At 71.7% G+C, this 230686-nt stretch carries 176 protein-coding genes, 6 pseudogenes and 1 riboswitch (2 of these 183 only partly in view); of the genes and pseudogenes, 57 read left to right on the top strand and 125 right to left on the bottom strand.

The window, feature by feature from the left end; translation table 11 throughout:
* Positions 1–871, top strand: the 3' end of a protein-coding gene (locus ACGFT1_RS06345; RefSeq protein ID WP_373907876.1) for a 3-hydroxyacyl-CoA dehydrogenase NAD-binding domain-containing protein. 1259 nt of this gene lie to the left of the window's left edge; 871 of the gene's 2130 nt are visible here — the last part of the coding sequence; the start codon falls outside the window, past its left edge; the stop codon is at positions 869–871.
* A gap of 91 nt (positions 872–962) precedes the next feature.
* Here ACGFT1_RS06345 and ACGFT1_RS06340 read toward each other — a convergent pair whose 3' ends face one another.
* Positions 963–1979, bottom strand: coding sequence for a hypothetical protein (locus ACGFT1_RS06340; protein ID WP_373907875.1), 1017 nt, complete (start codon positions 1977–1979; stop codon positions 963–965).
* Between the two features lie 72 nt (positions 1980–2051).
* On the opposite strand from ACGFT1_RS06340, the gene ACGFT1_RS06335 reads away from it, so the two are divergent.
* Positions 2052–2444 (top strand): NTP pyrophosphohydrolase, encoded by a 393-nt coding sequence (locus tag ACGFT1_RS06335; RefSeq protein WP_373907874.1) that lies wholly within the window; start codon positions 2052–2054, stop codon positions 2442–2444.
* Here the strand turns inward: ACGFT1_RS06335 and ACGFT1_RS06330 are convergent.
* The 10 genes from ACGFT1_RS06330 to ngcE all read right to left on the bottom strand — a co-directional run bounded on the left by ACGFT1_RS06330 (position 2365) and on the right by ngcE (position 16040).
* Complete coding sequence (locus ACGFT1_RS06330; protein ID WP_373907873.1) at positions 2365–3903, bottom strand: ArnT family glycosyltransferase; 1539 nt, start codon at positions 3901–3903, stop codon at positions 2365–2367. The genes ACGFT1_RS06335 and ACGFT1_RS06330 overlap by 80 nt on opposite strands.
* A gap of 72 nt (positions 3904–3975) precedes the next feature.
* A complete protein-coding gene (locus tag ACGFT1_RS06325) occupies positions 3976–5502 on the bottom strand; it encodes an amino acid permease (RefSeq protein ID WP_373907872.1) in 1527 nt (508 codons plus the stop codon).
* Between the two features lie 142 nt (positions 5503–5644).
* Positions 5645–7573 (bottom strand): 1-deoxy-D-xylulose-5-phosphate synthase, encoded by a 1929-nt coding sequence (gene dxs, locus ACGFT1_RS06320; RefSeq protein ID WP_373907871.1) that lies wholly within the window; start codon positions 7571–7573, stop codon positions 5645–5647.
* Positions 7574–7714: 141 nt separating this feature from the next.
* Positions 7715–9007, bottom strand: coding sequence for a sugar ABC transporter permease (locus ACGFT1_RS06315; RefSeq protein WP_373907870.1), 1293 nt, complete (start codon positions 9005–9007; stop codon positions 7715–7717).
* The gene (locus tag ACGFT1_RS06310; protein WP_373907869.1) at positions 9004–9792 is read right to left on the bottom strand and encodes an ATP-binding cassette domain-containing protein; all 789 of its coding nucleotides are present in this window, start codon (positions 9790–9792) and stop codon (positions 9004–9006) included. Before ACGFT1_RS06310 ends, ACGFT1_RS06315 begins: the two co-directional genes overlap by 4 nt.
* Before the next feature lie 178 nt (positions 9793–9970).
* Entirely contained in the window at positions 9971–11074 is a 1104-nt protein-coding gene (locus ACGFT1_RS06305; RefSeq protein WP_373908227.1) for a substrate-binding domain-containing protein, read from the bottom strand.
* A gap of 133 nt (positions 11075–11207) precedes the next feature.
* Complete coding sequence (locus tag ACGFT1_RS06300; protein ID WP_373907868.1) at positions 11208–12407, bottom strand: ROK family transcriptional regulator; 1200 nt, start codon at positions 12405–12407, stop codon at positions 11208–11210.
* 186 nt (positions 12408–12593) lie between these two features.
* Complete coding sequence (locus ACGFT1_RS06295; RefSeq protein WP_373907867.1) at positions 12594–13517, bottom strand: carbohydrate ABC transporter permease; 924 nt, start codon at positions 13515–13517, stop codon at positions 12594–12596.
* Positions 13518–13532: 15 nt separating this feature from the next.
* Positions 13533–14468, bottom strand: coding sequence for a carbohydrate ABC transporter permease (locus tag ACGFT1_RS06290; RefSeq protein ID WP_373907866.1), 936 nt, complete (start codon positions 14466–14468; stop codon positions 13533–13535).
* 123 nt (positions 14469–14591) lie between these two features.
* The gene (gene ngcE, locus ACGFT1_RS06285; RefSeq protein ID WP_373907865.1) at positions 14592–16040 is read right to left on the bottom strand and encodes an N-acetylglucosamine/diacetylchitobiose ABC transporter substrate-binding protein; all 1449 of its coding nucleotides are present in this window, start codon (positions 16038–16040) and stop codon (positions 14592–14594) included.
* Between the two features lie 384 nt (positions 16041–16424).
* On the opposite strand from ngcE, the gene ACGFT1_RS06280 reads away from it, so the two are divergent.
* The gene (locus ACGFT1_RS06280; RefSeq protein ID WP_373907864.1) at positions 16425–20228 is read left to right on the top strand and encodes a GH92 family glycosyl hydrolase; all 3804 of its coding nucleotides are present in this window, start codon (positions 16425–16427) and stop codon (positions 20226–20228) included.
* A 112-nt stretch (positions 20229–20340) separates the two neighbouring features.
* Here ACGFT1_RS06280 and ACGFT1_RS06275 read toward each other — a convergent pair whose 3' ends face one another.
* Positions 20341–23655 (bottom strand): GH92 family glycosyl hydrolase, encoded by a 3315-nt coding sequence (locus ACGFT1_RS06275; RefSeq protein ID WP_373907863.1) that lies wholly within the window; start codon positions 23653–23655, stop codon positions 20341–20343.
* A 440-nt stretch (positions 23656–24095) separates the two neighbouring features.
* Between ACGFT1_RS06275 and ACGFT1_RS06270 the strand changes: the two genes are divergently transcribed.
* On the top strand, positions 24096–26807 hold the full coding sequence (locus ACGFT1_RS06270) for a SpoIIE family protein phosphatase (RefSeq protein WP_373907862.1): 2712 nt from the start codon (positions 24096–24098) through the stop codon (positions 26805–26807).
* A gap of 101 nt (positions 26808–26908) precedes the next feature.
* On the opposite strand, the gene ACGFT1_RS06265 is transcribed toward ACGFT1_RS06270, so the two are convergent.
* On the bottom strand, positions 26909–29704 hold the full coding sequence (locus ACGFT1_RS06265; RefSeq protein ID WP_373907861.1) for an aconitate hydratase: 2796 nt from the start codon (positions 29702–29704) through the stop codon (positions 26909–26911).
* 497 nt (positions 29705–30201) lie between these two features.
* Here ACGFT1_RS06265 and ACGFT1_RS06260 point away from each other — a divergent pair, with 497 nt between their 5' ends.
* Positions 30202–31731, top strand: coding sequence for a helix-turn-helix domain-containing protein (locus ACGFT1_RS06260; protein ID WP_373907860.1), 1530 nt, complete (start codon positions 30202–30204; stop codon positions 31729–31731).
* Between the two features lie 146 nt (positions 31732–31877).
* On the opposite strand, the pseudogene ACGFT1_RS06255 reads toward ACGFT1_RS06260, so the two are convergent.
* Together ACGFT1_RS06255 and ACGFT1_RS06250 are read right to left on the bottom strand one after the other, a co-directional pair.
* Positions 31878–32611, bottom strand: a pseudogene (locus tag ACGFT1_RS06255) (DUF5937 family protein); the annotation flags it as partial.
* A 115-nt stretch (positions 32612–32726) separates the two neighbouring features.
* A pseudogene (locus tag ACGFT1_RS06250) lies at positions 32727–32976 on the bottom strand (DUF5937 family protein); the annotation flags it as partial.
* A 4-nt stretch (positions 32977–32980) separates the two neighbouring features.
* On the opposite strand from ACGFT1_RS06250, the pseudogene ACGFT1_RS06245 reads away from it, so the two are divergent.
* Positions 32981–33157 (top strand): annotated as a pseudogene (locus ACGFT1_RS06245) (helix-turn-helix domain-containing protein); the annotation flags it as partial.
* Positions 33158–33173: 16 nt separating this feature from the next.
* Here the strand turns inward: ACGFT1_RS06245 and ACGFT1_RS06240 are convergent.
* The 10 genes from ACGFT1_RS06240 to ACGFT1_RS06195 form a co-directional block, all read right to left on the bottom strand.
* Positions 33174–35297, bottom strand: a complete 2124-nt coding sequence (locus ACGFT1_RS06240) for a SpoIIE family protein phosphatase (RefSeq protein ID WP_373907859.1) — start codon at positions 35295–35297, stop codon at positions 33174–33176.
* A gap of 550 nt (positions 35298–35847) precedes the next feature.
* Positions 35848–37086, bottom strand: a complete 1239-nt coding sequence (locus ACGFT1_RS06235) for an MFS transporter (protein WP_373907858.1) — start codon at positions 37084–37086, stop codon at positions 35848–35850.
* On the bottom strand, positions 37086–37607 hold the full coding sequence (locus ACGFT1_RS06230; protein WP_373907857.1) for a GNAT family N-acetyltransferase: 522 nt from the start codon (positions 37605–37607) through the stop codon (positions 37086–37088). The genes ACGFT1_RS06235 and ACGFT1_RS06230 overlap by 1 nt, the downstream gene beginning before the upstream one ends.
* Before the next feature lie 11 nt (positions 37608–37618).
* The gene (locus ACGFT1_RS06225) at positions 37619–38863 is read right to left on the bottom strand and encodes a type III PLP-dependent enzyme (RefSeq protein ID WP_373907856.1); all 1245 of its coding nucleotides are present in this window, start codon (positions 38861–38863) and stop codon (positions 37619–37621) included.
* The gene (locus tag ACGFT1_RS06220) at positions 38860–40149 is read right to left on the bottom strand and encodes a DUF6271 family protein (RefSeq protein WP_373907855.1); all 1290 of its coding nucleotides are present in this window, start codon (positions 40147–40149) and stop codon (positions 38860–38862) included. The genes ACGFT1_RS06225 and ACGFT1_RS06220 overlap by 4 nt, the downstream gene beginning before the upstream one ends.
* Positions 40146–41177 carry a phytanoyl-CoA dioxygenase family protein gene (locus tag ACGFT1_RS06215; RefSeq protein WP_373907854.1) on the bottom strand — a complete coding sequence of 344 codons (1032 nt, stop codon included), beginning with the start codon at positions 41175–41177 and terminating at the stop codon, positions 40146–40148. The genes ACGFT1_RS06220 and ACGFT1_RS06215 overlap by 4 nt, the downstream gene beginning before the upstream one ends.
* A 157-nt stretch (positions 41178–41334) precedes the next feature.
* On the bottom strand, positions 41335–42846 hold the full coding sequence (locus ACGFT1_RS06210; RefSeq protein ID WP_373907853.1) for a glycoside hydrolase family 3 protein: 1512 nt from the start codon (positions 42844–42846) through the stop codon (positions 41335–41337).
* Positions 42847–42854: 8 nt separating this feature from the next.
* Entirely contained in the window at positions 42855–43685 is an 831-nt protein-coding gene (locus ACGFT1_RS06205; RefSeq protein ID WP_361992347.1) for a carbohydrate ABC transporter permease, read from the bottom strand.
* The gene (locus tag ACGFT1_RS06200) at positions 43682–44683 is read right to left on the bottom strand and encodes a carbohydrate ABC transporter permease (protein WP_373907852.1); all 1002 of its coding nucleotides are present in this window, start codon (positions 44681–44683) and stop codon (positions 43682–43684) included. The genes ACGFT1_RS06205 and ACGFT1_RS06200 overlap by 4 nt, the downstream gene beginning before the upstream one ends.
* A gap of 100 nt (positions 44684–44783) precedes the next feature.
* On the bottom strand, positions 44784–46064 hold the full coding sequence (locus ACGFT1_RS06195; RefSeq protein WP_373907851.1) for an extracellular solute-binding protein: 1281 nt from the start codon (positions 46062–46064) through the stop codon (positions 44784–44786).
* Between the two features lie 303 nt (positions 46065–46367).
* Between ACGFT1_RS06195 and ACGFT1_RS06190 the strand changes: the two genes are divergently transcribed.
* Positions 46368–47183, top strand: coding sequence for a GntR family transcriptional regulator (locus ACGFT1_RS06190; RefSeq protein ID WP_373907850.1), 816 nt, complete (start codon positions 46368–46370; stop codon positions 47181–47183).
* A gap of 70 nt (positions 47184–47253) precedes the next feature.
* Here the strand turns inward: ACGFT1_RS06190 and ACGFT1_RS06185 are convergent, their stop codons facing one another.
* The 3 genes from ACGFT1_RS06185 to ACGFT1_RS06175 form a co-directional block, all read right to left on the bottom strand.
* A complete protein-coding gene (locus ACGFT1_RS06185) occupies positions 47254–47697 on the bottom strand; it encodes a DUF6299 family protein (protein WP_373907849.1) in 444 nt (147 codons plus the stop codon).
* Positions 47698–47844: 147 nt separating this feature from the next.
* On the bottom strand, positions 47845–48243 hold the full coding sequence (locus ACGFT1_RS06180) for a RidA family protein (protein WP_373907848.1): 399 nt from the start codon (positions 48241–48243) through the stop codon (positions 47845–47847).
* On the bottom strand, positions 48240–49370 hold the full coding sequence (locus tag ACGFT1_RS06175; RefSeq protein ID WP_373907847.1) for an acyl-CoA dehydrogenase family protein: 1131 nt from the start codon (positions 49368–49370) through the stop codon (positions 48240–48242). The genes ACGFT1_RS06180 and ACGFT1_RS06175 overlap by 4 nt, the downstream gene beginning before the upstream one ends.
* Before the next feature lie 247 nt (positions 49371–49617).
* Between ACGFT1_RS06175 and ACGFT1_RS06170 the strand changes: the two genes are divergently transcribed.
* Positions 49618–51228, top strand: coding sequence for an AMP-binding protein (locus ACGFT1_RS06170; RefSeq protein WP_373907846.1), 1611 nt, complete (start codon positions 49618–49620; stop codon positions 51226–51228).
* Positions 51225–52037 carry a PaaX family transcriptional regulator C-terminal domain-containing protein gene (locus tag ACGFT1_RS06165; RefSeq protein ID WP_373907845.1) on the top strand — a complete coding sequence of 271 codons (813 nt, stop codon included), beginning with the start codon at positions 51225–51227 and terminating at the stop codon, positions 52035–52037. Before ACGFT1_RS06170 ends, ACGFT1_RS06165 begins: the two co-directional genes overlap by 4 nt.
* Positions 52038–52071: 34 nt before the next feature.
* Here ACGFT1_RS06165 and ACGFT1_RS06160 read toward each other — a convergent pair whose 3' ends face one another.
* Both ACGFT1_RS06160 and ACGFT1_RS06155 read right to left on the bottom strand, forming a co-directional pair.
* On the bottom strand, positions 52072–54369 hold the full coding sequence (locus ACGFT1_RS06160; RefSeq protein ID WP_373908226.1) for a bifunctional salicylyl-CoA 5-hydroxylase/oxidoreductase: 2298 nt from the start codon (positions 54367–54369) through the stop codon (positions 52072–52074).
* Positions 54370–54427: 58 nt separating this feature from the next.
* Positions 54428–55255: an enoyl-CoA hydratase family protein gene (locus tag ACGFT1_RS06155; RefSeq protein WP_373907844.1), complete on the bottom strand. Its 828-nt coding sequence runs from the start codon at positions 55253–55255 to the stop codon at positions 54428–54430.
* 215 nt (positions 55256–55470) lie between these two features.
* Here ACGFT1_RS06155 and ACGFT1_RS06150 point away from each other — a divergent pair, with 215 nt between their 5' ends.
* Complete coding sequence (locus ACGFT1_RS06150) at positions 55471–55908, top strand: ATP-binding protein (RefSeq protein WP_373907843.1); 438 nt, start codon at positions 55471–55473, stop codon at positions 55906–55908.
* On the opposite strand, the gene ACGFT1_RS06145 is transcribed toward ACGFT1_RS06150, so the two are convergent.
* The 7 genes from ACGFT1_RS06145 to ACGFT1_RS06115 form a co-directional block, all read right to left on the bottom strand.
* Complete coding sequence (locus ACGFT1_RS06145) at positions 55868–57316, bottom strand: amino acid permease (RefSeq protein WP_373907842.1); 1449 nt, start codon at positions 57314–57316, stop codon at positions 55868–55870. The genes ACGFT1_RS06150 and ACGFT1_RS06145 overlap by 41 nt on opposite strands.
* 100 nt (positions 57317–57416) lie before the next feature.
* Positions 57417–58424 carry an ornithine carbamoyltransferase gene (gene argF / locus ACGFT1_RS06140; protein WP_373907841.1) on the bottom strand — a complete coding sequence of 336 codons (1008 nt, stop codon included), beginning with the start codon at positions 58422–58424 and terminating at the stop codon, positions 57417–57419.
* Positions 58425–58485: 61 nt separating this feature from the next.
* Entirely contained in the window at positions 58486–59709 is a 1224-nt protein-coding gene (locus ACGFT1_RS06135; protein ID WP_373907840.1) for an arginine deiminase, read from the bottom strand.
* A 101-nt stretch (positions 59710–59810) separates the two neighbouring features.
* The gene (locus ACGFT1_RS06130) at positions 59811–60350 is read right to left on the bottom strand and encodes a DUF5825 family protein (RefSeq protein ID WP_373907839.1); all 540 of its coding nucleotides are present in this window, start codon (positions 60348–60350) and stop codon (positions 59811–59813) included.
* Entirely contained in the window at positions 60347–62194 is a 1848-nt protein-coding gene (locus ACGFT1_RS06125) for a RiPP maturation radical SAM C-methyltransferase (RefSeq protein WP_373907838.1), read from the bottom strand. The genes ACGFT1_RS06130 and ACGFT1_RS06125 overlap by 4 nt, the downstream gene beginning before the upstream one ends.
* A 190-nt stretch (positions 62195–62384) precedes the next feature.
* The gene (locus tag ACGFT1_RS06120; protein ID WP_373907837.1) at positions 62385–64928 is read right to left on the bottom strand and encodes a polynucleotide kinase-phosphatase; all 2544 of its coding nucleotides are present in this window, start codon (positions 64926–64928) and stop codon (positions 62385–62387) included.
* Positions 64925–66418 (bottom strand): 3' terminal RNA ribose 2'-O-methyltransferase Hen1, encoded by a 1494-nt coding sequence (locus ACGFT1_RS06115; protein ID WP_373907836.1) that lies wholly within the window; start codon positions 66416–66418, stop codon positions 64925–64927. The genes ACGFT1_RS06120 and ACGFT1_RS06115 overlap by 4 nt, the downstream gene beginning before the upstream one ends.
* A gap of 186 nt (positions 66419–66604) precedes the next feature.
* Here ACGFT1_RS06115 and ACGFT1_RS06110 point away from each other — a divergent pair, with 186 nt between their 5' ends.
* Positions 66605–67561, top strand: a complete 957-nt coding sequence (locus ACGFT1_RS06110; RefSeq protein WP_373907835.1) for a D-alanyl-D-alanine carboxypeptidase family protein — start codon at positions 66605–66607, stop codon at positions 67559–67561.
* 87 nt (positions 67562–67648) lie between these two features.
* On the opposite strand, the gene ACGFT1_RS06105 is transcribed toward ACGFT1_RS06110, so the two are convergent.
* The 5 genes from ACGFT1_RS06105 to ACGFT1_RS06085 all read right to left on the bottom strand — a co-directional run bounded on the left by ACGFT1_RS06105 (position 67649) and on the right by ACGFT1_RS06085 (position 71614).
* Entirely contained in the window at positions 67649–68572 is a 924-nt protein-coding gene (locus tag ACGFT1_RS06105) for an LLM class F420-dependent oxidoreductase (RefSeq protein WP_373907834.1), read from the bottom strand.
* A 132-nt stretch (positions 68573–68704) separates the two neighbouring features.
* The gene (locus ACGFT1_RS06100; RefSeq protein ID WP_373907833.1) at positions 68705–69199 is read right to left on the bottom strand and encodes a DUF6099 family protein; all 495 of its coding nucleotides are present in this window, start codon (positions 69197–69199) and stop codon (positions 68705–68707) included.
* Between the two features lie 169 nt (positions 69200–69368).
* Complete coding sequence (locus ACGFT1_RS06095) at positions 69369–69722, bottom strand: nucleotide pyrophosphohydrolase (RefSeq protein ID WP_373907832.1); 354 nt, start codon at positions 69720–69722, stop codon at positions 69369–69371.
* Positions 69719–70915, bottom strand: coding sequence for an AAA family ATPase (locus ACGFT1_RS06090; protein WP_373907831.1), 1197 nt, complete (start codon positions 70913–70915; stop codon positions 69719–69721). Before ACGFT1_RS06090 ends, ACGFT1_RS06095 begins: the two co-directional genes overlap by 4 nt.
* A 321-nt stretch (positions 70916–71236) precedes the next feature.
* Entirely contained in the window at positions 71237–71614 is a 378-nt protein-coding gene (locus ACGFT1_RS06085) for a cell division protein SepF (RefSeq protein ID WP_121786420.1), read from the bottom strand.
* A 224-nt stretch (positions 71615–71838) separates the two neighbouring features.
* Here ACGFT1_RS06085 and ACGFT1_RS06080 point away from each other — a divergent pair, with 224 nt between their 5' ends.
* From ACGFT1_RS06080 to meaB, 4 genes are all read left to right on the top strand, one after another.
* Entirely contained in the window at positions 71839–73584 is a 1746-nt protein-coding gene (locus ACGFT1_RS06080; protein ID WP_373907830.1) for a hypothetical protein, read from the top strand.
* A 143-nt stretch (positions 73585–73727) separates the two neighbouring features.
* Positions 73728–75545, top strand: coding sequence for a methylmalonyl-CoA mutase family protein (locus ACGFT1_RS06075; protein ID WP_373907829.1), 1818 nt, complete (start codon positions 73728–73730; stop codon positions 75543–75545).
* Complete coding sequence (gene scpA / locus ACGFT1_RS06070; RefSeq protein WP_373907828.1) at positions 75545–77719, top strand: methylmalonyl-CoA mutase; 2175 nt, start codon at positions 75545–75547, stop codon at positions 77717–77719. Before ACGFT1_RS06075 ends, scpA begins: the two co-directional genes overlap by 1 nt.
* Before the next feature lie 5 nt (positions 77720–77724).
* Complete coding sequence (meaB, locus tag ACGFT1_RS06065) at positions 77725–78729, top strand: methylmalonyl Co-A mutase-associated GTPase MeaB (RefSeq protein ID WP_373907827.1); 1005 nt, start codon at positions 77725–77727, stop codon at positions 78727–78729.
* 191 nt (positions 78730–78920) lie between these two features.
* On the opposite strand, the gene ACGFT1_RS06060 is transcribed toward meaB, so the two are convergent.
* Positions 78921–80516 (bottom strand): hypothetical protein, encoded by a 1596-nt coding sequence (locus ACGFT1_RS06060; protein ID WP_373907826.1) that lies wholly within the window; start codon positions 80514–80516, stop codon positions 78921–78923.
* 342 nt (positions 80517–80858) lie between these two features.
* Between ACGFT1_RS06060 and ACGFT1_RS06055 the strand changes: the two genes are divergently transcribed.
* From ACGFT1_RS06055 to ACGFT1_RS06030, 6 genes and pseudogenes are all read left to right on the top strand, one after another.
* A complete protein-coding gene (locus tag ACGFT1_RS06055) occupies positions 80859–82334 on the top strand; it encodes an amidase (RefSeq protein ID WP_373907825.1) in 1476 nt (491 codons plus the stop codon).
* Positions 82335–82395: 61 nt separating this feature from the next.
* On the top strand, positions 82396–83064 hold the full coding sequence (locus ACGFT1_RS06050; RefSeq protein ID WP_373907824.1) for an HAD family hydrolase: 669 nt from the start codon (positions 82396–82398) through the stop codon (positions 83062–83064).
* Between the two features lie 23 nt (positions 83065–83087).
* Positions 83088–84578, top strand: a complete 1491-nt coding sequence (locus ACGFT1_RS06045; RefSeq protein ID WP_373907823.1) for an MFS transporter — start codon at positions 83088–83090, stop codon at positions 84576–84578.
* A 61-nt stretch (positions 84579–84639) separates the two neighbouring features.
* A pseudogene (locus ACGFT1_RS06040) lies at positions 84640–85481 on the top strand (helix-turn-helix domain-containing protein).
* A complete protein-coding gene (locus ACGFT1_RS06035) occupies positions 85463–85678 on the top strand; it encodes a DUF397 domain-containing protein (protein ID WP_373907822.1) in 216 nt (71 codons plus the stop codon). The pseudogene ACGFT1_RS06040 and the gene ACGFT1_RS06035 overlap by 19 nt, the downstream one beginning before the upstream one ends.
* Before the next feature lie 16 nt (positions 85679–85694).
* Positions 85695–85910 (top strand): DUF397 domain-containing protein, encoded by a 216-nt coding sequence (locus ACGFT1_RS06030; protein WP_373907821.1) that lies wholly within the window; start codon positions 85695–85697, stop codon positions 85908–85910.
* A gap of 12 nt (positions 85911–85922) precedes the next feature.
* Here the strand turns inward: ACGFT1_RS06030 and ACGFT1_RS06025 are convergent, their stop codons facing one another.
* The 5 genes from ACGFT1_RS06025 to ACGFT1_RS06005 form a co-directional block, all read right to left on the bottom strand.
* The gene (locus ACGFT1_RS06025) at positions 85923–87686 is read right to left on the bottom strand and encodes a thiamine pyrophosphate-dependent enzyme (RefSeq protein ID WP_373907820.1); all 1764 of its coding nucleotides are present in this window, start codon (positions 87684–87686) and stop codon (positions 85923–85925) included.
* A gap of 14 nt (positions 87687–87700) precedes the next feature.
* Positions 87701–89284, bottom strand: a complete 1584-nt coding sequence (locus tag ACGFT1_RS06020) for an FMN-binding glutamate synthase family protein (RefSeq protein WP_373907819.1) — start codon at positions 89282–89284, stop codon at positions 87701–87703.
* A 126-nt stretch (positions 89285–89410) separates the two neighbouring features.
* The gene (locus ACGFT1_RS06015) at positions 89411–89623 is read right to left on the bottom strand and encodes a hypothetical protein (protein WP_373907818.1); all 213 of its coding nucleotides are present in this window, start codon (positions 89621–89623) and stop codon (positions 89411–89413) included.
* Positions 89624–89878: 255 nt separating this feature from the next.
* Entirely contained in the window at positions 89879–90886 is a 1008-nt protein-coding gene (locus tag ACGFT1_RS06010) for a DUF2637 domain-containing protein (RefSeq protein ID WP_373907817.1), read from the bottom strand.
* Positions 90887–90913: 27 nt separating this feature from the next.
* Positions 90914–91102, bottom strand: coding sequence for a hypothetical protein (locus tag ACGFT1_RS06005; protein ID WP_373907816.1), 189 nt, complete (start codon positions 91100–91102; stop codon positions 90914–90916).
* A gap of 447 nt (positions 91103–91549) precedes the next feature.
* Here ACGFT1_RS06005 and ACGFT1_RS06000 point away from each other — a divergent pair, with 447 nt between their 5' ends.
* Positions 91550–92437 carry a YihY/virulence factor BrkB family protein gene (locus tag ACGFT1_RS06000; protein ID WP_373907815.1) on the top strand — a complete coding sequence of 296 codons (888 nt, stop codon included), beginning with the start codon at positions 91550–91552 and terminating at the stop codon, positions 92435–92437.
* A gap of 47 nt (positions 92438–92484) precedes the next feature.
* Here the strand turns inward: ACGFT1_RS06000 and ACGFT1_RS05995 are convergent.
* Positions 92485–92741, bottom strand: a pseudogene (locus tag ACGFT1_RS05995) (hypothetical protein); the annotation flags it as partial.
* Positions 92742–93377: 636 nt separating this feature from the next.
* Here ACGFT1_RS05995 and ACGFT1_RS05990 point away from each other — a divergent pair.
* Positions 93378–93737 carry a hypothetical protein gene (locus ACGFT1_RS05990; RefSeq protein WP_373907814.1) on the top strand — a complete coding sequence of 120 codons (360 nt, stop codon included), beginning with the start codon at positions 93378–93380 and terminating at the stop codon, positions 93735–93737.
* Between the two features lie 74 nt (positions 93738–93811).
* On the opposite strand, the pseudogene ACGFT1_RS05985 reads toward ACGFT1_RS05990, so the two are convergent.
* From ACGFT1_RS05985 to ACGFT1_RS05970, 4 genes and pseudogenes are all read right to left on the bottom strand, one after another.
* Positions 93812–94055 (bottom strand): annotated as a pseudogene (locus ACGFT1_RS05985) (toxin); the annotation flags it as partial.
* Positions 94056–94231: 176 nt separating this feature from the next.
* On the bottom strand, positions 94232–95347 hold the full coding sequence (locus tag ACGFT1_RS05980; protein ID WP_373907813.1) for an FAD-dependent oxidoreductase: 1116 nt from the start codon (positions 95345–95347) through the stop codon (positions 94232–94234).
* A gap of 368 nt (positions 95348–95715) precedes the next feature.
* Positions 95716–96144 (bottom strand): DUF1360 domain-containing protein, encoded by a 429-nt coding sequence (locus ACGFT1_RS05975; protein ID WP_373907812.1) that lies wholly within the window; start codon positions 96142–96144, stop codon positions 95716–95718.
* Between the two features lie 97 nt (positions 96145–96241).
* Entirely contained in the window at positions 96242–96472 is a 231-nt protein-coding gene (locus ACGFT1_RS05970) for a hypothetical protein (protein ID WP_373907811.1), read from the bottom strand.
* Between the two features lie 355 nt (positions 96473–96827).
* On the opposite strand from ACGFT1_RS05970, the gene ACGFT1_RS05965 reads away from it, so the two are divergent.
* Positions 96828–97592, top strand: a complete 765-nt coding sequence (locus ACGFT1_RS05965) for an SDR family oxidoreductase (protein WP_373907810.1) — start codon at positions 96828–96830, stop codon at positions 97590–97592.
* 76 nt (positions 97593–97668) lie between these two features.
* Here the strand turns inward: ACGFT1_RS05965 and ACGFT1_RS05960 are convergent, their stop codons facing one another.
* Together ACGFT1_RS05960 and ACGFT1_RS05955 are read right to left on the bottom strand one after the other, a co-directional pair.
* Positions 97669–98031, bottom strand: coding sequence for an STAS domain-containing protein (locus ACGFT1_RS05960; RefSeq protein WP_373907809.1), 363 nt, complete (start codon positions 98029–98031; stop codon positions 97669–97671).
* Positions 97991–99484, bottom strand: a complete 1494-nt coding sequence (locus tag ACGFT1_RS05955) for a PP2C family protein-serine/threonine phosphatase (RefSeq protein WP_373907808.1) — start codon at positions 99482–99484, stop codon at positions 97991–97993. The genes ACGFT1_RS05960 and ACGFT1_RS05955 overlap by 41 nt, the downstream gene beginning before the upstream one ends.
* Positions 99485–100324: 840 nt before the next feature.
* On the opposite strand from ACGFT1_RS05955, the gene ACGFT1_RS05950 reads away from it, so the two are divergent.
* From ACGFT1_RS05950 to tkt, 3 genes are all read left to right on the top strand, one after another.
* Entirely contained in the window at positions 100325–102697 is a 2373-nt protein-coding gene (locus ACGFT1_RS05950; RefSeq protein WP_373907807.1) for a SpoIIE family protein phosphatase, read from the top strand.
* Between the two features lie 82 nt (positions 102698–102779).
* Positions 102780–103202 (top strand): STAS domain-containing protein, encoded by a 423-nt coding sequence (locus ACGFT1_RS05945; RefSeq protein WP_373907806.1) that lies wholly within the window; start codon positions 102780–102782, stop codon positions 103200–103202.
* 495 nt (positions 103203–103697) lie between these two features.
* The gene (gene tkt / locus ACGFT1_RS05940) at positions 103698–105911 is read left to right on the top strand and encodes a transketolase (RefSeq protein WP_373907805.1); all 2214 of its coding nucleotides are present in this window, start codon (positions 103698–103700) and stop codon (positions 105909–105911) included.
* Positions 105912–106050: 139 nt separating this feature from the next.
* Here the strand turns inward: tkt and ACGFT1_RS05935 are convergent, their stop codons facing one another.
* From ACGFT1_RS05935 to ACGFT1_RS05925, 3 genes are all read right to left on the bottom strand, one after another.
* The gene (locus ACGFT1_RS05935; RefSeq protein ID WP_373907804.1) at positions 106051–107307 is read right to left on the bottom strand and encodes a cytochrome P450; all 1257 of its coding nucleotides are present in this window, start codon (positions 107305–107307) and stop codon (positions 106051–106053) included.
* Positions 107308–107369: 62 nt separating this feature from the next.
* The gene (locus tag ACGFT1_RS05930) at positions 107370–108773 is read right to left on the bottom strand and encodes an NAD(P)/FAD-dependent oxidoreductase (protein WP_373907803.1); all 1404 of its coding nucleotides are present in this window, start codon (positions 108771–108773) and stop codon (positions 107370–107372) included.
* A complete protein-coding gene (locus ACGFT1_RS05925) occupies positions 108770–108988 on the bottom strand; it encodes a ferredoxin (RefSeq protein ID WP_373907802.1) in 219 nt (72 codons plus the stop codon). Before ACGFT1_RS05925 ends, ACGFT1_RS05930 begins: the two co-directional genes overlap by 4 nt.
* Before the next feature lie 1103 nt (positions 108989–110091).
* Here ACGFT1_RS05925 and ACGFT1_RS05920 point away from each other — a divergent pair.
* The 3 genes from ACGFT1_RS05920 (at position 110092) to ACGFT1_RS05910 (ending at position 117062) form a co-directional block, all read left to right on the top strand.
* On the top strand, positions 110092–112398 hold the full coding sequence (locus ACGFT1_RS05920) for a beta-L-arabinofuranosidase domain-containing protein (RefSeq protein ID WP_373907801.1): 2307 nt from the start codon (positions 110092–110094) through the stop codon (positions 112396–112398).
* Positions 112399–112565: 167 nt separating this feature from the next.
* On the top strand, positions 112566–113975 hold the full coding sequence (locus ACGFT1_RS05915) for a non-reducing end alpha-L-arabinofuranosidase family hydrolase (protein ID WP_373907800.1): 1410 nt from the start codon (positions 112566–112568) through the stop codon (positions 113973–113975).
* A 435-nt stretch (positions 113976–114410) separates the two neighbouring features.
* Positions 114411–117062, top strand: a complete 2652-nt coding sequence (locus ACGFT1_RS05910; protein WP_373907799.1) for an RICIN domain-containing protein — start codon at positions 114411–114413, stop codon at positions 117060–117062.
* A 411-nt stretch (positions 117063–117473) separates the two neighbouring features.
* Here the strand turns inward: ACGFT1_RS05910 and ACGFT1_RS05905 are convergent, their stop codons facing one another.
* Positions 117474–117920, bottom strand: a complete 447-nt coding sequence (locus tag ACGFT1_RS05905) for an anthrone oxygenase family protein (RefSeq protein WP_373907798.1) — start codon at positions 117918–117920, stop codon at positions 117474–117476.
* A gap of 90 nt (positions 117921–118010) precedes the next feature.
* On the opposite strand from ACGFT1_RS05905, the gene ACGFT1_RS05900 reads away from it, so the two are divergent.
* Positions 118011–118589 (top strand): TetR/AcrR family transcriptional regulator, encoded by a 579-nt coding sequence (locus ACGFT1_RS05900; protein WP_373907797.1) that lies wholly within the window; start codon positions 118011–118013, stop codon positions 118587–118589.
* Positions 118590–118967: 378 nt separating this feature from the next.
* Here ACGFT1_RS05900 and ACGFT1_RS05895 read toward each other — a convergent pair whose 3' ends face one another.
* From ACGFT1_RS05895 to ACGFT1_RS05875, 5 genes are all read right to left on the bottom strand, one after another.
* On the bottom strand, positions 118968–120074 hold the full coding sequence (locus ACGFT1_RS05895; RefSeq protein WP_373907796.1) for a ricin-type beta-trefoil lectin domain protein: 1107 nt from the start codon (positions 120072–120074) through the stop codon (positions 118968–118970).
* 263 nt (positions 120075–120337) lie between these two features.
* Entirely contained in the window at positions 120338–122551 is a 2214-nt protein-coding gene (locus ACGFT1_RS05890) for a WD40/YVTN/BNR-like repeat-containing protein (protein WP_373907795.1), read from the bottom strand.
* A gap of 1144 nt (positions 122552–123695) precedes the next feature.
* Positions 123696–124565 (bottom strand): phosphatase PAP2 family protein, encoded by an 870-nt coding sequence (locus ACGFT1_RS05885; protein WP_373907794.1) that lies wholly within the window; start codon positions 124563–124565, stop codon positions 123696–123698.
* The gene (locus ACGFT1_RS05880) at positions 124562–125371 is read right to left on the bottom strand and encodes a polyphosphate polymerase domain-containing protein (protein WP_373907793.1); all 810 of its coding nucleotides are present in this window, start codon (positions 125369–125371) and stop codon (positions 124562–124564) included. The genes ACGFT1_RS05885 and ACGFT1_RS05880 overlap by 4 nt, the downstream gene beginning before the upstream one ends.
* Complete coding sequence (locus ACGFT1_RS05875; RefSeq protein ID WP_373907792.1) at positions 125368–126021, bottom strand: DUF4956 domain-containing protein; 654 nt, start codon at positions 126019–126021, stop codon at positions 125368–125370. Before ACGFT1_RS05875 ends, ACGFT1_RS05880 begins: the two co-directional genes overlap by 4 nt.
* A 152-nt stretch (positions 126022–126173) precedes the next feature.
* Here ACGFT1_RS05875 and ACGFT1_RS05870 point away from each other — a divergent pair, with 152 nt between their 5' ends.
* The gene (locus tag ACGFT1_RS05870) at positions 126174–126845 is read left to right on the top strand and encodes a response regulator transcription factor (RefSeq protein WP_373907791.1); all 672 of its coding nucleotides are present in this window, start codon (positions 126174–126176) and stop codon (positions 126843–126845) included.
* Positions 126842–128215 (top strand): ATP-binding protein, encoded by a 1374-nt coding sequence (locus ACGFT1_RS05865; RefSeq protein WP_373907790.1) that lies wholly within the window; start codon positions 126842–126844, stop codon positions 128213–128215. Before ACGFT1_RS05870 ends, ACGFT1_RS05865 begins: the two co-directional genes overlap by 4 nt.
* A 343-nt stretch (positions 128216–128558) precedes the next feature.
* Here the strand turns inward: ACGFT1_RS05865 and ACGFT1_RS05860 are convergent, their stop codons facing one another.
* The 3 genes from ACGFT1_RS05860 to ACGFT1_RS05850 form a co-directional block, all read right to left on the bottom strand.
* Positions 128559–129209, bottom strand: coding sequence for a TetR/AcrR family transcriptional regulator (locus ACGFT1_RS05860; protein ID WP_373907789.1), 651 nt, complete (start codon positions 129207–129209; stop codon positions 128559–128561).
* Positions 129210–129350: 141 nt separating this feature from the next.
* The gene (locus tag ACGFT1_RS05855) at positions 129351–130742 is read right to left on the bottom strand and encodes an amidase (RefSeq protein ID WP_373907788.1); all 1392 of its coding nucleotides are present in this window, start codon (positions 130740–130742) and stop codon (positions 129351–129353) included.
* Positions 130729–130935, bottom strand: a complete 207-nt coding sequence (locus ACGFT1_RS05850) for a hypothetical protein (protein ID WP_031089454.1) — start codon at positions 130933–130935, stop codon at positions 130729–130731. The genes ACGFT1_RS05855 and ACGFT1_RS05850 overlap by 14 nt, the downstream gene beginning before the upstream one ends.
* A gap of 149 nt (positions 130936–131084) precedes the next feature.
* Here ACGFT1_RS05850 and ACGFT1_RS05845 point away from each other — a divergent pair, with 149 nt between their 5' ends.
* Together ACGFT1_RS05845 and ACGFT1_RS05840 are read left to right on the top strand one after the other, a co-directional pair.
* Positions 131085–132419, top strand: a complete 1335-nt coding sequence (locus ACGFT1_RS05845; RefSeq protein ID WP_373907787.1) for an MFS transporter — start codon at positions 131085–131087, stop codon at positions 132417–132419.
* Positions 132420–132430: 11 nt separating this feature from the next.
* Complete coding sequence (locus ACGFT1_RS05840; protein ID WP_373907786.1) at positions 132431–133366, top strand: MBL fold metallo-hydrolase; 936 nt, start codon at positions 132431–132433, stop codon at positions 133364–133366.
* 480 nt (positions 133367–133846) lie between these two features.
* Here ACGFT1_RS05840 and ACGFT1_RS05835 read toward each other — a convergent pair whose 3' ends face one another.
* Both ACGFT1_RS05835 and ACGFT1_RS05830 read right to left on the bottom strand, forming a co-directional pair.
* On the bottom strand, positions 133847–135175 hold the full coding sequence (locus ACGFT1_RS05835) for a class I SAM-dependent RNA methyltransferase (RefSeq protein ID WP_373907785.1): 1329 nt from the start codon (positions 135173–135175) through the stop codon (positions 133847–133849).
* Positions 135176–135278: 103 nt separating this feature from the next.
* The gene (locus ACGFT1_RS05830; protein WP_373907784.1) at positions 135279–137327 is read right to left on the bottom strand and encodes an APC family permease; all 2049 of its coding nucleotides are present in this window, start codon (positions 137325–137327) and stop codon (positions 135279–135281) included.
* Between the two features lie 371 nt (positions 137328–137698).
* Between ACGFT1_RS05830 and ACGFT1_RS05825 the strand changes: the two genes are divergently transcribed.
* Both ACGFT1_RS05825 and ACGFT1_RS05820 read left to right on the top strand, forming a co-directional pair.
* Positions 137699–138370 (top strand): NAD-binding protein, encoded by a 672-nt coding sequence (locus tag ACGFT1_RS05825; RefSeq protein WP_373907783.1) that lies wholly within the window; start codon positions 137699–137701, stop codon positions 138368–138370.
* Positions 138370–139041 (top strand): TrkA family potassium uptake protein, encoded by a 672-nt coding sequence (locus tag ACGFT1_RS05820; RefSeq protein ID WP_373907782.1) that lies wholly within the window; start codon positions 138370–138372, stop codon positions 139039–139041. Before ACGFT1_RS05825 ends, ACGFT1_RS05820 begins: the two co-directional genes overlap by 1 nt.
* A 343-nt stretch (positions 139042–139384) precedes the next feature.
* Here ACGFT1_RS05820 and ACGFT1_RS05815 read toward each other — a convergent pair whose 3' ends face one another.
* From ACGFT1_RS05815 to ACGFT1_RS05785, 7 genes are all read right to left on the bottom strand, one after another.
* Positions 139385–140191: a DUF3159 domain-containing protein gene (locus ACGFT1_RS05815; RefSeq protein ID WP_373907781.1), complete on the bottom strand. Its 807-nt coding sequence runs from the start codon at positions 140189–140191 to the stop codon at positions 139385–139387.
* A 3-nt stretch (positions 140192–140194) separates the two neighbouring features.
* On the bottom strand, positions 140195–140593 hold the full coding sequence (locus tag ACGFT1_RS05810) for an OB-fold nucleic acid binding domain-containing protein (RefSeq protein WP_373907780.1): 399 nt from the start codon (positions 140591–140593) through the stop codon (positions 140195–140197).
* Between the two features lie 80 nt (positions 140594–140673).
* A complete protein-coding gene (locus ACGFT1_RS05805; protein ID WP_373907779.1) occupies positions 140674–141363 on the bottom strand; it encodes a response regulator in 690 nt (229 codons plus the stop codon).
* Positions 141360–143978, bottom strand: a complete 2619-nt coding sequence (locus ACGFT1_RS05800; RefSeq protein WP_373907778.1) for an ATP-binding protein — start codon at positions 143976–143978, stop codon at positions 141360–141362. Before ACGFT1_RS05800 ends, ACGFT1_RS05805 begins: the two co-directional genes overlap by 4 nt.
* A gap of 198 nt (positions 143979–144176) precedes the next feature.
* Positions 144177–144947: a DUF3710 domain-containing protein gene (locus ACGFT1_RS05795; RefSeq protein WP_373907777.1), complete on the bottom strand. Its 771-nt coding sequence runs from the start codon at positions 144945–144947 to the stop codon at positions 144177–144179.
* A 1-nt stretch (position 144948) separates the two neighbouring features.
* The gene (dut, locus tag ACGFT1_RS05790) at positions 144949–145518 is read right to left on the bottom strand and encodes a dUTP diphosphatase (RefSeq protein ID WP_373907776.1); all 570 of its coding nucleotides are present in this window, start codon (positions 145516–145518) and stop codon (positions 144949–144951) included.
* Positions 145515–146099, bottom strand: coding sequence for a PaaI family thioesterase (locus ACGFT1_RS05785; protein WP_373907775.1), 585 nt, complete (start codon positions 146097–146099; stop codon positions 145515–145517). Before ACGFT1_RS05785 ends, dut begins: the two co-directional genes overlap by 4 nt.
* A gap of 58 nt (positions 146100–146157) precedes the next feature.
* On the opposite strand from ACGFT1_RS05785, the gene ACGFT1_RS05780 reads away from it, so the two are divergent.
* Positions 146158–146622: a DUF3093 domain-containing protein gene (locus tag ACGFT1_RS05780; RefSeq protein ID WP_373907774.1), complete on the top strand. Its 465-nt coding sequence runs from the start codon at positions 146158–146160 to the stop codon at positions 146620–146622.
* A gap of 83 nt (positions 146623–146705) precedes the next feature.
* On the opposite strand, the gene ACGFT1_RS05775 is transcribed toward ACGFT1_RS05780, so the two are convergent.
* The 4 genes from ACGFT1_RS05775 to ACGFT1_RS05760 form a co-directional block, all read right to left on the bottom strand.
* A complete protein-coding gene (locus ACGFT1_RS05775) occupies positions 146706–147620 on the bottom strand; it encodes a hypothetical protein (protein WP_373907773.1) in 915 nt (304 codons plus the stop codon).
* Between the two features lie 13 nt (positions 147621–147633).
* Entirely contained in the window at positions 147634–147930 is a 297-nt protein-coding gene (locus tag ACGFT1_RS05770; protein ID WP_005481602.1) for a DUF4193 domain-containing protein, read from the bottom strand.
* 393 nt (positions 147931–148323) lie between these two features.
* Positions 148324–149571, bottom strand: coding sequence for a sensor histidine kinase (locus ACGFT1_RS05765; protein WP_373907772.1), 1248 nt, complete (start codon positions 149569–149571; stop codon positions 148324–148326).
* A 6-nt stretch (positions 149572–149577) separates the two neighbouring features.
* Positions 149578–150231: a response regulator transcription factor gene (locus ACGFT1_RS05760; RefSeq protein WP_373907771.1), complete on the bottom strand. Its 654-nt coding sequence runs from the start codon at positions 150229–150231 to the stop codon at positions 149578–149580.
* A gap of 413 nt (positions 150232–150644) precedes the next feature.
* Between ACGFT1_RS05760 and ACGFT1_RS05755 the strand changes: the two genes are divergently transcribed.
* Positions 150645–150818: a hypothetical protein gene (locus ACGFT1_RS05755; protein WP_373907770.1), complete on the top strand. Its 174-nt coding sequence runs from the start codon at positions 150645–150647 to the stop codon at positions 150816–150818.
* Positions 150819–150919: 101 nt separating this feature from the next.
* On the opposite strand, the gene ACGFT1_RS05750 is transcribed toward ACGFT1_RS05755, so the two are convergent.
* Entirely contained in the window at positions 150920–151735 is an 816-nt protein-coding gene (locus tag ACGFT1_RS05750; protein WP_373907769.1) for an inositol monophosphatase family protein, read from the bottom strand.
* A gap of 8 nt (positions 151736–151743) precedes the next feature.
* Positions 151744–152871, bottom strand: a complete 1128-nt coding sequence (locus tag ACGFT1_RS05745; RefSeq protein ID WP_373907768.1) for a ferrochelatase — start codon at positions 152869–152871, stop codon at positions 151744–151746.
* Positions 152872–153043: 172 nt separating this feature from the next.
* On the opposite strand from ACGFT1_RS05745, the gene ACGFT1_RS05740 reads away from it, so the two are divergent.
* The 3 genes from ACGFT1_RS05740 (at position 153044) to sepH (ending at position 157061) form a co-directional block, all read left to right on the top strand.
* Entirely contained in the window at positions 153044–154282 is a 1239-nt protein-coding gene (locus ACGFT1_RS05740) for an MFS transporter (protein ID WP_373907767.1), read from the top strand.
* Positions 154242–155561: a D-arabinono-1,4-lactone oxidase gene (locus ACGFT1_RS05735; RefSeq protein WP_373907766.1), complete on the top strand. Its 1320-nt coding sequence runs from the start codon at positions 154242–154244 to the stop codon at positions 155559–155561. Before ACGFT1_RS05740 ends, ACGFT1_RS05735 begins: the two co-directional genes overlap by 41 nt.
* Positions 155562–156020: 459 nt before the next feature.
* On the top strand, positions 156021–157061 hold the full coding sequence (sepH, locus tag ACGFT1_RS05730; protein WP_373907765.1) for a septation protein SepH: 1041 nt from the start codon (positions 156021–156023) through the stop codon (positions 157059–157061).
* A 52-nt stretch (positions 157062–157113) separates the two neighbouring features.
* On the opposite strand, the gene ACGFT1_RS05725 is transcribed toward sepH, so the two are convergent.
* A complete protein-coding gene (locus ACGFT1_RS05725; RefSeq protein ID WP_373907764.1) occupies positions 157114–157965 on the bottom strand; it encodes a sulfurtransferase in 852 nt (283 codons plus the stop codon).
* A 318-nt stretch (positions 157966–158283) separates the two neighbouring features.
* Between ACGFT1_RS05725 and ACGFT1_RS05720 the strand changes: the two genes are divergently transcribed.
* The gene (locus tag ACGFT1_RS05720) at positions 158284–159075 is read left to right on the top strand and encodes a VOC family protein (RefSeq protein WP_373907762.1); all 792 of its coding nucleotides are present in this window, start codon (positions 158284–158286) and stop codon (positions 159073–159075) included.
* A 4-nt stretch (positions 159076–159079) separates the two neighbouring features.
* Here ACGFT1_RS05720 and ACGFT1_RS05715 read toward each other — a convergent pair whose 3' ends face one another.
* The 4 genes from ACGFT1_RS05715 to ACGFT1_RS05700 form a co-directional block, all read right to left on the bottom strand.
* Positions 159080–159730, bottom strand: coding sequence for a thymidine kinase (locus ACGFT1_RS05715; RefSeq protein ID WP_361992743.1), 651 nt, complete (start codon positions 159728–159730; stop codon positions 159080–159082).
* Between the two features lie 42 nt (positions 159731–159772).
* Entirely contained in the window at positions 159773–160963 is a 1191-nt protein-coding gene (locus ACGFT1_RS05710; protein WP_373907761.1) for an alkaline phosphatase family protein, read from the bottom strand.
* Positions 160963–161559 carry a DUF5998 family protein gene (locus ACGFT1_RS05705; protein ID WP_373907760.1) on the bottom strand — a complete coding sequence of 199 codons (597 nt, stop codon included), beginning with the start codon at positions 161557–161559 and terminating at the stop codon, positions 160963–160965. Before ACGFT1_RS05705 ends, ACGFT1_RS05710 begins: the two co-directional genes overlap by 1 nt.
* A 321-nt stretch (positions 161560–161880) precedes the next feature.
* Positions 161881–164775 (bottom strand): GNAT family N-acetyltransferase, encoded by a 2895-nt coding sequence (locus ACGFT1_RS05700; RefSeq protein ID WP_373907759.1) that lies wholly within the window; start codon positions 164773–164775, stop codon positions 161881–161883.
* 177 nt (positions 164776–164952) lie between these two features.
* Here ACGFT1_RS05700 and ACGFT1_RS05695 point away from each other — a divergent pair, with 177 nt between their 5' ends.
* Complete coding sequence (locus ACGFT1_RS05695; protein ID WP_356336625.1) at positions 164953–165234, top strand: HPr family phosphocarrier protein; 282 nt, start codon at positions 164953–164955, stop codon at positions 165232–165234.
* A gap of 235 nt (positions 165235–165469) precedes the next feature.
* Here ACGFT1_RS05695 and ACGFT1_RS05690 read toward each other — a convergent pair whose 3' ends face one another.
* From ACGFT1_RS05690 to ACGFT1_RS05675, 4 genes are all read right to left on the bottom strand, one after another.
* Positions 165470–166156, bottom strand: coding sequence for a GntR family transcriptional regulator (locus ACGFT1_RS05690; protein WP_373907758.1), 687 nt, complete (start codon positions 166154–166156; stop codon positions 165470–165472).
* Between the two features lie 217 nt (positions 166157–166373).
* Positions 166374–167129, bottom strand: a complete 756-nt coding sequence (locus ACGFT1_RS05685) for a M23 family metallopeptidase (RefSeq protein ID WP_373907757.1) — start codon at positions 167127–167129, stop codon at positions 166374–166376.
* Positions 167130–167141: 12 nt separating this feature from the next.
* A riboswitch (cyclic di-AMP (ydaO/yuaA leader) is annotated at positions 167142–167302 on the bottom strand.
* 231 nt (positions 167303–167533) lie between these two features.
* Entirely contained in the window at positions 167534–168922 is a 1389-nt protein-coding gene (locus tag ACGFT1_RS05680) for a M16 family metallopeptidase (protein ID WP_373907756.1), read from the bottom strand.
* The gene (locus ACGFT1_RS05675) at positions 168919–170322 is read right to left on the bottom strand and encodes a M16 family metallopeptidase (RefSeq protein ID WP_373907755.1); all 1404 of its coding nucleotides are present in this window, start codon (positions 170320–170322) and stop codon (positions 168919–168921) included. Before ACGFT1_RS05675 ends, ACGFT1_RS05680 begins: the two co-directional genes overlap by 4 nt.
* Before the next feature lie 270 nt (positions 170323–170592).
* Between ACGFT1_RS05675 and ACGFT1_RS05670 the strand changes: the two genes are divergently transcribed.
* Positions 170593–173052, top strand: coding sequence for a DNA topoisomerase (ATP-hydrolyzing) subunit A (locus ACGFT1_RS05670; protein WP_373907754.1), 2460 nt, complete (start codon positions 170593–170595; stop codon positions 173050–173052).
* A 240-nt stretch (positions 173053–173292) separates the two neighbouring features.
* On the opposite strand, the gene ACGFT1_RS05665 is transcribed toward ACGFT1_RS05670, so the two are convergent.
* A complete protein-coding gene (locus tag ACGFT1_RS05665; protein ID WP_373907753.1) occupies positions 173293–174405 on the bottom strand; it encodes a GTP-binding protein in 1113 nt (370 codons plus the stop codon).
* 337 nt (positions 174406–174742) lie between these two features.
* Complete coding sequence (locus tag ACGFT1_RS05660; RefSeq protein ID WP_373907752.1) at positions 174743–175909, bottom strand: citrate synthase; 1167 nt, start codon at positions 175907–175909, stop codon at positions 174743–174745.
* Between the two features lie 150 nt (positions 175910–176059).
* Between ACGFT1_RS05660 and ACGFT1_RS05655 the strand changes: the two genes are divergently transcribed.
* The 4 genes from ACGFT1_RS05655 (at position 176060) to ACGFT1_RS05640 (ending at position 180813) form a co-directional block, all read left to right on the top strand.
* A complete protein-coding gene (locus tag ACGFT1_RS05655) occupies positions 176060–177319 on the top strand; it encodes a citrate synthase (protein ID WP_373907751.1) in 1260 nt (419 codons plus the stop codon).
* A gap of 53 nt (positions 177320–177372) precedes the next feature.
* Positions 177373–178314 carry a sucrase ferredoxin gene (locus ACGFT1_RS05650; RefSeq protein ID WP_373907750.1) on the top strand — a complete coding sequence of 314 codons (942 nt, stop codon included), beginning with the start codon at positions 177373–177375 and terminating at the stop codon, positions 178312–178314.
* Positions 178315–178444: 130 nt separating this feature from the next.
* Entirely contained in the window at positions 178445–180139 is a 1695-nt protein-coding gene (locus tag ACGFT1_RS05645; protein ID WP_373907749.1) for an ATP-binding protein, read from the top strand.
* The gene (locus ACGFT1_RS05640) at positions 180136–180813 is read left to right on the top strand and encodes a response regulator (RefSeq protein ID WP_373907748.1); all 678 of its coding nucleotides are present in this window, start codon (positions 180136–180138) and stop codon (positions 180811–180813) included. Before ACGFT1_RS05645 ends, ACGFT1_RS05640 begins: the two co-directional genes overlap by 4 nt.
* 17 nt (positions 180814–180830) lie before the next feature.
* On the opposite strand, the gene ACGFT1_RS05635 is transcribed toward ACGFT1_RS05640, so the two are convergent.
* From ACGFT1_RS05635 to ACGFT1_RS05610, 6 genes are all read right to left on the bottom strand, one after another.
* Positions 180831–182426 (bottom strand): cation acetate symporter, encoded by a 1596-nt coding sequence (locus ACGFT1_RS05635; protein ID WP_373907747.1) that lies wholly within the window; start codon positions 182424–182426, stop codon positions 180831–180833.
* Positions 182423–182878: a DUF485 domain-containing protein gene (locus ACGFT1_RS05630; RefSeq protein WP_373907746.1), complete on the bottom strand. Its 456-nt coding sequence runs from the start codon at positions 182876–182878 to the stop codon at positions 182423–182425. Before ACGFT1_RS05630 ends, ACGFT1_RS05635 begins: the two co-directional genes overlap by 4 nt.
* Before the next feature lie 162 nt (positions 182879–183040).
* Positions 183041–183730, bottom strand: a complete 690-nt coding sequence (locus ACGFT1_RS05625) for a response regulator (RefSeq protein WP_373907745.1) — start codon at positions 183728–183730, stop codon at positions 183041–183043.
* Positions 183727–184878: a sensor histidine kinase gene (locus ACGFT1_RS05620; protein ID WP_373907744.1), complete on the bottom strand. Its 1152-nt coding sequence runs from the start codon at positions 184876–184878 to the stop codon at positions 183727–183729. Before ACGFT1_RS05620 ends, ACGFT1_RS05625 begins: the two co-directional genes overlap by 4 nt.
* Positions 184875–185396 carry a DUF1453 domain-containing protein gene (locus ACGFT1_RS05615; RefSeq protein ID WP_373907743.1) on the bottom strand — a complete coding sequence of 174 codons (522 nt, stop codon included), beginning with the start codon at positions 185394–185396 and terminating at the stop codon, positions 184875–184877. Before ACGFT1_RS05615 ends, ACGFT1_RS05620 begins: the two co-directional genes overlap by 4 nt.
* Before the next feature lie 491 nt (positions 185397–185887).
* Positions 185888–188011, bottom strand: a complete 2124-nt coding sequence (locus tag ACGFT1_RS05610) for a type IIA DNA topoisomerase subunit B (RefSeq protein WP_373907742.1) — start codon at positions 188009–188011, stop codon at positions 185888–185890.
* A gap of 440 nt (positions 188012–188451) precedes the next feature.
* Between ACGFT1_RS05610 and ACGFT1_RS05605 the strand changes: the two genes are divergently transcribed.
* Positions 188452–188682 (top strand): hypothetical protein, encoded by a 231-nt coding sequence (locus ACGFT1_RS05605; RefSeq protein ID WP_373907741.1) that lies wholly within the window; start codon positions 188452–188454, stop codon positions 188680–188682.
* A 101-nt stretch (positions 188683–188783) separates the two neighbouring features.
* Here ACGFT1_RS05605 and ACGFT1_RS05600 read toward each other — a convergent pair whose 3' ends face one another.
* From ACGFT1_RS05600 to ACGFT1_RS05570, 7 genes are all read right to left on the bottom strand, one after another.
* On the bottom strand, positions 188784–189644 hold the full coding sequence (locus ACGFT1_RS05600; RefSeq protein WP_373907740.1) for a trypsin-like serine protease: 861 nt from the start codon (positions 189642–189644) through the stop codon (positions 188784–188786).
* 119 nt (positions 189645–189763) lie between these two features.
* Positions 189764–191308: an RNA polymerase sigma factor gene (locus ACGFT1_RS05595; protein ID WP_373907739.1), complete on the bottom strand. Its 1545-nt coding sequence runs from the start codon at positions 191306–191308 to the stop codon at positions 189764–189766.
* Between the two features lie 455 nt (positions 191309–191763).
* On the bottom strand, positions 191764–192651 hold the full coding sequence (locus ACGFT1_RS05590) for a FadR/GntR family transcriptional regulator (protein ID WP_373907738.1): 888 nt from the start codon (positions 192649–192651) through the stop codon (positions 191764–191766).
* Between the two features lie 162 nt (positions 192652–192813).
* Positions 192814–195486, bottom strand: a complete 2673-nt coding sequence (locus tag ACGFT1_RS05585; protein WP_373907737.1) for an ATP-binding cassette domain-containing protein — start codon at positions 195484–195486, stop codon at positions 192814–192816.
* 161 nt (positions 195487–195647) lie between these two features.
* On the bottom strand, positions 195648–196406 hold the full coding sequence (locus tag ACGFT1_RS05580) for an NUDIX domain-containing protein (RefSeq protein WP_373907736.1): 759 nt from the start codon (positions 196404–196406) through the stop codon (positions 195648–195650).
* Between the two features lie 101 nt (positions 196407–196507).
* On the bottom strand, positions 196508–196756 hold the full coding sequence (locus ACGFT1_RS05575; RefSeq protein ID WP_373908250.1) for a hypothetical protein: 249 nt from the start codon (positions 196754–196756) through the stop codon (positions 196508–196510).
* Positions 196757–197045: 289 nt separating this feature from the next.
* Positions 197046–198626: a DUF4192 family protein gene (locus ACGFT1_RS05570; protein ID WP_373907735.1), complete on the bottom strand. Its 1581-nt coding sequence runs from the start codon at positions 198624–198626 to the stop codon at positions 197046–197048.
* A 141-nt stretch (positions 198627–198767) separates the two neighbouring features.
* Between ACGFT1_RS05570 and ACGFT1_RS05565 the strand changes: the two genes are divergently transcribed.
* Both ACGFT1_RS05565 and ACGFT1_RS05560 read left to right on the top strand, forming a co-directional pair.
* The gene (locus ACGFT1_RS05565) at positions 198768–200933 is read left to right on the top strand and encodes a RecQ family ATP-dependent DNA helicase (RefSeq protein ID WP_373907734.1); all 2166 of its coding nucleotides are present in this window, start codon (positions 198768–198770) and stop codon (positions 200931–200933) included.
* Between the two features lie 267 nt (positions 200934–201200).
* On the top strand, positions 201201–201821 hold the full coding sequence (locus ACGFT1_RS05560) for a hypothetical protein (protein ID WP_373907733.1): 621 nt from the start codon (positions 201201–201203) through the stop codon (positions 201819–201821).
* A 413-nt stretch (positions 201822–202234) separates the two neighbouring features.
* Here ACGFT1_RS05560 and ACGFT1_RS05555 read toward each other — a convergent pair whose 3' ends face one another.
* The 3 genes from ACGFT1_RS05555 to ACGFT1_RS05545 all read right to left on the bottom strand — a co-directional run bounded on the left by ACGFT1_RS05555 (position 202235) and on the right by ACGFT1_RS05545 (position 204340).
* Positions 202235–202864: a hypothetical protein gene (locus tag ACGFT1_RS05555; RefSeq protein ID WP_373907732.1), complete on the bottom strand. Its 630-nt coding sequence runs from the start codon at positions 202862–202864 to the stop codon at positions 202235–202237.
* A gap of 68 nt (positions 202865–202932) precedes the next feature.
* The gene (locus ACGFT1_RS05550; protein WP_361998404.1) at positions 202933–203634 is read right to left on the bottom strand and encodes a ribonuclease HII; all 702 of its coding nucleotides are present in this window, start codon (positions 203632–203634) and stop codon (positions 202933–202935) included.
* Between the two features lie 82 nt (positions 203635–203716).
* Positions 203717–204340 (bottom strand): TetR/AcrR family transcriptional regulator, encoded by a 624-nt coding sequence (locus ACGFT1_RS05545; RefSeq protein ID WP_373907731.1) that lies wholly within the window; start codon positions 204338–204340, stop codon positions 203717–203719.
* A 185-nt stretch (positions 204341–204525) separates the two neighbouring features.
* On the opposite strand from ACGFT1_RS05545, the gene ACGFT1_RS05540 reads away from it, so the two are divergent.
* Positions 204526–206076, top strand: a complete 1551-nt coding sequence (locus tag ACGFT1_RS05540) for an MFS transporter (protein ID WP_373908225.1) — start codon at positions 204526–204528, stop codon at positions 206074–206076.
* Positions 206077–206430: 354 nt separating this feature from the next.
* On the opposite strand, the gene ACGFT1_RS05535 is transcribed toward ACGFT1_RS05540, so the two are convergent.
* The 3 genes from ACGFT1_RS05535 to ACGFT1_RS05525 form a co-directional block, all read right to left on the bottom strand.
* The gene (locus tag ACGFT1_RS05535; RefSeq protein WP_373907730.1) at positions 206431–207336 is read right to left on the bottom strand and encodes an ADP-ribosylglycohydrolase family protein; all 906 of its coding nucleotides are present in this window, start codon (positions 207334–207336) and stop codon (positions 206431–206433) included.
* Positions 207337–207348: 12 nt separating this feature from the next.
* Positions 207349–208008, bottom strand: a complete 660-nt coding sequence (locus tag ACGFT1_RS05530; protein WP_373907729.1) for a histidine phosphatase family protein — start codon at positions 208006–208008, stop codon at positions 207349–207351.
* Between the two features lie 152 nt (positions 208009–208160).
* The gene (locus ACGFT1_RS05525) at positions 208161–208766 is read right to left on the bottom strand and encodes a YdbC family protein (RefSeq protein WP_361998418.1); all 606 of its coding nucleotides are present in this window, start codon (positions 208764–208766) and stop codon (positions 208161–208163) included.
* Positions 208767–208918: 152 nt separating this feature from the next.
* Between ACGFT1_RS05525 and ACGFT1_RS05520 the strand changes: the two genes are divergently transcribed.
* Positions 208919–209452, top strand: a complete 534-nt coding sequence (locus ACGFT1_RS05520) for a TerD family protein (RefSeq protein WP_373907728.1) — start codon at positions 208919–208921, stop codon at positions 209450–209452.
* A gap of 86 nt (positions 209453–209538) precedes the next feature.
* Here ACGFT1_RS05520 and ACGFT1_RS05515 read toward each other — a convergent pair whose 3' ends face one another.
* On the bottom strand, positions 209539–212442 hold the full coding sequence (locus tag ACGFT1_RS05515; RefSeq protein WP_373907727.1) for a vitamin B12-dependent ribonucleotide reductase: 2904 nt from the start codon (positions 212440–212442) through the stop codon (positions 209539–209541).
* Between the two features lie 165 nt (positions 212443–212607).
* Positions 212608–213159, bottom strand: coding sequence for a transcriptional regulator NrdR (gene nrdR, locus ACGFT1_RS05510; RefSeq protein ID WP_373907726.1), 552 nt, complete (start codon positions 213157–213159; stop codon positions 212608–212610).
* A gap of 559 nt (positions 213160–213718) precedes the next feature.
* Between nrdR and lexA the strand changes: the two genes are divergently transcribed.
* A complete protein-coding gene (lexA, locus tag ACGFT1_RS05505) occupies positions 213719–214498 on the top strand; it encodes a transcriptional repressor LexA (protein WP_373907725.1) in 780 nt (259 codons plus the stop codon).
* Positions 214499–214647: 149 nt separating this feature from the next.
* On the opposite strand, the gene ACGFT1_RS05500 is transcribed toward lexA, so the two are convergent.
* From ACGFT1_RS05500 to ACGFT1_RS05465, 8 genes are all read right to left on the bottom strand, one after another.
* Entirely contained in the window at positions 214648–216651 is a 2004-nt protein-coding gene (locus tag ACGFT1_RS05500) for an ATP-dependent DNA helicase (RefSeq protein WP_373907724.1), read from the bottom strand.
* Between the two features lie 234 nt (positions 216652–216885).
* Complete coding sequence (locus ACGFT1_RS05495) at positions 216886–217656, bottom strand: GNAT family N-acetyltransferase (protein ID WP_373907723.1); 771 nt, start codon at positions 217654–217656, stop codon at positions 216886–216888.
* Between the two features lie 91 nt (positions 217657–217747).
* The gene (locus ACGFT1_RS05490; protein WP_373907721.1) at positions 217748–219700 is read right to left on the bottom strand and encodes an IucA/IucC family siderophore biosynthesis protein; all 1953 of its coding nucleotides are present in this window, start codon (positions 219698–219700) and stop codon (positions 217748–217750) included.
* Positions 219701–219941: 241 nt separating this feature from the next.
* Positions 219942–221510 carry a diaminobutyrate--2-oxoglutarate transaminase family protein gene (locus ACGFT1_RS05485; protein ID WP_373907720.1) on the bottom strand — a complete coding sequence of 523 codons (1569 nt, stop codon included), beginning with the start codon at positions 221508–221510 and terminating at the stop codon, positions 219942–219944.
* Between the two features lie 92 nt (positions 221511–221602).
* Positions 221603–222022 (bottom strand): hypothetical protein, encoded by a 420-nt coding sequence (locus tag ACGFT1_RS05480; protein WP_373907719.1) that lies wholly within the window; start codon positions 222020–222022, stop codon positions 221603–221605.
* A gap of 391 nt (positions 222023–222413) precedes the next feature.
* Positions 222414–223145 (bottom strand): SDR family NAD(P)-dependent oxidoreductase, encoded by a 732-nt coding sequence (locus tag ACGFT1_RS05475; protein WP_373908224.1) that lies wholly within the window; start codon positions 223143–223145, stop codon positions 222414–222416.
* A 22-nt stretch (positions 223146–223167) separates the two neighbouring features.
* Entirely contained in the window at positions 223168–223866 is a 699-nt protein-coding gene (locus ACGFT1_RS05470; RefSeq protein ID WP_373907718.1) for an HAD family hydrolase, read from the bottom strand.
* Positions 223867–224022: 156 nt separating this feature from the next.
* Complete coding sequence (locus tag ACGFT1_RS05465; RefSeq protein WP_373907717.1) at positions 224023–224691, bottom strand: ScbR family autoregulator-binding transcription factor; 669 nt, start codon at positions 224689–224691, stop codon at positions 224023–224025.
* Between the two features lie 204 nt (positions 224692–224895).
* Here ACGFT1_RS05465 and ACGFT1_RS05460 point away from each other — a divergent pair, with 204 nt between their 5' ends.
* Together ACGFT1_RS05460 and ACGFT1_RS05455 are read left to right on the top strand one after the other, a co-directional pair.
* Positions 224896–225837: a ScbA/BarX family gamma-butyrolactone biosynthesis protein gene (locus ACGFT1_RS05460; RefSeq protein WP_373907716.1), complete on the top strand. Its 942-nt coding sequence runs from the start codon at positions 224896–224898 to the stop codon at positions 225835–225837.
* Between the two features lie 190 nt (positions 225838–226027).
* Positions 226028–227245 (top strand): serine protease, encoded by a 1218-nt coding sequence (locus ACGFT1_RS05455; protein ID WP_373907715.1) that lies wholly within the window; start codon positions 226028–226030, stop codon positions 227243–227245.
* Positions 227246–227324: 79 nt separating this feature from the next.
* Here ACGFT1_RS05455 and hflX read toward each other — a convergent pair whose 3' ends face one another.
* From hflX to ACGFT1_RS05440, 3 genes are all read right to left on the bottom strand, one after another.
* Positions 227325–228815, bottom strand: a complete 1491-nt coding sequence (gene hflX / locus ACGFT1_RS05450; RefSeq protein WP_373907714.1) for a GTPase HflX — start codon at positions 228813–228815, stop codon at positions 227325–227327.
* Positions 228816–228975: 160 nt separating this feature from the next.
* The gene (locus ACGFT1_RS05445) at positions 228976–230472 is read right to left on the bottom strand and encodes a M1 family metallopeptidase (RefSeq protein ID WP_373907713.1); all 1497 of its coding nucleotides are present in this window, start codon (positions 230470–230472) and stop codon (positions 228976–228978) included.
* Between the two features lie 85 nt (positions 230473–230557).
* On the bottom strand, positions 230558–230686 hold the end of the coding sequence (locus tag ACGFT1_RS05440; protein WP_373907712.1) for a bifunctional (p)ppGpp synthetase/guanosine-3',5'-bis(diphosphate) 3'-pyrophosphohydrolase. Its footprint extends 2112 nt past the window's final position; the window shows 129 of its 2241 coding nt (coding positions 2113–2241); its start codon lies beyond the right edge, outside the window; the stop codon is at positions 230558–230560.

The following is a 230686-nucleotide window of genomic DNA, read 5'->3' as shown; positions in this document are numbered from 1 at the left end:
GGACTTCGTCATCGAGGCCGTGTTCGAGGAGATCGGGGTCAAGCAGCAGGTGTTCGCGGAGGTCGAGGCGGTCGCCCCGGCGCACGCGATCTTCGCCACCAACACCTCGTCCCTGTCGGTGACGGAGATGGCGTCGAAGCTCAAGAACCCCGAGCGGGTCGTGGGCTTCCACTTCTTCAACCCGGTCGCGGTCCTGCCGCTGCTGGAGATCGTCCGCGGCGAGCAGACGGACGACGCCTCGCTGGCGACCGCCTTCGCGGTGGCCAAGAAGCTGAAGAAGACCGCGGTACTGGTCAAGGACGCCCCGGCGTTCGTCGTGAACCGCATCCTGACCCGCTTCATGGGCGAGATCCAGAACGTCATCGACGAGGGCACCCCGGTCGAGGTCGCCGAGAAGGCCGTCGAGCCGCTCGGCCTGCCGATGTCCCCGCTGGTGCTGCTGGAGCTGGTCGGCCCCGCCATCGGCCTGCACGTCTCGGAGACCCTCAACCGGGCCTTCCCGGACCGCTTCACCGTCTCCCCGAACCTGAAGGCGGTCGTCGAGGCCGGCAAGCGCGGCTTCTACGTCTACGACAGCGGCAAGCCGGAGCTGGACCCCGAGGTCGCCGCGCTGCTGAAGCAGGGCGACACCGTCCTCACCGAGGAGCAGGTGCGGGCCCGGGTGCTGGACGCGGTGGCGCAGGAGATCGGGCTCATGCTCGACGAGGGCGTCGTCGCCGAGGCCCAGGACATCGACCTGTGCCTGATCACGGGCGCCGGCTGGCCCTTCCACCTGGGCGGCGTCACGCCGTACCTGGACCGTGAGGGTGTCTCGGAGCGCGTGAACGGCAAGAAGTTCCTGGCGCCGGGCGTGGCGAGCGTGCCCGCGTAACGCCTGTCCGGTCGGACGCCGGGTGCCCGCGCTCCTCCGGGAGTGCGGGCACCCGGCGTTTCTCCGGCCGTTGCCCGCGCGCCGGGCGGGATCACGCCTCCCGCCACGCCTCCAGCGCGAGCCCCGGCTCGTCCTTGCGCCGGGTCAGCAGGAGCCGCCCGGTCGACGGGGACCACGTCGCCGCCACCACCCGGTCCTCCTCGTCCGTCGCGAGGCACACCGGCGCGTCCAGGGGCAGTTGCGGGCCCGACTCGGTCCACCAGGCGCCCGCGGGCTCCACCTCGGTCGGGTAGGCGGCGAAGGCGACGCGTCCGCTCGCCGACCGCTGGGCCAGCAGGGTGCAGTCGTACCCGTCCAGCGCGCAGCGGACCGCCGCGACCGGTCCGGGGCCCGCCGCCGGCAGGAGGGTGGCCGGTTCGTCGCCGGGGCGCCACGCGCACAGGTCGCCGGAGGTGTCGGTGTAGAAGACGGTCGTCCGGTCGGGTGAGGTGGCGAGCGCGCGCAGGGTGCCCGGGCGGACCGGGGTCCTGAGGGTCTCCCGGAGCACGGGCTGGGCGCCCGGCTCCTCCTGGCGCCAGTGCAGCAGGCCCTGCGGCACCGCCGCGTACAGCTCGACCCTGCCGGACTCCCCCGTGACCGCGGCCAGTCCGTCGCTCACCTCGTCGCCCTTCAGGTCCCGCCAGGGGTCCCAGCCGCCCTTCTCCTTCTGTGCGAGCAGGCTCACCCCGCCGTCGCCGTCGGGCACGAAGAGATGGGCGCGGCCCTGGGCGTCGACGGCGACCGCGGGGGTGCCGGTCCGGCCGCCCTTCTTGTGCGGGTGGCCGACCGGGTTCCAGTCCAGGGCGGCCAGGTGCGGGCGGAAGTGCGTGGAGTGCACGAGCCCGGACTCGCCCTTGCCGGTGGGCCGCCAGGAGACCAGGTGGGCGTAGCCGTCGGGGCCCTGGCCGACCGCGAGGACGGGGTGCAGCCGCTGGTCGCCGCCCACCCGGCGCGGGGCGGACCAGGGGCCGCCGGGGCCGCGCTCCGCCCGGCACAGGACGGCGTCGCCCGACGTCTGGTAGACACTGAGCCGGCCGTCTCGGCCGCGGAGGAGCCAGTCGCCGTTCACCGGTTCACTTTAAGCCGCTCGGCAGCGGCCCCGGGGCCCGGGCCCCACCCGCCGCCGTGGCACCCTTGCCGCATGACCGAGCCCCTGGACGCCCCGCCTCCCCCGGCCCCGCTGCTCGTGATCGTGGACGGCGCGAACGTCGTCGGTTCGCGCCCCGACGGCTGGTGGCGCGACCGTGAGGGGGCGGCCGAGCGGCTGCGGGACCGGCTGGCGGACCAGGGCCTGCCCGGGCGCGGGGAACCGGTGGAGATCGTGCTCGTGGTCGAGGGCGCGGCCCGTGGGGTGACATCGGTGCCGGGCGTGCGGGTGGAGGCGGCACCGGACAGCGGCGACGACCGGATCGTGGAGCTGACCGCCGCGAGCGCCGGCCGGGCCCGCCTGGTGATCACCGCCGACCGTGAGCTGCGGCGCCGCGTGGCGGAGCTGGGCGCGCAGGTGGCCGGCCCCCGTACGGTCCTGGGCTGAGCCACGCCCGCCGTGCCCCCGGTACCGGGGCGTACAGTAGCGCGCCGTCCACCCGGCCCGCGAGCGTGTACCCCGCGGCCAGCAGCCGGCGCAGGGTGGGGACGCGGTCGGGGGCGTACGGCCCGCCCCGGGAGTCGTCCACGACCAGCGCCGGGGCGTGCGCGGCCAGCTCCCGGCGGAAGACCGGCCAGGTGCCGGCGACGGCGTACTCCTCGCCGACCCGGAAGCCGTCGCGGCCCCCGCTGTAGTTGGTGAGCAGACCCGCGGTGAGGTAGCGGGTGGCGGGGGTGCGCCCGGCCAGCCAGTACGTCTCCGGGTGTATGCCCCATACGAGGACCCGGTCGGCGGGCCGGGTGCGGTGGGCGAGGGCCGCCGCGAGCCGTTCGCTGTGCCGGAGTTCGGGTCGCGGGGCGAGCAGGCCCCAGGCCACGAAGAGGGCGCAGCAGCAGGCGGAGATCCGGACGGCGGCCCGGTGCCGGTCCCGGGGCGGGGTCTGGAGCGCGGCGGTCGCCAGGAGGGCCAGCGGCGGGGTGAGCTGGAGGTAGTAGTGGCCGAAGAAGTGGAGGCCGAGGGTGACGGCGGCGGCCGAGGAGGCCAGCCACAGCCACAGCTCGGGCGCCGGGCAGCGGGCGGCGCGCACGGCCCGTACGACGGGCGGAAGCAGGCCCGCCGACGCCCCGCCCAGCAGCGCGGTGTTGGCCGACGCACGGGCCAGGACGTGCAGTGCGGAGCCGGCGGGGGAGGCGTACGCGGCGGAACCGGTCACCGTCCAGAACAGGAAACCGGCCGGGCCGGTGAGCAGGGCCGCGGCGGCCACCGGCACCACGCAGCCGGCCGCGAGCCGTGCCACGTCCGCGCGCGGGGCGCCCCGGCTGTGCAGCAGCCAGGCCACCGGCAGCAGGACCGCGCCCCCGGTCTGCTTGGTCAGGAACGCGACGGCGACGGCGGTACCGGCCGCGCCCCAGCGCCCCCGGTCGGCGCACCACAGGGCCGCGGCGGTGGCGGGCAGCATGAACACCTCGAAGGTGGCGGCCTGCGCGTCCTCGGGGTTGAGGCCGACAGAGACCAGCAGGTACAGCACTCCGGCGGTGCGGCCCGCCCGGTCGCCCCAGCGGCGGCGGGCGAGGGAGGCCAGCGCCACGGCGGTGAGCAGCTGGGCGAGGACGGCGAGCACCCGCAGCGGGGTCAGCGAGCCGGATCCGCAGACCGCGAACGCGGCCTGGTACAGCCAGGGCAGCAGCGGTGGCTTGCGGTCCACCACCGTGTCGTACAGCCGGCCGCCCTGGAGCAGCAGCCCGGCCTGTACGGCGAGATAGCCCTCGTCGGGATTCCACAGCGGCCGGACGAAGGACGGGATCCGGGTGGCACAGGCCAGGGCCGCCAGGAGGGGCAGCAGCCGCGGCCAGTACGCCGTCCGGGTGACCGTGGTCCGTACGGGGGCGAGCGGGGCGGCGAGCATGGTCAGCACGCTATCCGGCCCCGCGGTCCGCGCCGTGGCGGACATACGGGGCCGGTGCCGGAACGCGTCCGGTTACGCGGTGTCCCCGCTCGGCGGCGGTGCGGCCTGCCCGGCCGCGGCGCTCTCCCGCCGGCCGAGGCGGCTGTGCGAGCGGCCGTAGAGGAAGTAGACGACGAAGCCGATGACCATCCAGATCGCGAAGCGCAGCCATGTCTCGGCGGGCAGGTTCAGCATCAGCCACAGCGAGGCGCACACCGACAGGATCGGGATGACCGGGACCCACGGGGTGCGGAACGCGCGGGGCAGGTCGGGGCGGCTCCGGCGGAGGATGACGACACTGATCGCGACGACGATGAACGCGAAGAGCGTGCCGATGTTCACCAGTTCGCCGAGGGTCGTCAGGCTCGTGAAGCCCGCGACGACCGCGATGATGACGCCGAGGAGGATCGTCGGCCGGTACGGGGTGCGGAAGCGGGGGTGGGTGCGCGAGAAGAACCGCGGCAGCAGCCCGTCGCGGCTCATCGCGAAGAACACCCGGGTCTGGCCGAGCAGCAGGATCATGCAGACGGTGATGAGTCCGATGGTGGCGCCGAAGCTGATCACGCCCGCGTACCAGGGGTGCCCCGTGGCTTTGAAGGCCTCCGCGAGCGGGGCCTCCACGGACAGCTTCGTGTACTTCTCCATGCCGGTGACGACGATCGACACCGCGACGTAGAGCAGTGTGCAGATGACGAGGGAGCCGATGATGCCGCGGGGCATGTCGCGCTGCGGGTTGCGGGTCTCCTCGGCGGCCGTGGCCACCACGTCGAAGCCGATGAAGGCGAAGAACACGATCGAGGCGCCGGTGAAGATGCCCATCACACCGAAGTTGGACGGTGCCCAGCCGAACATCAGCTGGATCAGCGGGGCCTTGAGGTTGCCGCCGGCCGCCGCGGGCTGCGCCGGGGGGATGTACGGGTTGTAGTGGGCCGTGTTGACGATGAACGCGCCCGCGATGATGACGACGAGCACGACGGTCACCTTGACCGCCACGACCACCTGGGTGACGCGCGCGGACAGCTTCATGCCGACGACGAGGATGGCCGTGAGCGCCAGCACCAGCAGGGCGGCGAAGATGTCGAACCCGAAGCCGTGGGCGTTGTCCCGTCCGCCGAGCGCGGCGGGGACGTGCCAGCCGATGTTGGTGTCGAGGAACGACCGGAAATAGCCCGACCAGCCGACGGCGACCACCGCCGTGCCCAGCGCGAACTCCAGGACCAGGTCCCAGCCGATGATCCAGGCGGGCAGCTCGCCGATCGAGGCGTACGAGAAGGTGTACGCGGACCCCGCCACCGGGACGCTGGAGGCGAACTCGGCGTAGCACAGGGCGGCGAGGGCGCAGGCGACGCCCGCGGCGACGAACGACAGGGAGATCGCGGGGCCCGCGGTCGTCTTGGCGACCGACCCGGTGTAGACGAAGATGCCGGTGCCGATGATCACACCGACGCCGAACACGGTCAGGTCCAGCGCGGACAGGGACTTCTTGAGCGCGTGCTCCGGCTCCTCGGTGTCGAGGATGGACTGCTCGACCTTCTTCGTGCGGAAGAGGGTACTGCTCACGGGCCTACCTCCCACGCGCTTGTCGTCCTCGACATGATTCGAGAGGGCTGGGGACGCGTATGCCCCGGCACAGGCAGGTTCACGCAAAAACGCCGGCTCCGCCACCTGGAGTGGCGGAGCCGGCGCCCGGGAGCGTGTGGTTCTAGTCGCGCGCGGGTTCCACGGAGTCCACCGCGTCGGCCGGGCGGTCGAACCGGCCGTCGAGCTTGGAGACCAGCCCGGTGACCTGGCGGGCGATGTCGGGCGCGGTCAGCCCGATCTCGGTGAGCACCTCGGCGCGGGAGGCGTGGTCGAGGAAGCGCGGCGGGATGCCGAAGTCGCGCAGCGGCACGTCCACGCCCGCGTCGCGCAGCGCCTGGGCGATCGTGGAGCCGACACCGCCGACGCGGCTGTTGTCCTCGACGGTGACGACGACCCGGTGCCGCTCGGCCAGCGGGGCCATGGCCTCGTCGACGGGCTTGACCCAGCGCGGGTCGACCACGGTGGTGGAGATCCCCTGCCGGTCCAGCAGGGCGGCGATCTCCAGGCACATCGGGGCGAGGGCGCCCACGGAGACCAGCAGCACGTCCGGGTCGTCGGTGCCGGGCTCGCGGAGCACGTCCATGCCGCCGACCCGGCCCACGGCCGGTACGGCGGGGCCGACGGCGCCCTTGGAGAAGCGCACCACGGTCGGCGCGTCCTCGACGGCGACGGCCTCGCGCAGCTGGGCGCGGACCTGGTCGGCGTCGCGCGGCGCGGCGAGCCGCAGCCCCGGCACGACCTGGAGGAGGGACATGTCCCACATGCCGTTGTGCGAGGCGCCGTCGGTGCCCGTGACACCGGCCCGGTCGAGCACGAAGGTCACCCCGCACCGGTGCAGGGCGACGTCCATGAGGACCTGGTCGAAGGCGCGGTTGAGGAAAGTGGCGTACACGGCGAAGACGGGGTGCAGCCCTCCGTGGGCGAGGCCGGCCGCGGACACGGCGCCGTGCTGCTCGGCGATCCCGACGTCGTACACCCGCTCGGGGAAGCGCTTGGCAAACTTGTCCAGGCCGACGGGCTGGAGCATGGCCGCGGTGATCGCGACGATGTCGTCGCGCTCCTCGCCGAGCCGCACCATCTCCTCGCCGAACACGGACGTCCAGTCGGCGCCCGAGGAGGCGATCGGCAGCCCGGTGTCGGGGTGGATCTTGCCGACGGCGTGGAAGCGGTCGGCCTCGTCCTGGAGGGCGGGCTGGTAGCCGCGGCCCTTCTCGGTCAGGCAGTGCACGATCACCGGGCCGCCGAACCGCTTGGCCCGGGCCAGCGCCGACTCCAGCGCCTCGATGTCGTGCCCGTCGATGGGGCCGACGTACTTCAGGCCCAGGTCCTCGAACATGCCCTGCGGGGCGATGAAGTCCTTCAGCCCCTTCTTGGCGCCGTGCAGCGTCTCGTACAGCGGCCGTCCGACGACCGGGGTGCGGTCGAGGATGTCCTTGGTGCGGGCCAGGAAGCGCTCGTAACCCTCGGTCGTGCGCAGCGTCGCCAGGTGGTTGGCGAGTCCGCCGATGGTCGGGGCGTAGGAGCGCTCGTTGTCGTTGACGACGATGACGAGCGGGCGGTCCTTGGCCTCGGCGATGTTGTTCAGCGCCTCCCAGGCCATGCCGCCGGTCAGCGCGCCGTCACCGATGACGGCGACGACCCGGCTGTCCCGCTCGCGCAGCTGGTTGGCCTTGGCGATGCCGTCGGCCCAGCCGAGGACCGTGGAGGCGTGGCTGTTCTCGATGACGTCGTGCTCGGACTCGGCCTGCGAGGGGTAGCCCGACAAGCCGCCCTTCATCTTCAGCCGGGAGAAGTCCTGCCGGCCGGTGAGCAGCTTGTGCACGTAGGACTGGTGGCCGGTGTCCCACAGCACCTTGTCCTTCGGCGAGTCGAAGACCCGGTGCAGGGCGATGGTCAGCTCCACCACACCGAGGTTCGGGCCGAGGTGGCCGCCGGTCTTGGAAACCGCGTCGACGAGGAAGGTCCGGATCTCCCCTGCCAGCTGGTCCAGCTCCTCCAGGCTGAGCCGGTCCAGATCGCGCGGTCCCGTGATACGGGTCAGCAGCGGCACCCGTGCCTCCTTGCAGTAGAGCTGATCGAGCGTTGCCGGGCTTGTCGAGTCTAATGTTCCGGCTTCGCGGGTGGTGCCCGGGTGCAAGACACGTAAGTGCCCGGCGCCGCGAGGGCGCCGGGCACGGGGACCGTCCGGGTGTTACGCCCGCCCGGCCGACTTCTGCGTCTTGCGGGTCACCGCGTCGATGACGACCGTGGCCAGCAGGACGCCGCCGGTGATCATGTACTGGACCGGGGAGGCGATGCCCTGGAGGGCGAGGCCGTACTGGATGGAGACGATCACCAGCACGCCGAGGAGCGCGTTCCAGGTCCGGCCCCGGCCGCCGAACAGGGACGTGCCGCCGATCACGGCCGCCGCGATCGCGTTCATCAGCAGGTCGCCGCCACCGGCGCCCTGGTTGGCCGAGGTGATCTTGGAGGCGATGAACAGACCGCCGATGGCCGCGAAGGTGCCGGAGATGGCGTAGACCGAGATCCGGACCGCCGCGACGTTGATGCCGGCCCGGCGGGACGCCTCGATGCTGCCGCCGAGGGCGAAGATCTTGCGGCCGTACGCCGTGCGGCGCAGCACGAAGTCGGTGATCACCAGGACCGCCAGGAACAGGACCACGGCCAGCGGCAGGCCCTTGTACTGGTTGAAGACGGCGGCGGCGGCGAAGGCCACGACGGCGAGGAGCACCGTGCGGACGATGATCTCGCTCAGCGGACGGGACGGCACACCCGCGGCCTCACGGCGGCGGTTGTCGAAGAACGCGGTGAGGAAGAACACCACGACGGCGACGACGGCGAGGCCGTAGGCGGCCGCCACGTCGCTGAAGTAGTAGCCGCTCAGCTTGGCGACCAGACCGCTGTCGTCCAGGTTGATCGTGCCGTTGCTGCCGAGGATCTGGAGCATGAAGCCGTTCCAGAACAGCAGGCCGGCCAGGGTGACGGCGAAGGCCGGGACACCGACCCGGGCGAAGAAGAAGCCGTGGATCGTGCCCGCGACCGCGCCGGTGAGGATGGCGAGGATCAGCGCCAGCCACTCGGCCATGCCGTGCGTGATGTTGAGGACGGCGAAGGCGGCGCCCGCGACACCGCTGACCGAACCGACCGACAGGTCGATCTCGCCGAGCAGCAGGACGAAGACGATGCCCACGGCGATCATGCCCGTGCCGACCATGGCCACGGAGATGTCGGACAGGTTGCCCGCGGTGAGGAAGTTCGAGTTCAGGCTGGCGAAGATCGCCCAGATGACGATCAGGCCGACGACGACCGGGATGGAGCCGAGGTCACCGGCGCGGATCTTGCGCTTGAACTCGCCGACGTAGCCGGCGAAGCCCTGCTCGCGCACGAGCAGCCGGGGGTCGACCGCCACGTCGGAGCCGGCGGCGGCCTCCGGGTTCTCCACGGTGTGGGGCCCGGCAGGGGCGGAGGTCTTGTCGATGCTCACTTCTGAGCCTCCCCGTTGCGCGCCGCACGGCGGGTCACGGCGTTGTCCGTGGCACCGGTGATGGCGGAGATGATCTCTTCCTGCGAGGTGGACTTGACCTCGAACACGCCGTTGTTGCGCCCCAGGCGCAGCACGGCGACCTTGTCCGCCACAGCCTTCACATCGGCCATGTTGTGGCTGATGAGGATCACGGCGTGGCCACGCTCGCGCAGCCGCTCCACCAGGTCGAGGACCTGCGCGGTCTGCTCGACACCGAGGGCCGCGGTGGGCTCGTCGAGGATGACCAGCTTGGGCTCGCCGAGCATGGAACGGGCGATGGCCACGGTCTGGCGCTGACCGCCGGAGAGCGAGGCGATCGGGATGCGCACGCTGGGGATGCGGATCGACAGCGTGGTGAGCAGCTCACGGGAGCGGCGCTCCATCTCCACCTCGTCCAGGACGCCGCGCTTGCGCAGCTCCCGGCCCAGGTAGAGGTTGCCGACGACGTCGATGTTGTCGCACAGCGCGAGGTCCTGGTAGACGGTCGCGATGCCCAGGTTCTGGGCGTCGTGCGGCTTGCTGATCGTGACGGCCTTGCCGTCCCACTCGATGACGCCCTCATCGATGGGATGCACGCCGGCGATCGTCTTGACCAGCGTGGACTTTCCGGCGCCGTTGTCGCCCACCAGGGCGACCACTTCACCGGCGTGGACCTCAAGCTCGACGTCGGTGAGCGCCTGGACGGCACCGAACCGCTTGGAGACCCCGCGCAACGCCAGCACGGGCGTAGCGGACACGTGAACCATCTCCTTCGCCGCCTGACCCGGCGGGAGGTTGTGCAGAAGTGTGGAAAGGGGGGTCCGTCCGGCGCCCCGCCCTAGCTTTGCGGGGCTGGTGGATGCGGGGCGCCGGAGGGGCTTGTCACCGCACGTGCCTGCCGGGGGGATCCTCGGGCAACGCGCGCGGTGCGAGTCGTGGGGCTGCTTACTTCAGACCGATCTTGTCGCAGGCCGACTTGTACTTGTCGGTGCAGATGTCGCTGATCGTGTAGAAGCCATCCTTGATGACGGTCTCCTTGATGTTGTCCTTGGTCAGCGAGATGACCGGGACGATGACCGAGGGGACCTGCTTCGTGGTCGGGCTGTCGACCTTGCTCGTGGCGATGGAGTCGAGCTTCTCGCCCTTGCCGAGCGCGACGGCCATCTTAGCGGCCACGGCGGCCTCCTGCGGGTAGGACTTGTACACGCTCATGTACTGGTCGCCCGTCACGATGCGCTGCACACCGGCGAGCTCGGCGTCCTGGCCGGTCACCGGGACGTTGATGCCCGCGGCCTTGAGCGCGGTGATGATACCGCCGGCCATGCCGTCGTTGGCCGAGTAGACGCCCACGATGTTCTTCTTGCCGAGGGCGGAGATGGCGCCCTCCATGTTGGCGTTGGCGTTCTCCGGCTTCCACTCCTTGGTGTCGTACGACTTGGCGATGTCGACCTTGCCCTTGAGCTCCGCCAGCGCGCCCTTCTTGAAGAAGGCGGCGTTCGGGTCGGTGATCGCGCCGTTCATCATCACGATCTTGGCGGAGGGCTTGGCCTTGTCGCCCAGCGCCTTCAGCAGGGCCTTGCCCTGAGTGTGGCCCACCGCTTCGTTGTCGAAGGAGGTGTAGGCGTCGATCGGGCCCTCGGCCAGGCGGTCGTAGGCGACGACCGGGATGCCTTCGTCCTTGGCCTTCTTGACCGAGCTGGCGATGGCCTTGGAGTCCACCGCGTCCACGATCAGCACGTCGACCTTGTTGGTCACCATCGTGTCGACCTGCTGGTTCTGCGTGGTGGCGTCCTGCTTGGCGTTCGCGTAGACGACCTTGCCCTTGCCGTTCGTCAGGTCGCTGACCTGCTTCTCGATGATGGGCTTGTCGAACTTCTCGTACCGCGCGGTCTGGTTCTCCGGAAGGAGCAGGCCCACCGTGATGGCGTCGCCCTTCTTCTTGCCGGAGCCGGCGTGGTCGCCGCCACCCTTGGACTCCTTGGCACTGCCACATGCGGCCAGCGAGACGGCCATGGCACCGGCGGCGACGGCAACGGCGACACGACGCATACGTGCGTTCACTTGAGAAACCTCCCTGACGAGGCCGCGTCGTTGCGGCCGAGGTGGCTGGAAGTCAACTCGGCCACACGTGCGACGTCAAGAAGTAAATCCTTAACGAGATGGCAACGGTGCCATCCGTTCTCTAAGTGAAGGCAGGGGTCGCCACCTGGAGCGCCCCCTCCAAAAGGGTCGAATCGCCCATCTCGCTGAGGGCCAGGGCGAGCGCCCCCAGCACCTCCGCACGACCGCCAAGTGCCCCGGGGCGCACGGACAGTTGGCGCGCCGCGCTGGGGATGGCGTAGCGGCCGACCGACTCCCTGATGGGCCCGAGGACCAGCTCACCGGCCTCGGCGAGATCACCGCCGAGGACCACCCGGCTCGGGTTCAGCAGGTTGCAGAGATTGGCCACTCCGCTGCCGATGTGGCGGCCCACGTCGGCGACCACCCGGCGGCAGCCCGGGTCACCGTCCCTGGCCAGCCGTACGACGCCCTCCATGGTCAGCTCGCTGCCGTGACTCGGCTGGAGCAGCGGGAGCACGTAGCGTGCCGCCGCGAAGGTCTCCAGGCAGCCGCGGTTGCCGCAGCGGCAGACCGGGCCGGACTCGTCCAGGGTGATGTGCCCGATCTCGCCGGCCGTGCCGCCGGGACCGCGGTAGATCTTCCCGTCGATCACCAGACCGGCGCCGACGCCGCTCGCGACCTTGATGTACGCCAGGTCGCGCACGCCCTTGCCGCTGCCCCAGACCAGCTCGCCGAGGGCACCGAGGTTGGCGTCGTTGTCCACGTGCACGGGCACGCCCAGCCGTTCGCGCAACTCCTCGGCGGGCTTGGTGCCGCCCCAGCCCGGCAGGATCGCGGTGGACCCCAGCGTGCCGGACTCCACGTCGATCGGACCCGGCACGCCGAGTCCCACGCCGGCCACCTTGGACCGGTCCACCCCGGTGGCCGCGACGAGCCGGCTGACCAGCTGTTCGGCCCGGTCGAAGCCCTGGTCGGCGGAGGCGTCGACGTCCAGCGGCTCGGCCTCCTCGGCCAGCACCTGGTGGGCGAGGTTCCCGATCGCGACGCGCAGATGGGTGTGCCCGAAGTCGACGCCGATCACGATGCCGGCGTCCCCGCTCAGGCTGACGCTGCGGGCCCGCCGCCCGCCCGCGGACGTCGGCGTGACCTCGACGGTCCCGCCGTCCTTCAGTTCCCGCACGATATTGGAGACGGTCGCGGCCGACAGACCGGTCGTCCGCGCGATCTCCGCCTGCGTGAGGGACCCGGCCAGGCGCACGGCCCGGACGACCCGCTCCAGGTTGGCCCGGTGCAGTGATGACTGCGACCCTGGAGTCTCCACGACGACCTCCTGAGCGCGGGGCCGCTTCGGCGAGGCCCCGTGTATGTCCAACTAGTGAACTCTAAGCTGAGCCGTTCGGGGTGACTCCCGTCAAGAGGTTGAACCGTTTCCGGGTATCCGGACATACGCGTGCGCGCCGTCCCCGGAGCCGGGAGCGGCGTGCGCGCGGACGGTCGCGACGTGCGGTTACTTAAGGGTCGCCGAGGTCAGCCCCGCCTGCACCTGGCGCTGGAAGGACAGGTACACCACCAGCATCGGGATCATGGCAATGGTCACACCCGCGAACAGGACCGGCAGGTCGGCGGCGTATCCCTGCTGCTGGTTCAGCTGGATCAGGCCCTGGGTGAGGACGTAGCGCTCGGGGTCGGAACCGCTCTGCGGCTGCATGAGGACCGTGGGCAGGATGAACTGGTTCCACTGCCCCAGCGTGTTGAAGATCCCTACGCTGATCAGCCCCGGCTTGGCCATGGGCAGCATCACCTGGAAGAACGTCCGGGTGTGCGAGGCGCCGTCCAGGACGGCCGCCTCGAAGACAGCGGTGGGCAGGGTCCGGAAGAAGGCGTGCATGAAGAACACCGTGAACGGCATCGAGTACGCGATGTAGACCAGCACCAGCCCCTGGTAGGTGTTCAGCATGTCCAGCCGTTTGACCATGAAGAACAGCGGGACCAGGGCCAGGAACACCGGGAACATCGCGCCGGCGACGAAGAAGTAGTACAGCAGCCGGTTGCCCGGGAACGGGTAGCGGGCCAGGACGTAGGCGGCCATCGACCCGAAGAGCATCGTCAGCGGCACGGAGAAGACCAGGACGATCAAGGTGTTCAGGAAGTAGTCGCCGATGCCCTTGTCCCAGGCGCGGGCGAAGACGTCCAGGGACCAGTGCCGGGGCCAGCCGAAGGCCGAGCCGCCGATCTGGGTGTCGGTCTTGAAGGAGCTGAGCACCAGCCACAGCAGCGGCAGCACGATCAGCAGGGCCCACAGGGCGAGGAAGCCGTGGGAGAAGGCGTTCAGGACCACACCCTCGCCGCGCCGGCCGCCGGCTCGCAGGGGGGTCCTGGCGACGGGCCGCCGGGCCGGCGCGGGGGCGGTTTCCTTGATGGGTGTGCTCATCGTCGTCTCTCCCGCTCAGAACTCGATGCGCTCGCGGCGGGTGGCGCGCAGCGTGACCACGGACAGGACCAGCGTGAGCAGCAGCATGACGACGCCCATGGCACAGGCGTAGCCGCTCTTGCCGTAGTAGAGGAAGTTGCGCATCATCACCGTCGACATCACGTCGCTGTGGTGGTCGGGGCCGCCGCCGTACGCGCCCATGTTCTGGGTCATGGCGGACACCAGGACGAACATGTCCATGGCGACGATGCCGAGGTAGACCCAGGCGGTCTGCACCGAGTCCCACAGCAGGGGCAGGGTGATGCGGAAGAAGGACTGGTCGCGGCTCGCCCCGTCGATCAGGGCGGCCTCGTAGATGTCCCGCGGGACGGACTGCATGGCGGCGGAGAACAACACCAGGTAGAAGCCGACGCCGTGCCAGACCACGACCAGCATCAGCGCCCAGAGGACCATGTTCGGCTCGTTGAGCCATTCGACGGGGTTGTCGGCGTCGACCAGCCCGGTCTTGATCAGCAGGCCGTTGAGCAGACCGCCGCCGTCGCTTCGGTACACGGCGTTGAAGAGCACCGCGAGGATCGCCAGGGACAGCACCTGCGGGAAGAAGTAGAGGATCTTGTAGAACGTCGCTCCGGTGACTCCTCGCACCCCGCCGGCCCGGCTGCGCCCGCCCGCGTTCAGCATGAAGGCGAAGAACAGGGCGAGCAGAATCGTGATCACCGGGATGAAGATCAGGAAGAGGATGTTGTGCCAGACGGCCTCCAGGAAGATGTCGTCCTGGAACAGCGCCCGGTAATTGTCCAGACCCACGAAGCGGAAGGTCTGCGACTCTCCCCTCCAGTCGGTCAGTGAATAACCGATCGTCTGGATGTACGGCCAGATCACGAAGATCAGATAAAGCGCCACGGGGACGAGGAGAAACCCCGTGACGAACCGGTACTGCCCTTTGCGCATACCTGCCCCTGACGTTCCGGTCCGCAGTGGCGCCCCTGAGGGAGCGCGGGGAACTGCGCGACACGCCGCGACGGGCCGCCATCCGCAGTCACACCCGCGTCCCCGGGGGGCCGCCCGGCGGGCCTAGTCCCGGTGGTTCTTCTTGGACGCGGGGTCCTTGGCCTGCTTGTCCACCGCTGCCTGACACCTCTTCAGCCACTCCTTGGGCTGGATGCGCCGGGCCATCAGCTCGTTGGACGCGGCCTCGATGGCGGTGCCCATCTCGCCGTACCACTCGGTGTACAGGTAGCGGAAGGTGTGGTCACCGGCCGCCTTGGACGCCTCGACCGTGGACTGGGTGCCCGGGCGCAGCCGCACATCCGGGTCGACGCCGTCCTTGAGGATGGTGAGCGAGTTGGCCTGCTTGGCGAAGAGCGTCGACCACTCCTTGGAGAGCATGCGCCGCATGAACTCCTTGGCGGCCGGCAGGTTCCCGGCCTTCGAGGGGATGACGAAGGGTTCGCCCGAGCCGGCCCGGATCGCCTCGAACGGCAGGGCGCTGCCGGGCAGCAGCGGCATGGGCAGGAACTTCATGTCGAAGTCCGTCGGCGTCTGCTTGAGCTGCTCGTTCTCCAGCCAGGAGCCGCAGGTGATGAACGCGGCCTTGTACTGGTTCCAGCGGGTCTGCGACTCGGTGTGGGTCAGGCCGTTCGTGCCGGGCATCAGATAGCCCTTCTCGACCACCTCGTAGACGGCCTCGACGGCGGCCTGCGCGGCCTCGGAGCCGACGAACGCCTTCGGATCCAGGTTGTCTATGGCCTTCATCGCGTCCAGACCGCCCTTCTTGGCGATCAGGTCCATCAGGGCGACGTTGATGTAGTACGGGTACTTGCCCTGGTGGGCGAGACCGCCGATGCCCTGCGACTTCGCGTCCTTGCAGATGGCGAGGAAGTCGTCCCAGGTCTTCGGCGCCTGCCAGCCCTTCTCCTTGAAGAGCTTGCCGGAGTACCACAGGCCCCAGACCGTGTAGATGTAGTTCAGCGCGACGATCTTGCCCTCCTGCATGCCCGGGTCGAGCGTGCCGGGGATCAGGGTGTCGCGGACCTTGCGGGCCGGGTCGTCGAGCGAGGGCGCGTCCAGGACCTCGGCGAGGTCGAGGAGCTGGCCGTTCTTGTACAGCACATCGATGTTGATCTTCTGGGCGCCCGAGTCGTCCACGATGTCCGGCGGGTTGCCCGCGTTGAAGCGCGGCTGGAGCTTGCCGGTGATCTCCTGGGTGCCTGTGTGGCTGGAAGTGACGCCGAGCTTGCCGGCGAAGTCGGCCTCCCACGCCTTGGCGTAGTCGTCGCCGTATCCGCCCTTGAAGACGACGACGTCGAGCTTGCTGCCCTTCTTGGCGCCGAAGGGGTTGTCCTTCGACGTCTTCCCCTTGGCCGTGTCCTCGCCGTCGCCTCCGCCACCGCCACCGCTGGCGCACGCGGACAGGAAGCTCATCGCCGGGACACCGACCAGGCCTAGCGCGGCGGACCGCTTGATCAGTGCGCGGCGGCCCACACCTGCGCGGCCGTGGTCCCCTTCGGAACTGGATCCCATGCTCAAGTCCTCGCCTTCTCCAGGACTCAGGCGGTGAACCGGATCCTGCCCGGCACCGCGGTCGGGTCAAGCTGGGTGGTGCAGGAAGTGCGGAGTACGTGTGGTGCCGGGAGTGCGATTCTGTACCGGGCGCCGACAGGTATAGTCCACTTCCGGCCGACGGAGCAAGATCGAACGCAAGGTTGGCCATGGGTCTTTTCCGAGTTGAGACCTCACGGAAATATCCGGAGCCAATGCGTGCCATGCCCGGAAAACCAGCGGCATAACGCCCTGAATGCCGCAGTCAACACCCTTGACATGCCCGGCCACTTGACCACCTACTGGTTTCTGCGCCCCGCAGCTGACAACGTTGTCCGAAGAGGGTGCAGGAGGGGAATTCCGTAGATGCAGCTCAGAACTCGGCACAGCTGGGGCCCGGCGGCCGTCCTCACGGCCGCCTTTGTCATGGCCGTCGGCGCGCAGGGCGCGGCGGTCGCCCTGCCGGCCAGGGCCGCGGCGGCCGGCCAGGAGTTCGCGTCCTCCTTCGAGGCGGGGGATCCGGCACCGGACTGGCTGAACACCGTCGACACCGGGCCGGACGGCGGCAAGCGCGCCTCGGGCGTCGACGGCGGGTACAGCACCGGCATCCCGGGCAATGTGACCGACCACGTCACCGAGGTCGGCGCGAGCGGCGAGAACCCGGGCGCGGGCGAGGTGAAGGAGAACCTCGTCGACGGCGAGCCCGGTACCAAGTGGCTGACCTTCGGCTCCACCGGCTGGGTGGAGTTCGACCTGGACAAGCCCATCCGGATAACGACGTACGCCCTCACCTCGGCCAACGACTACGCCGAACGGGACCCCGCGGACTGGACCCTGCGGGGCTCCACCGACGGCAAGGACTGGAAGACCGTCGACACCCGCTCGGGCGAGGCGTTCTCCGAACGGTTCCGGACCAAGTCCTACGACCTCGCAGAGCCGGCCGAGTTCCGGCACTTCCGGCTGGAGGTGACACGGAACAACGGTGCCCCTGACCTCCTCCAGCTCGCCGACGTGCAGTTCTCCACCGGCAGTGAGGGCGGACCGGTGCCGCAGGACATGCTGACCCTGACCGACCGGGGCCCGAGCGGCTCGCCGACCGCCAAGGCGCGGGCCGGTTTCACCGGGAAGCGGGCCCTGCGTTACGCCGGACGGCACACGGCGGCCGGCCGGGCGTACTCGTACAACAAGGTCTTCGACGTGAACGTGGAGGTCGGCCGCGACACCCGGCTGTCGTACCGCCTCTTCCCCTCGATGGCCGACGGCGACCGTGACTACGACGCCACCTTCGTCTCCCTCGACCTGGCCTTCACCGACGGCACCTATCTGAGCGATCTGAACGCACTGGACGAGCACGGCTTCCCGCTCTCACCGCGCGGACAGGGAGCGTCGAAGGCGTTGTACGTCAACCAGTGGAACAACGTGAGCGCCCGGATCGGCGCGGTGGCGGCGGGCCGGACGGTCGACCGGATCCTGGTGGCGTACGACTCCCCCGCCGGTCCGGCGAAGTTCCGCGGCTGGATCGACGACGTGTCCCTGGGACCCGTGGCGCCGGAGCGGCCGAAGGCGCACCTGTCGGACTACGCCCTGACCACCCGCGGCACCAACTCCAGCGGCAGCTTCTCGCGCGGCAACGACTTCCCGGCGACGGCCCTGCCGCACGGCTTCAACTTTTGGACGCCGGTCACCAACGCGTCCTCGCTGAGCTGGCTGTACGAGTACGCACGTGCGAACAACGCCGACAACCTGCCGACGATCCAGGCGTTCAGCGCCAGTCACGAGCCGAGCCCGTGGATGGGCGACCGGCAGACCTTCCAGCTGATGCCGTCGACCGCGTCCGGCACCCCGGACACCGGGCGCGAGGCGCGGGCACTGCCCTTCCGGCACGAGAACGAGACCGCGCGGCCCTACTACTACGGCGTCCGGTTCGACAACGGCCTCAAAGCCGAGATGACCCCGACCGACCACGCGGCCGTCCTCCGCTTCACCTACCCCGGTGACGACGCGAGCGTGCTGTTCGACAACGTCACCGAGCAGGCCGGTCTGACCCTCGACAAGGAGCACGGCACCCTCACCGGTTACTCGGACGTCAAGTCGGGGCTGTCCACGGGCGCTACCCGGCTGTTCGTGTACGGCGAGTTCGACAAGCCCGTGACGGCCGGCGGCACGAGCGGGGTGAAGGGCTTCCTGCGCTTCGACGCGGGCGCCGACCGCACCGTCACCCTGCGGATCGCCACCTCGCTCATCGGCGTCGACCAGGCGAAGGACAACCTGCGCCAGGAGGTCCCGGACGGCGCGTCCTTCGACACGGTCAGGGCCCACGCCCGGCGCGTCTGGGACAAGCTGCTGGGCAGGGTCGAGGTGGCGGGCGCGACCCCGGACCAGCTGACCACGCTGTACTCCGGGCTGTACCGGCTGTACCTCTACCCCAACTCCGGCTTCGAGAAGGCCGGCGGGAAGAACCGGTACGCCTCCCCCTTCTCCCCCATGCCGGGCCCGGACACCCCGACGCACACCGGCGCGAAGATCGTCGACGGCACGGTGTACGTCAACAACGGCTTCTGGGACACCTATCGCACCACCTGGCCCGCGTACGCGTTCCTGACGCCCGCCCAGGCGGGGCGCATGGTCGACGGGTTCGTGCAGCAGTACAAGGACGGCGGCTGGACCTCACGCTGGTCCTCCCCCGGCTACGCCGACCTCATGACCGGCACCTCCTCGGACGTGGCGTTCGCCGACGCCTACGTCAAGGGCGTGAAGTTCGACGCGCGGGCGGCCTACGACGCGGCCGTGAAGAACGCGACCGTCGTCCCGCCGATGCCGGGCGTGGGCCGCAAGGGCATGAGCACCTCGCCCTTCCTCGGCTACACCGGCACCGACACGCACGAGGGCCTGTCCTGGGCGATGGAGGGCTACGTCAACGACTACGGCATCGCGAAGATGGGCGAGGCGCTCTACCGCAAGACGGGTGAGAAACGCTACCGCGAGGAGTCGGAGTACTTCCTCGACCGGGCCCGGGACTACGTCAGGCTGTTCGACGCCAGGGCCGGCTTCTTCCAGGGCCGGGACGCCGGGGGCGAGTGGCGCGTGAAGTCCTCGGAGTACGACCCGCGCGTGTGGGGCTACGACTACACGGAGACCAACGGCTGGGGCTACGCCTTCTCCGCCCCGCAGGACAGCCGGGGCCTGGCCAACCTCTACGGCGGCCGGGACGGCCTCGCGGACAAGCTCGACACGTACTTCGCCACCCCCGAGACGGCCTCCCCGGACTACGTCGGCTCCTACGGCGGAGTCATCCACGAGATGACCGAGGCCCGGGACGTCCGCATGGGCATGTACGGCCACTCCAACCAGGTCGCGCACCACGTGCTCTACATGTACGACGCGGCCGGTCAGCCCTGGAAGACGCAGGCCCTCGTGCGCGAGGCGCTCTCCCGGCTCTACACCGGCAGCGAGATCGGGCAGGGCTACCACGGTGACGAGGACAACGGCGAGCAGTCGGCCTGGTACCTCTTCTCCGCGCTCGGCTTCTACCCGCTGGTCATGGGCAGTGGCGAGTACTCCATCGGCTCTCCGCTGTTCAAGCAGGTCACCGTGCACCTGGAGAACGGCCGGGACCTGGTGGTCCGGGCGCCGCGCAACAGCGCCAGGAACGTCTACGTCCAGGGCGTCACGTTCAACGGCCGCCCCTGGACGTCGACCTCGCTCCCCCACTCCCTGCTGTCCGAGGGCGGGGTGCTGGACTTCCTCATGGGCGCCGAACCGTCGACGTGGGGCACGGGGAAGGACGCGGCGCCGGTCTCCGTCACCCGGGACGACAAGGTCCCGGCACCCCGGTCGGACGTCCTGAAGGGCGAGGGGCCGCTCTTCGACGACACCTCGGCGACGAGCGCGACGCTCACCTCGGCGGACCTGCCGGTCCCGGGCGCCGTGAAGCCGGTGCAGTACACGCTGACCTCGTCGGCGGACCACACCAGGGCGCCGGCCGGCTGGACCCTCCAGGGCTCCGCCGACGGCACGGCCTGGCGGACCCTGGACCACCGCTCCGGTGAGACGTTCGCCTGGGACCGGCAGACCCGTGCCTTCACCATCGCCGCGCCCGGCACGTACACGAGGTACCGCTTGGTCCTGGACGGCGCGTCGGACCTGGCGGAGGTGGAACTGCTGGCCTGACCGTCCGGCGCGTACGGCGGCCGGCCGTTCGGCCGGACGGCGCGCGGCACGGCGGACAGAGGGAAGCGGCCCCCCCCCGGAACCGGGGGCGGGCCGCTTCGGTGCGCGGGGCTCAGCCCGTCGCGAGGGTGAACACGTGCAGGTCGCCGTCGCGCGGGAGCGTGACACTCCGGATCGCCCTGCCCGCCGGGGCCCGGAACGGCCTGGTGGCGAACACGTACGTCGCGACCGGGTCCTTGTCCGCGCCCTGGGCATTGCGGTACGCGGTCCTGGCGACGACCTCGTTGCCGTACTGCACGGCGCCGCCTCCGCCGCCCACCGTCCAGTCGGTGAAGGACAGCTCGACGGTGCCGGTGGTGCCGTCGGTGTACGTGACGGTGGCCTCGGAGCGCCGGTCGCCGTTGACGGCGCTGCCCACGAAGGCAAGCCGGTCCGCGGGGGCCGGCAGCCCGATGGTCTGCCCGGCCGCGGAGGCGTTGTCGGGGCGGCCGTCGGGTGAGGCGGGCCAGGTGAACACCAGCCCGCCGACGGTGCCCCGGGCGCCCCCGGTGAGCCCGGCGGCGGCGAGCGCCTGGCGTGAGTAGCTCCAGCCGCCGCCGTCGAAGTCCGCCTCGCCGTGGTCACCGGAGTCGTCGCAGACGCCCGTGTCGTCGTAGGCGGCGAGCAGCGTGCCCGCGGCGGCCACGGTGAGGGTCACGGGCTGCCGGTAGGAGGTGCCGCCCGAGGTCACCGTGACCTTCACGTCGGCGAAGCCCTGTTCGGCGTCCCGGGCCGCCGTGAGCGTGATCTCCCCGGCGCCGCCGGTGACCGTGCCCACGGCGGGCGTGGCCGTGATCCCGGCCGGGGTCTCCACCCGGAAACGCACCCGCGGGCCGGTGCCGCCGGTCAGGGACAGCGCGCGGACGCCGACCGTGGTGCTGTCGCCGGGTGCGAGGGTGGCGGCGGTGGGCCCGACACCGATCTGGTACGGCTGCTCGCCCTGACGGAAGGACGGCGGCGGGCTGTCCGCGCCCCAGGCGCGGTTCGCGGTGCGGCCCAGGGTGTAGTCGAGCCGGCCGCCGTCCCGGACGAAGGAGGCGGGCAGCCAGGGGCGGTCGACGGGGCGGCCGTCGACCCGCAGGGACTGGACGTAGGGTGCGTCGGCCGCCGCTCCCGTCGCGTGCACGGAGATGTCGTTGCCGTGCGGCCGGCCGATCTCGACGCGCTCGAACAGCGGGGAGGCGAGGACCAGCTCCGCCCGCGACGGCACATGCGGATACATGCCGAGGGCCGAGAAGACGTACCAGGCCGACATCGCGCCGAGGTCGTCGTTGCCCGGGATGCCGCCGGGCCGGTCGGACCACAGCCGCCGCATCGCCGCGCGGACGGTCTCCTGCGTCCTGTAGGGGGCGCCCGCGTAGTCGTACAGGTAGGGGACGTTGATCGACGGCTCGTTGTCCAGCTCCGCCTTGGTGCCGCCGCCACCGGTGAACGCCCAGCCGCCGTCGGCGTCGTGGAAGAAGTCGTCCAGCCGGGCCAGGGCCCGGTCCCGGCCGCCGAGCGCGGCGAAGAGGCCCGCCGGATCGTGCGGGACCATCCAGGTGTACTGGGCGGCCGTGCCCTCCACGAAGCCGTGTCCGGTGTCCGGGGCGAAGCCGGTCACCCAGCTGCCGTCGGCCCTGCGGTCGGCCGTGTAGGCGCCGGAGGGGGCGGCCGCGGCGTCGAGGTTGTTCTGCCACCACTGCGCGCGCCGGGCGAAGCGGGCCTGCGTGTCCTTGTCCCCCGCCGCCCGGGCGAGCTGGGAGATGGCGAAGTCCGCGGTGGACATCTCCAGGGTCTCGGCGGCGCCGCCCCAGGCGTTGGACACGCTGGGCATGTAGTGCAGCTTCAGGTACTTGTCGAGCGAGGGGCGCTGGCCTGCGGACAGCACGGGCTTGCCGGCCGCCGACAGGTCCTGCGGGGTGGGCACGGTCGCCGCCCTGACCAGCGAGCGCAGGGCGCCCTTCAGGTCGAAACCGGTTCCGCCGAAGGCGTGGATGCCGGCCAGCGCGGTCGGCGCGGGGTCGCCGTTCATGACGTGGGTGCCGCTCGCGCCGTGCAGCCAGCGGTCCCAGACGCCGTTGTTCTGGCGGGCCAGGGTGTAGAGCGACCGGGCGATGTCGGATCCGGTGTCCGGGTCGAGGAGGGTGAGGAGCTGGAGCTGGTCGCGGTAGACGTCCCAGCCGGAGAAGGTGCCGTACTGGGCGCGCGGGCGGTGCCCGGCCGGGCCCCGCCGGCCGTCCCCGCCGGGGGGCGCGCCGACGGCGGTGTGCACCCGTCCGTCGGCTCCCCGGTACCCGCCGTCGGCGTCGCTGATGACGTTCGGGTGCAGCAGCGCGTGGTACAGCGCGGTGTAGAAGGTGGTGCGCTCGGCCTCCGTGCCGCCGCCGACCCGGACCGCGCCCAGCCGCTCCCGCCAGGCGCGCCGGGCCGCGTCGCGGACGGTGTCGAAGGTGCGGTCCGGCGGGTTCTCGGCGGCGAGGTTGGCCTCGGCCGCCGCCCGGCTGACGTAGGAGATGCCGACCTCGGCGTTCACCGGTCCGTCGCCGGGCGCGAACTGCACGTATCCGCCGGCGCCCCTGCCCGCGACGGGCCGGCCGCCGTGGGAGAAGCCGCCGGTGCCGCCGGACGCCTTGCGGGATCCGGGCCGGAGCGTGTCGTCGTGCCAGGTGCCGGTGGCCTCGAAGGCGCGGTCGAAGCGGGCGGTGAAGTGCAGGGTGTAGTAGGCGCGCCGCCCTTCGGGGTCGAGGTGGCCGCAGAAGTTCCCGGAGGTGACCGAGCCGGAGACGGTGCGGGTGTCCGGGTCGATCGAGACGGTCGCGTCCTCGGAGCCCACCTCGGAGTCGGAGGTGCGCACGAGCAGGGAGGCGGGTGCCCCGGCGGGGAAGGTGAAGCGGGCGGAGCCGGTGCGGGCGGTGGCGGTGAGGTCGGCGGTGACGCCGGAGTCCAGGGCGACCTTGTAGTGGCCGGGTTCGGCGGTCTCGTCGGCGGGGGTGAAGCCCGACGCGTAGACGGTGTTCCCCGTGTCGCTCGCCGGGGAGGAGGTGACCTCGCCGGCGTACGGGAAGAACGGGATGTCACCGCTGCCGCCGGCGCAGCCGGTGCCGGACATGTGGGTGAGGCTGAAGCCCCGGATGCGGGTGGCGTCGTACCGGTAGCCGCCCGGTGCGGCCGTTCGCGTCGCGTCGCCGCGGGTGTTCTCCGGGCTCCAGGAGAGCATGCCGAACGGTACGACGGCGCCCGGGAAGACGTCGCCGCCGCCGCTGGTGCCGATCAGCGGATCGACGTACGGCGTGGGGTCCTGGACGAGGCGGGGTGGCGCGGCGGGCGCCGCGAGGGCGGGGGTTGCGGTGCCGGCGGTCGCCAGGAGCGCGGCCAGCAGCAGGGACGTGGGTGGTCGTAAACGCATGACGCGGCCCTTCCTCCTTACGGACGGGTCGCGCACCACGGGTCGCACAAGCCGCAGGGACAGTAGCGTGGGTCACCGGTACCACGGAAGACCGCCCGCGCCCGGGCAGGCGCGCCCCCGCCTCACCCGGCCGGACCGGTCAAAGTGGGTTGACATCGTTGTCGGTTGCGGCGGTAGAGTCAGGTACGAACCTTTTGACAACGATGTCGCGCACCGGTGCGGGCGCACGAGCCACCCGGTTCCCGCCCTCCCCGGGCAGGCCGCCGACCCGCCCCGCCCGCCCCGTCCCGCCGGTGGTCGTTTGAAGGCGGGGCGCGGCGGGTGGATGCTGGACAGCAGATGCCGGACACGGGTCACGGAGTCCCGGAGACGGCATACGGGCCGTCCATCTCGTGGACGGACCATAGCCAGCCCGAATTCACCAGTGCTACAAATACCGCATGTCGGACGCACCTGCCCGATTCAGGCGCCTCGCTTGGCGCACTGTGATCGGCAAAAGCCCCCGCAGCGTCGCCGGACAGGTCTTCCTGCTACAGGTCGCGCTGGTGGTGCTGCTCGTGCTCTGCGCCGTCCTCGCCCTCGTCCTGCAGTCGCGGCGGGACACCACCACGGAGGCGAGGCGCCGGTCCGTCGCCGTCGCCGAGACCTTCGCCCACGCTCCGGGCCTGCAACAGGCACTGGAACTCCCTGATCCCTCGCACGTCCTCCAGCCGCTCACCGAGGCGGCGCGCAAGTCCGCCGGTGTCGACTTCATCGTGGTCATGGACACGCACGGCATTCGGTACACCCATCCGATGCCCAGCCGGATCGGCAAGCGGTTCGTGGGCAACATCGCGCCCTCCCTGGCAGGGAACGTGTACACCGAGAGCGTCCACGGTCCGCTGGGCCACGAGGTGCAGGCCACCGTGCCCGTCGAGAACGCGCGCGGCAAGGTGATCGCGCTGGTCTCCGCCGGGCTGAAGGTCAGGAACGTCACCAGCGAGCTGGACCGGCAGCTGCCGATCATCCTGGGCGCCGGGGCCGGCGCGCTCGCGGTGTCGACCGGCGGCACGGCACTGGTGGGCCGCAGGCTGCGGCGCCAGACCCACAGCCTGGCTCCGGACGAGATGACCCGCATGTACGAGCACCACGACACGGTCCTGCACTCGGTGCGCGAGGGCGTGCTCATCGTGGGCCCCGACGGCCGCCTGCTGCTCGTCAACGACGAGGCCAGACGCCTGCTGGAGCTGCCCGCCGACAGCGAGGGACGCACCGTACGGGACCTGCCGGACCTCGAACCCGCGACGGTGGAGCTGCTCGCCTCCGGGCGCGAGGCCAGCGACGAGGTGCACTTCGCCAAGGGCCGTCTGCTCGCGGTCAACCAGCGGCCCACGGACCGGGCCGGAGGTCCCGGCGGGACCGTCGTGACGCTGCGGGACTCCACCGAGCTCCAGGCGGTGTCGGGCCGCGCGGAGGCCGCCAGGGAGCGCCTGGAGCTGCTGTACGACGCGGGGCTGTGCATCGGCAGCAGCCTGGACGTGGTCCGCACGGCCGACGAGCTGGCCCGGGTCGCCGTGCCCCGCTTCGCCGACTTCGTCACCGTCGACCTGGCCGACGCCGTACTGCACGGGGACGAACCCGTCCCGGCGCGGGACACCATGCCGGCGGCGACGGACATGCGGCGGGTCGCGGTGAGCGGCATCCGGGACGACCACCCGCTCTACGAGGAGGGCCGGCTGATCGACTTCCTGCCGTCCACCCCGCAGGCCCGCGGCTACGGCGCCGGACGCTCCGAGCTGGTGACGGACCTGTCGTCGGCCGACGGCTGGCGGGTGCAGGACCCGGAGCGGACCCGGCAGATCCTGGACTACGGCATCCACTCGCTGATCGCCGCCCCGATCCAGGCGCGCGGGGTCGTGCTGGGCATGGCCAACTTCTGGCGTGCCAAGCGGGAGGCCTTCGACGCGGAGGAGCTGTCCCTGGCGGACGAACTGGTGGCCCGGGCGGCGGTCAGCATCGACAACGCCCGCCGCTTCACCCGGGAGCACGCCCTCGCGGTCACGCTCCAGCGCAGTCTGCTGCCGCGGGCCCTGCCCGAGCAGAGCGCGCTGGACGTCGCCTACCGCTATCTGCCGGCGCAGTCCGGGGTGAGCGGTGACTGGTTCGACGTGATCCCGCTGCCGGGCGGCCGGGTCGCGCTGGCCGTCGGCGACGTGGTCGGGCACGGTCTGCACGCCGCCGCGACGATGGGCCGTCTGCGGACCGCGGTGCACAACTTCTCCACGCTCGATCTGCCGCCCGACGAGCTGCTTCATCACGTGGACGACCTGGTCGGCCGCATCGACCAGGACGAGGCCGACGCGAACCGGACCGGGGAGATCGTCGGCGCCACCTGTCTGTACGCGATCTACGATCCGGTGACGCGGCACTGTGTCATGGCCCGGGCCGGGCATCTGGCGCCCGCGCTGGTCCACCCCGACGGCAGCGTCGTCTTCCCCGATCTGCCGGGTGGGCCGCCGCTGGGCCTGGGCGGCATGCCGTTCCGGACGGCCGAGCTGGAGCTGGCCGAGGGCAGCCAGCTCGTCCTGTACACCGACGGCCTGGTCGAGGACCGCGCGCGCGACCTGGACGAGGGGCTGGAGATGCTGCGCCGGGCGCTGGCCGGCCATCCCGACCGGTCGCCGGAGGAGAGCTGCCGGGCGGTGCTGGAGGAGCTGCTGCCCGATCGCCCCAAGGACGACGTGGCCCTGTTGGTCGCCCGCACCCGGGCGCTGCCGCCCGGACAGGTCGCCGACTGGGACGTGCCGCGCGACCCGGCCGCCGTGTCGAGGATGCGCGGTGCCGTTTCCGCCCGGCTGGAGGAGTGGGGGCTGTCGGAGCTGGGCTTCGGGATGGAACTCGTACTGAGCGAGCTGATCACCAACGCCATCCGGTACGGCTCCGATCCCGTTCACGTGCGGCTGATCCGGGACCGCACGCTGATCTGCGAGGTGGCCGACGGCAGCAGCACCTCGCCGCATCTGCGGTACGCCGCGACGACCGACGAGGGAGGCCGGGGGCTGTTCCTGGTCTCCCAGCTGGCCGAGCGCTGGGGCACCCGCTACACCCCGCACGGCAAGGTGATCTGGGCCGAGCTGACACTGCCGGACCTCTCGGCGTTCCTCGCGGACTGAGGGGCTCGGGGCGGGCGGCGGGGGTGCCCGGGCTCCCGGGTACGGCGAGGGCCGCACCCCCGGGGTCGGGGATGCGGCCCTGGACCGCTCTGCCGTGCCGCCTACTTGCGGATCAGGCTGCGCAGCACGTACTGCATGATGCCGCCGTTGCGGTAGTAGTCGGCCTCACCGGGGGTGTCGATGCGGACGACAGCGTCGAACTCGACACCGGTGTCGGTGGTGACCTTGACCGTGCGCGGCGTGGTGCCGTCGTTCAGCTCGGTCACACCGGAGATGGAGAAGGACTCCTCGCCGGTCAGGCCGAGGGACTCGGCGTTGCGGCCCTCCGGGAACTGGAGCGGCAGGACGCCCATGCCGATGAGGTTCGAGCGGTGGATGCGCTCGTAGGACTCGGCGATGACGGCCTTCACACCGAGCAGCGCGGTGCCCTTGGCCGCCCAGTCGCGGGACGAGCCGGAGCCGTACTCCTTGCCCGCGAGGACGACCAGCGGGATGCCCTGCTCGATGTAGTTGCGCGAGGCGTCGTAGATGAACGACACCGGGGCGTCCGCCTGGGTGAAGTCGCGGGTGTAGCCGCCCTCGGTGCCCGGCGCGATCTGGTTGCGCAGGCGGATGTTGGCGAACGTACCGCGGATCATGACCTCGTGGTTGCCGCGGCGGGAGCCGTAGCTGTTGAAGTCGCGGCGCTCCACACCGTGCTCGGTGAGGTACTTGCCGGCCGGGGTGTCGGCCTTGATGGCACCGGCCGGGGAGATGTGGTCGGTGGTGACCGAGTCGCCCAGCTTGGCCAGGACGCGGGCGCCCGTGATGTCGGAGACCGGGGTGGTCTCCATGGTCATGCCCTCGAAGTACGGGGGCTTGCGCACGTACGTCGACTGCGGGTCCCACTCGAAGGTGTTGCCGGTCGGGATCGGCAGCGCCTGCCACTGGGCGTCGCCCGCGAAGACGTCCTGGTAGGACTTGTTGAACATGTCCTCGCCGATGGCGTTGGCGACGACGTCGTTGACCTCGGCCTCGGAGGGCCAGATGTCCTTCAGGAAGACCGGGTTGCCGTCCTGGTCGGTGCCCAGGGCGTCCTTGGTGATGTCCACCTTCATGGAGCCCGCGAGGGCGTACGCGACGACCAGCGGCGGGGACGCCAGGTAGTTCATCTTGACGTCGGGGTTGATGCGGCCCTCGAAGTTCCGGTTGCCGGAGAGGACCGAGGTGACCGCGAGGTCGTGCTCGTTGACGGCCTTGGAGACCTCCTCCGGCAGCGGGCCGGAGTTGCCGATGCAGGTGGTGCAGCCGTAGCCGACGAGGTTGAAGCCGACCTTGTCCAGGTACGGGGTCAGGCCCGCCTTGTCGAAGTAGTCGGTGACGACCTTGGAGCCCGGGGCGAGGGTGGTCTTGACCCACGGCTTGCGGGTCAGGCCCTTCTCGACCGCCTTCTTGGCCACCAGGGCGGCGGCGACCATGACGTACGGGTTGGAGGTGTTGGTGCAGGAGGTGATGGCCGCGACCGTCACCGCACCGTGGTCCAGCTCGTAGGTGGTGCCGTCGGGGGCGGTCACCTGGACCGGGTTGGACGGGACGGCACCGGTGCCCTCGCCGTGCCGCGGCGCGCCGGCGCCGTTCTCCTGGTGGCCGTAGGCCGGGGCGTCGGAGGCCGGGAAGGACTCGGCGCTGGCCTCGTCGACCGGGGAGTCGGACGCGGCCGGCGTCTGCCCGACGGGCGCCTCGACGTAGTTCAGGACGTCCTTGGCGAACTGCTGGGCGGCCTCGGCGAGGACGATGCGGTCCTGCGGGCGCTTCGGGCCGGCGATGGACGGCACGACCGTGGAGAGGTCCAGCTCGAGCTTCTCGGAGAAGTCCGGCTCGGCCTGCGGGTCCAGCCAGAGGCCCTGCTCCTTGGCGTAGGCCTCGACCAGGGCGACCTGCTGCGCGGAGCGGCCGGTCAGGCGCAGGTAGTTCAGGGTCTCGTCGTCGATCGGGAAGATCGCGGCGGTGGAGCCGAACTCCGGCGACATGTTGCCGATGGTGGCGCGGTTGGCCAGGGAGGTGGCGGCGACGCCCTCGCCGTAGAACTCGACGAACTTGCCGACCACACCGTGCTTGCGGAGCATCTCGGTGATGGTGAGCACGAGGTCGGTGGCGGTGGTGCCGGCGGGCAGCTCACCGGTCAGCTTGAAGCCGACGACGCGCGGGATCAGCATGGAGACCGGCTGGCCGAGCATCGCGGCCTCGGCCTCGATGCCGCCGACGCCCCAGCCGAGGACACCGAGACCGTTGACCATGGTGGTGTGCGAGTCGGTGCCGACGAGGGTGTCGGGGTACGCCTGGCCGCCCCGGACCATGACCGTGCGGGCCAGGTGCTCGATGTTCACCTGGTGGACGATGCCGGTGCCCGGCGGTACGACCTTGAACTCGTCGAACGCGGTCTGGCCCCAGCGCAGGAACTGGTAGCGCTCCTTGTTGCGGCCGTACTCCAGCTCGACGTTCTGCTTGAAGGCGTCGTTCGTGCCGAACTTGTCGGCGATGACGGAGTGGTCGATGACCAGCTCGGCCGGCGCCAGCGGGTTGATCTTGGCCGGGTCGCCGCCCAGCTCCTTGACGGCCTCACGCATCGTGGCGAGGTCCACCACGCAGGGAACGCCGGTGAAGTCCTGCATGATCACGCGGGCCGGCGTGAACTGGATCTCCTGGGAGGGCTGGGCCTGGGAGTCCCAGTTGGCGAGTGCGCGGATGTGGTCGGCGGTGATGTTCGCGCCGTCCTCCGTGCGGAGCAGGTTCTCCAGCAGGACCTTGAGGCTGTACGGCAGGCGGGCCGAGCCCTCCACCTTGTCCAGCCGGAAGATCTCGTACGACTCGTCGCCCACCGGCAGTGTGCTGCGGGCGTCGAAGCTGTTCGCCGACACGACAGTCTCCTTCATTGATGTGCGCGTACCACCGTCAATCCTGCCGCCACGCCGACCGGGCCGATTTGCTAAGGTCCACCTAAGTTAGGTGGCCCTTACTGGCGTGGCGACCGCGGTGCGCCTCGGCAGATATCTCGATGTCGAGATAACTCTAGTACATGGGCGTCGGATGGTCATGCCCAACCCGGCCCGGCGCGCATCCCGGGCCGGCGCGCGCGGCTGCCGCCGCCTCCGAACGGGGGGCACGCGGGGAGATCGGAGCGCGGGGGCTCCCTGCCGCCGTACGGACAGGGGTTCCGCGGGCGCCGAGCGAAGAGTCGTGGTCCAGCACCTTCTTCCAGCACATCATGTGATTTGTCCGTAAGTTCCGGATGTCACGTCGGGGCGCGAGGCTGAGCAGGGACGTTGAGGGGCCGTCACCACGGTCACCCGAAGGGGCGTCACCCGAACGGACCCCCCAACGAGCGCCATCTCATATCTGAGATAGCCTCAACTGCATGTCAGACGACTACCTCGTACGCATCGGCAAGCTCATCCGTGACGCCCGGCAGCACCGGGGCTGGACCCAGTCGCAGCTCGCGGAGGCTCTCGGCACCAGCCAGAGCGCGGTCAACCGCATCGAGCGCGGCAACCAGAACATCAGCCTTGAGATGATCGCCCGCATCGGCGAGGCCCTCGACAGCGAGATCGTGTCGCTCGGTTACGCGGGCCCGATGCATCTGCGCGTGGTCGGCGGCCGCCGGCTGTCCGGCGCCATCGACGTCAAGACCAGCAAGAACGCGTGCGTGGCCCTGCTGTGCGCCTCACTGCTGAACAAGGGGCGCACGGTGCTGCGCCGGGTCGCGCGGATCGAGGAGGTGTACCGCCTCCTGGAGGTCCTCAACTCCATCGGCGTGCGCACCCGCTGGATCAACGACGGCGTCGACCTGGAACTCGCCCCGCCCGCCGAGCTGGACATGGCGGCGATCGACGCGGAGGCCGCCGTCCGCACCCGCTCGATCATCATGTTCCTCGGCCCGCTGCTGCACCGCGTGGACCACTTCAAGCTGCCCTATGCCGGCGGCTGCGACCTGGGCACCCGCACCATCGAACCGCACATGATCGCGCTGCGCCGGTTCGGTCTGGACATCGCGGCCACCGAGGGCCAGTACCACGCGCAGGTGGACCGCACGGTCCGCCCCGACCGGCCGATCGTACTGACCGAGCGCGGCGACACCGTGACCGAGAACGCGCTGCTGGCCGCCGCCCGGCACGACGGCGTCACCGTCATCCGCAACGCGTCCTCCAACTACATGGTCCAGGACCTGTGTTTCTTCCTGGAGGCACTGGGCGTCAAGGTCGAGGGCATCGGCACCACCACGCTCACCGTGCACGGCGTGCCGAACATCGACACCGATGTCGACTACTCCCCCTCCGAGGACCCGGTCGAGGCGATGAGCCTGCTCGCCGCCGCCGTGGTGACCGAGTCGGAGCTGACGGTGCGCCGGGTGCCGATCGAGTTCCTGGAGATCGAGCTGGCGGTCCTGGAGGAGATGGGCCTGGACCACGACCGCAGCCCCGAGTACTTCGCGGACAACGGCCGCACCCGGCTGGTGGACCTCACGGTCCGCCCCTCCAAGCTCGAAGCCCCGATCGACAAGATCCACCCCATGCCGTTCCCGGGCCTGAACATCGACAACGTCCCGTTCTTCGCGGCCATCGCTGCGGTCGCGTCGGGCCAGACGCTCATCCACGACTGGGTCTACGACAACCGCGCCATCTACCTCACCGACCTCAACCGCCTGGGCGGCCGGCTCCAACTCCTGGACCCCCACCGGGTGCTGGTCGAGGGCCCGACCCGCTGGCGCGCCGCCGAGATGATGTGCCCGCCCGCACTGCGCCCCGCCGTGGTCGTCCTGCTGGCCATGATGGCGGCCGAGGGCACGTCGGTACTGCGCAATGTGTACGTCATCAACCGCGGTTACGAGGACCTCGCCGAACGCCTGAACTCGATCGGGGCGCAGATCGAGATCTTCCGGGACATCTGAGGGTTCCCGTGCCGGACCCGCCGCCCCGGTTCACGCGCCGGCGGGTCCGGCCGCATGCGCGTCAGGGCGCCCGGTGCGCGGGGTCCGGCCCGGTCCGGCCCCCCGCACGCCGGGCGCCGCCCGCGTTCCGGCATGCCGCAGCCGCCTCAGCGCAGGACAGCCGCCGGCAGGTCCGTGCCCGGCGTCGCCATCTCGGGAAGGTTGAGGGTGTGGTGGACGTAGCGCCCGTGCCGCCGGTTCGTGAGCAGGCCCGCGCGGCGCAGGACGGCGAGGTGGCGGGAGACCTCCGGGGGCGTGAGTTCCCAGGCGTGGGCCAGCTCGCCGGTGGTGTGCGGGCCGCGGGCCAGGGTGCGCAGCAGCCGCAGCCGTACCGGATGCGCGAGTGCCTCCAGCCGTCGGGAGACCGTTTCCAGCGACACCGGCTCTGCCGGACTCGGCTCGGCCACGGGGTACTGCACCACCGGCTGCCATCCGGGCGCGTGGATCACCACCAGGCGCGGGCGGCCGAAGACGGTGGGATGAAGGTGGCCCCGGTGCCGTGGGCGGCGGTCGCGTTGTCCTGCAGCTTGTCCACGACGATGCGGTCGCCGTCCGGTGCCAGGGTGACCGCGCCGGAGACCGACGCGAGTGCCGCTCCGATGCCCTGGCGCTTCAGCAGGTCGTTCTTCGGACGCAGGTCTGTGGCCAGTTGCACGGCGACGCCTGTCCAGGCGGCGTCGAAGAACGCCTCGGCGCACTGTTCGAGGGTGTGGCGCACCCGCGCCCGCACCGCGGCCGGGTCCGCGAGCAGCCGCTCCGCGAAGGCCTCTTGGAGTGCGCCGCGGGCCTGGGCCAGTTCCAGGGCCCGCTCGCGCGCGGTCGCGTCGGCGAGCGGCGACGGCGACCGCGGCCGGGTCCGCGAGCAGCCGCTCCGCGAAGGCCTCTTGGAGTGCGCCGCGGGCCTGGGCCAGTTCCAGGGCCCGCTCGCGCGCGGTCGCGTCGGCGAGCGGCGACGGCGCACCGAAGTGGACCCGGTTGCTGCCGCACGTGGTAGCGAGCGCGGCGGTCACATAGGTCTCGTCGTCGACCGGTCCACATCGTCCGACTCGTCGGCGAGGGTCGGCAGGGGCCGGGCGGGGACCAGGAAGTCGGCCGTGAGGAGCGCCGGAGGAACTCCGCCTCCCTGAGCCGCTCGGCCAGCTCCGGCGGCATCCGGGACCAGACGTCCCCGGCCCAGCCGGCCGGCAGCGGGTGACGCCCCGGTTCATCGGAGCTGGTCCGCGTCGAACGGGCCCGCAACCAGCTCGAGTCCACCGACGCCACCCTCGAACGCGTGGCGACCGCCTGTGTGTTCGGCACCGTCGACACTCTGGTCAGGGCCTTCCGCCGCAGACTCGGCACGACACCGACCGAGTACCGGCGCCGGTTCCGGACCAGCCCCGGGTGATCTCCCCGCGGGCACTTCACGGGTGCGGTGCCGTCTCGTGCAGGACGAGCAGGGCGATGTCGTCGGTGCGCTGCCAGCTGGTGCCCGCCTTGCCGACGAGGGTGTCGATGAGGGCCTCCAGGTCCTGGGTGCCCGCCTGGTCGAGGTGGTGTGCGAGGGCGGTGATGGAGTCCTCCAGGTCGGCTCCCGGCCGTTCGATGAGGCCGTCGGTGTAGAGGAGGAGCATGAGCCCGGGGGTGAGCGGGATCTCGGTGACGGGGAAGGCGGCGTCGGGGTCGATGCCCAGGAGCGGTCCGGGCGGCACGTCGAGGGGCCGGGTGCCACGGCCGGGCAGCCGTACGACCGGTGGTGGATGGCCGGCGCTGGCCAGGGTCACGCGGTGGCCGGCGAGGTCGAGGTGGGCGTAGAGGCAGCTGGTGAACAGGTCCGGGCCCAGGTCGATGACGAGCCGGTTGGTGCCGGCGAGGACCTGGTCCGCGGTGGTGCCGAGGGTGGCGTGGGCGTGGACTGCGGTACGGACCTGCCCCATGAGCGCGGCGGCCGCCGCGTCGTGGCCCTGGACGTCGCCGATGACGGCCGCGACGGCACGGTCGCCGATCGGGATGAGGTCGTAGAAGTCGCCGCCGATGTCCATGCCCCGGGTGGCGGGCAGATAGCGGGCGGCGACGCGCAGGCCGGTGACCGCGGGCAGGGTCCGCGGGAGCAGTGCCTGCTGGAGGCCGTGGGCGAGGTCGCGTTTGGTGTCGTAGAGCCGGGCGCGGTCCAGGGCGTGGGCGATGAGGCCGGCCAGTGAGGTCAGGACGGCGCGGTCCTCGGCCGGGAACGCGCGGGGTTCGTCGTAGGAGAGGATGCAGCAGCCGACGGGCCGGCCGGAGACGATGAGCGGCAGGAAGGCCCAGGCCTGCTTGCCGCTGATCCCGGAGGCCTCCGGGTAGCTGCGCCGCATGTCCTCCGGGTCGGCGAAGAAGGCGGGGATGCCGCTGCGCAGGACCCGTCCGGCCGGGGTGAACACGGTGTCGAGGGGCAGGCCGTCGAGACGCTCGATGGCTTCGGGGTCGTAGCCGCGGTAGCCGGTGATCCGCAGTCGCCCGGCGTCGGCGGCGGACAGGACCAGGGACTGGGCGCCGAAGGCGGGCATGATCTGGTCGCCGACGAGGTCGATGACGTCCTGGACGCCGACGACCTCGGTCAGCGCGGCGGCCAGGTGCATGAGCTGGTAGAGGCGGCCCGCGCGGGTCGCCGGGGCGGTGTGCGAGGACTGCGGGGACGCCGGGGACGGCGGCCCCTGATCGCCGCTGGGCACGATACGGACGCTGATGCCGCTGGCGTCCGGGTAGAGGTGGAAGTCCAGCCACTGGTCGGGCGGGCGGCACGCGGTGAAGACGACGGGCTCGCGGCTGATGACCGCGGCGCGGTAGCGGTCCTCGTAGAGGGGTTCGTCCAGCCAGCGCAGGGACTGCCAGGGCAGCGTGCCCAGCAGCTCACCGGCGTCGCGGCCCAGCAGTTCGCAGGCTCCCGCGCTCAGGTAGGTGAAGTTGCCCTCCAGGTCCAGGGAGCAGCTGCCGCCGGGCAGCCGCTCCACGAAGTCTGCGGCGGCCATCTCCGGGCCCGCGGACCGGCGCACCCGGTGGGGGGCCAGCACGCGCGGCCGGTCGCCGGGGACCGGGAACGCCCCGTGGTCGACGCCCTCCTCGATGAGCCGGGCCAGCCGTCCGCAGCTGGCCGTGATGTGCCCTCGTTCCCGCTGGGTCATGTAGGGCGGACGGGTGGCCGGCCACATCAGCAGGAGGGTCCCCCAGCGGCGGACGCCGGTGACCGGCGCGGCGGCCAGCGCGAGCGGGTACGGCAGTGCCATCGCGGTACGCGGGTAGCTGCGGGCCATTTCCTCCTGGCTGGCCACCCACACCACGCGGTCGCCGCGCAGCGCGTCGGCCACCGGCGCCGGTGCGCCGACCGGGATCCTGGTCCACGGGAGGGCGAAGTCGGCGGGTGCGCCGTAGAGCACGTCCAGGGAGAGCTGCTGCCCGTCGGGGGTGAGGAGGTAGAGGGCGCCGATGGACGCGCCCGCCCGGCGCACCGTCTCCGCGAACGCGGCATCCCGTGCCTCCGCGTCCGTGGCCCCACCACCCGCACTCGTCACGAGGCGCCTCCAGCCTGGCCGGCGACTCCGGGAAGTCACCACGCAGGGGCTCGGGCCGGGCCGCGCGGGACACCGCGCCGGTGATGTCAGCCCCTAGGGGGACGCTACCGCCCCTGACGGCGGTCGGCACGCCGTCCCGGAACCGCGGCCGATGGATCTCCTGCAGTGCCCGCTGCCCGGCGGTGGCCGGCCTGCTCCCGCGGCGGTGGCCGCAGGGCGGCGCCGCCGGCGCGCCAGCCGGCGGCCGATGCCCGTCACCGCGACGGCGCGGCGGGAGCGCCGACTCGCGGCTGCCGTCGCGCAGCACCGCCGCCGACATCCGCACCTCCTGGCGCTCCGGCCGCTGCGGTCGTCGCTCCCAGCCGTCCGGCCGCCGGGGTGTCCCCCCGGTACCCGGCATCCGTCACCCGGCCCGGCGGCCGGGCGGTGCCGGTGCGTCGCCGGTCGCCCGGCCAGCCGCACGCTCCCCGGAACCCGGCCGCCGCGGTCGCCCGCGGCATCCGGCCGCCCCCGGCCCTCACCCGGCCCGGCCCGTGACGCGGCGCGACCGTCACCCAGCCGGTGCCGGTGCCTCGCCCGGCAGGCGGTCGGAGTCCGGATCGGCGCCGGAGCCGGGATCGGCGCCGGAACCGGGGCCGGAGGTGTGGGTCCGCCACGGGATGCGGAAGGCGGTCAGGGTGACGATCAGCGCCGATACGGCGACGGTGGCCATGCCCGCCGTCAGGTTCGCCGCGCCGGCGACGAAGCCGATCAGGGCGGGGCCGCCCAGCAGACCCGTGGTGCCCATCGCGGCGACCAGCGCGAGAGCACCGGAACCGTGTCCGGCCGCCGCCACGTACACGCACGGGGTGATCGCGGCGGCGCCGAGGCCGACGCAGGCGAACCCGGCAAGCGTGGGGACCACTCCCCCGGTGAGCAGGGCGAGGGCCAGTCCGGCGGCGGCCACCGCGCTGCCGGCGCGGACCACGGGGCCGTCGCCCCAGCGGCTGCGCCAGCGGTCCGCGCGGAGGCGGGCGAGCAGCATCATCACGGAGACGACGGCGATGCCGAGCGGGGCGACGGTCGCGGACGCCTTGACGACGTCCTTCATGTAGAGCGTCGACCAGTCGTTCATGGCGCCCTCGGTGATCGTGCCGAACGCCATGGCGCAGCCCATGAGGAGGGTCGTGCCGGAGGGGAGGCGGCGGGCGTGCCGCTTCGGCCCGTCCTCGGTCGCGGGGGGCGCGTCCCGGTGTGTCAGCAGGCCCGGGCGGGCGGCGCCGAGCAGGATCAGCAGCAGGACCCCGCCCAGGGCGAAGTGGACGGTGACGGAGGTGGTCAGCGTGGTGACGCCGGAGGCGAGCAGGGCGGCGGCGAGCAGGCCGCCGCTGAAGGTGGCGTGCAGCTGGGACATGGCCGTACGCCCGTGGGCACGTTCCAGTGCGGCGCCCTGCGCGTTCATGGCGACGTTGAGGCAGCCGACCGCGACGCCGTCGGCGGCGACGGCGAGCAGCGCGAGCGGGTAGTCGGGTACGACGGACAGGGCGGCCAGTACGGCGACCAGGCAGGCGGCGGAGGCGAGGGACAGACGCCGGGAGCCGAGACGTCGCATGAGCACGGTGACCAGCGGGAAAGAGGCCGCCGCACCGGCCCCGCAGGCCATCAGCAGCAGGCCGACCTCGCCGGCGCCCAGGTCGAGGCGGGTCTTGAGCGCGGGCAGGCGGGCGACCCAGGTGCCGTACTGGAAGCCGAGGAAGCAGAACAGCGCCGCGATCGACCATTTGGCGCGCGTGAAGGAGGGTTCGGGCATCACACGGCCTCCCGGGCCTGGTGCGGGCGGGGTGCGGCGGCCAGCGCGGCCGACATGTAGACCGCGTCGCTGCCGTAGCCCGGCGGGACGGGTGCCGCGTGGTGGGGGTGGTAGCCGTTGGCCTGCCAGAACGCCTCCTTGCCGGCGACGGCGACCAGCGACATGGTCGTGAAGCCGCGGGTGCGGGCCGCGCCGGCCAGATGGCGTGCGAGCCGGGTGCCGAGTCCGTGGCGCCGCAGCGGGGCGCTGACGACGAGGTCGTGCAGGTGGAGGTTGGTGGTGTGGTGGACGGTCCGCTCGGGGCGGGCGGGGTCGGGGCAGCGGAACGGCGGGTAGGGAAGGGCGAGGACGTAGGCCTCGGGCCGGCCGTCGAGGTCGAGGACGAAACAGGTGCCGGCCGAGGCGCGGGCCCGTGAGCGCAGCAGTTCCTCGCCCTCGGCGAGGGAGAGGTCCGCGTACGCCTCGCTCTCCAGGGCGGCCAGCCGCGGCCAGTCGGCCTCGGTGATCCCCCGTATGCGCATGGGGTGTCCTTTCAGTGCCGTTCGTCGGGGGCGTCGGGGGCGGTGCCGGGTACGCAGACGCAGGGCAGCGGTCGGATGCCGTTGAACCCCCGGGTCGTGTAGCTGGTGGCGTAGGCGCCGGCGGAGAGGATCCAGACGGGGTCGCCGGAGGTGAGGGAGCAGGGGACGGACACGGGGTGCCGGCCGCCGCCGTAGGCGTCGTCGCTGTCGCAGGTGGGTCCGGCGACGACCGCCCGGACGTGGCCGTCGGTCCGGGCGTGGGCGGGGAAGACCAGCCGGTGCGTCACCTGGTCCATCTCGTACAGGCCGTTGAACTTGCCGCAGCTCAGGTAGAGCCAGTGCGTGTCCTCGCCGTCCGGCTGCCGGCGCCGGGTCAGCCGCACGACGTGGGCGCGGACGGCACCGTGGTCGGCGACGAGGTGGCGGCCCGGTTCCATGACGAGGGCCAGGGGCGTGGGGGTGAGGTCGCGCAGGCGGTCGATGCCTTCGCGGATGACGGTGAAGATCTTGTCCAGGGGCGGGTCGAGGGGGGCACCGTGGCGGTCCCGGTAGCCGAGCGCGGGCAGACCGCCGCCGAGGTTCACGTGGTCGGGTACGATCCCCCGCCGCGCCAGTGCCGTCAGGGTGTCGGCGAGCGTGTCGAACGCCTCCTGCCAGGCCTCGCCGGTCATCTGCTGGGAGCCGACGTGCACGGACAGGCCGGCCGGGACGAGGCCGGCCGCGCGGGCCGTCTCCAGGACGCGGACGGCGTCGCCGGGGGTGCAGCCGAACTTGCGGTTCAGGCCCCACAGGGCGCCGTGCCCGCTGGTGGCGAGGCGGCAGAACACGCGGGCGCCGGGGGCGTACCGGGCGACCGCGGTGACGTCCTCGGCGCTGTCGGTGGCGAAGGTGCGGATCCCCAGGCGGTGGGCCGCGGCGATGTCGTGGTCGGACTTGACGGTGTTGCCGTAGTGGATGCGGCCGGGTTCCGCGCCGGCGCGCAGCGCTTGTGCGATCTCGGCGGGGCTCGCCGCGTCGAACCCCGCTCCGCGGGCCGCCAGGCAGCTCAGGACGTCGTCCACGGGACATGCCTTGAGGGCGAAGCGGACGCGGGTTCCGGGCAACTCGGCCAGCAGCGCGTCGTACTGGCGCGCTATGCCGGTCAGGTCGTAGACGATGCGGTCGGTCCCGGCGGTGGCCAGCGCGGTGAGGAGAGGGTCGCCGGGACCGTCGGGAACGGGCGCCGGCCGCCCCCGGGCCGGTCGTGGGTCATTCATGGGCGGGCCGCCTCGATGAGTGCGGGCCAGGCCTCGGTCAGGTCGGCGAAGGCCTCGATGTCCGACTCGGCCGTGTCCAGTAACCGGTCGCGTTCCCCGGCGAGCCGGTCGGCGAAGGCCGCGTACCGTCCGCCGAGTTTGCGGTACGCCGTGTCGACGCGGTCGAGCCGCCAGACGTTCTCGGCTCGGTCGGCTCCGGTGCTGGCGCGCAGCAGGCCGGTGACGGCCTCGGGGCGGACGCGCAGGTCGGGGCCCAGGAGCCGGTCGCCCTCGGCGGCCATCCGGTCGTAGACGTGGTGGAAGTAGAGCATCGACAGAAGGAACTTGACGAACCGCCGCTGGTAGGCCGGGAAGCCGGTGTCGGTACGGCGCTCGGGGGTGTGGAAGTTCTCGATGTGCCGGTTGTGCAGGATGCCGGGCAGTCCGGCGTCGTGGACGAGGTGGAGGAGGAAGTAGTCGCTGCCGATGGTGTCGGTGGCGGGTGGGAGCGGCACCCGTTCGTAGACCGCCCGGTCGAAGGCGACGTTGCACATGTCGACGCGCATGGGGTCGACCAGGGTGAGGGTGGAGTGGTCCCCGGTGAAGGGTGCGGTGCCCGCACCGGTGAAGGACTCCTCGACCAGCGCGCGGGTGCGGTCCTCCGGCCAGTCGCCGGGCGCCCAGAGACCGACCACGTCGTGGTAGACGGTCTCGTCCAATCGCCGTATCTCCGCGATGTCCACGGAGAGTTCGCCGATGAAGGAGGCCCCGGCGAGCGAGACCGGGCGGTGCGCCAGGGCCGGGTCGAGGTCGGTGCGGGTGACGGCGGCCGAGGCGCACGCGGCGGGCCGGCCCAGCCAGGGCAGCTCGTGGTGGACGGGGAACACCGGTTCACCGGCGTGGAGCTGGTAGGTGCTGTCGGAGTCCCTGCGGTGCACCGAGTGGCACCCGAGGGAGGCGGCCAGCAGGAAGGCGCGGTTGGTGCAGGCGCCGTAGGAGACGGCGGACGGGAGCATCAGGCGCAGCAGGCGGTCCGGGCCGGGCAGGCCGGCGCGTGCGATCGTCCGGCGCAGCCGGTCGCGTTGCTGGTGTTCGTCGAGGTGGTGGACGCTCACACCCGGCTCCCGCGGCAGGGCGGCGACCGTGCGGGCGTGCCCGGCACGGGTGTGATCGTCGGCGGAGTCCAGGATCAGCAGCTGGACGTCGGCGCCGAAGTGGCGGGCGGCGTACGTCGCTTCGGCGTGCACGGTGGTGATGGTGGGCGAGCAGGCCCGGTTGGTGGGCAGGGTGAGGCAGACGCGGTTCACCGGACCCCTTCCGCGAAGGCCCAGGAGTCGAGACCGAGCAGTTTGCGCCCGAGGCCGTTCAGTTCGGCGGTGCCGTACCGGAGGGCTTCGGGGACGCGGGCGTCGCCGAGCAGGGTGGCGTTCCAGTCGGGGGTGGCGAGGGTGCGCCAGGACTCCACGCGGGAGTCGCGCAGGGCGGTGTGCTCCTCCAGCGCGGGCATCATCGACAGGTACTGGACGGCCCGGACAGCGTTGTCAGAGAGGTTGGGCGCGACGCCGTGGGCGAGCAGGCCGTTGAAGATCAGCAGGTCGCCGGCCTGGAGGTCGGGGCGGACGACCGGGAACTCGGCACGGTCGATCGCGGGCCGGACCGGGTCGCGGCCGGGGGGCTGGGCGACGCGCCACTCCTCGAAGCGGCGGAAGAGTTCGGGCGCGCACTGGAAACCGCCGAGTTCGGGCCGGGTGTCGGTGAGCGCGATGATGCCCTGGACCCGCTGCGGCAGCACGGCGAGGGTGGTGTCGACGTCCCAGTGCAGCTCGATGTCGAAGCCCTCGTCGGTGGGCTCGATCAGGGAGCGTGAACGGGTGTGCCGGTTCGGCGGGTTGAGGTTGAGCCGGTCCAGGGTGACCCACAGCTCCTCGCTGTCCCAGACGTCCGCGAAGGCGCCGTGGACGCGGGTGTTCTGGCGGCTGTTCCACAGGAGCTGGTGGTGGTACGCCTCGACGAAGCCGTAGATGTAGAGGTGCCGGTCCAGTTCGGAGCGGAACTCCGGTTCGGCGTACCAGGTGTCGGGGCGGTCCGGGTCGAGGCCCTGGAACTCCCAGGTGAAGTCGAGCAGTTCCTTGGCGTCGCCGGGGGTGATGGCCTCGCGGACGACGACGTAGCCGTACGTCTGCCAGAACGCGAGGTCCTCCTCGGACAGTACGCGCAGGGGCTGGGTCTTCTCCAGGTCGCGCAGGGGGGTCGGGGCGAGGTAGGTCTCGCCGTCGGCGCTGAAGTAGGGGCGGCCGGTCGCCGCTCGGTGCAGGTAGGGGGCGGGTGTCTGCATGCGATCACTCCGGGGTGGAACGGGAACACCTTCGGGTCGGGCGTGAGACATGTGCCGGTGGCGGGCGCCGGAGCGCGGGAGGGCCGCCGGGTTCCGCGGGGAGGGGGAAGGTGCGGGCCGCCCGCCGCGGGGACGGGCGACCCGGTACGGCCGTGGGTCAGCCGGCGACGACGGCCTCGGCCGCCGCCACGCCGCAGACGCGGGCGGCGCCGTAGGTGGCGATGTGCAGGGCGCCGCGGGGCGGGGCCTGCGGCAGGCCCATCTCGACCACGACGGTGTCGGGGCGGGCGGCGAGAAGGGTGTCGAGCGCGGAGCGCATCCAGTCGTGCCGGTGCGCGTCGCGGACGACCGCGACGATCCGGCGTCCGCCGGCCGCGGTGAGGACGGCCTCCCCGGCGCCGTCGCCGGTGAAGGAGCCGGCGGTGCTGCCGGGCAGCAGCCGCTGGAGCTCGGCGGCGGCACCCCAGGGGGTCTGGTCGCCGACGGCGATGTTCGGGGCGGGGTTGAACTGGGCCGCGAACACGGGTGCGGTGACGGGTGCGACGGCGCCCGCGCGGGTCACGGTCAGCGCGCGGCGGGCCGCGACCAGGCCGATCTCCGGGTCGGCCGGGGTTCTGTCCGCGTCACCGCGTGCCCCGGCGGTCCAGGCGGCCAGCGCCCGCACTCGGGTGGCCGCGTCGGCCAGCCGCTCCTCGGGCAGTTCACCGGAGCGTACGGCGGCCACGAGCGCGTCCCGGAGGTTCAGCACGGTGCCCTCGTCGCACAGTCCGCCACCCACGCAGATGGCGTCGGCGCCGGCCGCGATCGCGAGGACCACACCGTGCTCCAGTCCGTAGGTGCCGGAGATCGCGCGCATCTCCATGCCGTCGGTGACGATGAGGCCCTGGTAGCCGAGTTCGCCGCGCAGCAGCTCGGTGAGGATGCGCCGGGACAGGGTGCCGGGGCGGTCCGGATCGAGGGCCGGGACGAGGATGTGGGCGCTCATGACGGCCCGGGTGCCGGCGGCGATCGCGGCGCGGAAGGGCGGCAGTTCGCGTGCGTAGAGGGTGTCGGCGTCGACGTCGATGCGGGGTACGGCGTGGTGGGAGTCGACGTTGGTGTCGCCGTGGCCGGGGAAGTGTTTGGTGCAGGCGGCGACGCCGGTGGACTGGAGTCCCTCGACCCAGGCGGCGGTGTGCCGGGCCACCAGATCGGGGCTCGCGCCGAAGGAGCGGACGCCGATGACGGGGTTGTCCGGGTTGGCGTTGACGTCGGCGGAGGGCGCCCAGTCGAAGTTGACGCCGCAGGCGGCCAGGCGCCGGCCCAGTTCGCGGGAGACGGCCCGGGTGAGCCGGGGGTCGTCGACGGCGCCGAGGGCGTGGTTGCCGGGGAAGGACGAGCCGGTGCGTACGTCGAGGCGGGTGACGTCGCCGCTCTCCTCGTCGATGGCGACCAGCAGGTCGTCACGTTCGGCGCGCAACTGGGCGGTGAGGGCGGTGACCTGCGCCTCGCTGACGACGTTGCGGCCGAACAGGGCGACGGAGGCGAGGCCCTCGCCGAGGCGGCGGCGCACCCAGTCGGGCGCGGTGGTGCCGTCGAATCCCGGCTGGAGCACCGCGAGCGCGTCCCGGCCGAGGGTGTCGCCCGCGGTGGAGCCGCTGCCGGAGGCGGTGGTGGGGATGGTGGTCATCGGGGGCGTCATCCCTTCACGGCGCCGTCGGTGAGACCGCTGACTGCCTTGCGTTGCAGGAAGATGAAGAGGATCAGGATGGGCAGCGCGAACAGGGACGAGGCGGCCATCGTGGCCCCCCAGTCGTCGCCGAAGGCGGTCTGGAACTGGGACAGCCACAGCGGCAGGGTCTGCTTCTCGATGTCCTTGTTGAGGATCAGGACGAGCGGGAACTCGTTCCAGGCGGTGACGAAGCCGAACAGCGAGGTCGCCATCAGGCCGGGTGCGAGCAGCGGGAAGATCACCTTGACGAAGGCCTGGAAGCGGGTGCAGCCGTCGACCATCGCCGACTCCTCCAGCTCCTTGGGCACGGCGGCGACGTAGCCGCGGAGCGTCAGGATGGTCAGGGGCAGCACCATCATCGTGTAGAAGACGGTGAGCGGGACCAGGCTGTCGAGCATGTCGTTGTCGCGGACGAGCATGTAGATGGCGATGATCATGACCTCCCAGGGGGCCATCTGCGCCAGCATGAACGTCACGATGAGACCGCGCCGGCCACGGAACCGCATCCGGGTGAGGGCGAAGGCCGCGAACAGGGCGATGACGAGCGAGAAGACCACCGACAGGACCGTGACGGTGACGGAGTTGAGGACCAGGGTCCAGAAGTGGTCGGCGTCGACGGCCTTCTTGAAGTGGTCGAGCGTGGCGTGCGTCGGGAACCACACCGGGTCGTCGGCGATGATGTCGCCGGTCGGCTTGAAGGCCGTGGCGAACATCCAGTAGACGGGGAACACGAAGCCGGCGAAGAGGATGACGGCGGTCGCGTTGGGCCAGATGCGGCCGATGAGCGAGCGCTTCACAGCTCGTCCTCCTCTTGCTTGAGCACCATGCGCAGGTAGTACGAGGTGATGGCGAGCAGCACCACGATGGTCAGGAAGGAGATCGCCGCGCCGAGCCCGAAGTGCTGGTTGCCGACGCCCTGGACGTAGGCGTAGATCGGCAGGGTCTCGGTGAGGTGGTCGGGGCCGCCCTCGTTCATGGCGAAGATCTGCGCGAACGACTTGAAGACCCAGATGACTTCGAGGAACGTCGTGGCGTACAGGAACGGCCGCAGGAAGGGCAGGGTCACGGAGGTGAAGTTCTGCCAGGCGCCGGCGCCGTCCAGGGAGGCGGCCTCGTACAGTTCCTTGGGGATCGTGGTGGTGGCGGCGTAGAGGTTGATCGCCACGAAGGGGATCGACTGCCAGACGATGAGCAGGGTGACCACGGCGAAGGTGGAGAACTGCGTCTCCAGCCAGTTGTGGTCGGCCATGGAGTGCCAGCCGAGCTTGTCCAGCACCCAGTTGACGACGCCGAAGCGCTGGGCGAAGAGCCACTGGTAGACGGTGGTGGCCGCGATGATCGGCATGGCCCAGGCGAGGACGAGGCCCACCATGAGCAGCAGCCGCATCTTCTTGCCGAGCCGGGCGAGCAGCAGCCCGATCAGGGTGCCGATCACCATGATCAGGACGACGTTGACGGCGGTGAAGACGACGGAACGCTCGACGACGTGCCAGAACTCCCCGCCGGACAGCACCTCCCGGTAGTTGTCGACGCCGTTCCACTCGGTGAGGTGCTGGATGAGCTGCCGCGGGTTGAGGTTCTGGAACGACAGCATGCCGTTCTTGACCAGGGGCCAGCCGAGCAGCACCAGGGTGGCCAGCAGCGCGGGGAGCAGGAGCAGGTAGGGGGCGGCGGCGGCGCGCCGGGACGGGGTCCCGGCAAAGGCGCGGTCTCCACCTGGCGGCGGGGCCGGCATCCGAGCCTTGCGGACAGCGGGCTCCCCGGCCGTGTCCGTGCCTTCGGTCTGCACTGACATGAGTTGCCATCTCTTCCGTGGCCGTACGAACGACTTCCTCGGCCGTGCGCACGGCACAGGTGAGCCGGGGGCGCCCCCTCGTGGCGCCCCCGGCGCGGGTCTAGTTCTGCTGGGCCAGGCGCTTGTTGATCTCGCCCTCGACCTGCTTGGCGGCGTCCGCCGGGGACTTACCGTTGAGCACGGCGGTCATGTAGGACTTGATCGGGTTGGGGCTGTTCTCCACCGCGCCCCACTCGGGGATCAGCGGGGTGGTGCCACCCACGGCGGCGCCGGGAGCGGCGGCCTCGGCGACGACGTTGCCCTTGAGGTTGCTCTCCAGGGCCTGCTTGTTCGGGATGACGCCGTTGAGCTTGGCCAGCTCGCCCTCGTACCGGTCCGACAGGGCGATCTTGAGGAACTCCTTGGCCAGGGCCTGCTTCTTGCTGCCCTGCGCGACGGCGAGGTTGGAGCCGCCGAGGAAGACGCCCTCGGGCTTGTCCGCGCTCTCGCCGGGGATCGTGAAGTAGCCGAGGTCCTTCTCGATCGCCTTGTTGGCGGTGACGGCGGTGCCGGCCTCCCAGCCCATGCCGATGAAGGCGCCGGTCTTGCCCTTGGCGAAGACCTCGGCCTGCTGCGGGGTGGCCTCGTCCTTGTCCTTGGGGGCCTTGGAGTAGGAGGCGTACTTCTTGTAGATCTCCATGGCCTTGGTGACCTTCGGGTCACCGAGGTTGGAGACGTACTTGCCGCCGTCCTTCTTCACCAGGTCGGCGCCCTGGCCGATGGTCAGGCCGTCGAAGAAGTACCAGTTCTGGCCGGGCAGGTAGAGCGGCTCGGCGTCGGTCTTCTTGCCGATGGTCTCCAGGTCCCGGTAGAACTCGTCCCGGGTCTTCGGGGTGTTCTTGATGCCGGCCTTCGCCCAGATCCTCTTGTTGTAGATGACCACGCGGTTGGCGAAGTACCAGGGGGCGGCGTACTGCTTGCCCTCGTAGACCGAGGACTGGGAGACCGACGGCGTCCAGTCGGAGCCGATCTCCTGCTTGAGGTCGCTCAGGTCGGCGAGGCCGCCGGTGGCCGCGTAGGCCGGGGTCTGGGTGTTGCCGACCTCCAGCACGTCCGGCGGGGTGGACTCGGAGAGGGCGGTGGTGATCTTCTGCTGGATCCCGTCCCACTTCTGCGTCTCGAACTTCAGCTTGGCGCCGGTCTTCTTCTCGAAGGCGGCCGTGACGTCCTTGGACCACTGGTCCGGCGTGGAGCCGTCCATCGCCCAGACCGTCAGCGTCTGCCCCTTGAAGCTGTCCGGTCCGGCGTTCTTGCCGCTGTCGTCGCCGTCGTCTCCGCCGCACGCCGACACGGAGACCATCATGCCCGCGATCACGATCGCGGCCGCAAGCTTGCGCTTCACGCCACCCTCCTCAGGGATGCCACTTATCCCCCCACGCCCTCGGCGGTGACCTGCATACGACGCTGTTGCACGTAGGGCTCGGGACCTGGCCACTAATGGTGTAGACCAGTACGGTGGAGCTTGGCCTAGACCTTTTGGAGTGTCAAGGGTGGTTCGGGAAGCCGGTCCCGGCCGTTACGAGAAAGACACCGGAGCGCGTCCATCCGCATTCGGCCGCATTCGCCCGGACGGGCCAGTTGGACTAGACCATAAGGCAGTTGGTCGCTATAACGGGAGCCCATCGACACAGTCGGGAAGGCAGGCATGACCACCGACGTCAGCAGCGCCCAGCCGCACAGAGGAGTGCCCGGCCGCACCGCGCGCGTGCCGAAGTACTACCGGATCAAGCAGCAGCTCCTCGGCATGGCCGAGGAGCTCCAGCCCGGTTCGGCCATGCCCGCGGAACGGTTGCTCGCCGTCCGGTTCGACACCTCCCGGACCACCGTCCGCCAGGCGCTCCAGGAACTCGTGGGCGAGGGCCGGCTCGACCGGATCCAGGGCAAGGGCACCTTCGTCGCCCAGCCCAAGCTGTACCGCACGCTCCAGCTCACCTCGCACACCGAGGACATGCGGGCGCAGGGCCTCACGCCCGCCTCGCAGACGCTGGACGTCGCAGAGGTGCCCGCGGACGAGAAGCTCGCGGGCCTGCTCGGCATCGGGATCGGCGAACGGGTGCTGCGCATCGAGCGGTTGCGGCTGGCCAGCGGCGACCCGATGGCGATCGAGACGACCCACCTGTCCGTACGGCGCTTCCCCGGCCTGCGCCGTTCCCTGGCCGGCTGCCCGTCGCTGTACACGGCGCTCGCCGAGGTGTACGGCGTCCATCTCACCGAGGCCGACGAGACCATCGAGACCTCGCTGTCGACCCCGCGCGAGGCGCAGTTGCTCGGCACCGACGTGGGACTGCCCATGCTCCTGCTGTCCCGGCACTCACGGGACGCGGAGGGCTCCCCCGTGGAGTGGGTGCGCTCGGTGTACCGGGGCTCCCGCTACAAGTTCGTCGCCGCCCTGCGCCGGCCGGGCGCCCCGGTGGTCCGGCGCAGGACACCCGTGGACCGGGACGGACCCGGCCACGCCTGAAACCGGGTCGGGGACGGTTCAGGCGTAGCCGCCGGTCAGGGGACGGGGCGTCGGGCCGCGGCGCCCGGTGTCACTCCTGGACGAGCGTGATGTCCTGGTCGCTCACCGCGTGGAAGGCCGGCAGCAGCAGGAGGCCCGAAGGGCGCAGCTCCATGAGGGTGGCCTCGACGTGCGCCGCCCCGGCCCGCAGCGCCTCCGACGAGACCTGCCCGGAGTTCTCCCAGTGGTGTTCGGCACCGTCGCACCGGGCGACGTCGCCGCCGATGGGGTACTGGAGCAGGGAGTCGCCCTGGCTGACCGAGGTGCTGACGAAGACCGGGCCGGTGCCGCCGGCGCACCGGTAGGTCCCCGAGAGCGTGACCGAGCCGTCGGACGCGAGCCGGCCGACGGTGGCGACGGTGAGCGTCTCGGCGGGGCCGGCGGCGGCCCTGGAGGGGACGGCGCCGGCCGGGGCGGCGGCGCACAGCAGGGCGGCGGCGCCGAGGGCCGTGACGAGGGCGGGGCGCAGGGGCATGGGGTACCTCCCGTTTCGGGTGGATTCGAGGGGTACCACTGGTACCGGGCGGTCGGCCGGGCGGGCGTGACCGTCACCCCATCGGTGGCGCGTCATGGCACCGTCCGGGCCGGTCGGGCGGGCGTACGGCCGGTGCGGGCGGTCGCCCTACGGCAGTACGGCGAACCCGTCCAGCTCGACCAGCGCCCGCTCGTCCCACAGACGTACGACCTCCACGACGGCCATCGCGGGATAGTCGCGGCCCGCCAGCCGGTGCCAGATGCCACCCAGTTGCCGGGCGTGCGCGCGGTACGCGGCGACGTCCGTGGCGTAGACGGTGACGCGGGCCAGGTCGGCGGGCGTGCCGCCGGCCGCGCGCAGGGCGGTGAGGAGGTTGCCGAGCGCCGTCCCGAACTGCTCGGGCAGGGTGTCGCCGGTGATCCCGCCCTCGGCGTCGAGGGCGGTCTGGCCCGCGAGGAACACCACGCGGGAACCGGTCGCGACGACGGCGTGCGAGAACCCCGTGGGCGGGGACAGCTCGGGCGGGTTGACGCGCTCGGTCGTCACCGGGCCTCCTCGGGTGCCGTGGCGTACAGCTCCTTGGCGATGATGCCTCGCTGCACCTCGCTGGCGCCCTCGTAGATCCTGGGCGCGCGCACCTCGCGGTAGAGGTGTTCGAGGAGGTGGCCCCGGCGCAGGGCGCGCGCGCCGTGCAACTGGACGGCGGTGTCGACGACGTACTGGGCGGTCTCGGTGGCGAGCAGCTTGGCCATCGCGGCGCGCCGGGGTACGTCGGCGGCCCCCGCGTCGTACGCCGAGGCCGCCGCGTACACCATCAGCCGGGCCGCCTCCGTGCGCAGCGCCATCTCGGCGACCTGGTGGGACACGGCCTGGAGATCCCTCAGCCGGCCCCGGAACGCCTCGCGCCGGCTGGTGTGGTCGAGGGTGGCCTCCAGCGCGGCCTGGGCCATGCCGACCGCGAAGGCCCCGACGCTGGGGCGGAAGAGGTTGAGGGTGCCCATGGCGACGGCGAAGCCGCGGTCGGGCTCGCCCAGTACGTCATCGGCGGTGACGGGCACGGCGTCGAACGCGAGGGCGCCGACGGGGTGCGGAGAGATCATCTCCAGGGGGCTGCCGGTGAGTCCCGGCCGGCCGGCGGGAACCAGGAAGGCGGTGACGCCCCGGGCGCCCGCACCGGGGGTGGTGCGGGCGAAGACGGTGTAGAAATCGGCCTCGGGGGCGTTGGAGATCCAGCACTTGGCGCCGGTGAGCCGCCAGCCCCCGCCGTCGGGCTCGGCCGCGAGGGCCAGCGCCGCCGCGTCCGAACCGGCCCCGGGCTCGCTCAGCGCGAACGCGGCGACGGCGCTGCCGTCGGCGACCCGGGGCAGCCAGCGCCCGCGCTGGGCGGGGGTGCCGTGCGCGTGCACCGGGTGGGCGCCCAGGCCCTGGAGGGCGAGGGCGGTCTCGGCCTCGGTGCAGGCCTGGGCGAGGGACTCGCGCATCAGGCACAGGTCGAGCGCGCCGGAGTCGAACAGCCGGGCGAGCAGTCCGAGACGGCCCAGTTCGGCGAGGAGCGGCCGGTTGACGCGGCCGGGTTCGCCCCGGTCGGCGAGCGGGCGCAGCGGTCCGGCGGCCAGTGCGCGCAGCTCGGCGCACCAGGCGGCCTGTTCCGGCCCGAGCGAGAATGCGGACACTGCCGTTCCTCCGGACACTGCCGTTCCTCCCTCCGGGGAAGGACCACGGGCCCTCCCCGCGACGCCATGACGCTCGCCACCCGGGGGCGCGCCCCCACCGGCGTGCCGTCACCTCCGAGGCGGCTTCCCGTCTCCCCCATGACGTTATCGCGCACAGTTGACTGCCGTCACCAACACGATACGCTCCAGTTGCGAGCCCACCAGGAAGCCCGTCCGGACGTCTGTCACGGCAAGGGGGCGGACCGCCATGCATCGCTCGGCCCACGTCGACACGTTCACGCGCGACCACCTGCCACCGCCGCACGCCTGGCCCGAGCTGCGGTTCGACCTGCCGGAGCTGCGTTACCCCGGCCGGCTGAACTGTGCCGCGGAGCTGGTGGACCACGCCGACCCGGACCGCCCGGTGTTCCGCACCCCGGCAGGTGCCACCTGGACGTACGGCGAGCTGCGGGCGCGCGTCGACCGCATCGCGCACGTCCTCACCACCGGCCTGGGCGTCGTCCCGGGTAACCGGGTCCTGCTGCGCGGCCCCACCACCCCGTGGCTCGCCGCCTGCTGGCTCGCCGTGCTGAAGGCGGGCGCGGTCGCGGTCACCGTCCTGGCCCAGCAGCGCCCGCGCGAACTGGCGACCCTGTGCGGGATCGCCCGGGTGGGACACGCGCTGTGCGACATACGGGCCGTGGACGACCTGGCGCGGGCCCGGATACCCGGGCTGCGCATCACCACGTACGGCGGCGACACCCCCGACGACCTCCTGCGCCGCCCGGCGCCCGCCGCCCCCTACCCGGCGGTGGACACCGCTGCCGACGACGTCGCGCTGATCGCGTTCACCTCCGGCACGACGGGCCAGCCGAAGGGGTGCATGCATTTCCACCGGGATGTGCTGGCAACAGCCGACACCTTCTCGAAGCATGTGTTGCGCCCCCATGGGGACGACATCTTCGCAGGCAGCCCCCCGCTCGGATTCACGTTCGGCCTCGGCGGACTGGTGGTCTTCCCCCTGCGTGCCGGCGCCAGCGCGCTCCTGCTGGAGCAGGCGGGCCCCCGGCAGCTGCTCCCCGCGATCGCCGAGCACCGGGTCTCGGTCCTGTTCACCGCGCCGACCGCCTACCGCGCCATGCTGGACGACACCCACCGGTACGACCTGTCGTCGCTGCGGCGCTGTGTGTCGGCCGGCGAGAACCTGCCCGCGGCCACCTGGCGGGCCTGGCACGCCCGCACCGGGCTGCGCCTGATCAACGGCATCGGCGCCACCGAGCTGCTGCACATCTTCCTCTCCGCCGCGGACGAGCGGGCCAGGCCCGGCACCCTGGGCGTCCCGGTCCCGGGCTGGCAGGCGCGCGTCCAGGACGCCGGCGGCAGGCCCTTGCCCGACGGCGAGCCGGGTCTGCTCGCGGTACGCGGCCCGGTCGGCTGCCGCTATCTCGCCGACCCGCGGCAGCGGGAGTACGTCCGGGACGGCTGGAACGTCACCGGGGACACGTGTGTCCGCGAGGCCGACGGGTACTTCCGCCATATGGCCCGCGCCGACGACATGATCATCTCCGCCGGGTACAACATCGCGGGCCCGGAGGTGGAGGACGCGCTGCTGCGCCATCCGGACGTGGCCGAGACGGCGGTCGTGGGCCGCCCCGACGAGGCCCGCGGCCAGATCGCGGTGGCCTACACCGTGCTGCGCGCGGGAGCCCGGCGCGACCCGGAGGCGCTGCGTGCCTTCCTCCGCGGCGAACTGGCCCCCTACAAGTGCCCACGCGAGTTCGTCTTCCTCGACGCGCTGCCCCGCACGGCCACCGGAAAGGTGCAGCGGTTCCGGCTGCGCACCCACGTGACCAGCGGAGATACCGACGACCTAAAATGATCAACGTGTCCGAGCAACACGCCCCCCGGTCCCTCATCGTCACGCTCTACGGCGCGTACGGCCGCTTCGTGCCCGGCCCGGTGCCCGTCGCCGAGCTGATCCGGCTGCTGGCCGCGGTAGGGGTGGACGCGCCCTCCGTGCGCTCCTCGGTCTCCCGGCTCAAACGGCGCGGCCTGCTGCTGCCGGCCCGCACCGCTTCCGGCGCCGCCGGTTACGAACTCTCCACCGAGGCACGCCAGTTGCTGGACGACGGCGACCGGCGCATCTACGCCGCCGCGCCCTTCGGGGACGAGGGCTGGGTGCTCGCGGTGTTCTCGGTGCCCGAGTCCGAGCGGCAGAAGCGGCACGTGCTGCGCTCCCGCCTGGCCCGGCTGGGGTTCGGCACGGCGGCCCCGGGGGTGTGGATCGCCCCGGCCCGGCTGTACGAGGAGGCGGAGCACACCCTGCGCCGGCTGGGCCTGGATCCGTACGTGGACTTCTTCCGCGGCGAGCACCTGGGCTTCGCGCCGACGGGCGAGGCGGTGGCCCGCTGGTGGGACCTGGCCGCGATCGCCAAGGAGCACGAGCGCTTCCTGGACACGCACGCGCCGGTGCTGCACGCCTGGCAGCGGCGCACCGGCACCCCGCCCGAGGAGGCCTACCGGGACTACCTACTCGTCCTGGACTCCTGGCGTCACCTCCCCTACGCCGACCCGGGCCTGCCCGCCCGGCTGCTGCCCGCCGACTGGCCGGGCGTCCGTTCCGCGGAGGTGTTCCGGGGCCTGCACGAACGGCTGCGGGACGCGGGCGCGGAGTTCGCGGGACTGTGACCCCCGGCGCCCCCGGGAGCCGGGGCGGCGCTTCTCAGCGGCCGGGCGACAGGCGGGGCCCGGGCGCGTCGGTGCGGCCGGTGCGCGGGGGCCGGCTGCCCGCGCGGTAGGGCGCGGGCCAGCCGGCCCCCGGGCCCTCGTACCCCTGCTCGGCCGCCGCGTGCAGGGTCCAGTGCGGGTCGTACAGATGCGGGCGGGCCAGTGCGCACAGGTCGGCCCGCCCGGCCAGGATCAGGGAGTTCACGTCGTCCCACGAGGAGATCGCGCCGACCGCGATCACCGGGACGCGCGCCTCGTGCCGGATGCGGTCGGCGAACGGCGTCTGGTACGACCGCCCGAACTCCGGCCGCTCCTCGGCCACCACCTGCCCGGTGGAGACGTCGAGGGCGTCGGCGCCGTGCGCGGCGAACGCCCGGGCGATCTCGACGGCGTCCTCGGCTGTCGTCCCGCCCTCCGCCCAGTCGGTGGCGGAGATGCGGACGGTCATGGGCCGTTCCGCCGGCCACACCGCGCGTACGGCGTCGAAGACCTCCAGCGGGAACCGCAGCCGCCGCTCCAGCGAGCCGCCGTAGGCGTCGGTGCGCCGGTTGGTGAGCGGGGAGAGGAAGCCGGAGAGCAGATAGCCGTGGGCGCAGTGCAGTTCCAGCAGGTCGAAGCCGGCCCGGGCGGCCCGCCACGCGGCGGCGGCGAACTGCTCGCGTATGTCGGTCAGCTGGGCGCGCGAGAGCTGGCGCGGGACCTGGCCGTCCGGCCGGTAGGGCAGCGGCGAGGCGGCCACGAGGGGCCAGTTGCCGTCGGGCAGCGGCTCGTCCATGCCCTCCCACATCCGCTTCGTGGAACCCTTGCGGCCGGAGTGCCCCAGCTGCACTCCGATCGCGGTGCCCGGTGCCCGGGTGTGCACGAAGTCGGTGACGCGCCGCCAGGCCTCGGCCTGCCGCCCCGTGTAGAGGCCGGCGCAGCCGGGGGTGATGCGGCCCTCCTCGCTGACGCACGCCATCTCGGTCATCACCAGGCCGGCTCCGCCGAGGGCGCGGGCGCCCAGGTGGACGAGGTGGAAGTCGCCTGGAAGGCCGTCGGTGGCGCAGTACGTGTCCATCGGTGACACGACGACCCGGTTGCGCAGGGTCAGGCCGCGCAGCCGGAACGGTGTGAACATCGGGGGCGTGCCGGGCGGGCAGCCGAACTCGCGCTCGACGGCACCGGTGAAGTGGGCGTCGCGCAGGCGGAGGTTGTCGTGGGTGACGCGGCGGCTGCGGGTGAGGAGGTTGAAGGCGAACTGGCGGGGCGGCTGGCGCAGGTACAGCCGCAGGTTCTCGAACCACTCCAGGCTGGCCCGGGCGGCCCGCTGGGTGGAGGCGACGACCGGCTTGCGCTCCTCCTCGTAGGCCGCCAGCGCCCTGGGGACGTCCGGCTGTTCCTCCAGGCAGGCCACCAGGGCCACGGCGTCCTCCACGGCGAGTTTGGTGCCGGAGCCGATGGAGAAGTGGGCGGTGTGGGCGGCGTCGCCGAGGAGGACGACGTTGCCGTGCGACCAGTGCTCGTTGACCACCGTGCGGAAGGTGGTCCAGGCCGGCCGGTGGGAGCGCAGGGGCCGGCCGCCGAGCGCGTCGGCGAAGATCTTGGCGCAGCGTTCGACGGATTCCTGGGGGGTGATGTCGTCGAACCCCGCCGCCCGCCAGACCTCCTCGCGCATCTCGACGATGACGGTGGAGGCGTCCGCGGCGTACGGGTAGCCGTGCAGCTGCATCACGCCGTGCTCGGTCTCGGCGACCTCGAAACGGAAGGCGTCGAAGGCCAGGTCGGCGGCGAGCCACAGGTAGCGGCAGTGGTGTTCGGCCACATGGGGGCGGAACACATGCGCGTAGGCCGCGCGGACGGTGCTGTGGACACCGTCGGCGGCGATGACGAGGTCGTGCCCGGCGGCCAGGACGTCCGGGTGCGGGGCCTCGGTACGGAAGTTGATCCGCACGCCGAGACAGTGGCAGCGGGCGTGCAGGATCTCCAGGAGCCGGCGCCGTCCCAGGGCCGCGAATCCGTGTCCGCCCGAGCGGTGCCGTACGCCCCGGTGCACGACGTCGATGTCGTCCCAGCGGGTGAAGTCCCGGCGGAGGGCCTCGTGGACGGCGGGGTCCGCGTGTTCCATGCCGCCCAGGGTCTCGTCGGACAGGACGACACCGAAGCCGAAGGTGTCGTCCGGGGCGTTGCGTTCCCAGACGGTGACGTGCCGTGCGGGGTCGCGGCGCTTCAGCAGGGCGGCGGCGTAGAGGCCGCCGGGGCCGCCGCCGACGACCGCTATGCGCGCGGGCCGGCCGCCCGCGACCGGTGTCCGCAGATCGCCGGCGGTCCCTCGCGCCCCTCGCTCCGGTGCGTCCGGGGCCGGCGTCACGAGGTCACCTTCCCTGCCATTTCGGCGGGCGCTTCTCCGTGAACGCGGCGTGGAACTCGGCGTAGTCCGCGCCGTTCATGAGGAGGGCCTGGGTGGAGGCGTCCAGTTCCACCGACGCGGCCAGCGGCATGTCCAGCTCGGCCGTCAGGAGGGCCTTCGTCTGGGCGTGTGCCAGGGCCGGGCCGTCGGCCAGGCGGCGGGCGAGGGCCTGGGCGGCCTCGTCCGCGCGGCCCTCCTCCGTCAGTGCGCTGATCAGGCCGATGCGCTCGGCCTCGGGGGCCCGAACCGGGTCACCGAGCATGAGCAGGCGGGTGGCGTGGCCCAGGCCGACGACCCGGGGCAGCAGATAGGCCGCGCCCATGTCGCCGCCGGAGAGGCCGACCCGGGTGAAGAGGAAGGCGAAGCGGGCCGAGGGGTCCGCGATCCGGAAGTCGGCCGCGAGGGCGAGGACGGCGCCGGCGCCGGCGGCGACGCCGTGGACCGCCGCGACCACCGGGAACGGGCATTCGCGGATCGCCCGGACCACCTGGCCCGTCATCCGGTTGAAGTCGAGCAGCTGGGCCGTGTCCAGGGACAGCGTGGCGCCGATGATCTCGTCCACGTCGCCGCCGGAGCAGAAGCCGCGTCCCTCGCCGGCCAGGACGAGGGCGCGCACCGCGCGCTCCCGGGACAGCTCGGCGAGCAGGTCGCGCAGGTCGGCGTAGCCCCCGAAGGTGAGGGCGTTGAGCTTCTCGGGACGCGCGAGGGTGACGGTGGCGACCCCGTCGTCGAACCGGACGCGCAGGTGTTCCCAGTCGGCGGTGCTGGCGGCGGAGCCGGTGAAGGGACTCATGACGTGCGGCCTCCTAGGCGGGGCGGTGCCGTACGTTGCTCTCCCTGACGAAGTTATCACCTGTTTGTGACTGTCGTCACGGGTGCGCGACAAAGCGGGTCCGCCGCCCGGGCTCGGGAGCCCCGGACGACGCCCGGCGACGGCCCGCGGAGCCGGGCCCGTACCATTTCCCACAGCCGAAAGCAGGACAGCCTGCTCCACGAAACGGACTCACCTTGCCCGAACGCTCCGCCCGACCGGCCTCCTGGCGCATCGCGCTGCCGCACACCACGGCGGCGGTGCCGGTGGCCCGCGCCCTGGTGCGCACCGCGCTCACCGAGGTGGAGCACGTGACCGACTGCGACACGGCGGAGCTGCTCACGGCCGAGCTGGTGGCCAACGCGGTGGAGCACACCGCCGGGCGGGGCCCCATCGAGCTGGTGGTGGAGCTGGCGTCGACCGGCTGCCAGGTCGAGGTGCACGACCCGGACCCGGCGCCGCCCGGCCATCTGACCCGGCCGGTGATCGAGGAGCCCGACGTGTGGGACGAGGGCGGGCGCGGGCTGCTCCTGATCCGCGCCCTGAGTTCCTCGTGCGGGCACCGCCCCACCCCGTCGGGCAAGGCGGTGTGGTTCAGACTGCCTGTGGTTCCCGCTCAGCGGCGTCCGGCGTGACCGCGTCCGGCGCGGCGGTGGCCAGCGTGGAGTGCCGGCGGCCGTAGGCGCCGTAGACCACCAGGCCGGCCGCGAGGAACACGGCGAACTGGATCCAGGTCCGCCAGCCCGTCTCGTACATCAGGTACAGGCAGAAGCCGACGCCGAGCAGCGGTGCCACGGGGTAGAGCGGCACGCGGAAGCTGCGGGTGAGGCCCGGCTCGCGGCGGCGCAGGGCCATCACGGAGATGTTGACGACGGCCATGATGGCGAGCGTGCCGATGGTGCACAGGTTCATGACGGCGTCGAGGGAGGCGAAGGCCGCCGGGACCGCGAAGACGACGGCGACGATCAGCGTGCCGGCGACGGGCGTGGACGTCCTCGGGGACACCTTCTCGAAGACGGCCGGGACGAGTCCGTCCCGGGACATCGACATCAGGATGCGGGTCTGGCCGTACATCACGGCGAGGACGACGGAGGCGATGGCGACGACCGCGCCGAAGGCGATGACACCGCCGCCGACGGCGGAGCCGGTGACCTCGTTGACGACGTAGGAGAGGGCCGCGGGCCGGCCGGCGACCTGGTCGCCGCCGATGGCGCCGATCGCGGCGACCGCGACGGCGCAGTAGAGCAGGGTGACCAGGCCCATGCAGACGAGGATCGCGACGGGCACGTCCCGGCGCGGGTTCTTGGCCTCCTCGCCGGCGGTGGTGATCGCGTCGAAGCCGATGTAGGAGAAGAACGCGGCGGTGGTGCCCGCGCCGATGCCGCCGAGGCCGGCCGGGGAGAACGGGGTCAGGTTGCCGTCCTTGAAGGCGCTGTAGCCGATGGCGCAGAAGGCGAGCAGGATGGCCAGCTTGACGGCGGCCATGGCGGCGGTGGCCCGGGCGCTCTCGCGCACCCCGCGCACGAGCAGCACGGAGGCCATGGCGATGACGATCACCGCGGGGAGGTTCACCACCCCGCCGTCGCCCGGCCCCGCCGACAGGGCGGCCGGGAGCTGCCAGCCGGTGAGGCTGTGCAGCAGCTCGTTGACGTACTGGCTCCAGCCGACCGCGACGGCAGAGATGGAGATGCCGTACTCCAGCAGGAGGCACCAGCCGACCAGGAACGCGGTGGACTCGCCGAGGCCGGCGTAGGCGAAGGAGTACGAGGAGCCGGAGACCGGGATGGCGCCGCCCAGCTCCGCGAAGGAGAAAGCGGTGAAGACGCAGGTCAGCGCGGCGAGGATGAAGGAGACGACGACGGCCGGGCCGGCCTGGGCGACGGAGTCGGAGAGGCCGACGAAGATGCCGGTGCCGACAATGGCGCCGACGCCGAAGCAGATGAGCTGGAAGAGGCCCATGGTGCGCTTCAGGCCGTGCCCCTCGCGGTCGGCACCGGATTCGGCGACGAGGGCGTGCGGGGACTTGATGCGGGGAGCGGGCATGCGGGTGGTGCTCGTTTCTGGTGGTGCGGGCGCCCGTCGTACGGGCGCGGCGGTGGCCCCGGAAGGGGTGGCTCCGGGCCGCCGGTCAGGATAGGGCGGGTCAGGCGAGTGTCGCCACCAGCACCGCCTTGATCGTGTGCAGGCGGTTCTCGGCCTCGTCGAAGACGACCGAGTGCGTGGACTCGAACACCTCGTCGGTCACCTCCAGGGCGGTCAGGCCGTGGCGGTCGTGGATCTCCCGGCCGATCTCGGTGCCGAGGTCGTGGAAGGCCGGCAGGCAGTGCAGGAACCTGACGTCGGGGTTGCCGGTGGCGCGCAGGACGTCCATGGTGACGGCGTAGGGGGCGAGGGCGGTGATGCGCTCGCTCCACACGTTCTTGGGCTCGCCCATGGAGACCCAGACGTCGGTGGCGACGAAGTCGGCGCCCGCGACGCCCTCGGCGATCTCCTCGGTGAGGGTGATGCGGGCACCGCTGGACGCGGCCAGGTCATGGGCGCGGTCGATGATCTCCTGGGCGGGCCAGTAGGACTTCGGGGCGACTATCCGGACATCCATGCCGAGCAGGGCGCCGGTGACCAGGTAGGAGTTGCCCATGTTGAAGCGGGCGTCGCCGAGGTAGGCGAAGGCGATCTTCCGCAGCGGCTTGGCGCTGTGCTCGGTCATGGTGAGCACGTCGGCGAGCATCTGGGTGGGGTGCCAGTCGTCGGTGAGGCCGTTGTAGACGGGCACGCCGGCGTGCGCGGCGAGCTCCTCGACCTTGGCCTGGCTGTCGCCCCGGTACTCGATCCCGTCGTACATCCGGCCGAGGACCCGGGCGGTGTCCCGCACGGACTCCTTGTGCCCGATCTGCGAGCCGGAGGGTTCGAGGTAGGTGGTGTGGGCGCCCTGGTCGGCGGCGGCGACCTCGAACGCGCAGCGGGTGCGCGTCGAGGTCTTCTCGAAGATCAGCGCGATGTTCCTGCCCCGCAGGTACTGGGTCTCGGCCCCGGCCTTCTTGGCGGCCTTCAGCTCCGCGGCCAGCTCGACCAGGCCGCGGAACTCCTCCTCGGTGAAGTCCAGCTCCTTGAGGAAGTGGCGGCCGGCGAGGGCCGTCGGCACTGTCGCCATGGGGGCGCTCCAGACGTACGACTACGGATGACCCTGAAAGTCTATACGAGCTTCCACATTTCTATACGGCGTCTCGTTCCACGGGACAGCTCATGCACCGCGGGCCGCCCCGGCCCCGGCCCAGCTCACTGCCCGGGATCTCGATCACCTCGATGCCGCACTTGCGCAGGTGGGTGTTGGTGGTCACGTTCCGTTCGTAGGCGACGACGACACCGGGTTCCACGGCGAGGACGTTGCAGCCGTCGTCCCACTGCTCGCGTTCGGCGGCGTGCACGTCCTGGGTGGCGGTCAGCACCCGGATCTCGCCGAGGCCGAGGGCGGCGGCGATCGCGCGGTGCATGTGCTCCGGGGGATGGTCGGTGACCTTCAGCTCGCGCTCGCCGACGCCCGGTTCGATGGTGTACGAGCGGAGCATGCCGAGGCCCGCGTACTGGGTGAAGGTGTCCCCGTCGACCATGGTCATCACCGTGTCCAGGTGCATGAAGGCGCGCCGCTTGGGCATGTCCAGGGCCACGATCGTGCGCGCCGAGCCGGCCGCGAACAGCTTGTGCGCGAGCATCTCGACGGCCTGCGGGGTGGTGCGCTCGCTCATGCCGATCAGGACGACGCCGCCGCCCAGCACCAGGACGTCGCCGCCCTCGATGGTGGAGGGGTAGTCGGCCTGCCCCCGGGACCAGACGTGAAACGTTTCGTCACGGAACAGCGGGTGGTGCCGGTAGATCGCCTCGAAGTGCACGGTCTCGCGCTGCCGGGCGGGCCAGCGCATGGCGTTGATGGAGACGCCGTCGTAGATCCAGGCGGAGGTGTCGCGGGTGAACAGGTGGTTCGGCAGCGGGCGCAGCAGGAAGTCGTCCAGGTCCATGACGTGGAAGCGGACCGAGGCCGGTTCCGCGTGCGCGTCCAGGAACTCCCGCTTGGTCATGCCGCCGACCAGCGCCTCGGCCAGCTCGGGCGGGGCCATGCCGTCGAAGGCGGCGCGCAGGTGGTCGGTGGCGAGCGGGCCGTACTCCTTCTCGTCGAAGACGCGGTCCAGGACGAGCGAGCGGGCCCCGGGGAGCGCCAGGGTCTCGGCGAGCAGGTCCCCGAAGAGGTGGACCTCGACCCCGCGGTCGCGCAGGACGTCGGCGAAGCCGTCGTGCTCGGCGCGCGCCCGGCGCACCCAGAGCACGTCGTCGAAGAGCAGGGCGTCCTTGTTGCTGGGGGTGAGCCTTTTGAGCTCCAGATCCGGCCGGTGCAGGATGACGCGGCGCAGCCGCCCGGCCTCGGAGTCGACGTGGAATCCCATGCCTCCATCCTGACCACGGAGGGCGGGGTTCACCCCCTGCCCGGCCGGATCCGCGTCGGCGTTCTTCGTCACTCGGGCCCCGAGCGGTGCGCGGGGCGGGCTCAGATCGCGGTGCACGGGACCGGCCACCGCCGGATCCGCGGCGGCAGGCTCACCGCCCACCCGCCGGCGGCCAGGACCAGCCGTTCGGCGACGAGCAGGCCGAGCGGCTCGCGTCCGGCGGGATCCAGGGCGTCGAGGGGCGTCGGCTCCAGGAGGCGCAGGAACGTCGCGACGAGAGCGGGGTGGTCCAGGGTGAGCCGCACGGCCGTGCCCCGCTCCCGGCGGTCCAGGACGGTGACGAAGTCCGGGCCGCGCCGGTGGTAGAGGATGCCGTGGCCGTAGGCCGCCCCCCAGTCCGTCCGCCCGGAGGCCGGTGAGGGGTGCGCGGTGGGCGGTGGCAGGTGGTAGAGCAGGGCGGGGTCGTACGACGGGGTGCCCGCCGCCCGCCAGTCCACGTGCAGGCCGAGGCTCTGGCACTCGCGCAGGAACCGCACCGCCTCCGCGGTCCCGCGCCCGCTCCCGCTCAGGTCCAGGGGCCCGGCCGTCTCCACCCGGTGCCCGGTTCGCCGGTGGGGCACGGTGGCGGGCAGCCCGGTCATCCGGCCCCCTCGGGCAGCCGCGCCGGTTCGCCCCAGGTCGGCAGGGACACGTAGGTGGCGCCGTCCCGGAACAGCAGGCCGAGCCGCAGGGCCTCCTCGGCCCAGTCCGCCAGCGTGCCGGACGGCACCTCGTGGCCGTCGGCGGCCAGCAGCCGGTGCAGCGCGGGGACGGTCCGGCCGTCCTCCAGCCGGCGCAGGGCCGCGGCGCGCCAGCCGGTGAAGCGGTGGCCGGCGGGCGGCCGGCCGTGCCGTCGGTCGTGCACCAGCAGGTCCGCCCCGTCCTCCTCGAAGAGCAGCCGGGAGTGCGCGTGCCCGGCCCGCCAGGCGGCCACGGCCTCCCGCAGCCGCCGTTCGACCCGGCCGGTGATGCCCGCCTCCTCGGTGTCGAACAGGTAGACCAGCTCGGCGAGTTCCTCCTCGGGCAGGTCGTAGACGTGCTGGTACATCCCAGCCGGGCGGCGCTTGCCGAAGCCGAGCCGTGGATCGGTGAAGTGGGGGCTGAACCGCTCCAGCTGGATGCGGTGGGCGCCGCTGGGCGGCTGGAGGTGGACCAGGTTCGGGAGCTGGTCGATGACGTGCGTGTAGTCGTCGGCGCTCTCGCCGGGGAAGCCGTACAGCAGGTTCCAGGAACAGGTCAGCGCGTGGTTCTCGCACTCGCGCAGGGTGCGGACGTTACGGGCCCCGGTGACGCCCTTGTCCATGAGGTCCAGGACCCGGCTGTCCAGGCTCTCGATGCCGGGCTGGATGTGCACCGTGCCGGACGCCGCGAGGAGCCGGAGCTGGTCGGCCGTGAGGTTGGACTTGACCTCGTAGTGCAGCCGCAGGTCCCAGCCACTGCCGGCGACGCGGGGCAGGAAGTCGCGGAAGTAGGCCATGCCGATGATGTTGTCGACGGTGACCACGTCGAGGAGGCGGTGGCGGCGCACCAGCCGGTCGATCTCGGCCCACAGCCGCTCCCCCGGCTTGGCCCGGAACTCCATGGCGGTGCCGTTCAGGCCGCAGAAGGTGCAGTGGTGCTTCTCGCCCCACCAGCAGCCCCGGGCCCCCTCCACGACCAGCTTGGGGTGGATGTGCTCCCGGACCGGGGAGGCGTCCAGCGCGGCCTGCCACTGGTCGTAGTCCGGTGAGGGGATGTCGGCGGGGGCCACGGTGCGCCGGGTCTCGGCGTTGGCCCGCGCCGTCGTGCCGTCCCACCAGCACAGGCCGGGCACGTCCGCGGGGGCGGTGCCGCCGGCCAGGTGCCGTAACAGGGCCGGGAAGGCGTACTCGGCCTCGCCGCGGACCACGTGATCGACGAAGGGGTGGTTGCGGTGCAGGGCGTGGCCCATGGGTCCCTCGCAGTTGCCGCCACCGAAGACGACGATCAACTCCGGGCGTCTTCGCTTGAGTTCGCGGGCCAGCGCCAGGGAGGGCACATTCTGCATGAAGGTGCTGGTGAACCCGACCACGTCCGGCTCGGCCGCCAGCACCTCGGTGGCGCAGGCGTCGACGAAGGGCGCCGCGTAGGGACGCATCGCGACGGCCGTGTCGATGCGGACGTCCCGGCCGGCGGCGTAGTCCCGCAGCCGGGCCAGACCCCAGCCGGGGTCGTCCTGGAGGACTCCGGAGAAGACCCAGTCGCCCAGGCCGTGGAAGATCCCGTCGCTGCCGACCTCCACACAGTCGCCCGGCAGCAGCCGGCCGCCGGTCCGCTCCAGCAGGAACTCCGCCCAGCGCAGCGAGCCGTGGAACTCGGTCACCTCGTCGCCGGGACGCGCCTGCCGCACGATCCGGTGAAGCAGACCCAGTTGCAGCGAGGGCAGGTCGAGTGGATGCCACGGCATGGCGACGAGGTGGACGCGCATGGTCAGCGGGTCGGCCGCTTCTCCAGGATCGCCGGCCTGCGCGTGGTGCTCTTCCGGTCCTCGCGGACCACCACCTTCTTGATCTCCACGCCCGCCACTCCCCTCACGACGCGCCGACACCCCTGTGCCGCACGGCTGTCCACCATATGGACAGCATGTGTGCGGCACAAGGGCTTTCTGCGCCGTCCGCCTACAGGCGCGGGTCCACCGGCTCCGACTCCAGCGCCAGCACCCCGAACACCGCTTCGTGCACCCGCCACAGCGGCTCCCCGTCCGCGAGCCGGTCCAGGGCCTCCAGACCGAGCGCGTACTCGCGCAGGGCCAGGGACCGCTTGTGGTTCAGGAACCGCCCCCGCAGCCGGGCGAGGTTGTCCGGCCGGGTGTACTCGGGACCGTAGACGATCCGCAGGTACTCCCGGCCCCGGACCTTGACGCCGGGCTGCACCAGCCGTCCGTCCCCGCCCCGGACCAGCGCGCCGACCGGCTTGACGACCATGCCCTCGCCGCCCCGGCCGGTCATCTCCAGCCACCAGTCGACGCCCGCGCGGACCGACTCCGGGTCACCGGTTTCGACGTAGAGCCGCCGGGTGGTCCGCAGCAGTCCGCTGCCGTCGTGCTCCACCATCCGGTCGATCAGCGCCAGTTGCCCGTCGTGCGGCAGTGCGGCGAGGCTGCGGCCCTGGACGGCCAGGATCTGGAAGGGGGCCAGCAGGACGCCTTCCAGGCCCTCGGTGGTCCAGCAGTAGCGGCGGTATGCGGCGGTGAACGCGGCGGCGTCCGTCGCGCGTTCCCGCTGCCGGGCGAGCAGGCCGCCGACGTCGGCGCCGCGCCCGGCCGCCGCCTCCAGGGCGGCGAGCGCGTCCGGGAACACCGCGCCGGAGGCCGCGCCCACCGCCGCGTACTGGCTGCGCAGCAGTCCGGCGGCCTTGAGCGACCAGGGCATCAGCTCGGCGTCCACCAGCAGCCAGTCCGTGCCGAGTTCGTCCCACAGCCCGGCGTCCGTGACCGCCGTGCGCAGCCGGCCGAGGATGTCCTCGGTCATCGTCGCGTCGTCGAAGAACGGCCGCCCGGTACGGGTGTACAGCGAGCCCGTCGGCCCTGTCCCGGCGCCGAAGCGGGTGCGGGCGGCTTCCGCGTCCCGGCACACCAGGGCCACGGCCCGCGAGCCCATGTGCTTCTCCTGGCACACCACCCGCGCGACGCCGTCCCGCGCGTACTGCGCGAACGCCTCCCGGGGGTGCTCCAGGTAGCCGTCCACCGCCGAGGTGGCCGTCGGCGCCATCGTCGGCGGCAGGTAGGGCAGCAGGCGCGGGTCGACCGCGAAGCGGCTCATGACCTCCAGGGCCGCCGCCGCGTTCTCCTCGCGGACCGCCACCCTGCCGGCGTGCCGTGTCTCCACGGCCCGGCGGCCGTGCACGTCCGCCAGGTCCAGCGGCCGGCCGTCGTGCCCGCCGGGCGCCTCGGAGCGCAGCGGCCTCGCCGGCTCGTACCAGACCCGCTGCGCCGGTACGTCGACCAGCTCGCGCTCCGGCCAGCGCAGCGCGGTCAGCTTGCCGCCGAAGACGGCGCCGGTGTCCAGGCAGATGGTGTTGTTGAGCCAGGTCGCCTCCGGGACGGGGGTGTGCCCGTAGACCACGGCCGCCCGGCCCCGGTAGTCCTCCGCCCACGGATAGCGCACCGGCAGTCCGAACTCGTCGGTCTCCCCGGTGGTGTCGCCGTACAGGGCGTGCGAGCGGACCCGGCCCGAAGTGCGGCCGTGGTACTTCTCCGGCAGACCGGCGTGGCAGACCACGAGCCGGCCGCCGTCCAGGACGTAGTGGCTGACCAGCCCGTCGATGAATTCCCGGACCTCCGACCGGAACTCCTCGCTCTCGCCCCGCATCTGCTCGACGGTCTCGGCGAGTCCGTGCGTGTGCCGGACCGTGCGGCCCTTGAGATGACGGCCGTACTTGTTCTCGTGGTTGCCGGGGACGCACAGGGCGTTGCCCGATCTCACCATCGACATCACGCGGCGCAGCACGCCGGGACTGTCCGGGCCGCGGTCGACCAGGTCGCCGACGAACACCGCGGTACGGCCCCCGGGGTGCACGCCGTCGGCGTACCCCAGCTCGGCGAGCAGCGACTCCAGTTCGGCCGAGCAGCCGTGGACGTCGCCGATGATGTCGAAGGGGCCGGTGAGGTGGGTCAGGTCGTTGAAGCGCTTCTCGGTGACGACGGTCGCGTTCTCGGCCTCCTCCACGCCGCGCAGCACGTGCACCTTGCGGAAACCCTCGCGCTCCAGCCGGCGCAGGGAGCGGCGCAGTTCGCGGATGTGCCGCTGGATGACCCGGCGGGGCATGCCGGCGCGGTCCGTGCGGGCGGCGTTGCGCTCGGCGCACACCTCTTCCGGCACGTCCAGCACGATGGCGATGGGCAGCACGTCGTACTTCTTCGCCAGTTCGATCAGCTGCCGCCGGCTGTCCTGCTGCACGCTGGTGGCGTCCACGACGGTGCGGCGGCCGGCGGCCAGCCGCTTGCCGGCGATGTAGTGCAGGAGGTCGAAGGCGTCGCCGGAGGCGCTCTGGTCGTTCTCGTCGTCGCTGACCAGGCCGCGGCAGAAGTCGGAGGAGATCACCTCGGTCGGCTTGAAGTTCCGGCGGGCGAAGGTGGACTTGCCCGAGCCGGACGCGCCGACGAGGACGACCAGGGAGAGGTCGGTGACGGGCAGCACCCGTCCCGTACGGGTCTCGGTCATGCGCCCTTCGCCTCCTTCTTGGCGTCCTTCTTCTCGTCCGTGGCGGCCGTGAGGGTGAACACGGCCATCTGGGTGGGGGGCCCGACCTCGGGGTCGTCCGGTCCGACCGGGGTGAACGCGAGGTCGTAGCCGTGCCGTCCGGCCACGGCCGCCGCCCAGGCGCGGAACTCCTCACGGGTCCACTCGAAGCGGTGGTCACCGTGCCGGACGTGCCCGGCGGGCAGGCTCTCCCAGCGGACGTTGTACTCGACGTTCGGGGTGGTCACCACGACCGTGCCGGGGCGCGCGTGGCCGAACACGGCGTACTCCAGGGCGGGCAGCCGGGGCAGGTCGAGATGCTCGATCACCTCGCTGAGCACGGCGGCGTCGTAGCCCTTGAGCCGGTTGTCGGTGTAGGCCAGCGAACCCTGGACGAGCTTGACGCGGGACGCCTGCCGCTCCCCCATGCGGTCGAGCTTCAGCCTGCGGGAGGCGATGGCCAGGGCCCGCACGGACACGTCGACCCCGACCACCTCGGTGAACCGCAGGTCCTTCAGCAGCTCCTGCACCAGCTGGCCCTGTCCGCAGCCGAGGTCGAGCACCCGGGCGACACCGCGGTCGCGCAGGGCGGCGAGGATCGCCTCCCTGCGCCGGACGGCGAGCGGGGCCGGCTTCTCCTCGGCCTCCGCGCCGGTGTCCTGCGCGACCGCGTTGTCGATGTCCTCGACCGCGCTGTCGTCGGCCTCGGCCAGACGCACCAGCTCCAGCCGCTCCCGCGCCTGCCGGGTCAGCGACCAGCGGCGGGAGAGATAGCGGCTGGTGATCAGCTCCTGCTCCGGGTGCCCGGCCAGCCAGCCCTCGCCGGCCCGCAGCAGTTTGTCGACCTCGTCGGCGGAGACCCAGTAGTGCTTGGCGTCGTCGAGCACCGGCAGCAGGACGTACAGGTGGCGCAGCGCCTCGGCGAGGGTCAGTGTCCGCGCCTCCAGGACGAGCCGGACGTACCGCGAGTCGCCCCACGCGGGGAACTCGGTGTCCAGGGGCACCGGGTCGGCGGTCACGCTCCAGCCGAGGGGCTCGAAGAGGCGCCGTACGAGGGCGGCGCCGCCGCGGGCCGGCAGGGCCGGTATCCCGACGCGCAGGGGCAGCGGCGCGGCGGCCCGCTCCGGACGGGCCGCGCACACCCCCCGCAGGGCGCTGGAGAACACGTTGCTCAGCGCGACCGCCAGCAGTGAGGAGGCCGCGTAGGGGCGGTCGTTGACGTACTGCGCGAGGGCCGCGTCGGGTGCGCCGCCGCGGCCCTTGCCCTTCCCCCGCCTGACCAGCGCGACGGTATCGATCTCCAGCAGGAGCGCGGCCGTGCAGCGCTCGGCGTCCGCCTCGGGGTAGAACACGTGCGCCGTGCCGTACGAGGTGGAGAACGCCTGCGCCTTGCCGGGGTGCTTGTGCAGCAGGTACCCCAGGTCGGTGGCCGGGCTGCCGGGCGCACCGGTGGTGGAGATCGTCACGAACATGCTGCCGAGTCTCCCGGGCCCGGGCCCCTGTGACCAGAGGTTTTCCGCACTCCGGCGGCCGGCCGGGGCGCCCGGAGCCGCTCGGCCGGGCCCACACGTCTCCCGTGTGATCTCGGTTATGGCCCCTGCACCCCGGAGCTGGTGAACTGATGCCTTGTCAACTGACCAGTGACAGAAGGGGGAACCATGACCATCGGCCAGGGAGTCCGGGTGCGCGGGAGAGCCGTCGCCGTTGTGGCGGCCGGCACCGTCCTGGGTGCGGGGGTCCTCGCGACCGCTCCGGCCCGTGCGGCCACGCCGGCGTCCGCCGCGGGGGTGGTGCGCGCCGCCGCGGCGGCGCCGCAGGTGCAGGCCGAGGGCGCGTACGCGATGGACGCGGCCACCGGCAAGCAGCTCTTCGGCAAGGCGCCGGACGGGCAGCTGCGGACCGGCTCCACCACGAAGATCATGACGGCCCTCGTGGTGCTGTCCCAGCCGCACGTGGACCTCGACCGCAAGGTGGGGATCAGGAAGGAGTACACGGACTACGTCATCGACCCGGTGACCCACGCCCAGCGCTACTCCAGCGCGAACCTGATCCTCGGCGACTCGATGACGGTGCGCGACCTGCTGTACGGGCTGCTGCTCCCCTCGGGCTGCGACGCGGCGTACGCACTCGCCGACACCTACGGGACGGGCACCACGACGGCCCTGCGCACCAAGTCCTTCATCGCCAAGATGAACGCCAAGGCCCGTGAACTCGGCCTGACCAGCACCCACTTCGACGGCTTCGACGGGGTGTCCAACGGCAAGAACCACGCCTCGCCGCGTGATCTGGCCGAACTGGCCGGGACGGCGCTGAGGAACAGGACGTTCAAGGCGGTCGTCGGCAGGAAGGTCTACGCCGACATGAAGTCCTACCGGCCCGGCGGCGGGACGCACGCGATGAAAGCCTGGAAGAACACCAACACGCTGCTCGGCTCCTACCGGGGCGCGATCGGCGTGAAGACCGGCTCGGGGCCGGAGGCGAAGTTCTGCCTGGTGTTCGCCGCGACCCGCGGTTCCAAGACCGTGGTGGGCGCCGTGCTCGCCGACACCTCGGTGGACCAGCGGTTCAAGGACGCGACGAAGATTTTGGACTACGGCTTCGCCCGGCGCGGCTGACCAGAGCCGGGGGGATCGCCCGATCCCCCCGGCACCGGCCGGCCCCGGGGCCGGGCTGTCCCAGAACCGGGACGGGCCGCCGGGCCCCTACGACAGCTGCGACTGGACCTGGGAGGAGATCAGCTCCAAGTGGTCCAGGTCGTCGAGGTCCAGCACCTGGAGGTAGATCCGCCGCGACCCGATCGCCGCGTACCGGCCGATCTTGTCGACGACCTCGGCCGGGGAACCGGCCAGTCCGTTGGCCTTCAGCTCGTCCACCTCACGGCCGATGACGGCGGCCCGCCGGGCCACCTCGCGGTCGTCCCTGCCGACGCAGACCACGAGCGCGTTGGAGTACGTCAGGCCGTCCGCGTCGCGGCCGGCCTCCACCGCGGCGGCCCGCACCCGGCCGAACTGCCGCTCGCTGTCCTCGATCGAGGCGAACGGGATGTTGAACTCGTCGGCGTACCGGGCGGCGAGCCGGGGCGTACGGGTCGCGCCGTGACCGCCGATGAGCACCGGCACCTTCCGCTGGGCGGGCTTGGGCAGCGCGGGCGAGTCGGTGAGGTCGTAGTACGTGCCGTGGAAGTCGAAGGTCTTGCCGGCCTCGGTCGCCCACAGCCCGGTGACGATCGCCAGCTGCTCCTCCAGCCGGGCGAACTTCTCCTTCGGGAACGGGATGCCGTACGCCTTGTGCTCCTCCTCGAACCAGCCCGCTCCCAGGCCCAGTTCCACCCGGCCGCCGGACATCTGGTCGACCTGGGCGACCTGGATGGCGAGCACGCCGGGCAGCCGGAAGGTGCCGGCCGTCATCAGGGTGCCGAGGCGGATGCGCTTGGTCTCACGGGCCAGGCCGGCCAGCGTGATCCAGGCATCCGTGGGACCGGGCAGGCCGTGCACGCTGCCCATGCGGAGGTAGTGGTCGGAGCGGAAGAAGGCGTCGAAGCCGAGGTCCTCGGTGGCCTTGGCCACGGTGAGCAGGGTGTCGTAGGTGGCGCCCTGCTGGGGCTCGGTGAAGATTCGAAGGTCCATACACCTATCCTGCACGCCGCGGGGCGCGCCGGCCGCGCCGGTACCGCCCGGCAAGGCCGTCCCCGATCGGGTGAGCACCCGTCCGGACCCGCCGTCCGTTCGTCGCGCTCGTACCGCTCGTGCCGCTCGCCGTCACAGGGCGCCGGAGGGGCTGCTGCTCTCGTTGCCGCTCTCCCGCAGGACCTCCTCCCGGGCCGCCAGCTTGCGCAGCATCTCCCGGACGCGGTCGCGGGACTCGTCGGCCGCGTCGATGGCCTCCATGCACTGCCAGTACGTCGTCTCGTCGGCCGCGGCGCTGGCCATGCCGACCAGGGCTATGCCGACCTCGCCGAGCAGGCCGCCGAGGCAGAGCAGGGTCTCGCGGGGGTCGGCCAGCTCGGTGAGCTGGGCGGCGCGCAGGTCGCCGGGGTCGAGCTCGGGCGGGTCCAGGACGCCGCAGCCCCGGCCCGCCAGCTCCGTCAGCCCCAGCGCCTCGCCGCGCAGCTCCGGCGGGCCGGAGACCGCGAGGCGGCTGCCGATCGCCTGCGCCAGGGCCTGCGCCTGCCAGACCTCCGCCATCATCTCCGCCGCGTCGGCGCCGCCCGCCAGCGCACGCCTGCTCGTGAGGATGAGCCGTACCGCGTCCATCCGGTGCCCCCCGTCCGTCCTCCGTGCGCTGTCGCGCCTCTGCCGGGACTCTCTGTTATCCACTACCCAGCGTGAGGGGATCCGGATCGAAAAGCTAGAGGAAGACGGAAATTGTGGACAACAATTCGGATTCGGCGGGCCTTTTGACTTCGGAGAGTAATAGTGGAATTTAGGATTCCGGTTGTTGCTCCTCCGGCTCCGGGACCGGGAAGCGGTGTTCGTTCCGGTCGATCTTCGCGGCCAGGGCGGCCAGCGGGTCGATGCGCAGGACCTCGCACAGTTGCAGCAGGTAGGCCAGCACGTCGGCGACCTCGTCGGTGACCCGGTGCGCGGTGTCCGGGTCCGCCATCACCCCGGCGGACTCCTCCGGGGTCAGCCACTGGAAGATCTCCACCAGTTCGGAGGCCTCCACCGAGAGGGCGGCGACGAGGTTCTTCGGGGTGTGGAAAGGCTGCCAGTTGCGCACGGCGGCGAACTCGGCCAGCCTGCGCTGGAGTCCGGCGAGGTCAGGATGTTCTGTCACGGGTTCATGTGTACCACCGTGACGTCCGCGGTCCCCGTGGCCCACGAGGCGTCGCTCACCGCGGCCACGCAGCGGATGTGCCCGCGCCCGCCCATCCGCGCGGCCAGCCCCAGCAGTTCCCGGCGCTGCGCCGGATCCAGGCCGCGGTCGAAGCCGTCGGCCAGCACCGTGAGGGTGCGCAGGGCGTCGGGCACCTCGCCCGGGGCGTCCACCTCCAGGACGCCGGGTCCGGTCAGCAGCACCAGCGTCAGGGCGAGATAGCGCAGTTCACCGTCGCCGAGCCGGGCGAGTCCGGTGCGCAGGCCGTCGCCGCGGTCGAGCACCGCCCGGACCGTGCCGTCCGGCAGCGGCTCGGCGACCAGGTCGGCCACCGGTCCGGCGCAGCCCGCGTGCAGCGCCTCGACCAGCAGGGCGTGCCGGCGGCCGCACTCCGCGCGCGTACGCCACAGCACGTCGGCGAGGTTGTCGCAGCCGGGCAGCAGCCGGCCCGACCCCAGGGGGACGGGGGCGCGCATGGCGGCGGGGCGGGGGTCGCAGGCGAAGACGGAGCGCAGGGCGACGACCATCTGCTCGGCCGCGGCCAGCACATGGCGCTGCCCGTCCGTCTTGCCGGCCACGCGCAGCGGCAGCAGGGCGGTGCCGAGGCGGTCGTCGGGGAGCGGGGCGCGGGTCACGGGGGAGGCCCCCGCGGTGTGCCAGGCCGCCTGGACGGTACGGCGGCCCGGGTCGCGCAGGGCGGTCTCCAGCAGGACGACTCCGCGCGCGGTCAGCCGCTCCCCCACGATGCGCAGCTCGGGCTCGGCCTGTACGGCGATGTCCAGCCGGACCGGGCCCTGCGCGCCGTCGGCCGTACACCCGATCCTGAAGCCCCGCCGTCCCCCGGCGTCGGGGCGCGCGCGTTCCGGTACGCGGGCGGCGGGGTCCGGGAACGCCTCGGCGAGCGGGGCGCCGCCGCCGAGTCGTGCGAGGGCCTCGTAGGCGGCAAGCGCGCTCGTCTTGCCGGACCCGCTGGGCCCCGCGAACAGGGTGACCGGCCCCAGCGGATACCCGGCACCGCGGTGTCCGGCGAAGGCCGACAGCCGCAGCTCGGTGATCCGGGCACGGACGTCGAGGGGCGGGCGGGACGGCGCGGTGACGGTCCCGGCGGGCGCGGCGACCGCCGGGGGGTCGGCGGACACGGAAGGCACGGCCATATGCGGACCGTAAGACTCCGCCCGACCGGCGAACCGTTTCACCACCACCCGCTTCCCACGAACGAGCGACCGCCGGGCCCCGACGGCCACCAGGATGTGCCGGAACACCTGGGCGGGAGGCAGTGGCGGCCGGGCGGGGACGGCCTGCGCGCGCCGACGCCGCGACCGAACGACCGACTCCACCTCACGGCGGGCCGGGGCCACAGGCCGACCCAGGCCGCAGACCAGCCCCGGCCGTGGGCCGAACCAGGCCGCAGACCAGCCCGCAGACCAGCCCGGGCCGTGGGCCAACCCCGGCCGCAGACCAGCCCGGGCCGTGGGTCAGCCGGCGCCCTCCATCAGGCCGCTGACCTCCGTGCCGGGCGGGGTGAGCAGGAAGACGTTGCGGTCGACGCGGTGCATGCCGCTGCCCAGGCCGAAGACGACGCCCGTGCTGAAGTCGAGGACGCGCTTGGCGACGTCCCCCTCCGCTCCGGACAGGTCGAGCAGGACCGGCGATCCCGCCATCAGCGTCTCCGCGACCTCGCGGGCGTCCGCGAAGACGTTGACACGCAGGACCACGAACCGGCGCCGGGTCTCCGTCTCGGCGTCGGGCAGTGAGCGGTGGCTCACCGCGGAGGGCCAGGCGTCCCGGCCCCGCAGTGGCACGACCTGGGCGAGCCCCTCCCACTGTTCATCGGTGACGTCGTAACGGCTCACCGGCTCCCCCTGACCTGACTCGCTTGCGATCCGTGCACCAGGCAATTCTTACGCCAAGTCACCTGTTCGGCCCAACAGCGACACGGTCCGCGACCGGCCGGGCCCCCGATCCGGGACCCGTCTCGCGTCAGATGTGCGCATACGCCCGGTTCTTACCGGGCTCATACCCGACTCTTCACCGGCCTCCGTGCTCCGCTCACCGGTGACCGCTAGCGTGCGGTGCCGTGCACTTGGCAGAAAAACAACAGGTGGCACCCGCTCCGCGGGCCGTGCGCACGGAAGCCCCGGACGGTCCCGCGCAGTGGCATCGCGTGCTGACACTGCTCGCCGACGTGAGCCTGTTCATCGGCACGCGGTCGGTGTGGACCCAGGCGGCCACGCACCGGCTGGTCCTCGCGGGGGTCATCTCGGTCTGCTACGCCGCGATCCTGGTGACCGGAGTGCTCGCCCTGACGGTCCGCCGGACGCGCTCGCTGGCTCGCCTGGACCTGGTGGTGCTGGTGACCGCGGTGACCCTCGTGCTGTGCGCGTGGGCGCTGAACCACGCCGGCGGCGACGAGGCGGTCCTCACCACGCAGGCGGCGCGGGAACTGGTCGGCGGCCACCCCGTGTACGGGCAGCCCTGGCCCTGGCTGTTCCACGGCCCGGGCGTCGCGCTCACCCCGACGGCCGACGGCGGGTACGACTTCACGTACGGCTATCCCCCGCTGGCCCCGCTGCTCACCGTGCCGCTGCTGTGGCTGGGCCACGGCGGCGCCCCGGCGACGGCGGTGGCCACGGCGGCGCTGGTGGCGGGCGCGGTGACGCTGTGGCGGCTGCTGCCCGTGCCGTGGCGCTCGGCGGCGACGATGGCCTGCCTGGGGTTCGGTTTCCTGCCGTCGTACGCCCGTCAGGGCTATCCGGCGATCACCGGCATGGTCCTGCTGATCCCGGTGGTGGTGCGCTGGCCCCGGCTCGGCGCGCACGGCCGGCTGGGCGCGGGCGGGGTGGCGCGGGCCGTGTGTCTGGGCGCGGCGTGCGCGGCCCAGCAGCTGCCGTGGTTCGTCACGCCGTTCCTGCTGGCCGGGGTGTACGCCGTGCGCCGCGGCGAACTGGGCGGGCGGCAGGCGGCGCGGGTGGTACTGCGGATCGCCGGTACCGCGGTGCTCACCTGGCTGCTGATCAGCACGTACTTCATCGTGAGCGAGCCGGGGCCGTGGCTGCGGGGTGTCGCCCTGCCGCTGACGCAGGGCGCGGTGCTGCACGGCCAGGGCCTGGTGGGCGTCTCGCTGTACTTCACCCACGGCAGCGACCGGCTCGACTGGTACGGCCACGCGGGCATACTGCTCGCCCTGGCCCTGCTGGCGCTGTCCGTGCTCTTCGTGCGGCGGCTCGGGCCGGCCGTGACGGTGCTGCCGTGGTGCGCCTTCTACCTCGCGACCCGGTCGCAGGACGGCTACTACCTGATGATGACTCCGCTGTGGCTGGCGGCGGCGGTCACCGTGCCCCTGCCCGAGTTCGCCCGCGCCTGGCAGCCGCGGCCGCGCCCGCTGGCCGGTCCGCGCCGCCGGGCCGCCCTGGCCGCGACCGCCGTCCTGCTGCTGACGCCCGCGCTGGTGAGCGCGGCGCTGGCGGTGACGGGGCGGCCGCCGCTGCGGATGGACGTCACGGCGGCCCGGCGCACCTCGCCGTACAGCGTGTCCCGGCTGACCCTGCGGGTCGCCAACACCGGCGGTGACGCGCTGACCCCGCACTACATGCTGACCACCGGCCAGGGCATGAGCCGCTACTGGTCGCTGGTGCGCGGCCCGGCCACCATCGCCGCGCACAGCACGGCGACCGTCGAACTGCGCGCTCCGTCCGGCACGTTCACGGTGTCCTCGAAAAAGACGGCCGGCCTGCGGCTGCGCGCCTTCACGGCGGACCCGCAGACGCTGTCCACCCGGGATGTACGGCGCGCGGAGCTGGGCCTCAGGCCCCCGCCCCGCTGAACCGCGGCGCGGCCGCCGCCGGGCGCGCCGGGTCCCGGGGCGTACCGTCCCGGGCGGGAGAGGCGCCGGTCACCACCGCAAGGGGAGAAAGCTCACAGCCCGTGCGCCGCCCCCGCCTGCGCGGCCTGCCCTAGCATCCAGCCATGACGGTCCTGCCTGACGACGGGCTCTCACTGGCCGCCGAGTTCCCTGACGCGACACATGAGCAGTGGCAACGCCTGGTCGAGGGCGTACTGCGCAAGTCGGGCAAGGAAGTCTCGGGCGCGGCAGCTGAGGACGCCCTGTCCACGACGCTGGAGGACGGGCTGCGCACCCGGCCCCTGTACACCGCGCGCGACAGCGCGCCCGACCCCGGCCTGCCGGGCTTCTCCCCGTTCGTGCGGGGCAGCCGCCCCGAGGGATCCCTCGCGAACGGCTGGGACGTACGGCAGCGGCACGCGGCACTCGGCGACGGCACGGCGCACGCCGTGCTCGCCGACCTGGAGAACGGCGGTACCTCCCTCTGGCTGGTGCTCGGTGCGGGGGGCTTCCCCGTCTCCGAGCTGGACCGCGCCCTCGACGGCGTCTACCTCGACCTGGCGCCGGTCGTCCTGGACGCGGGCCGCGACACCGAGGCGGCCGCGGAGGCGCTGCTGCGGCTGTACGCGCGCCGGGGCGTCGCCCCGGAGGCCGCGCGCGGCAACCTGGGCGGCGACCCGCTGGGCCACGAGGCCCGTACCGGCACCGCGCTGGACTTCGCGCCGTTCGCCGCGCTGGCCGCGCGCTGCGCCGAGTCCTACCCGGGCCTGCGCGCGCTGACCGTGGACGCGCTGCCGTACCACGAGGCGGGCGGCTCGGCCGCGCAGGAACTGGGTGCCTCGCTCGCCACCGGCGTGGCCTACCTGCGGGAGCTGACCGAGGCCGGGCTCGGCGTCGAACAGGCCGTGCGCCAAATGGAGTTCCGGTACGCGGCCACCGCCGACCAGTTCCTGACCATCGCCAAGCTGCGCGCCGCGCGCCGGCTGTGGGCGCGGGTCGCGGAAGTGTGCGGGGCGCCGGACGCGGGTGCGCAGGTGCAGCACGTGGTGACCTCGCCGGTGATGATGTCCCGCCGTGACCCGTGGGTGAACATGCTCCGCACGACCGTCGCGACGCTCGCCGCGGGAGTGGGCGGCGCCGACTCCGTGACCGTGCTGCCGTTCGACCACGCGATCGGGCTGCCGGACGCGTTCGCGCGGCGGATCGCCCGCAACACCTCCTCCATCCTGATCGAGGAGTCCCACCTGGCCCGGGTCATCGACCCGGCGGGCGGCTCCTGGTACGTCGAGCGGCTGACGGACGAACTCGCCGAGTCCGCCTGGCAGTTCTTCCGGTCGGTCGAGCGGGACGGCGGCCAGGCGGGCGTGCTGCGCTCGGGCCGGCTGCGCACCGACCTGGCGACGACCTGGGCCGAGCGCTCCAAGCGGCTCGCCAAGCGCCGTGAACCCATCACCGGGGTCAGCGAGTTCCCGCTGCTGTCGGAGAAGCCGGTGGAGCGCGCCCCCGCGCCCGAGCCGCTGTCGGGCGGGCTGCCGCGGGTGCGCCGTGACGAGGCGTACGAGGAACTGCGTGCCCGCTCCGACGCCCATCTCGCGGCGACCGGCGCCCGGCCCCGGATCTTCCTGGCCACCCTCGGCTCGCCCGCCGAGTACACCGCGCGCTCGTCCTTCGCCGCCAACCTCTTCCAGGCGGGCGGGATCGAGACGGTCGCCGAGGGCCGCTTCGAGGACAGCGGCGCGAGCGAGGCCGTACTGTGCTCCAGCGACGCCGTCTACGCCGAACGGGCCGCCGAGACCGCCCGGTCGCTGCGTGCGGCCGGTGCCCGGCACGTGGCCCTGGCGGGCCGGCCGGCCGACCACGCCGGTATCGACTCCTACGTCCACGCGGGCTGCGACGCCGTGACCGTGCTGTCCGCGACCCTCGACCGCATGGGAGTGTCCTGATGGGAATCCCCGACTTCTCCGGCATCGAGCTGGGGACCCCGGTCGCCGGCGGCAGTGACGGCGCGTGGCGGGCGGCCGTCGAAGACGCCACCGGTGGCGTGCCGCCGCTGTGGGAGACCCCGGAGGGCATCGGGGTCAAACCGCTGTACACCGGCCGCGACCTGGAGGGCCTGGACTTCCTGGGCACCTACCCGGGTATCGCCCCCTATCTGCGCGGCCCGTACCCGACGATGTACGTCAACCAGCCCTGGACGATCCGCCAGTACGCGGGCTTCTCCACCGCCGAGGAGTCCAACGCGTTCTACCGGCGCAACCTGGCGGCGGGCCAGAAGGGCCTGTCGGTCGCCTTCGACCTGCCCACGCACCGCGGGTACGACAGCGACCACCCGCGCGTGACCGGTGACGTCGGCATGGCGGGCGTGGCCATCGACTCGATCCTCGACATGCGTCAGCTGTTCGACGGCATCCCGCTGGACCGGATGACCGTGTCGATGACGATGAACGGTGCCGTGCTGCCGGTGCTGGCGCTGTACATCGTGGCGGCGGAGGAACAGGGCGTACCGCCCGAGAAGCTGGCCGGGACCATCCAGAACGACATCCTCAAGGAGTTCATGGTCCGCAACACCTACATCTATCCGCCGAAGCCGTCGATGCGGATCATCTCCGACATCTTCGCGTACACCTCGCAGCGGATGCCCCGCTACAACTCCATCTCCATCTCCGGCTACCACATCCAGGAGGCCGGCGCGACGGCCGACCTGGAGCTGGCGTACACCCTCGCCGACGGCGTGGAGTACCTGCGTGCCGGGCGGGAGGCGGGCCTGGACGTGGACGCGTTCGCGCCCCGGCTGTCGTTCTTCTGGGCGATCGGCATGAACTTCTTCATGGAGGTCGCCAAGCTGCGGGCGGCGCGGCTGCTGTGGGCGAAGCTGGTGCAGCAGTTCGAGCCGAAGAACGCCAAGTCGCTGTCGCTGCGCACCCATTCGCAGACCTCCGGCTGGTCGCTCACCGCGCAGGACGTCTTCAACAACGTCACGCGCACCTGTGTGGAGGCGATGGCCGCGACCCAGGGCCACACCCAGTCGCTGCACACCAACGCCCTGGACGAGGCCCTCGCGCTGCCGACCGACTTCTCGGCGCGCATCGCCCGCAACACCCAGCTGCTCATCCAGCAGGAGTCGGGCACCACCCGGGTCATCGACCCGTGGGGCGGCAGCGCCTACGTGGAGCGGCTGACCTACGACCTCGCGCGCAAGGCCTGGGCGCACATCCAGGAGGTCGAGCAGGCCGGCGGCATGGCGCAGGCCATCGACGCCGGCATCCCGAAGCTGCGCGTGGAGGAGGCGGCGGCCCGCACCCAGGCGCGCATCGACTCCGGGCGGCAGCCGGTGATCGGCGTCAACAAGTACCGCGTCGAGACCGACGAGCAGATCGACGTCCTCAAGGTCGACAACTCCTCCGTGCGCACCCAGCAGATCGAGAAGCTGCGGCGGCTGCGCGCGGAGCGGGACGAACGGGCCTGCCGGGACGCCCTGGACGCGCTCACCCGTGCCGCCGACGGCACGGAGAACCTGCTGGAGCTGGCCGTGCGCGCGGCCCGTGCCAAGGCGACCGTGGGTGAGATCTCCGACGCCCTGGAGAAGGTGTACGGGCGGCACGCGGGGCAGATCCGTACGATCTCCGGCGTGTACCGCAACGAAGCAGGCTCGTCCCCGTCCGTGGACCGCACCCGTGCCCTGGTGGAGGCCTTCGAGGAGGCCGAGGGGCGCCGGCCGCGCATCCTGGTCGCCAAGATGGGCCAGGACGGGCACGACCGCGGCCAGAAGGTGATCGCGACCGCCTTCGCCGACCTCGGCTTCGACGTCGACGTCGGCCCGCTGTTCCAGACGCCGGAGGAGGTCGCCCGGCAGGCGGTGGAGGCGGACGTGCACGTGGTCGGCGTGTCCTCGCTGGCCGCCGGTCACCTCACCCTCGTCCCCGCGCTGCGCGAGCAGCTCGCCGAGGAGGGCCGCGAGGACATCATGATCGTGGTCGGCGGGGTGATTCCGCCGCAGGACGTGCCGACCCTGCTGGAGATGGGCGCCACGGCCGTGTTCCCGCCCGGGACGGTGATCCCGGACGCGGCCCACGACCTGGTCGAGAAGCTGTCGGCCGACCTCGGCCACACCCTGTAGCGCCGATGGCAGCGATCGGTCTCGACACGTATGTGAAGGGTGTCCTCGACGGGAAACGGGCCCTGGTGGCCCGTGCCATCACGCTCGTCGAGTCCACCCGCCCGCAGCACCGTGCGCTGGCCCAGCAGTTGCTCACCGAGCTGCTGCCGCACAGCGGCCGGGCCCGGCGGATCGGGGTGAGCGGCGTGCCCGGTGTCGGCAAGTCGACGTTCATCGACGCGTTCGGCACGTTGCTCACCTCGCTGGGGTACCGGGTCGCCGTCCTCGCCGTCGACCCGTCCTCCACCCGCACCGGCGGTTCCATCCTGGGTGACAAGACCCGGATGGAGCGGCTGGCGGTGGACCCGGCCGCCTTCGTCCGGCCCTCCCCCAGCGCGGGCACGCTGGGCGGCGTCGCCAAGGCCACGCGGGAGTCGATGGTGGTCATGGAGGCGGCCGGCTACGACGTGATCCTCGTGGAGACCGTCGGCGTGGGCCAGTCGGAGACGGCGGTCGCGGGCATGGTCGACTCCTTCCTGCTGCTGACGCTGGCCCGCACCGGCGACCAGCTCCAGGGCATCAAGAAGGGCGTCCTGGAACTGGCCGACGTCATCGCCGTCAACAAGGCGGACGGCCCGCACGAGCGCGACGCGCGGGCCGCGGCCCGGGAACTGGCGGGCGCGCTGCGGCTGATGCACGGCAGGGACGCGTTCTGGACGCCGCCGGTGCTGCACTGCAGCGCCCGGGACTCCAGCGGTCTGGAAACGGTGTGGGAACGGCTGGAGCAGCACCGTACGCTGCTGGACTCCACCGGGCGGCTGGCCGCCAAGCGGCGGGACCAGCAGGTCGAGTGGACCTGGGCGATGGTCCGCGACGAACTGCTCGGCCGCCTGTACGCCGACCCGGCGGTGCGCGCGACCGCGCCCGGCCTCGAACGGCAGGTCAGGGAGGGCCGGTTGACGGCGACCCTGGCCGCGGAACGCATCCTCGCGGCCTTCGAGGACCGCACCGCTCCCCCGACGGACGACTGAACCGCCCGGCCCGGCCCGCAGCAGGTGGCGGGCCGGCCGGGCGGCGTGAGGGTCGCGTCGAGGGCGGGTGGACGCGTCGAGGCAGGCCGGGACCCGCACGGGCACCCCGGCGGTGCGGCAGCGGCAGTCCCCGCTCGTCCCGGCGTTCCCGCCCGCGGCGGGGGCAGTGGCCTTGCCGGGAGTCGCCCGGGTCACAGGTGCAGCCCCACATGGTTCACGATCAGGCGCTTGCCCTCGGGGTCCAGGGCGAAGTAGATGCGTCCGGCCTCGTTGGGCGCCACGGCGTCCCGGACCTTGATGTGCGGCAGTCCGTCCCGGCGCTTGTTCTCGAACGTGAAGTAGCGTTTGTCCTTGTTCTTGCTGAGCTTCTCGTCGCTGTTCGCGAACCTCAGCCCGTGGTGGTCGTAGAACCACTGGTCGAGCCGGGGCCGCTTGCCGGGCTTGGTGTACAGGTCCATCGCGGCCTGCGCGAGGGCGATCAGCTGGTCGGTCATCTCCTCGGGATACGGGTACTGGGAGGCCTTCCACGCGCGTGCCGCCCGCACCGTGAACACGATGCGCTCCTCCGACGCCCTGGCGAGAGCCTCGAACGTGGGCAGGGCGTCGGGTCCCAGGACCGGGATCCCGTTCCAGACGTCCGGCTCGGCGGCCTGTCCGCTCCCGCCCCTCGACAGGTCCAGGTACAGCTTCTTCCAGTAGTCCCGGTCCTGGCGCAGCGCCTCGGCGGCGGTGGCCTCGGACTGCGCCTTGTCCCGGTCCTCCATACAGCTCTGGGCCATGTCCTCCCACGACCTGGCGTCCTCCTCCAACTGCCGCGCGCGTTCCTTCAGCGCCTGGAGCTCGGCGGTCGTGTCCCCGGCCGCCCGCGCACGCGACAGGCGTTCCGCGGCTCTGCGTGCCCCGTCCCGGTACGAGGCCTGCCGTGCCCGCTCCCACGCCGTGTCACTGCCCCGGGCGATGACGGAGAGATGGGCGAGCGACGGCATCAGCCGCCTGCTCACGAAGGACGGCTGGGACACCTGCTCACGCGAGTAGGCGGGATGTTCCAGACCGAGGTTGGGCCAGACCAGCCGGGCGCCGCCGCTGGGGACGGCCACCTGCTCGTGGATTCGGCGGACGGCCTGCGCGGTGACGTAGTTCAGCGTCACGACCTGGGCCAGTCCGGCGAGTTGCCCCGAGGCGTCGGCCGCCGTGGTCCAGGCCGCCTGGTCCCGGGGGTGCATCAGCAGGATGGGGAGGCGTGTGCTCAGCGCGAGCGACTCCAGCAGCACGGCAGCGTGCCCGGGCTCCCGGATGCGCTCGTACCGCCCGGTGGCGCGCTGGCCGAGCACCCGCACATCCAGTTCGCCGTCCGCGAGCACCGCGCGCAGCAGATGGGGACGTCTGAGCCGCGGGTTCTGCACCGGCGCGATCCAGCCGTCGGGGATCTCCCTGCCCATGACGACCCGGAGTCCCCCGCCGCCGTCCTCCGCCCGGGAGACCGTGACGCGGGTGACGAACTGGGCCGGGCCGTCGGACAACGGCTGGTGGATGGTCATCCGCAGCGCGCGGGCGCGCTCGTCACCCGCCACGGACCAGCTCACCCGCCGTTCGCCCTGCCCGGGAGCCTTCCCGGTGAGCACCGCCCGCCCGGCGCGGTCGAGATCCGCGGGGTACGGCGCCGGTAACCGGCCGCGGTCACCGAGCCAGGCGGCCAGATGGTCACGGAGACGCTCGTACACGTGTCCCGGCCGCCGGGCGGACCGGGCGTCCTGGACGTCGAAAGCGACGGCATACAGCACCTGCACGGTGGCTCCCCTCGGCCCCGGACGCCCCGGTGAGCGGACCGGGTCCCCCCTCGAACACGGTCAGGGCATCGCTTGAGGGGTCACCGTAGTACCGCCGCACCCGACCGGCCATGACTTCGCAGCGCTCAGCGTCCCTCACGATCAGTGTCCGGGGCCCGCGGGGGCGCCGGGGGAGCGGCGGAAAACGATCGTCACGGGCGGTCCGGCGTATGTGCGCGGCCACGGATCATGCAACCCTCCGCGACGGCGCGGTGTTTTAGTCCGTACCAAGTCCCACCCGGCTGGGCCGGCTCCTGGTGCGCCGGTCCGCACATGCCAGTGTTGTCGAGGAAGGAAACAGTGATGAGCGATTTCGAGGCGCTGACGGCGCTCCAGCTCGCTGAACTTGTTCGTTCCCGGGCCGTGTCACCGGTGGAAGTGGTGCAGAGCTCCCTGGACCGCATCGAGCGGCTCAACCCCGCGGTCAACGCGTTCGTCACCGTCTGTGCCGACCAGGCGCTCGCCGCCGCCAAGGAAGCCGAGCAGGCCGTGCTGTCCGGAGCCGAGCTGGGACCGCTGCACGGCGTGCCCATCGGCGTGAAGGACCTGGACCCCGTCGCGGGCGTGCGCGTCACGCGCGGGTCGAAGATCTTCGCGGAGGAGGTCGCACAGGACACCATCCTGTGTGTCGAGCGGCTGACCGATGCCGGCGCGATCGTGGTCGGCAAGACGAACACACCGGAGTTCGGGTTCAAGGCGACCACGGACAGCGCCCTGCTCGGGCCGGCGTCCACGCCCTTCAACCTGACGATGAACGCGGGCGGCTCCTCCGGCGGCAGCGCGGCGGCCGTCGCCACGGGCATGGTCCCGCTGGCGCAGGGCTCGGACGCGGGCGGTTCGCTGCGCGTGCCCGGGGCTTTCTGCGGTGTCTTCACCATGATGACGACCTTCGGACGGGTGGCGGTGCCGGCCCGGCCCAACGCGTTCCGCCGTCTCAACCCGATGGTCTGCTACGCGCCGCTGGCCCGGACCGTGGACGATGCCGTCCTGGGACTCGATCTGATGTCCGGCCCGCATCCCCGGGACCCCTACTCCTTCCCCGTGGGTGAGCCGCTGGCCGCGGCGCTCTCACCGTCACTGGCCGGGATGCGGCTCGCCTACACGCTCGACCTCGGCGGATACCCGGTCGAGCCGGAGGTCGAGGCGCTGGTGCGGGCCGCGCTGCCCGCCCTGGAAGAGGCCGGCGCCGAGATCGTGGAGGTGGACTTCCGGCTGCCGCTCCCCGCCGCCGAGCTGACCAGGATGTGGCGCCGCTACCTGTCGATGGCCCACGCGGAGTCCGCCGAGATCAGCCTGCGGCAGGGCATCGACCTGCTGGGCGAGCAGGGCCGTGTCGTGGACCCGGGCTATCTGGACAGCATCCGCACCGGCGCGGCGTTGAGCGCGGTGGACTTCCGCCTCGGCGACCTCGTGCGCACCCAGGTGCTGGACGCGTTCGAGGACCTCTTCGACGGCTACGACCTGATCGTCAGCCCGGTGAACTGTGTGGCGGGCATCCCCAACGACACCACGCGCACCACCGTCGGCCCCCGTCAGGTCAACGGTCAGGACACCGACCCGTTCGTCGGCTGGTCCATGACGAGCCCGTACAACCTGATCGGCAGCCCCGCGGCCACGGTCCCGGTGGGCCGGGCGGCCAACGGCGTCCCCGTCGGCATGCAGCTCGCGGCCCGCCGGCACCACGACGCGGCCGTCGTCCGCGGTGCCGCCGCCTGCCAGCGGCACCTCGACTGGCAGCACCTGTACCAGGAGTTCGACCCGGCGCTCACCGCTCCGTGACGTCCCGGCCGGCCACTGGGCCCCACACCCGCACCCCAGGGACAAGGATGGTTCGACAACGATGACCGCACACCCTGCCGGCGCCGAGCCGGTCCGCGCCGCACTCTTCGATCTCGACGGCACGCTCGTGGCCACCGAGCACCGCAGCCGTGCCGCGTGGACCAGGCTGTTCCGCGCGCACGGACTGGAGGTCGACGACGCCCTGCTGGCCACCTTCGTCGGCCGCCGCGGCCAGGAGGCGCTGGCCGACCATGTGCACCGCTTCCCGGGCGGTTCCGTCCCCGACCTCTTCGAGGAGGCCGTCGGCTACCTCGACGGCCCCGACATCCCGCCGCCCTTTCCCGTACCGGGCGCCGAGGCGCTGGTGAAGAAGCTGCACGCCGACGGGGTGCCCATGGCCGTGGTCACCTCCGGGCTGCGCGAGCACGCCCGCGCGCTGCTCGACCACGTGGGCGGCGCGGGCCTGTTCAGCGCGCTGGTCACCGCCGAGGACGTACGCCTGGGCAAGCCGCACCCCGAGGGCTTCCTGGCCGGATGTGCCGCACTGGGCGTCTCCCCCGCACACGCGGTGGCGTTCGAGGACGCGCCCGCGGGGATCGCCGCGGCCAAGGCGGCCGGGCTCCGGTGCGTAGCGGTGACCACCACGCACGCCGCCGAGGCGCTCGGCGCGGCGGACCTCGTCGCGCCCGACCTCGCCGACATCAGCTGGCCGCGGCTCTTCGCCGCCTGATCCACTCCACGGACGGACCCACCATGCGCGGCAAGGACGCCGGCCCGCACCACTCCCCCGCACAGCCGCGAACGGACGATCCGGTGCCCCCCGGGGGGAGCGGTGCGCCGGCCCTCCCGGCCGCCCACCGCTGGCGGCTCCTCGCGGTGCTGCTCGCGGCGCAGTTCATGGCCAACATCGACACCGCGATCGCCAACATCGCCGCACCTGCCATCCGCGGCGACCTCCACGCGTCCGGCGGGGAGACCGGTCTGGTGATCTCCGGTTACGTGGTGGCCTACGCCGTCCTGCTCGTCACCGGCGCCCGGCTCGGCGCCGGCCACGGCCACCGCCGTGTCTTCCTGGCCGGGATGGCCCTGTTCACCGTCGCCTCGCTGGCCTGCGCGCTGGCCCCGGGCGCGCTCGTGCTGATCGCCGCACGCGTCGCGCAAGGGGCCGGCGCGGCGCTGATGGTGCCGCAGGTGCTCAGCGGCATCCAGACGCACTTCGCCGGCCGGCAGCGGATCAAGGCGCTGGGCTATTACGCCATCGCGCTCTCCGGCGGCGCGGTGGCCGGCCAGGCCCTGGGCGGCGTACTGATCGCGGCCGACCTGTTCGGTACGGGCTGGCGCCCCATCTTCCTGATCAACGTGCCGGTGGGCATCCTGCTCAGCTGGGCGGCACTGCGCTGCATGCCGGCCGAGGAGAGGACCGGCGGCTGGGACGACGTGGACGTTCACGGCATGCTCCTGCTGTCCGTCGCGGTCCTGCTGCTGATCGTCCCGCTGCTCCTCGGCACCGACCAGGGCTGGCCCGCCTGGACCTGGGTCTGCCTGGCCGCGAGCGTGCCGGTGGCGGTGGCCTTCCGGCGCGGCCAGCGCCGCCTGGCCGCGCGGGGCGGCCGGCCGCTGATCGCCGAGGAGGTGGTCCGCGAGCCCGCCGTCCGGTGGCTGCTGACCGCCCACGGCGCCACCACCATGACCTATTTCGCCCTGCTGTTCGTCCTGGCGGTCTACCTCCAGGACGGCCTGGGACACGGGCCCGCCTACGCCGGGCTGGCGATGGTCTCATGGGTGGCGGCCTTCGGCCTGGCCGGACCACTGCTGGCCGCCGTACCCGAACGCCACCGGCCGGCGATGCCCGTACTCGGCTGCCTGGTCCTCGCCGCGGGCTACACCGCCGTGTGGTGCTACCTGGCCACCGGACACCGTTCCGGACCCGCCCTGTTCCTGCTGCTGGGCATCGGCGGACTGGGGCTGGGCATCAGCTCCAACTCGTTGATCGGCCAGATGACGTTCACCCTCCCGGACCGCTACGCCGCCGACCTTTCCGGGGTCATCAGCACCAACGCGCAACTGTGCGGGGCGCTGGGCGTCGCGACACTGGGCGGCGTCTACCTCTACCTGTCCGACACGGCCACGGCCACGGCAGAGTCTGCCGCCCACGCCCTCCAGTGGATGCTCGCCGCGTCGGCCGCCCTGGCCGTGCTGTCCGCAGCGGCCGCCCGCCGCGGCAGCCGCCCAAGCACCGGATGAACTACGGTACGTAGCCGTCGCGTTACGATACCGCCCTCGGAACCGAGGGGGAGCCAGCCGTATGTCACAGCGACGCGTCGTCACCGGCCGCAGCCAGGAACCACGCCAGCGCTTCGCCGAGGAACTGCGGACCCTGCGGACCGGCAGCGGGACGAGCCTGCGTCAGCTCGGGGAGCGGCTGGGCTGGGACTGGTCCCTGTTCGGCAAGATGGAGAAGGGCGAGACGCTCGGCAGCCCCGAGGTCGTCCAGGCACTCGACACGCACTACGGCACGCCGGGACTGCTGCTCGCGCTGTGGGAGTTGGCCGCCGGGGACCACACGCAGTTCCGCGAGCGCTACCGGCGGTACATGGCGCTGGAGGCCAAGGCGGTGAGCCTGTGGCACTTCGCGGTGAGCGTCCTGCCGGGACTGTTGCAGACACCGGGGTACGCGCGGGAGGTGCTGGCGGCGGGTGGGCTCAAGGGGAGGGAACTTGAGCAGCAGGTCAGGCTCGGATGGGACGCCGGGAGCTGTTGGAGGGGAAGGACGCACCGCCGTTCAGAACGATCCTCTCGGAAGCGGTGCTGCGAACGCCGTCGCGGGACGCGACAGAGTGGCGAGCGCAGTTGGCGTACCTGGGAGAAGTGGCGGGGCGTCCCAACGTCACGGTTCAAGTGCTGCTTCAGTGTGCCGGGCTGCACGGCCTGCTGGGCGTGGACGTCTGGTATCTCCTCCTTCCGGAAGGGAAAACCGTGGCGTACACCGAGAACGGATACTGGGGCGAGCTTATCGAGGACGCCGGTCCGGTTGTACGTTTGCAGAAGACCTACGATGCGGTGCGCGATCTGGCCCTCACCCCGGCGGAGTCGCGCAAGTACATCCTGCGGATGTTGGAGGAAACGGCGTGCGATCCACCGACCTGAGCGTGGCGTCCTGGCGTAAGAGCAGCTACAGCAACCAGGACGGCGGCGCGTGCCTCGAGGTCTGCGACGGCTTCGACGCCCTCGTCCCCGTACGGGACAGCAAGGTCCCGCACGGGCCGGTGCTCGTGTTCCCCGCCGGCGGCTGGGCCAGCTTCGTGACCGCCGTCAGGAACGACTGGCTGAACGACGGACGCTGAACTGGGAGAAAGCACCGTGCGAACCATCGACGTGAGTGTCCTGGCCTGGCGCAAGAGTTCTTACAGCAACTCGGACGGCGGCGCGTGCCTTGAGGTCTCCGACGACCTCGGCGCCGTCGTTCCCGTGCGGGACAGCAAGGTCCCGCACGGGCCGGTGCTCGTGTTCCCCGCCGCTGGCTGGGCCCGCTTCGTGACCGCAGTCGGCAACGACCGGCTGAACGACGGACGCTGAACCCGGTTCTGTTCAGAGCGTGCTGTCGTCCCCGTGGCTGCGGACGATCTCCTTGACCTTGGCCATGGCGAACCCCCAGCCCTGCTCGACGGTCGGCTTGGCCGGTACCGCGATCTCGTCCGGGTTGGTGAGCACGTCGAGCAGGACGGGCCCGGGGGTGTCGAAGGCCTGGCGTACGGCCTTCTCCAGGTCGGCCGGGTCGGTCACGCGGATGCCGGGGATACCCATGGCCGTGGCGACGGCGGCGAAGTCTGGGTTGTCCAGGACGGTGCCGAACTCGGGGAGCCCGGCCTGTTCCTGCTCCAGTTTGACCATGCCGAGGCGGCGGTTGTCGAAGACGACGAGCTTGACGGGGAGGTTGTGCGTCTTCAGTGTCATGAGGTCCCCGAGGAGCATGCTCAACCCGCCGTCCCCGCAGAAGGCCACGACCTGCCGCTCACGGTCCAGGCTCTGCGCTCCCAGCGCCTGGGGCATCGCGTTGGCCATCGAACCGAGGTTGTAGGAGCCGATGAGCTGCCGTCCGCCGCGCATCTCGACGAAGCGCGAGAGCCACACCGTCGCCATACCGGTGTCGGAGGTGAAGACGGCGTCGTCGTCGGCCAGCCGGTCCACCACGGCCGCCAGTGCCTCCGGCCGGATGTCGTGGGTGCGGTTGTCGAGCGAGGAGCGGACGCGGCCGATCAGCCCCTTGTCGTGGGCCGGGTCGGCCAGCCGCGCCTGGTTCTCGCGCCACTGCCCAAAACGCTCGCGTGCCTTGTCCAGGTGCGAGCGGTCGCGGGCGCCTTCCGTGCCGGCGGGAGCGGCGGCGAGGTGGGTGAGAAGGTCTCGGACGGTCACGCCGGTGTCGCCGACGAGACCGACGTCGACCGGTACGCGCCGCCCGATGTGGGCCGCCTCGGTGTCCACCTGGATGACGGTCTTGCCCTCCGGATACCAGTCCCGGTAGGGGAAGTCGGTTCCCAGGAGCAGCAGGGTGTCCGCGTCCCGCAGGGCCGACGCGGCGGCCGGGTTGCCGATCAGTCCGGTCTGGCCGACCTGGAACGGGTTGGTGTCGCCCTCGAAGCCCTCCTTGGCCTTGAGGGTGAGCACCATCGGCGCGGCCAGCCGGTCGGCGAGGGTCAGGACGTCCGCACGCGCCCCGCGCGCGCCCCGTCCGACGAGCAGCGTGACCCGTTCCGAGCCGTCCAGGAGTTCGGCCGCCCGGCGCACGCCGGATTCCTCCGGCCGGCTGAGCGGGGGGTTGAGGGAGAACCTGGCCGGGCGGTCCGTGGTGAGTTCGCGTTCACCCAGGTCGCCGGGCACGGTCAGGACGGCGACCCCCTTGCGGCCCAGGGCGTGGCGCACCGCCGTCTCGAGCATCTGCGGCAGCTGGTCGGGGGAGGTGATGGTCGCGCGGAAGACGGCCACGTCACTGAAGAGGGCGTCGTTGTCGACTTCCTGGAAGTAGTCGGTGCCGAGTTCGGCGAGCGGTACCTGGCCGGCGATCGCCAGGACGGGCGTGTGGCTCTTGGCGGCGTCGTACAGCCCGTTGAGCAGGTGGACGGAACCGGGTCCGACCGTGCCCATGCAGACCCCGAGGGTGTCCGAGAGCTGTGACTGGGCGCTCGCGGCGAAAGCCGCCGCCTCCTCGTGCCGGCAGCCCACCCACTCCAGGTCCTCGGTGGTGCGGATGGCATCCGTCAGGGGATTGAGCGCGTCTCCCACCACGCCGAACACCTGGCGCACGCCGAGTTCGCTCAGTGCGTCCACGATGACGCGGGCGACGGTACGGGCCACTTGAGTCCTCCAGGTCAGACGGTGAATCGGTCGGGGTCGGCGGCCTGCCAGTCGGCCGCCCAGGCGGCAGGGGGTTCGGCGAGCAACTGCCCGGGGTGGAGCCACTCGTACAGTTCGTCGTAGGAGCGCTCGGTGTACGGGTCGATGCGCCGGCGGAGCATGTGCGGGCGCAGCTCGGCGGGGTCGGTGACGCCCATGGACGCCATGAGCTGGAGGGCGCCGGCCACGGTCGCCTCCTGGAAGCGCTGGACGCGCGGCGTCTTGTCCCGCACGTCGAGGGCGCGGGCGCGGTGGGGGTCCTGGGTGGTCACACCGGTGGGGCAGGTGTTCGTGTGGCACCGCTGGGCCTGGATGCAGCCGACGGCGAACATCATCGCCCGTGCCGCGTTGCCGTAGTCGGCTCCCTGCACCAGGCGTTTGACCAGGTCGGTACCCGTGGCGATCTTGCCGCTCGCACCGATCCTGATGCGGTCGCGCAGGCCGGCGCCGACGAGGGCGTTGTGCACGGTGAGCAGGCCCTCGGTCAGCGGGGTTCCCATGTGGTCGGCGAACTCCAGGGGCGCGGCTCCGGTACCGCCCTCGCTGCCGTCCACGACGATGAAGTCGGGGGCCGTGCCCTCCTCCAGCATGGCCTTGCACACGGCCAGGAACTGCCGGCGGGAGCCCACGCACAGTTTGAACCCGGTGGGCTTGCCACCGGACAGCTCACGCATCCGGGCGATGAAGCGGACGAGTTCGCGCGGGGTGGAGAACACCCGGTGGTACGGCGGTGAGATCACCGTCCGCCCCTCGGGCACGTCCCGTACCTTCGCTATCTCGGCGTTGACCTTCGCGCCCGGCAGGACACCGCCGATGCCCGGTTTGGCGCCCTGGGAGAGCTTCAGGGACACGCACTTGACGTGGTCGTGCGCGGCCTTGTCGGCGAACTCGGCGGGGTCGAAGTCACCGTCCTGGGTGCGGCAGCCGAAGTAGCCGGTGCCTATCTCCCAGACCAGGTCGCCACCCGGCCGCAGGTGGTACTCCGACAGGCCGCCCTCACCGGTGTCGTGGGCGAATCCCCCGGCCGCCGCGCCGCCGTTGAGCGCGAGGACGGCGTTGGCCGACAGCGAGCCGAAGCTCATCGCCGACACGTTGAGCAGCGCCATGTCGTAGGGGCGGGTGCAGTCGGGGCCGCCGATCCGCACCCGCGGCGGCGTCTTCGGCACCTCGCACGGGGCCATCGACGGCACGAGGAACTCGTAACCGGGCTCGTAGACGTCCCGTTCGGTGCCGTACGGCTGCTCGGCGTCCGTGCCCTTCGCCCGCTCGTAGACGATGGTGCGGACGTCCCGGTCGAAGGGGCGTCCGTCGAAGTTCCGCTCGACGAAGTACTGCTGCAACTCCGGGCGGATCCGTTCCAGGAGGAAGCGGGCATGTCCGAGCACGGGATAGTTGCGCAGCACGGAATGCCGGCGCTGCACCAGGTCCGCCGTCCCCAGCAGACCGAGCAGGACGAGCGGTACGGCGGCCACGCACCACCAGGGGGACAGGCCGACCGCCGCGACGGCCGCCGCGATGCCGGCGACCAGGGTCAGGGCCACGATTGCCATACGAGTCACTTCTCGCTCCTTGCCCTGGGCCGCCCTTCCAGTCCTGCGGTTTCGTCAAGAAACCGGTAAGGGGGCACGGCGGAGGCGGTGCCGAGGCGCCGGACGAGGAGGGTCGCGGTGCCGGCAGCCCTGAAGCTAGATGGTCCGGAAGCTCGGCCGGGACGCCGGGCAGCCGATCACGCAGACCCAGAGCCGGAACGGCAGCCCCCGGTGCCGCACCTCGGCCAGCACCCGCCCGCTCCCTCCCAGCGGACGGGCGCAGACGGCGCAGTCGATGGCCATCTGCTGGCGAGGCAGGAGCTGGGCGATGTCGGGGAAGGACGTGAGCGCTGTGACGGAACTGTTCACCCGGCGTACCCGCTCGGTCCGGCCCCCACCTGTGTGCCGTGCGGGTGCCCTGTGCCGGTGGTGTCCTGGATGAGCCCGTGGCCGGTGTCGGTCGTGAGCGGCACGGGCCGGAAGGTCCGGCCACCGGCGGCGCGGAAGCGGGCGCCGGACGCTGTCCGGGCTGGGGTGATGGAACTCGTCATCGATGTGGGGCCCTCGGCTGTCGGCAGGCTGTGGTCGGCTTGGCTGGTGATGCCTCGGTGCGCCGGCGCGCGTTCACCGGATGTCGCCGGTCCGTCCGAAGGGGCGTGGATCGCCGAGGCGCTGGTCGTGGACCGCTTGGCCGCCGGAGCCGAACCGCCCCGGCTCGGCCTGCCGGGTGAGGCCGGTGGTGGTCACGTCGTGCGGCGTCACCGGCCCGCGACCGGGAGAGCGGGCATCCCGCGGCCCGTGCCCGTCCCTGGCGAGGTCGCCGTATGCCGAGGGCGTACGGCCCTGTGGCGGTCGCCCGTCCGGCGTCTCGTCGGCGGGGACCCTGGGAATGCGCAACCGGTGCCGGGGCAGCGTCCGCCGGGGCGGCCTCGTCAGCGTGATCTGCCGCACCACCTGCTGGAAGCAGGCCAGCGAGGCGAAGCACGGCAGGGCGGCGGCCGCGATGCCGACGAGGTTCCTCGGCGCCTGCGCGACACACAGCGCCATGGCGATGGCGGAGAAGACCAGGAGCATGGACCAGGAGTGCAAGGCCCGACGCTGATGCAGCGCCGCCCGGAGAATGGACAGCGACGCCACCAGCCAGGGGCCGAACACCAGGAGAGGCCACCAGGAGACCGCGCTGCTCTGCATCCGCGACACGGCCACCAACCGCAGCGGATCGTAGGCGATCAGGCCGCCGAAGATGCTCACGGCCGAGGCGATGGCGGTCACCAGGGCGGCGATGAAGCGGGTGGCGATCCTGATCTTGTTCGGACGCTGCCGTGTTCGCACCTTCCGGTGGCCCCGAGGAGGGGACTTCACCGGCAGCGGTTCCGCTGCGACGTCCACCAGGGTCTCGCCGGGGGACATCGGCCCCGTACCGGCGAGGAAGTCCTCATGGCCTGCCGTCGGGATCCTCGACTGCTGGTCGATGGCGTCCCGCAGCATGAAGGCCAGCTCTTCCGCGGGGTCCCAGTTCGCATCGGGAGGAGTCAGGTTCGACTCGAATTCGTCGACGGACGCCCGGTGCCGTCCACCGCCGATCTGGAATCCGTCCGGATATTCGACGGGGGGCTCTGGATAATGCCCCATATGTTCACCGTACATGGCGCCGCCCGGTCATTCCGCCGGCACGAACGACCCGGTTTCCGGACTCGGCCAGCGTCTCGACATGTCCATTTCCAGGGAGCTCATGGCGTCCATGAATTCCTGAAGGGTGCCCTCGATGACCTCGAGCGTGACGGGGAGGCCACCCTTCACCAGCACGCCCTTGGCGGACCCGGCCGTGTTCGGTGCAGGCAGATACATGTAGGAGCCCAGCCGTGCGGGTCGCCTTACAGTCGAGTACGACCACCCTGGGGTGACTTCGAGTGCCCGTCCTCTGGATGCCTTCGTCATGTTGCAGATAACGCCGCCATTCGATGATGGATGCGGGGGCGAACGGGTGACACATTAGCCCGACTAGCACCTAGGTCAGGTATCGTCTGGACCTATATGAGGCTGTATTAATAAAGACAAGCGGTGCACGCCGGCGCGACGTGGTTCATCCCCTCCTCCCCCATTCCGCGCAGCCCGTCGAGCCGGCATCCCGCCAGGGACCCCGTACGGCCGTGATCGATGGTCCTTCCCGCACATGACCGGGCTCGCGGCGGGGCAGCAGGTACGAGGTGCGGTGCCCCGGCACACGCGCAGGGGTGGCTTCGCTGCACAGTGCTCGACGGCGGCCCGAGGGCGGAGGGTGAGAAGATCCGCGGCATGGATGGTGCGCACGGTCACACGGCCCGGTGGTGGGCGGCACTGCGACGGACGCCGGTGGTCGTCTGGAACGACGACATAACGGACTGGGCCGCCGCGCTGACCTATTACGCGGTGCTGGCCCTGTTCCCGTTGCTGCTGGTGATCCTCTCGATCCTGGGTCTGACCATGCCCACCGCCAAGCCGGAGGTCATCGACCGCGTGACACAGGCCGCCCCGTACGCGTCCCGCGCTCTGCTGCGCGGCACCCTGCGGCAGATGGCCGAACAGTCGTCGGCGGCCTGGACGCTGATCTTCGTCGGAGGGACGGGAGCCCTGTGGTCGGGGTGCAGCTATCTGAGCGTCTTCCGCCGGGCGTTGTACGCGATGCACCGGATCGACGCGGACCGGCCGGTCTGGCGCACCGCTCCGCGCATCGTCGCCACGGCCCTGGTCCTGATCTCGCTGCTCGCCACGTCGACCCTCGCGCTGTTGCTCACCGGCAGCCTGGCCCGGCGTCTGGGCAGGGCACTGAGTCCGGGCACCGGGCCGCAGACCGCCTGGGACACGCTGCGGTGGCCGGTCGTGGCCGCGGTCGCCGTGGCCCTGGTGCTCGTCCTGTACCGTGCGGGCCCGGCATCCTCCCGCCCCGTCAGGAGAATGGCGCCCGGCGGCGCGTTGGCGGTCGTCCTCCTGCTGGCCGTCTCCCTCGGATTCGCCGTCTACACCTCGTACGTCAGCACCTATGACCGCCTCTACGGTTCACTGGCAGGCGTCGTGGTCTTCCTGGTCTGGCTGTGGCTGTCCAACCTGTCCCTTCTCATCGGCGCCCAGTTCAACGCGGAGCTGGCGAAACCCGTGCCCGGCGAACGAGTCACCCCTGGGGTACCTGCGGCCGACCGCGCGTAGCCTCCGACCGGTTCGGTTCGATCCGGCCGTGCGGGCGGTCGCGGCCTCCGGGCGCGGGCGGCGATGCGCAGGCGGTAGCCGGAATGGCGGCGGTGGCCGCCCGCAGAGCGGAGCGGAGTGATGAGGCGGCTTCGCCGATCGCGCGGAGAAGCCTTGAACGGTGGCGCGCATTTCGGCGGCCCGACCGAGGCGCAGCGGGATGCTCATCGTCGCGGAACGGGGACGGCCGTGGGCCGTGGGTGCCGTCCGCCGTCGTCGCCGCTGCGTGCGGAACGCTCGGAGGGGCCCTGGTGCATACCGGCACCAGGGCCCCGAAGGAAGTGCTACACCATCTGCCGACCCTGATTCCGCGTCGGCCTTCTCTTTCCGCCGACCCGGCCTGAATCCTGCCGGGGATGCGGGGATCGCGGACGTGTGACCGGAGACCACCTGCCTATCGATGTCCTGCGGTACCCGGACCCAGTGCTGCCGTCCGGGCGGTCCTGATGGCGCTCAACTCCTCCGTTCTTCCCTCTGATCAATCACTTACCGAAGGGGTACTGCGTACTGCTGGTACTGCGGTACCGCTCATGGCGGCCCCTGATCACCGCGGGCCACCCGGTCCGGCCGTCAGTCCCGTCGCCGTCCTGCAACCGCTCTGGCTCCGACACTCCACCGCCGCACCGTCCTACGTACTGCGACTGCGTGTACTGCCGCCCGGCAGTTCATCTCTGCCGGGCCCTTCTCGATCTCGACTACGAGAGAAACCCTAACCACGCCGCCTCGCGATGTCTACTCTCGCCGGTACAGATTTTCGGGCGTCCCGCAGCGAGGTAGTCACCCACCGGCAGAACAGGGCGGCGAGGCGCAGAGCTGCCGGGCCCCGGACCGGACACACCCCGCCCCGTCCTGGAGCGGTGCCGCTCAAGCAGCCGCCCGGCAGGCAAATACAATCGGTCTCATGTCGAAGCCTGACGAGTTGCTCGTAGACGTCGCCACACTGGTGGAGTCCGGACGGAGCAATCAGATGTCCCTGACCGTGGTCACCGGTGGCGCTGTCATCACCGGCCGGCTGGCTCCCGAAGCCGTGTGGAGGCAGAGGGTGTCGGATGTGCTGACGGATTCCGACCGCCTGGGGGAGTTCTCCGGCGTCTTCGGCCCGCCCGCGAAGAAGGACGGGCCGCCTACGCATCTGCACTTCCACGTCGCCCGGATCCTGCAGGGCACGGTGGGCATCCCGGACTCGGGCGGGATGTACCGGGTGTCGATCGAGGACGTCAGCGCCTGGACGGTGGGCGACTTCAGCTATTCCGACCACTGAGCCGGCACTGCGGCGGGAACCCGCTGCAAGCGGTGTGGGGCCGACCGGCGCGCGCCGGTCGGCCCCGTCGCAGGTCAGGAAATGGGGAACCAGGCCGACAGCCGCTTGGCAATGACCGGTGGATCGATGGTGTCCTGAGCGACTTCCTCGACGAACGGCCCGGCAATGGAGACGGGCGGCGGTGCCGTACCGGCGCTGAGCCCGTTGAGCCGCAGGAAGACGCGGCATGGCAAGCCACGCGGTGGGCTCGTTGCCGTCGATCAGCGCGCTATTACGGGCAAGGGAGTGCAGCAGTGCCGCCGCCTTCTCGTGCAGCGTGCGAGGCGGCGGGCACAGCCGTCACCACCTTCTTCCGGCGTAAGGCAGCCGTGCCCCCCGCCGCCTGGCGCGCGGCCTACGGCGCGCGCGACACCCGCGGGGCGTGACCACTCCCCCCGATCGAGGGGGCAGATGAGCAAGGGGCGACAGTCACCGTGGTGACGTCGGCCGGCGGCTCATGCGGTCCGCTCGTCCCGGGTGAAGAGGGTGATCAGGTCCTCGAGTGCGGGTTTGTCAGGGATCTCGGCTTCACCGACAGCGGCATTGCGGGGGAACAGCGCTCGCTCGTACTCGGCCAGCGCCGCCTCGATGTCCTCGGGGTGCGCGGCAAGGGCCTTGCCCAGTTCGGCGCCGTCGAGCATGGCCAGGTTGGCGCCTTCTCCGTTCGGAGCCGAAAGATGGGCGGCATCACCGAGCAGGGTCACTCCCGGCACTCGATCCCACCGGTGCCCGGTCGGCAGAGCGTAGAGGGGGCGCAGGAGCGGCGCGGTGTCGCCGTCGGTGATCAGAGCGCTGAGTTCCGGCGCCCAGCCGCCGAACTCCTGCGCGATCCGCGCGGTGGCCGCGGCGGAGTCGGTGAAGTCGATCGCGGCGAACCAGTCCTGCGGCTCGGACAGCCCCACGTAGGCGTGCAGGGTGTCGTCCCTTTCCCGGTGGGCGAAGAGCTCCCTGCCCGGGGTGAGCGCGATCATCGACCCGCCGCCGACCGCCTTCGCGGTGGCGGGGTGACGGGTGTCGGCGCCGAACAGGTACGTCTCCACGACCGACTTGCCGATGTACTCGGGTACGGCGGTGGAAAGCAGCGGCCGGACCCGTGACCAGGCGCCGTCCGCGCCGACCAGCAGGCTGGTGACGACGGTGCTGCCGTCGGCGAACGTCACCTCGTGACGTCCGTCTCCGAGAGTGCGGGTCCCGCGGACCTTGCGCCCCCACTGGACGGTTCCGGCTGGCAGCGAGTCGAGCAGGATCCGCCGCAGTTCCCCGCGCATCACCTCGGGCCGCCCGCCCGTACCGTCGTCGCCCTGCTCGAGCCGGAGGCTGCCGTCCCGGTCGAGGATCCGCATGGTCTGGCGGCCCTCCAGGACGATGCCGCGGAACTCGTTCATCAAGCCGGCCGTCCGCAGAGCCGGTTGGCCGTTGTAATCGTGGATGTCGAGCATGCCGCCCTGCGAACGCTCCGCCGGTGAGGACTCCGCCTCGTAGACCGTGGCCGGGATGCCATGAACGTGAAGGACACGGGCCAGCGTCAGTCCGCCGAGTCCGGCACCGACGATCGTGACGTGCGTGGTCATGGTGATTCCTTGCCTGTCGTAGCCCTGCCGGACGGGCTTCCGGCACGATCTCCAGCAAGACTCCCCGCCCTCGCCGACAAGCAGCCGACAGCGGACCGACAGCCCCGACAGGCAGCCGACAGGGCACGCACGAACCGCGGGTCGGGGACTGCTCACGCGAGGGCCGTCACGACTCCTCAGACGCTGCCCGCGAGCGGCCGTGCCACGGTGCGCGCCTGAGCCTGTCCCGGCGGACACCCGCCGGGACCGCATTCACCCGCCGGCACCGCGTTCACCCGCGCGGTCGATGCCCCGCACAGCAGCAGAACGCGGACCGCCCGGGAAACGATCGGCCCCGCCGGACACCGCCGCGTTCCGCTGCTGCCGGGTCACTCGCCGCCGGTTGTCTTCTCGACCAGCGCGCTGTACGCCAGGTGCAACGCGTCCGCCCCGGCCAGGGCGGTGAGCCCGCCCATGGCGGTGCGGGTCGCGCGCGGCCAGAGCAGTTGGCCGGCGGTCAGGGTCGAGGCCACCCAGACGCCCATGCAGAAGGGACAGGTGACCAGTTCCCCGACGGTGTGCCGGTTGTCCGGCTGCGCCTCCTCGTGCAGCTCCGCCGGGCCCTGCGGAGCGACGTACCTGGTGAAGGGGGCGCGTAGCGGGCTGGTGACCGATGCCTTGGTCAGCAGCCGGCTGAGCCGGAATGTGGCGACCGATGTCAGGACCACGTCCCACGGCTCGGGCCGGTCGGGCAGTGGGCGGCCGCGCAGCCGTACGGCGGTGGCCCAGGCCGTCGTGTACGCGGCAAAGCCCGCCATCGCTGTGAGATACCCGGTCAACGGCCGGTCGTGCCCTGCCGAGTAACCTCGTCCGGTGCGCTGGAGCAGCCCCTGCAGACGTCGTGCGAGGCGGTTGTCAGCTGCCGTGTTCATGTGCTCCCGTTCCCATGCGTCGCCGCTCTGCGAGCAGGCCCGCCTCGCGGGAGCCGCCGGGGCGCACGTCCGGTACCGCCGCCGGCATCCAGCTGCCGAGCGGCAGCGCCTGCACTCCCTCGCGGAGCGCGTCGATCAGCGCGTCGGCCTCCCGCTCCAGCAACCACAGGACGCGGCTCTGCCGCATCCGGGGGCGGCGTGGCGTAGTGCTCATGATCGGCCGGGTCCCCACCTGCGCGGACGGCAAACGGAGCGGACTTGCCTGCAGTGGACCACGGTCAGCCGCCCGGCCGGATCACCGCGCGTGTCCACCGGCACGGTGTGGCTCACGAGCTGGGACACAGCGCATCGGCCGTCGGCCGGTCCAGCGGCATCAGGGTGCGGCGCCGACCGTGCGTGACCACGCCGCCCCGACCGGCACCTGATCCGCGGCCCCCCTCGGTGGATCCCCGCACGCCGTCGGCAGGCAGGCAGGCAGCCTGCGAACACGTCCCTGGCCCAACCGGGTGCTCTCCGTGCCGGGCACCGTCCCGCCTGTCCCTGCCGGGGCAAGGAGAAAGGAGCCGCCGATGAAGAAGGGACCGACCTTGAGACCCGACTCCCATCCAGACCTGTCCGGCAAACACGCCATTGTCACGGGGGCGGCACGGGGCTTGGGGGCCTCCATCGCCGGCCGCCTGGCCCGGGCCGGTGCGAGTGTGTGCCTCGCCGACGTACGCCGCGAGGACGGCGAGAAGGTGTGCGCCGCTCTGACCATGGACGGCCACGACGCGCGCTTCTTGCACCTCGATGTCCGCGACGCCGACGCCGTCGCCGCGGCGATCGAGGACCTCGAACAGGACGGATGGCCGGTGGGCATCCTGGTCAACAACGCCGCCGTGGACGTCACCAAGCCGATCGAGCACCTGACCACCGATGAGGTCACCCAGGTGGTGACCACCAACCTCCTCGGCCCGATGTACCTGTGTCTGGCTGTCTATCGGCGCATGGTCGCACGCGGTGCCGGCCATATCGTCAATATTCTGTCCACCGCTTCCCACCGGACCTGGACCGAGGCGGGCCCTTACGCCGCGAGCAAAACGGGCCTGCGGGCCTTCACCCACACGCTTTTTCAGGAAGCCCAGCGAGACTGCCTCGGCATCGGCGTCACGGGTGTCATGGCCGGCGGGATGGAAACGCCGTTCATCACCGAGCGCTTCCCGGACGCCGACACATCGAAACTCCAGCATCCCGACATCGTGGCCGACGCGGTGCTGTGCGCGTTGTCCGTACCCTCCACCAGTGCCATGCCAGAGGTGGTGATCGTGCCCCGGAATGAATCGTCCTGGCCGTGAGGCGGAATTTCCCAGCCACACGACGGGCAGGTGCGGTTGCTTCTCCTCCGTCCGGCGAGCTTGCGCACCGGTCGCGTCAGGACGGCCCGGCCGGCCCTGCCCGCACCGCGTCGGCGGCCGTCGGATGCGGTGGAAGGAGTTCGTCCACGCCGGTGACGGTGAGCATGCGCTGCAGGCGGGCCGGCACGCCGGCCACGGCGACCGAACCGCCCGACTGATGCACGAGGTGCCAGATGCCGATCAGGACGCTCAGGCCGGTGGAGTCGCAGCAGCCGATCCCGGACAGGTCCAGAACCAGATAGGCGGGTTCGTCCCGGACGACGTCCGCGACCCGGTCGCGCAACCCACGACCGCTCCGCTGGTCCAGGTCACCGGTCAGAGTGGCGAGAACGACGCCTTCACGAGGCTTCTCGACGGTCATCCCGACGTCGGCGGTCATGTCGTCGTCCCTCCTCTCCCTGCTGAACCGGGTCCGAGGCCGCGGCAGCGCCCCGGGAACCGGAGACAGGCGCGTCGTCGGAGGCCGCCCCCTCCCCCGGGACCGACAGCGCCAGGACGGCGACGTCGTCCCCGGCCCCGTCGGGCAGTGCCTCCAGCAGGGCAACGGTGTCCCGCACCAGGGCGGTGGCCGTGACCGGGCCGGTGCGCTGGTGCAGAAAGCCGGTCAGGCCCTCGTCGCCCAGCATGACGCCCTGAGCGGTATGCGCCTCGATCAGACCGTCCGTGTAGAGGAGCAGCGCTTCCCCCGGGGCCAGCCGGAAGGTGATCTGGGCGAACCGCGCCTCGGGGAACGCGCCTACGAGCATCCCTCCTTTGGGCCGTACCGCCCGCACCCAGACCGCGCCGCCGTCGTCCGGACGCAGGTGGTAGACAGGCGGGTGGCCGCCGGTGGCGATCCTGACCGTGAACCCACCGGTCTCCTCCGATGTGAGGAGGCCGAAGACGGCAGTGCAGAAGCGGCTGCCGGCGGCGACATCGGTGAGCAGGACCGTGTTCAGCGCGGACAGCACCGCGGCGGGGTCGCAGTCGGCCCGGGCGGCGGCCCGCAAGGTATGACGAGCCAGCGAGGTGACGGTCGCCGCCTCCGTTCCCTTGCCGCATACGTCACCCAGGAAGAAGACCCAGCGATCGTCGTCGAGGGGGAAGACGTCGTAGAAGTCCCCTCCCACCTCGTACACGGAGGCCGCGTGGTAGTGGCAGGCCAGTTCGAGGCCGTCAGCGGTCGGGAGCACCGGGGGCAGCAGGGCTCGCTGGAGCGTCGAAGCGAAAACGGCGATCGCGGCCCGGTCCTGCTCCGCACGCTCCCGTGCCGCACTCTCCGCTTCCGCTCGCGCGTACTCCGCTTCCGCTCGTGCGCGTTCCGCCTCCGCCTGGCGGCGCTCGGCCTCGCGCCGTTCCTGCTCGTGGCGCAGGGCCCGCAGGGCGGACAGCCGCAGTTCCAGCTCGTCCCTCACGATGGAGGCCAGGTCGGTGAGGGTAGCGGTGTCGGCCCGGCTGATGGAGCGCGGCTTGGTGTCGAGGATGTTGACCGTGCCCAATCGGTGCCCGTCACCGGTGACGATCGGGGCCGCGGCGTAGAAGCGCACTCCCATCTCGCCGGCCACGAGCGGGTTGGCCGCCGCGACCGGGTCGAGCAGCGTGTCGGGGATCACCAGGGTCTCGTCGCGCAGGACGGCCGAGCCGCACAGTCCCGGATCGCGGCCTATCTCCTTCACACCGTCCAGGCCGTGGGCGGCCTTGAACCAGATGCGGTCGGTGTCCACGATGGTGACCGTCGCCACCGGCACGTCGAAGAGCCGGGCGGCCAGCGCCGCCACCCGGTCGAACGCCCCGTCGGGCGGCGTGTCCAGGATGTCGTAACGGCGAACCGCCGCGATGCGGCGAGTCTCCACCTCGGTGTCCGGAACCACCTCTGGGCGCGGCCCCGGGACAGGGCCGGCTGCGGACGTCTGCTGGGTCATCACTGTTCGCTTTCGCTGCCGGGCCGAGGGGGGTTGACACGGACTGAGGCACCCTAAGCCGAGGGCAGGTCAGGGGCCAATCGCGCCAGGGGCCACGGAGTCAGCGGCTCACCGAGATCCGCGTACCCAGTCGCGGGCAGCCGGGCAGGTCTCGCTGCGCTTGGGCAGCGCCGTGCCGAAGCAGCCCACTCCATGGCCGGCGCCGTCCGGGTTCGGCCCGTACGACACCGAGCACAGGCGTCGCACAGGCACCGAGCTCACAGCCTGACGGCCGATCTCACGCCGACGCCCATGGCCACCCTGCTCCCAGGTTCCACCTCAGCTCCATGTGCAGACGCAGGACTGGTCCTGTGCCTCCCCGGCACCCGATGGCGGCATGGTCGGCCAGGAGCGGCTCGCCCGGCATCTCGCGGCCGCCGGCGCACCGTCGGCCGACCACGTGCCGCACACTGCGGACGGCCTCCTCGGCAGCCTCGGTCCAGGGGCCGGCGACGACACTGCGCTGCTCGCCCTGTCCGTAGCCGTACCGACTGCGTCACCCTCGCGTGCGCGGCCCGCACCGCATCCGCACGGACGTGCCGGGCACTGGGACGACAGCACGGATCGCGACGAACCAGGATTCAGCCAGGGGCTAACCTGTGATGTCCATGGTCCTGCTGTTCGTCCATGGCCCTACCCTCTTCGGTTATCGAGGTGTGACACACCGTGCAGGACGCCCGGTTCGACCTGTCGGCTTTCGATCTCAGTGAAACAGCCCGGTGCAGTGCCCGCTTGCGGAAGGCCGTCAGCGGTGTGCCGTCGCCGGGCGCGGCGGCACAAGCGGTCGCCGACTTCTTCTACGACAGCCTGGTCGACGGGCGTGACGGACGTGCCTGCCCTGCGGTGGGCGTCTTCCTCGCCGGGCCGTGGAGCGCCGCCGCCGCGGCACCGGCAACCGCCGGCCCCCCCGCCGAGCACGCGCGGCGGCTGACCCCGGCCGGGTGGCGTGGCCCGTACGTCCGCCGGCCCGGCGCCGAGGGCTCCGGTCCGCTGCACATGCCCGCGGTGCCGTCCGGCGCCGCCCACGAGGCACCGTCGGTGTACCGGCTGCTCGAACGGCTGGGCGTCACGGCCGGGAACGCGGACGGCGCTGTGCCCGCGGAGAGCGACGTCGAGGTCGTGCACCTGTCCGGCAGCCAGGTGGGCGGGCTGGAGGAACTCCTCCCGGGGCAGGGCGTCCGTTCCGCACTGGCCTTCGGGGGAACCCTGTCGCCGGGTGAATGGTTCGCGGTGGTGCTGTTCTCCCGCCTTCCGTTGTCCGCCGAGGCCGCGAGGATCTTCCGCCTCGTCGCCGGCAGCACGCGCCTGGCGCTGCTGTCCGCCGGCCGGCCGTCGCCCATCGTGGAGGCGGACGCGGCTCGCACCCTCCTGGAGGGGTTGGAGAGCCTGGTGGCACAGCGGGCCGCGCATCTGCAGACGGTCGTGGCCGAGCTGCGCTCCGCCACGACGGAGCTGCGCCGGTCCCAGAAGGAGCTGGAGCAGCGGGAGCGGGAGCTGCGCGAGGAGGCGGCGACCGTCGAGCTGCTCCAAGAGGCGGGCAGTGTCCTGACCGCGGAACTCGACCTCGACGCGCTGGTCCAGCACGCGGTCGACGCCGCCACCCGCCTGGCCGGGGCGGCGTTCGGCGCCTTCTTCTACAACGTCCTGGGCGAGACCGGAGAGTCGTACCTGCTCTACGTGATCTCCGGTGTCGACCGGTCGGCCTTCGACAAGTTCCCCATGCCGCGCAACACCCTGGTGTTCGAACAGACCTTCCGGGGCCTTGGTGTGGTGCGGTCCGACGACATCACCGCGGACTCGCGTTACGGGCACAACGCACCGCACCACGGCATGCCGGAGGGGCACCTGCCGGTACGGAGCTATCTGGCCGTTCCGGTGATGTCCCGCGGGACGGTGCTCGGCGGGTTCTTCTTCGGCCACCCCGAGCGGGGGGTCTTCACGGAGCGGCACGAACGCCTGATCACCGGTGTCGCCGCGCAGACCGCCGTGGCGCTGCAGAACGCGCAGACGTACCGCCAGGAACGGGAAGCGGCCACAGAGCTGCAACGCCACCTGCTGTCGGCGCTGCCACGCGTCGACGGGGTCGCCAGCACGTCGCGATACCTGCCCGCCGCACGGGATCGCGGCGCCGGCGGTGACTGGGTGGACCTCATACCGCTCCCGGACGGCGAGGTGGCGCTGGTCGTCGGGGACGTGATGGGCAAGGGCGTCAGGGCGGCAGCGGTCATGGGCCAGATCCGCACGGCCTGCCGGGCCTACGCACAGCTCGGTCTCGCCCCCGCCGACGTGCTGGAGCAGCTCAGCGTCCTGGTGGACGACATCGCTCCCGGCTCCATCGCCACCTGCGTGTACGCGGTGCTCGACACGCGCCGGGACCTGCTGCGCGCGGCCGTCGCCGGACACCTGCCGCCGGTACGGCGCGACCCCGGAGGCAGCGTGAGGTTCCTGGACGAGAAGGTGGGGCCGCCGTTGGGGGTGGGCAGGCTTCGCTATGCGGAGCAGGAGGTCTCCCTGCCGCCCGGTTCGCGGCTGCTGCTGTACACCGACGGCTTGGTCGAACGCCGCGGGCGTCCCATCGACGACGGACTGCGGCACCTGCGGGAGCTGCTGGCCGGGCCCGTGGGCGAGATCGAGGCGGACTGCGACTCGTGGCTGGACGCGCTGGCCGGCGGGCAGCACGACGACGACATCGCCATGTTGTACCTGCACCGGCCCGAGGACGCGTCGCACCAGGTGGTGGCGGTCACACGTGACTACGCCCCGGTCTCCAGCGCGGTCCCCGACGCCCGCGACCTGGTGTCCAGGGTCATGGGCGAGTGGGGCCTGCGGCATCTGGCGAACGACATGATGCTGATCGCGGACGAGATGGTCGCCAACGCCGTCCGCCACGCCAGGACACCGCTGCGTGTCGAGCTGCGGCGGGCGGGTGAACGCGTCGTCCTGGAGGTCACGGACAGCAGCCCCGAGGAACCTCGTCTGATCGTTTCGCATCCCGGGGGGTTCGGGCACCGGGGCATATTCCTGGTCGACGCCATCGCGTCACGATGGGGCACCCGCTGGATCGACGGAGGGAAAGTAGTCTGGGCGGAGGTCAAGACCTCGTGACGGCGTACCCCGGTCGCCTCCTCGACCGGCACCAGGACGACCAGCCGACCCGTTCGCCCCGGATACAGGAGAGCCGCTCCCGATGACCCCCTCCCCCGGCCCCGAGGCGCACACGCCGACCGGCGGCTCACCAGCGGTCGAATCCAACAGCCTGGTCCCCACCGGCCCGACACTGACCCTCACATCGCACCGCGGCCCGCGCCACGCGGTCGTCGCCGTGGACGGCCCTATCGACTACCACACCGCGCCGCAGTTGCTGGGGCATCTCGCCACCACGGAGATGCAGGAGGTCCCGCTGCTGATCCTGGACCTGACCCACGTGGATTTCTGCGACTCCAGCGCGCTGGGAGCCTTCGTCGACATCCACCGCCGCCGTGCGGAGGCACGCCACCAGTTCGCGTTGACCGGTATCCAACCGGAGGTCAGACGCATCCTGGAACTCACCCGTCTCACGTCCGTCCTGCCGCTGCACGAGACGGTCGGGGACGTGCTCCGCGGAGACTGACTCCCTCACCCGCCGGCCGGTCACCGGCCGGTCACCGAAGAAGAGCGCAGCCGTACCGCTGAAGTCGCCCGGCCACCTCCCGGAATGTCATGGCCACGGCCGACGTCCTGTTTACTCGCCGGGCGATGGGTACTCGGTGGACATACGTGAATCCTCAGGGTGCGAAGTCCGGCAGCCGTGACCCCTACGACGACAACCGCTGAGCGCCCCTCCGCCACGGCTGCAGAAGCCGCGGACAGGGACGCGAGAGGAGTTTCCGGCCGGCGTACAAGGCCCGCCCGGCGGTGCGGAGCGCCGGGTGGGCCTTGTACGGCCGGGGAACCCGTTCGAGCCGCCACGCCCGCCGGCGGACCGCCGGGCCGGCTGAACGCGGTCCCGTCGTGGCGCGGAGGTCACCGCACCCCTCATCCACAGGCGCCCTCTCGTTCCTCGCGACGAAGGGTCGGCCACAGAGCCGTAAGCCCGGCTCACCGGTTCTGGTTAGGAGTAACTGGCATGGCAAGTGAGCAGTCGAGCATCCAGCGGAGCAGGTCGGTACCCGCGCCGGTGGCGGACCGGGCCGGCTGGGACGCCGTCGACGTGCGGGCGGTCGACACCGCACGGTTGCTGGCGGCCGACGCGGTGCAGAAGGTGGGCAACGGCCATCCCGGCACGGCGATGAGCCTGGCCCCGCTCGCCTACCTGCTGTTCCAGAACGTCATGCGGCACGACCCGCACGACGACCAGTGGCTGGGACGCGACCGGTTCGTGCTCTCCTGCGGACACTCGAGTCTGACCCTTTACATCCAGCTCTACCTGTCCGGGTACGGGTTGGAGCTTCCCGACCTGGAGGCGTACCGGACCTGGGATTCGGCCACCCCCGGGCACCCGGAGTACCGGCACACCCGCGGTGTGGAGATCACCACCGGTCCGCTGGGCCAGGGTCTGGCCAGCGCGGTGGGCATGGCGATGGCCGCCCGCCGCGAGCGCGGCCTGCTGGATCCCGACGCCACGCCGGGCGCCAGCCCGTTCGACCACCACGTCTACGTGATCGCCTCGGACGGCGACATGATGGAGGGCGTCACCTCCGAGGCCGCCTCCCTGGCCGGCCACCAGGAGCTGGGCAACCTGATCACGTTCTACGACTCCAACCACATCTCCATCGAGGACGACACCGACGTCTCCTTCAGCGAGGACGTTCCCGCCCGGTACGCCGCCTACGGCTGGCACGTGCAGACCGTGGACTGGACCCGCACCGGCTCCTATGTCGAGGACGTCGACGCGCTGCTGGCCGCGATCGAGGAGGCCAAGCGGGAGACCGGGCGCCCGTCGCTGATCATGCTGCGCACCCTGATCGGCTGGCCCGCGCCGAACAAGCAGAACACCGGGAAGGCGCACGGCTCGGCTCTGGGCGATGACGAGGTGGCCGCCACCAAGCAGGTACTCGGCTTCGACCCGGAGCGCACCTTCACCGTCGAGGACGACGTGCTGCGCCGGGCCCGCGCCGTGGCCGACCGGGGCCGCGACGCACACGCCGAGTGGGAGCGTGGCTTCACGGCGTGGCGGGAGGCGAACCCGGACCGTGCCGCGCTGCTCGACCGGCTCCGGGCGCAGGAGCTGCCCGACGGCTGGGCCGACGCGCTGCCGACGTTCCCGGCCGACGCGAAGGGCATGGCCACCCGCAAGGCGTCCGGCCAGGTGCTGACCGCGCTCGCGCCGGTACTGCCGGAACTGTGGGGCGGTTCGGCGGACCTGGCCGAGAGCAACAACACCACCATGAGCGGCGAGCCCTCCTTCGTCCCCGCCGACCGGCAGACCAAGGAGTGGAAGGGCGGCCCGTACGGCCGCACCCTGCACTTCGGCATCCGAGAGCACGCGATGGGCGCCATCCTCAACGGCATCGCACTGCAGAGCCTGACCCGCCCCTACGGCGGCACCTTCCTGACGTTCTCCGACTACATGCGCCCCGCCGTACGCCTGGCCGCGCTGATGAAGCTGCCCGCCACCTACGTCTGGACCCACGACTCCATCGGTCTCGGCGAGGACGGCCCCACCCACCAGCCCGTGGAACACCTGGCGGCCCTGCGCGCCATCCCCGGCCTGGACGTCGTGCGCCCCGCCGACGCGAACGAGACCGCCGCCTGCTGGCGCACCGTCCTGGAACACAAGGACCGGCCCGCCGGTCTGATCCTGACCCGGCAGAACCTGCCCGTCCTCGACCGCGACAGCGGAGCCTACGCCCCCGCCCAGCACGCGGCCCGAGGCGGATACGTCCTGGCCGACGCGGCGGACGGCGCCACGCCGGACGTCATCCTGATCGCGACAGGTTCCGAGGTCCAGATCGCCCTGGACGCCCGCGAACTGCTGGCGGCCGACTCTCTCGCGGTGCGGGTCGTGTCGATGCCGTGCCGGGAGTGGTTCGCCGCCCAGTCCCCCACCTACCAGGAGCAGGTGCTGCCGCCGTCCGTGCGCGCACGGGTCAGTGTCGAGGCCGCGGTCGGACAGGGCTGGCGCGAGGTGGTGGGCGACGCCGGACGGATCGTGAGCCTGGAGCACTACGGCGCCTCCGCCGACTACCAGCGCCTGTATTCGGAGTTCGGCATCACCCCGCAGGCAGTTGCCGAAGCCGCCCGCGACAGCATCCGTGACGCCCGCCAGGCACCACGTCCCGGCGGCCACCAGGGCACCACCTCCGCCCCCACCGGAGGCGGTACCGGCGACCACCCGTGACGGCCGACGGAAACCACGCCTCACGGTGACGGGTCAGGGTGCCCGCGGAGGACCAGGCCGCCTCCCAGGCCGCCGTGCTCTCCGCCCTCGCCTGCGGCGCAGTACTGCGCCGCAGGCGAGGGCGATCCCGCGACCGGGGTCAGTCGCGGATGCCGTCGATGTCCACCAAGACGTGCCGCGGCCCGCGGAAGATCTGGTTGTGCCGGTACGGCGGCGGGTCCTCGACCAGCCGGGGGTTCTGCACCCGGCGGACGAACTCGCCGACCGCGACCTGGACTTCGAGCCGCGCGAGCGGAGCGCCGAAGCAGAAGTGGATGCCCTGGCTGAATCCGAGGTGCTGGTTGTCACGGCGTTCGAGGTCGAGTTCGTCAGGGTCGGTGAACCGTTCCGGGTCGCGGTTCCCCGAGCCGTAGGCCAGGAAGATCGGGGCTCCCCTCGGGATGGTGGTGCCGGCGATGTCGATGTCTTCCAAGGCGGAGCGGGTGTGCCAGAACTGGACCGACGATTCGAAGCGCAGCAGTTCCTCCACCCCGGGCACGATGAGTTCGGGCCGGCGGCGCAGTGTGTCGAGCGCCTCGGGACGGCGCAGCAGCGTGAGCACGCTGTGGGCGATGAGGTTGACCGTGGTCTCGTGCCCCGCGAAGATCAGGAGCAGGGTGTTGCTCGCGAGCACCCCCTTCGGCATCCGCCCCTGCGGACCGTCGTCGTTCACCATCGCCGAGAGCATGCCCGGTCCGGGCTGCTGGGCGTACCGGTCGAGCAACTCGGCTGCGAACTGCCCGAACTCCTGCACGGCCTGCCGTCCCCCGGTCTGCCGGCTCCGGATCTCCTCGGAGGCTGCCTCGGGGCCGAAGTCCAAAGCGTCCAGGGCGGTCTCTATCCAGCGGTGGAAGCGCTGCTCGTCCTCCAGCGGCACGCCGAGAACCTTGCAGATCACCGTCACCGGCAGGGGGTAGGCGAAGTCGTCGACGGCATCGATCCGGTCCTTGCCCTTCATGCCGTCCAGGAGGCCGTCGACGATTCGGCGGATCTCGGGCTCCAGGTCGGAGATCAGGTGGGGCGCATGGGGCGGTCCGGCGAAGTGCGGCATCATCATCCGGCGATCGCGATCGTGTTCGGGTGGATCGCAGGTGATGATGTTCGGCTCGGTCAGCGCCTCCCTGATCGGCTCCGCCGAGCCCTCCGTCCGGGCCGCGACCGGGACGGGGCACTTTCTGGGATCCGAGCTGACCCGGGGGTCGTGGAGCAGCGTGACGATCTCCCGGTAGGTGCTGACCACGTAGGTCCCGTCCGGTTGCCGCGCCACCGGTGTCTTGCGCAGCTCCTTGTAGAAAGGGTACGGATCGGCGCGGTTCGCGTAGCGGAGGGCCTGCTGCCAGGGGGTTTCCTCGACCACAAGGCTCCCCTCCTTCTTCCTGTCGGTACTGTCCGCTTACACGGTTCGACCCGGCGGGCACCTCAGTGACGCCGAGCCCGGAACTCGGCCGTCCGCTCGCTCGGAGCATGGCCGGTCAGGACCACGTCGGGGACCGCTCCGGGAGCGCCACGTTCCGGGAACTCGGCCGGCATCGGCTTCATGTCGGTCGGTTGGTCCCAGCCCGGTGGCGGAGGCGGGAACGGAGCGGATCGCTCGATCAACTTGCCGTAGTACTCCAGCCACTTGCCGTGGTCGAAGGTGACGGCGGCGACGATCCGGCCCCGATGACCGTAGGCGGCGGCGAAATGGCGATCCGTGACCGATCCCTGTGTGAAGACGATCTCGTCACCGAAGGGCGGCACGCCGACGGACTTGATGTTGACGCCGAACTGACCGGACCAGAAGCCGGGAAGCAGCAGGTGCGGGCGATAGTGGGGCTCCAGGTTCACCATGTTGTGGGCCGCGACCTCGGCACCGAGAACAGCGTTGTCCCAGTGCTCCATCGCGAGGAACTGGTACTCGTACAGCACATGTGGCGCACGTGCCACGTCCCCCGCCACGAAGATGCTGTCGGTGACCACGCCGTTGATGTCGAAGGCGCGGCCGCCGGCGTCGCACCCGACGCCCCAGAAACCGGCCGCCAGCCCCGAGCCCTCCAGCCATTCCACGTTGCGGATCGACCCCAGAGAGGCCACCACCACATCGGCGTCGACGGCGGTTCCGTCCGACAGGTGCGCACGCCGCACGTGTCCGCCGGGATCGCCCTCCAGTGACGACACGCCCAGCCCGCAGCGCAGGTCCACGCCGTGATCGCGCTGCATCTGCGCGGCGATCTCCCCGATCACCCCTCCGAGCGCGCCGACCAGCGGTGCGGAACCCCGCTCGACGACGGTCACCGGGATGTCGAGTTCCCGGCAGACCGAGGCCACCTCCGAACCGATGAACCCGGCACCGATGATCAGGACCCGCGACGGCGGCTCGGCCAGCGCCTTCTGCAGCTGTGCGGCATCGTCACGCGAGCGGATCGTGTGGACCCCGTGCAGAGCGGCCTCGGTCGGGTCCGGCCACTGCCGCGCGCGAGTGCCCGTGGCGATCAGCAACCGGTCGTACGGCACCTGCGCACCGTCGGCCAGGCGCACCTGCTTGGTGACCCGGTCCAGCCCGACGGCGGCCACCCCCAGCCGCCAGTCCGCGTCCACTTCTCGCATGCGGGGCAGCTCGGTGTGGTCAGCCGGTACCCAGCCTTTGAGCACCTGCTTGGACAGCGGGGGACGGTCGTAGGGCTCGTACGGTTCGTCCCCGATGATGGTGAGCGGACCGGTGAAGCCCTCCTCACGCAGGGCTTCCGCGGCCCGCAGCCCGGCCAGGGAGGCACCGACGATGACAATCCGGCCGCTGGCCCTGAACTCTCGCACCAGCTCGGCGACGGTCGCCGGCAAGGTCATGGCGTCGCGCTCCCCTCCGCGCCGTCCAGGCGATCGATCACGATCGCCTGGACCGGGCAGGCCGCAGCGGCCCGCTCGACCCGCAAGCGCCCCTCGTCATCAGGGTTCGGCTCATAGGTGAGCGCCTCCTGACCGGTCAACCTGAAGACCTCGTGGGCGAGATACACACATTGCGCGTATCCCTGGCACCGATTCAGGTCCACGACGATCCGCATGGGCAGGCTCCTTCCGCTCCGCCTCACGCCCCAGGCGTCCACCGGCGCGCTCATGAAGTCGTGGGATGTCTCGACCCTCTTGTCGGGCGATTCGGCTGTGGTGCCACCCGGTGGACCCGGCCGGGTCCACCGACGGGGGCTCGCTATCGTCCGCTGCCCCGATGCCCCGCTGGCTTGCACGGTGGCGCTCGTCGCCTGCCGGCATGGAGAGCCGGAGGGCGCGATGCACGAACGACGGGGTCGGCGGCAATGCCCTGCCCGTGGCGCCCTGACAAAATGGTCGCCCCGCCATCCGACGATCGCAAACCCGCCGCTGGGGTCCCGGATCAGCGCGGACGGAGGGGTGTGGGCGGGGCCTTTCTGCAGGGTGAACCCGGTGGCGTCCGGCGAGTCGTACACATACAGGTTCGACTCACCGCTGTTGGTGAACGCGGTCATCGCGTACCGCGTGGCCTGCCCGGCCGGCGGGGCGGCGGAGGCGGTGCCCTCAAAGACGCGCCACCCGGCACCAGCAGCAGCGGGCCCAGCAGCGCGAGCGGCTCTCTTACGGCTCTGTTCAGCTCTTCCTCCGGGGTCGGCCAGTCCGCTGGACCGATCGCCGTGACGAGGGACGCGATTGTTCGATGCATCGAACAATGTGCGGAAGTTCGAGCAGAAGATAGGTTTGGGCCGTGGTTCCGTCAATGTTTCCGGCGGGTACCGTTCGGCGCATTTCACACCGCCCGGATATCGAAGAAGCCGCGCTGTCACACACGTTGACTTCCGTACGGGAAACCCTTTACGTTCGGCGCCGACCCGTCCGGCAAATCGACCCGCGTTCGGAATATCGGACATTCGCGGTGCGAGAGCGGTCCCGCCTCCGGAAGGAAGCCACCCCCCATGCCCCGAACCGCGCATTTCCAGGCGCGCCCCCTTCCCCCACCCCACCGCCCCGGCACCGGACTTCGACGTCCTCGAGATCCAGGCGGTGCTCCGCGTGGGAAAACCGAACCAGCGATGGACCCTCCACCGCGACCTCGGCAAGGACCCTGAGGGGTGGAGGCGGAAGTCTCGCCGGGTGTCAACGACCAAGCAATCACCCGCTCGTCATCGAAAGGTGCAAGATGTCTTCCTTCGTCAGCAGACGGCGCCTGTTACAAGTAGCCGGGGCCACGGTCGCCGCATCCGCCACGGAATCCTTCATGGGCACATCTCCCGCGCAGGCGGCCGTTCCTCCCGCAAGGGCCGACATAGGGGTCTTGGCGTACCCCTTCGAACTCGGCCAGGTCCGGCTCACCGCAAGCCGGTGGCTGGACAACCAGGACCGCACGCGGAACTATCTGCGGTTCGTCGATGTCGACCGGCTGCTGTACAACTTCCGCGCCAACCACCGGCTCTCCACCAACGGCGCCGCCGCCACCGGTGGCTGGGACGCACCGAACTTCCCCTTCCGCACCCACGTCCAAGGGCACTTCCTCAGCGCCTGGGCACAGCTGTACGCCGTGACGGGGGACACCGCCTGCCGGGACAGGGCAACCCACATGGTCGCTGAGTTGGCCAAGTGCCAGGCCAACAACAGCGCCGCCGGTTTCAACGCCGGGTACCTCTCCGGCTACCCCGAGTCCGACTTCACCGCTCTCGAACAGCGGACCCTGAGCAACGGCAATGTGCCGTACTACACCATCCACAAGACCCTCACCGGCCTGCTGGACGTATGGCGCCACATCGGCAGCACACAGGCCCGTGACGTGCTGCTCGCCCTGGCCGGATGGGTCGACTGGCGCACCGGCAGGCTGAGCGGCCAGCAGATGCAGACCATGCTGCAGACCGAGTTCGGCGGCATGAACAGCGTGCTGACCGACCTCTACCAGCAGACAGGCGACGCGCGGTGGCTCACCGTCGCCCAGCGGTTCGACCACGCCGCGGTGTTCGACCCCCTGGCGTCCGGCCAGGACCAGCTCAGCGGACTGCACGCCAACACCCAGGTGCCCAAGTGGATCGGGGCCGCCCGGGAATACAAGGCCACCGGCACGACCCGCTACCGGGACATCGCCACCAACGCCTGGAACTTCACCGTCAACGCGCACACCTACGCCATCGGCGGCAACAGCCAGGCGGAGCACTTCCGCGCCCCGAACGCCATCGCCGGCTACCTGGACAAGGACACGTGCGAAAGCTGCAACACCTTCAACATGCTCAGTCTCACCCGGGAGCTGTTCACGCTGGACCCGGACCGGGTAGCGCTGTCCGACTACTACGAGCAGGCGTGGCTCAACCAGATGATCGGCCAGCAGAACCCGGCCGACGACCACGGCCACGTCACCTACTTCACCCCCCTCGATCCGGGCGGCCGCCGCGGTGTGGGGCCGGCGTGGGGCGGCGGCACCTGGAGCACCGACTACGGCACCTTCTGGTGCTGCCAGGGCACAGGCTTGGAGATGCACACCAGGCTGATGGACTCCATCTACTTCCGCCGTGACAACACGCTGATCGTGAACCTGTTCGTGCCCTCGGTGCTCAACTGGTCGGAGCGCGGAATCACGGTCGCCCAGACCACGTCGTACCCCGTCAGCGACACCACGACCCTGCAGGTCACCGGCAACGTCGGCGGCACGTGGGCGATGCGCATCCGCATCCCGAGCTGGACCGCCGGGGCCGCGATCAGCGTCAACGGCACGCGGCAGAACATCACCACCACCCCCGGCAGCTACGCCACCCTGACCCGCTCCTGGACCTCCGGCGACACGGTCACCGTCCGTCTGCCCATGCGGGTCATCATGCGAGCGGCCAACGACAACCCGAACGTCACCGCGATCACCTACGGCCCGGTGGTCCTGTCCGGCAACTACGGTGACTCCGAACTCAGTTCCCTCCCGTCGCTGAACACGTCCTCGATCACACGGACCAGCAGCAGTTCGCTCGCCTTCACCGCGACCGCCGACGGCTCCACCGTCAACCTGGGCCCGTTCCACGACGCGCACGGCCACAACTACACCGTCTACTGGAACACCAGCGGCACCGTCCGGCTCGCCAACGCGGGCAGCGGTCTCGTGCTGGGCATCGAGGACATGTCCACGGCCGACGGTGGCCGCGCTCTGCACTGGAACGACTCGGGCACCGCCGACCACGACTGGCACATGATCGCCGACGGAAACGCGGTCCGCTTCCGCAACGCCCACAGCGGCAAGGTGCTCGGCGTCTTGAACATGTCGACGGCAGACGGCGCGACCGTCCTGCAGTGGTCGGACAACGGCACCGCCGACCACCGATGGACGCTGCTCGACCAGGGAGACGGAACCTACAAGATCCGCAACGAGAACAGCGGCAAGTTGCTCGCCATCGCGAACAACTCCACCGCCGTAGGTGCCTTCGCAGTCCAGGACTCGGACGACGGCACTGCCGACAACCGGTGGCGCATCGTGAGGAACTAGGCCGCCGAGGAAGTACACCCTGATCGGTCTCCCTCCTCCACCGCGCTCGACTCCTCGACCCTCGTTCGATATCGAGAACAAAGGAGGTCGAGGCGCAGCACATCGACAGTCCGGACAGCCTCTGACGGGGCCGAACCGGAGCGCTCACCCAACGAAAGAGGCCCGCATTGCGCAGACTACGTTTCAGCCGCAGACATCTGTCCGTGGTGCTCGCGGCCCTGGTCGCGTCGGCGGCGACGCTCGTCGCCGACCCGGCTCAGGCGGCCACCACCGGCGCCGTGCGCGGCGCCGGTTCCGACCGGTGTCTCGATGTACCGGGTGCCGCCCAGACCGACGGCACGAACCTGCAGATCTGGGACTGCCACGGCGGGACCAACCAGCAGTGGACACTGACGGACGGCAACCAGCTGACCGTGTACGGCAACAAGTGCCTGGATGTCCCGGGACACGCGACCACGGCCGGTACCCGGCCGGTGATCTGGTCCTGCAACGGCGGTACGAACCAGCAGTGGCGGGTGAACGCCGACGGCACGATCGTCGCCGTGGGGTCCGGGCTGTGTCTGGACGTCAGCGGCGGCGCTACGGCCAACGGCACGGCGGTGCAGCTCTGGAACTGCAACGGCGGCATCAACCAGAAATGGACCGGCCTGTCCGGAACGCCCAACTCGTGTTCTCTTCAGTCGACATACCGGTGGACGTCGACCGGTCCGCTGGCGCAGCCGGCGAACGGCTGGGTGGCGCTCAAGGACTTCACCACCGTGACGTACAACGGCCAGCACCTGGTCTATGCGACCACCTCCGACGGATCGTCGTGGGGCGCGATGACGTTCCGGCCCTTCACGAACTGGTCGGACATGGCCTCGGCCGGCCAGACCGGGATCAGCGGGTCCGCGGTGGCGCCCCAACTCTTCTACTTCGCGCCCAAGAAGATATGGGTGCTGGTCTCGAACGGGTGGGGCACCGCCTGGCCCTTCACCTACCGCACGTCCAGCGACCCCACCAACCCCAACGGCTGGTCCGCGCCGCAGCAGCTGTTCACCGGCAGCCTCCCCACAGGCGGCCCGATCGACCCGACCGTGATCGCCGACGACCAGAACATGTACCTGTTCTTCGCCAATGACAAGGGCGGCATCTTCAAGTCGACCATGCCGATCGGGAACTTCCCGAGCAGCTTCGGCTCGTCGTACACGACGGTCATGAGCGACACGGAGGACAAGCTGTTCGAGGCGCCGGAGGTCTACAAGGTCCAGGGCCAGAACCAGTACCTCATGATCGTTGAGGCAAAGGGCGCGGGCGGCCGCTACTTCCGCTCGTTCACCGCCTCCAGCCTGAACGGTCCGTGGACCCTGCAGGCCGGCAGCGAGAGCAGCCCCTTCGCGGGCAAGGCCAACAGCGGTGCCACCTGGACCGACGACATCAGCCACGGCGACCTGGTCCGCAACAACCCCGACCAGACCATGACCATCGACCCCTGCAACCTGCAGTTCCTCTACCAGGGCTACGACCCCGACATCCCAAGAGAAACCCCCTACCAGCGACTGCCGTACCGGCCGGGCCTGCTCACCCTTCAGCGCTGACCTGCGCGCACTGCGTGGGAGCCGGCTCCTCGGCCGGCCAGATTCCCGGAGGTCACCCACAAGGTGATCCACGGCTACCGGTCCGGGGCCGCTCGGGCGCGGTTCCGGCACCGGTCCGGGGCCGCTCGGGCGCGGTTCCGGCACCGGATCAGGGCCGCTCGGGCGCGGTTCCGGCACCGGATCAGGGGCGAGAGCCTTCCTCCAGCCGGCTGGTCGAAGGAGGCGGCGTGGGCCAGGAGGAGCACACCGCCAACTCCCGTAACAGCACCACCCAGACGCTGATCAGCGCCTACCGCGCCACGAGGAGATGGGAAAAAGTTCCGGCTCGCGGCAACCTGTCCGGAACCTGTGACGACAAGGAAGCGGATCCGGCCGTTTCCGGGGCCGGGATCCTGCTGTCCACTGTCGAACAGTTTGCAAGGAGAACGCCTCCCCATGAACAACCCCACGAACGGCGGGCGCCGCGGGCGTCACCGCCGCGGCTGGACCGCGACCGGTCTGCTGCTCGGCGTGCCCGCCGTTCTCGTGCCGTATCTGCTGTTCGCGCAGGAGGACTCGCAGGCCGCGACAGTCGACGGCGATGCCTACTACCGGCTGGTTTCCGTGCGCAGCGGCAAGGTGCTGGATGTCAACAGCTTCTCCACCGCCGACGGCACCCGCATCCAGCAGTGGACCGACCAGAACGCCGCCAACCAGCAGTGGAAGCTGAAGCCCACCGGGGACGGCTACTACGAGCTGGTGAACCGCAACAGCGGCAAAGTGCTGGGCATAGCAGGCAACTCCCCCGCGCAGGGGGCTACCGCCGAGCAGCAGACCGACAGTTCCGCCACCTCGCAGGAGTGGCGAATCAGCAACGTGAGCGGTTCCGGGGCCGTCACCTTCACCTCCCGCAGGAGCGGCCTGGTCCTGGACGTCTCCGGGGGCTCCTCGGCTCAGGGTGCGGCGGTCGTGCAGTATCCGAGCCGGGGCACCACCGACCAGCAGTGGAAGCTGGTGAAGGTGGGCGAGACCCGGGCGGCCGGGGCCGGCGGCGGGCGGACCACGGCTGCGGCCCAACCGTATGTGTGGAAGAACGCCCAGGTGGTGGGCGGCGGTTACGTCACCGGGCTGGTGTTCAACCCGCGCGAGAAGAGCCTGCTGTACGCGCGCACCGACATGGGCGGCGCGTACCGCTGGGACACCGGGGCCGAGCAGTGGATCCCGCTGACCGACTGGATCGGCGAGAAGGACTGGAACCTGCTGGGCATCGACTCGGTGGCCACCGACCCCGTCGACCCCGAGCGGCTCTACCTCGGGGCGGGCACCTACACCAACGAGTGGGCGGGCAACGGCGCGATCCTGCGCTCCACCGACCGGGGCCGCACCTTCAAGCGCACCGATCTGCCCTTCAAGGTGGGCGCCAACGAGGACGGCCGCGGCGCGGGCGAACGGCTCGCGATCAACCCCGCCGACAACGGCACCCTCCTGCTGGGGACCCGCAAGAACGGCCTGTGGCGCAGTGACGACCACGGCGTGACGTGGCGGCAGGTCTCCTCGTTCCCCGTCAAGGACGGGGCGAGCAGCGGCGCCGGCATCTCCTTCGTGACGTACGGCCCGGCCGGCAGCAAGACGATCTACGTCGGCGTCGCCGACAGGTCCACCTCCCTGTACCGCTCCACCGACGGCGGCGGCAGCTGGCAGGCCGTCTCCGGGCAGCCCGCCGGCCAGCTGCCGCAGCACGGCGTGCTCTCCGGTGACGGCTCGCTGTACCTGACCTACACCAACAACCTCGGACCCAACGGCGTGACGGCGGGCTCGGTGTGGAAGTACACGCCGGACCGCGGGGCGTGGAAGAACGTCTCCCCGTCCCAGGGCAGCTACGGGTTCTCCGGTCTGGCCGTCGACCCGCGCAAGCCCTCCACGGTGATGGTCACCACTCTCGGCCGCTGGTGGCCTGAGGACGAGATCTACCGCAGCACCGACGGCGGCACGACCTGGAAGGCACTTGCCGGCAAGTCCGTGCGCAACGCCTCCGCCGCTCCTTACGTCGGCACCCGCACCGGGCACTGGATGACCGCCCTGGCCATCGATCCCTTCAACTCCGGGCATGTGCTGTACGGCACCGGCAACGGCATCCTGCGCAGCAAGGACGCGGACGCATCCGACAGCGGCGGCACCAGCCACTGGAGCATGGGCGCCCGAGGGCTGGAGGAGACCGCGCTGATGGACGCTATCGCCCCTCCCGGCGGCGCCACCGTCATCACCGCCATGGGCGACCAGGGCGGCTTCCGTCACGACTCCCTGACCAAGGTGCCCTCCGGGCGGCTGACGAACCCGATGATGACCAACAGCACCGACATCGACTTCGCCCAGTCCAAGCCCTCGATGATGGTCCGCGTCGGCCGTGGCGGCAAGCAGGACGGTGCCTACTCCACCGACGGCGGCCTCAGCTGGAACGGCTTCGAGGCAGAGCCGGTGGCCGGTGCCCAGGACGGGCATGTCGCGCTCGCGGCGGACGGCTCCACCATCGTCTGGACCCAGGCCGGTCAGGTCCCGTACCGCTCGACCGACAAGGGGGCAAGCTGGTCGAAGGCCAGCGGCCTGGGAGCCGACACGGCGGTCGTCGCCGACCGCTCCTCGGCCAAGACCTTCTACTCGCTGTCCGGCGGCACGCTCTACGCCAGCACCGACGGCGGCGCGACCTTCACCGCCCGCGCCGGCAACCTGCCCGACGGCCGGCTCAAGGCAGTCCCCGGCATCGCCGGAGACCTGTGGATCGCCAGCAGCACCAAAGGGCTGCTGCACTCCACCGACGGCGGCCGGACCTTCACCACGCTCAGGTCGGTGCAGTCCGCCTCCGCCCTCGGCTTCGGCAAGCCCGAGCCGGGCACCAGCTACCAGGCCCTGTACCTGATCGGCACCGTCAACGACGTCACCGGCGTCTTCCGCTCCACCGACAAGGGTGCCACCTGGCTCCGCGTCAACGACAAGGCTCACCAGTGGGGCGCCATCGGCGCCGTCGGCGTCATCACCGGCGACCCCGACACATACGGCCGCGTCTACGTCGGCACCAACGGACGCGGCCTCCAGTACGGCGACCCGTCCTGACCCGCACACCCGAGCGGGGCCGCAGCCACCATGGCCGGCGGCCCCGCCATGGCTGCGGGACCTGGCCCGAGACGTAGGCCGCGTCACCGTCAGGGTCGGTGAGGCCGTCTCCCCGAAGTCCCGGCGCGATGCCTGGGGCGCGTACCGGGTCGTGATCAATGAGTGGGTCCTCCCCTCGTGCTGATCTTCGATCCGGTAGGTCGTCCTGCGTGACGCGTGCGCGGCTGACCGATGTGGAGTGGGAGTTCATCGAGCCGTACCGGCCGATCGACAAGGCGTACTCGTCCTGCGGCAACCCCGCCCACCTGCGCAGGCGTGGCATCAAGCATTCCGGATGTCCGGATTTCGGTGGCGCGCTGCCGCCCGGGGAGTGGGGATCGTGCGCCACCGGCGCGGTGTCGGCCCGCGGGCTCAGGCGAGGGCGGCCGCCAGGCAGGCGAAGGCGGCGATGATGACGGCGACGCGGACATAGTGGTAGCGGTCCCAGCGGTTCATCTGCTGCTTCCAGTCCTCGGGCCGGTTGTCGGGGGTCCACGTCCTGCCCCGGTTGTTGATCGGGACGAGCAGCAGGATCGACGTGATCACGCTGAGGAGCAGCAGTGCGCCGGCGGTGACGACGAGGCCGGTGCCGTGGTGGTGCCGTCCGGCGATGGCCCAGACCGCGACGAGGACGAGCGAGGTGATGTACCAGACCGGCATCACGGCGCCGAGCATCCGGCCCCCGTGGGCGCGGCCGAGTTGGCCGCTGTCCTCCGGGAGGGCGTTGAGGATCGGGTTGATGACGAAGGCGACGGAGAACTCCACGCCCACCATCACGCCGACGACCACGGTGGTGAACACCTCGAGTGCGTTGAGCATGTGACCCCTCTTGAAAACTAGTGGCGCTAGCCGATGAAGCAACGCTAGCGCTGCCGCCGCTTGATTGTCTAGCGATGCTAGGATCGGGTCATGTCGGTACAGGAACGCAAGCAGCGCGAACGGGCGGAGCGCGAACGCCTCATCGTGGCGACAGCCCGCGAACTCGCCGAGCAGCAGGGCTGGGACGCGGTCACCACCCGCCGGCTCGCCGAGCGCATCGAATACAGCCAGCCCGTCCTCTACAGCCACTTCCGCGGCAAACGCGAGATCATCGGCGCCGTCGCCCTCGAAGGCGCCACCGAGATGGCCGCGGCGCTGCGGGCCGCGACCTCCGCCGCAGACGGCCCCCGCACCCGGGTCACCGCCCTCGCCCGCACCTACCTCGACTTCGCCGCGCGCAACCCGGCGGTCTACGACGCCCTGTTCCAGCTCGACGGCGGCCTGGCCTTCGCGAACGAGGACACCCCCGAGCCTCTGAAGGACGCCTTCGCCGCCCTGCTGGAAAGCCTCGGCGAGGTCGCCGGGGACGGCGTCCACCCGGGACTGTTCACCGAGGTGTTCTGGGCGGCCCTGCACGGACTGGCCACCCTGACCCGGGCGCGACGGCTCCCGCCGGAGGACACCGAGCGCAGGGTGGAGTTGCTGGTGGACCGGCTCGCCATGGTCTGACACACCGCCCCGGCGGGCACGCAGCCGGGGTCCCCGGACCCCGCTGCCTGCCTCCGGACGGTGGGCCCGAAGCGGAACGACACTCATGGCGAACCGCCGGGGAGCAACTCGGATGGCCCCACGTCGTGAACGGCCCCGAGACGTTCCGCTCAACACCGCCTTGACCGTCGAGGTCCCCGGGCCGACTGCGCCTGGAAGAGAGTCGGCGCCCACCTGGTCAGGTGCGCCGAGATCGACTCTGCGCTCAGTCGTGCGATGCTTATCCTCGCTGTCTGCCTTGTACGAGCCGACCGCAGCCGGTGCCGTCCCCGGCGGGACCGGCACCGGTGTCCTCCTGGGATCTGAGCCCGGAGAGGGCTCAGATCCCGGGCTCGGGGTTCATCCGGTGGTCAGAGTGGTCCACTTCTGGTTGGAGCCGCCGTTGCAGTCCCACAGCACGAGCTGTGTGCCGTCGGCCGTGGAGGAGCCCGGAACATCGAGGCAGCGGCCGGAGGCGGGGTTGCGGTATCCGCCGTTGTAGGGCTGCCAGACCTGGTTGGCACCGCCGTGGCAGGCCCAGAGCTGCAGCTCGGTGCCGTTGGCGGTGGCCCCGCCGGCGGCGTCGAGGCACTTGCCCAGGGAGCGCAGGGTGCCGTCGGTGTAGGCGGACCAGTACTGGTTGGCGCCGTCGCCGCAGCTCCACGTCTGGACGGCGGTCCCGTCGGTGCTGTTGGCACCGTTGACGTCCATGCACTTGCCGGCCACGCCGGACTGCACGCGGGCGGGCGCGGGGGCGGGGTTCTTCAGCCACCCGGCGCTGTCCGCGGATTGGACACCGCGGTGGAAGGCGTCGGCCATCTTCTGGTAGCCCGAGTCGTCGGGATGCAGGGGGTCGGCCAGGTCGGCCGTGGTCAGACTGCTCATGTCGACGAACGCGACGCGTTTGCCCGCGGCCTGCGCGTCGCTGACGATCTGCCGGGTGGCCTCGTTGTACGTGCCCCGGAACCGCTCCTCCGAGCTGCTGGTGGACACGACCAGGGAGGCGACGAGGACGGTGGCGTCGGGGACGTCGGCGGTGATGTGGCCGACCAGGGACCTCAGCCGGGCTATGGCGCTGTCGACCTCGGAGGCTCCTTGGAGGTCGTTGGTACCGATGTGCAGCGTCACGACGTTGGGCCGGTAGCGGGTCAGCGAGGCGTCGGCGAGCGCGGCGATCTGGTCGATGCGGTACCCGGAGTGGCCTTCGTTGTCCGGATCGGACATCGAACCGTTCCGCACCGTACCCACGAAGTCCAGCGGATGGCCGTCCGCCGCGAGCCGGTTCCACAACGGCGCGCGGTAGCCGTTGCCCGTACTGCTTCCCACGCCCCAGGTTATCGAGTCGCCCAACGGCATGATCCGCAAAGGCGTGTTGGAGGCGGCGGAGGCCGGGGCCACACCTGCCGCCGTCCCCCCGAGCGCGACAGCGACAAGCGTGACCAGGGGGAGAATCCGGGACTTTTTCATGCAGTTTCCTCTGTTCTGCGAGTGATTGCTCAATCAACGGAGCTGATCGCCGTCCGGCCGTACCGGGGTGTGATGCGTGACGGCGCCCCTCTCGGCATCCGGCTCTCCGAACACGTGCAGCCGGCCCATCCAGGGCGGGGCGATCGAGGTGGGGTGGCGAGAACCACGCCGATGCCGCCTGCCCGCATCCACTCCGGGGGCCTGCCCGACCAGCGAAACTCCCGTGCACCTGGCCGCAGTTCGGGCTTCTGCCAGGCCGGGTATCAGGCGGGCTCCCCGTACTGCACTCCGCGTCCGTTGGTGGAGACGTAGACCCGGCCGTACACGCGCGGGTCACCGGTGATGGCCGCTCCGGTCCAGCCCCACTGATGCTGGTCGTCGTTGATCCGCGTCCAGGTCTTCGCCTGGTCGTCGGAGCGGTGGACGGCGGTGAAGCTCTCGACGGCACCGACCATGTAGATCGCCGGGTAGGAAGCACCCCTGGCGGCCTTGCCGAAGCCCAGGGTGTGTGCGGCGTGGCAGCTGCTGACCTTGGCGAAGGTCGCGCCTGCGTCGGTCGAGCGGTAGAGGCCGTTCCCCTTGAGGCTGAGCCAGAGGTCGCCGGTGCGGCCCGGAGCAGCCGTCAGCTGGAACTCGCTGTCGCCCGTGCTCAGGCCGGTGGCCCGCGCGGTGAAGGTCCGGCCGCTGTCGGTGCTGGCGAACAGCGTCCCGGTGGTGGTGTCGAAGGCGTAGGAGCGGGTCGGGTCGACGGGATCCGCGATCGGAGCGGCACCCTTCGGGAAGGAGGCGACCTCGGACCAGGTGGCGCCGTTGTCGGCCGAGCGGTACCCGGGGTTCGCCGTGCCGAAGGACCACAGCAGCACGCTGCCGTCGGCGTTGGTGGCGATCGGCCCCGGCGCGTCCTTGGCGATGGCGGGCTGCGCCCCGAAGGGGGCCCACGTCCTGCCGCCGTCGTTCGAGTAGGCGCCGTTGCCGTCGTTGCCCCAGCCCGCCCGGACCACGTACGACGGCTTGGCCGCGGCCAGCGACAGGCCGGTGGAGGTGCCGAACACCGGGTTCGACGCCATGCCGCGCGACGGCGACGCCGTGAGCCGCTCGTGGTACATCACACCGATGTCCCCGGACCCGCTGAGCAGGTGCGCCTCACCGGTCGGCGGCGAGACCAGCAGGCGGACGGACGCCTCCTCCACACCGCGGATCTGCGGGGCCCAGTGCTTGAGGTCGCGGGTGCCGTAGAGGGTCGCGCCGGTGCCGTACACGACGTGCTGCGAGTCGTACGGGTCGAGAGCGAGGGCCTGGATCCACCAGCCGAACTTGGGGTTGCTCCCGCCCCACTTGAGGTAGGGGGTCTCGGAGACGTCGAGGACGGCCGTGTCCTTCAGGGACGTCCAGGTGCGGCCGCCGTTCGTGGAGCGGAAGACGGTGTCGATCTCGGCCCAGCGGTTGTTCGTGGAGACGACCACCGTGCCGGGGCGGCGGGCGTCGACGGCGACACCGCCGTAGCCGAAGGAGTCCGCGGAGCCGCCGGCCGTCGTGCCGCCCGGCTTCACCGGGGTGACCTCGCTCCACTTCCCGCTGCTGGTGCGCAGCTTGTGCACGCTGCCGTCGGACTGCCCGTTGGGGCCGGGCGCGTTGGCGTACGTCACGTACAGCTCGCGTGTGTGCCTGTCGTACGCGGCGCGGATCGGCACCTTGGCCGCGGTGCCGGTGGGCTGCCCGGGGACGGCCTCCCAGGTCGCGCCGTCGGAGGTGCGGTACAGGTTGGGATTGCCGGCGGTGCCGTCCGAGTCGCCCCAGCCGGCGTAGACCGTACGGCCCCCGGCGGCCAGGAGCGTGACGCCCTGGCCGCTGGCGCCCGGTGTGGCCGGGAAGCCCACGGCCTGCCAACTGGCGCCCCGGTCGATCGACTTGAGCAGCCCGTCGTGCCGGGTTCCCAGCCACAGCGTGTCGCTGTCCCGCGGATCGACGAGCAACCGCTCCCCCGCACCCCGCCCGTCCTCGTTGCCGCCCAGCTTCACGGTGAGGTCGGTGCGCTTCCAGGTGGCACCGCGATCCTCGGACCGCAGCACGGCCCCGTCGCCGGCCCACGACTGCGTGTACGCGCCGAGGGCGAGGTACAGCCGGTTCGGGTGGGCCGGGTCGACGGCCACGGCCTCGACGCCCAGCAGGTTCCAGTCGTCCCAGCCGAGGTGATCGGTCAGCGGGATCCAGCGGTCGGTCCGGTCGTCCCAGCGGTAGGCGCCACCGATGTCCGTGCGAGCGTAGGCGAGGCCGCGGCAGGAAGGGTGGAAGAGGACACCGGTGACGAATCCCGTGCCGCCCTGGACGGCGTTGCGCCAGCGGTAGACGGGGGCCGCAGTCTCGGCGCCGCTACCGGCCGCCTGCGCACGTCCCTGCAGGACCGGCAGGGTCGCGACCGCGGCGGTGGCAGCGGTCCAGGCGAGTACAGCTCTTCTGCTGTTGTGCAATGCGTGCATGACTTTCCTCCTCTTGCGCGGGACAAAGGGGAAGGTGACGCCCTCAGGGGCGACGGCTCTACGCCGCGGACCGGGGCAAGGGCGTCAGCCCTTGATCGCGCCGGTGAGCATGCCCTTTTCTGCCGGTCCTGAGGATGCGGAGGCGACGTTCGGTGCCATTGCGTCACCCCTTCATGGCGCACCCGGACATCCGGCGGTGGGCCGTCGGCTGCGGTGACGTGACTTGAACCAGCTGAGCTGAAACCGGACATCCCATCACTGTCGAAGCATTTTGTCGAAGCGCTTCGACGCTGCTGTGAGATTAAGTGAACGCTCATGGGCGCACAAGGGCCGCCTCAAAGATTTCTCCGCGGTGCTGGAGGTTGTTCTTCGCGTTCTCTTCTTGACGGGAAGTTGTCGATCTCTTGATGCACTCCTGGTGCCCTGACAGACATCGAAGCGCTTCGAAAGCACGTTTCGCTCTGCCGCAAGGGAATTCACGTGTCTGCACACTGCTGGCCGCACACACCACCGCCGTTCCGCGCTCACAGCTGGCTTTCGCCAAGCGCATCGACGACCTTCTGTCGCGGCTCACCCGACGAAGAGAGTGGGATGCCCGCCTCAGTTCACGCCCGCCGTGGCCCGCCGCCGTCCGCCGCGACCGCGCCACGCGTACCGTCCTCGATCACGTCACCAGCCGGTGGGGGTACTGGTCCTCCTCGCACTGGCCCGCTCCACCCAGCGCTGGGAGAACTACGCAAGGCCGTCGACGGGATCAGTGGCACATGCTGCCGCTCACGCGGTGGATCGCCACGCACGCAGACGACATCGTGCGCAACGCCGCCGAAAAGCCCCTGACCGGACCTGATCCTGCGGCAGTGCCGGCCAGGTGGCGATCACACGGAAAACTCAGGTCAGAGCCCCTTCGCCGCCGGTTCAAGGATCGCCACGCACTCCACATGATGCGTCATCGGAAACATGCCATAGGGCGGCCCGATGGGAAAACATGCAGGTGAGACCGCATTTTTCCGCCTCGGAAACAGGCTGCGAAGCGGCCCGCGCGTCAAACGAGCGTCACGAGCGATAACGCGCGCCTCACGATGGCGAGCCCCTTGAAACCGCGCTCGTCGTGCCAGCCTCCACCTCGCGCACGAGCCGCCGCGGCTCAGCGGTGCCAGTGTCCGCTGACGGCCAGCTCGTAGTCGCCGATCAGGTCGCCGAGCAGGGTGCCGGCGGTCAGGTCGCTGGTGACGTGGCCGGCCATGTAGAGGCGGGAGTAGAGGACCTCGGCCCGCATCCACTCGTAGTCCTCGGCCCGGTGCGGGGAGAGGGCGCTGAGGAAGGTGACGGCCGCGGCGGCGCGGGTGGCGTGGCGGGAGGGGTAGGAGTACGGGCCCTTCGCACCGGGCTTGATCTGCTTCTCCGGGCGCAGGGTCGGGTCAAGGACGAACGGGGCCGGCTGCTTGTCCTTGGCCGCCAGCTGGTCGCTGATCGTCTTGGCCAGCTTCAGGGCCGCCTTGAGGTCGGCCTTCTCCGCCGTGCCCTGCGCCGACGGAATCAATTCGCGCCGGTCGTGAAGGTAGAGCTTCCAGATGTCCTTCTTGCCGTGGAGCTCCAGCCAGGTCGCGGCCTTCTTCCCCGCCGCCGTGCGGGTCTTGGCGAGGGCCTGGACCTGGTGGAGTTCGGCGGTGCGCTCCTTGGCGGACAGGGGCGCGGGGATCTGCGCGGCGGCCCAGGCGGTGAACGCCTTGTCGTCGCGCGTGGTGCCGTGCTCCGCGGTCCACTTCGCGAAGAGGGCGTCGGCCTTGCCGCGTTGGGCCGCCGCCTCCTTCCCGATCGTGGCGATCTCGGCGTCGGTGAAGAGCTTCGGCGGCAGGTCCTGCTTGATCCGTGCCGTCGCGCCGGGCTTCTTCTTCGCGGTGGTGAAGGTGGCGGCCGCGACCCACTGCGGTCGCAGCACGCCGACGGAGACGGCCGCGACGGCGAGCAGCGCGATCAGGGCATACGGCCATTTGATGCCGCGCAGGGCGTTCATGCGGCGGGGGTCCTTTCGAAGAGCGCATGCGCCTCGGTGGTGAAGTGGGCGCGCGCGAGGCGGCGTACGTCGTTGTCGGGCAGGCCGGGGGTGAGCAGGGACTGGCCGACGATGTACTTGCTGAGGGAGACCGGCCGGGCGCCGAGGCTCAGCAGCAGCCGGTCGGCGGGGGCGAGGCGGGTGCCGCCCTTGGTCTCGACGAGGACGTGGCCGGAGTCGAGCGCGGCGGTGCGGTCGCCCCGGTGGCAGGTGAGGGCGCCGTCGAGGGTGACGCGGGTGCCGTGGTCCAGGTCGGCGAGGGCAGCGCGGACGTAGCGGACCTCGGCGGCCGGGGCCAGCTCCTTGGCCGTGACGGGGATGCCGGATCCGTCCAGCATCTCGTCCACGAACTCGGTGGCCCGCGTGCCCAGTTCGCCGTACGCGACGGCCGGGACCGTGAGGGCGTGTTTGACCGTGGCGCCTCGGCCGTCCTTCGTCTTCACCTCCACCCGGCACAGCCCGTCCTCCGCGTACAGCCGGGTGCGGACCTTCCAGCGCCGGCGGCGCCCCTGGGCGTGGGCGCGCCAGGCGCCGAGTTCCTCGGTGTCGAAGTACGTGCTGAGGTAGCTCGTCGTCCGGCGGCCGGCGCCGAGGTCGAGGACGCGGTGGCTACCGGCGAGCCGGGCGACGAGGTCGCGGGCACGGTCGAGCGGGACCAGGTACTTGCGGTCGGTGCGATGCTGAAGCGCGGCGGCCGCGTCGACCTCGGCCAGCGTCGCGCCCCGCAGCCCGGACAGGCCGAGTGCGGACGCGAAAGCGGACGTCATGAGAGCGTCAGCTCCTCGCGCGGCTCGGGCCGCGCGGCGAGCGCGGCATCGCCGGGCTGCACGGGGTAGCGGGCGGAGACCCGCGTGGTCTCGCGAACGTAGTCGACCTCGTCGACCTCGACCGACAGCGGCGCACGGCCGAAGCGGAGCGCCACGTCATTGGCGATGAGCGCGGGCTCCGGGTAGATCCGGTCGAGGGTGAGCTTCACCGTCCGGGTCGGCGGGTCGTACGACTTCGGGTCGTCGACCAGCAGCACCGCAAGCAGCACCACGGCCCCCAGTGCGACGACAAGCCACATCTGCCGGTGCGGCAGACCCGTGCACAGGGCGATGACCAGAGCCACGAAGGTGTAGGCGACGTCGCGCAGGGTGAACGCCGCGCTGCGCAGCCGGACCAGGGAGAGGATGCCGAACAGGCCGAAGCCGACCCCGGCCGGGAACTTGCCGGAACTGATCGTGCTCATCGCGGCGAACAGGCCGATGTTCAGCGCGGCCAGCACCAGCGGCATCGCCGGTGCGCTGGGGCGACGCCGGTAGAGCCAGCCGACCAGAATCAGCAGCGCGAGGACGTCGATACCGCCGCGGGTCATCACGTCGGTGACCGTGAGGTGGCCGGTGATGCCCTTGGCGGCGAGCACCGATGCGAGCATGGGGATCCCTTCCGTCACGGCACGTCGGACGGCGGACCGGTCGCGGTCCGCGGTGCACCGCAACCTGAATGACGGTAGGGATGTCACATGAACAGACCATGAAGCCTTCCCGGTGGCGGTGCCGTGGCCGGCAGGTGGTTAGCCTGACCGGCATGCACTACCTGGTCGTCGACGACGAGACACGCCTCACGGACCTGGTCGTCCGCTACCTGATCGAGTCCGGGCACACCGCCGAGGGCCGCTACGACGGCCTCTCCGGGCTCGCCGCCGCCCGTGACCCGCGCGTGGACGCCGTACTCCTCGACGTCATGCTGCCGGGGATGGACGGGGTCGAGGTCTGCCGGACGCTGCGCGCCGAGGGCATCGACGTGCCCGTGATCCTGCTCACTGCGCGCGGCGCGATCAGCGAGCGGGTCGTCGGCCTTGACGCCGGCGCCGACGACTACGTGGTCAAGCCCTTCGCCGTGGAGGAGCTACTGGCCCGACTGCGGGCGATATCCCGGCGCCGCCCCGAAGTGGCACGCCAACTCCAGGTCGGCGATCTCGTCCTCGACCCGGACCAGCAGCGGGCCTGGCGGGCAGGCATCGAACTCGACCTGTCGCGACGGGAGTTCGACGTGCTGCGGGTGCTGATGGAGAACGCCGGACGCGTGGTCAGCCGTCTGCAGCTGCTCAACGAGGTCTGGGACGGCGAGACCGATCTGCGCAGCAACGCCATCGACGTCCACGTCTCCAAGGTGCGCGCCAAGGTCGACCGCGCCTTCGACCGTACGACCATCACGACCCTGCGCGGCCGCGGCTACCGCCTGGAGACCGCCCCGTGAACCTGCGCGGCCGGCTCCGGTTCTGGTTCCGGCGGCTGCCCGTCGTCACACGCCTCGTGCTGGCCGTCGCCGTCACCATGTCACTGGTCCTGACCGGAGCGGCCGGTCTGGTCTACTGGCGGGTCGAGACGGCCCTCGACCAACAGCTGAACGACGACCTGACCACCTACGGGCGCAGTCTCGACCAGGCGGTTGGCGCTGGGACCGAGCTCCCGCCCGGACCCAGCGGCAGCCTCCAGCAGGTCCTGGACACACGCGGCCGCATCGTGAGCTCCAGCGATGCCGTGCGCCACCGGCCACTGCTCGCCCCCGCCGAACTCGCCGCCGTCGAACGCGGAGCCACGCTCCGGCACGACATCGGTTCCCTGCTCCCGATCACCTCCGGCACCCTGCGCCTGCGGGCACGGCAGGTCACGGCGGATGGCGGGACCAGGATCGTCGTCGCCGCCCTACGGCGCGGTCACCGGGATGAGGCGCTGCGCGAACTCCTCGCCCAGCTGGGCATCGCCTCCGGCCTGACCCTGATCGCCGCCTCCTACGTCGGCTACCGCACCGCCCGCGCCGCCCTGCGCCCCGTCGAGCGCTACCGTAGCGGCGCCGCCACCCTCGCCGGCGGCGCCCAGAATCTGCGCCTCGACGTGCCCGCCGACCGGGACGACGAGATCACCCGCCTCGGCCACACCCTCAACCACATGCTCGACCGCCTCGAAGCATCCGCCGAACGCGAGCGCCGGTTCGTCGCCGACGCCAGCCACGAACTGCGCACCCCGCTCACCCTGATGCGGGCCGAGGTCGACGTCGCACTGCACCGGCCCCGCTCCGCCGAGGAACTCACCGAGACCCTGCGCGCCGTGGACGCCGAGGTGCAACGTCTGATCGACCTCTCCAACGCCCTCCTCGACCTGGAGGAACTCGGCAGCACCGGCCACATCGCCCGGGCCCCCGTACGACTCGCCGACCTGGTCGACACCGCCGTCTCCCCGCATCGACGCACCGCCGAACGCGCCGGGCACGGCCTGCACACCGACGCGGACGACACGACCGTCGACGTAGACGCCCGCTGGCTGGTGCCCGCCATCGGCAACCTCGTCGACAACGCGCTGCGCCACGGCAACGGAAGCGTCCGCGTCACGGCCGCCGTCCACGACGGCAGGGTACGGGTACGCGTCCACGACGACGGGCCCGGCTTCCCGCCCGGGTTCCTCCCCCGTGCCTTCGACCGCTTCGCCCGCGCCGAAGCGAGCCGCACCAGCAAGGGGTCCGGCCTCGGACTCGCCTTCGTACACGCCGTGGCCACCGCGCACGGCGGCACTGCGCACGCCGAGAACACCAGGCAAGGGGCGGTCGTCACTCTTGAGCTCCCCAGCTGAGCCGGGCGATGCCGTTGGCCTGTCGCAGTCTGGCAACCCGCGCCGCCCCTGGGGAGGCGAAGCGGGACGCACGTGCCGGACGGGGTCCCTGCCCGTGCCGATGGAGCCGGTCCGCGCGGCGCCGGGCCGGAGAGGTCCGGCAGGTGGAGTTGCCCGCTTCGAGCGTCATGCGAGCGTCAAGAATCCCCGGACGAGACCTTGACGGCGTCCTCCGATGCAGCACCTCCCGCATGAATGCGCAGGCCAGAAGGTTGCTAGGGACGCCGTCCGCTCGAACCGCTGTACGGAGAGAAGCAGGTCGAGCGCTCTACTGGGCCGCAAAACCGCAGGTCAGACACCCTTGTCAGCTGGCTCCAGGATCGCTGCACACTCCACGTGCGACGTCATCGGAAAGATGTCCCGCGGCCTGGGTGGGGCGAGAGCCGGCCTCGGTCTGCAGGGCGTACACGGCGTTCGTCACGAGCTCGCGCGCGTATGCGGCGTCCAGTCGGCCAGGGCGGAAGAGGATGCGGTACATGATCGGCGCGACGACACGGTCGATCAGCAGTTCCGTCTCGGGCACCGGCTCCCCCCGCTGCACCGCACGGGCCAACACGGCGTCGATCTGCTCTGCGGCATACGCCGAACACTGACCGGCATTGGTGCCGTCGGGGTCGCCGAGCAGGGCGTCCCGGATGTACGCACGCCCGGTCGGTGAGGCCATCTCGTCGAGGAACTGTTCCGCCCACGCGTCGAGATCGGCCCGCAGGCTTCCGAGATCGGCCGGATCCGTTTCCGGGCGCAGTCGTTCGACGGCCACGTCGGACAGGAGTTCCTGCAGGTCACCCCAACGACGGTAGATCGTGGAGGGAGTCACGCCCGCCCGAGTGGCCACCATCGGGACCGTGAGCGCGTCGCGGCCCACCTCCCCTACGAGTTCACGTACCGCCGCATGGACGGACTCCTGTACGCGTGCGCTGCGCCCGCCGGGGCGGGCCATGGGCTTGGGACTCATGCGATCCACCTTAATGCGAATTTGTTGCTTCTAGGCGGTGGCCGGCGTCGGCGACCCGCAGGGCTGCGTATCCGGGCGCCCGAGCACGGCGGACGCCCTGCGGCGACGCGACCGCATGCCGGTTGGAACGTCCCCCTTCCCTCAGGCGGCGAGGGGAGCAAGCCGCCCCGCGCCGGCCACCGACTCCTCGTAGACCCGGCCCACACGGAGCACCGTCGCGTCGTGGAAGGGGCGCGCCATCAGCTGCATACCGATCGGCAGTCCGGCGCGGTCGTGACCGACCGGCAGGGTGAGGGCCGGGACGCCGGTGATGTTGGCGGGGGCACAGAGGCGGACGTAGCTGTCCGACACGGCCTCGGTCGTGCCATCGGCCCACTCGACGGCTTCCTGCCCCGCCTCGGCGGCGGTCATCGGCACCGTCGGCGCGGCGAGGACGTCGATTCCGTCGAACATGCGAGCCCAGGCGTCTCGCATCATGGTGCGGGCCCGCTGGGCGCGGAGGTAGTCGCCCGCAGAGGTGAGTTCGCCGGCCTCCAGCAGGATGCGAACGTCCGCCGCGTACAGGTCGGGGGTGGCGCGCAGCGACCGCTCGTGGTACGCGGTGGCCTCGGGAACCATCAGCCCCCACTGAACGGCCTGGATGTAGCGCGCCATCGGGATCTCGACATCGACGAGCTCCGCCCCCAGCTCCGCCAGCCGCTCGATCGCGCCGCGTACGGACTCCTCGACCTCGGGCGTGACCCGGTCGAAGTAGTGGTTCCGCGGTACGCCGACCTTCAGTCCTCGCAGGTCGCCTCCCGGGAAGCGGTCCAGCATGGGGCCGGACACGCTCGCCGGGTCGCGCGGGTCGTGGCCGGCGGTCGCCGACAGCACCAGGGCGACGTCCTGGACGGTGCGGGTGAGAGGGCCCACGTGGTCCAGGGACCAGGACAGCGAGGTCACGCCTGTGCGTGGGACCAGGCCGTAGGTCGGCTTGAGGCCCACCACGCCGTTCAGGGCCGCGGGGACCCGGATGGAACCGCCCGTGTCCGTGCCCATGGCGAACGTCGCCCCGCCGGCGGCGACAGCTACCGCCGAGCCGCCGCTCGACCCGCCCGCGACCCGGCTGTGGTCCCAGGCATTGTTCGTCTGCGGAGTGGTCAGGCCGTAGGCGAACTCGTGCGTGTGCGTCTTGCCCAGGAGGACGGCCCCGGCGGCGCCGAGCCGTTCGGCCACCCGGCTGTCGCGTTCCGCCACGTGCCCTGCCCGGACGTGCGAGCTCGCCGTGGTGGGTACCCCCTCTGCGTCGATCAGATCCTTGAGCGCCATGGGGATCCCGTGCAGCGGCCCGCGCGGTCCGCTTCCGGAGATCTCCCGTTCGGCGCGGACCGCTGCGGCCAGGGCCGCGTCGGCGACGACGGTGACGTAGGCGCCCAGCCGTCCTTCGACGGCGTCAATACGGGCGAGCACCGATTCGGTGAGTTCGACGGGGGACAGCTCCCGTGCGCGCACCGCACGGGAGGCTTCGGTCAGCGACAGCTCAAACGGTTGCATCGGCGTTCCCCTGTCCGGCTCGGTAGGAGGACGCGGGAGGGGTCTCGCCGAAATCGAGCTCGCGCAACGTGCTGATCACGGAATGGATGTAGTTGGCCGTCATGGCCACTTCTTCATGTCGGCCGTCCCCGAGGGGGAGCCCCGCCCGCAGCGCCCCTCGGGCTGCCTCTTGGGGGGTGAGTTCGCTGGTCATGGCTTCCTTCCGGATCTGTGCGGCGCGACGGGCCGGAGCTGGTGCAGGACCTCCGACCACCGTAAAAGCGAATCATTTGCTTTAGTCGATCGTAGGACCTACGGTTGCCTTAAAGCAAACCAATCGCTTTTAGCGTAGGAAGGACCCTCATGCAGAGCGTCCCCGCGGGCCTCACGCCTCCCCGCACCTCCCCATCCGGACGCCTGCCGTTCGCATTGCACACCTCGATCCTCATCGCGCTGCTCGCCGCATCCAGCGCGCCGACCCCGCTGTACCCCCACTACCAGGCTCAGTGGCAGTTGTCGGCCCTCGACATCACGGTGGTCTTCAGCGCCTACGCTCTGGCACTCCTGATCGCACTGCTGACGACCGGAACCCTTTCCGACCATGTCGGACGCCGCCCCGTGCTCCTGGGCGCACTCGCGGTCCAGGTCGCCTCCATGGCACTGTTCGCGACGGCCGACGGCCTGACCACCCTGATCGGCGCCCGCGTGCTGCAGGGCATCGCGACCGGCGCGGCGACCAGCGCAGCAGGTGCGGCTCTCCTCGACCTGGAAGACCCCGCCCGGCCGGGGCGCCCCGCGCTGGCCAACAGCATCGCGCCGGTGACGGGCATGGCGGCCGGCGTCCTGGCGGCCACCCTCATGGTGCGCTTCGCCCCCGTTCCGGCGATCACGGTGTACGCGGCCCTGATCGCCGTGTTCGCCGCGCAGGCCATCGCCCTGGTCTCGACGTCCGAGACCGTCCGCCGCCGTCCCGGAGCACTGCGCTCGACGCGGCCCCACCTGGCGCTGCCGTCGGCGGCCGCCCACGCTCTCCTGCTCAACGGCGCCGGCGTCGTCGCCGTCTGGGCACTCGGCGGCTTCTACTCGTCCCTGGGACCGGGCTTCACACGGCTCATCTCCCCCGGCGGACCCGAATACGCCGGCGGCCTGGTCTTCTTCACGCTGACGGCCGTCGCCGCCCCGACGGTGTACTTCACGCGCAGGATGCGTGCCGGCGTCTGCGCTCTTCTCGGGAGCTGCGCGGTGATTCCGGCGGCCGTCCTGACCCTGGGTGCCCTCTGTCTCGCCGGCCCCGTACTTCTCTTCGCCGGGGCGGCGCTGGCCGGGTTCGGCTTCGGAGCCGTCTCCCAGGGTGCGCTGCGCGCGGTCGTCGACTCGGTCCCGGCCCGGGAGAAGGGCGGCACGCTCGCCTCCTATTACGTACTCAGCTACCTGGCGATGAGTCTGCCCGCCATCGGCGCCGGCGCCCTCACCGCCGGCTTCGGGCTGCGTGCGGCAGCACTGGCCCATGCCGGCTTCGTGGCCGTACTGGCGACCGTCGCAGTCGCGACGCTGACCGCGCCGCTGCGCAGTCGGCGCCGGACACCGTCCCCGGACGCCCACTCCCGCCCGGCAACGAGCAACTACACATCCGCCTCACCCGACACACCCGACACACCCGCTCCAGGCATCTCCGTCCTCGCGACCCATGACAGATAAGGAAAATCGCCGTGTTCACCTCATCGCAGACGACCAAGTCCACTACTCCCCCCGCCTCTTCCTGGACGGTGGGCAACCACACCGTACGACGCATCGACGAAGTGGCCCTGCCCGCCCGGACCGGTCCGTGGCTGCTGCCCGGGGCGACCACCGACCTCGTGAGCCGGACTCCCTGGCTGAGCCCCGAGTTCGCCGACGAACAAGGCGTCCTGCGCCTGGCGAGTCACAGCTTCGCCGTCGAGGTGGACGGCATGCGGGTGCTGGTGGACACCGGCATCGGAAACGGGAAGCGGCGCTCCAACCCCGCCTGGCACAACCTGAACAGCGACTACGAAGCACGGCTACGGGCGGCGGGCTTCGCGCCGGAGAGCGTCGACGTCGTGGTCCTGACCCACCTCCACGCCGACCACGTGGGGTGGAACACGCGTGCCGAGGGCGACGCCTGGGTACCCACCTTCCCGAACGCGCGCTACCTCACCTCACGCACCGAGTGGGACTACTGGGCGGGGGCCGACATGGAGGAGGCGCGTCGGCAGATGTTCCGGGACTCGGTCCATCCCGTCCGGGAGGCAGGTCTGTTCGACCTCATCGATGTCGCGGACGAGGGCACGGACGTCGCGCCGGGCATCCGTCTGCTGCCCACCCCCGGCCACACACCGGGGCAGGTAGCGGTGGAACTGAGCAGCCGTGGCGAGACCGCACTGGTCACCGGCGACAGCATCCACCACCCGGTCCAGATGGCGCATCCGGAGCTCTGCAGCTGTGTGGACGTCGCTCCCGAACTCGCGGCCAGGACCCGGAACCAGGTGCTCGGCTCACTGGCCGGTACGTCAACTCTCCTGCTGGGAAGCCACTTCCCGCCGCCGACCGCCGGACACGTGCGACGCGAGGACGGCGGGTACCGACTGGCCCCGGCTCCCTCAGGGGTCACGCCCATCGGCGGCTGAAGCGGATCGAAGCACCCGGGACGGGCCGCGCACCGAGTCGCACCAGTCCGTGCGGGTGACGTCCTGAGCGTCCGCGACCGGACGGCCCGGGAGCGGATGTGAGACTCCTCCGGCATGCGCTCCGTCGTCACCGATGGTGCCGGAGGAAGTGATGACCGATCACCGGCTTGCGCCCTTTGCGTAAGCCGGCTGTCGGCTGTCCCACGTGGGCGTCAGTCACGCCGACGCGTCGCGAACGAGGGCCACGTGCCGGCCCCACTCGCCCCTCGCCGGCCGAGCAACGCGACCCTGCTTCGGTCTCACGAATCGAGCGTCATTCGAGCGTCAAGATGATGAATGCGCGTCGCCGACATCATTCGTACGAACCCCGCCACACCCGGTAACCGCAGGTCAGGCGAGTGTGAACAGCAGTGCGTCTGCCCGACCCGCTACACGGAGAAAATCAGGTCGAGCGACCCACCCGGACCACAGAACCGCAGGTCAGGCGCCCTTGTTCGCAGGCTCCAGAATCGCCACGCACTCCACGTGATGCGTCATCGGGAACAGGTCGAACGCCCGCAGCGTCCGCACCCGGTAGCCGCCCTCGCGGAAGTAGGCCAGGTCGCGGGCCAGCGCGGCGGGGTCGCAGGCGACGTAGGCGATCCGGCGGGCGCCGAGGGAGGCGAGGTGGGTGACCGTGCTGCGGCCGGCGCCGGCGCGGGGCGGGTCCAGGACGATGAGGTCGGCCTCGGAGATGCCGGTGCGGGGCAGGGCCGACTCCACCTTGCCCTGCTCGATACGGACCCGGGGGAAGCCGGCCAGGTTGTGCCGCGCGTCCTCCACCGCCCGCTTGCCGGACTCGATGCCGAGGACCGCGCCCTTCTCGCCGAGGCGGTCGGCCAGGGCGCCGGCGAACAGGCCCACGCCGCAGTACAGGTCCAGGGCCGTCTCGCCCTTGCGCGGCATCAGGCCCTGCATGACGGCCTTGACCAGGGTGTCGGCCGCCTTCGGGTGGACCTGCCAGAAGCCGCCGCTGCCGACGCGGTAGGTGCGGTCGTCGGCGCGTTCACGCACGAAGGCCCGGCCGTGGACGCGGTGGATGCCGCCGTCGTTCTCCTCGACGCGCATGACCGAGACGGGCCTGTCCAGCTCGACGAGCGGCAGCCGTGCCCCGGGCCGCGGCTCCAGGATCACCATGCGGTCCTGGGATCCCGTGGCGGCGATCGCCTCGACGGAGACCATGCCGGACCAGTCCCGGTCCTCGATGCCCAGTTCGCTGACGCCGGCCGCCGCGATCATGCAGTGGTCGATCGGTTCGACCTCGTGCGAGCGGTGGCGGCGCAGTCCTGCGTTGCCGTCGGCGTCCACCGCGTACTGCACCCGCGTCCGCCACTGCGGAACCTGGCCCGCCGGCAGCTTGTCGCCCTCGGCCGGCAGGACGGTGCCGTCCCAGCCCGCCTCCTCGGGGGTGAGGCCGGCGAGCCGCTGGAGCTGTTCGGCGATGACGTCGGCCTTGAGCCGGCGCTGGGCGCCCGGCTTGGCGTGCTGCCAGTCGCAGCCGCCGCAGCGGCCGGGCCCGGCGAAGGGGCACGGGGCCTCGATGCGGTCCTTGGACGCCTCGATGACGCGCACCGCGTCGGCGCGCAGGTAGCGGGCGCCCTGCTCGCCCTCCGTGACCCGCGCCACGACCCGCTCGCCGGGCAGCGCGTGCCGGACGAACAGCACCTGTCCCTCGGACGTACGGGCGATGCAGTGGCCGCCGTGGGCGACGGGGCCGATCTCGACCTCGTACTCCTCACCCACCAGGGACGTGCTCGGTTCTGCCTGCATGGTGGGGTGACTCCAGATCGGGAAGCGGGAAGGCGGTGCGCGGAAGGCCGCACACCGGTGGGCCGGACAACAGCCCACCAGTCTACGGCCTCCCCGCCCGGCCTCAGTCCTTGCCCGACGGCTCCTTGGGCCGCATCACGGCCGGGCCGCGCCGGACCGCGCCCGGTGCGTTCCACTCCTGCCGCTTGCGGGCCCGCAGCTTGGCCGCCTCCGAGGACTGCAGCTGGTACGGCACCGACGTCACCATGACGCCGGCCGTGAACAGCAGGCGGCCCTTGAGGCGCAGGGCGCTCTGGTTGTGCAGCAGGTGCTCGTACCAGTGGCCGACGACGTACTCGGGGATGATCACGGAGACCGCGTCGCGCGGGGACTCCTTGCGCAGGCCCTTGACGTACTCGATCACCGGGCGGGTGACCTCGCGGTACGGCGAGTCCAGGACCTTCAGCGGTACGTCGATCCCGCGCCGCTCCCACTCCTCGCGCAGCGCCTTGGTCTCGGCCGGGTCCACGTTGACGGTGAGCGCCTCCAGGGTGTCGGAGCGCATCAGCTTGGCGTAGGCCAGGGCGCGGAGCGTCGGGCGGTGGATCTTGGAGATCAGGACGACGGAGTGGACGCGGGAGGGGCGGACCATGTCGTCGCTCGGGCCCTCGGGGGCGGCGATCTCCTCGGCGACGCGGTCGTAGTGCTTCCGGATCGCGGTCATCGTCGCGTAGAAGATGCACATGCCGAGCAGGGCCACCCAGGCGCCGTGCGTGAACTTGGTGACCAGCACGACGACGAGCACCAGGCCGGTGAAGAAGGCGCCGAACGTGTTGATCGCGCGGGAGCGGATCATGTGGCTGCGCTTGGCCGGGTCGTTCTCGGCCGCGAGGTGGCGGTTCCAGTGCCGGACCATGCCGGTCTGGCTGAGCGTGAAGGATACGAACACGCCGACGATGTAGAGCTGGATCAGGCGGGTGGAGTCGGCGCCGTAGATGAACACGAGCAGCATCGCCGCTCCGGAGAGCAGCACGATGCCGTTGGAGAAGGCGAGGCGGTCGCCGCGGGTGTGCAGCTGGCGCGGCAGGTAGCGGTCCTGGGCGAGGATCGAGCCGAGCAGCGGGAAGCCGTTGTAGGCCGTGTTGGCGGCCAGGAACAGCACCAGCGCGGTGGCGGCGGCCAGGACGACGAACAGGAAGCTGCCCTTGCCGAAGACCGCCTCGGCGACCTGGGAGATCACCGGGTTCTGCACGTAGCCACCGCCGAGCGGGACGCCGTGGTGCAGCAGGTCGGTCGCGGGGTTCTCGGCCATGCGGACCTTGGTGGTCATGGCGAGCGCGATGATGCCGCAGAACATGGTGACGGCCAGCAGGCCCATCATGGCGAGCGTGGTGGCGGCGTTCTTCGACTTCGGCTTGCGGAAGGCGGGGACGCCGTTGGAGATCGCCTCGACGCCGGTGAGGGCCGCACAGCCGGAGGAGAAGGCGCGCAGCAGCAGGAAGACGAGCGCGAAGCCCCCGAGCCCCTGGTGCTCGGCCTTGATGTGGTAGTCGGCGGTCGGGGCGCGCATGGTGTCGCCCAGGAACAGCCCGCGGAAGGCGCCCCAGGCGATCATGATGAAGACGCCGCCCACGAAGACGTACGTCGGGATCGCGAAGAGCTTGCCGGACTCCTTCACGCCGCGCAGGTTCATCAGCGTCAGCAGGATGATCACAGCGGCGGCGCAGAGCACCTTGTGCTGGACCACGAAGGGGACCGCGGAGCCGAGGTTCTCGATGCCGGAGGCGATCGAGACGGCGACGGTCAGCACGTAGTCGACGAGCAGGGCGCTGGCCACGGTCAGGCCGGCCTTGGGGCCGAGGTTGGTGGTGGCGACCTCGTAGTCACCGCCGCCGCTCGGGTAGGCGTGCACGTTCTGCCGGTAGGAGGCGACCACGGTGAACATCAGCACCACGACCGCGACGGCGATCCAGGGGCTGAAGTGGTACGCCGACACGCCCGCGATGGACAGGACCAGCAGGACCTCCCCCGGCGCGTAGGCGACGGAGGACAGCGGGTCGGAGGCGAAGACGGGCAGTGCGATGCGCTTCGGCAGGAGCGTCTCGCCCAGCCGGTCACTGCGCAGTGCGCGCCCGATCAGGATCCGTTTGGGCACGTCGGTCAGTTTGGACACGAGAGAGGATCGTAAGCCTTCGAACTGGCACCCGCCCACCCGGCATGCTCAATCTGCCTCACGAGTGAATTCGGGGGCGCACGGAACTGCGGATTCCGTGGTCTGGGTGCCCCGCGTGCCTGGATGGCAAACCCCGCCTCTCCTCGCACTCCGGAGGTGCCATGCCCGCGACCGCGGAGCTGATCGGGGCGACGCCCGCCCTCACCGGCCTCGGAATCCTCACCCTGTGCAGCGTGCGCAGCATCACTCGCCGGCGGCTTCCCCCGGTCCCGGCACAGGGGTGCCGCCCGGGCGGCGCCCGTGTGTAGCTTTGGGCGTCGGTCTGAGACCCTGATGCTCAGCAGCAACTTTTGGACACCGGAAGGACGGTCGTGCACATCGTCATCATGGGCTGCGGGAGAGTGGGTTCCGCTCTCGCCCAGACCCTGGAGCAACAGGGACACACGGTCGCAGTGATCGACCAGGATCCCACCGCCTTCCGCCGGCTGGGGCCGGGATTCGGCGGCCGCCGGGTCACCGGCGTCGGCTTCGACCAGGACACCCTGCGCGAGGCGGGCATCGAGGAGGCCGGTGCCTTCGCCGCCGTCTCCAGCGGTGACAACTCCAACATCATCTCCGCGCGCGTGGCCCGCGAGATGTTCGGCGTGCAGAACGTCGCCGCCCGCATCTACGACCCCCGTCGCGCCGAGGTCTACCAGCGCCTGGGCATCCCCACCGTGGCCACGGTCCGCTGGACCGCCGACCAGATGCTGCGCCGCCTGCTGCCCTCCGGGGCCGAGCCGCTGTGGCGCGACCCCACCGGCGGTGTGCAGCTCGCCGAGGTGCACGCCTCCCCGAAGTGGGTCGGCCACAAGATCAGCAGGCTCCAGGAGGAGACGGGCGTGCGGGTGGCGTTCCTGACCCGGCTCGGCGAGGCGATCCTGCCCACCTCGCAGACGGTGCTCCAGGAGGGCGACCTCGTGCACGTGATGATGCGGACGGACGACGTGGAGAAGGTCGAGGCGGCCTTCGCCGGTGGCCCGGAAGAGGAGAGCGGTCACTGATGAGGGTCGCCATTGCCGGGGCCGGCGCCGTCGGCCGCTCGATCGCGGGCGAACTGCTCGAGAACGGCCACGAGGTCCTGCTGATCGACAAGGCGCCGACCGCGATCTCGGTCGAGCGCGTCCCGCAGGCGGAGTGGCTGCTCGCCGACGCCTGTGAGATCACGTCCCTGGACGAGGCGGCGTTGCAGCGCTGCAACGTCGTGATCGCCGCTACCGGCGACGACAAGGTGAACCTGGTCGTCTCACTGCTCGCCAAGACGGAATACGGCGTTCCACGCGTCGTGGCCCGCGTGAACAACCCCAAGAACGAGTGGCTGTTCAACGAGTCCTGGGGCGTCGACGTCGCCGTCTCCACCCCGCGCCTGATGTCCGCCCTGGTCGAGGAGGCGGTGAGCGTCGGCGATCTGGTCCGCCTGCTCCGCTTCAGCCACGGTGACGCCAACCTGGTGGAGCTGACCCTGCCGGAGGAGTCGGCTCTGGCCGGCACCCAGGTCGGCGACGTGGAGTGGCCGCAGGACACCTCCCTGGTCACGATCATCCGCGGCACCCGTGTGCTGACCCCGTCCCCGGAGGACTCCCTGGAACCCGGCGACGAACTGCTCTTCGTGGCCGCGCAGGCCCGGGAGGAGCAGCTGGAGGAACTGCTGTCGGTACGCCGGGAAGAGGCCTGACCGTCTCCCGCGGCTGCCGGACCGGCCACAGTGCCTGTCCGGCAGCAGGCGGTGCGCCACAGGCGGCGGTGGGGCCCGCAACGGGCGCCGGCCGGGGGACGGCGCTACGTTTCGCAACAGGCCTCGGCAGGCGGTAGGCGGCCGGCCACCGACGGCAGTGCGCCCCGACACACAGCAGCCGGGCCGCGGTCGCTGATCGCCCCGGCAGCAGGCACGGGCGGCAGGCGCCGGGCACAGGCGCTGGTCGCCCGGCAGCAGGCACGGGCGGCACGCGGGCAGTCGTGGTACGGCGAAGGGCGCCCCTGGATGGCCAGGGGCGCCCTTCGCCGTCGTAGGACCTCGCTCACGCCCCCCGGCGGTGCCGTCCGCTCGTCGGCTCGCCGTTCTCCGCGGCCAGAGCGGCCGCGCGCTCCTTCGCCGCCTTCTCGGCCTTCTCCTCGGCCTCCATCTCCGCGAAGACGTCGATGGGAGCCGGCGCCTTGGCGAGGAAGACCCAGGTCAGCCAGACCGCCAGCAGGAACGGCGGGATCTTCAGGGCGATGAGGATCCAGCCGAGCTGGGTGGTGTCGGCCCACCAGTACAGCGGGAAGAGGATCGCGCACTTGGCCAGCAGGATCAGGCCCCAGGCCCAACTGGCCTTGGCGTACGCCTTCTTGCGGCCCGGGTTACGGGTGCGCCAGGAGAGGTTCTCCTTGAAGACCGGGCCGAGGATCAGGCCGATCAGGGGCACACCGGCGAGGGTCGTGACGATGTACGCCACCGCCAGGCCCAGTGTGTAGATCATGCCGGGGAGGTAGAAGTCCTTGGCGTTGCCCGTGAACATCGCGAACACGACGCCGAAGGCCACGCCGAAAACACCGCTGAAGGCGTGTTTGACGGTGTCCTTCATGGCCAGCCGGACCACGACCAGCACCAGCGACACGACCAGCGCGGCGATCGCCGAGAGGTGCAGGTCCTTGTTGATCGTGAAGATCGTGACGAAGAGCAGGCCCGGCACGACCGTCTCGACCATGCCACGGACACCGCCGAACGCCTCGAACAGCGCGGCCTCGGTCACCGCGCGGGCGTCGTCCGGCCGGGGGACGCCCGGTTCGGTCACGCCCGACGGGGGCTGGTCGGTGTCTTCGGTCGGCTTGTCGAGGGACGTCACCGGCTACTCCCGTCCGAGGGGTCGCAGTTCGTATTTCGGGTTGAACAGCACCCGGCGGCCCCGGCTCATCGAGATCCGGCCCGATGCGATCAGCTTGCGCCCCGGTTCTATGCCCACGATGGAACGCCTGCCGAGCCACACCACGTCCAGCGCCGCGGAGCCGTCGAACAGTTCGGCCTCCAGGGCAGGGACGCCGGCGCGCGGGCGCAGGGTGACCGTGCGCAAGGTACCAGTTACCGTGACGATCTGCCGGTCGCGGCAGTCGCCGATCTTCGTGCAGCCCGCCGTCTCGGCGTCCTCGCGCAGCTCCTCGGACTCCAGGTCCTCCTGCGACGAGGAGAGCCGGTCGAGCATGCGCCGGAACCGGCCGGCCGGCTTTTCGGAACCAGGAACAGCACTCATACCTGAAGCGTACCGGGGCGCACGGACAGGACCGCGGCGCAGCTCGCCTCCCGCGACCGCCGCGGCGAACGGCCGCTGCCTCACTTCTCGAACCGGTAGCCCATGCCCGGCTCGGTGATGAAGTGCTTCGGGTGCGAGGGGTCCGCCTCCAGCTTCCTGCGCAGCTGGGCCATGTACACCCGCAGGTAGTTGGTCTCGGTGCCGTACGACGGCCCCCACACCTCCTGGAGCAGCTGCTTCTGGCCGACCAGGCGGCCGGTGTTGCGGACCAGCGCCTCCAGCAGGTGCCACTCGGTAGGGGTGAGCCGGACGTCCCTGCCGCCGCGGCGCACCTTCTTGGCGGCCAGGTCGACGGTGAAGCCCGCGGTCTCCACGGTCGTCAGGTCGTCCTCGCCGGGCCCGGCCGGCTCGGCCCGGCGGACGGCGGCGCGCAGCCGGGCCAGCAGCTCGTCCATGCCGAAGGGCTTGGTGACGTAGTCGTCGGCGCCGGCATCCAGCGCCTCGACCTTCTCGTCGGAGGAGTGGCGCGCGGAGAGCACCAGGATCGGTACGCGGGTCCGGCCCCGCAGGTCCCTGATCACCTCGACGCCGTCCATGTCGGGCAGGCCGAGGTCGAGGACGACGACGTCGGGGTGGCGGGAGGCGGCGAGTTCGAGGGCGGTCCCGCCGTCGGAGGCGGCGTCGGCCTCGTACCCGCGCGCCCTGAGGTTGAGCACGAGGGCCCGCACGATCTGCGGCTCGTCGTCGACCACGAGTACCCGGGTCGTCATAGGACCTGCCTTTCCGGTTCTGCGATGTCCGTGCCCGCGCCCGCCTCGGTGCCGCGGTCCCCCTCGTCCGCGGTGCCCGGACGTACGCCGTCCACGCCACCGTCGCAGGCACCGGAACGCGGGGCCGCCGCGCGCAGGGTCAGCACCATGGTGAGCCCGCCGCCGGGCGTGTCCTCGGCGTCGAGGGTGCCGCCCATGGCCTCGGCGAAGCCCCGGGCGACGGCGAGGCCGAGTCCGACGCCGGCGCCGCGCGGGGCGTCACCGTAGCGCTGGAACGGCTCGAAGATACGGTTCTTGGCCTCGTCCGGCACACCCGGCCCGCGGTCCACCACCCGTACCTCCACGCGGTCGGCGAGGGCACTGGCGGCGACCAGGACGCGCCGGCCGCGCGGGCTGTACTTGACGGCGTTCTCCACCAGGTTGGCCACCGACCGCTCCAGCAGCCCGGGGTCGACGGCGACCATGGGCAGCGTCTCGGGCACGTCCAGCCCGACGCTGTCCTCGGGTACGCCCCCGAGCGCCATCGGTACGACCTCGTCGACGTCGATCTCCCGGATCAGCGGGGTGACCGTACCGGTCTGGAGGCGGGACATGTCGAGCAGGTTGCCGACGAGGTGGTCGAGGCGGTCCGCGCCCTCCTCGATGCCCGCCAGCAGCTCCGCCTCGTCCTCCTCGGACCAGGCCACGTCGGCCGAGCGCAGGGAGGACACGGCGGCCTTGATGCCGGCCAGCGGAGTGCGCAGGTCGTGGCTGACGGCGGCCAGCAGGGCGGTGCGGATGCGGTTGCCCTCGGCGAGCGCGCGGGCCCCGTCGGCCTCCTCCCGCAGGCGCCGGCGGTCCAGCACGACGGCTGCCTGGGCGGCGAAGGCGGCCAGTACCCGGCGGTCCTCGGCGGGCAGCACCCGGCCGGTGAGCGCGAGCGCCATGTGGTCGCCGACGGGCATGTCGACATCGGCGTCCTCGGGACGCTCCAGCGGGGGCCCGGAGCCGGCGCGCCCCGCACAGGTCCAGGGCGAGACGTCGCTCTCGCGTTCCAGCAGGGCGGCCGACTCCATGGCGAAGGTCTCGCGGACCCGCTCCAGCAGTTCCTCCAGGCCGGTCTCGCCGCGCAGCACGTTCCCGGCGAGGAAGGAGAGGATCTCCGCCTCGGCGCGCAGCCGGGCGGCCTGGTGGGTGCGCCGGGCGGCGAGGCCGACCACCGAGGCGACCGACATGCCGACCCCGAAGAAGATCGTGATGGCGACGATGTTCCTGGGGTCGGCGACGGTCAGCCGGTGCAGCGGCGGGGTGTAGAAGTAGTTGAGCAGCAGTGAGCCGAGGGCCGCCGAGGCGAGGGCGGGCAGCAGGCCGCCGAGCAGGGCGGCGGCGACGGTGACGGCCAGGAACAGCAGCATGTCGTTGGCGAGGCCGAGGCCGACGGTGTTCAGCAGCACCGCCAGGACGACCGGGCCGGCCAGGCCGACGGCCCAGCCCCGCACGACCCGGGTCCGCCCGAGTCGCCCGCCGCGCGCGACGGGCAGCCCACGGCCCTTGGCGACCTCCTCGTGGGTGACGATGTGCACGTCCAGGTCGGAGCCGGAGTCCCGGGCGACCGTCGCGCCGACACCGGGCCCGAAGACGTACTGCCAGGGTTTGCGGCGCGAGGAGCCCAGCACGATCTGGGTGGCGTTGACCCCGCGCGCGAAGTCGAGCAGGGCGGCCGGTATGTCGTCGCCGACCACGTGGTGGAAGGTGCCGCCCAGATCCTCCACGAGGGTGCGCTGGACGACCAGCTCCTGCGGGGAGGCGGAGGTCAGGCCGTCGCTGCGGGCGACGCTGACGGCGAGGACCTCACCGCCGGCGCCCTTCTCGGCGAGCCGGACCGCCCGGCGGATGAGGGTGCGCCCCTCCGGGCCGCCGGTCAGGCCCACCACGATCCGCTCCCGCGAGCCCCATATCGCCGACACCCGGTGCTCGCTGCGGTAGGCGGTGAGGTGCTCGTCGACCCGGTCGGCCACCCACAGCAGCGCCAGCTCGCGCAGGGCCGTGAGGTTGCCGGGGCGGAAGTAGTTGGAGAGGGCCGCGTCGACCTTGTCCGGCTGGTGGATGTTGCCGTGGGCCATGCGGCGGCGCAGGGCCTGCGGGGACATGTCGACCAGCTCGATCTCGTCGGCCCGGCGTACCACCTCGTCGGGAACGGTCTCGCGCTGCCGTACCCCGGTGATCGACTCCACGACGTCGCCGAGTGACTCCAGGTGCTGGATGTTGACGGTGGAGAGGACGTCGATGCCGGCGGCGAGCAGTTCCTCCACGTCCTGGCGGCGCTCGGCGTTGCGTGAACCCGGGACGTTGGTGTGGGCGAGATCGTCCACGAGGGCGACGGCGGGCCGGCGGCGCAGCACGGCCTCGACGTCCATCTCGCCGAGGGTGGCACCCCCGTGGTCCAGCTGCCGCGGCGGCACCACTTCCAGGCCGTGCAGCATCATCTCGGTGCGCGGCCGGCCGTGGTGCTCCGCGAACGCGACGACGCAGTCGGTGCCCCGCTCGATCCGGCGGTGCGCCTCGGCGAGCATCGCGTAGGTCTTGCCCACACCGGGTGCCGCGCCCAGGTAGATCCGTAGCTTGCCGCGTGCCATGGCCTCATTGTCTTCCCGTGCCCGTTGCCTACGCAGCGTCGACCCTATGGCCCACCGTTCCGGCCGACCGGACGGAACCGGGGGCGACGGGCAACTTTGACGCAACCCTGACGAGCACGCCGCGGCGCACCACGCACACCGGGCCGCTGCCCCGCGGAGGGGGCACGGCCCGGTGTCACGGCTGAAGGCGTGGAGCGGCTAGCGGACCTCGGTGATCTCGGGTCCGCGCTGGAGGTGCCCCATACCGCCGGAGAAGCGTGAGCCCTCGTCCTCCTGCTGGACGCCCTCGGGGACCATCTGGGCGTCGTTCGGCAGCTTCAGGACGATGGGGTCGCGCGGGGCCATCGGGCCCTCGCCGCGGACCACGACCGTGTCGCGGAAGATCTGCTCCAGCAGCCCGGCGGCCTGCGGCTGCACGGCGCCCTGGCCGGAGATCACCCCGCGCAGGAACCAGCGCGGGCCGTCCACACCGACGAACCGGACGACCTGGAAGCCGCCGGTGCCGTCGGGCAGCTGCACCGGCACCTGGGCGCGCAGCTCCCAGCCGAGCGGGCCCTCGACCTCGTCGACGATGCCGCCCTGCTGGGTGATGCCGCTGCCGATCTCCTCGCGGACCTCGCCCCAGATGCCCTCGCGCTTGGGCGCGGCGAACGCCTGGAGCTGGATGGCGCTGTCGCGCAGCACGACGGTCGCGGCGACGATCGCGTCACCGGCGACCTCGACCCGCAGCTCCATGCCGTCGACGCCCGGTACGAACAGACCCCCGAGGTCGACGCGGCCCTCGGCCGGGTCACGCACCTCGCTGCTGTCCCAGGGCCCGTCGGGCCGGGGCCCGGGCTCCAGCCGGACGCGCTCTCGCTCGCGCTCGGCCTCCTCTACGTCCGCCTCGGTGTCGACGCTGTCGACGACCTGCTCGGCCTCGCCGGCCGCTTCCTCGGCGGCACCCTTCGTCTTGCGACGTCCGAACACGTCACTGTCCTTCCCGGTCGGATACGACCGAAGCGTATCGATTCCCACCCGTCGGACCGCCTTCGGCGGCCTGACCGCTTGCGCCGCTCTCGCCGCCCACCGCGGCATGGCCACCGGTGGACCCGAAGCCCCCTTCGGCCCGCGCCGAGCCGGGAAGTTCCGCGACCTCCCGGAAGCGGACCCTCTCGACCTGCTGGACGACCAGTTGGGCAATCCGGTCGAAGCGCTCGAACCGCACGCTCTCGCGCGGGTCGAGATTCACCACGATCACCTTGATCTCTCCACGGTACCCGGCATCGACCGTCCCCGGGGCATTCACGAGGGCGACACCGCAGCGGGCGGCGAGGCCGGAGCGCGGATGCACGAAGGCCGCGTACCCCTCGGGCAGGGCGATCGACACCCCCGTGGGCAGGACGGCCCGTTCGCCGGGCCCGAGCACGCACGCCTCGGTGGTACGCAGATCGGCTCCGGCGTCCCCGGGATGCCCGTACGACGGAAGCGGGACGTCCGGATCGACGCGCCGGATCTGCACCTCAAGGGGGCCGCGGCCGGCGGAGCCCGCCGCGGTCACGGGTTCACCTCGAAGGCACGGGCACGGCGGATCTGATCGGGGTCCTCCATGGCCGCCCGGATCTCCTCGCCGCGGCCGTGGTCGATGAAGTGGTCGACCTTGACCTCCACGAAGAGGGCGTCGGCCCGGACGGCGACGGGTCCGCCGGGGCCGCCGATGCGTCCGGTGGCGGTGCAGTAGATCTTCCGTCCGGCGACGGCGGTCACCTCGGCCTCCAGGTACAGCGTGGTGCCGACCGGGACGGGCCGGACGAAGTCCGTCTCCAGGCGTCCCGTCACGGCGATGGTGCGCAGCAGCCAGTTCAGCGAGCCGAGGGTCTCGTCCAGGGCCGTGGCCAGCACTCCGCCGTGCGCGAGGCCGGGGGCGCCCTGGTGGGCGGGCTGGACGGTGAACTCGGCGGTCAGCGTGACGCCCTCGCCGGCGCGGGCCTCCAGGTGCAGTCCGTGCGGCTGCCCGGGACCACAGCCGAAGCAGTGTTCGTAGTGGGCGCCGAGAAGCTCCCCGGGCGCGGGCGCGTCGGGGTGCCGTACCGGTTTCACCGCGTCTGCGGGAGGCTGAAGAGCTGCGGAACTACCACTCACAGCCGCAGACCTTACCCGTGCGTCGGGCCTGTGCGGATCCCGTGCCAAGCTTGGGCTCATGCAGCTCTCCGCCACCCCCTACGAAGAACGCCTCACCGCCCCCCGTTCGTGGTGGCTGATCAGCTTCCTGGTCGGCGTCTCCTTCGCCCTGATCCTGCTCCCCTTCGGCACCCTGCCGCTGCTCGGCGGGCTGGTCGGGGGGACGGCCGCCGCGGCGGTGGTGGCCAGTGCCTACGGCTCGCCGCGCATCCGGGTCGTGGGCGACTCCCTGGTCGCGGGCGAGGCGAGGATCCCGGTGTCGGCGCTGGGCTCGTCGCAGGTGCTGGACGCGGAGGAGGCGCGCGCCTGGCGCACGTACAAGGCCGACACCCGCGCCTTCCTGCTGCTGCGCGCGTACATCCCGACGGCGTTGCGCGTGGAGGTCACGGATCCGCAGGACCCGACGCCGTACCTGTACCTGTCGACGCGTGAGCCGGAGAGGCTGGCGGCGGCGATCGAGGCGGCCCGCACGGCGAACGCCTGAGGCGGTGAGGGGCGCGTCCGAAGGGATCAGGTTCGCCTCGGACCCGGCCACCCGGGGCTTCCTGGCGGTGGCTCCCGCAGCCCCTACAGCCCCTCGGGAAGCTCTCGCAGCGACAGCGGATCCGCCGGCTTCTCCAGCGGCGGCAGCTCCGGCAGCTCCTCCCAGGGCACCTGGATCCGGCGCAGGTCGGCCCGGATCCGGGCCGCGAGTCTTCTGGTGTCGCGGCGGTTCATGACCGCTCCGACCGCGGCTCCCACCATGAACGGCGTCAGGTTGGGCAGGTTGCGGACCATCCGCTTCATGATCTGCCGGCGCAGTTCGCGTTTCATCCGGCCGCCGAGGGCCGTGTCGTACGTCGACGGTTTCGTCACGTCGATGCCGCGCTCCTCCGACCAGGAGGACAGGTACGCGGTGCTGCGGGCCCTGAGCCCGCCCGGCGCCCGGACGCCGTAGACCTCATGCAGTTCGGCGATGAGTTTCAGCTCGATCGCGGCGACCCCGGTGACTTCCGCGGCGAGTTCGGTCGGCATCGCCGGCGGCACGGGCAGCATCGCCGCCGCCCCGATCCCGGCTCCGACCGTCGAGGTGCCGGCCGCCGCGCCCGCGACCAGCTTGTCGGCCAGCTCCTCGGGCCCGAGCCCGGGGAACTGCCTGCGCAGGGTCGTGAGATCGCGTACGGGCACCCGGGGCGCGATGTCGATGACGCGGTCCGCGACGTACGCCAGCCCCGCACGGGCGTGGCTGCCGCCCTTGCGGGCCCCTTGCCGCGCGAGGTTCCGGGCCCGCTGGCGCGCGACCGCGGCCCGGCGCCGTGCGGCGGGCGCGGGCTGCCCCACCGGCACCGGCAGGTCGTCCCTGTCGGCCACCGGTCCGAGCGAGGCCCCCGCCATGGGTGAGCCCCGCTCGTCGTCACGCGCGCCGTGCGAGCCGTCGGACGGCCCTTGGTCCGCTTTCCCCAAGGAGAAGCGGCGCTTCCGCGGAGGGGTCGAGCCAGACACGGCCGACCCGTCCTCAGTCGCAGTCGCGGCAGATCGGCTGGCCGTTCTTCTCCCGGGCCAGCTGGCTGCGGTGGTGCACCAGGAAGCAGCTCATGCAGGTGAACTCGTCCTGCTGCTTGGGCAGCACCCGGACGGCCAGCTCCTCGTTCGAGAGGTCCGCTCCGGGCAGCTCGAGGCCCTCGGCGGCCTCGAATTCGTCGACGTCCACGGCCGAGGTGGACTTGTCGTTCCGCCTGGCCTTCAGCTCTTCAAGGCTGTCCGAGTCGACGTCGTCGTCGGTCTTGCGTGGAGTGTCGTAATCGGTTGCCATATCGCTCTCCCCCTCTGGGTGGTCTGCGGTGTCTCCAGCGCACTAACGCGTGAGAGGCCGGACTTGTGCCCGACCTGAGGCGGAGATTTTGCCTCACATCAAGGTCTGTTACTCAATCGACACCCGATCCGACCCGTTGAGCGTGATCGGCTTGGATGGCGGTGAGGACCGTACACGGTTCGGATGCCGCACCTCAAAGGCGCCTCACCGTGTACTTCCCGTGATCAAGTGCCCTGAAAACCAGGACTTTCCCGGCTTTCCACCTACGGCCATGATCACTCTGCGTACATGAACGGGATTCCGCCCATGTGATCGATCACACAAGAAGAACCTTGCGCGGTAGTCGGAAAATTCCGCGCGAAGCGAACAACCTTCGGGTGTGTCGGTCGCCCGTCACACCGGCAGGGTGACACGCATCACCAGGCCACCGCCTTCCCGGGGCCTTGCCAGGATGTGCCCGCCGTGCGCGCGGGTCACCGACCGGACGATCGACAGACCGAGACCGACGCCCTTGTCGCTGCCCGTGCGCTCCGTGCGCAGCCGCCGGAAGGGCTCGAAGAGGTTGTCGACCTCGTACGCGGGCACCACGGGGCCGGTGTTGGAGACGGTGAGCACAGCCTGCCCGTGCTCGACCTCGGTATGCACCTCGACCCAGCCGTGCTCGGCCACGTTGTAGCGCACCGCATTCTGCACGAGATTCAGGGCGATCCGCTCCAGCAGCACGCCGTTGCCCCGCACGACGGCCGGTTTGCGCTCACCGCGGATCTCGACGCCCTTGGCCTCCGCCTCGGCGTGCACCTGGTCGACGGCCTGCGTCGCGACCTCGGCCAGGTCGACGGGCTTGCGCTCGACGATCTGGTTGTCGCTGCGGGCCAGTAGCAGCAGTCCCTCGACCAGCTGCTCGCTGCGCTCGTTGGTGGCGAGCAGGGTCCTGCCGAGCTGCTGGAGCTCGACGGGCGCGTCCGGGTCCGACAGGTGCACCTCAAGGAGCGTGCGGTTGATCGCCAGCGGGGTGCGCAGTTCGTGCGAGGCGTTGCCGACGAAGCGCTGCTGGGCGGTGAAGGCCCGTTGCAGCCGTTCCAGCATGTCGTCGAAGGTGTCGGCCAGCTCCTTCAGCTCGTCGTCCGGGCCGTCCAGCTCGATCCGGCGGGACAGGTCCGAACCGGCCACCTGCCGGGCGGTACGGGTGATGCGGCCGAGCGGGGAGAGCACGCGGCCGGCCATCGCGTAGCCGAACGCGAAGGCGATGACGGCGAGCCCGAGCAGGGCCAGCAGCGAGCGGCTGAGCAGGTTGTCCAGGGCCTCCTGCCGCTGGTGGCCCACACACCGGCTGATCGCGTCCTTGAAGTCCTCCAGGGGCAGGCTCGTGGTGTTGATCGCGGGGCAGTTGTCGCTGGAGACCTGGAGCTTCTGGAAACTGACGATCTTGAAAAGCGGCTGGTTCCCACTGCTGATCGCCTGGGCGGCCAGCAGATAGATGATCGACAGCAGCAGGATGCCGGCGATCAGGAACATGCCCCCGTACAGCAGCGTGAGCCGTATGCGGATGGTCGGACGCAGCCACGGGAAGGGAGGCTGCGCCCTGCTGGGGTCCCAGGTCGGTTTCGGCGGCGCCTGCGGGGGCGCGGGGGTGGCGGCCACGGCCGGTCAGATCCGGTAGCCGGAGCCGGGGACCGTGACGATGACGGGCGGCTCGCCCAGTTTGCGGCGCAGGGTCATGACCGTCACGCGCACCACGTTGGTGAACGGGTCGGTGTTCTCGTCCCACGCCTTCTCCAGCAGCTGCTCGGCGGAGACCACCGCGCCCTCGCTGCGCATCAGCACCTCCAGGACCGCGAACTCCTTGGGCGCGAGCTGGATCTCCTTGCCGTCGCGGAAGATCTCGCGGCGGTTGGGATCGAGCTTGATGCCGGCGCGCTCCAGGACCGGCGGCAGCGGCACGCTGGTCCGGCGGCCGAGGGCGCGCACGCGCGCGATCAGCTCGCTGAACGCGAACGGCTTGGGCAGGTAGTCGTCGGCGCCGATCTCCAGGCCCTCGACCCGGTCGCTGACGTCACCGGAGGCGGTGAGCATGAGCACGCGCGTGGGCATGCCCAGCTCGACGATCTTGCGGCAGACGTCGTCGCCGTGCACGAGCGGGAGGTCGCGGTCGAGGACGACCACGTCGTAGTCGTTGACGCCGATGCGTTCCAGGGCGGCCGCACCGTCGTACACGACGTCGACGGCCATGGCCTCCCGGCGCAGTCCGGTGGCCACCGCATCGGCGAGCAGCTGCTCGTCCTCGACGACGAGTACGCGCACGTCGCTTGTCCTTCCTGTGTCCACCCGCGCGGCGCGCCGTGGGCGCCCCGCGGGCAGGGGTGTTCGTGGAATGTGGCCCCCATCCTGCCCTTTTCGGCCGTAAGTCGGCTGTAAGACGGGGTCCGGGCCGCAGGAATCCGGGTACCGGCGGAGAAACGCGAGACTTTCTGCTCCGTCCGAGGTTTCCGGGGAACGGCGCGAGGGGAGGACGGCTGTACACCCCGCGATCACGCTCTGCATGTGCCGCAGCACCATGTGGTACTTCTCGGTCCGCTTCGCAGAGTGGGCGTGGGTGTCCGGCACCGTCGCCGCCCGGCCGGGCAGCGCTGGGCACCTGCGAGAGACGTGATCACCCCTTCCACCCGGCACACCCCCGTGCCACCTACCCACGACCCATGACGAGGGGGCGCAGCATGGACGCTTTCACCGCAGGACTTCTCCAGCGCATAAGGGCGACGGAGTCCGATCTGTCGCGGGCTCGTGACGAGGGCGACGACTTCCTGGTCGAGGTGGAGCAGGCAGAGCTGGACGACCTGCGACGCCTCGCCGCCGAACACGGCGTGGAGGTCGGCGTGTCACACGTCTGACCTGCTCGAGAGCGCGACAGCGGGGCCCCCGGCGAATCCAGCGCCGGGGGCCCTCGCTCTCCCCGGAACCTGTCCCGGGGAACCTCTGCCGGGGCCGGGCGTCAGTCGTGCCAGGCGCCGAGCCCCTCCAGCAGCCGCTGGAGGGGCTCGAAGACCCCTGGCGCACCCGCCACCGTGAGGTCGCGTGAGGGGCGCTCTCCGGGGCGCCCACCGGTCAGTGCGCCCGCCTCCCGGGCGATCAGGTCCCCGGCCGCGACGTCCCATGGGTGGAGTCCGCGTTCGTAGTACCCGTCGAGCCGGCCGCAGGCCACGTCGCACAGGTCGACCGCCGCCGATCCGCTGCGCCGGATGTCCCGCAGCAGCGGGATCAGCCGGCCGGCCACCTCGGCCTGGTGGGCGCGGACCTCGGTGACGTAGTTGAAGCCGGTGGAGACCAGCGCCTGGTCCAGCGGGGGCGCGGGGCGGCAGGCGAGCGCCCGCTCGCCCTCCCACGCGCCGGTGGCCCACGCGCCGCCGCCGCGCACGGCGTGGTACGTCTCGCCGCGCATCGGCGCCGCCACCACCCCGGCGACGGTCTCGCCGTCCTGCTCGGCCGCGACGGAGACCGCCCAGGTCGGCAGCCCGTACAGGTAGTTGACGGTGCCGTCGAGGGGGTCGATCACCCAGCGGATGCCGCTCGTGCCCTCGGCGGAGGCACCCTCCTCGCCGAGGAAGCCGTCGTCGGGGCGCCGCCCGGAGATCAGATCGGTGATCAGTTTCTCCGCCGCGATGTCCATCTCCGTGACGACGTCGATGGGACTGGACTTGGTCCTGGCCACGGCCAGGTCGGCGGGGCGGCCGTCGCGCAGCAGCTCGCCGGCGCGGCGGGCGGCCTCCTGGGCGAGGGCGAGCAGGTCCCGGTGCAGGGCGTCGGTCACGGGTCTCCTCACGCGTAGGGGCTGTCGGCGCCCGCGGCTGCCGGACGGGGGGCGCGGGCCGGGCAGCAGCCGGCCGGGCACACGTGGTGGCTCGGACCGAGGGCACCCAGGGCGCAGGGGGTGACCAGGCCGCCGCGTTCCACGGTGGCCCGTTCCAGTACCAGCTCGCGGACGGCCGCCGCGAACCGCGGGTCGGCGCCCACGGTGGCCGAGCGGCGCACCGGCATACCCAGCTCCTCGGCCTTGGCCTTCGCCTCGGTGTCGAGGTCGTAGAGGACCTCCATGTGGTCGGAGACGAAGCCGATGGGGGCCATGACGACGGCGGGGACGCCCGCGGCGTGCCGCTCCTGCAGGTGGTCGCAGATGTCGGGTTCCAGCCACGGGATGTGCGGGGCGCCGGAGCGGGACTGGTAGACGAGCCGCCAGGGGTGGTCCACGCCGGTGCGCTCGCGGACGGCTTCGGCGATCAGCCGGGCCACGTCCAGGTGCTGCTCGACGTAGGCGCCGCCGTCGCCGTGTGCCTCTGCCGGCCCGGAGGTGTCGGCGGCGGCGGTCGGCACGGAGTGGGTGGTGAAGGCGATGTGGGCGCCCGCGCGGACGTCCTCGGGGAGGTCGGCGAGGGAGCGCAGCACGCCGTCGGTCATGGGCTCGACGAAGCCGGGGTGGTTGAAGTAGTGCCGCAGCTTGTCGACCGCCGGCAGGGGAAGGCCCTCGGCCTCCAGGGTGGCCAGTGCGTCGGCGAGGTTCTCGCGGTACTGGCGGCAGCCCGAGTAGGAGGCGTAGGCGCTGGTGGCGAGGACCAGGACGCGGCGGCGGCCGTCGGCGGCCATCTCGCGCAGGGTGTCCGTCAGATAGGGCGCCCAGTTGCGGTTCCCCCAGTACACCGGGAGGTTCAGGCCGTGTTCGGCGAAGTCCTTGCGCAGGGCGTCCAGCAGGGCGCGGTTCTGGTCGTTGATGGGGCTGACCCCGCCGAAGAGGAAGTAGTGCTGTCCGACTTCCTTGAGGCGTTCCTTCGGGATGCCGCGCCCGCGCGTGACGTTCTCCAGGAAGGGGACCACGTCGTCCGGGCCTTCGGGGCCGCCGAAGGAGAGCAGGAGCAGGGCGTCGTAGGGGCTGGCATCGAGCGCGTCTGGCATGTCTCGATCCTGCCACCCGGCACCGGCGGCGGGGAAACAGCAGGACGTAGAGTCGTGTTGCGGGTATTTTGATCCGCTTTCCCCAGACCTGACGCGCGGCGAGATTAGGGTGACCTAACTTGTAAGCTGTATCAGCCGTCATGGCGCCTTACCGAGCCGCTCCGGAGACCACGTGCCCAGCCCCTACAGAGCCCTGTTCGCCGAGCCCGGCACCAAGGCCTTCTCCGCCGCGGGATTCCTCGGCCGGATGCCGCTGTCGATGATGGGCATCGGCGTGGTCACGATGGTCTCCCAGCTCACCGGGCGCTACGGCCTCGCCGGCGCGCTCTCGGCCACCATCGCGCTCTCCGCCGCCGTGCTCGGGCCGCGGATCTCGCGGCTGGTGGACCGGCACGGGCAGCGCCGGGTGCTGCGCCCGGCGACCCTGGTGGCGCTGGCCGCGGCGGCCGGGCTGCTGCTCGCCGCGCACCTGCGGTGGCCGGACCGGGTGCTGTTCGTGTGCGCCGCCGGGATCGGCTCGGTGCCCAGCCTGGGCGCGATGATCCGGGCCCGGTGGGCGGCGCTGTACCGGGGCACCCCGAAGCTGCACACCGCCTACTCGTTCGAGTCGGTCGTGGACGAGATCTGCTTCGTCGTCGGGCCGATCCTCTCCATCGGCCTGTGCACGGCGTGGTTCCCGGAGGCGGGCCCCCTGCTCGCCGCCTGTTTCCTGGCGGCCGGCGTCTTCTGGCTCACCGCCCAGCGCGCCACCGAGCCCGAGCCGCATCCGAGCGAGCGGCACACCGGCGGCAGCGCCCTGCGCTCGGCGGGGCTGCGGGTGCTGGTGGCCACCTTCGTGGCGACCGGCACCATCTTCGGAGCGGTGGACGTGGTCACCGTCGCCTTCGCCGAGGAGCGCGGCCACAAGGCAGCGGCGAGCCTGGTCCTGGCGCTGTACGCGGCCGGTTCCGGTACCGCGGGCGCCGTGTTCGGGCTGCTGCGCTTCACCGGTGCGCCGGAACGCCGCTGGCTGCTGGGTGTCACGGCCATGGCCGTGAGTATGATCCCCCTCCTACTGGTCGGAAACCTGCCGCTTCTGGCCGTGGCGCTGTTCGTTTCGGGGCTGTCCATCGCACCGACGATGATCACGACGATGTCCCTCATCGAAGAGCACGTACCTCGCGCGCAGCTCACCGAGGGTATGACCTGGGTGAGCACCGGCCTCGCGGTCGGTGTCGCGCTCGGCTCCTCCGTGGCCGGCTGGGTGATCGACGCAGCCGGGGCGCGGGCCGGGTACGGGGTCCCGGTGGTGTCCGGGGCCGTCGCGGTCCTGGTGGGTTTCCTCGGGTACCGCCGGCTGCGCAGGCCGGCCTCGGGTCGGGGAGGCACCGTTGGTCAGCACAGCGAGCGGGAAGAACGGCACCTGGCGTAACTGGGGCGGCAACGTCTCCGCCCGGCCCGTCCGGCAGGTCACACCGGCCTCGGTGGAGGAGCTGACCGCGGCGGTGCGCCGGGCCCGTGAGGACGGCCTGAAGGTGAAGGCGGTGGGAAGCGGCCACTCCTTCACGTCGATAGCCGCCACCGATGGTGTGTTGATACGCCCTCAACTGTTGACGGGCATACGTGACATCGACCGTACGTCCATGACCGTCACGGTGGAGGCGGGCACCCCGCTCAAGAGACTCAACGCCGCCCTCGCGCGCGAGGGCCTGTCGCTCACCAACATGGGCGACATCATGGAACAGACCGTCTCCGGGGCCACCAGCACGGGCACGCACGGCACGGGCCGGGAGTCGGGCTCGATCGCCGCGCAGATCAGGGCACTGGAACTCGTGACGGCGGACGGCTCGGTGCTCACCTGCTCCGAGCAGGAGAACCCGGACGTCTTCGCGGCGGCCCGCGTCGGCCTGGGCGCCCTCGGCATCGTCACCGCCCTCACCTTCGCCGTGGAACCGCTGTTCCTGCTCACCGCGCGCGAGGAACCGATGCCCCTCGAGCGCGTCCTCGCCGAGTTCGACCAGCTGTGGGCCGAGAACGAGCACTTCGAGTTCTACTGGTTCCCGCACACCGGCAGCACCAACACCAAGCGCAACAACCGCAGCGCCGGCCCCGAGCGGCCGGTGGGCCGGCTGGCCGGCTGGTTCGAGGACGAGTTCCTCTCCAACGGCGTCTTCCAGGTGGCCCAGTGGGCCGGCCGCGCCGCTCCCGCCACCGTCCCGGCGATCGCCCGGATCTCCAGCAGGGCGCTGTCCGCGCGGACGTACACGGACATCCCGTACAAGGTCTTCACCTCCCCGCGCCGGGTCCGGTTCGTGGAGATGGAGTACGCCGTCCCGCGCGCGGCCCTGACCGACACGCTGCGCGAACTCAAGGCCGTGGTCGACCGCTCGGGCCTGCGGGTGAGTTTCCCGGTGGAGGTGCGCACCGCGCCGGCCGACGACATCACCCTGTCGACCGCTTCGGGCCGGGACAGCGCCTACATCGCCGTGCACATGTTCCGGGGCACGCCCTATCAGGCGTACTTCACCGCCGCCGAGCGCGTCCTCACCGCGCACGAGGGACGCCCGCACTGGGGCAAGGTCCACACACGCGACGCGGATTACCTCGCCCGGGTGTACCCGCGCTTCGGCGAGTTCACCGCGCTGCGCGACCGTCTCGACCCGGAGCGGCTCTTCCAGAACGACTACGTGCGCAGGGTGCTCGGCGCGTAGGTGCCGAACTGGCCCGGCGTCCGTGGCACTTGACTGCCCCGGGGTCCACGGGCGAAACCATGGGACCGTCTTCAGGGCAGCGCGTGACGTTCGCCACGTACGAGATCGCGAGAAGCGGTTGCGCGCGGCCAAGTCGCAGCCCCAGGGAGAAGTTGGGCGGCGCGCCGATCCACGCACTTGGCCCGAATGGAGTACTGTGACGAGCCCTGGGTCCGGCCTCCCACCAGGGTGCCCGCGGGCTTGCAGGAGCCGCCGGGAGGAGGCTGGTTGCACAGGGTGACGCGATTGGTCACTTTGCGTTGCGAACAGGTAACCGTGCCATAACGGCGGCCCCGGGCTCGTGCCCGACACGCCGGGCAACTCGGCAAGGTTGTGGCAGGCTGAACCCGGGCAGGCCACACTCGACTAGCGGAAGCAGCGACGCACGTGACGTCGGCAGGCACCACCCGGGAGGTCCCCATGCCCGAACTGCGTGTCGTGGCCGTCTCGAATGACGGCACACGGCTGGTGCTGAAGGCTGCCGATTCCACGGAGTACACACTTCCGATCGACGAGCGGCTGCGCGCCGCCGTGCGCGGCGACCGGCCCCGCCTCGGGCAGATCGAGATCGAGGTCGAGAGCCATCTGCGCCCGCGTGACATCCAGGCGCGGATACGGGCCGGTGCCACCGCGGAGGAGGTCGCGCAGCTCGCCGGCATCCCCGTCGACCGGGTACGGCGCTTCGAGGGGCCCGTGCTGGCCGAGCGCGCCTTCATGGCGGAGCGGGCCCGCAAGACCCCCGTCCGCCGCCCCGGTGAGAACTCCGGCCCGCTGCTCGGCGAGACCGTCCAGGAGCGGCTGCTGTTGCGCGGCGCCGAGAAGGACACCGTGCAGTGGGACTCCTGGCGCCGCGACGACGGCACCTGGGAGGTGCTGCTCGTCTACCGGGTCGCGGGCGAACCGCATTCGGCCAGCTGGACGTACGACCCGCCCCGGCGGCTCGTCCAGGCCATGGACGACGAGGCGCGCTCGCTGATCGGTGAGTCGGACGACCTCGCCGTACCCGAACCGAGCTTCCCCTTCGTCCCGCGCATCGCCCGGCTGCCGCGCGAGCGGTCGATGGACCGCGCGCTCGAGCGGGTCGACCGGGAGCGGCTCAGCCTGCCCTCGCAGGCGTCCGAGCCGGCCGAGGAGAGCACGGCCGAACGCGACTCGCTGACCAGCCTGCTGGAGGCCGTGCCGAGCTTCCGGGGCGACCTGGTGGTCCCGGAGAGCGCCGCGGAGTCCGTGGAGGAGACCGACGACGAGCCCGCCGCCGAGGACCCCCCGGCACCCGCAGCGTCGGCCGGTTCCGCCTACGCCGACGTCCTCATGCCGCGCTCCGTCGGTAGTCACCGCGACCGGCTCGTCGGCGCGACCGACCGGCAGGCCGAGGCCGACGGCGTCCGCCCCGGCCGCCGCGCCGCCGTGCCGAGCTGGGACGAGATCGTGTTCGGTACCCGCCGCAAGAAGCAGGAGTAGGTCTCCGTACCGGGTGAGGGGGCACGCGCGCGTGTCCCCTCACCCGGCTGCCCTACTGCGGGTCCGCGCCCACCGCCACCGGGCGGGACGGGTCCGCGGACCACTCGGACCAGGAGCCCACGTACAGGGCCGCCGGAACACCCGCCACCGCCAGGGCGAGCACCTCGTGGGCGCCCGAGACGCCCGAACCGCAGTAGACACCCACCTCGGTGTCATCCGAGACGCCCAGGGCCTTGAAGCGGTCCTTGAGTTCCGCCGCGGGCAGGAAGCGGCCGTCGGGACCCACGTTCTCCGTCGTGGGCGCCGACACCGCGCCCGGGATGTGCCCGCCGACCCGGTCGACCGGTTCCACCTCACCGCGGTACCGCTCCCCCGCGCGCGCGTCCAGGAGCACGCCCGTGCGGGCCAGGGCCGCGGCCGCGTCCGCGTCCAGCAGCCCCGTGGTCGCGGGCGCGGGCCGGTAGTCGCCCTCGGCCGGGGCGGCCGTCCCGGTGGACAGCTCGCCCTGCCAGGACGGCAACCCGCCGTCGAGCACCCGCACGTCCGGGTGACCCGTCCAGCGCAGCAGCCACCACGCGCGCGCGGCGGCCCAGCCCTGGCCGCCGTCGTACACGACCACCGGCCGGTGCGACGACACGCCCGCGCGGCGCATCGCGGCACCGAACTCCGCGAGGTCGGGCAGCGGATGGCGGCCGTTCGCGCCGGGCGCGGCGGCCAGCTCCCGATCCAGGTCGACGAAGGCGGCGCCGGGGATGTGCCCGGCCGTGTACGCGGCCCGGCCGTCGAAGGCCGGCGCGCCCCCCGCCTTCGCCAGGCTCAGCTGCCAGCGGACGTCCAGCAGCACGGGCGGGTTCGCCCCGGACAGCTCGTCCGCGAGTCGGGTCGCGGTGATGATGGCTCTCATGGCGTCCATCCATACGCCAGGGGTGGCCGCGGCGTCCAGGTCCGGCTACTCTGCTCCGCCGGACAGGTTCGGTCACATGGAGTATGCGATCGGGCACGGGCCGTACAGTCGGCGGACACCGGCCGGCCCTCGTCAGGAAGCAGCGAAAGACGGCAATCGGGCATCTTTGCGGAGGAGACGCCGGGCGGCGCGGTACGGCCCCGCGGCACCGCGGAGGATGCGGGTACCGGCACGGGCGTGCGCGCCGGCGGCGCGGACACCCTTCCGGGGAGCGGAAGCGACACGGCCACCGTGAAGGGGCCGGGGAGAGAGTGATCGATGACCGAGGCACGGGAACCGGCCGGTCCGCACGCGCGGCGCGCGCCCGGCACACCCTGCTGGGTGAGCCTGATGGCGCACGGGCTGGACGCCACCGAGGAGTTCTACGGTGAGCTGTTCGGCTGGGAGTTCCTGCCGGGCCCGCAGCAGCTCGGCCCGTACGTGCGGGCGCTGCTCGACGGGCGGGAGGTGGCGGGCATGGGCCACCTGCCGCCGGACCGCCGGCTTCCGGTCGCCTGGACGCCGTATTTCGCCTCGGACGACGTGGACCGGACGGCCGACGCGGTGCGGCTGTGCGGCGGGACGGTGGCCGTCGGCCCGCTGGACGCCGCCGAGGCGGGCCGCATGGTGATCGCCTCCGACCCCTCCGGGGCGGTGTTCGGGATCTGGCAGGGCTCCGCGCATCTCGGCACGGCGATCACCGGCGTGCCCGGCACCCCCGTCTGGAACGAGCTGCTCACCTTCGAGACGGAGAGCGTCGCCAAGTTCTACACGAGCGTGTTCGGCTACGAGGAGGAGCCGGTGGTCTCCCCCGACTTCGACTACGTGACCCTGCGCCTGGGTGACCGGCCGGTGGCCGGCCTGCACGGGGTGGGCCACGCCATGCCCCGGGACCGGGGACCGCACTGGCGGACGTACTTCGAGGTCGCCGACGTCGACGAGACGCTGCGGCAGGTGACCGGTCTGGGCGGCCGGATCCTCAGGGCGGCCCACGACGGCCCGCACGGGCGGGTGGCGACGGTCGCGGACCCGGAGGGCGCCGAGTTCTCGGTGGTCCGCGACCCGGGCTGATCCCTCAGGCGGACGCGACCGGCAGGACGTCCGGGGACAGGGCCGCCGCGCGGGCCGACGCGGCGGTCATCCGGCGCCGGTGGTGGCGGCGGCACAGCACCTCGTAACCGACCTCGCCCGCGGACTGGTTGACATCGCCCACAACGACCTGGGCGCCCTCGACCACCATCGCGCCCCCGACCGTGCGGGCGTTGTGCGTGGCGCGGGCGCCGCACCAGCACAACGCCTCCACCTGGAGGACCTCGATCCGGTCGGCCAGCTCCACGAGCCGCTGCGAGCCGGGGAAGAGCTTGGAGCGGAAGTCGGTGGTGATGCCGAAGGCGAACACGTCCAGGCCGAGGTCGTCCACCACGCGCGCGAGCTGGTCGATCTGCCCGGGCGCGAGGAACTGCGCCTCGTCCGCGATCACATAGTCGGCCCGGCCGCCCTGGGAGAGGTGGTCCACGAGGTACGCGTACAGGTCCTGGCCGTCCTCGACCTCCACCGCGTCGGTGACCAGCCCGAGCCGGGAGGACAGCTTGCCCTCACCCGCGCGGTCGTCCCGGGTGAAGATCATCCCGGCGAGGCCGCGCGCCGAGCGGTTGTGCTCGATCTGGAGAGCCAGCGTCGACTTCCCGCAGTCCATCGTTCCGGAGAAGAAGACCAGCTCGGGCATGAGGAGTGGAACACCTTTCGGTGAGTGGCGGGGCGGGGACCGTCAGGAGCGTACTTCGAGGAGCGGCACCAGTTGCTCGGCGGGGGTCATCGAACCGTGGTTGCCGACCAGCGCCGACTCCTTGGGCTCCCACTCGGAGGCGATCAGCAGGACGTCGTCGTGCGCGGCGGCGACCACGTCCCCGATCCGCGGGTACACGCGCTCGTCCACCTGCGGCCCGAACCAGCCCGCCGCGACGGCCTCGTCGCGCGAGGCCACCCAGAACTGTTCTCCGAGCACCTCGCGCCAGCAGGTCAGGACGTCGTTCTCGGCGCCCGGCACGGCGTACACGTGCCGGGCCCGGCCCTCGCCACCCAGCAGCGCGACCCCGGCGCTCAGCTCCCAGTCCTCGTCGAAGTCGATGCGGTGCCGCTCGTCGAACGGGATGTCGACCATGCCGTGGTCGGCGGTCACGTACAGCGCGCTGCGCGGCGGCAGTTGCTCGGCGAGGCGCTGGACGAGCCGGTCGACGTACATGAGCTGGCCGCGCCAGGTGTCGGAGGCGATGCCGTACCGATGCCCGGAGCCGTCCAGTTCGGCGTAGTACGTGTACACCAGCGCGCGGTCCCCGGCGGCCAGCTGCGCGGCGGCGAGGTCCATGCGCTCCTCGCCGGTGAGCCGGCCGTGGAAGGTGCCGCCGCTGAGCGCCACCTTGGTGAGCGGGGTGTGCTGGAAGGCGGGCGAGGACACCTGCGCGGCGTGCACCCCCGCCCGCTGGGCCAGCTGGAACACGGTGGGGTACGGCTGCCAGGGGTGCGGCGGGGTGTACGGGTACCAGCGGAGCTGGTTCATCAGCTCGCCGGTGTCCGGGTTGCGTACGGCGTACCCGGGCAGGCCGTGGGCGCCGGGCGGCAGGCCGGTGCCCACGGAGGCGAGGGAGGTGGCGGTGGTCGCGGGGTAGCCGGCGGTGAGCGGGCGTCCGGTGCCGCCGCGCGAGCTGCCGAGCAGGGAGGTCAGGTACGGGGCCTCGTCCGGGTGGGACCTGAGCTGTTCCCAGCCCAGCCCGTCGATCAGGAACACGCAGACCCGGTCGGCCGCGGTCAGTTCCGTGATCGTGGCGCTCAGGCCGGGGACGCCCATACCGGCGGCCACGGTGGGCAGCAGGTCGGCGAGGGAGCCGGTGCCGTACTCGGGCAGCGGCGCGGTGTCCAGGGCGAGGGGTTCGAAATCGTCCCAGGTCGAGAACTGGGACATCAGCGGGTGAAGTCCGCGGTCGCCTCCGAGATGGCCTGCGCGAAGGCGAGCGCCTGGCGCACCGTCTCCGGGCCGTCCCCGGCCTCGCTGACGCGCAGGCTGAGGTCGTCCGCCGTGGAGTTGCCCGTGTAGCCGTGGTCGGCGTCGCACTGGGGGTCGCCGCAGGCGGCGGGCTCCAGGTCGATGCGGCTGACCGCGCCCCAGCCGATGGTCAGCACGACCTCGCGGGGCAGCGTGCCCGGCGTGTACTGCTCGGGGTTGGCCACCACCCGGCTGACCACGACCGACGAGATCCGGCCGAGCTTGACGGACTCGGTGGAGGTGGTGGCGTACGGCGTCGGGGAGGTGGTGTCGGCGGCCTGCTCGTCGGTGTGGCTGACGATGAACCGGTTGCCGGTGAGGACCAGGACCGTCACATGCCGGCGCACCTCGTTCTGGTCGAACGTCGTCTCCTGGTGGACCAGGTACGACCGGATGGGTTCGCCGCCCACGGCGGCCTCCACCGCGTCGGCCACGAGGGCCGGGTAGTAGCCGCTGCGCTCGATCGCCGCGCGCAGCCCCTGGGTCGTCGTACTGGTCTTGGCCATGGCGTCCATCCTAATCCGTGGGCGGAGGCGGTCCGGGCCAGTCGCGCGGACGGGCGGCGGCCGTGCCGAGGTCCTCCGCGCGGGACCTGGCACGAGCCCCGGCCGGGCCTCCGGCCGCTCCGCGGCGATCGGACAGGAGGCGGGTTCCGGTCCACCGGCGTCCGCCTCGAACGCGACGAGGAGGGGGCGCTTCCTCGCCCGGTGCCCGCGCGAGCCGCGCCCTCCCGTCGGTCGTGGGCGGATGGAAGCCGGACGCTTGAAGAGCCGTACGGGCAGGAGACGAGGACGGGACCGACAGAGACCACCTCCAGGCCTCCACGCGCCCCCCGCTCAGTAGGCCGGCAACGTGCGCGGGCCCAGGTCGTCACGGGCGGGCGGAGGCGCGAGCCGTACGGTGGCGCCGAGGACGCTCACGCCCTGCGGGGCGACGACGACGGGCTCCAGGGTGACCGCGACCACCTCCGGATGGTCGTCGACCAACCGGGACACCCGCAGCAGCAGCCGCTCCAGCCCGGGGGTGTCGACGGGCGTGGAGCCGCGCCAGCCGAACAGCAGCGGTGCGGTGCGGATGGACCGCACGAGCGAGGCCGCCTCCCGGTCCGTGACGGGAACCAGGCGGTGCGCCATGTCCCCGAGCAGCTGCGAGGCCGCCCCGGCGAGTCCGAAGGACAGCACGGCCCCGGCTGCCGGATCGATCACGGCCCGCACGACCGTGTCGACCCCGCGCGGCGCCATCCCCTGCACCACCGGCCGCAGCTCCTCCGGCTGCCCGAACAGCTCCGCCAACTCGGCGTAGGCTCGGCGCAGTTGCTCCTCGTCCGCGAGGTCCAGGCGTACGCCGCCCAGGTCGGCGCGGTGTCTGAGGTGCGGGGCGGTGGCCTTGAGGGCCACGGGGTAGCCGAGCGCATGAGCGGCCTCGGCGGCGGCGTCCGCAGTGGGTGCGGGGAGCGCCCGGCGGACGTGGACGCCGTACTTCTCGAGCAGCTCGCAGGTCTCGGCGGCCGGGATCGTCAGCCCCTCCCCGCGCGCGAGCAGCTCGCCGATCAGGCGGGCGGCGCCCTTCTCGTCGATGTCGTCGTACTCCGGCACCTTCCCGGGATCGGTCGCCTCCCGGCGCCACTGCGCGTACTTGACGGCTTCGGAGAGTGCGCGGACGGCGCGCTCGGCGGCGGGGTAGGCGGGGATGAGGCGGGTCCCCTCCGGCGGGACGGGCGGGGCGTCCGCGCCCGTCCCCCCGGCCTCCGGCGCGGTACGGGCCGCCGTGCCCGCCGTCGCGGTGGGCGGTCGTTCCGCGAGGCGGTGGACGGGACGCTCACCGCCCTCGGGGCCGGGCGTCCGGTCGGCGGCCCCGGGCGCGGTGCTCGCCGCCGCCGACAGCGCTTCGGCCAGCCCGCCGAGTTCCACGTGCACCACCAGGACCGGCTTTCCGGGCACGGCGGCCGAGGCCGACCGCAGCGCCGCCGCCAGTTCGGCGTCCCCCGGCGACGCCTCCCCGATGGCGGGGATGGCGGTGACCACGACGGAGTCGCAGGTGTCGTCCGCCAGCGCGGCCGACAGCGCCCGGTGGAAGTCCTCCGCCGTCGCCCCGGTCGTCAGGTCCACCGGCCGCGCCGGCCGCAGTCCCTCGGCCAGACACCGGTCGTACGTCAGTACGCCCAGCGACTCGGAGTTGCCGAGGATCGCCACGCGCGGCCCGGCGGGCAGCGGCTGCCGGGCGAGCAGCAGGCCGGCGTCGACCAGCTCGGTGATCGTGTCGACCCGGATCACCCCCGCCTGCCGGAGCAGCGCGGAGACGGTCGCGTGGGGCAGCCGCGTGGCCCGTACCGCGTGCCCCTGCGGGGCCGTCCCGGTGCCCTGCACCACCACCAGCGGCTTGGCCGCCGCCGTCCGCCGGGCGAGGCGGGTGAACTTGCGGGGGTTGCCGATGGACTCCAGGTACATGAGGACGACATCGGTCTCGGGGTCGTCGTACCAGTACTGGAGGACGTCGTTGCCCGAGACGTCCGCGCGGTTCCCGGCGGAGACGAGGGTGGACACACCCGTGACCCCGGTGACCCCTCCGCCGCGCCGGTGCAGCCGGGACAGCAGGGCGATGCCGATGGCCCCGGACTGGGCGAACATCCCGATGCGGCCGGGGCGGGGCATCTGAGGGGCGAGCGAGGCGTTCAGCCGGACGTCCGCGGCGGTGTTGATGATCCCGAAGGCGTTGGGGCCGATGAGCCGCATGCCGTACGCGCGTGCGGCCCGCACCAGGGCCCGCTGCCGCTCCCGTCCTTCGGCACCGCTCTCGGCGTATCCGGCGGAGAGCACCACAAGCCCCTGGACGCCATGTTCCCCGCACTCGGCGACCACGGCGGGCACGTGCTCGGCCGGTACGGCGACGACGGCCAGGTCCACGGGCCCTTCGATGTCCCGCACCGACCGGTACGCGGCCACCCCGTCGACCTCCCGGAGATCTTCGGGGAAGGCCGTGTTCACGGCGTGCAGCCGGCCCGGGAACCCGGCGTCGCGAATGTTGCCGAGGACGCTGCGGCCCACCCCGCCGGGGGCGCGGCCCACGCCGACGACCGCCACGGATCCGGGCGCGAGGAGCCGCCGTACCGAGCGGGCCTCGGCGCGCTGCTCCCGCGCGCGCTGCACGGCCAGCGAGCGGTCGGTGGGTTCGAGGCCGAACTCCAGCCGGACGACGCCGTCCTCGAAACTGCGCTTCTGGGTGTAGCCGGCGTCCGTGAACACCTTGATCATCCTGCTGTTGGCGGGCAGCACCTCGGCGGCGAAGCGGCGGATGCCCCGCTCGCGGGCGACCGCCGCGATGTGTTCCAGCAGGGCGGAGGCGACCCCGCGGCCCTGGTGGGCGTCCTGGACGAGGAAGGCGACCTCGGCCTCGTCGGCGGGCCCGGAGGCGGGCATGCCGTCGGCGCCGATGCGGTCGTAGCGTACGGTGGCGATGAACTCGCCGCCGATGGTGGCCGCGAGTCCCACCCGGTCCACAAAGTCGTGGTGCGTGAAGCGGTGGACGTCCTTGGCGGAGAGCCGCGGGTAGGGCGCGAAGAAGCGGTAGTACTTCGACTCGTCCGAGACCTGCTCGTAGAAGCTGACCAGGCGGTCGGCGTCATCGACGGTGATGGGCCGGATGCGCGCGGTACCCCCGTCGCGCAGCACCACGTCCGCCTCCCAGTGGGCGGGGTACTCGTGCCGGTCCTGCCGGTCCGCCGGGGTCTGCATGGGCCCCAGAGTACGGCTCGCGTACGACAACGTCGCGAGGCAGTCTGTGGAGGACGACACGCCGGACCGAGGCCGCGGTCCGACGGCACGCGCGGGGGACGAAAGGTCCGCCCCGGGCACGCTTCACGATATGGGAAACTGGTCTAGACAACCCTGAGTACTGAAGGGCAGCATCACATGGCTGAGCGCCGCGTCAACGTCGGCTGGGCCGAGGGCCTCCACGCCCGCCCCGCTTCCATCTTCGTCCGAGCCGCCACGGCCACAGGCGTCCCGGTGACGATCGCCAAGGCCGGGGGCGACCCCGTCAACGCGGCCTCCATGCTGGCCGTCCTGGGCCTGGGCGCCCAGGGGGGCGAGGAGATCGTCCTCGCCTCGGACGCCGAGGGCGCGGACGCCGCCCTCGACCGTCTGGCCAAGCTGGTCTCCGAGGGCCTCGAGGAGCTCCCCGAGACCGTCTGAGCCTCCCCGCGCAGAGCGCCGGAGCCGCGTTCGCCCTCCGGGGCGGCGCGGCTCCGGCGTTTCCGCGCACGCTCCGCACGGTATTGCGCCGGCTCACGGCCGGCGCGCGCCGGACCCCCCTCGCGAATTCAGGGGAAGTGGAATTCGGGCAGGCATTCAGGCAGGCATTCAGGCAGGCATTCAGGCAGCGGAATATTCGCCCGACAATGCCTCTCCTTTGTATACGGCGTCCGTGTTAATTACGCGGGCCCGTCATGTTTACGTCCCGTTGCGAAGTCCTCACACGCTCCGGGGCGCCAGGAAGCCGCAGCCGGTGGCCGCCGGTGGCGCGCTCGGCGTGCAGCGCGGTGAGCGCCCGCGCGCGCTCGCCGTCCCCCCGCGCCACCGCGTCCACGATCGCCCCGTGCTCCGCCCACGACTCCACCGGGACGAGGGGCGTCGCCACCGCGTACATCCAGGCGATCTTGTGCCGCAGCTGGGTGAGCGCCGAGGTCAACGAGGGGCTGCCGGAGGCCTGGGCGAGCGTCTCGTGGAACCAGCCGCCCAGCGCGCGCAGGTCCTCCCCGCCACCCCTTCTGGCCCGCTCCTGGCCCAGCCGGACCAGTCCGCGCAACACCTTCAGATGGGCCTCGGTGCGCCGCTGCGCGGCCCGGGCGGCCCCCAGCGGCTCCAGCAGCAGCCGCATCTCCAGCAGGTCGGCGGCCTCCTGCTCGGTCGGTTCGGCCACGCACGCGCCCGCGTGCCGGCGTGTCACCACGAAGCCCTCCGCCTCCAGGGTGCGCAGGGCCTCGCGGACGGGGACGCGCGAGACGCCGTAGCGGCGGGCCAGCACTTCCTCGGTGAGGCGGCTGCCGCGTTCGTGGACACCGGCGACGATGTCGTCCCGGACAGCGGTGCACACCGAGTGCGCCGGAATACGCATGACCGACCTCCGCCTCAATACCCGTGAAAACGCCGACGATGGACGTGTGTTCCCGTGACTCTATTCCAATGGACGCGAATTTCCGACGGCCGGGCGTCATCCATGGATATATTTTGGTCAGCGGGTCCGGCGGGCACCGGAAGGAAACGACGGAAAAAGGCGAAAGCCCCGGCTCGGTGGGCCGGGGCTTGGCAGGGAAGTGCGGGTGTCCGTCCGGTCAGACGTTCACGCCGTGCTTGCGGAGGTAGGCGACGGGGTCGACGTCCGAGCCGTAGTCGGGCGTCGTACGGGCCTCGAAGTGCAGGTGGGGGCCCGTGACGTTGCCGGTCGCGCCCGACACGCCGATCTGCTGCCCCGGGACGACCTTCTGGCCCACCGTGACACCGATGGACGACAGGTGGCCGTACTGGGTGTACATGCCGTCGGCCATCCGGAGCACGATCTGGTTGCCGTACGCGCCGCCCCAGCCCGTGGAGACGACCGTGCCGGAACCCACCGCGTGGACGGAGGTGCCGCTGGCCGCGTGGAAGTCGATGCCGGTGTGCGAACCGGAGGACCACAGGGAGCTGCTGGCCTGGTAGGCCGTGGAGACGTACGAGTGCGCGATCGGGATGACGAAGGCGTTCAGCCGCTTGCGCTCGGCCTCGCGGGCGGCGCGGACCCGCGCCTCGCGGACCTCCTGGGCCCTCTTGGCGGCCGCCTTCTCCGCGGCCGCCTCGGCCGCCTTCTGCTCGGCGGCCTGCTGCTGGGCGGCGGCCTGCGCGTCGATCTGCTCGGCGACGTCGTCGTTCACGGTGAGGACCGGGGTGAGGCCGGTCTGCTCCACGGAGCCGTCGGCGGCGAGCGCGGGGGACGCGGCGAGGGTGCCGATGACGCCGGTGGTGGTGAGGGCCGCGACACCCGCCGCCTGAGCGGTGGTGCGCTTGACCCGGCCGGGCTTGCGGTGCTTCCCGGTGGCGCACATGAACGCCATGAAGTGGCTGGTCCTTTCCTTCCCTCTCGCCTACCGGGTTAGCTGACGGGTTCGGAGCAGGAAGGTCTCCTACGGGCCCCCTCGCTCGCGCGCGGGCGCCCGATTCACCCCAGGGACGATGGGTCCCCGGCTCCCCTGGCTCGCGCCGTACGGGGACTCGGCGATGACTGTCCGGTGCCGCGGCTGCGGCGCACTGCCTGACGAACAGCCGGGATGACGCTACGGCGGTCCGCTCCCCTCCTCAAACAGATCCGGGTTTTTGTAGCGCATCCCACAGGGCAGACAGGCAACCTCCGCCCCAAAACGGGCATCTGAGTGAACGAGTGGAACCGCAGGGGCCCTGACGACCCGTAGGTCGGCAGGGCCCCTCGCGCGCGCGTACGCCTTCGCGTCCGCCGGCGCGTCTACTCCGCGGCGACGACGGTGACTTCGCCGATGCCGAGCGCCTCGACCGGCTCCTTGATCTGGGACGCGTCACCGACGAGGACCGTCACCAGGCGGTCCACCGGGAAGGCGTTCACCACGGCAGCGGTGGCCTCCACCGTGCCCGTGGCGGCCAGCCGCTGATACAGCGTCGCCTGGAAGTCGTCGGGCAGGTGCTGCTCGACCTGGTCGGCCAGCGTGCTCGCGACGGCCGCTGCGGTCTCGTACTTCAGCGGCGCCACGCCGACGAGGTTCTGCACGGCGACGTCCCGCTCCGCGTCGGTCAGACCTTCCGCCGCGAGCGTGCGCAGCACCTTCCACAGATCGTCCAGCGCCGGGCCGGTGTTCGGCGTGTCCACCGAGCCGCTGATGGCGAGCATCGCCGCGCCCGTGCCGTCCGGCGCCGAGCGCAGGACCTGACCGAAGGCGCGCACCCCGTAGGTGTAGCCCTTCTCCTCGCGCAGGACGCGGTCCAGGCGGGAGGTGAGGGTGCCGCCGAGGCAGTACGTGCCGAGCACCTGGGCGGGCCAGACCCGGTCGTGCCGGTCGGCCCCGACGCGGCCGATGAGCAGCTGCGTCTGGACGGCACCGGGCCGGTCCACCACGATCACGCGCCCGGTGTCGTCGGCGGTCACCGGCGGCACGGGCCGGGGCTCGCCCGGGGTGCCGGTCCAGGTGCCCAGGGTGTCGGCGAGCAGCGCGTCCAGATCGGCGCCGGTCAGGTCCCCGACGACGACCACGGTGGCCGTGGCCGGCCGCACATGGCGGTCGTAGAAGGCGCGTACGGCCGCCGCGTCGATCTTCGCGACCGTCTCCTCGGTGCCCTGGCGGGGGCGGGACATGCGCGAGTCCGCCGGGAACAGCTCCCTGGACAGTTCCTTGGCGGCCCGGCGCGCCGGGCTGGCCAGCTCGTGCGGGATCTCGTCCAGGCGGTTGCGGACCAGCCGTTCGACCTCGCTCTCGGCGAAGGCGGGCGCGCGCAGGGCGTCGGCGAGCAGGCCGAGGCCCCTGGCCAGCCGGGAGGCCGGGACCTCCAGGCCGAGCCGGACGCCGGGGTGGTCGGCGTGCGCGTCGAGCGTGGCGCCCGCGCGCTCCAGCTCGGCGGCGAACTCCTCGGCCGAGTGCCTGTCGGTGCCCTCCGAGAAGGCCCGCGCCATGATCGTGGCGACGCCGTCCAGGCCGGCGGGCTCGGCGTCCAGCGGCGCGTCCAGCAGCACCTCCACGGCGACGACCTGCTGGCCGGGGCGGTGGCAGCGCAGCACGGTCAGGCCGTTGCCGAGAGTGCCGCGCTCGGGGGCCGGGAACGCCCAGGGCCTGGCCTCACCGGGCTGCGGCTGGGGGTGGAACTCCATGGTGGCGAGCTCGCTCACTTGGCCGTCTCCTCGTTCTCGGTCTCGTCGCGGCCCGCCTCTACGGTCGCTTGCTGCTCCGGGTCCCCTGGGACCTCGGTGTCCTCGACGGCCTCCGGGGACTTCGGCTCGTAGACGAGGACCGCGCGGTTGTCGGGGCGCAGCCGGGCCTCGGCGACCTGCCGCACCTCCTCGGGGGTCACTTCCAGGACGCGCCGCACCGCGGTGAGGGCGAGCTGCGGGTCGCCGAACAGGACGGCGAAGCGGCACAGTTCGTCGGCGCGGCCCGCGACCGTGCCGAGCCGGTCCAGCCACTCGCGCTCCAGCTGGGCCTGGGCGCGCTCCATCTCCTCGGGCGTGGGACCCTCCTCGGCGAACCGGGCCAGCTCCTCGTCGACGGCGGCCTCGATGACCGGCACCTCGACGTCACCGGACGTCTTCACGTCCAGCCAGCCCATCGAGGGCGCGCCGGCCAGGCGCAGCAGGCCGAAGCCGGCCGCGACGGCCGTACGGTCGCGGCGCACCAGCCGGTTGTACAGCCGGGAGGACTCGCCGCCGCCGAGGACGGTCAGGGCGAGGTCGGCGGCGTCGCACGCGCGCGTGCCGTCGTGCGGCAGCCGGTAGGCGGCCATCAGGGCGCGCGCCGGGACATCCTCCACGAGGACCTCGCGCAGCTGCTCACCGATGACGTCCGGCAGGGAACCGTCGCGGGGCTCGGGCTTGCCGTCGTGGGCGGCGATGGAACCGAAGTACTTCTCGACCCAGGCGAGGGTCTGCTCGGGGTCGATGTCGCCGACCACGGACAGCACCGCGTTGTTCGGCGCGTAGTAGGTGCGGAAGAACCGGCGAGCGTCCTCCAGGGTGGCCGCGTCCAGGTCCGCCATCGAGCCGATCGGCGTGTGGTGGTAGGGGTGGCCCTCCGGGTAGGACAGGGCGGTCAGCTTCTCGAAGGCGGTGCCGTAGGGCACGTTGTCGTACCGCTGGCGGCGCTCGTTCTTGACGACGTCCCGCTGGTTCTCCATGGACTCGTCGTCCAGGGCGGCCAGCAGGGAGCCCATGCGGTCGGCCTCCAGCCAGAGCGCCAGCTCCAGCTGGTGGGCGGGCATGGTCTCGAAGTAGTTGGTGCGCTCGAAGCTGGTGGTGCCGTTGAGCGAGCCGCCCGCGCCCTGCACCAGCTCGAAGTGGCCGTTCCCCGTGACCTGCCCGGATCCCTGGAACATCAGGTGCTCGAAGAGGTGAGCCAGGCCGGTTCGCCCCTTGACTTCGTGACGGGAACCGACGTCGTACCAGAGGCAGACCGCCGCCACGGGGGTCAGGTGGTCCTCGGAGAGCACCACGCGCAGACCGTTGGCCAGGCGGTGCTCGGTCGCTGTCAGGCCCCCGGAGCCTGCCTCGGCTGTGGTCGTGTGACCCATGGGCATGTACGTCCCTTCGCGAGCGGAGGCGGTCGTAGAAACCGCGGATTTCCTGCCGTTCCCGCCACTGTATGCAAAGCGTGCGGGGCCCCGGCGACGTTCCCGCGGGACGTACGCCCACAGCGGATCGCGTAGCCTGCGTGCGACCCGTCTCCGGAGGGCTTGCCGGCACCGGCCGGGCCGACGGAGACCGGGTCGTGGCCCGGGCTGTCAGTGCGGCGGTCCACAATGGTCCGCGTCAGATCAGTCAGTCGCTTCAGCAAGGAGCCGGCAGCGATGGCCCGCCGCAGCACGAAGACCCCGCCGCCCGACGATTCGTACGAGGAGCGGATCCTCGACATCGACGTCGTGGACGAGATGCGTGGCTCCTACCTCGAGTACGCCTACTCGGTCATCTACTCGCGTGCCCTGCCGGACGCCCGTGACGGCCTCAAGCCGGTGCACCGCCGCATCGTCTACCAGATGAACGAGATGGGCCTGCGTCCCGAGCGCGGCTACGTGAAGTGCGCGCGCGTGGTCGGCGAGGTCATGGGCAAGCTGCACCCGCACGGCGACGCCTCGATCTACGACGCCCTGGTGCGCATGGCACAGCCGTTCTCCATGCGCGTGCCGCTCGTCGACGGCCACGGCAACTTCGGCTCGCTGGGCAACGACGACCCGCCGGCGGCCATGCGGTACACCGAGTGCCGGATGGCCGAGGCGTCGAGCCTGATGACCGAGTCGATCGACGAGGACACGGTCGACTTCGCGCCGAACTACGACGGCCAGGAGCAGGAGCCGGTGGCGCTGCCGGCCGCCTTCCCGAACCTGCTGGTCAACGGCTCCTCGGGCATCGCGGTCGGCATGGCGACGAACATGCCCCCGCACAACCTGCGCGAGGTCGTCGCCGCCGCCCGCCATCTGATCCGCTACCCCAACGCCGACCTCGACGCGCTGATGAGGCACGTGCCGGGCCCGGACCTGCCCACCGGCGGCCGGATCGTCGGACTCGGCGGCGTCCGTGACGCCTACGCGACCGGCCGCGGCACGTTCAAGATGCGCGCGACGGTCACCGTCGAGACCGTCACCGCCCGCCGCAAGGGCCTTGTCGTCACCGAACTGCCATTCACCGTCGGTCCCGAGAAGGTCATCGCGAAGATCAAGGACCTGGTCAACGCGAAGAAGGTCCAGGGCATCGCCGACGTCAAGGACCTCACCGACCGCGAACACGGCCTGCGCCTGGTCATCGAGATCAAGAACGGCTTCGTGCCCGAGGCGATCCTGGAGCAGCTGTACAAGCTGACGCCCATGGAGGAGTCCTTCGGCATCAACAACGTCGCCCTGGTCGACGGCCAGCCGCTCACCCTGGGCCTGAAGGAGCTGCTGGAGGTCTACCTGGACCACCGCTTCGAGGTGGTCCGGCGCCGCAGCGAGTTCCGCCGTTCCAAGAGGCGGGACCGGCTGCACCTGGTCGAGGGTCTGCTGACCGCGCTGGTCGACATCGACGAGGTCATCCGGATCATCCGTTCCAGCGACAACTCCGCGCAGGCCAAGGGCCGCCTGATGGAGCGGTTCTCGCTGAGCGAGGTGCAGACGCAGTACATCCTCGACACTCCGCTGCGCCGGCTCACCAGGTACGACCGGATCGAGCTGGAGTCGGAACAGGACAGGCTCACCGCGGAGATCGCGGAACTGACCCGCATCCTGGAGTCGGACGCGGAGCTGCGCAAGCTGGTCTCGGCCGAGCTGGCCGCCGTGTCGAAGAAGTTCGGAACCGACCGGCGCACGGTCCTGCTGGAGTCCGCGGGCTCCCCGGCGGCCACCGTGCCGTTGCAGGTGGCCGACGACCCGTGCCGGGTGCTGCTGTCCTCGACGGGATTGCTGGCCCGTACGGCGAGCGTCGACACGTCCCCCGAGGGGGCCGACGCCAGGCGCGTCAAGCACGACGTGATCGTCTCGGCGGTATCGACGACCGCGCGCGGGGTGATCGGCGCGGTGACGTCGGCGGGCCGGCTGCTGCGGATCAACGTCGTCGACCTGCCGCAGCTGCCGGAGACGGCCTCCGCGCCGAACCTCTCCGGAGGCGCCCCGCTGGCGGAGTTCGTCTCCCTGGAGGGCGAGGAGACGGTGGTCTGCCTGACCACGCTGGACGAGTCGTCCCCGGGGCTGGCGATCGGCACCGAGCAGGGTGTCGTCAAACGCGTGGTGCCCGACTACCCGTCCAACAAGGACGAGTTGGAGGTCATCACCCTCAAGGACGGCGACCGGATCGTCGGCGCGGTGGAGTTGCGCACCGGCGACGAGGACCTGGTGTTCATCACGGACGACGCGCAGCTGCTGCGCTTCCAGGCCTCCATCGTGCGCCCGCAGGGCCGTCCGGCGGGCGGCATGACCGGCATCAAGCTCACCGAGGGCGCGAAGGTGATCTCGTTCACGGCGGTCGATCCGGCCGTCGACGCGGTGGTGATCACGGTGGCCGGCTCGCGCGGCACACTGGACGACTCGGTGCAGACGACGGCCAAGCTGACCCCGTTCGACCAGTATCCGCGCAAGGGCCGCGCCACGGGCGGCGTGCGCTGCCAGCGGTTCCTGAAGGGCGAGGACTGCCTGTCGCTGGGCTGGGCGGGCCCGGCTCCCGCGCGCGCGGCGCAGAAGAACGGCACCCCCGCGGAGCTGCCGGAACCCGACCCGCGCCGGGACGGCTCGGGCACGTCGCTGCCGAAGACGGTGGCGGTGGTGGCGGGGCCGGTGGTCTAGGCCCGGGACGGGGCGGTCGTCCCGGCTGCGGTCACGGGGGGAGTGCAGGGGGCCTCGGTTGACGGGGTTGACGGGGCGGGGCCCTGAGCCTCGGTGACCGGGACGGTGGTCAGGGCTCGGTGGCTGGGCGGGGCCCGGAAGCTCGGTGGCGGGGCGGGGCTCGCCGGCCTTGGTGACGGGGCCGGCGCCCCCGGGCCCTCGGTGACGGGGCGGCGCCCGCCTTGGCGACGGGGCCGGTGCTCACGCCTCGGTGGCTGCGCCGATGTCCCAGGCCTCGCTCGCTTCCACGGCCGGCTCCTCCTCGGAGCCCGGCACATACCGCAGCACGCCCCACATTCCGTGCTCGTCGGCGTGCGGGGCGTCGTTCCTGCATGCCTGGAGCGCGTTGCCGAGGGCGTCGGTGTCGATCCCGGAGCCGATCAGCACGAGCTGGGTGAGACGGTCGGCGCCGGCCGTCCAGGGCTCGGGGTAGAAGCGCAGGAACCGGCCGACGGCATGCACAACGTAGCGGTTGAGCGGGTCGTACGGCCCGAAGTCCACGTACCCCTTGATCCGGTACAGCCCCTCGGGACGGCTGTCCAGGAACTCCATGAGCCGGCGGGGTTCCAGGGGTATGCCGGAGGTGAAGGACAGGCTGTCGTAACCGGTGTGCAGATGGCCGGCGCCGGCGTGCTCGTCGTCCGCGCCGGGCTCGTGCAGATCGTCGAAGGACAGCTGCCCGACGCGTTCCCCGACGGGCTTGCAGTCGAAGAGGAGCTCCGGGTCGATGCGGCCGTAGGTGGCGGGGACGACGGCGGCGCGGTCGGTGAGCGAACGGACGAGGTCCAGGACCCGGCCGGCGTCGTCCGCGCGGTCGAGCTTGTTGACGACGACCAGGTCGGCCAGGGCGAGATGCCTGCCGATCTCAGGGTGCTTCGCGCGCGTGTCGTCGAACTCGGCGGCGTCGACGACCTCGACGAGGCCGCCGTAGACGATGCCCGGATGCTCGCTGGCCAGGACCATCCGCACGAGCTCCTGCGGCTCGGCCAGCCCGCTCGCCTCGATGACGATGACGTCGATACCGACGGCGGGCGCGGCCAGCCGGTCCAGGTAGATGTCGAGTTCACCGGCGTCGACGGCACAGCACAGGCAGCCGTTGCCGAGCGAGACGGTGGAGTCGCCGAGGGCGCCCGCGACGGCCATCGCGTCGATCTGGATGGCCCCGAAGTCGTTGACGATCGCCCCGATCCGGCTGCCTCGGCTGCGATGCAGCAGGTGGTTGAGCAGCGTGGTCTTCCCGGAGCCCAGGAAACCGGCGAGCACGACGACCGGGATCTGCCGCGCACCGCGGCTGTTCCCTGAGCTGTTCCCCAACGGGCGACCTCTCTGACGCACCAGCGCGCACCGGCTCGGAGCCCGGCGCGCGGACGAGCATGGACCGAGCGTCCAGGATACGAGCGGGCGGCAGCTTCGGGAAAAGGCAGGTCGGGCCGCCCGGCGGCCGGCCGGGCCGCTCACCCGGGGGCCGGTGGTCCGCTCACCCGGGGGCCGATGGTCCGCTGACCCGGCGGACGGTGGTCCGCTGACCCGGCGGACGGTGGTCCGCTGACCCGGCGGACGGTGGTCCGCTGATCCGGCAGGCCGGGCCGCTCACCCGGCGGGTGATCGATCCGCTCACCGGCGGGGAGGGGCCGGCCCGCCCGCCCGGCGACTACCCGGCCGCCGGCACCGCGGCCACCGGCTCGGGTCCCACGTACCGCGCCACCGGGCGGATGATCTTCGAGTCGGCCGCCTGTTCCAGGACGTTCGCGCTCCAGCCCACCACCCGTCCCGCGGCGAAGGTGGGCGTGAACATCTCCCGGGGCAGGCCGCACTGTTCCATGACCACGCCGGCGTAGAACTCGACGTTCGTGTGCAGTTCACGCCCGGGCTTCAACTCGGCGAGGATCGCCTCCACCCGGCGCTCGACCTCCACCGCGAAGTCCACCCGGGGGCCGCCGAAGCCGAGGGCGATCTCGCGCAGCATCCGCGAACGGGGGTCCTCCGTACGGTAGACGGCGTGCCCGAAGCCCATGATCCGGTCGCCCGCGAGCACCCGCCGCCGTATCCAGGAGTCGATCCGGCCGGGCGTCCCGATCGCGTCCAGCGTGTCCAGGGCCCGGCTGGGCGCGCCTCCGTGCAGCGGCCCGGACAGCGCGCCGACGGCGCCGGTCAGGCAGGCCGCGACATCGGCACCTGTGGACGCGATGACACGGGCCGTGAACGTTGACGCGTTGAATCCATGATCAATGGTTGAGATCAGGTACTGCTCGATCGCACGGGCCCGGCGCGGATCGGGTTCGGAACCGGTGAGCATGTACAGGTAGTTGGCCGCGTGGGAGAGGTCCGTGCGCGGTTCTACGGGGTCCAGTCCCTGGCCGAGCCGGTACAGAGCGGCCAGCAGGGTGGGCACGGCGGCACAGGCCGCCAGGGTGTCGGCGCGCCGCCGGTCCGCGTCGATGTCGTACACCGGCCGGAAACCCCGCGTGGCGCCCAGCAGTGACAGCGCGGTGCGCAGGCCGGCCAGCGGACCGGAGACGCGGCCGGCCTCGGCGATCGCGGGCAGGACCGCGACGACCTCCTCGGGCAGGCGCCGCAGCGCCGCGGTCTGCGCGGCGAAGGCGGCACCGCGCTCCGCGCCGGGGAGCGTGCCGTACACCAGGAGGTGCCACACGTCCTCGAAGCCGCGGGTGCGGGCGAGGTCGACGGCCGAGTACTGGCGGTAGTGGTAGAACCCCTCGCGGCCCCGGACGTCACCGATCTCGGTCTCGGTGACGACGACGCCTGCGAGACCGCGCGGAGCGTCGATGAGAGGGGTGGCGGGCCTGTCGACGGTCATGGTTTTCCTCCTGGACTTGCTGCACCCTCTGTGCTTGCTGAACTTGACGCGAACTTGATGCGACTATCCACAGTTGATTCTTAGGCTGTCAATGTTGATTGAATCAATATTCAGGCATCAATGTGTGCAGAGACCGCTACGGTGGGCTGCATGCGCGATCACGAACCCGCTCCGCCGCACCGGCCCGGGCACCGGCTGACCACCAAGGAGGCCGCCGAACTGCTCGGCGTGAAGCCCGAGACGGTCTACGCGTACGTGAGCCGCGGCCTGCTCAGCAGCAGACGCGAATCCGGCGGCCGGGCCAGCACCTTCGAGTCCAGGGAGGTGGAGGCCCTCGCCCGCCGCAACCGACGCGACGCGGCCGGTGGCCCGGGCTCCGGCGGCGACCTCTCCGTGCGCACCCACCTCACGTTGATCGAGCAGGACCGGTACTTCTTCCGGGGCGTGGACGCCGTCGAACTGGCCGTCCGCCACTCCTACGAGGAGGTCGCGGAGTGGTTGTGGACGGGCCGGCTGGTCCCGGGGGTGACGTTCTCCGCACCGCCGACCACCGTCGAGGTGGCTCGCCGCGCGGTCGGCGCCCTCTCCGAGCACGCCTCCCCGACCGACCGGCTGCGGGTGGCGGCGATCGCCGCGGCGGCCGAGGACCCGCTGCGCTTCGACCTGTCCGAGGAGACCGTGCTGAACACGGCACGGACCCTCATCCCCACCCTCGTCGCCGCGCTGCCGCCGGCCCGGCACGACCACAAGGACGAGGGCCCGCTCGCCCACCGCCTGTGGGGACGGCTCACCGGCCGCCCCGCCGACGACGCCTCCCTGCACGTCCTGGACACCGCGCTGGCCCTGCTCGCCGACCACGACCTGGCAGCGTCCACGCTCGCGGTCCGGGTCGCGGCCTCCGCCCGGGCGCACGCCTACGCGGCCGTCTCGGCCGGTCTCGGTGTCCTGGAGGGCCCCCTGCACGGCGCCGCCAGCGGTCTGGCCCACCGGATGCTGCTCGACGTACTCGACCAGGGCACGGCGGTCCCGGTGATCGCCGACGAACTCCGTGCGGGCCGCCGCGTACCCGGGCTCGGCCACCGGCTCTACACCGGTGAAGACCCCCGCGCACGCGTGCTGTTCGACCTCCTGGAGAAGGTCCCGCGCGCGGAGCCCGCGCTGCTCGCCGCCCGCGACATCGTCGCCACGACCGCCCGGCACACCCCGCTGCACGCCAACGTCGACCTGGCCCTCGCCGTGTTCACCGCCTCCAGCGGCATGCCTGCCACGGCCGGCGAGACCCTCTTCGCCGTCGCGCGGACGGCGGGCTGGATCGCGCACGCCCTGGAGGAGTACGGCGAGCGCCCGCTGCGCATGCGCCCGAGCGGCCACTACGTCGGCGCGCGACCGCCGCAGCCCCTCCCGGACTAGGACACGGCCCGGCCGGAAGTCACCTCGGAGGGACTCAGGTTAGGCTCACCTCTGTGAGTAGGTGCGCGACCGTTTCCCGGAGCCTCGACGAGCAGCTTTCCGGCACGGCGGCCACGGCGACGACGTGGCTGCTGCTGGAACAGCCCGGCCCGTGGGGTGTCAAGGCGCTCACTTCGAGCCACCTGGACCCCGCGCTGGGCCGGGCCCTGGAGGTCGCCGCCGCTGGAACAGGCGTACGCGTCGCCCTGATCCGGCGGCCCGGGCCCCACGCGGACCACGGCACCTCCTCGGTCCGCCAGGTGTACGCGGCCCACACCGTTCCCGGACGTGTGTGGTTGCACGGCGCCACCACCCGGGATCCTCAGCGGCTCCTCGGACTCGACTTCGCCGCACTGGGAGCGGGCGACCCCCGTCCCCTCGGCACCGTCCTCGGCGGACGGCCGCACCGCGGCGACCCGCTCGCGCTCGTGTGCACCAACGGCAAGCGCGACCGCTGCTGCGCCCTGCTCGGCCGCCCCCTCGCCGCCGAGCTGGCCGACTCGGGAGTGCGCGGGGTGTGGGAGGTCACCCATCTGGGTGGACATCGTTTCGCGCCGACGGTGCTCGTCCTGCCGTACGGCTACGCCTACGGGCGCGCCGGGGCCCACACCGTTAAGGAGGCCCTGCACGCTGTGCGGGAGGGGCGGGTGGTCGTCGAGGGATGCCGCGGGTGCTCCGCCTGGGACCGGCCCGGGCAGGCGGCCGAACTGGCCGTCCGGTCGGCCGCGGCCGAGTACCGGGCAGGTGTGCTCAGCGTCGTACGGACCGATGGCGCGGCCCCGCGCTGGAAGGTCACCGTCGTCCACGCCGACGGCCGCCGGTGGCGCGTCACCGTGGCTCAGGGCGCGTCGCTGCCGCCCCGGCCGGAGAGCTGCGGCGCGGCGGTGCTCGGTGCGCCCGCGCGGATGGACGTGACGGACGTGCGCGCACTGAGCCGGACGGCACTGGCCAGTTAGGCGGGTGTGCGCGATGGGCAGCAACGGCCGGCTGGACCTGTCAAGCATTGATCAGCACGTCAATAATTGATCAAGAGATCCACGCCACATCCGCTGGGGTGCTCACGGCCGTCCCCCGTACCGTCGGGGTATGAGCCCCACTCCCCCCGCCCGTCGTCTGCGCCTCGGTCTGCCCCGGCGGATGTTCTCGCAGGTGCTGCTGATGCAGGTGGCGATCGCCGCGGGAGTCGCGGTGCTCGCGACCGGGCTGTTCCTGGCGCCGCTGAGCAAGCAGCTGGACCAGGAGGCGATGCGCCGCGCGCTGGCCATCGCCGAGACCACCGCCCAGGATCCCCAGATCGCCGAGGGCGTCCTCACCGCCCCGCCGGACCCGACCGGGCCCGTGCAGAAGGAGGCCGAGCGGATACGGCGGGCCACTCACGCCGAGTACATCGTGGTGCTGGACCGGGACTGGGTGCGCTGGTCGCACCCCACGGCCTCGGAGATCGGCCGACGCGTCTCCACCGACCCCACCGACGCCCTGGCCGGCAAGGAGGTCATGGAGATCGACAAGGGCACTCTCGGGCGCTCGGCCCGTGGGAAGGTTCCGCTGTACGGCGCCGGTCACCGCGTCGTCGGCGCCGTCTCGGTCGGTATCGCCTACGACAGCGTCCGGGCACGGCTGATCAGCGCGATACCGGGGCTGTTCGCGTACGCCGGCGGCGCGCTCGCGGTGGGCGCCCTGGCCGCCTGGCTGATCTCGCGCCGGGTCCAGCGGCAGACCCGGGATTTGGCGTTCTCCGACATCTCCGCGCTGCTCGCCGAACGCGAGGCGATGCTGCACGGCATCCGGGAGGGCGTCGTCGCACTCGACCGCGGCGGCCGGATCCGCCTGCTCAACGACGAGGCACGGCGGCTGCTGGCCATCGGCGACGAAGCGGTCGGGCGGGCCCCCGACGAGGCGCTCGGCGCGGGCCGCACGACAGACGTGCTCGCCGGCCGGGTGACCGGAACCGACCTGCTCACCGTGCGCGGCCAGCGGGTCCTGGTCGCCAACCGGATGCCCATCGACGACGGGGGCGCCGTCGCCACTCTGCGCGACCGCACCGAACTGGAGCAACTGGGGCGCGAACTGGACTCCACCCGCGGGCTGATCGACGCCCTGCGCGCCCAGGACCACGAGCACGCCAACCGCATGCACACGCTGCTCGGGCTGCTGGAACTGGAGATGTACGACGAAGCCGTGGAGTTCGTCGGTGAAGTGGTCGGCGACCACCGGGCCACCGCCGAGCAGGTCACCGAAAGGATCCAGGACCCGCTGCTGGCCGCGCTGCTGGTCGGAAAGGCGACCGTGGCGGCCGAGCGCGGGGTCGCCCTGGGGGTGTCGGAGCGCACCCGGCTCCCGGATCGGCTGATCGATTCACGAGAGCTGGTGACGATCGTGGGCAACCTCGTGGACAACGCCGTGGACGCGGTGGCGGGCACCGCGCACGCGCGCGTGGAGGCCGAATTGCGCACGCAGGGCCGTACGGTCGTCCTCCGGGTGTGCGACACGGGCCCCGGCGTCCCGGCGCACCAGCGGGAGCTGGTCTTCACGGAAGGGTGGTCCACCAAGAAGCCGCCCGCGCACGGGCAGCGGGGCATCGGCCTCTCCCTGGTGCGCCGCCTCGCCGAACGGCGGGGCGGCAGCGCGACCGTGGGCACGGCGGCCGGTGGCGGCGCGGAGTTCACCGTGGTGCTGCCCGAGGCGCTGACCGGGCCGGAACGTGATCCGGCGATACGCGCGGAGCAACTCGGGACCACCGGCGCCACCGTCACCGCCGAGGCCGAGGAGGAGACGCGATGATCGAGGTTCTGGTCGTGGACGACGACATCCGTGTCGCCCGCGTCAACGCCGCCTACGTGCAGAAGGTGCCCGGCTTCCATGTGGCCGGTGAGGCCCACAGCGCGGCGGAGGCGTTGCGCCAGGTGGAGAACCTGCCGCGGCTGGATCTCGTCCTCCTGGATCACTATCTGCCCGACGGCACGGGGCTCGCGGTCGCCCAAGAGATGCGCCGGCGCGGCCACCAGACGGACGTGATCATGGTGACCGCGGCACGGGACGTGTCGACCGTGCAGGCGGCGATGCGCCACGGAGCGCTCCAGTACCTGGTGAAACCTTTCGCGTTCGCGGGGTTGCGGGCCAAGCTGGAGGCGTACGCCGAACTGCGGCGGACCCTGGACGGCGGCGGTGAAGCCGAACAGGCGCAGGTGGACCGCATCTTCGGTGCCCTGTCCGCCCCGTCGGAGCCCCGGTTGCCCAAGGGCCACTCCCCCACCACGGCCGAGCTGGTACGCCAGGCGCTGATCAGCGCCGAGGGGCCGCTGTCCGCCCAGGAGATCGCCGAGCGGACGGGGGTGAGCCGGCAGACCGCCCAGCGGTACCTGAAGCTTCTGGAACGCACCGGACGGACCCGTCTGACCCTCAAGTACGGCGACGCGGGCCGACCGGAACACCGGTACGCCTGGGTTGCGCCGTAGCGCCGGGCGCGGCCCGGTCAGACGGCCCCGGCCCCGGTCAGCGAGCGCACCTCCGTCTCCGCGAACTTCGCCTCGTCCGCGACCTCGTCGGAGGTGACCGTGCCCAGCCAGCCGGCGAGGAAGCCCAGCGGAATGGAGACGATGCCCGGGTTCTCCAGCGGGAAGTACTGGAAGTCGACGTCCGGGAACAGGGAACCCGGACTGCCGGACACCACCGGGGAGAGCAGTACGAGCCCGATGGCCGGGAACAGTCCGCCGTACACCGCCCACACCGCGCCGCGTGTGGTGAAGGCCCGCCAGAACAGCGAGTAGAGCAGCGTCGGCAGGTTCGCCGACGCGGCCACCGCGAAGGCGAGACCCACCAGGAAGGCGACGTTGAGATCGCGGGCCAGCAGACCGAGTCCGATCGCCACGACACCGACACCCACCGCCGCCCACCGGGCCACCGTCACCTCGCTGCGCGGTGCCCCGCGGTGCGGTCGGCGCAGCGAGGCGTAGAGGTCATGGGCGACCGAGGCCGAGGAGGCGAGCGTGATGCCGGCGACCACCGCGAGGATGGTGGCGAAGGCGACGGCGGCCACGACCGCGAGCAGGACCGTCCCACCGGTGGAGCCCGCTCCACCGCCCAGGTCGAGGGCGAGGAGGGGCACCGCCGTGTTACCCGCCGCGTTCGAACCGCGCACGGCCTGCGGCCCCACCACCGCCGCCGCTCCGAACCCGAGGACGATCGTCATCAGGTAGAAACTGCCGATCAGGCCGATGGACCACACGACGGAGCGGCGGGCCGCCCGCGCCGTCGGCACGGTGTAGAACCGGGACAGGATGTGCGGCAGGCCCGCCGTGCCCAGTACCAGCGCGATTCCCAGGCTGATGAAGTCGAGACGTGCGGTCCAGTCCCCGCCGTACTTCAGGCCCGGTGCCAGGAACGCCTTCCCGTGCCCGCTGCGCTGCGCGGCCGTGAGCAGCAACCGGTCGACGTCTCCGTGGAACCGTACGAGAACGAGCACGGTCAGCGTGACCGTTCCGCCGAGCAGCAGGACCGCCTTCACGATCTGGATCCAGGTGGTGGCCCGCATCCCTCCCAACGACACATAGATCACCATGAGCGCACCGACGCCGATGACCGTCCAGGCCTGGGCGGCGCCGCTGGTCCGCCCGAGCAGCAGTGCCACCAGGCTGCCGGCGCCCACCATTTGTGCCACCAGATAGAGAACGGACACCGTGACCGAGGACGTTCCCGTGGCGATCCGCACCGGCCGCTCGCTCATCCGCGCGGCCACCACGTCGGCCAGGGTGAACCGGCCGCAGTTGCGCACCAGTTCGGCCACCAGGAGCAGCACGACCAGCCACGCCACGAGGAATCCCACCCCGTACAGCAGCCCGTCGTACCCGTACAGCGCGATGAGCCCGCTGATCCCCAGGAAGGAGGCCGCCGACATGTAGTCGCCCGCGATGGCGAACCCGTTCTCCATCGGGGAGAACAACCGCCCGCCGACGTAGAACTCCTCCGCCGAACCGTGCCGCTTGCGGCTCACCCAGGTCGTGATCCCGAGCGTGACCGCCACGAAGCCGCTGAACAGCAGCAGTGCCAGAGTCTGATGGTCACCGGTCACAAGGCTTCCCTTCGCACTCCGCGGGTCAGCTCCTGGGTGTCCCAGCGCAGCTCCAGCGCGGCCCGGTCCCGGCGCAGCCGCGCGTGCCGGGCGTAGGCCCAGGTCAGCAGGAACGTGGTGAGGAACTGTCCGAGTCCCGCGAGCATGCCCACGTTCACCGCCCCCACCACGGGCCGCGCCATGAGCCGGGGCGCGGTCGTCGCGGCGATCACGTACGCCACGTACCAGGCGAGGAAGGCGGCGGTTCCGGGCACCACGAACCGGCGGTACCTTCCGCGCACCTCCTGAAACGCCTCGCTGCGCTGGACCTCGACGTACACGTCCCGGGCACGGACCGCCGCCGCGTCCGGCTCCCGGCGAGCGGGCGGTACGGCGGGCGCCGGCCTGCCGGCGCCGTCCAGTTCACCCCAACCCGCGGCCGGCGCGTCGTACCAGGGGTCTACATACGTCACGTCACGGACGGGCGCGCCGTGGTCCTGCTGGTTCCCGGCCGGAATGTCGGGACCGTCCCCGACTCCGCGGGGGCAACCTTTGCTTGACTGCATGCCCAAGCATGGACAGACCGGGAGCATCCGCGACTCTTCTTCCCCGGGCTCTTCACCCCATCAGGTGACTCATCCGATGGGTGGCCGCACCAGCCCCTTGCCATAGGCGTACCGCACCGCCTGCGCCCGGTCCTTGAGGCCCGTCTTGGCGAAGAGGTTGTTGATGTGGGTCTTCACGGTCGCGGTCGACACATGCAGCCGGCGCGCGATCTCCTGATTGCTGAGTCCTTCGGCGATGAGCACCAGGACCTCGCACTCACGCGTGGTCAGCCCGTCGGGTGCCCCGGCCGGCGCCGGCGCCGGTGCGGGCTCCGGCTGCGAGAGCCGCTCCAGCAGCCGGCGCTGGACACTCGGCGACAGTCCCGCGTCCCCCGACAGCACGCTCCGCACGGCGCGCACGATCTCGTCTCCGCCGGCGTCCTTGGTCAAGTACCCGCGGGCACCGGCCCGCAGGGCGGGGAACAACGACTCGTCGTCCGCGTACGTGGTGAGCACCACCACCTGGGTGCCGGGATACCGGGCCCGGATTTGCCGAGTCGCCTCCACGCCGTCGCAGCGGGGCATCCTGAGATCCATGAGAACGACGTCCGGGGAGAGTTCCCCGACCAGCCGTACCGCCTCCTCACCGTCCCCCGCGGCGCCGACGACCTCCACACCCGGCAGCAGCCCGAGCAGCATCACGATGCCCTCCCGGACGACGGTCTGGTCGTCGACGACCACCAGGCGTGCCGGCTTCTTCGCCCCCTCCGCCTCCGTCATACGGGCACCTTCAGCGTCACCATGAACCCCTCTTCGTGCGGTCCCGCGTCCAGCGAGCCGCCCAGCAGCTCGGCACGCTCACGCATGCCCAGCAGACCGTACCCACCTCCGGCGGCACCGAGCTCGCCCGGCCGGCCACCCGAGTCCCGCACGTGAAGCGCCACTTCGTGCTCCCTGTAGTCGAGCCGCACCCGGACCCGGGCGCCGTGGGCGTGCTTGCGGACGTTCGTCAGCGCCTCCTGCGCGACCCTCCGCACCGCCTGGGACGCCTCGGCCGGCAGCGCTCTGCGCTCACCCGTGACGGTGACCTCGGCGCCGGCGGCCGCGCTGACGAGTTCGCTGAGAAAGTCCTCCAGCGGGGTCAACTCGCCCCGCAGGGCGGACAGCGCCTGCCGGGTCTCGGTAAGGCCCTCCCGGGCCATTCCCCGGGCGGCCACCACCCGCTCCAGGATGCGCTCGCGGTCCGCACCGTTCTCGATCAGCAGCCGGGCCGCCTCCAGGTGCACCAGCTGCGCCGAGAGGCTGTGGGCCAGCACGTCGTGGATCTCCCGTGCGATGCGGGCCCGCTCGGCCAACGCGGCGGACTCTGCCTCCGCCGCGCGTGCGGCCCGCTCCTGGGCGAGCAGCCGCTGCGCACTGCCTCTCGCTTCGGCGTCCAGCCGCAGGACGTATCCGGCCAGGGCCATGCCCGCCACGGTGGCGGCCGTGGTCAGCCAGACGTCCTTGGTGAACGCGGAGTACGAGGCCAGCGCCACCGAGGCCACCGGGACGGCGGCCCCGAGCGGCAGTCGCTCCAGCGCGGCGACCCCGCAGCCGCACCAGATCACGAGGGCGGGACCTGTGGACCCGGTGGCCTCGGCGGCGACCGCGATGCACAGGAGTACGGCCATGAGCACGAGGGACCGCACCAGCCGGTGTTCGTAGGTGGTCGTGAAGAACGCCCAGGAGACGAGAGCGGCGAGGACGATCGCCCCCGCTGCCGCGAGTGCTTCCCACATGCCGACGTGCTTCTGGCTGAACGCACCCCACAGGAGCATGGCGAGGACGAGCAGTCTGACCGCCCAGGAGATCAGGCGGCGGGGCACGGTGGTGCCCGCGGGGCCGAGCGCTTCGCGCGACGGCCAGCGTGTCCAGGCGTTGTCCGTCACACCCGCTCCTTCCAGGCCGAACGCTTGTCGTCACCGTACGCCGGGGCCGGACGGCCGGCGGCGCCGAACGACTGGGCCCGCCAGGCCAGGACCCCGCCGCGGACCAGCAGGGTGCCGGCGAGGCCGAGCATCAGCGCGGAGCTGTCCTGGCGCAGGCCGAGCGCGGAGCCGAGGCCGAAGAGCCCGGCGCGCAGAGCTATGCCGACGCCCCACACGGCGACGCTCGCTTTCGTGCTGCTGGTCCAGACGGCCCCGTCCGGAGCCGTCCAGATGCGGGTGGTCCAGCCCCAGCCGGCGCCGGTGGCCAGGCCGATGAGCAGTTCCACCACGAGCAGGGCGGCGGACTCCCCGCGGTGATGGGCGTCCAGGATTTCGGGCTCACGCAGGGCGACGACGGCCAGAACCAAGGGCAGCAGCCACCAGCGCCGGTCCGTGTCGAGCGTGTGGGCACGGAGCTGCCGCGCGATCACTGTGCCGACGACGGCCACGACCACCAGCGCATTGACGAGCCCGGACATCGTGCCTCCCTGACCTTGACCGTGAGGGTCATGCCGGCAGCGAGCGCCGCCGACGCCTTCGAAGTTACGGAAAGGAGCAGGTCACGGGATCGGAGCTGGGGTGGATCACGGGTGGAACCTCCGAGCGTCCCGCCTCCACCCTCGGGTGGAGAAGCCGTCCGGGTCAGCTGGAGTCACGACTCGGGGTGACCCGAGTGACCCGAGGTGGTGGGGATGGCGGGAGGGGTGCGTCGCTGCGCGACCGGGCGAGCCGGCCGACCGGCCACGAAGCGGCGGCGGGCCACCGGTGTGGGTGACGGGGCCGGTGGTTAGTGGGCGAGGCTGGTGGTGGCGGGGCCGGTGGCGGCGGCGCAATCAGCCTTCCGCCACTACCGGCCCCGTACCGCCCTCCCCGACGCGCCGGAAGGCCTCGGTCTCCGGCCCGCCCGCCGCCTGCACGCCCAACCGCCCCCGGCCTCGGGAAGCCGATGGGCCCGGGGCCGGCGCAGCGGTCACGCGTCGATGCGCGACCGGTCGAGCGTCGCCGCCGAGCTGGAGATGAACTCCTTGCGGGGCGCCACGTCATTGCCCATCAGCAGGTCGAAGACCTGTTCGGCGGCGTCCAGATCGGCCAGGTTGATGCGGCGCAGGGTGCGATGGCGCGGGTCCATCGTGGTCTCGGCCAGCTGGTCGGCGTCCATCTCGCCCAGACCCTTGTAGCGCTGGATGGTGTCCTTGTACCGGACGCCCTTGCTCTGGAACTCCATGAGCGTGTCCCGCAGCTCGCGGTCGGAGTACGTGTAGACGTACTTGTCCTGCCCCTTCTTCGGCTGGATCAGCTCGATGCGGTGCAGCGGCGGGACCGCGGCGAAGACCCGGCCCGCCTCGACCATGGGCCGCATGTAGCGCTGGAACAGCGTGAGCAGCAGACAGCGGATGTGGGAACCGTCCACATCGGCGTCGGTCATCATGATGATCTTGCCGTAGCGGGCCTGGTCGATGTCGAACGTCCGGCCCGAGCCCGCTCCTATGACCTGGATGATCGCGCCGCACTCGGCGTTCTTCAGCATGTCGGTCACGGACGAGCGCTGCACGTTGAGGATCTTGCCGCGGATCGGCAGCAGCGCCTGGAACTCGGAGTTCCGTGCCAGCTTGGCCGTGCCGAGGGCGGAGTCACCCTCGACGATGAAGAGCTCGCTGCGGTCGACGTCGTCGCTGCGGCAGTCGGCGAGCTTGGCCGGCAGGGACGAGGACTCCAGCGCGGTCTTCCGGCGCTGGGCGTCCTTGTGCTGGCGTGCCGCGACACGGGTGCGGGCGGCGGCGACCACCTTCTCCATGACCACTCGGGCCTGCGCGGCGGCGTCCCGCTTGGTGGAGGTCAGGAACGCCTTCAGTTCCTTGGAGATCACGTTGAACACGATGCGGCGGGCCGCCGAGGTGCCGAGCACCTCCTTGGTCTGGCCCTCGAACTGCGGCTCCGCCAGACGCACGGTGACGACCGCGGTCAGGCCTTCCAGCGCGTCGTCCTTGACGATGTCGTCCTCGGCCACGCGCAGCAGTTTCTTGGCGCGCAGCATCTCGTTCATCGTCTTGGCGATGGCCTGTTCGAAACCGGCCACATGGGTGCCGCCCTTGGGGGTGGCGATGATGTTGACGAAGGAGCGCAGGGTGGTGTCGTAGCCCGTGCCCCAGCGCAGTGCCACGTCCACACCCAGCTCGCGGGTGACCTCGGTAGGAGTCATCTGGCCGTGCTCGTCCAGGACCGGGACCGTCTCCTTGAAACTTCCCTGGCCCGAGAAGCGGAGGATGTCGCAGACCGGCTTGTCCTTCGCCAGATACTCGCAGAACTCGCTGATGCCGCCGTCGAAGCGGAAGGACTCCTCGCCCTTGCTCCCGCCCTCGCCCAGGCCGAACTCGTCCCGGACGACGATGGTCAGGCCGGGGACCAGGAAGGCGGTCTGCCGGGCGCGCTGGTGGAGGTTCTCCAGGGAGAGCTTGGCGTCCTTGAGGAAGATCTGCCGGTCGGCCCAGTAACGCACGCGTGTGCCGCTGCGGGCCTTGGGGACCTTCTTGGTCCTGCGCAGGCCGCTCTTGGCCTCGAACTTCGCGTCGGCGCCGGCGGAGGCGAAGGCACCGGGTACGCCACGCCGGAAGCTGATGGCGTGGGTGTGGCCGCTGCGGTCGACCTCGACGTCGAGACGGGCGGAGAGCGCGTTGACCACGGAGGCGCCGACGCCGTGCAGGCCACCGGAGGCGGCGTAGGAGCCGCCGCCGAACTTGCCGCCCGCGTGGAGCTTGGTCATGACGACCTCGACACCGGACAGGCCGGTCTTCGGCTCCACGTCCACGGGGATGCCGCGGCCGTTGTCACGCACCTCCACGGAGCCGTCGTCGTGGAGGATCACCTCGATGTGGTCGCAGTAGCCACCGAGGGCCTCGTCCACGGAGTTGTCGATGATCTCCCAGAGGCAGTGCATCAGACCGCGGCTGTCGGTCGAGCCGATGTACATGCCCGGGCGCTTGCGCACGGCCTCAAGGCCCTCGAGGACGAGCAGGTGCCGCGCGGTGTAGTTGGAACCGTCCCGGTCTGCTCCTGTCAGCAGCGCTGTGGACGGCACGGACGTATCGGCGGTCACGCGGTTCGCTCCTCGCTGAATTTCAGGTGGCCCCCTTTTGGGTAAGGGGGCGGCTTCGGTCGCCGCACAGAGGGTACCGAGGCCTGGTAGAGCCGATGTAACGCCACCCTCGCGGAGAACTCACACTAGACCAGACTCGTAAGCGTGTTCGATCCCTCGATGGGGTGAAGTACACATCACGTTCCCTTCGAGGCATGAACCATTTAGGCTCCGGGCACGTCCTCATGAACAACCGGCAACCCGGCCGGGAGGATCGAGACCGCAAGACAGCGCGAACCCGTACGCACCCAGAGACGCACTACGGCACATTCGCCGCCAACCGGCAGCAGACAGCCGCCCCGGAAAACTTTTTTCGAGGAAAAGCCACGAGCGGGAACGTTTTGGGGCTGGTTGGATGTTGACCCTGGTACGACAGCTCGTCGAGCTAGAGAAGAGGCGACGTGACTACTGTTCTGACCCCCGCGAGCCCGCTGACGGCCGCCGATCGCTGCGACCGCTGCGGCGCCCAGGCATACCTGCGCGTCGTCCTGCTGAGCGGCGGAGAACTGCTCTTCTGCGCCCACCACGGTCGCAAGTTCGAGCCGGAACTCAAGAAGATCGCCGCTGAGATACAGGACGAGACGGAGCGGCTGACGACCGTTCCCGACAACGCTTCTGAAGAAGAGCGCTGAATCTCGCACACACGACGAGCCAGCCCCGGCACAGGCCGGTGAACGGGCGGCTGCTCCTCCCCCGGGAGCAGCCGCCCGTGCTCATGCTCTCCCGCAGGCGCTCACGAGCGCCTGTAGGAGCCCTGTACGGCCTCTCTGGCCGGTTTCAGCACCCCCGCGACCTCAGAGACGCGCGTGTAGACACCGGGCCTTCCCGGCCGTCCACAGCCGCTTCCCCATGACACGAGGCCGATCAGTCGCCCTCCCGCCACCAGGGGCCCGCCGCTGTCCCCCTGGCAGCCGTCGGGGCCACCCGCGACCTCGCCCGCGCAGAGCATGGTGGCGGCCCGGTACTTGCCCTCCGGGCCGCCCGGATAAGCCCGGGCGCACGAGGCGTCGGGCAGTACGTGCACGCGTGCGGCGCGCAGCCGGCGCGCGTAGTCACCCCCGCCGGTCGTGTCGCCCCAGCCGGACACGAAGGCCTCGGTGCCCGGCGTGTAGGCCGGGTCGTCCGCACGGGCCATGCCGATCACCGTGCTCTGTGGCAGTTCCCCGGCGAGTGTGACGAGTGCGAAGTCGCCGGAGTCGGTCGTGGCCTCGTACGCGGGATTGATCTGGACGTCTCGTACGGCGATCTCCTGGCCCTCGCCCGACAGCAGGTCCGTGCGACCCGCGATGACTCGGAGATCACGCACCCGGTTCGGTGGCGTCCCGAGGGCCTCCTCGGACAGACAGTGCGCCGCGGTCAGCACGACGGCGCGGTCCACGGCCACACCGCCGCAGAACTGGCCCGCCCGCGTACCTCCGAACCGGTCACGGCTGGCCAGTGCCACCGTCCACGGAGCCTGGGAGACGTCTATCGGGAAGCCCCCGACCACCACGCTGCCGGCTACGGCCGGGACGGCGGTCACCAGGGGTATGCCGGTCATGGCGGCCGCCAGGGCGAGCGGCCGGATCAGTGCCCGGGCAAGGGAACGGCGCATACGAACTCCTCACTCTCGGATGCCGGTGGGACACCCAGAGTCAGGCAACCGTCCGCCACGCGCAGCACGAAGGCCCGGCCTCCGCGAGGAGAGCCGGGCCTTGGCCGTACGAACGTGACCTAGTCGAGGTAGTCGCGCAGCACCTGGGAACGGGACGGGTGGCGCAGCTTCGACATGGTCTTGGACTCGATCTGGCGGATGCGCTCACGCGTCACGCCGTACACCTTGCCGATCTCGTCGAGGGTCTTGGGCTGACCGTCGGTGAGACCGAAACGCATGGAGACGACGCCGGCCTCGCGCTCGGACAGGGTGTCCAGAACGGAGTGCAGCTGCTCCTGGAGGAGCGTGAAGCTGACCGCGTCGGCCGGGACCACGGCCTCGGAGTCCTCGATGAGGTCACCGAACTCGCTGTCGCCGTCCTCGCCGAGCGGGGTGTGCAGCGAGATGGGCTCGCGACCGTACTTCTGGACCTCGATGACCTTCTCCGGAGTCATGTCGAGTTCCTTGGCCAGCTCCTCCGGGGTGGGTTCGCGGCCCAGGTCCTGGAGCATCTGGCGCTGTACGCGCGCGAGCTTGTTGATGACCTCGACCATGTGCACCGGGATACGGATGGTGCGGGCCTGGTCGGCCATGGCGCGGGTGATCGCCTGGCGGATCCACCAGGTGGCGTACGTGGAGAACTTGTAGCCCTTGGTGTAGTCGAACTTCTCGACCGCGCGGATCAGACCGAGGTTGCCCTCCTGGATGAGGTCCAGGAAGAGCATGCCGCGGCCGGTGTAGCGCTTGGCCAGGGAGACCACCAGACGGAGGTTGGCCTCCAGCAGGTGATTCTTGGCGCGGCGGCCGTCCTCGGCGATGATCTCCAGCTCGCGCTTGAGCTTCGGGGCGAGCTTGTCGGCGTTGGCCAGCTTGTCCTCGGCGAACAGACCCGCCTCGATGCGCTTGGCCAGCTCGACCTCCTGCTCCGCGTTGAGCAGGGGTACCTTGCCGATCTGCTTCAGGTAGTCCTTGACGGGGTCGGCGGTGGCACCGGCCGCGGCGACCTGCTGCGCGGGCGCGTCGTCCTCGTCCTCGTCGGACAGGACGAACCCGGCACTCTCGGTGCCCTCGGGCTCGTCGGCGACCTTGGTGTCCTCGAGGACCTCTTCTTCGAGGAGCTCGACGTCGTCCTTCTTGGCCGTGGTCTTCTTGGCGGCCGTCTTCTTCGCGACGGCCTTCTTGGCGACCGTCTTCTTCGCGGTCACCTTCTTGGCGGCGGCGGCCTTCTTGGCGGGTGCGGCTTCCTCGGGGGCATCGTCCTCTGCCGGAGCGGCGGGCACCGCGGGGGCCGCCGCGGTGGCGGTGGCCTTCCTCGTGGTCACCGTCTTCGCCGCGACCGTCTTGGTGGCGGTGCGCTTGGCCGGACTCTTCGCTGCGACGCTCTTGCGGGTGCGCTTGGGCTCTGCGGCACTGACCATCAGCGTCACACCCTCTTCCTCAAGGATCTGGTTGAGGCTGCGCAGTACGTTCTTCCACTGAGTGGCCGGAATCTGGTCAGCTTCGAAGGCCCGACGCACATCGTCGCCGGCGATCTGCCCCTCAGCCTTTCCCCGCTCAATGAGCGCCATGACAGAGACGGACTCGGCGATCTCCGGCGGGAGCGTACGGGATGTGCTGGCCGACACGAACAACCTCTCGGAACGTTGGAAAACGGCTTCCGGCGCCGTCCACTACGGACGGGAGCCGACCACCGGCCTGGGGATCGGCCGACGGCGCGGGCGGGGGCCGGGGAGATGCACAGCGCCTGCTCTGGCGTCCGTATTCCCTCCGCGGCTGTCACCTCTTAGGTCATCGCGCTGTCTCCGCAAGCGTTACGCCCAATCCGCGTGGCCCGAGTCACACCCGTAAGCAGTCAAAAACGATCAGACATTAACAAATGTGATAGTCGGTGATGTATGGCCGGGCCGCAGTCGTGACCGCGACGGCCGTTCGCACCCCCGGGTCCCGCCACGCCCCCGGACCCCGCCGGACTCCACAGGGTCCGGCAGGGTCCGGCGGCGGCCGACACCCCGGCCAGGTGCCGCCGCGAGCACCACAGGGACGCCGCACACCGGCGACCGCAACGCGTTCGTCGCGGGGGTCAGTGCTCACGCGGGGCGGGAACCACGCGCTCCACCTCCGGGTGGATCGAGAGCAGCTGGCGCATGGCCGCCTCCGCCGCCGCGCCGTCCCCGGCGCCGAGCGCGTCGACGATCCGTGCGTGCTGCGCGAGGGACGCCTCGTTCGGCCGGTCACAGGCGGTGACCGGGCCGCCGGACACCTGGAGGGCCGCCGAGACGATGCCGGAGAGGTGCTCGAGCATGCGGTTGCCCGCGATCTGGATGAGCATCGCGTGGAACTCGGTGTCGGCGCGCGAGTACGTGAGCGCGTCGCCCTGGGCCATGGCGTGGCTCATGATCTCGACCATGTCACACAGGCGCTGCTGCACCTCCTCGCGGCCGTGCCCGGCCGCGAGGCGGGCGGCGAGCGGCTCGATCGTCCAGCGCAGCTCGTTCAGCTCCCGGCGCTGGTCGTCGCGCTGAGGACCGAACGCCCGCCACTCGATGATGTCCGGGTCGAGCAGGTTCCAGTCACTGACGGGACGCACGCGCGTGCCGACGTTCGGGCGGGCGCTGACCAGGCCCTTGGCCTCGAGGACGCGGAGGGACTCGCGGACGACGGTACGGGAGACCTCGAACCGCTGGCCGATCTCCTCGGGTACCAGCGGTCGGTCCGCGCCCAGGTCGCCGGAGACGATCATCTGGCCCAACTGCTGGACCAGTTGGCCGTGCAGCCCGCGTCCGCGGCTGCCCCCGGCCCGCCGGCCGACGCGGCCCAGCTCGGGATCCCCTCCGTCCCAGGTGGGCACGCCGGCACGGTCGGCCATCGGTGCCTCGGCGTACGAGTAGCGGTCGAATCCGCCCGGGCCGGCCAGACCTGAGTCTGCGGAGCGGGCGGCGGTCATCATGGTGTGCGCAAGGGTACTCACGGATCCTTTGTCGGCGCTCCCTTCAACTCCCTTGAGGTCTTTGGTGAAAAGCACACGAAAGGGTGATCGCTCACCCCGTCGCAATTGACGCCTTATCGGAAAGAAATGGGCGTTCTGCGGTGAGTTGTGAGCACGGCGGGTCCAGAAGTGTACGAGTGGCCGTCACCGGAACCGGGTCCGCAGCGTCGTGAGCACGTACGCGCACAGCAGAGCCGCGAGGGACAACGTGAGTGCGCCACCGACGGGTTGGGCGACGACCCGCGCGGCCGCGAGTGCATACCTCTCCCCTCCGAAGGGCCACTGCAACAGAAGGACCTGCCGCATCCGCACCGGAAAGCCCGCCGCCATCCTGACCGCGGGGTCGCGCAGCACCTCGTGCACGACGGGGACGACAACGACCGGTACGGCGAGTACGGCGGCCAGGCCGGCCGACGCCGACCGGAACACACCCGCCGCCAGCACCCCGGCCCAGGCGCACCCGGCGACGAGCCCGAACCAACTCGCGGTGAGCGAAAGCCAGTCCGCGGGAACTCGCGTCAGCTCCCGTCCGTAGACGAGGTAGAGCACTTCGGCGTCGCAGCCCACGGTGAGGAAGGCGAGCAGCGCCGCGGTGGCTCCGGAGACGAGCAGTTTGGCGGTCAGCAGGCCCAGCCGGCGGGGCACGGTGCCGCGGTCGGCCGCCAGGGCGGGGTGGCGGAACTCGTCCCCGAAGGCCAGCGCGCCGAGCAGTCCGGCCGCGAGCGCGGCGGGCGGCAGCGGAAGCTCCCGCGGCCATGCGGCGAACAGCCGCGCCTGCGGGGTGTGACCGAGCCGCGCCAGGAGTACGGCGGTGAGGGCGGACACCACCAGCGCGACGCCGCAGGTGAGGAAGCCGGTGCCGATTCCGGTGGCGCGACGGACCTCGTACCGCAGGGGGCGCAGCGGGCTGGGGGCGGGGCGGACGGAGATGGGGGGCGGGAGGGGCGGCAGGGCGGCGAGCGTGCGGGCAGCGTCGGGACGGGCGGTGCTCCCGGCCTGCGGCTGCCGGGCCCCAGGGAGCCGGGTGCGGGTGCCGGTGGTGCCGACCAGCGCGCTGGAGGGGCCGGGCTGAGCTCCTGATGCCGTCGCGACCCCGCCGGGCCCGGCGCCGGACGCGCCCGTCGGGTCGGCGGACCGGCCGCCGGTGGTTCGCGTGCGAACCTCGCCGGACCCCCTGCCGGACGCCTTCGAGTCATCCGGTGCGGCGGCACCGTGTGTCGCGTCGTCGCCCGAGGAGCAATCGGCGGCCGGCGACACGCCCGAGGCCGCTACGCCCGGGCGGCGCTCCGTGGGGTCCGGCGCGGGCCGTCCGCCGAGCGTCTCACCGGTCGCGGACGGTTCGCCGACGGCGGCCCGCGCCCGCCCCGTCGCCGGCGAACGGGACGGCCCGCGCGCTCCGTCGGAGGCGTCGAGGCCGGCCCCGGCCCATTCCGCTTCCGGCGTCGACGGGTCGTCCGCGATGTGCTCCCGCTGCCCCGACAGGTGGCCGGAGGATGTCGCGCCCCGGCCTCCCGCCGGCACAGTCGGCACCGGGGAACGTCGCGCCGACGCGGACCGGCCGGAACAGGTTTCGGCCGCTTCCGGGTCGATCGCCGTGGTGCCCGGCTGCGTCGCCGGCTCCGCGAAGCGCGGTGCGGCGGTCGGGGCGTCGGGCGCGGCGGTGTCCGGTTGCGGAGCGGGCGCCGGGGCGGTGGGCGACTCGTCCGCGGCCGGGCCCGGGTCTGCCCGTGCAGCATCGGACGCGGCCGAGGGGGCCCGTCCTGTCGGGGAGCCGGGCTCCGCGTCTCTGCGATCCGCCAGGGAACGGTCGGCTCCGGCCTCGTCCCGCTCCGCCCGCGGGACGGCCTGCTCCGCGTCGGCCCGTGCCTTCGCAGGCGCGTCCGGTGCGGCCTGCCCGGGCTCTGCGGAGGGAGTGGCGCCGCCGGTGCCGGCACCGGCGCCGGGCCCCATGTCACCTACCTCGTCAGCGAGTTGGTGCACGAGAATGCCGTGCCGGAACGCGATCTCTCCGACGTCGGCGGTCGTACTGCCGTACACCGAGAGGCGGTTGCCGTCCTCACGCACGACCTCGACGGAGCGGCGGGTGGTGCGGGCCTCCTTGGAGAGCAGGGCCGCGAGGCGTGCTGCGTGGGGGCTGCGGACGGCCACGCGCGGGCGCAGCCGGGTGCGGGCGAATTCCCTTGCCTCCTGGTCGGCGACGAGCCTGCCCTCGTCGAGGGTGACGACCCGGTCCGCGGTGCGGGCGGCCTCTTTCGGTTCGGCCGTGGTGAAGAGCACCGTGCCGCCCTGGGCGGCGTGGGCCCGCAGCATGCCGTGCAGCCACTCGGCCTCACGAGTGGAGAGGCCGTCGGTGGGTTCGTCCAGGACGAGCGTGTGCGGGTCGGGCAGCAGTGCGCAGGCCAGGCCGAGTCTGCGGTCCATGCCGCGGGACAGCGTGCCGAGGCGCTCCTCCCGGAGGCTGACGAGGCCGACCACTTCGAGGACCTCGTCCGCGCGCCGTGCGGGAACTCCCGCGGCCGCGCACAGCATGCGCAGATGGCCGCGTACCGAGCGGGCCGGATGGCCCGGTACGTCTCCGAGGAGTACGCCGACCTCCCGCGACGGATGAGCGATCCGGTGCAGGGGGCGCCCCCTGAAGTAGGTGATGCCGCGCCCGTGTTGGAGTTCGAGCATCAGTCTCAGCGCCGTGGTCTTGCCCGCACCGGCGCCACCGAGGAGCGCGGTGACATGCCCGGCGCGCGCCTCGAAGGAAAGGTCGTCAAGGGCGGGCGGCTGCGCCTTGCGGGAGTTGCTGGTCAGTCCGAAGGCCTGGATCACCTACAGCAAGATAGCGCGAGATGTCCGTTTTTTAGGTATAAGGCGCATTACGGCAAGCTGCCATGTGCCGTGATCCCACCGATGTCCGCCGTTCGACGCAGCCATGACCGGATACGGACGGCTGATGCGCCGGCCGCCCGACGGGTTCGCCGCCCCGCGTCTCACACCTCTGGGCGCAGCATCGGCGGGTTGAGCAGAGTGGCGCCACCGGCCCGGAAGAGCTGGGCGGGCCTGCCTCCCTGACGGGTGGTCGTACCTCCCGTGGGGACGAGGAAGCCGGGGGTGCCGGTGACCTTGCGGTGGAAGTTGCGCGGGTCGAGAGCCACGCCCCACACCGCCTCGTACACCCGGCGCAGCTCCCCCACGGTGAACTCGGGCGGGCAGAACGCGGTGGCCAGTGAGGAGTACTCGATCTTGGAGCGGGCTCGTTCCACTCCGTCGGCGAGGATCTGCGCGTGGTCGAAGGCGAGTGGTGCCGCGGACTCGCCGTCGCGGCCGTAGCCGCCCTGCTGGAGCAGTTCCTCGACCGGTGCCCAGCGCGCGTTGCTCGCGTCGCCGCCGGCACGCGGTGCGGGCAGGTCGGGCGCGAGCGCGAGATGCGCCACGCTGACCACGCGCATACGCGGGTCCCGCTCGGGGTCGCCGTACGTGGCGAGCTGCTCGAGATGCGCGCCGTGGTCCTGGACCGGGACCGAAGGGTCGTGAGCGCGCAGCCCGGTCTCCTCGGCCAGCTCACGCGCCGCCGCCTGGGACAGATCCTCGTCGGCCCGTACGAAGCCCCCCGGCAGTGCCCAGCGCCCCTGGAAGGGGGGCTCACCCCTGCGTACCGCCAGCGCGCACAGGGCGTGGCGGCGCACGGTCAGCACGACCAGGTCCACGGTGACAGCGAAAGGCGGAAAGGCTGACGGGTCGTAGGGCATGCCGCGATCATAGTCGTCTTCCTGACGATAAACACTCCTTTCGTCGAGCGCATCAGTGGTGGTTCCGCACGGTTCCGGTACGGCTCGCGGGGGCCGTGGGATCACGATCCCAGCTGGCGTCCCCCCGCGGCCTTCTCCACCATGGCCAGTCCCAGCCGGCTGATCCGCACGGCGAAGGGTGCGCCCGCGACCCGCGGGTCGGCGAGGCCGAGTGCGCCCGGCGGTGCGCTGGCAGTGGGGGCGGGTGCGGCGGGGCCGGTGCCGTTCGTGAGGAACGGCCTCCGGCTGCCCCGGGGCGGATCTTCATGGGCGGCGGAGGGCGGAGATGGCTGCGACGGCAGCCGGTGCATGCGGTGGCTTCTTCCGGGGACAGGGGGGCGGCGGCAGACCCGTCCAGGCATTCCGCCACTCAGGTGAATGGGCGGGAGCGCGTACGGATCACGGCTCCGCTGGGAGAAGCCGGCCGAACGGCGGCCTGAGCGGGACATTCGCCGGGCATCGCTGTTCCTGCGGAGCGCGGGCTCGTCGGGCTCGTCAACCCGATCGGGTTACGTGCGGCGCCTTCCCCGCTCTGTGCCGGCGCGGCCCCGTCTGTCCCGACGGAGTCGGGCGCCGGTCCGCACGCGTACCGGCCGGTCCTCATTCGTCGACCTCGGGCGCGGGGCGCCCGCTTTCCGACGGGACGCCACTGGTCGTGACGTCGCCCGTGTCCGTCGCACGCGTGCGTGTGGCGCTCGGGGTACGGGCGCCGAGCCGGGTGGGTTCGGCAGTGAACGACCGGGGACGGGAGTCGGCCGGCCGGCGTCGGCCACCGGTCGCCCGGGCTGCGTGACGGCTGCCCTCACCGGACGCGGAGCGAACCCGCCGCCGGCGATGCGCGCCCGTCCGCGAGCCGGGCGCGGCCTCTGCGGTGTCCGCCGGTGCGCTCACCGCGGACCCGGGCGCCGGGGCTTCCGCAGAAGCGGTGGGAGGGGTGCGGGACGCGGGGGGCGCGTGCTCCATGGTCTCCGCCGGGGCAGCTTCCACCTCCGCCGGTGTGCGTCCCGCGCTCTGCGCGCGCAGGCAGCGGCGGATCGACTCGGGGTCGAGTCCTTCGTTGCATGCCTGGTGCAGCAGGCGGGCGAAGAGATAGTCGGGATCGGCGCCCAGCGCCATGGCCAGGGCCTCCCGCGCCTCCAGTTCGTCGCCCGTCGACCAGGCGACCCAGCCGGCGAGGGTCAATGGAGCGGCGGCGTGCTCGCCGTAGGGTCCGACGCAACGGCGGGCCAGAGCGCGCCAGAGCCGGAGAGCCGGACCGGCGTCCGCCCCCTCCATCCAGGCGGCGGCCTGGTCCCGGGTCGTGCGGTCCTGGAGCCCGAGGATCAGCATCGCCGCCTCGTCGTCCGCGAGGAGGCCGTCGTCGCGCACGTCCGCCGGATGCGTGCCGGAGACCGGCGCTGCCGCGGCGTAGCGGCGGATGATCCGCCCGGCGAGGTCCAGGGTGTCCTGCGCGACGCCCTGGCGGGTCGTCTCGTCCAGGATGCGGGGCACCAGGGTCATGGCCGCCGTGTCCAGTGCGATCTCCTGCTCCAGCGCCGCGGTGGTCTCCCAGGGTTGTAGCCGGACATGCAACTCCCTGAGTGTGCCGCGGACCTGGAGGCCGGCGTAGGTGGCCGCTGCGGCCAGCACGGAGGTGCCGGGAAGGCCCATCGGGGAGCCGTCCTCGGGACAGCAGCCCTCGACCGCGCAGCAGTAGGACCAGAAGCGGCCGTCCGAGATGCACAGTGCCTCGATGACCGGCACGTCGAGGCTGCCGCACTCGGTGCGCAGCAGATGGGCCAGCCGGCCGAGTCGTCGTTTGACATCCCGGCCGGACTCTCCAGGGCCGGGTTCCTGGCAGACGTAGGCCACCATGCGCTCGGGCCGGGTGCCGCGCCGCTCGCTGCCGGTGACCAGCCCGCGGGCCAGCTGCCGTGCGGCGGCTTCCCAGTCCTCCTCATGTGCGGGGATGCCGAGCCGGGCCCGGCCGCCGAACCTGCCCCGGCTCGCGTGATCGTGCAGAGCCACCAGCACCATGCTGTCCTCCGGGCGGTACCCCAGCAGGTAGGGCAAGGCGTCGGCCAGTTCCGCCGGGGTGCGCAGAGTGACCTGCGCGGCCTGCTCGGCCGGTCCGGTCGGCGACTGCTGACGCGAGATTCCGCTGTTTTCGAAGGGTCCGGTGGTTTCGCCGTGATTCGTCATGCGCCGACGATCTCGCGGATCTTGTGATTCCGCTTGGGCCTGTGGATAAGTCGAATCCGGGACATGACAAGATCGCGGTCGTTGTCCACAGTCTCGGCCGGGACCGTCCGCTTGTCGGTCCCGTCCTGTTGTATGGGACGCATGGAGCACACGAGCAACGCGGATCTCCGGGCAGAGGCGGACGCCGTCCTCGCCCGGCTCGTCGGGAATGCCTCGGGCGCCGCCCGGCTGCGCGAGGACCAGTGGCGGGCGATCGAGGCGCTGGTCGCCGACAAGCGCCGGGCCCTGGTCGTGCAGCGCACGGGATGGGGCAAGTCCGCGGTGTACTTCGTGGCCACCTCGCTGCTGCGGGCCAGAGGAAGCGGGCCCACGGTGATCGTCTCGCCCCTGCTCGCGCTCATGCGCAACCAGGTGGAGGCCGCGGCCCGGGCCGGGATCCACGCCCGGACCATCAACTCCGCCAACACCGAGGAGTGGGAGGATGTCCAGGCCGAGATCGCGGCCGGTGGCGTCGACGTGCTGCTCGTCTCGCCGGAGCGGCTGAACAACCCCGACTTCCGTGACCAGGTCCTGCCCAAGCTGTCCGCGGCCACCGGCCTGCTGGTCGTGGACGAGGCCCATTGCATCTCCGACTGGGGTCACGACTTCCGCCCCGACTACCGCCGGCTGCGCACCATGCTCGGCGATCTCCCGCCCGGCGTCCCCGTGCTGGCCACCACCGCCACGGCCAACGCGCGGGTGACCGCGGACGTAGCCGAGCAGCTCGGCACGGGCGGCGCGTCGGACGCGCTGGTGCTGCGCGGGCCGCTGGACCGGGAGAGTCTGCGTCTGGCTGTGCTGCCGCTCCCGGACGCCGCGCACCGGATGGCCTGGCTCGCCGACCATCTCGACGAGCTGCCGGGCTCTGGCATCGTCTACACGCTCACCGTCGCCGCGGCCGAGGAGGTCACCGCCTTCCTGCGGCAGCGCGGGCACACTGTCGCCTCCTACACGGGCAAGACGGAGAACGCCGACCGACAGCAGGCCGAGGACGATCTGCTGGCCAACCGTGTCAAGGCGCTGATCGCCACGTCGGCGCTCGGCATGGGTTTCGACAAGCCCGATCTCGGTTTCGTCGTCCATCTCGGCTCGCCCTCCTCCCCCATCGCCTACTACCAGCAGGTCGGCCGTGCCGGCCGCGGCGTGGAGAACGCGGAGGTCCTGCTGCTGCCGGGCAAGGAGGACGAGGCGATCTGGGAGTACTTCGCCTCGCTGGCCTTCCCCTCCGAGGAACTGGTCCGGCGCACCCTCGACGTCCTGGCCCGGGCCGGGGGACCCCTGTCGCTGCCCGCCCTGGAACCACTCGTCGAGCTGCGCCGCTCACGCCTGGAGACCATGCTCAAGGTGCTCGACGTGGACGGAGCGGTGCACCGCGTCAAGGGCGGCTGGATCGCGACCGGCCAGCCGTGGTCGTACGACACCGAGCGCTACGCGTGGGTGGCCCGGCAGCGCGCGGCAGAGCAGCAGGCGATGCGCGAGTACGCGACCACCACCGAGTGCCGGATGGAGTTCCTCCAGCGCCAGTTGGACGACGAGGGTGCCAAACCCTGTGGCCGTTGCGACAACTGCGCGGGCCCGCGCTTCACGGCCGGTCTGTCCACGACGGCCCTGGACGCCGCACGGAGCGACCTGGGCCGTGCCGGAGTGGACGTGGAGCCCCGCCGCATGTGGCCGACCGGACTCCCGGCCATCGGCATCAACCTCAAAGGGCGCATCCCGGCCGGTGAGCAGGCCTCGCCGGGGCGGGCTCTGGGACGTCTGTCGGACATCGGCTGGGGCAACCGGCTGCGTCCCCTGCTCGCGTCCCAGACACCGGATGCCGCCATTCCGGACGATGTGGCACGAGCCGTGGTCGACGTGCTGGCCGACTGGGCCAGAGGACCCGGTGGCTGGGCCTCCGGTGCGCCCGACGCCCCGCCCCGGCCGGTGGGCGTGGTCACCGTCGCCTCGCGCACCAGACCGCGGCTGATCCACTCGCTGGGCGCGCGGATCGCGGAGATCGGCAGGCTCCCCCTGCTCGGCGCCGTGGAGTACGACGGGGACGTGCCCCGGGTGCCGCGCAGCAACAGTGCCCAGCGGCTGAAGACGCTCGACGGGGCGTTGACGGTGCCGCCCACCCTCGCGACGGCACTCACCGAGGGCCACGGCCCGGTGCTGCTGATCGACGACTTCACGGAGACGGGCTGGACCCTGGCGGTCGCGGCACGCCTGCTCAGGAAGTCCGGCGCGCAAGGGGTACTGCCGCTCGTCCTCGCCGTGCAGGGCTGACCAGCGGGCGCTCGCCGCGGCCCGGCCGGCCGGAGGCGGGCGCCTCAGGCGTCGGCGGTCTCACCTTGGGGTAGGGATATAAGCCACGCACCATCAGATAACAGTCCGTGGCCCCAATTGCTCGTTGCCGCATCCAAGTTCCACAGGAACAATTGAGGTCCGCTCCCCGCACGGCTCGTCCGTGATCAGGCTGGGCTCCCCTGCGGTGCGCGCTCCCCTTGAATCCGACCTCGCCCGCAGTATGGGCGCGTAGCCGAAGGGAGGAACGTGACCTTCGGATTCGCCTCGTCCTCGGCGGCCTCTTTGTCGACGTCCGCGTCCGCCGCGTCCGCCAGCCGCCTGCTCGAGCCGGCGGAGTGGGCCGCCGCAGGAATCCCTCTGCTGCGCAACCCCCGTGAGGTCGTCAGCGGGCTCCACGCCCGCCATCACCCGAAGCCGTCCACGGCGATCGTGGCGGTTCTCGATCCGGACGAGCGGTTGCGGGCCAGCGCCTCGTTCACGCCTCGTCCGGCCCCGGCCGACGGCTGGATGTTCCGCAACGCCCTGCTCGCCCAGCTCCGCCGGGTGATTCCGCACGACCTGCGCCGCCGCACCCCCGTACGCACGGCCGTGCTCCTCTACTGCCGTGACGGGGAAGGGCGTTGGACGGAGGAGGACGGCGCGTGGATGTGGGGACTGCGCGATGCCTGCACGCTGCACGGGCTGCGCTGCGGGGCGTACATCACGCTGACGCAGGACGGCTGGCACGTGCTCGGCGAAGGGCGTGGCGGACGCCATCCCCACGCGCATTCGGCGCCGGAACCCTTCGCGACGTCGGAGGCCCCGCCGCTCGTGCCACGCACCGGCGGACCGGTCTCCGAGGTCCTGCGCCGCGCGGCGGCCCGCTGAACGGCGCGGGCGCGGGCGGACTGCGGCGGCTACGGCCGGTCTGATCGACGGGGCAGTACGAGCGGCCGACCTGCCCCCCGTGCGGACGAGACCGGAGAGCAGCGCGGTCAGGCCCCGGCGGGCGCGCGCCGACCCGGGCGCCGCTGCTGCCATGCAGGCCCGGACTGCACTGGCTCGCTGTGGGGCCCGGCTCACCCTCTGGTCGACTCCCCCTCAGGCCGGCGCGCGCGCCGGCCCGGCGCCTTGCTCAGCGCGGCCCGGTGGCTCCGGCTCCACCGCTCGGTTTCCCGGGAAGCCGCCCGGCGAGCGGTGTGGCCGTCGCCCGTCGGCCGGGCATGCCGAGAGCCGCACCGTGCGGATCCCGCCGGAGCGGCAATTCCGGCACCACGGTTCCCCGTGGTGCCGGACGCGACTCAGACGCCGGCGCCCAGCACCGAGTTGATCGTCTGCGGGTCGCCGCAGACGATCAACAGGGCACCGGCCCGGGAGTGGGCGAGCGGCAGAGCCGAGCCGGCGGCGGAGCCGGGGCCTCCGTTGACAGCCACGACGACCACCGGGCGGGTCGCGGCACGGGAGGCGACGGCGGCGTCCGCGTAGAAGACGTCGTCGCCGGCATCGTGCTGCGCCCAGTAGGACGCCTCGCCGAAGGACAGCTCGTGCTCGGCCCACGGGTGCTGGGCACCCGTGGTGATCACCAGCACGTCGCCGGGGGCGCGGCCCGATTCCAGGAGGAGGTCCACCGCCTCGTCGGCGGCGTCGAGCGCACCCTCGGGCGAGGCCGGGATCAGCTGGATCTGCGGGGTCGCCGCAGCGGCGGCGACGGCCGGAGCGGACGGGCCCGGCTTGGCCGGAGCCCCGTCACGCGGCGTGCGCTGCACCGGCGGCGTGGGCCGCAGAGGGCCGGGACGACCGGGGCGGGACGGAGCCGCTGGACGGGGGCCGGGTACGGGGCGGGGGGTCGGCGCGGTACGGCCGGTGGCCGGAGTGGCGCGGGGACCCTGGGCACTCTCGTGAATCTGAGGCTCCTCGGGAATGAGAGGCATGAGCTGATTTTTATCAAACATTCGTGCGGCGCGGATGACCGGGTGGCACATCAGTGCCAGCGGAACCGTCAGAAATCGAAGCCGAGCTGACCCTCGATTTCCGGAACGCCTCCGTCCGCCCAGCTGCGGACCTTCTTGAGGTGCCGCCACTGGGGCAACGCATCAAGATACGCCCATGACAAACGGTGGTGCGGGGTGGGCCCCCGCTCCGCCAGTGCGGCCTTGTGCACGGGCGACGGATACCCGGCGTTGTCCGCGAATCCGAAGTCTGCATGGTCGACGGCCAGTTCGGCCATCATTTTGTCGCGCTGAACCTTGGCGATGACCGACGCCGCCGAGACGGCCACGCACGACTGGTCTCCCTTGATCACCGTGCGCACCTTCCAGGGAGCGCCGAGGTAGTCGTGCTTCCCGTCGAGGATGACGGCGTCGGGGCGGACCGGCAGAGCGTCCAGAGCGCGGACCGCGGCGAGCCGCAGCGCGGCCGTCATCCCCAGGCCGTCGATCTCCTCTGGGGAAGCATGTCCCAGCGCATAGGCAGTCACCCATGTCCGGAGGATCTCGGCCAGTTCCGTGCGCCGCCTGATCGTCAGCAGCTTGGAGTCGGTCAACCCCTCGGGCGGCCGGCGGAGACCGGTGATCGCCGCGCAGACGGTGACGGGGCCGGCCCAGGCGCCGCGTCCCACCTCGTCGACACCGGCTATGACCTTCGCTCCGGTCGTGGCGCGCAGGGAGCGCTCGACAGTGTGTGTAGGGGGTTCGTACGGCATGGCGCCCTTAGCCTACGCCGCACGGATCGCCGCGCGACACCCCGGTCCGCCCGTCCCGCGCAGGGACCGCCGCAGGGGACGGTCAGGTCCCGTAGGGGCGCAGCAGCGGGAGCATCAGCTGGTCGACCATCTCGCCGAGGTCCCGATCGCTCCATTCACTGGCGCACATCTTCGACCGGTACATCATCATGGCGGGGATGGCGTCGAAGACGTACCCGTTGGCCGCATCCATACGCACCTCCCCTCGCTCTATGCCACGGCAGATGACCGCACGGAGGAGCTTGACGGTCGGCTCCACCACGCTCCCCACGATCACCTCCTCGAAGCGCTCCGCCTGCAGTTGGTCGCATTCGTGAATGACCGAACGGAGCGCGACGCCGGGACGCGAAAACATGATCCGGCGCACCTGCCGGCACAGCGCGAGCAGGTCCTCCCGCACACTTCCGAGGTCGGGCGCCTTCTCCAACCGGGGCAGCCCGGACACCAGCGCGTCGGCGACCAGATCTTCCTTGGACGGCCAGCGGCGGTAGACCGCGGCCTTGCCCGTCTGGGCTCCGGCCGCGACACCCTCCATGGTCAGCCCCTTCCAGCCGACCGTGCTCAGCTGCTCCAGAGCGGCGTCGAGGATCGCGCGCTCCAGCACCGCACCGCGCCGACGAGGGGAAACCGTCCGAGCGGGCGCGGCCGTCCAGCGCGAGGTAGCCATCTGTATTTCTCCAGCATGCAAAGGGAAGCGGGGGTTCTGGGGTGGTGGGTGCCGCGTCGCAGCGATGGGGGACGCGAAGCGCGGCACGCACTTGAGTGAACGCTTGCGTTCACTGTTGGGGACTCACTACCGTGGGCGCGACAGTGAACGCGAGCGTTCACTAAAGCCTCGATGGGGGACCCATGGTGACGACCTCTCAGCTGCTCCAGGACGATCGGAAACCGGGCACGGCCCGCCGGGAGGGGCATCCCGGCATCGCGCTCACCGTCATCGCGGCCTGCCAACTCATGGTGGTGCTCGACGCGACGATTGTGAACATCGCCCTCCCGCACATTCAAGACGCCCTCAAGTTCAGCACGACCGACCTCACTTGGGTGGTCAGTGCCTACACGCTCACCTTCGGCGGCCTGCTTCTGCTCGGCGCCCGGGCCGGTGACATCCTCGGCCGGCGCCGGGTGTTCATGGCCGGCATCCTGCTGTTCACCTTCGCCTCTCTGCTGGGGGGCCTGGCCCAGGAACCCTGGCAGCTGCTGGCCGCACGGGCGCTGCAGGGCGTGGGGGGCGCGATCGCGTCGCCCACGTCGCTGGCGCTGATCACGACGACCTTCCCCGAAGGCCCCGAACGCAACCGGGCCTTCGGCGTGTTCGCGGCCGTGTCCGCCGGCGGTGGTGCCATCGGCCTGCTCGCGGGTGGCATGCTCACCGACTGGCTCGACTGGCGGTGGGTGCTGTTCGTCAACGTGCCCATCGGCGTGCTGATCGCGTCGCTCGCACCGCTGTACATCAACGAATCCCGGCGCCACCCGGGACGCTTCGACCTCACCGGTGCGCTGACCTCCACGACGGGCATGGCCACGCTCGTGTACGGGTTCATCCGTGCCGCGGAGGAGGGCTGGCGGGACGGTCTCACCCTCGGCTCGTTCGCCGCGTCCGTCTTCCTGCTGTTCGCCTTCGTCTTCACCGAGATGCGGGCGAAGGAGCCGATCACTCCGCTCAGGATGTTCACCGACCGGAACCGCTGGGGCACGTACGTGATCATGCTCAGCCTGGCCGCGGCGATGTTCGGCATGTTCTTCTACATCGTCCTGTTCGTGCAGAACGTGCTCGGCTACAGCGCCGTCCAGGCCGGTGTCGCCTTCCTTCCCGTCACCGTGGCGATCGCGGTCGGCGCGGGGCTGTCCCAGCGCTTCCTGCCGGCCTTCGGCCCCAAGCCGTTCATGATGAGCGGCACGGCGTTCGTGGTGATCGGACTGACCTGGCAGACGTTCATCCGGCCCGACAGCACCTACGTCGGCGGAGTGCTGGGCCCCCTGCTGGTGTTCGGCTTCGGTATGGGCCTGAACTTCGTGACGGCCACCGTCACCGCCGTGTCCGGCGTCGCCCAGCACGAGGCGGGCGCGGCGTCCGGGCTGCTCAACGCCATGCAGCAGGTCGGCGGCTCGCTCGGCCTGTCCATCCTGACGACCGTCTTCGGCTCGGCCGCCAAGGACGAGGCGAAGAAGCAGCTGCCGAAGTTCCTCGCCGAGGGCTCGCCGGAGCAGAAGGCGCAGTTCGCCAGGACGCACCAGTTGCCCGCACCCTGGGGGCACGAGGTGCTCGCCCACGGCATCTCCACGGCCTTCGTCCCGGCCGCCGCCATGGCCGTGCTCGCCTTCCTCACCGCTTGGCTGGTGATCAGGGTCCGCAAGAGCGATCTTGCATCCCTCGCGGGTGTGACGAGCCCGGGCATCGGCTGACCCGGACCACACGGCGCCAAGCCGCGGCCGGCCGGACCGTCGCCCGCGCACAGCCGGCATGAACAGCGGACCGGCCGGCCGCACGAGGGACAGCAAGGTCACGGGAGGCACCGGCATCAGGACCGGCAGCGCACACGTGAGGATCACCAGCGGCGCAGCCAGCCCCAGCCTCAGTAGGACATAACCCATCCCGCGCCCCTCCTCCCTCGTGTCGCTTCCCGCGCTCACCACTTGGTTGCGCCCTTGCGCCGGGAAGACGCGGTGCACGGCGGCTACGGGAAGAACGAGCGTCGATCACGGAGAGTTCCCGGCGGACACGGAGTGTTCTCCGTTACCACCGCGGCGGGGGACGCGTCAGAGCCCCGCGGGCACCCAGCCCGGCAGCGACTCCGTGCGCCGCACCCACTCGGCGGGCGGTGCCCCGGACTTGCCCGCGGCCAGCACGCCACCCACGATCGCGCAGGTCGTGTCCACGTCCCCACCCACCTGGGCTGTCGTCCAGAACGCCGTCTCGTAGTCACCGAGGGCCCGCGCGGCGGACCACAGGGCGAAGGGGACGGTGTCATGCGCGGTCGTGCGGCGTCCGCTGCCCAGCACGGCCGCGACGGTGCCCGGGTCGCCGTAGTCGAGCATGTCCCGGGCGCGGCGGAGGCCCTGGCCGACCGCGCTCTTCGGCACGAGCGCGATGACGCCGTCGAGCAGTGCCTCGCCGCTGGGCGGCCCGTCGGGCGAACCGGCCAGAGCCGCCGCCGCGGCCACCGCCATGGCCCCGACCACGGCCTCCCGATGCTGGTGTGTCGTATAGGCCGAGATCTCCGCCTGGTGGGTCGCCTGCTCGGGATCGTCCGCGTACCAGGCGCCCAGGGGGGCGATCCGCATGGCCGCGCCGTTGCCCCAGGACCCCTGGCCGTTGAAGAGTCCGGCGGCCAGCTCACGCCAGTCCCCGCCCTCCCGGACCAGACGCAGCAAGCGGTTGACCGCGGGACCGTAGCCCCGGTCGAAGTCGTGGTGCTCGGCGAAGGAGCGGGCGAGCGCGTCCTGGTCGATCCGCTGGTGGGCGGCGAGGACGGCCAGCACGGAGCAGGCCATCTCGGTGTCGTCCGTCCACTGCCAGGGCCCCGCGGGCAGTTCCCGGCGCTTCAGCAATGGATAGTTCACGGGAACGAAGAACTGGGAGCCCAGCGCGTCTCCCACGGCCAGTCCGCGCAGGCTCGCCGAGGCGCGCTCGAAGCGCTCGAGGGAAGAGGAGTCAGCGGTCATCGCTCTGCCACTCTATCCGCTGACCCAGTACCGCACCGGCTCCCGCCAGCGCGCGAAGGGCCGGTCCAGTGCGTACTTGCCGTCCTCCCCGAGAACGAGCATCCGCATCTCGGCGTTCCCCGGATTGGCCAGCGACTCGAATTCGGCGACCGTCCAGTGGAACCAGCGCATGCAGAACAGCCGCATCGCCAGCCCGTGGGTCACCAGGAGGACGTTCGGAGGATGGTCAGGGGCCTCGAAGCTGCGGAACAGGCTCTCCAGGAAGCCGCCGACCCGGTCGTACACGTCGGCGCCGGACTCTCCCTGCGGGAACCGGAAGAAGAAGTGGCCGTAGGCGTCGCGGTACGCCTTCTGCAGGCGCACGTCGTCGCGGTCCTGCCAGTTGCCCCAGTCCTGCTCACGGAGCCTTGGCTCCTCCCGGACGCGTATGAGGTCGGCATCGAGGTGGAAGGCGTGAAGCGTCTCGTGCGTGCGCCGGTACGGGGAGACGTACACACTCACGCGTTCCCCGCCGAAGAGCTTCCGGAGCCGCTCTCCGGTCTCCTCGGCCTGCCGCCGGCCGCGCTCGGTCAGCGCGAGGGCGTGGTCGGGCTCGCGTTCATACACGGAGTCGTCGATGTTGCCGGTCGACTCGCCATGCCGGACAAGGACGATGCGCCGTGGTCGTGCCATGTCGAAACCCTAGATCGAACGGCGGAAGGTCGAGCACTCGTACGGGCTCCATACGGCGTATGTCACATGGTTTCCACGCCGCGGCCGCTTCCGTGATGGCGGTGCGATGCCTTCGGGATGTACGTCCGGTTCTCCAACCGACCGGTGGGACCTCAGACAGTCCAGGACGGCTCCAGTTCCACGATGTCGCCGGAGAGCGCCGCGACGTCCGCCTCGGTCTGGGCGCGCAGGGCCAGGCGTTCGATGCGTTCGGTGCGGTACTTGCCGTGCTCGGCCGCCGACCGCCACATCGAGAGGATCATGAACTCCTGTTCGGGCGCCTCGGCGAACATGCCACGGATCATGCCGGGCGAACCGGCCATGGCCGGGTTCCAGACCTTCTCCTGCATCAGCGTGAAATGCTCCACGCGCTCCTCGTGGATCCGGCACAGGGCCACCCGGACGAGATCGGCGTCGGTGAAGCGCGGCTCGAAGCCCGTCTTCACATCGAAGCGGTACTCGAACAGCCTGACCTGGGCGTCCTTGAAGGTGCCGGACTGGGCGGCGGCCAGCCGGTCATGGGAACGGGCCATGAAGGAGTCGTAGAAGGCGCGGCTCTCCCAGAAGGCGAAGACGTGCGCCACTCCCGGCCGCTGCCGGCTCCACCCCCCGCCCTGCCCCCGGAAACCCGGCTCCCCCGGCAGCCCCGCCCATTTCCGCTGCCCGCGCTCGAAACCGCGGCGGTCGACCACGGTGCAGCGAATCCACTTGACCAGCACCGCGCCATCGTAAGGCCACCGGGCGTGGCGCCGGTCCCGCTCCGGTGGACCACGCCCGGGCGTGCGCCCCCACGCACGTGGCACGATGGGCAAGGAGCGTCCGACTCACAGGAGTTGGGGGCGAGCGAGCCACAGGGGGAAGGGGCAGCCTGATGACCGGCTTCAGCAAGGGAATCCGCAAGGCCGAGGTCGCGCTCAAGTGGGATCCCAGTCCGGCGGGACGGCCGCCGACCGATCTCGACATCATCGCCGCGACGTTCGTGTCGGCCGACGCTTACGGGACTCCGGCCTATCTGGTGCACTTCGACAGCCGTTCACCGGACGGCACGATCTTCCTCAACCGCGACAGCGCCGACGGCAGGGGCTTCGGCTGGGACGAGGTCATGATGCTGGAACTGGAACGACTCGACAGCCGGTACGCGCGCGTGGTGGTGGGGGTCGTCATCCAGCAGCGGCCCGGGCCCAAGACGTTCGCCGACGTGCTGAATCCGGCCGTGCGCGTCCGGGAGGGATATACGGTCCTCTCGGAGGACGATTTCGGGTCGGTCCTCGGGGCGACCGCGGCGACGATCGCCGAGTTCGTGCGTGACGACTCCGGCGAGTGGACCCTGCGTCCCGGCGTGCACGGCTTCGACGAGGATCCGGCGGCCTTCACCCAGGTCATGGGCAGAGCGCGCCGGCCCTGACGCGGTGACGGCAGAAGGGGCGCCGGCGTGTGGCCGGCGCCCCTTCTGCAGCGGGGACCACGTGTCAGGTCCCTAGCGGCTGGCGGTCAGCTGCAACCGCTGGTCGAGCCGCAGCCCTCGCAGATGTAGCAGGAACCGGCCCGCTGCATCTTCGTACCGCAGGAGAAGCACAGCGGGGCGTCGGCCTGGATACCCATCTGCATCTCGACCAGCTCGGCGCTGGTGTGGGCCTGCTTCGGGGCGGGCTTGGCCGCCCCGGTCTCGGCCTTCGGCGTGGCGACCGCCTTCAGCTCCTGGGCGAGCGGCGCCGACTGGGCCAGGCCCTCGACGTCGACCTCGTCGTCATCCAGGGACTGCTCGTACGAACCGGTCTCCAGGTGACGCTGACGCTCCTCGGCGGAGTGGATGCCGAGCGCGGAGCGCGTCTCGAAGGGCAGGAAGTCCAGCGCCAGGCGGCGGAAGATGTAGTCGACGATCGACTGCGCCATCCGCACGTCGGGGTCGTCCGTCATGCCGGCCGGCTCGAAGCGCATGTTGGTGAACTTCGAGACGTACGTCTCCAGCGGCACGCCGTACTGGAGGCCGACGGAGACGGCGATGGAGAAGGCGTCCATCATGCCCGCGAGGGTGGAGCCCTGCTTGGACATCTTCAGGAAGACCTCGCCGAGACCGTCGTCCGGGTAGGAGTTGGCCGTCATGTAACCCTCGGCGCCACCGACCGTGAAGGAGGTGGTGATCCCCGGGCGACCCTTGGGGAGGCGCTTGCGGACCGGGCGGTACTCGATGACCTTCTCGACCGTCTCGCGGATGGCCGCCTCGGTCTTCTCCGTGACCTCGGCCTTCTCCTTCTCCTTGGTCTTCGCGGAGAGGGGCTGGCCGACCTTGCAGTTGTCGCGGTAGATCGCGAGCGCCTTCACGCCCAGCTTCCAGGCCTCGAAGTAGATCTCCTCGACCTCCTCGACGGTCGCCGTCTCCGGCATGTTGACCGTCTTGGAGATGGCGCCCGAGATCCACGGCTGGATGGCGGCCATCATGCGGACGTGACCCATCGGGGAGATGGCGCGCTCGCCCATGGCGCAGTCGAACACCTCGTAGTGCTCGTGCGCGAGGCCGGGGGCGTCGATCACGTTGCCGTTCTCGGCGATGTGGGCGACGATCGCCTCGATCTGCTCCTCCTGGTAACCCAGGCGGCGCAGGGCCTGCGGGACGGTGCCGTTGACGATCTGCATCGAGCCGCCACCGACGAGCTTCTTGAACTTGACCAGGGCGAGGTCGGGCTCGACGCCCGTGGTGTCGCAGGACATCGCGAGACCGATGGTGCCGGTCGGGGCGAGGACGGACGCCTGGGAGTTGCGGAAACCGTTTCTCTCGCCGAGGCGCACCACGTCCTGCCAGGCCTCCGTGGCGGCGGCCCACACCGGGGTGTCCAGGTCGTCCACGCGCACGGCCGTGCCGTTGGCGTCGGAGTGCTGCTTCATGACGCGGTTGTGGGCGTCGGCGTTGCGGGCGTAGCCGTCGTAGGTGCCGACGACCGCGGCCAGCTCGGCGGAGCGGCGGTAGGCCGTACCCGTCATCAGGGAGGTGATGGCGCCGGCCAGGGCGCGGCCGCCGTCCGAGTCGTAGGCGTGGCCGGTGGCCATCAGCAGGGCGCCGAGGTTGGCGTAGCCGATGCCGAGCTGGCGGAACGCGCGTGTGTTCTCACCGATCTTCTGGGTCGGGAAGTCCGCGAAGCAGATCGAGATGTCCATCGCGGTGATGACCAGCTCGACGACCTTCTGGAAGCGCTCGGTCTCGAAGGACTGGTGGCCCTTGCCGTCGTCCTTGAGGAACTTCATCAGGTTCAGCGAGGCCAGGTTGCAGGACGTGTTGTCCAGGTGCATGTACTCGCTGCACGGGTTCGACGCGGTGATCCGGCCGGACTCGGGGCAGGTGTGCCAGTTGTTGATGGTGTCGTCGTACTGGATGCCCGGGTCGGCACAGGCCCAGGCGGCCTCGGCCATCCGGCGGAAGAGGGACTTGGCGTCGACCTCCTCGATGACCTCACCGGTCATGCGGGCACGCAGGCCGAACTTGCCACCCTTCTCGACCGCCGTCATGAACTCGTCGTTGACACGCACCGAGTTGTTGGCGTTCTGGTACTGGACGGACGTGATGTCGTCGCCGCCCAGGTCCATGTCGAAGCCCGCGTCGCGCAGGGCGCGGATCTTCTCCTCCTCCTTGACCTTGGTCTCGATGAAGTCCTCGATGTCGGGGTGGTCGACGTCGAGCACGACCATCTTGGCGGCGCGCCGGGTGGCACCGCCGGACTTGATGGTGCCGGCGGAGGCGTCGGCGCCACGCATGAAGGAGACCGGGCCGGAGGCGTTGCCGCCGGAGGAGAGCAGCTCCTTGGAGGAGCGGATGCGGGAGAGGTTCAGGCCGGCGCCGGAGCCGCCCTTGAAGATCATGCCCTCTTCCTTGTACCAGTCGAGGATCGACTCCATGGAGTCGTCGACGGAAAGGATGAAGCAGGCGGAGACCTGCTGGGGCTGCGGGGTGCCGACGTTGAACCAGACGGGACTGTTGAAGCTGAAGATCTGGTGCAGGAGGGCGTAGGCCAGCTCGTGCTCGAAGATCTCGGCGTCGGCGGGCGAGGCGAAGTACTTGTGGTCCTCGCCGGCCTTCCGGTACGTCTTCACGATGCGGTCGATCAGCTGCCTGAGGCTGACCTCGCGCTGCGGAGTGCCCACGGCACCCCGGAAGTACTTGCTGGTGACGATGTTGACCGCGTTCACCGACCAGAAGTCGGGGAACTCGACGCCACGCTGCTCGAAGTTGACCGAGCCGTCGCGCCAGTTGGTCATGACGACGTCACGGCGCTCCCAGCTCACCTCGTCGTACGGGTGCACGCCGGGGGTGGTGTGGATGCGCTCGATGTGCAGCCCCTTGTTCCCCGCCTTGCCGCCCTTGGCTCGGGAACCTCGTGCCGGACCGCTCGCCGTCTCTGTCATGCCGCCTCCCTGGTACGGGCGAAACGCCCAAAAGTGCCCCGATTGTTCCCGTGGCACGGTGTTCTGTCGTGTGTTGCGGGCACCCTCAGCTGCCGCCCGCAACAGGTCTTTGTCGGCCGCCTCCCGGCCGGAATCCAGGTCTCGTCCCGGTTCCCGGCCCGCCGGTCAGTCGGCGGCGTGGGCGGGCGCCGGAACCTGGGTGGTCCCGCCGGGCCCGCAGTCAGCTTCCTGGATCCCCACTCCCGCGTCCTGGTCGTCCGCGGCGGGGCCTCGCGTGGCCTCCCTCAGCTCCGCGATCGCGGCCTCGAAGTCGTCGAGCGAGTCGAACGCCCGGTAGACGGAGGCGAACCGCAGGTAGGCGACGAGGTCGAGTTCCTGCAAGGGGCCGAGTATGGCCAGGCCCACGTCGTGGGTGGTCAGCTCGGCACTCCCGGTGGCGCGCACCGCCTCCTCGACCCGCTGGCCGAGCTGGGCGAGTGCGTCCTCGGTGACGGGCCGCCCCTGGCACGCCTTGCGCACGCCGTTGATGACCTTGGCGCGACTGAACGGCTCGGTGACCCCGGACCGCTTGACCACCATGAGCGAGCACGTCTCCACGGTCGTGAAACGACGGGAGCAGTCGGGGCACTGGCGGCGCCTGCGGATCGACGTGCCGTCGTCGGTCGTACGACTGTCGACCACGCGGCTGTCGGGATGCCTGCAGAAGGGGCAGTGCATGATCTCCAACCCTCCTCACAGCAGTCTCATTGACCTCACCGGACCCACGGGCCCCGCGAAGCAGCCCTAAGCATAGGCGATCGCGAAGCCGTTTCAGACCCGGGGACCACAACTTGTGGGCTGCTGTAGCCATCCAAGCACTAGATGTGGGGATTGACTCATACGCCCAGGCGGATACGCGTGTCACGGCGGAACGGTGGATCCGGCATCGGCGGCGACCGGCCGGACACGCGCACGCGTACCCGTACCGTCGCGGCGCATACCGGGATAGCGTGGGCGCCGCACGGAGGAGGCATGGCACTCCGGCACCGAAGGGCCCCGGATCCCGGATCGCGGGGTTCCGGATGGCAGACTGGGGGCGCGACCCACAAGGTCGGCGACCCCGGCGGTGAAGAGTACAGCAATGGGCGCTTTTGTCCGCCAAGTGTCGCGTGAGCCATACACCCAGACACGTGATCACGTCACGTGAAACGGACTTTTTCACTCGAACGTGTGTTTGGCGCAACCTTTCGAAAGCAACTACCGTTGTGCAGCAGGGAGACCATCGAGAGGGGCCGCCGTGACCACCACCGCAGACAGTGCCACCATCACCGCCCAGGACCGCTCCCAGGGCCGAGTCGAGCCGATGCACGTGATGAACGAAGTGACGAATCCCGAGGGACAGAAGCGCTCCCTGCCGGGCCGACCTCCCGGCATTCGGGCGGACAGCTCGGGGCTCACGGACCGGCAGCGCCGGGTGATCGAGGTCATCAGGGACTCGGTGCAGCGGCGGGGCTACCCACCGTCGATGCGGGAGATCGGCCAGGCCGTCGGCCTGTCGAGCACGTCGTCGGTCGCCCACCAGCTGATGGCACTGGAGCGCAAGGGGTTCCTGCGTCGCGACCCGCACCGTCCGCGCGCGTACGAGGTGCGAGGCTCCGACCAGGCCGTGACCGTGCAGCCCACGGACACCGCCGGCAAGCCCGCCGCGTCGTACGTCCCGTTGGTCGGCCGTATCGCGGCCGGTGGCCCGATTCTCGCCGAGGAGTCCGTCGAGGACGTCTTCCCTCTCCCCCGCCAGCTCGTCGGCGACGGCGAACTGTTCGTCCTGAAGGTCGTGGGCGACTCGATGATCGAGGCCGCGATCTGCGACGGTGACTGGGTGACCGTGCGCCGCCAGCCGGTCGCCGAGAACGGTGACATCGTGGCCGCCATGCTCGACGGCGAAGCCACCGTCAAGCGCTTCAAGCGCGAGGACGGCCACGTCTGGCTCCTCCCGCACAACGCCGCCTACGAGCCGATCCCCGGCGACGACGCGACGATCCTGGGCAAGGTCGTCGCGGTGCTGCGCCGCGTGTGACGAACGCGGCAGGTGGGCCCCGACGGCTCGCTCCCTGACCGGGCCCCGGAACCTCTGCGCCGGTTCCGGGGTCCTGCCCGTCCCGGGTGGCCGTACGGACGGCTGCCATCGTGGGGTGGTCCGATCGATTCGGTCGGACCACCCCACGGTCACGTCGCCGCGCGCTCCGTCTCCGCCTGCTGGGTCTCGGCCTGCTGCGCCACCGCGTCGATCGCCGCCAGTGACCTGCGGACCTGGTTTCGGTCCGTGGTGTACCAGAAGTCCGGCAGGGACGACTTCAGATACCCGCCGTATCGCGCGGTGGCCAGCCGCTGGTCCAGTACGGCGACCACGCCCCGGTCGCCGGAGGCCCGGACGAGACGGCCGGCGCCCTGCGCCATCAGCAGGGCGGCGTGTGTCGCGGCCACCGCCATGAACCCGTTGCCTCCCGCGTCCTCCACCGCCTTCTGGCGCGCGCTCATCAGCGGATCGTCGGGACGCGGGAACGGGATCTTGTCCATGACGACCAGCTGGCAGCTGGGTCCGGGGACGTCGACCCCTTGCCACAGCGACAGCGTGCCGAAGAGGCAGGTCTTCGGGTCGGCCGCGAAGTTCTTGATCAGTTCGCCGAGCGTCTCCTCGCCCTGGAGGAGGATCGGGAACTCGGGGATCCGGGAGCGCAGCTCCTCCGCCGCGAGCTGAGCGGCCCGCATGGACGAGAACAGTCCGAGGGTGCGACCGCCGGCCGCCTGGATCAGCTCGGTCAGCTCGTCCAGCATGTCGGTCCGGTCGCCGTCCCGCGCGGGGCGCGCCAGGTGCTTGGCGACATACAGGATGCCCTGTCTGCGGTAGTCGAAGGGCGAGCCGACGTCGACGCCCTTCCACTTCGGCAGGTCCTCGCCCTCCGCGCCCTCCGGCCCGAGCCCCAGGGAGGCCCCGACCCCGTTGAAGTCGCCGCCCAGTTTGAGCGTCGCCGAGGTGAGGACGACGGCACGGTCGGCGAAGAGCTTCTCCCTGAGCAGCCCCGACACCGACATGGGGGCGACCCTGAGGGAGGCGCCGAAACGGTCGTGCCGCTCGTACCAGACGACGTCCCACTCCGAGCCGTTCACGACCCGCTCCGCCACGTCGTGCACCGACTCCACGGAGGCCAGCGCCTGCTTGCGGACCGCGTCCTCGTCCTGGACGGACTTGTCGCGCGTCGCGCCGATCCCGGAGATGACCGTACGGGCGGCGTCGCGCAGCGCCATCAGGGCGTAGCCGAGGTCCTCCGGGATCTCCTCCAGGCGGCCCGGCAGCGCCAGCTCCATGAGCCGCTCGAAGCCCTCGGCGGCGGTCTGGAGCTGGTCGGCGGCCTTCTCGTTGACGAGCTTGGCGGCTCGGCGCACGGCACGGTTGACCTGGCCGGGCGTGAGTTCGCCGGTGGCGACACCGGTGACACGGGAGACGAGTTCGTGCGCCTCGTCCACGATCAGCACCTCGTGCTGGGGCAGCACCGGGGCGCCCTCGATGGCGTCGATGGCCAGCAGGGCGTGGTTGGTGACCACGACCTCGGCGAGCTTGGCGCGCTCGCGGGCCATCTCCGCGAAGCACTCGGCGCCGTACGCGCACTTCGTCGCGCCCAGACACTCCCGGGACGACACCGACACCTGCGCCCAGGCGCGATCCGAGACACCGGGGCTGAGATCGTCCCGGTCGCCGTCCTCGGTCTCGTCCGCCCAGTCCCGCAGGCGCAGCAGGTCCTGGCCCAGCTTGCTGGTGGGAGCGGCGGCCTCGAACTGGTCGAAGAGGCCCTCCTCCTCGTCCTGCGGCATGCCCTCGTGCAGCCGGTGCAGGCACAGGTAGTTCGACCGGCCCTTGAGCATGGCGAACTCCGGACGGCGGCGCAGCAGCGGGTGGAGGGCGTCGACCGTGCGCGGCAGGTCGCGCTCCACGAGCTGCCGCTGGAGCGCGAGTGTGGCCGTCGCGACGATCACCCGTTCTCCGTGCGCGAGCGCGGGCACGAGATAGCCCAGCGACTTTCCGGTGCCGGTGCCGGCCTGGACCAGCAGGTGGGATCCGTCGTCGATCGCCTCGGCGACCGCTTCGGCCATGGTGACCTGGCCGGGGCGCTCCGTACCGCCGACGGCAGTGACGGCGGCATGCAGGAGTTCGGGGAGTGAGGGCTTCGTCATAGCCCGACCACCCTACGGCCCTGCACTGACAAACGGGGTCTCGTGACGGGGAGAGGGGACGGGATCACGACCGGGGGCTCCTGGTGGTGCGGGTGGGGTCGATGGGCGGGATGGACAGACCGGTCACCCGGATGGGTCGTTGAGGTGCGTGGGTGAGGTGGGAAGTTTTTCCGGTCGCGGGAACACCGTGAGCCCGCCGTTCGTATCTCATGGTGAGCGCTCGATGACCGAGTGCTACAAGACATGGCGCAGGACCCGGTCCCGGATCATGAGGGCGGCCCGCTTGGCAGGCAGGTCGACCTCGGCCGCGTACCGGAAGCCCGCGCTCAAGAACGCGGCCACGGAGGGGGTGTTGCACAGATCGGGTTCCGCTACGACACGTGCGCAGACGGGACGGCGGTCGAGGATCAGGTCGGCCACGGACCGGAGCAGGACGGATCCCAGCCCCCGCCCGCGGTCGGCGGCACCACCGACGAGGAGGTGGATCCCGGTGTCGTGCGGACGGGCCGGGTAGTGGCGGGCCAGTGGGTCCAGGTCCGCGCGATAGATCTCCCAGTAGCTCATGGGGGTGCCGTCCAGTACGCCGAGGCACGGCACGCTGTGTCCGGCGCCGGCCAGTTGGGTCCGCAGGTGGTCCTCCGTCCGGCGCGGGGGTCCGTCCAGTTCCCAGAATGGGGCGACGGCGGGGTCGTTCATCCAGCGGTGGACGAGCGGCAGGTCGTGCTCGATGTGTACGGGCATGAGCCGGAAGGTGCCGGCCGAGGTGGCGACCGGCCCCCAGGCGGAGGGCCGATCGAGCAGGCCGACCGTCGTTGCGGCGCAGAAGGCGATGAAGTCGGCGGGCAGACGCAGGTCCAGCGTGTCCTCGCTGTCCGGGTCGTCGTCCTCGACGGTGAACCGGCGGAAGCGTGTGCTGCGGGGTGCCGCGGTGTCCGTTCCGGGGCCGGCGCAGCCTTGGTGGGCACGGGCGGGGCTGGTTGCGGCGCAGGCGTCGGTGGGAGGCACGGTGCGCTCCTCTCAGGAGACGAGGTGGGTCATGTTCCTCAGGAGACGAGGTGGGTGTGCTCCGCCCAGGGGGCGCCCTGGAGCGTCGCGCTCAGCAATGGAGGGGGTTGGCGATGGTGACGTAGACGGACTGGGTGTCGACCGGGCCGACGAGTTCGTCGAGGCCGTGCAGCCGGGTCAGCAGATTGGCCTTGCAGCGCAGGACGGGTGAGTCGAGCAGGCGGCCTGGCAGGGAGCTGCGCAGCGGGGCGGGTCCCGTGGCGAGGTCGGTGAGGAAGCGGCGGAAGGCCGCGAGGAGCAGCCGCTCGTCGGCGAGGTGCTGGGAGCCGAAGGCGCCGATGAGGCCCAGCACGTTGTTGACGGCGAGGTAGTAGGCGAAGCGTTCGTCGGTGACCTCGTCGGGGACGAAGGTGTCGCTGTGCTCACCGATACCGGGCAGCCGGGCGTCCAGTTCGGCTCGCCGGGACTCGCGGAAGTAGTACCCCTGGTTGTCACGGTAGCGGCCACCGGCGGGCCAGCCGTCGCGGTCGAGCAGGAGCAAGGTGTTCTGCTGGTGGGCCTCCAGGGCGATGCCGGCCTCGCCGTCCAGCCAGAGCACGGGACGGACGACGTGCTCCAGGTAACGGAGGAACCACTCCGTGGCGACCGCGCCGACCGGCCGGCCGGTGCGTGCGGCGAGCCGCCCGACGAGTCGTTCGAGCCGGGAGCGCATCGGCCAGGTCGCCTGTCCCCGCGAAGGCATGACGGTCTGCCCGGCAGAGGGACGGGGCGAGAGCAGTCCGGCGACGCAGCCGGCGTCGTCGGCCGGGGCGAACGGGTTGTGCCGGACCACCGCGTCGAGGCCCGGCACGGGCAGGCCGTCCGGGTCGTCGACGGCGAGCCAGGCGGGGTCGCGGACAATGCCGAAGCCGGGATGCACGGCCTGCCACTGCTCGGCCAGGCCGGTGCGCAGCAGCCGGTGCACCTCGACTCCGCGATGGAGTTCCTTGCGCAGGTTCTCCCGTCGGGAGTTGGTGATGCGCAGGCCCAGCGACAGCTTGAGCATCGCGGGGGCGCCGGACCGGTGGACGGTTCGTACGGAGGAGGTGGGGTGCCAGGGAGCGCCGAGCGGGCCGAGGTCGCGCAGGAGGCCCGAGTCGAGGAGGGCGGCGACGGCCGGGCGGTGCCGTACCTCGCGGGCCTGCCAGGGGTGCAGCGGCAGGGCGGTGTAGCCGTCGGGCAGCGGGAGCCCGGTTCCGGCGAGACGTCGGACGAGGTGGCCGGCGGGGACGGGACGGCCGCGTTCGGTCCAGGCGGAGTCGGTTGCGAGGACGGAGGGGGCGACCGCCATCCAGTGCAGGGGGAAGGAGCCGTGCAGCTCGGGTGAGTACCGGTCGGCCTCGGCCTCGGTCAGGCCTTCCCGGCTCTTCGGGGTCGGGTGCAGCGGGTGGCCGAGGACGAGGGACTGTTCGGCGCTGAGGAAGAGGTCGGGGGCGTCGGCGGGGTGGTCGCGCCGGTGGCGGATGAAGGCTGCCGTGCGGCGGACGGAGTCGGCCACTCGTGCCACCACGTCGTCGTCGTCCGGGCCGGCGGCGGTGTGCTGCGAGGGGCGGATGGCGCTGCTCTGGGCATCGGCTGGTTCCCGGACGAGGAGTGCCGCGAGTGTGACGGCGTCGACGGGCGGCGCGGTCTCGGGAGCGGCGGTGAAGCGAGGAGGGCCGAAGCGGTGCCAGCCCGTCGGGGACCAGTAGCGGACCGGCACGGTCAGGGCGGTGCCGCTGGCGGGCAGCGGGATGTGGAGGCTGCCGGTCGTGGGGGCGGCGAGGCCGGTCTCACGGACCCAGCAGCGCAGGAGGTTCTCCACCGCGGCGGCCTGGGCCGCGGTGCGGGGATCGGGGCTCTCCAGGGGATCGGTGCCGGGCTCGGTCCGTCGCGTGAGGTCCGCGTCCCGCCGCTTCTGCTGGGGGACCGACTCGGTGAGCGGTACCGGTGTGGCCGGGGCGCCGGAGCCTCCCGGTTCGTCGGGGGCGCCGGAGTGGCCGTCGGGTGTGGGTGTGGTGTTCATGACGGCTCCTCAGGGCTGGAGGTGAGGTGGTGCGGCTCGGTCGGCCGGCCACTCGGTCGCCGCGCCCCCCGTGGTTGCCGGAGCGGGTGGGCGAGGAGAGCGGGACGCGGACGACAAGGCTGTGCGGTCGGTGCCGGCGAGCGGCGTGGGTCCGGATGTCCGGGAAAGGGGGCGTGGGGTGAGGGGACGGAGTGCCGGTGTGCGGGGTGGCGACGGGGGCCGGGTGGGGCGCGGGTGGTGTTCAGCCCGCGCGCTCGGCGGGGCTGTGGCGGCCTTGGTGGTGTGGGCCGTGGGTCTCGTGACGGCGAGCCGCGGCCGCCACCGCGTCGGCCAGGCGGTCGAGTACGGCTGTCGCCTGTTCGTCACTGATCGTCAGCGGAGGGAGCAGCCGGACCACGGACGCGTGTCGCCCCCCGAGTTCGACGATCAGGCCCCGCTGGAGGCACTCGCGCTGTACGGCGGCGGCGAGTCGGGGCGAAGCGGGGTGCGCAGTGCTGGTGGGTTGCCGTCCGGCGGGTGCGGCGCCGCGTTCGTCGGGGGCGGGGCCGGAACCGGGAGCGCGTCCGAAGCCAGGGGCGGGTACGGAACCGGGGGCGGGGTCGAAGCCGGGGGCGGGTACGGAACCGGAATTGAGGGCGGGTCCGAAGCCAGGGGCAGGTCCCTCGGCTTCGGGGTCGACGAGCTCCAGCCCGATCATCAGGCCCCGGCCCCGCACGTCACCCACGCAGGCGAACTCGTCGGCCAGGCCCCGGAGTCGGGACAGCATGCGGGAGCCGAGGGTGGCGGCGCGGTCGGCGAGGCCGTTCTCGCGGACGTAGGCGAGGGTGGCGGTGCCCGCGGCCATGGCGAGCTGGTTGCCGCGGAACGTGCCGGCGTGGGCGCCGGGCTGCCAGACGTCGAGCTCCTCGCGGTAGACGATCACCGCCAGGGGGAGGCTGCCGCCGATGGCCTTGGACAGGACCATGACGTCGGGGGTGATGCCGCTGTGGCCGACGGCCCAGAAGCTGCCCGTCCGGCCGACTCCGGTCTGGACCTCGTCGGCGATCAGCGGGATGGACCGGTCCGCCGTCAGCTGTCGCATGCGCCGCAACCAGTCGTCCGGCGCGGGAATGACGCCGCCCTCGCCCTGGACGGGTTCGACGAGCATCCCGGCGGGCAGGGGGACGCCCGACCTGGGGTCGTCGAGGAGGGACTCGGTCCAGCGGGCGGCGAGTTCGGCGCCGCGCGGGCCGCCGACACCGAAGGGGCAGCGGTAGTCCTGCGGATAGGGCAGGCGGGTGACCCGCACGTCGGGGGCACCGCCGGAGACGGCCAGGGCGCCGGCGGTCATGCCGTGGTAGGCGCCGGTGAAGGCGAGCATGCCGGTGCGGCCCGTCGCGGCCCGCACCAGGGTGAGGGCGGCCTCGACGGCGTCGGTGCCGGCCGGCCCGCAGAACTGCACACGGGCTCGGCCGGCGAGGCCGGGCGGAAGCGTGCGGAACAACTCCGTGACGAAGGCGTCCTTGACGGGGGTGGCCAGGTCGAGCACGGACAGAGGGGCACCGGAGTCGAGGACCGCCCGGATGGCCTCCAGCACCACCGGGTGGTTGTGGCCGAGCGCGAGGGCACCGGCACCGGAGAGGCAGTCGAGGTAGCGGCGTCCGTCGGCCCCCTCGATGGTGAGCCCGCGCGCCCGGACGGGCACGATGGGCAGGGCGCGGGCGTAGGTGCGCGCCGAGGACTCACGCGCCGACTGGCGTCTGAGCATTCCCTCGTGCACGGCCCGCGCTTGCCCGGGCGTGCCTCCTGCCACCGACTCCGTACCGGCCACGGCGCGCTGTCCTCCCCGCTGTCCAGAGGCGAGTTGATCCGCGGGGACTCGGCGAAGCCGGCGGTCCCCCACCGCCTACAACCGCGGACCGTTCAGCGGGTTACGGGTTGCGTCGAGATCGGTGCCGTGACCGCCGGAAGGCATCGTGCGGCTCCTGTGCGGCGTCTGTGCCGTGCGGGGGGCGCTTCCACGCCCGGCCGGGCGTGGAAGCGCCGTCCGGAGCCGGGACCGGTGGGCCACTCGGTGTGCCGTCCGCGAGTCCGCCCCTTCGTGGGCTCCCACACACCCGCGGCGGCGGCCACGACGTCGTCCGGCAGCGGGTCGATGCCGACCGTGGCGGTGGCCGGTTCCAGGAGAACCGGCTTCAGGTGCACCTGTGCCCGCCCGTCCCGGCGCCGTACCTTCGTGTGGGCCGGCAGGACCTTGCCCTCGGCCATCAGGTGCCTGCGGACGGCTACGTTCCGGGCGCTCTCGCCCTCGACCGCCGCACCGACCCGGCGACGGAAGATCACGGTGCTGAGGATCGGTTCGGCGAGCGGATCGAGAGGATCGGTTCGGTGAGCGGGTCGAGGTCCGGGGCGCGGGTGATGCGGGCGGCCGCGTACCGGGCCCTGGGAGTGGCGGGCGTCGACCCATTCGCCCGAGCCGCAGCGGCCGAGGGCCGGTAGCGAGGCCGCGATCTCGAGGCCGCCGGAGCGGCGGGTGGTACGGAGGAGGGGGCCCACGAACGCGGTGCAGCCCTCGGCCTCGTCGCCCGGCGGGTCGAGGTGGACGGCCCGCCTGCCCAGCGGACTCCTCCGGGCGCGGTCGCATGCCGCAGGACGCCGGTGTCCGGCCGGACTCGTGCACGCCCCGCCCCCTTTGGAGCCCCCGGTCTTCCGGCCGGGCGCCGGCCCCGCCGGCTCAGACCGCCGTCCGGCCGCCGTCGACCGGCACCGCCGCGCCCGTCACGAAGGCCGCGCGGTCGCTGCACAGCCAGACCGCGGCCTGGGCGATCTCCTCGGGCGAGGCCATGCGCCGGCGCAGCGTGCGGGCCTCGAAGCGTTCCTCCAGCTCCCGCGACCCGCCGATGACCTGATCCATCATCTCGGTGCGCGTGCTGCCCACGACCAGCGCGTTGACCCGGATCCCGCGGTCGCCGTACTCGCGCGCGGCGGCCCGGCTCAGGCCGATCACCGCGTGTTTGGCGGCCACGTACGCGGCGGAGGCGCTGGAGGCCAGTACCCCTGCGACGCTGGAGGTGTTCACGACGGCTCCGCCGCCAGAGGTGAGCATCGCCGGGATCTGCCGGCGCAGGCAGTTCCAGACGCCGCGCACGTTGACGTCCATCGTGCGGGTGTAGTCCTCGTCGTCCATCTCCAGCAGGGGCGTGCCGACGGTGGCGTGACCGGCGTTGTTGAACGCCGCGTCGAGTCTGCCGAAGGTGTCGACGGCGGCCCGTACGGCCCGTGCGACGTCCTCGGGCGAGCAGACGTCACCCTCCGCCGCGAGCGCGCGTCCGCCCGCCGCGCGGATCTCCGCCACCAGTTGTCCGAGGCGGTCCCCGCGCCGGGCCATGAGCACCACGGCGGCGCCCTCCTCGGCGAACAGCCGGGCGGCGGCGGCGCCGATGCCGCTGGACGCGCCGGTGATCATGGCTACCTTGCCGTCGAGCATGTCAGTCCCGCCAGACGGTGCCGAGCGCCGCTTCCTCGTCCAGGGTCCGCAGCAGTTCCTCATCGACGGCGTGCAGCGAGTCCACGACGTGCCGAACCCCGGCCTCGCGCATCAGTTGCGGCTGGAAGCTGTGCCGGAAGTCGGTGGGATGGCCGATGAAGGGCACGTTCAGCTCTCTGGCGGCACGGCCGACGTTCGCCACGTCGTCGATGAAGACGGCCTCGTCGTAGTCGAGGCCGAAGTACTCGGTGACGATCTCGTGGATGCCGGGCCGGAACGCGTCGGTGCAGATGTACCCGGGGTGGTCGAAGAGCTCCGCGTGCGGGCCGAGGAACGTGTCGAAGTGGTCCTTGCCGAGGCCGCCGTAGCAGACGGTCCGCAGACCGGCGGCGCGCAGCCGCCGCAGGAGTTCCACCGCGCCCTCGTTGAGCCGCACGGGGTGGGTCTCCACGTACTGCGCGCGTTCCCGGAAGTACAGCTCCAGCGCTCCTTCCGGGGTGGCGGATCCGCCGATCGCCTCGGCCAGGAGCCGGCCGGCGACCGCGCGTCGCTGCGAGAAGATGCTGCGTTCCAGATCGGCCGTGTAGGCGCAGCCCCGGTCGACCAGGAAACGGTGGATGACCGGGCTGAAGGTGTCGTTGAGCAGGACACCGTCGATGTTGACCGCGGCCAGCCGGAGCCGGCTGAGCGTGTGGACCATGGGTTACTCCCCCTACGGTGGCGCGAACCCCGTCAGGTGCCCCAACGGCCCCGCGGGACAGACCTGTCGGGAGACAGGGCGTACGACGCGGGACACCTTACGTGCAGGTGCCCCGTCGGCCGCGGGGATGAGTGATCTTGCTCGGGGCGAGCCGGCTCAGCGGGTGGCACCGCTCGGGGCGCCGACGGGAGCCGGTGCTTCCTCGGCCGCGAGGGCTCGGGCGGGATCGACAGCGGTGCGGGCGACCACGGTCGGCACGGCGACGCCCGGCAGCAGCAGCCGCCACATCCGTACCACCCGGTCGGACAGGTCGGCGCGGCCGGTCTCGGCCGCCGCATACATCTGCATGCCGGTACAGGTCTCGACGATCAGCTGGGCGAGTTCCCACGGCTCGACGCCGGCCTGGAGTTCCCCCTTGTCCCGGGCGGCCAGGAGGCACTCCTCCATGATCTGGCTCCATGCCCGGTAGGGGCTGGAGTCGCGCAGTCCGAAGGTCGTCTGCTCGCCGGTGAGCCGGACTCCGGCCCGCAGCAGCGGGTCGGTCTGGAGCCGGCGCGCCCAGACCAGCGTGATGTCGACCAACCGTTGCAGGCCCTGGGACTCCAGGTACGGAAGGATCGTGTCGGACTGGGCGTTCATCACGGCCTTGGCGAGGGCTTCCTTGGACTCGAAGTGGAAGTACAGGGCTCCCGCCGTGACCCCGGCCCGTTTGAGGATGCGGCTGATACTGGCGCCCGCGAAGCCGTACTCGTCGAAGACCTCCGCCGCCGCGAGGATGAGCGCCCCGCGCGTCTGGATCGCCCGCTCCTGCCTGGGTTGCCTCACGGCGTCCCCTCCTTCATCAAATGAAACGTTCTCTATGTTAAGCGGAAGTGACCAGGTCACCCTGCTCCCCAGCCTTGCATGAGACCGGATTCCGCCCTGTCGGCATATTTCATTTAGCGGTACTTTACCCAAAACAAAACGACCACTCTTTACGTTGTGGGCGCAGTCAGGTGGTAACCGACGTCCGCACCAAGGGGGATTCACATGCTGGCCATCACCAGCCGGGAAGGGCGCAGCGCACCGGGGTCCACATCCGTCCTCGACCGCGTACCACGGGAGCTGGTCCACAAGCTGGCCGAATCCGAGGTGCTGCTGACGGGGTGCCGGACGATCGCGCCCGACACGTTCCTGGTCACCTCCCGCCGACCCGCCGACCATTCCTTCTACGGCCCCGTCCACGACCTCTTCGACCCGCTGTTCGCAGCGGAGTCGATTCGCCAGGCGGTCCCGCTGCTCAGCCACGCCGCCTACGACGTGCCGTTCGGGCACCGCCAGTCCTGGGACCATTACCGGCAGACACTCTTCCCCGCCGCCCTGACCAGCGGTGCGACGGCGGCTGACACAGAACTGCGCATCTCCTGCACCGACGTGGTGCGCCGGGCCGGACGGCTGGCCTCGGTCACCATGCGGGTGGGCCTGGTCCGCGGCGGCCTGCCTCTCGGCTCCGCGGAGCTGGCCTTCCACAACCACCCGCCGGCCATCTACCGGCGGCTGCGCGGGCGTTACGCCGACCTGGAGCGGGCCACCGCCCGAGCCGTGCCCCCCGCGCCCCCGGTGACGCACGGTGAGGTCGGGCGCAGGCGGTCCGCCGACGTCGTCCTGGCGGCCACCGGGGAGCCCGGCCGCAGCCGGCTGCGGGTGGACCTGTCCCACCCGGTGCTCTTCGACCACCCGGTGGACCACGTTCCCGGCATGCTGCTGCTGGAGGCCGCGCGGCAGGCCGCGCACCGGGCCGCGCATCCCGAGCCGATGGTGGTGACCGGCCTGGAGGCCGACTTCAGGCGCTACGTCGAGCTGGACGCGCCGTGCTGGATCGAGACCACCCGGGAACCGTCCGGCGACGCCGCACAGCGGGTGCGCGTCGCCGCCGTGCAGCGCGACGACACCCTGTTCACCTCCGTCGTCACGCTCACCCCGGCCTGGTGAGCACACAGACGTAGCAGGCCAGGGGGCTTGTAGCCGAACCGTTGCCGTCCCGCCGGAACTCCCCCGCGGCGACCGCATAGGGTGTGATGCCGTTCCGCAAGGATGCGGCCCGGCATGAACTCCACCCAGGGGGCCAGCCGGTTGCACGTCCTCATCGCCGAGTTCCTTCACAGCAGGGGGAGTCAGAAGCATGCGATCCATACGGCCGTCGTTCACCGTTCGGCGGGGGAGGGTCCCGCACCGGACCTCCCGCGCCTTGACGGCGGTCGCCCTCGCCTCGGCGCTGGCGATGACCGCCACGGCCTGCGGCGGGGACGACAACGCCGACGGCAAGCCCTCCGCGACCGCGGGCGGCTCCGGCGACGGCAGACTCAGGATCCCGGACGACCTCAGGCAGAGGCTCAAGGAGCACGGGATCGACATCGACAAGTGGAAGAACGGCGCCTGGAAGAACTGGAACAAGCAGGACTGGCTGCGCGAGGCCAATGACTTCGTCAACCCGATGATCAAGGGTCTGTGGAACCCGGACCGCATGCGGGACGCCGACGACCCGGACAAGGGCGTCGACGACAACGACATCTCCGGCGACCAGGGCGTGACGGACCCGGCGCCGCAGCCCGTGCGGGCGCGGACGGTCGCCCCGCCCTACCACAGCAACGCGGCCACCTCGGGCAAGCTGCTCTTCGACGCCCCCGATGGCACCATGGTCTGCTCGGCGACGGTCGTGACGGACCCCGCGCACCCGGGCAAGTCCGACCTCGTCTGGACGGCCGGCCACTGTGTGCACGCCGGCAAGAAGGGCGGCTGGTACCGCAACATCGCCTTCGTGCCGTCGTACAACGACCAGGGCAGGTCGGCCGCCGAGCTGGAGAACGCCGGCCGCTCCGAGGTCGCCCCGTACGGTGTCTGGTGGGCCGACGCGGCGAAGACCTCGCAGCAGTGGATCAGCGAGGGCGGTTCGACGGGCGGCAACGGCGCCTCGTACGACTTCGCCGTCATCCATGTGACCCCGGAGCGGGGCAGCGGCGGCAAGTCGCTGGAGGAGACCGTCGGCGGGGCGCTGCCGGTCGACTTCGACGCGCCGGCCGTGCCGAAGGTGCAGAGTCTCACCGCGTCCGGGTATCCGGCGGCGGCGCCGTACGACGGTCAGCTGCTGTACCAGTGCCAGGACCGGCCGGGCCGGCTGTCCATGGACAGGTCCGACCCCACGATGTACCGGATCGGCTGCACGATGACCGGTGGCTCCTCCGGCGGCGGCTGGGTGGAGACGGGCGCCGACGGCAAGCCGGCGCTGGTGTCCAACACGTCCATCGGCCCGGTGAGTTCGGGCTGGCTGGCCGGCCCCCGGTTGGGCGAGGTGGCCAAGGGCGTGTACGACTCGGTGAGCAAGCAGTTCGCCGGCCGATAGAGGAGCCGCGTCGTCACGGCACGGCGAAGGCCCGCCGCCCCCGAGGGGGTGGCGGGCCTTCGTGGCTCGGTGCCTCGGGTCAGGCTGTGGCGACCGTCGCGTACGGTCCCAGGTCCGACGCCAGTTCCTCGTGCACCCGGGCCTTGAGCAGGGTGCCCTCCGCGGTGTGCTCCTCGGAGATCACCTCGCCCTCGGTGTGGGCGCGGGCGACCAGGTTGCCGTGCGTGTAGGGCACGAGCGCGTCGACCTCGACCGAGGGGTGGGGCAGCTCGTCGTCGATCAGGGCGAGCAGCTTGTCGATGCCCTGTCCGGTGCGGGCCGACACGGCGATCGAGTGCTTCTCGACCCGCAGCAGCCGCTGGAGGACCAGCGGGTCGGCCGCGTCCGCCTTGTTGATCACGACGATCTCGGGCACGCCGGTGGCGCCGACGTCCCGGATCACCTCGCGCACGGCGGCGAGCTGCTCCTCCGGAGTCGGGTGCGAGCCGTCCACCACGTGCAGGATCAGGTCGGAGTCGCCGACCTCCTCCATGGTGGAGCGGAACGCCTCGACCAGGTGGTGCGGCAGGTGCCGGACGAAGCCGACGGTGTCCGCCAGGGTGTACAGCCGGCCGCTCGGGGTCTCCGCCCGGCGGACGGTCGGGTCCAGGGTCGCGAACAGGGCGTTCTCGACCAGGACACCGGCGCCCGTGAGGCGGTTGAGCAGGGACGACTTGCCGGCGTTGGTGTAACCCGCGATCGCCACGGACGGCACCTTGTTGCGCCGGCGCTCCTGCCGTTTGACCTCGCGGCCGGTCTTCATGTCCGCGATCTCCCGGCGCATCTTCGCCATCTTCTCGCGGATCCGCCGCCGGTCCGTCTCGATCTTGGTCTCACCGGGACCACGCGTGGCGAGACCGCCACGGCCGCCACCCATCTGCCGGGACAGCGACTGACCCCAGCCGCGCAGCCGCGGCAGCATGTACTGCATCTGCGCGAGCGCGACCTGCGCCTTGCCCTCGCGGGACTTGGCGTGCTGGGCGAAGATGTCCAGGATCAGGGCCGTACGGTCGATGACCTTGACCTTGACGACGTCCTCCAGCTGGATCAGCTGGCCGGGGCTCAGCTCACCGTCGCAGATGACGGTGTCCGCGCCCGTCTCGAGGACGATGTCGCGCAGCTCAAGGGCCTTGCCGGAGCCGATGTAGGTGGCCGCGTCGGGCTTGTCGCGGCGCTGGATGACGCCGTCGAGCACGAGCGCGCCGGCGGTCTCGGCGAGCGCGGCCAGCTCCGCGAGGGAGTTGTCGGCGTCCTGCACGGTGCCGGTGGTCCACACGCCGACGAGCACGACCCGCTCCAGCCGGAGCTGGCGGTACTCGACCTCGGTGACGTCCTCCAGCTCTGTGGACAGGCCCGCCACACGGCGCAGCGCCGCACGCTCGGAACGGTCGAACTGGTCGCCGTCCCGCTCGCCGTCGATTTCGGAGCTCCAGGCGACGTCCTCTTCCATCAGGGCATCGGCCCGAAGACCTTCGGGGTAGGCGTGCGCGAGGCGCTTGGTGTCCTGGGAAGGGGAAGAAGAGGAGGTCATTTGATCCTTACGTCGATGAGAGTGCCGTTACGGCGGTCGTACGGCGGCCGACTCGACCGCTCGTGGTCTACAACGCGCGGGTACCCCGGGAGATTCCCGTGTCCCCCGGTGCGCGCCGACGCGTAGATGGTCGCACGGTACGGCACGTCTCGTCACCGGCTTATCGCGTGGCGTGCGGCTGGGACGGCGAGGCCTGGGCCGTCGGTTTCCAGTCGGGGTGGCCGGGCATCGGCGGGGTCTTCTCGCCGTACAGCCAGGCATCGAGGAAGCCCCGCAGGTCGCGGCCGGCGACGGCCGAGGCCAGCCGGACGAAGTCGGCGGTGGTGGCGGTGGTGTCCCGGTGGACCTGGACCCAGAGCCGCTCCAGCCGTTCGAAGGCCGGCCGGCCGATCTCCTGCCGCAGCGCGTAGAGCGCGAGTGCGGCGCCGTCGTAGATGCCGGGCCGGAAGATGCCGATCTTCTGACCCGGGGCGGGTGGCTTCGGCCGGGCGGGCGGGCCGCCGGCCTCGCGCCAGCGGTCGGCGGCACCGTAGGCGGCCTTCATCCGGTTCTCCATGGGCCGGTGCGCCGTCTCCTCGGCGTACAGCTCCTCGTACCAGGTGGCGTGCCCCTCGTTCAGCCACACGTCGGACCAGGTGCGCGGGGTGACACTGTCCCCGAACCACTGGTGGGACAGCTCGTGCACCATGACCGACTCGATGTACCACTTGGGGTAGGCGGGCTGCGTGAACAGGTTCTTCTCGAACAGCGACAGGGTCTGTGTCTCCAGTTCGAAGCCCGTGGCGGCCTGCGCCATGAGCACGCCGTAGGTCTCGAACGGGTAGCGGCCGACCTTGCTCTCCATCCAGGCGATCTGGTCGGGCGTCCTGGCGAGCCACGGTTCGAGGGCCTTGCGGTCGGCGGCGGGCACGACGTCCCGCAGGGGCAGCCCGTGCGGTCCCGCGCGGTGCACCACGGCGGAGCGGCCGATGGACACCTGGGCCAGCTCGGTGGCCATGGGGTGCCGGGTGCGGTAGGTCCAGGTGGTGGTGCGGCCGACCCGGTCCGCGCCGGCGGGCAGGCCGTTGGCGACGGCGGTGTAGCCGTTGGGGGCGGTGATGCGGAACGTGAACATCGCCTTGTCGGACGGATGGTCGTTGCCCGGGAAGACCAGGTGGGCGGCGTCGGCCTGGTTCGCCATGGCGAGACCGTCCACGGTGCGCACCCAGCCGCCGTCCTGGCCCTCGGCCGGGACGGGGTCGCTCGTGTGCCGCACGGTGATCCGGGTCCAGCTGCCCTCGGTCAGGGGGGTCCGCGGCGTCACGACCAGGTCCTCGCCGGCGCTGGTGAAGCTCGCGGGCCGTCCGTCGACCTCGACCGACCGCACGGTGCCGTGCGCGAAGTCCAGGTTGACGCGGTCCAGGTCCTCGGTGGTCCGGGCGTCGATGGTGGTGACGGCCTGGAGCGGCTTGTCGTTGGTGCCCGGGTAGGTGAGGGAGATGTCGTACGCCGCCACGTCGTAGCCCGGGTTGCCCAGGTACGGGTAGAGGCGGTCGCCGACGCCCAGGGGCTCGGGCGGGGCCGCGGCGGCGACGAGACAGACGGAGACGGCGCAGGCGAGCAGGGCCGCCTTGCGGTGCCGGGAGATCCGGGGCCGGTGGCGCGGGGTGAGCAGCATGGACCATCGCTACCAGGGCCTACCCGCGCCGCGGTGGCGACTCGCGCCCGGCCCACCCGAACGGGTCGGGCGCCGGGCGGCGTCCTCAGGCGCCCGGCGCCCGGAGCTGGGCTCCTGAGGACCCCGGCGCCGGGTGCTGGGCACGGCTCACGTCGTACACACCGGGGACGTCCCGCATGGCGCGCATCAGCGCGGGCAGGCGGGCGGCGTCGGG

The organism is Streptomyces sp. Y20, from assembly GCF_043195475.1.
Classification (GTDB): Bacteria; Actinomycetota; Actinomycetes; order Streptomycetales; family Streptomycetaceae; genus Streptomyces.
This window is presented reverse-complemented; position numbering and strand designations above follow the sequence as displayed.

What these genes read in the sequence shown, in the direction of transcription:
- ACGFT1_RS06335 (WP_373907874.1), top strand. Translation starts at nt 2,052, where the DNA reads ATGACCGAGCCCCTGGACGCCCCGCCTCCCCCGGCCCCGCTGCTCGTG.
- ACGFT1_RS06330 (WP_373907873.1), bottom strand. Translation starts at nt 3,903, where the DNA reads ATGCTCGCCGCCCCGCTCGCCCCCGTACGGACCACGGTCACCCGGACG.
- ACGFT1_RS06310 (WP_373907869.1), bottom strand. Translation starts at nt 9,792, where the DNA reads ATGGTTCACGTGTCCGCTACGCCCGTGCTGGCGTTGCGCGGGGTCTCC.
- ACGFT1_RS06305 (WP_373908227.1), bottom strand. Translation starts at nt 11,074, where the DNA reads ATGCGTCGTGTCGCCGTTGCCGTCGCCGCCGGTGCCATGGCCGTCTCG.
- ACGFT1_RS06295 (WP_373907867.1), bottom strand. Translation starts at nt 13,517, where the DNA reads ATGAGCACACCCATCAAGGAAACCGCCCCCGCGCCGGCCCGGCGGCCC.
- ACGFT1_RS06290 (WP_373907866.1), bottom strand. Translation starts at nt 14,468, where the DNA reads ATGCGCAAAGGGCAGTACCGGTTCGTCACGGGGTTTCTCCTCGTCCCC.
- ngcE (WP_373907865.1), bottom strand. Translation starts at nt 16,040, where the DNA reads ATGGGATCCAGTTCCGAAGGGGACCACGGCCGCGCAGGTGTGGGCCGC.
- ACGFT1_RS06280 (WP_373907864.1), top strand. Translation starts at nt 16,425, where the DNA reads ATGCAGCTCAGAACTCGGCACAGCTGGGGCCCGGCGGCCGTCCTCACG.
- ACGFT1_RS06275 (WP_373907863.1), bottom strand. Translation starts at nt 23,655, where the DNA reads ATGCGTTTACGACCACCCACGTCCCTGCTGCTGGCCGCGCTCCTGGCG.
- ACGFT1_RS06270 (WP_373907862.1), top strand. Translation starts at nt 24,096, where the DNA reads ATGTCGGACGCACCTGCCCGATTCAGGCGCCTCGCTTGGCGCACTGTG.
- ACGFT1_RS06260 (WP_373907860.1), top strand. Translation starts at nt 30,202, where the DNA reads ATGTCAGACGACTACCTCGTACGCATCGGCAAGCTCATCCGTGACGCC.
- ACGFT1_RS06235 (WP_373907858.1), bottom strand. Translation starts at nt 37,086, where the DNA reads ATGCCCGAACCCTCCTTCACGCGCGCCAAATGGTCGATCGCGGCGCTG.
- ACGFT1_RS06230 (WP_373907857.1), bottom strand. Translation starts at nt 37,607, where the DNA reads ATGCGCATACGGGGGATCACCGAGGCCGACTGGCCGCGGCTGGCCGCC.
- ACGFT1_RS06225 (WP_373907856.1), bottom strand. Translation starts at nt 38,863, where the DNA reads ATGAATGACCCACGACCGGCCCGGGGGCGGCCGGCGCCCGTTCCCGAC.
- ACGFT1_RS06215 (WP_373907854.1), bottom strand. Translation starts at nt 41,177, where the DNA reads ATGCAGACACCCGCCCCCTACCTGCACCGAGCGGCGACCGGCCGCCCC.
- ACGFT1_RS06210 (WP_373907853.1), bottom strand. Translation starts at nt 42,846, where the DNA reads ATGACCACCATCCCCACCACCGCCTCCGGCAGCGGCTCCACCGCGGGC.
- ACGFT1_RS06200 (WP_373907852.1), bottom strand. Translation starts at nt 44,683, where the DNA reads ATGTCAGTGCAGACCGAAGGCACGGACACGGCCGGGGAGCCCGCTGTC.
- ACGFT1_RS06190 (WP_373907850.1), top strand. Translation starts at nt 46,368, where the DNA reads ATGACCACCGACGTCAGCAGCGCCCAGCCGCACAGAGGAGTGCCCGGC.
- ACGFT1_RS06185 (WP_373907849.1), bottom strand. Translation starts at nt 47,697, where the DNA reads ATGCCCCTGCGCCCCGCCCTCGTCACGGCCCTCGGCGCCGCCGCCCTG.
- ACGFT1_RS06170 (WP_373907846.1), top strand. Translation starts at nt 49,618, where the DNA reads ATGCATCGCTCGGCCCACGTCGACACGTTCACGCGCGACCACCTGCCA.
- ACGFT1_RS06165 (WP_373907845.1), top strand. Translation starts at nt 51,225, where the DNA reads ATGATCAACGTGTCCGAGCAACACGCCCCCCGGTCCCTCATCGTCACG.
- ACGFT1_RS06155 (WP_373907844.1), bottom strand. Translation starts at nt 55,255, where the DNA reads ATGAGTCCCTTCACCGGCTCCGCCGCCAGCACCGCCGACTGGGAACAC.
- ACGFT1_RS06145 (WP_373907842.1), bottom strand. Translation starts at nt 57,316, where the DNA reads ATGCCCGCTCCCCGCATCAAGTCCCCGCACGCCCTCGTCGCCGAATCC.
- argF (WP_373907841.1), bottom strand. Translation starts at nt 58,424, where the DNA reads ATGGCGACAGTGCCGACGGCCCTCGCCGGCCGCCACTTCCTCAAGGAG.
- ACGFT1_RS06135 (WP_373907840.1), bottom strand. Translation starts at nt 59,709, where the DNA reads ATGGGATTCCACGTCGACTCCGAGGCCGGGCGGCTGCGCCGCGTCATC.
- ACGFT1_RS06130 (WP_373907839.1), bottom strand. Translation starts at nt 60,350, where the DNA reads ATGACCGGGCTGCCCGCCACCGTGCCCCACCGGCGAACCGGGCACCGG.
- ACGFT1_RS06125 (WP_373907838.1), bottom strand. Translation starts at nt 62,194, where the DNA reads ATGCGCGTCCACCTCGTCGCCATGCCGTGGCATCCACTCGACCTGCCC.
- ACGFT1_RS06120 (WP_373907837.1), bottom strand. Translation starts at nt 64,928, where the DNA reads ATGACCGAGACCCGTACGGGACGGGTGCTGCCCGTCACCGACCTCTCC.
- ACGFT1_RS06115 (WP_373907836.1), bottom strand. Translation starts at nt 66,418, where the DNA reads ATGTTCGTGACGATCTCCACCACCGGTGCGCCCGGCAGCCCGGCCACC.
- ACGFT1_RS06110 (WP_373907835.1), top strand. Translation starts at nt 66,605, where the DNA reads ATGACCATCGGCCAGGGAGTCCGGGTGCGCGGGAGAGCCGTCGCCGTT.
- ACGFT1_RS06105 (WP_373907834.1), bottom strand. Translation starts at nt 68,572, where the DNA reads ATGGACCTTCGAATCTTCACCGAGCCCCAGCAGGGCGCCACCTACGAC.
- ACGFT1_RS06100 (WP_373907833.1), bottom strand. Translation starts at nt 69,199, where the DNA reads ATGGACGCGGTACGGCTCATCCTCACGAGCAGGCGTGCGCTGGCGGGC.
- ACGFT1_RS06090 (WP_373907831.1), bottom strand. Translation starts at nt 70,915, where the DNA reads ATGGCCGTGCCTTCCGTGTCCGCCGACCCCCCGGCGGTCGCCGCGCCC.
- ACGFT1_RS06075 (WP_373907829.1), top strand. Translation starts at nt 73,728, where the DNA reads ATGACGGTCCTGCCTGACGACGGGCTCTCACTGGCCGCCGAGTTCCCT.
- scpA (WP_373907828.1), top strand. Translation starts at nt 75,545, where the DNA reads ATGGGAATCCCCGACTTCTCCGGCATCGAGCTGGGGACCCCGGTCGCC.
- meaB (WP_373907827.1), top strand. Translation starts at nt 77,725, where the DNA reads ATGGCAGCGATCGGTCTCGACACGTATGTGAAGGGTGTCCTCGACGGG.
- ACGFT1_RS06055 (WP_373907825.1), top strand. Translation starts at nt 80,859, where the DNA reads ATGAGCGATTTCGAGGCGCTGACGGCGCTCCAGCTCGCTGAACTTGTT.
- ACGFT1_RS06050 (WP_373907824.1), top strand. Translation starts at nt 82,396, where the DNA reads ATGACCGCACACCCTGCCGGCGCCGAGCCGGTCCGCGCCGCACTCTTC.
- ACGFT1_RS06045 (WP_373907823.1), top strand. Translation starts at nt 83,088, where the DNA reads ATGCGCGGCAAGGACGCCGGCCCGCACCACTCCCCCGCACAGCCGCGA.
- ACGFT1_RS06010 (WP_373907817.1), bottom strand. Translation starts at nt 90,886, where the DNA reads ATGGGGCATTATCCAGAGCCCCCCGTCGAATATCCGGACGGATTCCAG.
- ACGFT1_RS06005 (WP_373907816.1), bottom strand. Translation starts at nt 91,102, where the DNA reads ATGTATCTGCCTGCACCGAACACGGCCGGGTCCGCCAAGGGCGTGCTG.
- ACGFT1_RS06000 (WP_373907815.1), top strand. Translation starts at nt 91,550, where the DNA reads ATGGATGGTGCGCACGGTCACACGGCCCGGTGGTGGGCGGCACTGCGA.
- ACGFT1_RS05990 (WP_373907814.1), top strand. Translation starts at nt 93,378, where the DNA reads ATGTCGAAGCCTGACGAGTTGCTCGTAGACGTCGCCACACTGGTGGAG.
- ACGFT1_RS05980 (WP_373907813.1), bottom strand. Translation starts at nt 95,347, where the DNA reads ATGACCACGCACGTCACGATCGTCGGTGCCGGACTCGGCGGACTGACG.
- ACGFT1_RS05975 (WP_373907812.1), bottom strand. Translation starts at nt 96,144, where the DNA reads ATGGCGGGCTTTGCCGCGTACACGACGGCCTGGGCCACCGCCGTACGG.
- ACGFT1_RS05970 (WP_373907811.1), bottom strand. Translation starts at nt 96,472, where the DNA reads ATGAGCACTACGCCACGCCGCCCCCGGATGCGGCAGAGCCGCGTCCTG.
- ACGFT1_RS05965 (WP_373907810.1), top strand. Translation starts at nt 96,828, where the DNA reads ATGAAGAAGGGACCGACCTTGAGACCCGACTCCCATCCAGACCTGTCC.
- ACGFT1_RS05960 (WP_373907809.1), bottom strand. Translation starts at nt 98,031, where the DNA reads ATGACCGCCGACGTCGGGATGACCGTCGAGAAGCCTCGTGAAGGCGTC.
- ACGFT1_RS05945 (WP_373907806.1), top strand. Translation starts at nt 102,780, where the DNA reads ATGACCCCCTCCCCCGGCCCCGAGGCGCACACGCCGACCGGCGGCTCA.
- tkt (WP_373907805.1), top strand. Translation starts at nt 103,698, where the DNA reads ATGGCAAGTGAGCAGTCGAGCATCCAGCGGAGCAGGTCGGTACCCGCG.
- ACGFT1_RS05930 (WP_373907803.1), bottom strand. Translation starts at nt 108,773, where the DNA reads ATGACCTTGCCGGCGACCGTCGCCGAGCTGGTGCGAGAGTTCAGGGCC.
- ACGFT1_RS05925 (WP_373907802.1), bottom strand. Translation starts at nt 108,988, where the DNA reads ATGCGGATCGTCGTGGACCTGAATCGGTGCCAGGGATACGCGCAATGT.
- ACGFT1_RS05920 (WP_373907801.1), top strand. Translation starts at nt 110,092, where the DNA reads ATGTCTTCCTTCGTCAGCAGACGGCGCCTGTTACAAGTAGCCGGGGCC.
- ACGFT1_RS05910 (WP_373907799.1), top strand. Translation starts at nt 114,411, where the DNA reads ATGAACAACCCCACGAACGGCGGGCGCCGCGGGCGTCACCGCCGCGGC.
- ACGFT1_RS05905 (WP_373907798.1), bottom strand. Translation starts at nt 117,920, where the DNA reads ATGCTCAACGCACTCGAGGTGTTCACCACCGTGGTCGTCGGCGTGATG.
- ACGFT1_RS05900 (WP_373907797.1), top strand. Translation starts at nt 118,011, where the DNA reads ATGTCGGTACAGGAACGCAAGCAGCGCGAACGGGCGGAGCGCGAACGC.
- ACGFT1_RS05895 (WP_373907796.1), bottom strand. Translation starts at nt 120,074, where the DNA reads ATGAAAAAGTCCCGGATTCTCCCCCTGGTCACGCTTGTCGCTGTCGCG.
- ACGFT1_RS05890 (WP_373907795.1), bottom strand. Translation starts at nt 122,551, where the DNA reads ATGCACGCATTGCACAACAGCAGAAGAGCTGTACTCGCCTGGACCGCT.
- ACGFT1_RS05885 (WP_373907794.1), bottom strand. Translation starts at nt 124,565, where the DNA reads ATGAACGCCCTGCGCGGCATCAAATGGCCGTATGCCCTGATCGCGCTG.
- ACGFT1_RS05880 (WP_373907793.1), bottom strand. Translation starts at nt 125,371, where the DNA reads ATGACGTCCGCTTTCGCGTCCGCACTCGGCCTGTCCGGGCTGCGGGGC.
- ACGFT1_RS05875 (WP_373907792.1), bottom strand. Translation starts at nt 126,021, where the DNA reads ATGCTCGCATCGGTGCTCGCCGCCAAGGGCATCACCGGCCACCTCACG.
- ACGFT1_RS05870 (WP_373907791.1), top strand. Translation starts at nt 126,174, where the DNA reads ATGCACTACCTGGTCGTCGACGACGAGACACGCCTCACGGACCTGGTC.
- ACGFT1_RS05860 (WP_373907789.1), bottom strand. Translation starts at nt 129,209, where the DNA reads ATGAGTCCCAAGCCCATGGCCCGCCCCGGCGGGCGCAGCGCACGCGTA.
- ACGFT1_RS05855 (WP_373907788.1), bottom strand. Translation starts at nt 130,742, where the DNA reads ATGCAACCGTTTGAGCTGTCGCTGACCGAAGCCTCCCGTGCGGTGCGC.
- ACGFT1_RS05850 (WP_031089454.1), bottom strand. Translation starts at nt 130,935, where the DNA reads ATGACCAGCGAACTCACCCCCCAAGAGGCAGCCCGAGGGGCGCTGCGG.
- ACGFT1_RS05845 (WP_373907787.1), top strand. Translation starts at nt 131,085, where the DNA reads ATGCAGAGCGTCCCCGCGGGCCTCACGCCTCCCCGCACCTCCCCATCC.
- ACGFT1_RS05835 (WP_373907785.1), bottom strand. Translation starts at nt 135,175, where the DNA reads ATGCAGGCAGAACCGAGCACGTCCCTGGTGGGTGAGGAGTACGAGGTC.
- ACGFT1_RS05820 (WP_373907782.1), top strand. Translation starts at nt 138,370, where the DNA reads ATGAGGGTCGCCATTGCCGGGGCCGGCGCCGTCGGCCGCTCGATCGCG.
- ACGFT1_RS05810 (WP_373907780.1), bottom strand. Translation starts at nt 140,593, where the DNA reads ATGAGTGCTGTTCCTGGTTCCGAAAAGCCGGCCGGCCGGTTCCGGCGC.
- ACGFT1_RS05805 (WP_373907779.1), bottom strand. Translation starts at nt 141,363, where the DNA reads ATGACGACCCGGGTACTCGTGGTCGACGACGAGCCGCAGATCGTGCGG.
- ACGFT1_RS05800 (WP_373907778.1), bottom strand. Translation starts at nt 143,978, where the DNA reads ATGGCACGCGGCAAGCTACGGATCTACCTGGGCGCGGCACCCGGTGTG.
- ACGFT1_RS05780 (WP_373907774.1), top strand. Translation starts at nt 146,158, where the DNA reads ATGCAGCTCTCCGCCACCCCCTACGAAGAACGCCTCACCGCCCCCCGT.
- ACGFT1_RS05770 (WP_005481602.1), bottom strand. Translation starts at nt 147,930, where the DNA reads ATGGCAACCGATTACGACACTCCACGCAAGACCGACGACGACGTCGAC.
- ACGFT1_RS05755 (WP_373907770.1), top strand. Translation starts at nt 150,645, where the DNA reads ATGGACGCTTTCACCGCAGGACTTCTCCAGCGCATAAGGGCGACGGAG.
- ACGFT1_RS05745 (WP_373907768.1), bottom strand. Translation starts at nt 152,871, where the DNA reads ATGCCAGACGCGCTCGATGCCAGCCCCTACGACGCCCTGCTCCTGCTC.
- sepH (WP_373907765.1), top strand. Translation starts at nt 156,021, where the DNA reads ATGCCCGAACTGCGTGTCGTGGCCGTCTCGAATGACGGCACACGGCTG.
- ACGFT1_RS05725 (WP_373907764.1), bottom strand. Translation starts at nt 157,965, where the DNA reads ATGAGAGCCATCATCACCGCGACCCGACTCGCGGACGAGCTGTCCGGG.
- ACGFT1_RS05720 (WP_373907762.1), top strand. Translation starts at nt 158,284, where the DNA reads ATGACCGAGGCACGGGAACCGGCCGGTCCGCACGCGCGGCGCGCGCCC.
- ACGFT1_RS05715 (WP_361992743.1), bottom strand. Translation starts at nt 159,730, where the DNA reads ATGCCCGAGCTGGTCTTCTTCTCCGGAACGATGGACTGCGGGAAGTCG.
- ACGFT1_RS05710 (WP_373907761.1), bottom strand. Translation starts at nt 160,963, where the DNA reads ATGTCCCAGTTCTCGACCTGGGACGATTTCGAACCCCTCGCCCTGGAC.
- ACGFT1_RS05705 (WP_373907760.1), bottom strand. Translation starts at nt 161,559, where the DNA reads ATGGACGCCATGGCCAAGACCAGTACGACGACCCAGGGGCTGCGCGCG.
- ACGFT1_RS05700 (WP_373907759.1), bottom strand. Translation starts at nt 164,775, where the DNA reads ATGCAGACCCCGGCGGACCGGCAGGACCGGCACGAGTACCCCGCCCAC.
- ACGFT1_RS05695 (WP_356336625.1), top strand. Translation starts at nt 164,953, where the DNA reads ATGGCTGAGCGCCGCGTCAACGTCGGCTGGGCCGAGGGCCTCCACGCC.
- ACGFT1_RS05690 (WP_373907758.1), bottom strand. Translation starts at nt 166,156, where the DNA reads ATGCGTATTCCGGCGCACTCGGTGTGCACCGCTGTCCGGGACGACATC.
- ACGFT1_RS05685 (WP_373907757.1), bottom strand. Translation starts at nt 167,129, where the DNA reads ATGGCGTTCATGTGCGCCACCGGGAAGCACCGCAAGCCCGGCCGGGTC.
- ACGFT1_RS05675 (WP_373907755.1), bottom strand. Translation starts at nt 170,322, where the DNA reads ATGCCCATGGGTCACACGACCACAGCCGAGGCAGGCTCCGGGGGCCTG.
- ACGFT1_RS05670 (WP_373907754.1), top strand. Translation starts at nt 170,593, where the DNA reads ATGGCCCGCCGCAGCACGAAGACCCCGCCGCCCGACGATTCGTACGAG.
- ACGFT1_RS05660 (WP_373907752.1), bottom strand. Translation starts at nt 175,909, where the DNA reads ATGACCGTCGACAGGCCCGCCACCCCTCTCATCGACGCTCCGCGCGGT.
- ACGFT1_RS05655 (WP_373907751.1), top strand. Translation starts at nt 176,060, where the DNA reads ATGCGCGATCACGAACCCGCTCCGCCGCACCGGCCCGGGCACCGGCTG.
- ACGFT1_RS05645 (WP_373907749.1), top strand. Translation starts at nt 178,445, where the DNA reads ATGAGCCCCACTCCCCCCGCCCGTCGTCTGCGCCTCGGTCTGCCCCGG.
- ACGFT1_RS05640 (WP_373907748.1), top strand. Translation starts at nt 180,136, where the DNA reads ATGATCGAGGTTCTGGTCGTGGACGACGACATCCGTGTCGCCCGCGTC.
- ACGFT1_RS05625 (WP_373907745.1), bottom strand. Translation starts at nt 183,730, where the DNA reads ATGACGGAGGCGGAGGGGGCGAAGAAGCCGGCACGCCTGGTGGTCGTC.
- ACGFT1_RS05615 (WP_373907743.1), bottom strand. Translation starts at nt 185,396, where the DNA reads ATGTCCGGGCTCGTCAATGCGCTGGTGGTCGTGGCCGTCGTCGGCACA.
- ACGFT1_RS05600 (WP_373907740.1), bottom strand. Translation starts at nt 189,644, where the DNA reads ATGCGCCGTTCCCTTGCCCGGGCACTGATCCGGCCGCTCGCCCTGGCG.
- ACGFT1_RS05580 (WP_373907736.1), bottom strand. Translation starts at nt 196,406, where the DNA reads ATGCCCTACGACCCGTCAGCCTTTCCGCCTTTCGCTGTCACCGTGGAC.
- ACGFT1_RS05575 (WP_373908250.1), bottom strand. Translation starts at nt 196,756, where the DNA reads ATGCACCGGCTGCCGTCGCAGCCATCTCCGCCCTCCGCCGCCCATGAA.
- ACGFT1_RS05570 (WP_373907735.1), bottom strand. Translation starts at nt 198,626, where the DNA reads ATGACGAATCACGGCGAAACCACCGGACCCTTCGAAAACAGCGGAATC.
- ACGFT1_RS05565 (WP_373907734.1), top strand. Translation starts at nt 198,768, where the DNA reads ATGGAGCACACGAGCAACGCGGATCTCCGGGCAGAGGCGGACGCCGTC.
- ACGFT1_RS05555 (WP_373907732.1), bottom strand. Translation starts at nt 202,864, where the DNA reads ATGCCTCTCATTCCCGAGGAGCCTCAGATTCACGAGAGTGCCCAGGGT.
- ACGFT1_RS05550 (WP_361998404.1), bottom strand. Translation starts at nt 203,634, where the DNA reads ATGCCGTACGAACCCCCTACACACACTGTCGAGCGCTCCCTGCGCGCC.
- ACGFT1_RS05545 (WP_373907731.1), bottom strand. Translation starts at nt 204,340, where the DNA reads ATGGCTACCTCGCGCTGGACGGCCGCGCCCGCTCGGACGGTTTCCCCT.
- ACGFT1_RS05535 (WP_373907730.1), bottom strand. Translation starts at nt 207,336, where the DNA reads ATGACCGCTGACTCCTCTTCCCTCGAGCGCTTCGAGCGCGCCTCGGCG.
- ACGFT1_RS05530 (WP_373907729.1), bottom strand. Translation starts at nt 208,008, where the DNA reads ATGGCACGACCACGGCGCATCGTCCTTGTCCGGCATGGCGAGTCGACC.
- ACGFT1_RS05520 (WP_373907728.1), top strand. Translation starts at nt 208,919, where the DNA reads ATGACCGGCTTCAGCAAGGGAATCCGCAAGGCCGAGGTCGCGCTCAAG.
- ACGFT1_RS05515 (WP_373907727.1), bottom strand. Translation starts at nt 212,442, where the DNA reads ATGACAGAGACGGCGAGCGGTCCGGCACGAGGTTCCCGAGCCAAGGGC.
- nrdR (WP_373907726.1), bottom strand. Translation starts at nt 213,159, where the DNA reads ATGCACTGCCCCTTCTGCAGGCATCCCGACAGCCGCGTGGTCGACAGT.
- ACGFT1_RS05500 (WP_373907724.1), bottom strand. Translation starts at nt 216,651, where the DNA reads ATGACGAAGCCCTCACTCCCCGAACTCCTGCATGCCGCCGTCACTGCC.
- ACGFT1_RS05490 (WP_373907721.1), bottom strand. Translation starts at nt 219,700, where the DNA reads ATGAACACCACACCCACACCCGACGGCCACTCCGGCGCCCCCGACGAA.
- ACGFT1_RS05475 (WP_373908224.1), bottom strand. Translation starts at nt 223,145, where the DNA reads ATGATCACCGGCGCGTCCAGCGGCATCGGCGCCGCCGCCGCCCGGCTG.
- ACGFT1_RS05470 (WP_373907718.1), bottom strand. Translation starts at nt 223,866, where the DNA reads ATGGTCCACACGCTCAGCCGGCTCCGGCTGGCCGCGGTCAACATCGAC.
- ACGFT1_RS05460 (WP_373907716.1), top strand. Translation starts at nt 224,896, where the DNA reads ATGCTGGCCATCACCAGCCGGGAAGGGCGCAGCGCACCGGGGTCCACA.
- ACGFT1_RS05455 (WP_373907715.1), top strand. Translation starts at nt 226,028, where the DNA reads ATGCGATCCATACGGCCGTCGTTCACCGTTCGGCGGGGGAGGGTCCCG.
- hflX (WP_373907714.1), bottom strand. Translation starts at nt 228,815, where the DNA reads ATGACCTCCTCTTCTTCCCCTTCCCAGGACACCAAGCGCCTCGCGCAC.
- ACGFT1_RS05445 (WP_373907713.1), bottom strand. Translation starts at nt 230,472, where the DNA reads ATGCTGCTCACCCCGCGCCACCGGCCCCGGATCTCCCGGCACCGCAAG.